The sequence below is a fragment of the Bradyrhizobium sp. USDA 4449 genome, assembly GCF_054056275.1.
Window position 1 is genome coordinate 450,096 of sequence record NZ_JBSRYD010000001.1, and the last position, 230,686, is coordinate 680,781.

Annotated in this window: 198 protein-coding genes, 1 tRNA gene, 10 pseudogenes and 2 riboswitches (2 of these 211 only partly in view); of the genes and pseudogenes, 77 read left to right on the plus strand and 132 right to left on the minus strand. The window is 61.8% G+C overall.

What is annotated here, in order from left to right; genetic code table 11:
• The 6 genes from ACVIIW_RS02160 to ACVIIW_RS02185 all read right to left on the minus strand — a co-directional run.
• On the minus strand, window positions 1–661 hold the 5' portion of the coding sequence (locus ACVIIW_RS02160) for an ABC transporter permease (RefSeq protein ID WP_456699234.1). 125 nt of this gene lie to the left of the window's left edge; the window shows 661 of its 786 coding nt (coding positions 1–661); the start codon lies at window positions 659–661; its stop codon lies beyond the left edge, outside the window.
• Window positions 658–1,470, minus strand: coding sequence for an ABC transporter permease (locus ACVIIW_RS02165; RefSeq protein ID WP_456705064.1), 813 nt, complete (start codon window positions 1,468–1,470; stop codon window positions 658–660). The genes ACVIIW_RS02160 and ACVIIW_RS02165 overlap by 4 nt, the downstream gene beginning before the upstream one ends.
• 67 nt (window positions 1,471–1,537) lie before the next feature.
• Window positions 1,538–2,584 (minus strand): ABC transporter substrate-binding protein, encoded by a 1,047-nt coding sequence (locus ACVIIW_RS02170; protein WP_456699235.1) that lies wholly within the window; start codon window positions 2,582–2,584, stop codon window positions 1,538–1,540.
• A 21-nt stretch (window positions 2,585–2,605) separates the two neighbouring features.
• Window positions 2,606–3,913, minus strand: a complete 1,308-nt coding sequence (locus tag ACVIIW_RS02175; RefSeq protein ID WP_456699236.1) for an NAD(P)/FAD-dependent oxidoreductase — start codon at window positions 3,911–3,913, stop codon at window positions 2,606–2,608.
• 5 nt (window positions 3,914–3,918) lie between these two features.
• The gene (locus ACVIIW_RS02180; protein ID WP_456699237.1) at window positions 3,919–4,638 is read right to left on the minus strand and encodes an HAD family hydrolase; all 720 of its coding nucleotides are present in this window, start codon (window positions 4,636–4,638) and stop codon (window positions 3,919–3,921) included.
• A gap of 33 nt (window positions 4,639–4,671) precedes the next feature.
• A complete protein-coding gene (locus tag ACVIIW_RS02185; RefSeq protein WP_456699238.1) occupies window positions 4,672–5,751 on the minus strand; it encodes an ABC transporter ATP-binding protein in 1,080 nt (359 codons plus the stop codon).
• 211 nt (window positions 5,752–5,962) lie between these two features.
• Here ACVIIW_RS02185 and ACVIIW_RS02190 point away from each other — a divergent pair, with 211 nt between their 5' ends.
• Complete coding sequence (locus tag ACVIIW_RS02190; protein WP_456699239.1) at window positions 5,963–6,901, plus strand: LysR family transcriptional regulator; 939 nt, start codon at window positions 5,963–5,965, stop codon at window positions 6,899–6,901.
• 19 nt (window positions 6,902–6,920) lie between these two features.
• Here ACVIIW_RS02190 and uxuA read toward each other — a convergent pair whose 3' ends face one another.
• The 3 genes from uxuA to ACVIIW_RS02205 form a co-directional block, all read right to left on the minus strand.
• Window positions 6,921–8,111, minus strand: coding sequence for a mannonate dehydratase (gene uxuA / locus ACVIIW_RS02195; protein WP_456699240.1), 1,191 nt, complete (start codon window positions 8,109–8,111; stop codon window positions 6,921–6,923).
• Between the two features lie 13 nt (window positions 8,112–8,124).
• Window positions 8,125–9,174 carry an L-idonate 5-dehydrogenase gene (locus ACVIIW_RS02200; protein WP_456699241.1) on the minus strand — a complete coding sequence of 350 codons (1,050 nt, stop codon included), beginning with the start codon at window positions 9,172–9,174 and terminating at the stop codon, window positions 8,125–8,127.
• Window positions 9,175–9,235: 61 nt separating this feature from the next.
• Window positions 9,236–10,045, minus strand: coding sequence for a FadR/GntR family transcriptional regulator (locus ACVIIW_RS02205; RefSeq protein WP_456699242.1), 810 nt, complete (start codon window positions 10,043–10,045; stop codon window positions 9,236–9,238).
• Between the two features lie 132 nt (window positions 10,046–10,177).
• Between ACVIIW_RS02205 and ACVIIW_RS02210 the strand changes: the two genes are divergently transcribed.
• From ACVIIW_RS02210 to ACVIIW_RS02220, 3 genes are all read left to right on the plus strand, one after another.
• The gene (locus ACVIIW_RS02210) at window positions 10,178–11,647 is read left to right on the plus strand and encodes a mannitol dehydrogenase family protein (RefSeq protein WP_456699243.1); all 1,470 of its coding nucleotides are present in this window, start codon (window positions 10,178–10,180) and stop codon (window positions 11,645–11,647) included.
• Between the two features lie 89 nt (window positions 11,648–11,736).
• Window positions 11,737–12,144 carry a nuclear transport factor 2 family protein gene (locus ACVIIW_RS02215; RefSeq protein ID WP_092239955.1) on the plus strand — a complete coding sequence of 136 codons (408 nt, stop codon included), beginning with the start codon at window positions 11,737–11,739 and terminating at the stop codon, window positions 12,142–12,144.
• Window positions 12,145–12,270: 126 nt separating this feature from the next.
• The gene (locus tag ACVIIW_RS02220; RefSeq protein ID WP_456699244.1) at window positions 12,271–13,128 is read left to right on the plus strand and encodes an SDR family oxidoreductase; all 858 of its coding nucleotides are present in this window, start codon (window positions 12,271–12,273) and stop codon (window positions 13,126–13,128) included.
• 41 nt (window positions 13,129–13,169) lie between these two features.
• Here the strand turns inward: ACVIIW_RS02220 and ACVIIW_RS02225 are convergent.
• Window positions 13,170–13,433: pseudogene (locus ACVIIW_RS02225) on the minus strand (dienelactone hydrolase family protein); the annotation flags it as partial.
• A gap of 1,001 nt (window positions 13,434–14,434) precedes the next feature.
• Window positions 14,435–15,498: pseudogene (locus tag ACVIIW_RS02230) on the minus strand (ketopantoate reductase family protein).
• A 358-nt stretch (window positions 15,499–15,856) separates the two neighbouring features.
• Here ACVIIW_RS02230 and ACVIIW_RS02235 point away from each other — a divergent pair.
• Window positions 15,857–17,368: a helicase HerA domain-containing protein gene (locus ACVIIW_RS02235; RefSeq protein ID WP_456699245.1), complete on the plus strand. Its 1,512-nt coding sequence runs from the start codon at window positions 15,857–15,859 to the stop codon at window positions 17,366–17,368.
• A gap of 140 nt (window positions 17,369–17,508) precedes the next feature.
• Here ACVIIW_RS02235 and ACVIIW_RS02240 read toward each other — a convergent pair.
• The 11 genes and pseudogenes from ACVIIW_RS02240 to ACVIIW_RS02290 form a co-directional block, all read right to left on the minus strand.
• Window positions 17,509–18,177 (minus strand): annotated as a pseudogene (locus ACVIIW_RS02240) (TonB-dependent receptor plug domain-containing protein); the annotation flags it as partial.
• Window positions 18,158–19,174, minus strand: a complete 1,017-nt coding sequence (locus ACVIIW_RS02245) for a HoxN/HupN/NixA family nickel/cobalt transporter (RefSeq protein WP_456705065.1) — start codon at window positions 19,172–19,174, stop codon at window positions 18,158–18,160. The gene ACVIIW_RS02245 and the pseudogene ACVIIW_RS02240, both read right to left, overlap by 20 nt.
• A 302-nt stretch (window positions 19,175–19,476) precedes the next feature.
• Window positions 19,477–20,217, minus strand: a complete 741-nt coding sequence (locus ACVIIW_RS02250) for an ABC transporter ATP-binding protein (protein WP_456699246.1) — start codon at window positions 20,215–20,217, stop codon at window positions 19,477–19,479.
• On the minus strand, window positions 20,214–21,062 hold the full coding sequence (locus tag ACVIIW_RS02255) for an ABC transporter ATP-binding protein (protein ID WP_456699247.1): 849 nt from the start codon (window positions 21,060–21,062) through the stop codon (window positions 20,214–20,216). Before ACVIIW_RS02255 ends, ACVIIW_RS02250 begins: the two co-directional genes overlap by 4 nt.
• Window positions 21,062–22,885, minus strand: a complete 1,824-nt coding sequence (locus tag ACVIIW_RS02260) for an ABC transporter permease (RefSeq protein ID WP_456699248.1) — start codon at window positions 22,883–22,885, stop codon at window positions 21,062–21,064. The genes ACVIIW_RS02255 and ACVIIW_RS02260 overlap by 1 nt, the downstream gene beginning before the upstream one ends.
• Before the next feature lie 53 nt (window positions 22,886–22,938).
• Window positions 22,939–24,096, minus strand: a complete 1,158-nt coding sequence (locus ACVIIW_RS02265) for an ABC transporter substrate-binding protein (protein ID WP_456699249.1) — start codon at window positions 24,094–24,096, stop codon at window positions 22,939–22,941.
• Window positions 24,097–24,129: 33 nt separating this feature from the next.
• A complete protein-coding gene (locus ACVIIW_RS02270; protein ID WP_456699250.1) occupies window positions 24,130–24,708 on the minus strand; it encodes an alkylhydroperoxidase domain protein in 579 nt (192 codons plus the stop codon).
• A gap of 14 nt (window positions 24,709–24,722) precedes the next feature.
• Window positions 24,723–25,328 (minus strand): CMD domain protein, encoded by a 606-nt coding sequence (locus ACVIIW_RS02275; protein ID WP_456699251.1) that lies wholly within the window; start codon window positions 25,326–25,328, stop codon window positions 24,723–24,725.
• Between the two features lie 31 nt (window positions 25,329–25,359).
• Window positions 25,360–26,394, minus strand: coding sequence for a putative FMN-dependent luciferase-like monooxygenase (locus tag ACVIIW_RS02280; protein ID WP_456699252.1), 1,035 nt, complete (start codon window positions 26,392–26,394; stop codon window positions 25,360–25,362).
• Window positions 26,395–26,508: 114 nt separating this feature from the next.
• Complete coding sequence (locus ACVIIW_RS02285) at window positions 26,509–27,303, minus strand: MetQ/NlpA family ABC transporter substrate-binding protein (protein WP_456699253.1); 795 nt, start codon at window positions 27,301–27,303, stop codon at window positions 26,509–26,511.
• A 161-nt stretch (window positions 27,304–27,464) separates the two neighbouring features.
• On the minus strand, window positions 27,465–28,904 hold the full coding sequence (locus ACVIIW_RS02290; protein WP_456699254.1) for an MATE family efflux transporter: 1,440 nt from the start codon (window positions 28,902–28,904) through the stop codon (window positions 27,465–27,467).
• 153 nt (window positions 28,905–29,057) lie between these two features.
• On the opposite strand from ACVIIW_RS02290, the gene ACVIIW_RS02295 reads away from it, so the two are divergent.
• Window positions 29,058–29,633, plus strand: coding sequence for a TetR/AcrR family transcriptional regulator (locus ACVIIW_RS02295; RefSeq protein WP_456699255.1), 576 nt, complete (start codon window positions 29,058–29,060; stop codon window positions 29,631–29,633).
• Between the two features lie 13 nt (window positions 29,634–29,646).
• Here the strand turns inward: ACVIIW_RS02295 and ACVIIW_RS02300 are convergent, their stop codons facing one another.
• Window positions 29,647–31,968: a molybdopterin guanine dinucleotide-containing S/N-oxide reductase gene (locus tag ACVIIW_RS02300; RefSeq protein WP_456699256.1), complete on the minus strand. Its 2,322-nt coding sequence runs from the start codon at window positions 31,966–31,968 to the stop codon at window positions 29,647–29,649.
• Window positions 31,969–32,828: 860 nt separating this feature from the next.
• Window positions 32,829–32,990, minus strand: coding sequence for a DUF2934 domain-containing protein (locus ACVIIW_RS02305; protein ID WP_092239586.1), 162 nt, complete (start codon window positions 32,988–32,990; stop codon window positions 32,829–32,831).
• Window positions 32,991–33,362: 372 nt separating this feature from the next.
• On the opposite strand from ACVIIW_RS02305, the gene ACVIIW_RS02310 reads away from it, so the two are divergent.
• On the plus strand, window positions 33,363–34,241 hold the full coding sequence (locus ACVIIW_RS02310) for a carbohydrate ABC transporter permease (protein ID WP_456705066.1): 879 nt from the start codon (window positions 33,363–33,365) through the stop codon (window positions 34,239–34,241).
• Window positions 34,238–35,029 carry a carbohydrate ABC transporter permease gene (locus ACVIIW_RS02315; RefSeq protein ID WP_456699257.1) on the plus strand — a complete coding sequence of 264 codons (792 nt, stop codon included), beginning with the start codon at window positions 34,238–34,240 and terminating at the stop codon, window positions 35,027–35,029. The genes ACVIIW_RS02310 and ACVIIW_RS02315 overlap by 4 nt, the downstream gene beginning before the upstream one ends.
• Before the next feature lie 10 nt (window positions 35,030–35,039).
• On the opposite strand, the gene dhaK is transcribed toward ACVIIW_RS02315, so the two are convergent.
• From dhaK to ACVIIW_RS02375, 12 genes are all read right to left on the minus strand, one after another.
• Window positions 35,040–36,029 (minus strand): dihydroxyacetone kinase subunit DhaK, encoded by a 990-nt coding sequence (dhaK, locus tag ACVIIW_RS02320; protein WP_456699258.1) that lies wholly within the window; start codon window positions 36,027–36,029, stop codon window positions 35,040–35,042.
• 38 nt (window positions 36,030–36,067) lie between these two features.
• Window positions 36,068–36,499 (minus strand): hypothetical protein, encoded by a 432-nt coding sequence (locus tag ACVIIW_RS02325; RefSeq protein WP_456699259.1) that lies wholly within the window; start codon window positions 36,497–36,499, stop codon window positions 36,068–36,070.
• Window positions 36,496–38,121 carry a phosphoenolpyruvate--protein phosphotransferase gene (gene ptsP, locus ACVIIW_RS02330; RefSeq protein WP_456699260.1) on the minus strand — a complete coding sequence of 542 codons (1,626 nt, stop codon included), beginning with the start codon at window positions 38,119–38,121 and terminating at the stop codon, window positions 36,496–36,498. The genes ACVIIW_RS02325 and ptsP overlap by 4 nt, the downstream gene beginning before the upstream one ends.
• Window positions 38,099–38,413 (minus strand): HPr family phosphocarrier protein, encoded by a 315-nt coding sequence (locus ACVIIW_RS02335; protein WP_456699261.1) that lies wholly within the window; start codon window positions 38,411–38,413, stop codon window positions 38,099–38,101. The genes ptsP and ACVIIW_RS02335 overlap by 23 nt, the downstream gene beginning before the upstream one ends.
• The gene (dhaM, locus tag ACVIIW_RS02340) at window positions 38,406–38,792 is read right to left on the minus strand and encodes a dihydroxyacetone kinase phosphoryl donor subunit DhaM (RefSeq protein WP_456699262.1); all 387 of its coding nucleotides are present in this window, start codon (window positions 38,790–38,792) and stop codon (window positions 38,406–38,408) included. The genes ACVIIW_RS02335 and dhaM overlap by 8 nt, the downstream gene beginning before the upstream one ends.
• The gene (gene dhaL / locus ACVIIW_RS02345; protein WP_456699263.1) at window positions 38,789–39,403 is read right to left on the minus strand and encodes a dihydroxyacetone kinase subunit DhaL; all 615 of its coding nucleotides are present in this window, start codon (window positions 39,401–39,403) and stop codon (window positions 38,789–38,791) included. Before dhaL ends, dhaM begins: the two co-directional genes overlap by 4 nt.
• Complete coding sequence (locus ACVIIW_RS02350; RefSeq protein WP_456699264.1) at window positions 39,400–40,407, minus strand: ABC transporter ATP-binding protein; 1,008 nt, start codon at window positions 40,405–40,407, stop codon at window positions 39,400–39,402. Before ACVIIW_RS02350 ends, dhaL begins: the two co-directional genes overlap by 4 nt.
• Entirely contained in the window at window positions 40,400–41,497 is a 1,098-nt protein-coding gene (locus tag ACVIIW_RS02355; protein ID WP_456699265.1) for an ABC transporter ATP-binding protein, read from the minus strand. Before ACVIIW_RS02355 ends, ACVIIW_RS02350 begins: the two co-directional genes overlap by 8 nt.
• 6 nt (window positions 41,498–41,503) lie before the next feature.
• A complete protein-coding gene (locus tag ACVIIW_RS02360) occupies window positions 41,504–41,716 on the minus strand; it encodes a hypothetical protein (RefSeq protein WP_456699266.1) in 213 nt (70 codons plus the stop codon).
• Window positions 41,713–42,666 carry a carbohydrate ABC transporter permease gene (locus ACVIIW_RS02365; protein ID WP_456699267.1) on the minus strand — a complete coding sequence of 318 codons (954 nt, stop codon included), beginning with the start codon at window positions 42,664–42,666 and terminating at the stop codon, window positions 41,713–41,715. Before ACVIIW_RS02365 ends, ACVIIW_RS02360 begins: the two co-directional genes overlap by 4 nt.
• Complete coding sequence (locus ACVIIW_RS02370) at window positions 42,663–43,622, minus strand: carbohydrate ABC transporter permease (protein WP_456699268.1); 960 nt, start codon at window positions 43,620–43,622, stop codon at window positions 42,663–42,665. Before ACVIIW_RS02370 ends, ACVIIW_RS02365 begins: the two co-directional genes overlap by 4 nt.
• Before the next feature lie 101 nt (window positions 43,623–43,723).
• Window positions 43,724–45,058, minus strand: a complete 1,335-nt coding sequence (locus ACVIIW_RS02375; RefSeq protein ID WP_456699269.1) for an ABC transporter substrate-binding protein — start codon at window positions 45,056–45,058, stop codon at window positions 43,724–43,726.
• A gap of 477 nt (window positions 45,059–45,535) precedes the next feature.
• Here ACVIIW_RS02375 and ACVIIW_RS02380 point away from each other — a divergent pair, with 477 nt between their 5' ends.
• Together ACVIIW_RS02380 and ACVIIW_RS02385 are read left to right on the plus strand one after the other, a co-directional pair.
• Window positions 45,536–46,768 carry a cytochrome P450 gene (locus ACVIIW_RS02380; RefSeq protein ID WP_456699270.1) on the plus strand — a complete coding sequence of 411 codons (1,233 nt, stop codon included), beginning with the start codon at window positions 45,536–45,538 and terminating at the stop codon, window positions 46,766–46,768.
• Window positions 46,769–46,842: 74 nt separating this feature from the next.
• Complete coding sequence (locus tag ACVIIW_RS02385) at window positions 46,843–48,018, plus strand: MFS transporter (RefSeq protein ID WP_456699271.1); 1,176 nt, start codon at window positions 46,843–46,845, stop codon at window positions 48,016–48,018.
• A gap of 336 nt (window positions 48,019–48,354) precedes the next feature.
• Here the strand turns inward: ACVIIW_RS02385 and ACVIIW_RS02390 are convergent, their stop codons facing one another.
• A complete protein-coding gene (locus ACVIIW_RS02390) occupies window positions 48,355–51,450 on the minus strand; it encodes an EAL domain-containing protein (RefSeq protein WP_456699272.1) in 3,096 nt (1,031 codons plus the stop codon).
• 333 nt (window positions 51,451–51,783) lie between these two features.
• Between ACVIIW_RS02390 and ACVIIW_RS02395 the strand changes: the two genes are divergently transcribed.
• Complete coding sequence (locus tag ACVIIW_RS02395) at window positions 51,784–52,011, plus strand: hypothetical protein (protein WP_456699273.1); 228 nt, start codon at window positions 51,784–51,786, stop codon at window positions 52,009–52,011.
• Window positions 52,012–52,624: 613 nt separating this feature from the next.
• Here the strand turns inward: ACVIIW_RS02395 and ACVIIW_RS02400 are convergent.
• Together ACVIIW_RS02400 and ACVIIW_RS02405 are read right to left on the minus strand one after the other, a co-directional pair.
• Window positions 52,625–53,047, minus strand: coding sequence for a hypothetical protein (locus ACVIIW_RS02400; RefSeq protein WP_456699274.1), 423 nt, complete (start codon window positions 53,045–53,047; stop codon window positions 52,625–52,627).
• Between the two features lie 89 nt (window positions 53,048–53,136).
• Window positions 53,137–53,481: a DUF1236 domain-containing protein gene (locus ACVIIW_RS02405; RefSeq protein ID WP_456699275.1), complete on the minus strand. Its 345-nt coding sequence runs from the start codon at window positions 53,479–53,481 to the stop codon at window positions 53,137–53,139.
• Window positions 53,482–54,402: 921 nt separating this feature from the next.
• Here ACVIIW_RS02405 and ACVIIW_RS02410 point away from each other — a divergent pair.
• The 3 genes from ACVIIW_RS02410 (at window position 54,403) to ACVIIW_RS02420 (ending at window position 58,585) form a co-directional block, all read left to right on the plus strand.
• A complete protein-coding gene (locus ACVIIW_RS02410; RefSeq protein ID WP_456699276.1) occupies window positions 54,403–56,223 on the plus strand; it encodes a caspase family protein in 1,821 nt (606 codons plus the stop codon).
• A gap of 296 nt (window positions 56,224–56,519) precedes the next feature.
• Window positions 56,520–58,172: a sensor histidine kinase gene (locus ACVIIW_RS02415; protein ID WP_456699277.1), complete on the plus strand. Its 1,653-nt coding sequence runs from the start codon at window positions 56,520–56,522 to the stop codon at window positions 58,170–58,172.
• A 50-nt stretch (window positions 58,173–58,222) separates the two neighbouring features.
• Window positions 58,223–58,585: a response regulator gene (locus ACVIIW_RS02420; RefSeq protein WP_456705067.1), complete on the plus strand. Its 363-nt coding sequence runs from the start codon at window positions 58,223–58,225 to the stop codon at window positions 58,583–58,585.
• Window positions 58,586–58,742: 157 nt separating this feature from the next.
• On the opposite strand, the gene treZ is transcribed toward ACVIIW_RS02420, so the two are convergent.
• Entirely contained in the window at window positions 58,743–60,518 is a 1,776-nt protein-coding gene (gene treZ, locus ACVIIW_RS02425) for a malto-oligosyltrehalose trehalohydrolase (protein ID WP_456699278.1), read from the minus strand.
• A 399-nt stretch (window positions 60,519–60,917) separates the two neighbouring features.
• Between treZ and glgA the strand changes: the two genes are divergently transcribed.
• From glgA to ACVIIW_RS02450, 5 genes are all read left to right on the plus strand, one after another.
• Window positions 60,918–62,327: a glycogen synthase GlgA gene (gene glgA, locus ACVIIW_RS02430; RefSeq protein ID WP_456699279.1), complete on the plus strand. Its 1,410-nt coding sequence runs from the start codon at window positions 60,918–60,920 to the stop codon at window positions 62,325–62,327.
• Window positions 62,328–62,347: 20 nt separating this feature from the next.
• The gene (locus ACVIIW_RS02435) at window positions 62,348–63,484 is read left to right on the plus strand and encodes a glycosyltransferase family 4 protein (protein WP_456699280.1); all 1,137 of its coding nucleotides are present in this window, start codon (window positions 62,348–62,350) and stop codon (window positions 63,482–63,484) included.
• Window positions 63,485–63,551: 67 nt separating this feature from the next.
• A complete protein-coding gene (locus ACVIIW_RS02440) occupies window positions 63,552–63,830 on the plus strand; it encodes a DUF3606 domain-containing protein (RefSeq protein ID WP_456699281.1) in 279 nt (92 codons plus the stop codon).
• Between the two features lie 22 nt (window positions 63,831–63,852).
• Window positions 63,853–66,093: a glycogen debranching protein GlgX gene (gene glgX / locus ACVIIW_RS02445; RefSeq protein ID WP_456699282.1), complete on the plus strand. Its 2,241-nt coding sequence runs from the start codon at window positions 63,853–63,855 to the stop codon at window positions 66,091–66,093.
• A gap of 309 nt (window positions 66,094–66,402) precedes the next feature.
• Complete coding sequence (locus tag ACVIIW_RS02450) at window positions 66,403–66,750, plus strand: response regulator (protein ID WP_456699283.1); 348 nt, start codon at window positions 66,403–66,405, stop codon at window positions 66,748–66,750.
• A 232-nt stretch (window positions 66,751–66,982) separates the two neighbouring features.
• On the opposite strand, the gene ACVIIW_RS02455 is transcribed toward ACVIIW_RS02450, so the two are convergent.
• Window positions 66,983–68,047 (minus strand): aldo/keto reductase, encoded by a 1,065-nt coding sequence (locus tag ACVIIW_RS02455; protein ID WP_456699284.1) that lies wholly within the window; start codon window positions 68,045–68,047, stop codon window positions 66,983–66,985.
• Window positions 68,048–69,085: 1,038 nt separating this feature from the next.
• On the minus strand, window positions 69,086–70,345 hold the full coding sequence (locus tag ACVIIW_RS02460; protein WP_456699285.1) for a DNA topoisomerase IB: 1,260 nt from the start codon (window positions 70,343–70,345) through the stop codon (window positions 69,086–69,088).
• A gap of 102 nt (window positions 70,346–70,447) precedes the next feature.
• On the opposite strand from ACVIIW_RS02460, the gene ACVIIW_RS02465 reads away from it, so the two are divergent.
• On the plus strand, window positions 70,448–71,272 hold the full coding sequence (locus ACVIIW_RS02465; protein WP_456699286.1) for a ribonuclease HII: 825 nt from the start codon (window positions 70,448–70,450) through the stop codon (window positions 71,270–71,272).
• A 28-nt stretch (window positions 71,273–71,300) separates the two neighbouring features.
• Here ACVIIW_RS02465 and ligD read toward each other — a convergent pair whose 3' ends face one another.
• A complete protein-coding gene (gene ligD, locus ACVIIW_RS02470; RefSeq protein ID WP_456699287.1) occupies window positions 71,301–72,248 on the minus strand; it encodes a non-homologous end-joining DNA ligase in 948 nt (315 codons plus the stop codon).
• An 11-nt stretch (window positions 72,249–72,259) separates the two neighbouring features.
• Window positions 72,260–72,613, minus strand: a complete 354-nt coding sequence (locus tag ACVIIW_RS02475; protein WP_456699288.1) for an MOSC domain-containing protein — start codon at window positions 72,611–72,613, stop codon at window positions 72,260–72,262.
• A gap of 3 nt (window positions 72,614–72,616) precedes the next feature.
• On the opposite strand from ACVIIW_RS02475, the gene ACVIIW_RS02480 reads away from it, so the two are divergent.
• On the plus strand, window positions 72,617–72,742 hold the full coding sequence (locus tag ACVIIW_RS02480; protein ID WP_456699289.1) for a hypothetical protein: 126 nt from the start codon (window positions 72,617–72,619) through the stop codon (window positions 72,740–72,742).
• Between the two features lie 80 nt (window positions 72,743–72,822).
• On the opposite strand, the gene ACVIIW_RS02485 is transcribed toward ACVIIW_RS02480, so the two are convergent.
• The gene (locus ACVIIW_RS02485; RefSeq protein WP_456699290.1) at window positions 72,823–74,502 is read right to left on the minus strand and encodes a PHP domain-containing protein; all 1,680 of its coding nucleotides are present in this window, start codon (window positions 74,500–74,502) and stop codon (window positions 72,823–72,825) included.
• Between the two features lie 1,017 nt (window positions 74,503–75,519).
• Between ACVIIW_RS02485 and ACVIIW_RS02490 the strand changes: the two genes are divergently transcribed.
• The 5 genes and pseudogenes from ACVIIW_RS02490 (at window position 75,520) to ACVIIW_RS02510 (ending at window position 78,178) form a co-directional block, all read left to right on the plus strand.
• The gene (locus ACVIIW_RS02490; RefSeq protein WP_456699291.1) at window positions 75,520–75,786 is read left to right on the plus strand and encodes a DUF2934 domain-containing protein; all 267 of its coding nucleotides are present in this window, start codon (window positions 75,520–75,522) and stop codon (window positions 75,784–75,786) included.
• Window positions 75,787–75,994: 208 nt separating this feature from the next.
• Entirely contained in the window at window positions 75,995–76,726 is a 732-nt protein-coding gene (locus ACVIIW_RS02495; RefSeq protein ID WP_456699292.1) for a DUF3750 domain-containing protein, read from the plus strand.
• 54 nt (window positions 76,727–76,780) lie between these two features.
• Window positions 76,781–77,059, plus strand: a pseudogene (locus tag ACVIIW_RS02500) (hypothetical protein); the annotation flags it as partial.
• 2 nt (window positions 77,060–77,061) lie between these two features.
• Window positions 77,062–77,784, plus strand: coding sequence for an SOS response-associated peptidase (locus ACVIIW_RS02505; protein ID WP_456699293.1), 723 nt, complete (start codon window positions 77,062–77,064; stop codon window positions 77,782–77,784).
• Between the two features lie 124 nt (window positions 77,785–77,908).
• On the plus strand, window positions 77,909–78,178 hold the full coding sequence (locus ACVIIW_RS02510; RefSeq protein ID WP_456699294.1) for a hypothetical protein: 270 nt from the start codon (window positions 77,909–77,911) through the stop codon (window positions 78,176–78,178).
• A 192-nt stretch (window positions 78,179–78,370) separates the two neighbouring features.
• On the opposite strand, the gene uca is transcribed toward ACVIIW_RS02510, so the two are convergent.
• Genes uca through ACVIIW_RS02540 form a run of 6 tightly spaced genes read right to left on the minus strand, consistent with a single transcriptional unit; the run spans window position 78,371 to window position 86,145 of the window.
• A complete protein-coding gene (uca, locus tag ACVIIW_RS02515) occupies window positions 78,371–81,913 on the minus strand; it encodes an urea carboxylase (RefSeq protein ID WP_456699295.1) in 3,543 nt (1,180 codons plus the stop codon).
• A 3-nt stretch (window positions 81,914–81,916) separates the two neighbouring features.
• A complete protein-coding gene (locus tag ACVIIW_RS02520) occupies window positions 81,917–82,552 on the minus strand; it encodes an urea amidolyase associated protein UAAP2 (RefSeq protein ID WP_456699296.1) in 636 nt (211 codons plus the stop codon).
• Window positions 82,549–83,394: an urea amidolyase associated protein UAAP1 gene (locus ACVIIW_RS02525; RefSeq protein WP_456699297.1), complete on the minus strand. Its 846-nt coding sequence runs from the start codon at window positions 83,392–83,394 to the stop codon at window positions 82,549–82,551. The genes ACVIIW_RS02520 and ACVIIW_RS02525 overlap by 4 nt, the downstream gene beginning before the upstream one ends.
• Window positions 83,391–84,224, minus strand: coding sequence for an ABC transporter ATP-binding protein (locus tag ACVIIW_RS02530; protein ID WP_456699298.1), 834 nt, complete (start codon window positions 84,222–84,224; stop codon window positions 83,391–83,393). The genes ACVIIW_RS02525 and ACVIIW_RS02530 overlap by 4 nt, the downstream gene beginning before the upstream one ends.
• Window positions 84,221–85,039 carry an ABC transporter permease gene (locus tag ACVIIW_RS02535; protein WP_456699299.1) on the minus strand — a complete coding sequence of 273 codons (819 nt, stop codon included), beginning with the start codon at window positions 85,037–85,039 and terminating at the stop codon, window positions 84,221–84,223. Before ACVIIW_RS02535 ends, ACVIIW_RS02530 begins: the two co-directional genes overlap by 4 nt.
• 32 nt (window positions 85,040–85,071) lie before the next feature.
• A complete protein-coding gene (locus tag ACVIIW_RS02540; RefSeq protein ID WP_456699300.1) occupies window positions 85,072–86,145 on the minus strand; it encodes a putative urea ABC transporter substrate-binding protein in 1,074 nt (357 codons plus the stop codon).
• A 78-nt stretch (window positions 86,146–86,223) separates the two neighbouring features.
• Window positions 86,224–86,334, minus strand: a riboswitch (guanidine-I (ykkC/yxkD leader).
• Window positions 86,335–87,282: 948 nt separating this feature from the next.
• On the opposite strand from ACVIIW_RS02540, the gene ACVIIW_RS02545 reads away from it, so the two are divergent.
• The 14 genes and pseudogenes from ACVIIW_RS02545 to ACVIIW_RS02610 all read left to right on the plus strand — a co-directional run bounded on the left by ACVIIW_RS02545 (window position 87,283) and on the right by ACVIIW_RS02610 (window position 106,448).
• Window positions 87,283–91,713, plus strand: coding sequence for an ATP-binding protein (locus ACVIIW_RS02545; RefSeq protein WP_456705068.1), 4,431 nt, complete (start codon window positions 87,283–87,285; stop codon window positions 91,711–91,713).
• Between the two features lie 87 nt (window positions 91,714–91,800).
• Entirely contained in the window at window positions 91,801–92,811 is a 1,011-nt protein-coding gene (locus ACVIIW_RS02550; RefSeq protein ID WP_456699301.1) for a putative zinc-binding metallopeptidase, read from the plus strand.
• Window positions 92,812–92,993: 182 nt separating this feature from the next.
• Window positions 92,994–93,182, plus strand: a complete 189-nt coding sequence (locus ACVIIW_RS02555; RefSeq protein WP_456705069.1) for a DUF2735 domain-containing protein — start codon at window positions 92,994–92,996, stop codon at window positions 93,180–93,182.
• 171 nt (window positions 93,183–93,353) lie between these two features.
• Complete coding sequence (locus ACVIIW_RS02560) at window positions 93,354–93,950, plus strand: biliverdin-producing heme oxygenase (RefSeq protein WP_456699302.1); 597 nt, start codon at window positions 93,354–93,356, stop codon at window positions 93,948–93,950.
• On the plus strand, window positions 93,947–96,478 hold the full coding sequence (locus ACVIIW_RS02565; RefSeq protein ID WP_456699303.1) for an HWE histidine kinase domain-containing protein: 2,532 nt from the start codon (window positions 93,947–93,949) through the stop codon (window positions 96,476–96,478). The genes ACVIIW_RS02560 and ACVIIW_RS02565 overlap by 4 nt, the downstream gene beginning before the upstream one ends.
• A 246-nt stretch (window positions 96,479–96,724) precedes the next feature.
• Window positions 96,725–99,292 carry a PAS domain-containing protein gene (locus ACVIIW_RS02570; protein ID WP_456699304.1) on the plus strand — a complete coding sequence of 856 codons (2,568 nt, stop codon included), beginning with the start codon at window positions 96,725–96,727 and terminating at the stop codon, window positions 99,290–99,292.
• Between the two features lie 354 nt (window positions 99,293–99,646).
• Complete coding sequence (locus tag ACVIIW_RS02575; protein WP_456699305.1) at window positions 99,647–99,985, plus strand: hypothetical protein; 339 nt, start codon at window positions 99,647–99,649, stop codon at window positions 99,983–99,985.
• A 176-nt stretch (window positions 99,986–100,161) separates the two neighbouring features.
• Entirely contained in the window at window positions 100,162–100,737 is a 576-nt protein-coding gene (locus ACVIIW_RS02580) for a Spy/CpxP family protein refolding chaperone (protein WP_456699306.1), read from the plus strand.
• A gap of 158 nt (window positions 100,738–100,895) precedes the next feature.
• Window positions 100,896–102,497, plus strand: a complete 1,602-nt coding sequence (locus tag ACVIIW_RS02585; RefSeq protein ID WP_456699307.1) for a DUF3300 domain-containing protein — start codon at window positions 100,896–100,898, stop codon at window positions 102,495–102,497.
• 175 nt (window positions 102,498–102,672) lie between these two features.
• Window positions 102,673–104,310, plus strand: a complete 1,638-nt coding sequence (locus ACVIIW_RS02590) for an MFS transporter (protein WP_456699308.1) — start codon at window positions 102,673–102,675, stop codon at window positions 104,308–104,310.
• A gap of 342 nt (window positions 104,311–104,652) precedes the next feature.
• Window positions 104,653–105,000, plus strand: a pseudogene (locus ACVIIW_RS02595) (IS630 transposase-related protein); the annotation flags it as partial.
• Window positions 105,001–105,216: 216 nt separating this feature from the next.
• A pseudogene (locus ACVIIW_RS02600) lies at window positions 105,217–105,579 on the plus strand (IS110 family transposase); the annotation flags it as partial.
• 149 nt (window positions 105,580–105,728) lie between these two features.
• Complete coding sequence (locus ACVIIW_RS02605; RefSeq protein WP_456699309.1) at window positions 105,729–105,938, plus strand: hypothetical protein; 210 nt, start codon at window positions 105,729–105,731, stop codon at window positions 105,936–105,938.
• Between the two features lie 285 nt (window positions 105,939–106,223).
• Complete coding sequence (locus tag ACVIIW_RS02610) at window positions 106,224–106,448, plus strand: hypothetical protein (RefSeq protein WP_456699310.1); 225 nt, start codon at window positions 106,224–106,226, stop codon at window positions 106,446–106,448.
• Between the two features lie 154 nt (window positions 106,449–106,602).
• Here ACVIIW_RS02610 and ACVIIW_RS02615 read toward each other — a convergent pair whose 3' ends face one another.
• Together ACVIIW_RS02615 and ACVIIW_RS02620 are read right to left on the minus strand one after the other, a co-directional pair.
• Window positions 106,603–107,055, minus strand: a complete 453-nt coding sequence (locus tag ACVIIW_RS02615) for a hypothetical protein (RefSeq protein WP_456699311.1) — start codon at window positions 107,053–107,055, stop codon at window positions 106,603–106,605.
• A 46-nt stretch (window positions 107,056–107,101) separates the two neighbouring features.
• A complete protein-coding gene (locus tag ACVIIW_RS02620; protein WP_456699312.1) occupies window positions 107,102–107,533 on the minus strand; it encodes a hypothetical protein in 432 nt (143 codons plus the stop codon).
• Between the two features lie 115 nt (window positions 107,534–107,648).
• On the opposite strand from ACVIIW_RS02620, the gene ACVIIW_RS02625 reads away from it, so the two are divergent.
• Both ACVIIW_RS02625 and ACVIIW_RS02630 read left to right on the plus strand, forming a co-directional pair.
• Window positions 107,649–108,425, plus strand: coding sequence for a hypothetical protein (locus ACVIIW_RS02625; RefSeq protein WP_456699313.1), 777 nt, complete (start codon window positions 107,649–107,651; stop codon window positions 108,423–108,425).
• Complete coding sequence (locus ACVIIW_RS02630) at window positions 108,386–109,117, plus strand: DUF3800 domain-containing protein (protein ID WP_456699314.1); 732 nt, start codon at window positions 108,386–108,388, stop codon at window positions 109,115–109,117. The genes ACVIIW_RS02625 and ACVIIW_RS02630 overlap by 40 nt, the downstream gene beginning before the upstream one ends.
• A riboswitch (cobalamin riboswitch) is annotated at window positions 109,073–109,292 on the minus strand. Its footprint overlaps the gene before it by 45 nt.
• Before the next feature lie 91 nt (window positions 109,293–109,383).
• On the opposite strand, the gene ACVIIW_RS02635 is transcribed toward ACVIIW_RS02630, so the two are convergent.
• The 13 genes and pseudogenes from ACVIIW_RS02635 to ACVIIW_RS02695 all read right to left on the minus strand — a co-directional run bounded on the left by ACVIIW_RS02635 (window position 109,384) and on the right by ACVIIW_RS02695 (window position 119,761).
• Complete coding sequence (locus ACVIIW_RS02635) at window positions 109,384–110,139, minus strand: CbtA family protein (RefSeq protein ID WP_456699315.1); 756 nt, start codon at window positions 110,137–110,139, stop codon at window positions 109,384–109,386.
• A 10-nt stretch (window positions 110,140–110,149) separates the two neighbouring features.
• Entirely contained in the window at window positions 110,150–110,332 is a 183-nt protein-coding gene (locus ACVIIW_RS02640; protein WP_456699316.1) for a CbtB domain-containing protein, read from the minus strand.
• Complete coding sequence (locus tag ACVIIW_RS02645; RefSeq protein ID WP_456699317.1) at window positions 110,329–110,616, minus strand: hypothetical protein; 288 nt, start codon at window positions 110,614–110,616, stop codon at window positions 110,329–110,331. Before ACVIIW_RS02645 ends, ACVIIW_RS02640 begins: the two co-directional genes overlap by 4 nt.
• Window positions 110,613–111,194 carry a hypothetical protein gene (locus tag ACVIIW_RS02650; protein WP_456699318.1) on the minus strand — a complete coding sequence of 194 codons (582 nt, stop codon included), beginning with the start codon at window positions 111,192–111,194 and terminating at the stop codon, window positions 110,613–110,615. The genes ACVIIW_RS02645 and ACVIIW_RS02650 overlap by 4 nt, the downstream gene beginning before the upstream one ends.
• Before the next feature lie 503 nt (window positions 111,195–111,697).
• Window positions 111,698–112,600: a terpene synthase family protein gene (locus ACVIIW_RS02655; protein WP_456699319.1), complete on the minus strand. Its 903-nt coding sequence runs from the start codon at window positions 112,598–112,600 to the stop codon at window positions 111,698–111,700.
• Complete coding sequence (locus ACVIIW_RS02660; RefSeq protein ID WP_456699320.1) at window positions 112,597–114,147, minus strand: hypothetical protein; 1,551 nt, start codon at window positions 114,145–114,147, stop codon at window positions 112,597–112,599. Before ACVIIW_RS02660 ends, ACVIIW_RS02655 begins: the two co-directional genes overlap by 4 nt.
• On the minus strand, window positions 114,144–115,142 hold the full coding sequence (locus tag ACVIIW_RS02665) for a polyprenyl synthetase family protein (protein WP_456699321.1): 999 nt from the start codon (window positions 115,140–115,142) through the stop codon (window positions 114,144–114,146). Before ACVIIW_RS02665 ends, ACVIIW_RS02660 begins: the two co-directional genes overlap by 4 nt.
• A 132-nt stretch (window positions 115,143–115,274) precedes the next feature.
• Window positions 115,275–116,618 (minus strand): cytochrome P450, encoded by a 1,344-nt coding sequence (locus ACVIIW_RS02670; RefSeq protein ID WP_456699322.1) that lies wholly within the window; start codon window positions 116,616–116,618, stop codon window positions 115,275–115,277.
• Window positions 116,618–117,463, minus strand: coding sequence for an SDR family oxidoreductase (locus ACVIIW_RS02675; RefSeq protein ID WP_456699323.1), 846 nt, complete (start codon window positions 117,461–117,463; stop codon window positions 116,618–116,620). The genes ACVIIW_RS02670 and ACVIIW_RS02675 overlap by 1 nt, the downstream gene beginning before the upstream one ends.
• Window positions 117,450–117,758 carry a ferredoxin gene (locus tag ACVIIW_RS02680; protein WP_456705070.1) on the minus strand — a complete coding sequence of 103 codons (309 nt, stop codon included), beginning with the start codon at window positions 117,756–117,758 and terminating at the stop codon, window positions 117,450–117,452. Before ACVIIW_RS02680 ends, ACVIIW_RS02675 begins: the two co-directional genes overlap by 14 nt.
• Before the next feature lie 9 nt (window positions 117,759–117,767).
• Window positions 117,768–119,048: pseudogene (locus ACVIIW_RS02685) on the minus strand (cytochrome P450); the annotation flags it as partial.
• A 5-nt stretch (window positions 119,049–119,053) separates the two neighbouring features.
• A pseudogene (locus ACVIIW_RS02690) lies at window positions 119,054–119,337 on the minus strand (cytochrome P450); the annotation flags it as partial.
• Window positions 119,338–119,626: 289 nt separating this feature from the next.
• Complete coding sequence (locus ACVIIW_RS02695; RefSeq protein WP_456699324.1) at window positions 119,627–119,761, minus strand: hypothetical protein; 135 nt, start codon at window positions 119,759–119,761, stop codon at window positions 119,627–119,629.
• A 782-nt stretch (window positions 119,762–120,543) separates the two neighbouring features.
• On the opposite strand from ACVIIW_RS02695, the gene ACVIIW_RS02700 reads away from it, so the two are divergent.
• On the plus strand, window positions 120,544–121,485 hold the full coding sequence (locus tag ACVIIW_RS02700; RefSeq protein ID WP_456699325.1) for a TauD/TfdA dioxygenase family protein: 942 nt from the start codon (window positions 120,544–120,546) through the stop codon (window positions 121,483–121,485).
• A 157-nt stretch (window positions 121,486–121,642) separates the two neighbouring features.
• Here the strand turns inward: ACVIIW_RS02700 and ACVIIW_RS02705 are convergent, their stop codons facing one another.
• The 23 genes and pseudogenes from ACVIIW_RS02705 to ACVIIW_RS02815 all read right to left on the minus strand — a co-directional run bounded on the left by ACVIIW_RS02705 (window position 121,643) and on the right by ACVIIW_RS02815 (window position 142,132).
• Window positions 121,643–121,879 (minus strand): DUF2274 domain-containing protein, encoded by a 237-nt coding sequence (locus tag ACVIIW_RS02705; protein ID WP_128921289.1) that lies wholly within the window; start codon window positions 121,877–121,879, stop codon window positions 121,643–121,645.
• A gap of 4 nt (window positions 121,880–121,883) precedes the next feature.
• Window positions 121,884–123,089: a TrbI/VirB10 family protein gene (locus tag ACVIIW_RS02710; RefSeq protein ID WP_456699326.1), complete on the minus strand. Its 1,206-nt coding sequence runs from the start codon at window positions 123,087–123,089 to the stop codon at window positions 121,884–121,886.
• Window positions 123,086–124,114, minus strand: a complete 1,029-nt coding sequence (gene trbG / locus ACVIIW_RS02715; protein WP_456699327.1) for a P-type conjugative transfer protein TrbG — start codon at window positions 124,112–124,114, stop codon at window positions 123,086–123,088. Before trbG ends, ACVIIW_RS02710 begins: the two co-directional genes overlap by 4 nt.
• On the minus strand, window positions 124,111–124,794 hold the full coding sequence (gene trbF, locus ACVIIW_RS02720; protein WP_456699328.1) for a conjugal transfer protein TrbF: 684 nt from the start codon (window positions 124,792–124,794) through the stop codon (window positions 124,111–124,113). The genes trbG and trbF overlap by 4 nt, the downstream gene beginning before the upstream one ends.
• 100 nt (window positions 124,795–124,894) lie before the next feature.
• A complete protein-coding gene (gene trbL, locus ACVIIW_RS02725) occupies window positions 124,895–126,124 on the minus strand; it encodes a P-type conjugative transfer protein TrbL (protein WP_456699329.1) in 1,230 nt (409 codons plus the stop codon).
• Window positions 126,121–126,486 (minus strand): putative entry exclusion protein TrbK-alt, encoded by a 366-nt coding sequence (gene trbK-alt / locus ACVIIW_RS02730; RefSeq protein ID WP_456699330.1) that lies wholly within the window; start codon window positions 126,484–126,486, stop codon window positions 126,121–126,123. Before trbK-alt ends, trbL begins: the two co-directional genes overlap by 4 nt.
• Window positions 126,483–127,214, minus strand: coding sequence for a P-type conjugative transfer protein TrbJ (gene trbJ / locus ACVIIW_RS02735; RefSeq protein WP_456699331.1), 732 nt, complete (start codon window positions 127,212–127,214; stop codon window positions 126,483–126,485). Before trbJ ends, trbK-alt begins: the two co-directional genes overlap by 4 nt.
• A complete protein-coding gene (trbE, locus tag ACVIIW_RS02740; protein ID WP_456699332.1) occupies window positions 127,211–129,652 on the minus strand; it encodes a conjugal transfer protein TrbE in 2,442 nt (813 codons plus the stop codon). Before trbE ends, trbJ begins: the two co-directional genes overlap by 4 nt.
• 10 nt (window positions 129,653–129,662) lie before the next feature.
• On the minus strand, window positions 129,663–129,926 hold the full coding sequence (locus ACVIIW_RS02745) for a VirB3 family type IV secretion system protein (RefSeq protein WP_456699333.1): 264 nt from the start codon (window positions 129,924–129,926) through the stop codon (window positions 129,663–129,665).
• On the minus strand, window positions 129,926–130,249 hold the full coding sequence (locus tag ACVIIW_RS02750) for a TrbC/VirB2 family protein (protein ID WP_456699334.1): 324 nt from the start codon (window positions 130,247–130,249) through the stop codon (window positions 129,926–129,928). Before ACVIIW_RS02750 ends, ACVIIW_RS02745 begins: the two co-directional genes overlap by 1 nt.
• A gap of 1 nt (window position 130,250) precedes the next feature.
• Entirely contained in the window at window positions 130,251–131,165 is a 915-nt protein-coding gene (gene trbB / locus ACVIIW_RS02755) for a P-type conjugative transfer ATPase TrbB (RefSeq protein WP_456705071.1), read from the minus strand.
• Window positions 131,166–131,394: 229 nt separating this feature from the next.
• Complete coding sequence (locus ACVIIW_RS02760) at window positions 131,395–132,723, minus strand: MFS transporter (protein ID WP_456699335.1); 1,329 nt, start codon at window positions 132,721–132,723, stop codon at window positions 131,395–131,397.
• Between the two features lie 132 nt (window positions 132,724–132,855).
• Window positions 132,856–133,281, minus strand: a complete 426-nt coding sequence (locus tag ACVIIW_RS02765) for a CopG family transcriptional regulator (RefSeq protein WP_456699336.1) — start codon at window positions 133,279–133,281, stop codon at window positions 132,856–132,858.
• A 6-nt stretch (window positions 133,282–133,287) separates the two neighbouring features.
• A complete protein-coding gene (locus ACVIIW_RS02770; protein WP_456699337.1) occupies window positions 133,288–135,276 on the minus strand; it encodes a conjugal transfer protein TraG in 1,989 nt (662 codons plus the stop codon).
• Between the two features lie 35 nt (window positions 135,277–135,311).
• Window positions 135,312–137,075: a relaxase/mobilization nuclease domain-containing protein gene (locus tag ACVIIW_RS02775; RefSeq protein WP_456699338.1), complete on the minus strand. Its 1,764-nt coding sequence runs from the start codon at window positions 137,073–137,075 to the stop codon at window positions 135,312–135,314.
• Complete coding sequence (locus ACVIIW_RS02780; RefSeq protein WP_456699339.1) at window positions 137,072–138,073, minus strand: lytic transglycosylase domain-containing protein; 1,002 nt, start codon at window positions 138,071–138,073, stop codon at window positions 137,072–137,074. The genes ACVIIW_RS02775 and ACVIIW_RS02780 overlap by 4 nt, the downstream gene beginning before the upstream one ends.
• A gap of 266 nt (window positions 138,074–138,339) precedes the next feature.
• A complete protein-coding gene (locus ACVIIW_RS02785) occupies window positions 138,340–138,852 on the minus strand; it encodes a S26 family signal peptidase (protein ID WP_456699340.1) in 513 nt (170 codons plus the stop codon).
• Window positions 138,849–139,313 (minus strand): DUF2840 domain-containing protein, encoded by a 465-nt coding sequence (locus ACVIIW_RS02790; RefSeq protein WP_456699341.1) that lies wholly within the window; start codon window positions 139,311–139,313, stop codon window positions 138,849–138,851. The genes ACVIIW_RS02785 and ACVIIW_RS02790 overlap by 4 nt, the downstream gene beginning before the upstream one ends.
• 289 nt (window positions 139,314–139,602) lie before the next feature.
• Window positions 139,603–140,484, minus strand: coding sequence for a replication initiator protein A (locus ACVIIW_RS02795; protein ID WP_456699342.1), 882 nt, complete (start codon window positions 140,482–140,484; stop codon window positions 139,603–139,605).
• A gap of 22 nt (window positions 140,485–140,506) precedes the next feature.
• Window positions 140,507–140,788 carry a helix-turn-helix transcriptional regulator gene (locus tag ACVIIW_RS02800; protein WP_008561544.1) on the minus strand — a complete coding sequence of 94 codons (282 nt, stop codon included), beginning with the start codon at window positions 140,786–140,788 and terminating at the stop codon, window positions 140,507–140,509.
• A gap of 133 nt (window positions 140,789–140,921) precedes the next feature.
• Window positions 140,922–141,362, minus strand: a complete 441-nt coding sequence (locus tag ACVIIW_RS02805) for a DUF2285 domain-containing protein (RefSeq protein WP_456699343.1) — start codon at window positions 141,360–141,362, stop codon at window positions 140,922–140,924.
• 136 nt (window positions 141,363–141,498) lie between these two features.
• Complete coding sequence (locus ACVIIW_RS02810; RefSeq protein ID WP_456699344.1) at window positions 141,499–141,693, minus strand: transcriptional regulator domain-containing protein; 195 nt, start codon at window positions 141,691–141,693, stop codon at window positions 141,499–141,501.
• Window positions 141,694–141,858: 165 nt separating this feature from the next.
• A pseudogene (locus tag ACVIIW_RS02815) lies at window positions 141,859–142,132 on the minus strand (DUF2285 domain-containing protein).
• A 146-nt stretch (window positions 142,133–142,278) separates the two neighbouring features.
• Here ACVIIW_RS02815 and ACVIIW_RS02820 point away from each other — a divergent pair.
• A pseudogene (locus tag ACVIIW_RS02820) lies at window positions 142,279–142,523 on the plus strand (helix-turn-helix domain-containing protein).
• A 103-nt stretch (window positions 142,524–142,626) separates the two neighbouring features.
• On the opposite strand, the gene ACVIIW_RS02825 reads toward ACVIIW_RS02820, so the two are convergent.
• The 9 genes from ACVIIW_RS02825 to ACVIIW_RS02865 form a co-directional block, all read right to left on the minus strand.
• On the minus strand, window positions 142,627–142,947 hold the full coding sequence (locus ACVIIW_RS02825) for a DUF736 domain-containing protein (protein WP_456699345.1): 321 nt from the start codon (window positions 142,945–142,947) through the stop codon (window positions 142,627–142,629).
• 188 nt (window positions 142,948–143,135) lie between these two features.
• On the minus strand, window positions 143,136–143,435 hold the full coding sequence (locus ACVIIW_RS02830) for a hypothetical protein (RefSeq protein WP_456699346.1): 300 nt from the start codon (window positions 143,433–143,435) through the stop codon (window positions 143,136–143,138).
• 90 nt (window positions 143,436–143,525) lie between these two features.
• Entirely contained in the window at window positions 143,526–143,975 is a 450-nt protein-coding gene (locus tag ACVIIW_RS02835) for a hypothetical protein (RefSeq protein ID WP_456699347.1), read from the minus strand.
• Between the two features lie 140 nt (window positions 143,976–144,115).
• On the minus strand, window positions 144,116–145,039 hold the full coding sequence (locus ACVIIW_RS02840; protein WP_456699348.1) for a DUF2493 domain-containing protein: 924 nt from the start codon (window positions 145,037–145,039) through the stop codon (window positions 144,116–144,118).
• A 338-nt stretch (window positions 145,040–145,377) separates the two neighbouring features.
• A complete protein-coding gene (locus ACVIIW_RS02845) occupies window positions 145,378–146,439 on the minus strand; it encodes a DUF7146 domain-containing protein (protein ID WP_456699349.1) in 1,062 nt (353 codons plus the stop codon).
• Complete coding sequence (locus tag ACVIIW_RS02850; RefSeq protein ID WP_456699350.1) at window positions 146,439–150,752, minus strand: strawberry notch-like NTP hydrolase domain-containing protein; 4,314 nt, start codon at window positions 150,750–150,752, stop codon at window positions 146,439–146,441. The genes ACVIIW_RS02845 and ACVIIW_RS02850 overlap by 1 nt, the downstream gene beginning before the upstream one ends.
• Before the next feature lie 185 nt (window positions 150,753–150,937).
• On the minus strand, window positions 150,938–153,055 hold the full coding sequence (locus ACVIIW_RS02855) for a ParB/RepB/Spo0J family partition protein (RefSeq protein ID WP_456699351.1): 2,118 nt from the start codon (window positions 153,053–153,055) through the stop codon (window positions 150,938–150,940).
• A gap of 103 nt (window positions 153,056–153,158) precedes the next feature.
• Window positions 153,159–154,121, minus strand: coding sequence for an ArdC family protein (locus tag ACVIIW_RS02860; protein ID WP_456699352.1), 963 nt, complete (start codon window positions 154,119–154,121; stop codon window positions 153,159–153,161).
• A gap of 646 nt (window positions 154,122–154,767) precedes the next feature.
• Window positions 154,768–155,808: an IS110 family RNA-guided transposase gene (locus ACVIIW_RS02865; protein ID WP_456698882.1), complete on the minus strand. Its 1,041-nt coding sequence runs from the start codon at window positions 155,806–155,808 to the stop codon at window positions 154,768–154,770.
• Window positions 155,809–156,100: 292 nt separating this feature from the next.
• On the opposite strand from ACVIIW_RS02865, the gene ACVIIW_RS02870 reads away from it, so the two are divergent.
• Window positions 156,101–156,379: a hypothetical protein gene (locus tag ACVIIW_RS02870; protein ID WP_456699353.1), complete on the plus strand. Its 279-nt coding sequence runs from the start codon at window positions 156,101–156,103 to the stop codon at window positions 156,377–156,379.
• A 34-nt stretch (window positions 156,380–156,413) separates the two neighbouring features.
• Here ACVIIW_RS02870 and ku read toward each other — a convergent pair whose 3' ends face one another.
• Window positions 156,414–157,346, minus strand: a complete 933-nt coding sequence (gene ku, locus ACVIIW_RS02875; RefSeq protein ID WP_456699354.1) for a non-homologous end joining protein Ku — start codon at window positions 157,344–157,346, stop codon at window positions 156,414–156,416.
• A 145-nt stretch (window positions 157,347–157,491) separates the two neighbouring features.
• Here ku and ACVIIW_RS02880 point away from each other — a divergent pair, with 145 nt between their 5' ends.
• From ACVIIW_RS02880 to dinB, 4 genes are read left to right on the plus strand one after another with little or no spacing between them, the layout of a single operon-like run.
• Window positions 157,492–157,887, plus strand: a complete 396-nt coding sequence (locus tag ACVIIW_RS02880; RefSeq protein ID WP_456699355.1) for a hypothetical protein — start codon at window positions 157,492–157,494, stop codon at window positions 157,885–157,887.
• Window positions 157,888–157,933: 46 nt separating this feature from the next.
• On the plus strand, window positions 157,934–158,383 hold the full coding sequence (locus ACVIIW_RS02885; protein WP_442546379.1) for a hypothetical protein: 450 nt from the start codon (window positions 157,934–157,936) through the stop codon (window positions 158,381–158,383).
• A gap of 3 nt (window positions 158,384–158,386) precedes the next feature.
• Window positions 158,387–159,112: an SOS response-associated peptidase gene (locus ACVIIW_RS02890; RefSeq protein ID WP_456699356.1), complete on the plus strand. Its 726-nt coding sequence runs from the start codon at window positions 158,387–158,389 to the stop codon at window positions 159,110–159,112.
• Window positions 159,109–160,212 (plus strand): DNA polymerase IV, encoded by a 1,104-nt coding sequence (dinB, locus tag ACVIIW_RS02895; protein ID WP_456699357.1) that lies wholly within the window; start codon window positions 159,109–159,111, stop codon window positions 160,210–160,212. The genes ACVIIW_RS02890 and dinB overlap by 4 nt, the downstream gene beginning before the upstream one ends.
• Before the next feature lie 46 nt (window positions 160,213–160,258).
• Here the strand turns inward: dinB and ACVIIW_RS02900 are convergent, their stop codons facing one another.
• The gene (locus ACVIIW_RS02900) at window positions 160,259–161,227 is read right to left on the minus strand and encodes a DUF2971 domain-containing protein (RefSeq protein WP_456699358.1); all 969 of its coding nucleotides are present in this window, start codon (window positions 161,225–161,227) and stop codon (window positions 160,259–160,261) included.
• Between the two features lie 265 nt (window positions 161,228–161,492).
• On the opposite strand from ACVIIW_RS02900, the gene ACVIIW_RS02905 reads away from it, so the two are divergent.
• From ACVIIW_RS02905 to ACVIIW_RS02925, 5 genes are all read left to right on the plus strand, one after another.
• Window positions 161,493–162,167 (plus strand): hypothetical protein, encoded by a 675-nt coding sequence (locus ACVIIW_RS02905; protein ID WP_456699359.1) that lies wholly within the window; start codon window positions 161,493–161,495, stop codon window positions 162,165–162,167.
• A gap of 10 nt (window positions 162,168–162,177) precedes the next feature.
• Entirely contained in the window at window positions 162,178–163,290 is a 1,113-nt protein-coding gene (locus ACVIIW_RS02910) for an ImmA/IrrE family metallo-endopeptidase (protein ID WP_456699360.1), read from the plus strand.
• Window positions 163,291–163,363: 73 nt separating this feature from the next.
• Entirely contained in the window at window positions 163,364–168,211 is a 4,848-nt protein-coding gene (locus ACVIIW_RS02915) for a hypothetical protein (protein WP_456699361.1), read from the plus strand.
• 249 nt (window positions 168,212–168,460) lie between these two features.
• The gene (locus tag ACVIIW_RS02920) at window positions 168,461–169,279 is read left to right on the plus strand and encodes a hypothetical protein (RefSeq protein WP_456699362.1); all 819 of its coding nucleotides are present in this window, start codon (window positions 168,461–168,463) and stop codon (window positions 169,277–169,279) included.
• Window positions 169,279–170,184 carry a DUF4238 domain-containing protein gene (locus ACVIIW_RS02925; RefSeq protein WP_456699363.1) on the plus strand — a complete coding sequence of 302 codons (906 nt, stop codon included), beginning with the start codon at window positions 169,279–169,281 and terminating at the stop codon, window positions 170,182–170,184. The genes ACVIIW_RS02920 and ACVIIW_RS02925 overlap by 1 nt, the downstream gene beginning before the upstream one ends.
• An 81-nt stretch (window positions 170,185–170,265) precedes the next feature.
• Here ACVIIW_RS02925 and ACVIIW_RS02930 read toward each other — a convergent pair whose 3' ends face one another.
• Entirely contained in the window at window positions 170,266–170,592 is a 327-nt protein-coding gene (locus ACVIIW_RS02930) for a hypothetical protein (protein ID WP_456699364.1), read from the minus strand.
• A gap of 187 nt (window positions 170,593–170,779) precedes the next feature.
• Here ACVIIW_RS02930 and ACVIIW_RS02935 point away from each other — a divergent pair, with 187 nt between their 5' ends.
• Window positions 170,780–171,718 carry a hypothetical protein gene (locus ACVIIW_RS02935; protein ID WP_456699365.1) on the plus strand — a complete coding sequence of 313 codons (939 nt, stop codon included), beginning with the start codon at window positions 170,780–170,782 and terminating at the stop codon, window positions 171,716–171,718.
• Between the two features lie 61 nt (window positions 171,719–171,779).
• On the opposite strand, the gene ACVIIW_RS02940 is transcribed toward ACVIIW_RS02935, so the two are convergent.
• The 7 genes from ACVIIW_RS02940 to ACVIIW_RS02970 form a co-directional block, all read right to left on the minus strand.
• On the minus strand, window positions 171,780–172,190 hold the full coding sequence (locus ACVIIW_RS02940) for a GNAT family N-acetyltransferase (protein WP_456699366.1): 411 nt from the start codon (window positions 172,188–172,190) through the stop codon (window positions 171,780–171,782).
• Window positions 172,178–173,752: an LA2681 family HEPN domain-containing protein gene (locus tag ACVIIW_RS02945; RefSeq protein ID WP_456699367.1), complete on the minus strand. Its 1,575-nt coding sequence runs from the start codon at window positions 173,750–173,752 to the stop codon at window positions 172,178–172,180. Before ACVIIW_RS02945 ends, ACVIIW_RS02940 begins: the two co-directional genes overlap by 13 nt.
• Before the next feature lie 9 nt (window positions 173,753–173,761).
• On the minus strand, window positions 173,762–174,898 hold the full coding sequence (locus ACVIIW_RS02950; RefSeq protein ID WP_456699368.1) for a hypothetical protein: 1,137 nt from the start codon (window positions 174,896–174,898) through the stop codon (window positions 173,762–173,764).
• Window positions 174,885–177,281, minus strand: a complete 2,397-nt coding sequence (locus ACVIIW_RS02955; RefSeq protein WP_456699369.1) for a DEAD/DEAH box helicase — start codon at window positions 177,279–177,281, stop codon at window positions 174,885–174,887. The genes ACVIIW_RS02950 and ACVIIW_RS02955 overlap by 14 nt, the downstream gene beginning before the upstream one ends.
• Window positions 177,265–178,038 (minus strand): Hachiman antiphage defense system protein HamA, encoded by a 774-nt coding sequence (locus ACVIIW_RS02960; RefSeq protein WP_456699370.1) that lies wholly within the window; start codon window positions 178,036–178,038, stop codon window positions 177,265–177,267. The genes ACVIIW_RS02955 and ACVIIW_RS02960 overlap by 17 nt, the downstream gene beginning before the upstream one ends.
• Before the next feature lie 297 nt (window positions 178,039–178,335).
• Entirely contained in the window at window positions 178,336–179,127 is a 792-nt protein-coding gene (locus tag ACVIIW_RS02965; protein WP_456699371.1) for a Shedu immune nuclease family protein, read from the minus strand.
• Window positions 179,128–179,144: 17 nt separating this feature from the next.
• Entirely contained in the window at window positions 179,145–180,335 is a 1,191-nt protein-coding gene (locus tag ACVIIW_RS02970) for a hypothetical protein (RefSeq protein WP_456699372.1), read from the minus strand.
• 157 nt (window positions 180,336–180,492) lie between these two features.
• Here ACVIIW_RS02970 and ACVIIW_RS02975 point away from each other — a divergent pair, with 157 nt between their 5' ends.
• On the plus strand, window positions 180,493–182,004 hold the full coding sequence (locus ACVIIW_RS02975; protein WP_456699373.1) for an ApeA N-terminal domain 1-containing protein: 1,512 nt from the start codon (window positions 180,493–180,495) through the stop codon (window positions 182,002–182,004).
• An 800-nt stretch (window positions 182,005–182,804) separates the two neighbouring features.
• Here the strand turns inward: ACVIIW_RS02975 and ACVIIW_RS02980 are convergent.
• Both ACVIIW_RS02980 and ACVIIW_RS02985 read right to left on the minus strand, forming a co-directional pair.
• Window positions 182,805–182,879 (minus strand) — tRNA-Glu (locus ACVIIW_RS02980).
• 606 nt (window positions 182,880–183,485) lie between these two features.
• On the minus strand, window positions 183,486–184,346 hold the full coding sequence (locus ACVIIW_RS02985) for a GIY-YIG nuclease family protein (protein ID WP_456699374.1): 861 nt from the start codon (window positions 184,344–184,346) through the stop codon (window positions 183,486–183,488).
• Between the two features lie 1,233 nt (window positions 184,347–185,579).
• Between ACVIIW_RS02985 and ACVIIW_RS02990 the strand changes: the two genes are divergently transcribed.
• From ACVIIW_RS02990 to ACVIIW_RS03030, 9 genes are all read left to right on the plus strand, one after another.
• On the plus strand, window positions 185,580–186,254 hold the full coding sequence (locus ACVIIW_RS02990; protein ID WP_456699375.1) for a recombinase family protein: 675 nt from the start codon (window positions 185,580–185,582) through the stop codon (window positions 186,252–186,254).
• A gap of 221 nt (window positions 186,255–186,475) precedes the next feature.
• Window positions 186,476–188,536: an ATP-binding protein gene (locus ACVIIW_RS02995; RefSeq protein ID WP_456699376.1), complete on the plus strand. Its 2,061-nt coding sequence runs from the start codon at window positions 186,476–186,478 to the stop codon at window positions 188,534–188,536.
• A gap of 55 nt (window positions 188,537–188,591) precedes the next feature.
• A complete protein-coding gene (locus ACVIIW_RS03000) occupies window positions 188,592–189,773 on the plus strand; it encodes a DUF6884 domain-containing protein (protein ID WP_456699377.1) in 1,182 nt (393 codons plus the stop codon).
• 14 nt (window positions 189,774–189,787) lie between these two features.
• Complete coding sequence (locus ACVIIW_RS03005) at window positions 189,788–191,482, plus strand: SIR2 family protein (RefSeq protein WP_456699378.1); 1,695 nt, start codon at window positions 189,788–189,790, stop codon at window positions 191,480–191,482.
• Window positions 191,479–191,928 (plus strand): nucleoside 2-deoxyribosyltransferase, encoded by a 450-nt coding sequence (locus ACVIIW_RS03010; RefSeq protein ID WP_456699379.1) that lies wholly within the window; start codon window positions 191,479–191,481, stop codon window positions 191,926–191,928. Before ACVIIW_RS03005 ends, ACVIIW_RS03010 begins: the two co-directional genes overlap by 4 nt.
• A complete protein-coding gene (gene queC / locus ACVIIW_RS03015; RefSeq protein ID WP_456699380.1) occupies window positions 191,925–192,623 on the plus strand; it encodes a 7-cyano-7-deazaguanine synthase QueC in 699 nt (232 codons plus the stop codon). The genes ACVIIW_RS03010 and queC overlap by 4 nt, the downstream gene beginning before the upstream one ends.
• Window positions 192,514–193,509: a hypothetical protein gene (locus ACVIIW_RS03020; protein ID WP_456705357.1), complete on the plus strand. Its 996-nt coding sequence runs from the start codon at window positions 192,514–192,516 to the stop codon at window positions 193,507–193,509. The genes queC and ACVIIW_RS03020 overlap by 110 nt, the downstream gene beginning before the upstream one ends.
• 492 nt (window positions 193,510–194,001) lie before the next feature.
• Window positions 194,002–194,367, plus strand: coding sequence for a hypothetical protein (locus ACVIIW_RS03025; protein WP_456699381.1), 366 nt, complete (start codon window positions 194,002–194,004; stop codon window positions 194,365–194,367).
• A gap of 53 nt (window positions 194,368–194,420) precedes the next feature.
• On the plus strand, window positions 194,421–195,614 hold the full coding sequence (locus tag ACVIIW_RS03030; protein WP_456699382.1) for a hypothetical protein: 1,194 nt from the start codon (window positions 194,421–194,423) through the stop codon (window positions 195,612–195,614).
• A 55-nt stretch (window positions 195,615–195,669) separates the two neighbouring features.
• Here the strand turns inward: ACVIIW_RS03030 and ACVIIW_RS03035 are convergent, their stop codons facing one another.
• A complete protein-coding gene (locus tag ACVIIW_RS03035; RefSeq protein WP_456699383.1) occupies window positions 195,670–195,903 on the minus strand; it encodes a hypothetical protein in 234 nt (77 codons plus the stop codon).
• The gene (locus tag ACVIIW_RS03040) at window positions 195,900–197,153 is read right to left on the minus strand and encodes a hypothetical protein (protein ID WP_456699384.1); all 1,254 of its coding nucleotides are present in this window, start codon (window positions 197,151–197,153) and stop codon (window positions 195,900–195,902) included. Before ACVIIW_RS03040 ends, ACVIIW_RS03035 begins: the two co-directional genes overlap by 4 nt.
• A gap of 530 nt (window positions 197,154–197,683) precedes the next feature.
• On the opposite strand from ACVIIW_RS03040, the gene ACVIIW_RS03045 reads away from it, so the two are divergent.
• On the plus strand, window positions 197,684–197,917 hold the full coding sequence (locus tag ACVIIW_RS03045) for a hypothetical protein (RefSeq protein WP_456699385.1): 234 nt from the start codon (window positions 197,684–197,686) through the stop codon (window positions 197,915–197,917).
• A 577-nt stretch (window positions 197,918–198,494) separates the two neighbouring features.
• Here the strand turns inward: ACVIIW_RS03045 and ACVIIW_RS03050 are convergent.
• Window positions 198,495–198,779, minus strand: a complete 285-nt coding sequence (locus tag ACVIIW_RS03050; RefSeq protein WP_456699386.1) for a hypothetical protein — start codon at window positions 198,777–198,779, stop codon at window positions 198,495–198,497.
• Window positions 198,780–199,076: 297 nt separating this feature from the next.
• Between ACVIIW_RS03050 and ACVIIW_RS03055 the strand changes: the two genes are divergently transcribed.
• Together ACVIIW_RS03055 and ACVIIW_RS03060 are read left to right on the plus strand one after the other, a co-directional pair.
• Window positions 199,077–199,820 (plus strand): outer membrane protein, encoded by a 744-nt coding sequence (locus tag ACVIIW_RS03055; RefSeq protein WP_456699387.1) that lies wholly within the window; start codon window positions 199,077–199,079, stop codon window positions 199,818–199,820.
• A 198-nt stretch (window positions 199,821–200,018) separates the two neighbouring features.
• Window positions 200,019–200,267, plus strand: coding sequence for a hypothetical protein (locus ACVIIW_RS03060; protein ID WP_456699388.1), 249 nt, complete (start codon window positions 200,019–200,021; stop codon window positions 200,265–200,267).
• Between the two features lie 935 nt (window positions 200,268–201,202).
• On the opposite strand, the gene ACVIIW_RS03065 is transcribed toward ACVIIW_RS03060, so the two are convergent.
• The 5 genes from ACVIIW_RS03065 to ACVIIW_RS03085 form a co-directional block, all read right to left on the minus strand.
• Window positions 201,203–201,916 (minus strand): fumarylacetoacetate hydrolase family protein, encoded by a 714-nt coding sequence (locus ACVIIW_RS03065; protein WP_456699389.1) that lies wholly within the window; start codon window positions 201,914–201,916, stop codon window positions 201,203–201,205.
• A complete protein-coding gene (gtdA, locus tag ACVIIW_RS03070) occupies window positions 201,909–202,985 on the minus strand; it encodes a gentisate 1,2-dioxygenase (protein ID WP_456699390.1) in 1,077 nt (358 codons plus the stop codon). The genes ACVIIW_RS03065 and gtdA overlap by 8 nt, the downstream gene beginning before the upstream one ends.
• Before the next feature lie 14 nt (window positions 202,986–202,999).
• Window positions 203,000–204,355: an MFS transporter gene (locus ACVIIW_RS03075; protein WP_456699391.1), complete on the minus strand. Its 1,356-nt coding sequence runs from the start codon at window positions 204,353–204,355 to the stop codon at window positions 203,000–203,002.
• A gap of 71 nt (window positions 204,356–204,426) precedes the next feature.
• Window positions 204,427–206,082 (minus strand): benzoate-CoA ligase family protein, encoded by a 1,656-nt coding sequence (locus ACVIIW_RS03080; RefSeq protein WP_456699392.1) that lies wholly within the window; start codon window positions 206,080–206,082, stop codon window positions 204,427–204,429.
• Window positions 206,083–206,095: 13 nt separating this feature from the next.
• A complete protein-coding gene (locus ACVIIW_RS03085; protein WP_456699393.1) occupies window positions 206,096–207,247 on the minus strand; it encodes an FAD-dependent monooxygenase in 1,152 nt (383 codons plus the stop codon).
• Between ACVIIW_RS03085 and ACVIIW_RS03090 the strand changes: the two genes are divergently transcribed.
• Both ACVIIW_RS03090 and ACVIIW_RS03095 read left to right on the plus strand, forming a co-directional pair.
• On the plus strand, window positions 207,246–207,803 hold the full coding sequence (locus ACVIIW_RS03090; RefSeq protein WP_456699394.1) for an acyl-CoA thioesterase: 558 nt from the start codon (window positions 207,246–207,248) through the stop codon (window positions 207,801–207,803). The two genes, ACVIIW_RS03085 and ACVIIW_RS03090, sit on opposite strands and share 2 nt — an antisense overlap.
• A complete protein-coding gene (locus tag ACVIIW_RS03095) occupies window positions 207,800–208,648 on the plus strand; it encodes an IclR family transcriptional regulator (RefSeq protein ID WP_456699395.1) in 849 nt (282 codons plus the stop codon). Before ACVIIW_RS03090 ends, ACVIIW_RS03095 begins: the two co-directional genes overlap by 4 nt.
• Window positions 208,649–208,925: 277 nt before the next feature.
• Here ACVIIW_RS03095 and ACVIIW_RS03100 read toward each other — a convergent pair whose 3' ends face one another.
• Complete coding sequence (locus tag ACVIIW_RS03100; RefSeq protein WP_456699396.1) at window positions 208,926–210,245, minus strand: O-antigen ligase family protein; 1,320 nt, start codon at window positions 210,243–210,245, stop codon at window positions 208,926–208,928.
• Window positions 210,246–210,507: 262 nt separating this feature from the next.
• Between ACVIIW_RS03100 and ACVIIW_RS03105 the strand changes: the two genes are divergently transcribed.
• Complete coding sequence (locus tag ACVIIW_RS03105) at window positions 210,508–211,536, plus strand: glycosyltransferase family 2 protein (protein ID WP_456699397.1); 1,029 nt, start codon at window positions 210,508–210,510, stop codon at window positions 211,534–211,536.
• Window positions 211,537–211,571: 35 nt separating this feature from the next.
• Here ACVIIW_RS03105 and ACVIIW_RS03110 read toward each other — a convergent pair whose 3' ends face one another.
• The gene (locus tag ACVIIW_RS03110; RefSeq protein WP_456699398.1) at window positions 211,572–212,519 is read right to left on the minus strand and encodes a LysR family transcriptional regulator; all 948 of its coding nucleotides are present in this window, start codon (window positions 212,517–212,519) and stop codon (window positions 211,572–211,574) included.
• A gap of 250 nt (window positions 212,520–212,769) precedes the next feature.
• Between ACVIIW_RS03110 and ACVIIW_RS03115 the strand changes: the two genes are divergently transcribed.
• From ACVIIW_RS03115 to ACVIIW_RS03125, 3 genes are all read left to right on the plus strand, one after another.
• On the plus strand, window positions 212,770–213,684 hold the full coding sequence (locus tag ACVIIW_RS03115; protein WP_456699399.1) for an MBL fold metallo-hydrolase: 915 nt from the start codon (window positions 212,770–212,772) through the stop codon (window positions 213,682–213,684).
• 17 nt (window positions 213,685–213,701) lie between these two features.
• Entirely contained in the window at window positions 213,702–214,718 is a 1,017-nt protein-coding gene (locus tag ACVIIW_RS03120; RefSeq protein WP_456699400.1) for an alpha/beta hydrolase, read from the plus strand.
• A 94-nt stretch (window positions 214,719–214,812) separates the two neighbouring features.
• On the plus strand, window positions 214,813–215,133 hold the full coding sequence (locus tag ACVIIW_RS03125; protein WP_456699401.1) for a hypothetical protein: 321 nt from the start codon (window positions 214,813–214,815) through the stop codon (window positions 215,131–215,133).
• A 100-nt stretch (window positions 215,134–215,233) separates the two neighbouring features.
• On the opposite strand, the gene ACVIIW_RS03130 is transcribed toward ACVIIW_RS03125, so the two are convergent.
• From ACVIIW_RS03130 to ACVIIW_RS03145, 4 genes are all read right to left on the minus strand, one after another.
• Window positions 215,234–216,031, minus strand: coding sequence for an adenylate/guanylate cyclase domain-containing protein (locus ACVIIW_RS03130; protein WP_456705072.1), 798 nt, complete (start codon window positions 216,029–216,031; stop codon window positions 215,234–215,236).
• A 95-nt stretch (window positions 216,032–216,126) separates the two neighbouring features.
• Window positions 216,127–217,332: an adenylate/guanylate cyclase domain-containing protein gene (locus ACVIIW_RS03135; protein ID WP_456699402.1), complete on the minus strand. Its 1,206-nt coding sequence runs from the start codon at window positions 217,330–217,332 to the stop codon at window positions 216,127–216,129.
• 100 nt (window positions 217,333–217,432) lie between these two features.
• Window positions 217,433–218,017, minus strand: a complete 585-nt coding sequence (locus ACVIIW_RS03140) for a HutD/Ves family protein (RefSeq protein WP_456705073.1) — start codon at window positions 218,015–218,017, stop codon at window positions 217,433–217,435.
• Between the two features lie 41 nt (window positions 218,018–218,058).
• On the minus strand, window positions 218,059–218,610 hold the full coding sequence (locus tag ACVIIW_RS03145) for a carboxymuconolactone decarboxylase family protein (protein WP_456699403.1): 552 nt from the start codon (window positions 218,608–218,610) through the stop codon (window positions 218,059–218,061).
• A gap of 114 nt (window positions 218,611–218,724) precedes the next feature.
• On the opposite strand from ACVIIW_RS03145, the gene ACVIIW_RS03150 reads away from it, so the two are divergent.
• Entirely contained in the window at window positions 218,725–219,264 is a 540-nt protein-coding gene (locus ACVIIW_RS03150) for a VOC family protein (RefSeq protein ID WP_456699404.1), read from the plus strand.
• A 102-nt stretch (window positions 219,265–219,366) separates the two neighbouring features.
• Window positions 219,367–220,179 (plus strand): class I SAM-dependent methyltransferase, encoded by an 813-nt coding sequence (locus tag ACVIIW_RS03155; RefSeq protein WP_456699405.1) that lies wholly within the window; start codon window positions 219,367–219,369, stop codon window positions 220,177–220,179.
• Window positions 220,180–220,206: 27 nt separating this feature from the next.
• On the opposite strand, the gene ACVIIW_RS03160 is transcribed toward ACVIIW_RS03155, so the two are convergent.
• The 8 genes from ACVIIW_RS03160 to ACVIIW_RS03195 form a co-directional block, all read right to left on the minus strand.
• Complete coding sequence (locus tag ACVIIW_RS03160; RefSeq protein ID WP_456699406.1) at window positions 220,207–221,766, minus strand: L,D-transpeptidase family protein; 1,560 nt, start codon at window positions 221,764–221,766, stop codon at window positions 220,207–220,209.
• A gap of 292 nt (window positions 221,767–222,058) precedes the next feature.
• Entirely contained in the window at window positions 222,059–222,754 is a 696-nt protein-coding gene (locus ACVIIW_RS03165) for an ABC transporter ATP-binding protein (RefSeq protein WP_456699407.1), read from the minus strand.
• On the minus strand, window positions 222,754–223,503 hold the full coding sequence (locus ACVIIW_RS03170) for an ABC transporter ATP-binding protein (protein WP_456705074.1): 750 nt from the start codon (window positions 223,501–223,503) through the stop codon (window positions 222,754–222,756). Before ACVIIW_RS03170 ends, ACVIIW_RS03165 begins: the two co-directional genes overlap by 1 nt.
• An 8-nt stretch (window positions 223,504–223,511) precedes the next feature.
• Window positions 223,512–224,801 (minus strand): branched-chain amino acid ABC transporter permease, encoded by a 1,290-nt coding sequence (locus ACVIIW_RS03175; RefSeq protein ID WP_456699408.1) that lies wholly within the window; start codon window positions 224,799–224,801, stop codon window positions 223,512–223,514.
• A complete protein-coding gene (locus ACVIIW_RS03180) occupies window positions 224,798–225,745 on the minus strand; it encodes a branched-chain amino acid ABC transporter permease (RefSeq protein ID WP_456699409.1) in 948 nt (315 codons plus the stop codon). The genes ACVIIW_RS03175 and ACVIIW_RS03180 overlap by 4 nt, the downstream gene beginning before the upstream one ends.
• A 124-nt stretch (window positions 225,746–225,869) precedes the next feature.
• Window positions 225,870–227,102, minus strand: a complete 1,233-nt coding sequence (locus ACVIIW_RS03185) for a branched-chain amino acid ABC transporter substrate-binding protein (RefSeq protein ID WP_456699410.1) — start codon at window positions 227,100–227,102, stop codon at window positions 225,870–225,872.
• 216 nt (window positions 227,103–227,318) lie between these two features.
• On the minus strand, window positions 227,319–228,443 hold the full coding sequence (locus ACVIIW_RS03190) for a mandelate racemase/muconate lactonizing enzyme family protein (protein WP_456699411.1): 1,125 nt from the start codon (window positions 228,441–228,443) through the stop codon (window positions 227,319–227,321).
• Between the two features lie 110 nt (window positions 228,444–228,553).
• Window positions 228,554–229,990 carry a lipopolysaccharide biosynthesis protein gene (locus ACVIIW_RS03195; RefSeq protein ID WP_456699412.1) on the minus strand — a complete coding sequence of 479 codons (1,437 nt, stop codon included), beginning with the start codon at window positions 229,988–229,990 and terminating at the stop codon, window positions 228,554–228,556.
• A gap of 254 nt (window positions 229,991–230,244) precedes the next feature.
• On the opposite strand from ACVIIW_RS03195, the gene ACVIIW_RS03200 reads away from it, so the two are divergent.
• On the plus strand, window positions 230,245–230,686 hold the 5' end (the start) of the coding sequence (locus ACVIIW_RS03200) for a glycosyltransferase (RefSeq protein ID WP_456699413.1). It continues 647 nt past the right edge of the window; 442 of the gene's 1,089 nt are visible here — the first part of the coding sequence; it begins with the start codon at window positions 230,245–230,247; its stop codon lies off the right edge, out of view.

Here is a 230,686-nt window from a genome sequence, read left to right on the forward strand (position 1 = left end):
TGGTCAGCGGCTGATACTGGCCGCCGGAAATAAACAGCGCGACGATGGTCTCGTCCATTGCGGAGATGAAGGCGAAGATGCCGCCGGCCATCACGCTCGACTTGATCTGCGGTAGCGTCACCGCAAAGAAGCTGCGCAGCCGGTTCATGCCGAGGCTACGCGCTACCATCTCCTGCGCCGGGTCGAAGCTCTGCAAGCCCGCCAGCACCGAGATGACGACATAAGGCAATCCCAGCATCACATTCGCCAGTACCAAGCCCGGCAGGGTCGCCACCAGGCCGACCTTGGCATAGACGAAGAAGATGCCGACCGCGGTGATGATGATGGGCACCACGAGCGGCAGCAGCAGCGCCATATGGATGACGCGCATGATGCGCAGCTTCGACTGGCTGATGGCATAGGCGGCGGCGACGCCGCATGGCGTTGCAATCAGAACGGTGAGGAAAGCGACCGTCAACGTCACCTGCGTCGCCTGCATCCAGGCGGGATTGGCCAGATATTGTTGATACCAGCGCAGCGAGAAGGACGGCGGCGGGAAGGTCAGGAAGCGCGCGCTGGAGAACGAGATCGGTGCGATGATCAGCACGGGAAGGATCAGATAGACCAGCACCAGCGTGCTGATCGCATAGAGGGCGATACGCGCGGGCGACAGTCGCATCATTTCTGCCCCAACACGCGATCGAGCGAGATGAAGCGGCTGACGACGAAAAAGATCGCGAGCACGCTGAGCAGCAGCACCACCGCGACCGCGCTCGCCGCGCCGAACTGGTTGTAGAGTTCGACATTGCGGCTCACCAGCATCGATACCATCACGGTGCGGCCGCCGCCAAGCAGCTCCGGCGTGATGTAGAAGCCCAGACAGAGCACGAACACCATGGTGCAGCCGGCCAGCACACCCGGCAGCGACAGCGGCAGGAAGACGCGGAAGAAGGTCAGCGACGGGCTTGCCCCGAGGCTGGTGCCGGCCTGCATGAGATCGCCGGGGATCTTCTGCATGGTGGCGTAGAGCGGCAGCACCATGAACGGCAGCAGGATGTGCACGGTCGCGACCACCGTACCGAAGGTGTTGTGGACCAGTGCCAGCGGCTCGGAGATCACGTCGAGATAGCGCAGGAATTGATTGATCACCCCGGTGCGCTGGAGCAGCGCCAGCCAGGCATAGGCGCGCACCAGCACTGACGTCCAGAATGGCAGGACAACCAGCGACAGGATCAGGATGCTCCACCCCTTCGGCACCGAATTGGCGAGGTAGGCGACGGGATAGCCGAGCAACAGCGCGATCGCTGTGACCGCGAGGCTGATCTCGAAAGTTAGCGCGAAGCTGCGCCAGTAGATGTCCTCGGTAAAGAGGCGGCGATAATTCTCCAGCGTAAAGCCGTCATGGTAGATCGACTGCCAAGCCAGCCAGCCGACCGGCAGCACGATCAAAGCAAGGATCACCAGCAGTGCCGGCGAGACCAGCGCCAGCATCAGGCCGTGCTCGCGGCGCTGATGCTCTTGTGATGAATCTGGCACTGACATCGTCAACGCGGCTCGCTCACTTCTGCATGAACGACGCCCAGCGCTTCTCGGCGGCCTCGCCTGCGGGCGAGGACCACCAGGCGTAGGACATCAGCGCCTGCTTGGCAGCGTTCGCGGGTTCGCTCGGCAATTGCGCGGCGCGCTCGGGCTTGATCACGCTGGTCTCGAACGCCTTGGGATTGCCCGGGCCATAATCGATATTGAGCGGCAGATTGGCTTGGTGCACTGGATCGACCGCCTCGTTGAGGAACTTTATGGCTGTGTCGAGGTTCGGCGCGCCCTTGAGAATGCAGAGCGAGGTGCTCTGCAAAATGCCCTGGTTGTAGGTGAAGGTGACTTTTGCGCCCTCCTTGGCGACCGCGCTGACGCGGCCGTTCCAGGCCATTTCCATGTCGACCTCGCCGTCGTTGAGCAGCTGCGCCGACTGCGCGCCTGAGGTCCACCAGACCGTAACGTTCGGTTTGATTTCTTCCAGCTTCTTGAACGCGCGATCGACATCGAGCGGGTAGAGCTTGTCAGGCGCGACGCCGTCGGCCATCAGCGCTGCCTCAAGCGTTGCGATCGGATGGTTGCGCAGCGCCCGGCGGCCGGGGAATTTCTTGACGTCCCAGAAATCGGCCCAACTGTTCGGCGCGTCCTTCGGGAAGGCCTTCTGGCTGTAGGCGAGAACACTGGAATAGAATTCGTAGGACACTGAATAGGGACTGCGATAGGCCTCGGGCATGGCCGCCGCGTTCGGGATTTTGGAGAAGTCCAGCTTCTCGATGAGCCCCTGCTCGCCGCCGCGCAGGCAATAGCCGGTAGGGGTGTCGACGACATCCCAGATCGGCTTGCCGCTGCCGACCTGCGTCTTGATCGCGGGCCAGGCGTCCGGAATGGAATCCTGATTGATGGTGATGCCGAGCTTCTTGGCCGAAGGATCGAGAATCGCCACCGTCTGCGCCTGCTGATAGGCGCCGCCCTGCGAGACGAAGGTGATCTGCTCGGCGGCATCAGCCGTATTGGTCAACCCCACGGCCGCTAGCAGCACAATACCCAATCCCAAATTCTGCTTCGTCATCATGCTCGCCTCCTCCAAATGATCTCACCGACCGATCGCATCGAGAAATTGATACCAGCCGGCGACCATGCGCACCGCGGGCTCGCGCAGCGGATAGAACGGAATGGCCTTCATGCGGCTGACGTCGAGCAGTCCCATGTCGGGGCTCTCGCCGCGGACGTATGCGGCGAGATACCGGCCCATCAGACTCGACATCGCAACTCCGGCGCCGTTGTAGCCCATCGAGACCAGCGTGCGGTCGTCGAGCCGACCGATATGCGGCACCGAGTCCAGCGTCATCGCAACGAGGCCCGACCATTTGTAGGCAAGCGTGACGTCGGCAAGATCCGGGAAAATGCCGACCATCGCCCTGCGTAGCGCGTCGAAGGCTGATTGCGAGTCCTGCTTGCCGAAGGCGCCGCGGCCGCCAAAAACGACCCTGTTATCAACCATGCGGAACCAGCGCATCATGCGCTTGGTCTCGGTGTAGGTCCGCCCCGTCGGCATCAGCTTGCCGGCGAGATTGCGCGGCAGCTTTTCGGTCGCAATGAGAGCGCTGCGGAACGGAATCAGCGTGCGCTGCATCTTCGCGGTCGCGCCGGTCAGATCGGAATAGCTGTTGGTGGCGATGATCGCCTGCCTGGCGCGTACCGCGCCTTGCGGCGTCTCGGCGATGATGCCGTCCTTGTCCCGCCGGAGTTTGGTCACAGGCGATTCCTGGAAGATCGGAACGCCGCGGCGTGCGACGCCGTCGGCGAGGCCGCGCAGATAGTTCAGCGGATGGATACCGCCCGAACCGGGATTGAGCACGCCGCCGACGAAGTTATCGGAGCCTGTCTCGTCGCGCACGCCACGCTTATCGAGGATGCGGACCTCGGCAGATCCCATCTCGCGCGTCATCCAGTTGGCTTCGTCAATCGCAGCTTTCAGGGTCGTTTCGTTGTGCGCGGCCCTGACCTGGCCGGTGCGCGTCAGGTTCGCGCTGGTGATGCCGAATTCCGAAACCAGCTCCTCGACCATGTCGGTCGACTCATGCGCGATCTCGTACATGCGCTTGGCCATGGCGCGGCCGTGCACGGCGTCGATCTCGCGGAACGACAGGCGAAATTTTGCGGTGATCACGCCGCCATTGCGCCCGCTGGCGCCCCAGCCGGGACGATTGGCTTCGAGCACGATGGGCGCGAGCCCGCTCTTGGCGATGTGGTGGGCAGCGGAGAGGCCGGTATAGCCCGCACCGATGATCACCACATCCGCCTGTTGCTCTCCCGACAGCACGGCAAGATCGCGCGCCGGCTCCGCCGTGGCTTCCCACAGCGAGTTGGCCGATGGCAGCGCGCGCCAATCCCGTGTCATGCTGCTCATCCTTGTGCGGGGCCAACCGCGGCGTCGGCCAGCGCTTTCAGCGTCGGGAAGTGGAAGTCCGGTTTTGTCAATGTTTCGACGGCCGGCGTGCCGCCGAAGCCGGCGACGCCCTGGCGACGCTCGATCCAGCACACCTTGTAGCCGAGTTTTCGCGCGATGCCGATGTCGTGGTATTGGCTCTGCGCGACGTGCAAGATGTCGGACTGCTTGTAGCCGAACGCGGACTGGCGGCCTTTGTTATAGGCAAAGAACTCCGGATTGGGTTTGGCGACCCCGGTGTCGTCTGCGCAGACGGTATCGTCGAAGGGATTGCCGAGCGCGTGCGCGTAGCAGGAGAGTGCGACGCGATCGGCGTTTGTCATCGCCACCAACCGGAATTTCGTGCGCAGGCGCTTGAGCGCCTCGACCGAATCTGCGAATGGCCCCCAGCGCAGCACCGAGAGCTGGAACACGTCACAGGACGCATCATCAGCCGGAAGTCCGAGCTCGGTCGCGAGATGACGATAGACGTGGAACATCACTTCGCTCGAGCGCTCGTAATGCTTGTCGCGGCCGCGCTTGTAGGGTTCGAAGATCTGCTCGTCGGTGAACTCGGCCGCTTTCTTGCCTCCGATCTTGCGCACGGCTTCGAGCACGCCGGTCTCGAAATCGATCAAGGTGCCGACGACGTCGAAGGTGAGGACCTTGAAATTGCTGAACGCTGCTTGGGTCGACATGTGGTTTTCTCTCAGGCTGGACGGGGCTTGGATTCAGTCCACCCGGGGCACGACGATGGTGTCTTCAGGGTGAAGGGTGACGGTGAGGCTGCCGCCGAGCGGCGGAATGCGGCTGTAGGCCTGATGGTAGCTCGGCTGGCGCAGGCTGAGCGCGATGCCGTCGGCAAGCGCGAGGAAGATGCGCAGGCTTTCGCCCTGATAGACGATGTCGGTGACCGTGCCGGTCAGCCGATTGCAGGCGGCATCCTGAGCGCCGTCGTCGATGAGCAGCTTCTCGCTGTGCACGGCGAGCATCAGCGCGTCGCCGTCGGGAATGGCGCGAGCACTGCGCAGCAGTGCGTTTCCGAGCGCGACGCTCGAGGCATCGACGCGGCGAACCGGTAGCATCGTCGCCTCACCGATGAAGCTTGCGACGAAGGAATCGGCGGGATGGTCGTGCAGGCGCGCAGGCGCGTCGATCTGGATCAGGCGGCCGTCCTTCATGACGGCGACGCGGTCGCTCATGGTCAGCGCCTCGCGCTGGTCATGGGTGACATAGATGATGGTCGCCCCGATCCGCCTGTGCAGCGCGCGCAGCTCGATCTGCATTGATTCGCGCAGCTGCTTGTCCAGCGCGGAGAGCGGCTCGTCCATCAGGATGAGCTGTGGCTCGAAGATCATGGCGCGCGCGAGCGCCACGCGCTGACGCTGGCCGCCGGAGAGCTGCGCGATGCCCCGCTCCTCGTAACCGGCAAGCCCCACCATCGACAGCGCCGCACGCACCTTGTCGGGCCAGCTCGCCTTCGGCAGGCGACGCGCGCGCAACGGAAAGGCGACGTTCTCGCCCACGCTCATATGCGGAAACAGCGCATAGTTCTGGAAGACGACGCCGATGTCGCGCTTGTGCGGCGGCATGTAGGTGACGTCGCTGCCACCGAACAGGATGGTGCCTGATGTCGGCAGGATGAAGCCGCCCAGAATGCCGAGCAGCGTGGTCTTGCCGGAGCCGGAGGGGCCGAGCAGCGAGACGAATTCGCCGGCGCCGACGTTGAGGGACACGTCATGGAGTGCGCGAACGGGGCCGTACGCCTTGCTCGCGGATCTGACCTCGACGCTTTCCGCTCGTTTGTCCAACGATCGACCTCGTCCATCCCTGGCAATGGCGTGCCTCGCGGCGCGCCATAAGCTTGCATTATAGACAGGGTTTTGCAGCACCCGCTGGCGCGGCGTGCGCTGCACCAAACATTCGCTCGCAAAGCCTGCCTTCAGGCTGTCGGGTCAATGACACCAGAGTTGGCAAAATCCGGCAATTGCCAAATTCTCACGAGCATCATAACATGAAGTTATGCCTGAGCTTCGCCGCATGCTGCCCTCCAGCAACGCCCTGTTCGTCTTCGACGCAGCGGCGCGCAATGGCAGCTTCACGGCTGCAGCCGCCGAATTGAACGTGACGCAGCCTGCGGTGAGCCGCATGCTCGGACAATTCGAGGAGCATCTCGGCGTCCGCCTGTTCGACCGCAAGGCTGGCCGCGCGGTGCTCACCGAGGAAGGCGAACTGCTCTATCGCCGCGTGCTCGAAGGCTTTCGCAGCATCGAAACCGGCCTTGTCGAGATCGAGCGGCGCCGCAAGGGCACGGAGACGGTGACGCTGTCGGTCTCCTCCGCCTTCACCACGCACTGGTTGATGCCGCGCATCGACAAGCTCCAGAAGCAATTTCCGCAGGTCGACCTGCGCTTCCAGCTCATTTCAGGCGCGCTGCGCGGGCCGGTGGAGAACGTCGATCTCGGCATGCGCTTTCGCGATCGCGAGGAGCCATCGTCCGGCGGCACGCTGGTGATGAAGGAAGTAATGCTGCCGATGTGCAGCCCTGGATATCTCGGCGAGACCGACCCTGCGGAGGGCAACACGATCATTCGCCTCGCCGAGACGCCTGGCGACTGGGCCGCGGATTACGCGTCGCTGCTCACCGGCCGCCGCGGCGCGGCCAAGGCGCTGAGCTTCACCGACTATGCCGTCGTGGTGCAGGCCGCGCTGCTCGGCCAGGGCATCGCACTCGGCTGGCTGACGGTCGCCTCGCATTGGCTGCTCACCGGCGCGCTGGTGCCGGCCTCCGACCGGCTCACCACCACCCGCCGCGTCTGCGAATTCCTGCCACCGCGCAACCGCCCGATGCGCCCGATCGCCGCCGCGATCCGCGACTGGATCACCGATCAGATGCGAAGCGAGATCGCCGCGATCGACAGGCTCTATCCGAAGCTCGGCGCGATGGCGGCGTGTTATTGAGACAATAGAGCTTCGCGCTCTAGCTATGCTCGATCGCCCGGATCGCGCCTCGCAGTTCGGCGAGGCCGCGGAGCCGGCCGATTGCGGTGTAGCCGGGATTGGTGCGCTTGGTGGCGACGAGATCGTCGAGCATGCGATGGCCATGATCGGGGCGAAATACAATTTCTTTATCCGCTGACCGCCGCGCGTTCTCCTTCAACAGCGCCTTCAATACCGCGACCATATCGACGTCGCCGTCGAGATGATCGGACTCATGGAACGACAGTCCATCCGCCTCGCGCTTGGTTGCGCGCAGATGCGCGAAGGCGATACGGGGGCCGAAGCGTTCCGCCATGGCAGGCAGATCGTTCTCGGCGCGCACGCCGAGCGAGCCCGTGCACAGGCAGATGCCGTTGGCTTTTGACGGCACGGCGTCGAACAGCGCCTGGTAGTCCTCAGCCGTGGAAGCGATGCGCGGCAGGCCGAACAGCGGACGCGGCGGATCGTCCGGGTGCAGCGTCAGCGAGACGCCGAGCTGCTCGGCCACCGGCGCCACGCGCGCCAGGAATTCGGCGAGATGCTGCCGCAGGATTCTTGGCGTGATGTCGCGATAGGCGTCCAGCTTGTCGCGGAATTCGGGAATGGTCATCGGCTCGGTGGTCGAGCCCGGCAATGCGCTGGCAATGGCCATGATGAGATAGTCGATATCGGCCTGGCTCATCCGGTCGAACAGCTTTTTGGCACGCGCCTGCTGCGCGGGCGAATAGTCCTGCACGGCGGCCGGGCGCTTCAGGATATGCAGCTCGAACGCCGCAAACCGCTCCTGGTCGAAACGCAGGGCGCGAGCGCCGTTCGGCAGCTCCCATTCGAGATCCGTGCGGCACCAGTCGACCACAGGCATGAAATTGTAGCAGACGATCTTGATGCCTGACGCGGCCACCGCCTCCAGGCTCGCGATCCAAGCATCGATCGACCTCGTCGCCTTCCCGCCGAGCCGCTTGACGTCATCGGGGATCGGAATCGATTCCACCACCGACCAGGTCAGTTGCGAGCGGCCGGGCTGGCCGTTCTCGATGAAGTTCTTGCGCTCCTCGACCGCCTTTCGTGTCCAGGCCTCGCCAATCGGCACCTGATGCAGCGCCGAGACGATATCGCTCGCCCCTGCCTGCCTCACGTCGTCGAGCGAGACCGGATCGTCGGGCCCATACCAGCGCCAGCCTTCGCGCATCATTGGCTCTCTCCAATCAATTGGCGGTCAGCACGACCTTGACGCTCTGCGAGCGATCGAGCGCCAGACGCAGCGCGTCCGGTGCCGTCGCGAGCGGTCGCTCGGCGGTGACCAGCGACAGCACATCGACGCTGCCGAACCCGATCAGTTCCACCGCCGTCATGAATTCGAGCCCGAAGCGGAACGAGCCGCGCAGGTCGATCTCCTTTGCCATCACCGCATTCGACGGCGTAAGAATCTGGCCGCCCGGCAGATTGCCGATCTGCACCACGACGCCGCCGCGCCTGACAATGCCGATCGCGCTGGCGAGACCCGCCGCCGTACCTGAGACCTCGAACGCAACGTCATACGGACGCGACGCGGCCTCGGCCTTCAGACCTTCGTCGCCGCCCGAGACGTTCTCTACGCGGGAAGCGCCGAGCCGGGTTGCGAACGCCAGCGGAGCCGGCGCGATGTCGGCCACCGTGATATCGGACATGCCCGCACGGTGCGCGGCGAGCATGGTCAGAAGCCCGATCGGCCCGGCACCAAAGATGATGCCGCGCTTGCCCTGGATGTTGCCGGCGCGCGCGACCGCGTGCAGGCATACTGCCAGCGGTTCGGCCAAGGCTGCGGCCTGATAAGGGACATGATCCGGAATCCTCACGCACTGCGCCGGGACCGCGTCAAAGTAATTGGCAAAGCCACCCTGCATGTGCGGCGTCTTCGATGCAGAGCCCATGAAGTAGATGTTTTCGCAGAGATTTTGCCGGCCGTCACGGCAGGCGCCGCAATGGCCGCACCAGCGCGACGGGTTGACAGCGACGCGGTCGCCGACCTTCAAATTGGCCGCCGAACCGGCGATCTCGACGACCTCGCCCGAGATCTCGTGACCGAGCACCAGCGGCGACTTCACCACGAAATCGCCTGTCCGGGCGTGGCGGAAGTAATGCATGTCCGAGCCACAGATGCCACCGGCACCGAACTTTATGCGCACCATGCCATCCGCGAGCTTGTCGAGCGGGTGCTCGATCATGCGCAGATCTTCGGGACCGAACAGGGTTGCGGCGAGCGAGGTCGAGGTCATTTGGAAAATCCTATTGCGTCTGCAGCTTCGTTCACTCGCCGTAGAGACGAGCGGTCTAATCTCATCGCCGCCGCGCGCTGCCGCTCTTGGCCTGCACGTCGGACGGTCGTTTTGGCTTCGTTGGCTCAGCCCCGGATCGTGCCGCCCGCTTGCGCGCCGCCGGCACTCCTGCTGATGTTTCGGCACCAAAATTCTGCGCAAAGCGCTCCTGCGAATGCGCGAGGTGATCGCGCATGGCATCGCGCGCTGCTTTGGGCTGGCCCGCTGCTATGGCATCGCGCACAGCCCGGTGCTCGTCGAGGGCCGCGCGCCACGTCGTCGGATTTTCGAAATAGCGCGCAAGCTGCGCGAAATAGGGATTGAGACGCTGGTCGAACAGCTCGCCGACCACGCGCACCAACACGGCGTTGCCGACGCATCCGGCGATCGCGACATGGAAGGCGCGGTCGTGGACCATCGACGCTTCACCGGGGTACACGACGTTTTCCATCGCGACGAGCGCTGCGTCGATGCGTGCGATGTCGTCCTTCGTCGCCACGCGTGCGGCCTGCCCGGCGATCGCGCTCTCGAGGAATTCGCGGGCGCGCAACAGCTCGAACGGGCCTTCGATGACGGCGGACGGCGCCGGGGTAGCGTCATCGGAATCCGTGACATAGATGCCGGATCCGACGCGGATGCGGACACGACCCTCGACCTCGAGCGCGATCAGGGCTTCGCGCACTGTCGGCCGCGAGATCTTCAGCTGCTCGGCGAGCTCGCGCTCGGTCGGCAAGCGGCTGCCGACCGCGTATTCGCCGCTGTCGATCAGGCTTCGCAATTGATCGGCGACCTGGCGATAGAGCCGTCTCGCCTCCACAGCTTCCAGCGGCACGCTGGCCTCCCCGAAAAGGTCCCACCGGTTGGCGGGTCGCCAATTTTGGAAATTGGTCTGACCAATTGACCGGAGCATTGACCGAGGAGGGCCGCCATGTCAAGCAGCGGCCAAACACAGGGAGAGACGACCATGCGGTTGGACCGCGCCAATCTCGACCGGCTGCCGGCGGCCGTCCGCCGCCCGGCCTATGACCGTTCGCGCGTCACCCCCGGCATCGTGCATCTCGGCCTCGGAGCGTTTCATCGTGCGCATCAGGCCGTCGTCATCGACGATTGTCTTGCCGCGGGCACGACATCCTGGGGCATCGTTGGCGCGAGCCTGCGCAGCCCCGATACGCGGGATGCTCTCGCCCCGCAGGATCATCTCTATACGGTCGCCGTGCGTGCCGCCGAAGGCACCGAGCACCGCATCGTCGGCGCGCTGCTCGACAGCGTGGTCGCGCGCGAGAAGCCGGCCGCGCTGGTCGGGCGGATGGCCGATCCCGCGATCCGCATCGTCTCGCTCACGGTCACCGAAAAGGGCTATTGCCACACGCCGCAGACCGGCGATCTCGACGAGCGGCATCCTGACGTCGTGCACGACCTCAACAATCTCGATGCGCCGCGCTCGGCGCCTGGCTTCATCGTGGCGGCGCTGGCGCGCCGGCGGGCGCTGGGCGTTCAACCGTTCACGGTGCTGTGCTGCGACAATCTCGCCGCGAACGGCCACACCGTGCAGCGGATCGTGACGCAATTCGCCGCGCTCCGCTCCAAGGATCTCGGCAAGTGGATCGCCGATACGGCCACCTTCCCCTGCACCATGGTCGACCGCATCGTGCCGGAGACGCAGGAGACCGACCGCGATGCGGTCACCGCGGCTCTCGGGATGCGTGACGCCTGGCCTGTCATCACCGAGCCATTCACGCAATGGGTGGTCGAGGATCGTTTTGCGGCAGGCCGGCCCGATCTCGCCGCCGCCGGCGTCGCGCTCGTCGCCGACGTCAAGCCGTTCGAAGTGATGAAGCTGCGGCTGCTCAATGCCAGCCATTCGGCGCTCGCCTATCTCGGCTATCTCGCCGGTTACGAGACCATCGCCGATACGATGCAGAATTCGCATTTCGCGCGCCTCGCTGCGCGGGTGATGGAAGATGCCGCAGTGACGCTGACGATGCCCGCCGGCACCGATCTCGCCGCCTATCGCACCTCGCTGCTCGAGCGCTTCGCCAATTCGGCGCTGCGTCATCGCACCTGGCAGATCGCGATGGACGGCTCGCAAAAACTGCCGCAGCGCCTGCTCGGCGCGATGCAGGATCGCCTCGCCAGGAATCTGCCGATCGCGACCCACGCACTCGCGGTGGCCGGCTGGATGCGCTACGTCACCGCAACGGACGAGCAAGGCCGCGCCATCGACGTGCGCGATCCCCTCGCCGCCGAGCTTGCTGGCCTGGCGCGCGAGGCCGGTCCGGTGGCCGAACGGCTCGCGCCGGCATTGCTGGGCGTCACAAAGGTGTTCGGGCCGTTCGGGGCTGAGCCGCGGCTGCGCGAGGCCGTGATCGCGGCGCTCGGCCGGCTTTATGCGCAAGGTGCGCAGCACGCGGTGGAGACGCTGGTTCCGGCGTGATCACAAAGTGGGCAGCAATGCTGCATTGCGTTCAAAGTCGTACAGAAGTCGCGCTTGATTTTTGCCGGCCATTGGCTCACGCGGGAGGCATGGCAAAGGACAGCAAGGTCATCGCCGCGAACGCGGCTTTTTACACCGCCTTCTCGACGGGCGATTTTGACGGCATGAAGCAGATGTGGGCGGATGACGACGCCATTTCCTGCATTCATCCCGGCTGGCCCGCGATCATCGGCCACGCCACCGTGATCGGCAGCTGGCGCGACATCCTGCAAAATCCGGAACGCCCGCAGATCGTCTGCGCCGAGCCGCAGGCGATCGTCGACGGTGACAGCGCCCGCGTGCTCTGCATCGAGATCGTCGACGGCACTGCGCTCGCCGCCGCCAACCACTTTCGCCGTGTCGGCGATGGCTGGAGGCTGGTGCATCACCAGTCGAGCCCGATCGCGCAGATTGTTGAGCAAGCCGAGGACGATAGAGCGAGCCACCGGGTGCACTGATCTGCGGTGAAGACTCCTGACAGGAGTGAGCATCGCCCGAATCGCAATAGCTTTTGTCAAAAATCTCTGACGAGCGAGCGACGCGCTGACAGCGCGGACGGGAGCTCCGACCTGCACGGGAGACGCATGCGGCTCTTCATCCTCGGCCTTGGCTACAGCGCCCGGCATTTCGTCCGCAGGTTCGGCGGCAGCTTCTCGCATGTCGCCGGCACGGTACGCGATCCCGCCGAGCGAGACGACCTGGCCGGCATCGAGCTGCACGGTTTTTCCGGCAGCCGTCCGGCTGATGCGACGGTCGACCGTCTCCGCGAGGCAGATGTCCTTCTGACCTCCATCCCGCCCGGCAGCACCGGCGATCCCGCCCTCGCGGTGCTCGGCGATGCGCTCGCGACAAGCAGCCGCAAGATCGTCTATCTCTCCACCATCGGCGTCTACGGCGATCACGCCGGCGGCTGGGTCGACGAGAGCACGCCGCCGCAGTCTTCCCTCGATCGCGCGCGGATGCGCGTCGCAGTGGAGCAGGCCTGGATGGCGACGGCGCACGGCGATGTCGCGATCCTCCGTCTTGCCGGCATCTACGGTCCCGGCCGCAACGCGCTGGTAACGCTGCGCAGCGGGACGGCGAGACGCATCATCAAGCCCGGCCAAATCTTCAACCGCATCCATGTCGATGACATCGCAAGCGCGATCATGGCCGCGATCCGGCATCAGGACGGCGGCACCTGGAACGTCTGCGACGACGAACCCGCGCCGCCGCAGGACGTGATCACCTATGCCGCGCAGCTCATGGGCGTCGCGCCGCCCGCTGAAGAGGCCTTTGCAACCGCGGAGATGTCGGCGATGGCGCGCAGCTTCTATGCCAGCAGCGCCCGCGTCTCCAATGCGAGATTGAAGCGCGAGCTTGGTGTCGCGCTCGTCTACCCGACCTATCGGCACGGCCTCGATGCACTGTGGCATGATGGCGAGGCAAAGCTTGCGCCCTGAGACAAAAGGGCGGCCGATGGGCCGCCCTTTGGAATTCTGCATCAGCTCAACACGCCATATTTCCTGAACCAGGCTTGCGCCTGCTTCCAGCCATCCTCCGCAGCGTCCTTGCGGTAGCTGCCGCGATAGTCGGCATGGAAGCCGTGGGGCGCGTCCGGATAGATCTTGAATTCGGCCGTTTTCTTGTTCTGCTCGAGCGCCGCCTTGAGCTGCTCGACCTGCGCCACGGGAATGCCGGTGTCGGCGCCGCCATAGAGGCCAAGCACCGGCGCCTTCATCTCGGGCGCGAGCTGCAGCGGACCCCTCGACGTCGGCTGTCACGGTGGTTTCAATGCTCAATGGTCGATCCTTCCTGATGAGTGCCCAATGTCTTGCCCTGATCCTTCAGGCGACGCATTCGCCAATAATTGACAGCGAAACGCAAATCACCAGGGTGCGAGCTTTCGCCACGGTCAGACCTTGCGAGTCCTGGCCGGCGCCCACTCCAGCATCAGGCTCATCGCGAGAAGCCCGACGCATGTCGCGGCCAACTCACCACGAGCTGCCGCCGGCGCGCTGAGGGCCGAGGCATGGCACGCAATGCGTCCCATGGGGGCGTCACGGCAAGCTCCTCCAGTTCGCATCTTGAATCTCAGACACGCTTACGCGCTCTCGCGGCTCATTTCGCCCGAGCTTTGCTTGGTCACTCCACCCTCTTCGTCCAAGAGGGTGCAGGGAAGACCGGGTGCCGACCTCGCACCCGCGGTCCGCTGCGCGAGATGTAGCGCAGGAAAAGACCGCACAGCAGCATACAGGTGGTGCCGATCACTCGGCCTTCCCTGCGCGATGGGTTGACGGCTTATGCCGTGCTCTCCCGGGAGCCGAATTCCTTCTGGCCTCCCTCGCCCCGCGAATTGGCGATGCACTTCACCCGGTTGGGCTCCTTGCACCTCCGCGACAGGCTTGACCGTAGCGACGACGGCCGGAACCACACGGTTTTGCCGTACGCGCGCTCGCCTGATGCCACAGGGTCTCGCGGCAGTGTGCACACGCGCCGCAAGAATGTTGGCGAGACGAACATCACAGCGCCGTTCGTCCGCACGCGGTTTCGGGCTCACAGGGACTACCCGCCCTGCCCGCACCTCTCGTGCCGACGCTGCCGCGTCCACCGCATCCCCGGCCGCAATTCGTGACGACGTACGATCGCCCCTCAAGGATGAGCCCGGGATGGGCGACACATACGCTATTTCCGAATTTCGGTAAAGGGGAATATTTCCGCCGGCGCGGCTTGACAGCCCGCGCCGCTGTTTTGCCCGTCGGGGAGGCTTTACTGCGCGCCCGATCCGCCCTGCACGATTTTCTCGTTCAGCTTCTGGTCGACGATGTCGACGGTACGGTCGATCTCGACATTGGGCGTGCCGAGTTGATGCGAGATCAGCTTCACCAGCAGGTCGACGCGCTCGATGAACGGTGCGCCGCTCGCAACCGCGCGCGCCGCCGACGACGGCTTCAGCAGGCTTTCCGCAGCCTTGGCGTATTTCGCGAACGGCACCTGGTCTTCGGGATCGGCGCCGAGACGGCGGGCGATGGCATCGACATGGTCGTAGATCGTCTGCGAGCGTGCGAGATCGCCGTGCACGGCGTCGCGGATCGACTGGGGATCATTCGGCGTGATGCAGCGATAATTGCCGGTGAGCAGCATCGACCATTTCGCCAGCGGCACGAACAGTGACGAGAACACCTTCAGCTTCACCGGCACGTCCTTGCCGTCGAGCGTCACCGCGTCGATGTCGGCCTCCAGCTCGCGCAGCACCTTGTTGTGCGTCTCGTCGGCGAAGGCCGAGGCCTTGAAGTTGGTGGGCAGGCCGACGTGCAGCACGTTCGCCGCGTCCTCCGGCGGACGGAAGGCCTGCGGGTCAGGCGAGCACAACGTCACCAGGCCGGGCTCGAACCGTTCCCACACCTGCGCATTGGTGTAGGCCTCATCGAGATCCATGTCTGATAGCGCCGGGATGCGCTTGAGATAAGGCAGCGGCGGCATGTTCATGATCGACAGGCACGGCAGCTTCGCCGCGGCGATCTTGACCATCAGCATGCGGACGGTGTGGTTGGTGTATTGCGGCTCCTGCATCGCGAGGCCAACCATGTCGTAGCGGGCCAGGTCGACATTCTGCGGGGTCACGGCGTCGAGCTTGCCGGGCAGGTCGCGCGAGAAGATCGCGCGGTGCACCGCCTCGTCGCGCAGCTTGATGCGCACCTCGGTGCCGTCGCGGTTGATCAGCTCCGCGGTCCTGGCGCGGCAGACCAGGTCACGTTATGCCCGGCCATCAGCAGCTTGGTGCCCAGCAGGGAGCCGTAAGAAGCCCCCAGAATCAGAATGTTGCGCGCCATGTTCGGCCCCCCTCGATATCCGTGAAATTTTTCAGCCCCGGCCATCGTCCGCAGGTGCGCTGCAGCATGTACGGCAGACGGAGGGAGGATGACAACTGGGATAATGCATACAAAGACGCGCCCGATATTCCATCACATGAACAGAGTCGGCGCAGCGGCCTTGCATTGACTGCGGTTTAACCGAAATTCAGATCGATCGCGCACCGCGCCTTCAGTCCGGTCCGCACTTCTAGGGCCTTCAAATCCCAAGTAAAATTCCGCCGTGGGCAACGCGGGGTGTTCCTGCGTGTTTCGCTCGACGCATCCCGATCCGATTGATAAGCCCCTTGCCGCTGATGATGGGGCTTGAGTCGGGGACATGACGGTTGCGATCGAGATGGGGCTGACCACGGCGGGCGCCGGGGCGGCCATGGACCTCGAGGAACTCCTGGCGACCCGTCTCCTGGTGCAGGGCAATTCCGGCTCCGGCAAGTCGCATCTGCTCAGGCGCCTGCTGGAGCAGAGCGCGCCCTGGGTGCAGCAGGCCATCATCGACCCCGAAGGTGATTTCGTTACGCTGGCTGATCGCTTTGGGCATCTCGTGATCGCCGCCGAGGATCATACCGAGCGCGGCCTTCAGGTTGCCGGCGAGCGCGCCCGGCTGCATCGGGTCTCCACCGTGCTCAATCTCGAAGGGCTGGATGCCGAGAACCAGATGCGGCGCGCGGCAGCCTTCCTCGGCGGCCTGTTCGACGTCGAACGCGACCATTGGTACCCGATGTTGGTGGTCGTCGACGAGGCGCAGCTGTTCGCGCCGGCCGTTGCGGGCGAAGTCTCAGACGAGGCGCGCAAGCTCTCGCTCGGCGCCATGACCAATCTGATGTGTCGCGGCCGCAAGCGCGGACTTGCCGGCATCATCGCGACGCAACGTCTGGCCAAGCTCGCCAAGAACGTCGCGGCCGAGGCCTCGAACTTCCTGATGGGCCGCACCTTCCTCGACATCGACATGGCGCGTGCCGCCGATCTGCTCGGCATGGAACGGCGGCAGGCGGAAGCCTTTCGCGATCTCGAACGCGGGCAGTTCATGGCGCTGGGACCTGCGCTGTCGCGCCGCCCGCTGCGGCTGAACATCGGCCCGACCGAAACCAGCCCGCGCAATTCGACGCCGCGGCTGATGCCGCTGCCGGAGGCGACGCTTGAAGATGCACGCGCGGTGATCCTGGCCGCGCCGCCGCCGGATGCCAGCCGGCCGCAGCGCCGGCCCGCGCCCGACCTGCTCGAACAGCTTCGCGCGGCGAAGGCGGCAGCGCCTGAGACCAGCCCCGAAGTGGTCGATATCCCCGTCAGTGCCGAGGAACTCGCGGAGCGGCGCGAGCGCGTGGATCGCACGTTGCGCGCCGTGCTGGCCGCGCCCGATGCCGGTTTCCGCGCCATCGGCGTGCTCTATCAGGAATTCGTGGTCCGCTGCCGCATCGAAGGTCTCGGTGCGTCCGTGCCCGACTTGAGCGAATTCCGCCGCATGCTGACGCATGCGCGCGCCGGGCTCGGCGCAGAGATCGCCGAGGACGATGCCTGGCAGGAAGTGACGCTGCGCGCCTCGATCCTGCCCGACGACATGCAGGGCGTGTTCATGATGATCGCGCGCGCCGCGAAGGAAGGCTGGCCCTGCCCCGGCGATGCCGCGATCGCCCGCGCTTACGGCTCGCATTCGCTGCGAAGAGCCCAGCGCCTGCTCGGCTACATGGAGGAGCAGGGCCTGATCGTGGTCCAACTCGACGGCGGCGGGCGCCGGTTCGTCACGCTGGTGGAATTGGCCTGGGCCACTGCGCCTGGTGATCCCAATGGCGACGATCAGCCGGCGGAGCAGGTGGCGGGCGCTGCGTCGGCCTGATCGTATAACCACGAAGAAGATGCGCTCCCTCTCCCGCTTGCGCGAGAGTTAAGGAGACCGCGGCACTAGAACGCCCCAGCCACGGTGAGCCGAAACGTCAGTGGCTCGACCGGGTGCAGCACGTAGTCCATCACGCCATTGCCGAGCAGGCGGCGATAGCCAAAGCTGCCGACCGTCAACTGCGCAAGGCCCCTTTCGGTCCGGTCGATCAGGCCGATATGGATGCTGCCGACCGAGGCGAAATCGCCTTCGTCAGCGAAGTATGGCCCCTTGCGCACGTCCATCGCGCCGATGGTTTCCGGGATCAGCCAGTTCAGATCGGCATAGCCCTGGCCATGCGCGTGGGTACGCATGTTGACGGGGACGCCGTCGACGGTGATGGCGAGATCGGTGCCATGATCGAGATTATAGCCGCGCAGAAAATACTGGTTGGCTTTGCCTTCGCCGGAATGCTGGGTGGCGATCAGCCCCGGCACGGCTTCGAGCGCCTCACCCGGACGCGTAAATGCGCGCGCGTTGAGCTCCTCGCCGGAGATTGTGAGTTCGCTCGCCATGCTCGGCGCGCCCGTTGGGCCGGAGGCAACGCCAACCGCCGCTGGTGGCGGCTGCATGACGACAGGGCGCGGCGCCGCAGCCGGCCTCATCGTGCGTCGCGAAGGCGACGGCTTCTTTCGATGCGGCGCCTCGCCGCCGATCACCTCAATCGGCGGCAACTCGCTCTGCGGGAAGGCGTTGCCGGCATAGGTGACAAGAACGACAGCCGGGAGCGCCGCGAGAACGACGCGGCGCTCAGACCGCCTCGGTCGCATCGAGACCATCGGCGCCTCGCGCATCCGCAAACATGCGGCGGTAGAGCACGCTCGACACGAGCCAGGCGATTCCGAACAGCGCGATCACAGCGAAGCCGACGTTCGCGAGCGATTCGTTGAGGCCATTGACCAGCGCCCACACGCCACCCGAGAGACCCAGCCGATCGGCGATCAGGCCAAGCGCCTCGATGCCGCCGATGAGCAGCGCGACCGCCACGGAGGCGCCTGTTATGGTGAGGTTGTACCAGAGCTTGCGCATGGGATCGACGAAGGCCCAGCGATAGGCGCTGACCATCAGTGCGGAGTCGGCCGTATCGATCAACGCCATGCCTGATGTGAACAGCGCGGGGAAGACCAGGATATCGGCAAGAGATGCGCCGCGCGCGGCTTCGGTAGCGGAGATGCTGAGCAGGCCGATCTCCGTCGCGGTGTCGAAACCGAGCCCGAACAAGAGGCCGAGCGGAAACATGTGCCAGGGTTTCGTCACCAGGCGGAACATCGGCCCGAGCAGCCGTGCGAGAAGGCCGCGATGGGCGAGCAGCGCCTCCAACCCCGCAGCGTCATGAACGCCCTGCTTTCGCGCCGTGCGAAACGTCCGCCACAGGCCGGCGAAGATCGCGAGGTTAATGGCGGCGATCACCAGCAAAAACAGCGCCGACACCGAGGTGCCGATCAGGCTGCCGATATCCTTCAGCAGGCTGTCGCCGCCAAGGCCGACGACGCCGAGCGCGAGCAGCATGGTTGCAACCACCACGACAGTGGAATGGCCGAGCGCGAAATAGAGGCCGACGCTGCGCGGCGCATCGCCTGATTGCATCAGCTTGCGCACGACATTGTCGATCGCCGCGATGTGGTCGGCATCGACGGCGTGGCGCAGGCCGAACACCCAGGCGAGCAGCGCGGTCGCCATCACCGCTGGCCGGTCGCCGAACGCCGCAAAAGCCCAGGCCCATGCGGCGATGTTGACCGCGACAAGCCCGCCGAACAGCAGCACCATTCTGGGCTCGGCCGCCCGCACAGACACAGACCATCTCGTCACGACACGTATTCCCGCCGCACGCCTTCATTCCGCCAATGGTATGATCTTTTCAGAAATTTATCACACTGACCAGCCCCGGCTGCCACGCGATCACCGCATATGCGGATTTGCGGGAGGCCGTCATGCCCGGGCTTGTCCCGGGCATCCACGCCGTTGGCGCAGCAAACACAGGCGTGGATGGCCGGGACCTAGGCGAGCGGAAGCGACGCCGTCCTTCGGACGGTTATGCCCGGCCATGGCGATGTGGGCAGCAGTGGCCTTTACGCCGCCTCGGAGCCGCCGAGATAGGCATCGCGCACGCGGGGATCGTCCTTCAGCGCCCGCGCTGCGCCCGAGAGCACGATCTTGCCGGTCTGGAGCACATAGGCCTCGTGGGCGATCTCGAGCGCGAGGCTGGCGTTCTGCTCGACCATGAAGACCGAGACGCCCTCCTGGTTGATGGTGCGGATCAGCTCGAGCACGCGGTCGACATAGAGCGGCGACAGGCCCATGGTCGGTTCGTCCATCACGATCAGGCTGGGACGGCTCATCAGTGCCCGCGCCATCGCGACCATCTGCTGCTCGCCGCCGGACAAGGAGCTCGCGCGCTGCGACAGCCGCTGGCCGAGCCTCGGAAACAGCGTCAGCATCCTGTCGAGATCCCGCGCCACCGCATCGCGGTCGTTGCGCACGAAAGCGCCCATCAGGATGTTTTCGCGCACGCTCATGTCCGCGAACAGCCGCCGCGCCTCCGGCACCGAGGCGATGCCGCGGCGGACGATCTGCGGCGTGGTCAGCCCGATCAGCGAGGCGCCGTCGAACGTCACCTCGCCCGAGCGCGGCTTCACCAGGCCCAGAATGATCTTCATCGTCGTCGACTTGCCGCTGGCATTGCCGCCGAGCAGGCACACGATGTGGCCGCGGCCGACCGTGATCGACAGGTCGAAATGCACCTGCGCCTGGCCATAGAACGTGTTGACGTTGGACAACACCAGCAGAGGTTCGGGTGCGCTCGTCGTCATGCCGCGCTCTCCTGCTCTGCCCCGCCTGACAGGCCGTGGCCGAGATAGGCTTCGATCACCTTGGGATCATTGCGCACCTGTTCGCCCGGCCCTTCCGCGATCTTCCGGCCCTCGTCCATGACGATGACGCGGTCGGACAGGCGCATCACCATCTCCAGCTTGTGCTCGATCAGGAGAATGGTCAGCCCTTCCGCTTTCAATTCGGCGACAAGCGCCTGCATCTCCGCGGTCTCGCTCGGGTTCATGCCGGCGGTCGGCTCGTCCAACAGCAACAGGCGCGGCTTCAGGGCCAGCGCGCGCGCAATCTCGACGCGGCGGCGGTTGGCGTAGGAGAGGCTGTAGGCGGGCTGATCGATCCGCGGCAGCAGCCGCTCGCCGAAGCGCGCGAGAATGGCTTTGACCTCTTCGCGTAGCCGCTCTTCCTCTGCCTTGACGCCGGCTGGCCGCAGCAGCGCCAGTCCCAACTCGAGCAGCGGTCCGATGACAGGCACCGCGGGCTTCACCGCACGCAAGCGCGTATGGGCGCCGATCAGGACATTGTCCATGACGCTGAGATTGCCGAAGACACGGCCGAGCTGGAACGTGCGCGCGATGCCCCGCGCGGCGAGCCGTTCGGGCGAGAGACCCGTGATGTCCTGTCCTTCAAAGTTGACAGTGCCTGCATCCGGCCGGTCGAGCCCGGTGACGAGATTGAACAGCGTCGTCTTGCCGGCACCGTTCGGGCCGATGATGCTGACGAGCCCGCCCTTGGCGAGATCGAGATCGATATTGTCGACCGCCGTCAGGCCGCCGAAGCGGCGCGTGAGCTCGCGCAGGGACAACAGTGGTTCGGTCGCCTCCGCCATCAGATCGTCCCCAACAGGCCCTGCGGCCTGAACCGCACGAGCAGCAAGAGGACGATGCCGTAGATCAGGATGCGGTACTCGGCCGCGATCCGGAAGATCTCGGGCAGGCCGACCAGCGCCACCGCGCCGACGATGGCGCCGACGACATTGCCGAGGCCGCCGAGGATCACGACGGTCAGCGCGAGGATCGATTGCTGCGTGTTGAAGGTTTCATGGTTGATGTAGGAATAGAGATGCGCGGCGATGCCGCCGCTGACGCCCGCGGCAAACCCGCCGAAGATGAAGGCCAGCGATTTGTAGCGATTCAGGCTGATCCCATAGGCGCGCGCGGCAATGTCGTCATCGCGGATGGCGCGAAAGCTGCGGCCGAGATGCGAGCCGAGCAGGCGCGCCTGGAGCAGCGCCAGCACGACCATCACCGCAAAGGCGAACCAATATACCGAGGCCGGGCTGATCAGATCGTAGCCGAACAGCGACAGCGGCGGGATACCGGAAATGCCGATGGGCCCGCGCGTGACGCTCTCCCAGTTCAGGATCACCAGAGACACGATCTCGCCGATGGCGAGCGTCGCGATCGAGACGTAGTGCCCGCGCAGGCGGAACGAGGGCGAGATCAGCAGCGTGCCGAGCGCGGCACTCATCAGGCCGCCGGCGATGATGGCGAGACCGACGGGAACGTTCAAGGTCAGCGACAGCAGCGCAGACGTATAGGCGCCGATCGCAAGCAGCGCGGCGTGGCCAAGCGAGACCTGCCCGATCGTGCCGGCGACGAGCGTGAGGCTCAGCGCGAGCATGCCGAGCAGCCAGGCATTGATCAGCGTCTGCAGCACGTAGAAGGACACCGGCAGCAGTGGCAGGCTCGCGAACAAGGCGACCGCGACAGCCACGCCCCAGCGCGGAATTCGCACCGGCCGGCTCGGCGCGATGAAGGTGCCGGTCAGCGGCTCCGGCGGCGCCTGTCGCGCGCTGGCGAACAGGCCGTTCGGGCGCAGCACGAGAACGAGGACGAGCAGCAAGAAGGCGAACAGGTTTCGGTAACTGGTACCGAACACGGCGACGCCGTAGCTCTCGACCAGTCCCAGCAACAGGCTTCCGACCACCGCGCCCGGCACGTTGCCGGCGCCGCCAACGACCTCGGCGACGACGCCCTTCAGCGTCGCCTGCAGGCTCATCGCGGTGTCGATCTGGTTGTAGTACATGCCGACCAAGAGGCCCGAGACGCCGCCGAGCGCAGCCGCAATGCCGAACACCGTCTGGTTGACGCGGTTGACGTCGACGCCCATCTGCATCGCCGCGTCGCGGTCCTGCGAGGCCGCACGCACCGCCCAGCCGAGCTTGGTATAGCGCAGGAACACGAACAGCAGCAGCGCGCTGGAGATGCCGACGCCCGCGATCAGGAGATCAAGGGGGCCGATGGTGCCGCCGCCGACCTGGAAGCGGACATCCGGCAACTGGCTCGGCAACGCGCGCGGATTGGGCGAGAAGCTCAGCATGACCAGCTGGTCGAGCACGAAGCTGATGCCGATCGTCGCCAGCAGCGGCGCGATCCGGACCGAGTTCTGCAGCGGGCGTAGACCAAACCGCTCGATGATCAGTCCGACCAGCGCCGCCACGAGCGCGACGAAGATGATGGTGAGCGGCAGTGGGGTGTGCAGCTGCACCACCGCGACCCAGCCGATATAGGCGCCGACGAGATAGATCGAGCCCTGGGCGAAGTTGATCAGCCGGCTGACGCCGAAGATCAGCGCGAGCCCGACCGCAACGAGGGCGTAGACGTTACCGACGATCAGCCCGTTGATGGTGTAGTCGAGCCAGGAAGACACGCAGGGTTCCTAATGAAGGGAGAAAGGCCGAGGCCGGCGCCCCGGCCATCATGTCAGGTCGGCTTGCCGTCCCAAAGGGCGAACTGACCCTTGCGCACGACGAGCTCGGCGTTCATCGCGCCGTTGATGCGACGGGTCGCGACGTTGAACGTCGCGCTGCCGAAGATCACGCTGGGGACGTCCTTGACCTTGGCGAAGGCATCGCGGATCGCCTTGCGGTCGGTGCCGCCGATCCTCACCACGGCGGCTGCCATGTTCATGGCGTCATACGCGTAGGCGTTGAAGGCATCCGGCTCGAGCCCGTTGTACTTCTTCTTGAAGCCGGCGATGAATTTCTGCACCTCGGGCCGGGGGTCCTCCGGGAAGTAGCGCGTGCCGACATGGACGTCCTCGACAGCTTCGCCGCCCAGCTCCAAAAATTTCGGCGAGTAGACCGAACTTGCGGCGCAGATCACCTGCTTCAGCCCGACCTGCCGGGCCTGGCGCGCGATCAGGGCACCATCGGAATAATAGGAGATCAGGATCAGACCATCCGGGTTGGCATCGCGCACGCGCACCAGCGTGGAGCGGAAGTCGCGCTCCTCGGCGATATAGCCCTCGGTGATGACGATCTCCGCGCCATAGTCCTTGGCGGCGTTGTTGAAATAGTCGCGGCTGGTGCGGCCCCAATCGGTGTTGAGGTGCAGCACCGCAAGTCTCTTCAGCCCCAGCTTCTTCACCGCATAGCGCGCCAACAGCGGCTGCTCGTCGGCCTGGCTGACCGACGTGCTCCACATGAAATCGCCGCCCTTGGTGAAGTCAGGATGCGAATTGGTGAAGCCGAACTGCACGAGACCGCCGCGCTGATAGATCGGCGAGGCCGCCATCGAAGCGGGGCTGGAGAAGTCGCCGAGCTCCATGACGATCTTGGGATCGGACACGAATTTCTGGGCGATCGCCACCGACTGGCGCGGATCGCTTTGGCTGTCCTCGAACTGATAGGCGAGCTTGCGGCCGTTGATGCCGCCGGCGGCCTGGATCTCGTCGAGCGCGAGATCGAAGCCCTGCTTCCATTGCGTGCCATATTGCGCGTTCGGCCCCGTGAGAGGACCGCTGACGCCGAGCAGGATGGGATCGGTGCTGTCGGCGAAAGCAGCGCGCGAGAGCGCTGTTCCTGCGACTGCGGCGGCGAGCGAGCCCTTGACCAGGGTTCGACGATTGATGTTGCTCATGCACGGCTCCATCCACTCAGGTGTTGAAACAGATTACTTCGAAGGCTCGCCGAGCGACAGCATCAGCCGGTTGGCCCAGTTGAAGAACGAGGCGCCGTTGATGACGTCGACGATCTCGGCGTCGTCGAGGCCGACGCTGCGCAGCTCCGCGATATTGTCGGGGCCAAAGGCGATCGGCGTCGACGCCAGCGCCACCGAAGCCTTGACCACGGCGTTCCAGCGCCCGCCGAGATCGGCATTGACGCCTTCGTCGAGCAGCTTCTGAACGTCATCGCGACGCTTGGAATAGGTGCTGGCGAAGCGCGCATGCACCGAGGCGCAATAGATGCAGCCGTTGTAGCGCGAGGTCGCAGCCGCCGCGAGTTCGCGCTCGGCGCGCGGCAGGCCGTCCGCGACGTTGTAGAAAATGTCCTTGTCGGTCTTGGTACGGGCTTCCAGCACCTCGGGGTCCCGCACCAGCAGGCGGAAATATTCCGACTTGGCGCGGGCGCGATCGACCAGGCCAGCATAATGCCGCTCGGTGAGATCTGCCTCGGGCAGCGGCTCGATCCAGGAGACCCAACCGAGCTCATCCTGGGTGAAGACGACGGGCGGATTGACAGTGGCGCTCATGATGCAGCCTCCCCTTATGCGTTCGCGTTCGCGGCCGCGAGGGTGCGCAGGCCGCCGACGACCCGCACCTGGAACGACAGGAACGCGACGAGTTGCGAGAAGGTGACGATGCCGGTGTTCGACCAGCCGGCGGCCAACAGCGCCTTCATGTCAGTAGAGGCCGCGTCGCGCGGCCGAAACACCAGCAGGTGCGCGTGCTCGAGCGCCGCGGTGAGCCTGTTGCCGAGAACGGACTTGCCCGCCGCGCTCACGCGATAAATCAGACCAGCCGTGTTCTCGACCGACAGCGGGCCGGCCGGATACGAGCCATAGGGACCCGACGTCTTGCCCCGCGCGATCTCGGCGTCAACGGCATCGAGCAGGGCCGCTCCCCCCGTGCTCGTCGCAAGCTTGTCGCGATAGAAGGTCGCAACGGGAGATTCGCCATGCAGCCCGGCCACGAAAGCTGCGACCGCCGCGCGTTCGAGCAGCGAAAAGTCGCCGGCATCGATCGGCTCGAACAGCGAGAGATAGCTCTTCTGCGCGTTCTCACGCGCTTGCAGGCGCTTGGCGCGGATGGCGTCCAGCGCCGATCCCGGTTGGATGCCGGCCAGTTTGTCGATGATATCAGTCGTCACCATCATTCAGCCTCGTGCAATTCCCTCAATCCTGCTAGCCAGCCAGCGCCACGTCGGGCGCGGTGCGGGCCCAGCCCAATGCCGGCGCGACCTTTTCTGCGACCAGCTCGATCGAGCGCAGGACGTAGGGATGCGGCGCATCGACCGAATGGACCTGGAATACCAGATCAGTCACCCGCTCCAGCGTCGCATCCGTGCGCAGCGAGGCAATCACCTCGTCGGCGCCGCCGACATGGGTGTCGAACGCTGTGATCATCTCCTCCAGCGTCTCGCCGGGAGCAAGGTGGCCGCTCTTCATGAACTGCGGCAATGCGCGCCGCAGGCCGATATCGGCAAGCCGCATCGCCTCGCGATGCTCATCGGCGACGAACACGCTGCGCGAGGCCATGATGCGCGGCTCGGCGCCCCTTGGCAGCCCGGCGAGATAGGCGTCGATGATCGGGTTCTGGATCTCGGCGAGCGTGGCCGTCGGCGCGTCCTTGGCCCGCGGCTGGGTGCGCGACAGCAGCAGGCCGTCGCCGGCCTTGCCGGCGCGCGCGCCGCCCGCCACCGAGAATGTCGCCTGCCAGATGCGCTTGTCCAGTTGCGGCCGCTGCGGATAGAGCGTGTCGCCGCCGTCGAGCTGCTTGCCGGTCAGCGCCCTGCGGACGACCTCCAGATTGCGCGCAAATATCTCGTTGCGCTGGGTGCCGTCGAGGCCGAACGCGGCAAAGGCCGACGGATTGCCGCCGGTTCCGACGCCGAGCTCGAACCGCCCGTTGCAGAGCAGATCCAGCACCGCGGCGTCCTCCGCCACCCGCACCGCGCTCTCCAGCGGCAAGGTGACGATGCCGGTGCCCAGGCGGATGCGCGAGGTTTGGGCTGCGACATAGCCGAGGAAAGTGAAAGGCGACGGCAGTCCGCCCTCCCGCTCGTGAAAATGGTGCTGCGCGATCCACGCGGAATCGAGGCCGGCCTTCTCGGCGCGGACGATCTGCTCGGCAGCGAAGCGATAGCGTTCCGCCGGGGGGGCTTCATCGAGAAGCCGCGTGAAAAATCCCAGGCGTTTCAAGTTTGCAAAACGTTTCATACGACCCCTGTCGGGCGAGGATGGTCCTCGATGATGTCGGTTGCTGAGGCGTAAGACAAGCGGGCAATGCGCAGGGCTGCCCGCCGCGACGGCGCCTCCGCTGGGCAGAACTGCCTACCAGCTCGGCAGCACGGCGCCCTTGAACTTGGCGAGGACGAACTCCTTCACCTCGGGCGTATGGTAGCTGTCAACCAGGATCTTGACCCAAGGCTTGTCCTTGTCGGCGCTGCGCACCGCGATCAGGTTGACATAGGGACCCTTGGGGTCCTCGCGCAGGATCGGGTCCTTGACCGGATCGAGGCCCGCCTGGGTTGCATAATTGGTGTTGATCGCGGCCGCGTCGACGTCGTCGAGCGCGCGCGGGGCCTGGGCCGCGTCGACCTCGATGAACTTCAGCTTCCTGGGATTCTCGATGATATCGAGCACCGTCGGCTTGAAGCCCACCCCGTCCTTCAGCTTGATCACGCCGTTGTCGCGCAGCAACAGCAGCACGCGGCCGCCATTGGTCGGATCGTTGGGGATCGAGATCTTGCCGCCGTCGGGAATATCGGCGAAGGCCTTGTGCTTCTTCGAATAGACGCCGATCGGGAAGTTCACGGTGAGGCCGACCGACTCGATCTTGTAGCCGCGATCAGCCTTCTGGTTGTCGAGATAGGGCTGGTTCTGGAACGAATTGGCCTGGATGTCGCCGGCATCGAGCGCGGCGTTCGGCACCACATAGTCGGAGAATTCGATGAGCTGGATGTCGAGGCCCTGCTGGGCCGCGATCGGCTTCACCGCCTCGAAGATCTGCGCATGCGGCCCGGGCGTCACGCCGATCTTGATGGTCTCGGCGGAGCTTGCTGCCGACCATGCGGCAAGCGCGGTTGCGAGGATCAGGGCGGAACGAAACGACATCTTGGTCTCCATGACTCAAAAGACTGAGCGGAACCGTATTCGCTTCTCCGCCGGGCGAAATCAATGAAATGAAAATCCATATTGACCGGCCAGGACGGGCAACGCTTCTCCGTTCGCCGCCAAACAGGAAACGAACGCAGATTGCGGCAGGTGCAGACCGTCCGCAAGCCCTGCTAGGCGCGCGGCTCGGCGCGCCATGTCGACGGCGAAACCATGATCAGCACGCAGATCACGGCGGAAGCCGCGAGCGACACCGTGACCATGGCGGCAAGCCCTGTCATTCCTGCGCCGAAATACGCGACCGCAATCCAGCCGCCGCCGGCCGCGATCAGGATGCGCGCGACCCCGGACGCGAGCGGGCCCATCGCCCGACCCGCACCCTGCGCGGCGAACGAGGTGACGAAGCCAAAGCCCAGCGCCGCATAGGCCGGTGCCACGATGCGCAAGTACGTCATGCCCTCGTTGACGACGTCGGCGTCGCCGCTAAAGAGATGCAGCCACGCCGTTGGAAAAATCGCGACCAGGAGGCCGATGGACCCCGTCATGATCATGCCGGCGGCGCCGCTGATCCAGCCGATCCTTTGGGCCCGCGCGGTCTGGCCTGCGCCCATGTTGACGCCGACCATGGTCAGCGTCGCCGTGCTGATGCCGAACAGCAGCGGGATCATGATGTAGTCGAGCCGCGAGGCGATGCCGTAGCCGGCGAGTGCCGAGGTGCCGAACAGGCCGACCGCACCGGTGACGAGGATGACGGTGAGATTGGTCAATACGGCGTTGAACGCCGTCGGGATACCGACCTTGAGCATGTCGCCGAAAATTTTTGCGCGCAAGGGCACGATGTGCAGCCGCAAGCCGGATGCACCCGAAGACATGTAGCGCAGCAGGAACAGCATCGCCGCGCCATAATAGAGGCCGAAGGCGAGGCCGGCGCCGGCAATGCCGAGGCTTGGAATGGGCCCGAAACCGAAGATCAGCAGCGGCGAGACGGGAATCGTCACGATCGCGCCGATCAGGGTGACCAGCGCAGGCACCTTGACGTTGCCCGAGCCGCGCAACGCCGCCGCCTGGAGATTGACGATCCACGCCGGAATGGCTCCGGCGAAGAGATTGTCGGAATAGGCAATGGCGGCGTCGAGCGCGCCGTCGCGGCCGCCGAGCAGGCGAAAGAGCGCCGGGCCCCCGAGGTTAGCCCCCAGCGTGAACAGCGCGCCCGCGATGATCGCGAGCACGATGGCGTGGAACAAAGCGGCGTCGGCATCGTCGCGGCGGCCGGCGCCGACCGCACGCGCCACGGACGAGGCGACGCCGGAGCCGAATCCGCCATTCGACATCATCGTCATCAGCATGAAGATCGGGAACACCATCGCGGCGCCGGCCAGCGCATCGGTGCCGAGATAGCCGACATAATAGGCCTCCGCGATATTGACCGCGGTCTGCGCCACCAGGACCGTCACCGTCGGCAGCGCCAACTTGAGCAACGTCGGAAGGATGGGCGCGGTCAGAAGCGCGGTGCGACGCTGATCGGCGGTCGCGGCCGCCGGGCGAGGCGCGGCCAGCTGGCGCGCCGGGGCCTCCAGCGCGGACAAGGGCGGGGCGGCGTCTTCGACTGACATTGCCATATTCCTCGTTTGGCTTCCGGGGCCGCCGCCGATCTGACGACCATTGCATTATGCCCATAATGTATTATTATGATCGTAATGCAATAGCGAATCGCTCACGATCCCGTGGCCGCCGTCGAGGCTGACCATGGGAGGGGATCGAGGCCCATGCGCTACGACAAGGGACACAAGGACGAGACCCGCCGGCACATCCTCGATGTCGCCTCAACGCAGTTTCGCGAGAGTGGCATTGCCGCGGTCGGCCTCGCCGGCATCATGGCGGAGGCGGGCCTTACCAATGGCGCCTTCTACTCGCACTTCGCCTCGAAGGAGGAGCTGGTGCGGGAGGTGCTGATCGACGCGCTCACCCGGCGTGAGGAGCGGCACAGGGACAATCTGGAGAACGGCGTGGCGCTCGAGACCACGATCCGCGAGTATCTTTCGACGCGGCACCGCGACCGCGCCGGCACGGGCTGCCCGACCGCGGCGCTGGCCGCCGAGATCGCACGGCATCCGAAGGCAACGCGTGATGCCTTCACCGGAAAGGTCGCCGACATCATCGTGCTGATGGCGGAGCAGATCAGGCAGGGCTCGCCGGAACAGCGGCGGCGCAAGGCCATCACGATCTATGCGACCATGGTCGGTGCGCTGCAATTGGCTCGCGCCGTCAACGACAAGCCGCTGTCCGACGAGATCCTGGAGTATGCGGTGGAGGCAGCAGTTGCGACGGCGAACGCGCGTTGAGGCGTCCGACCCGCTACACCGGATCGAACGCGCGGATCGGCGGCAGATTGCCGGTGAACTTCTCCACCTCGATCGTGGTGAGCTGGCCGGTGCAGCCTTGCGCAAAGGACGAGGTGCCGACGTCGCGCGTCAGCACGTTCGGATTGCCGTGGACGCAGAGCGGCGCCTCGTCTTCCGGGTCCATCGGATCATACCAGGCGCCGGTCGGCAGCTGCACCACACCGGCCGCGATGTCCTCGGTGACATGCACCGCGGCCAGGCACGCGCCGCGCTCGTTGAACAGGCGGATGACATCGCCGTCCACGATGCCGCGCGTATCGGCATCGCGCGGATTCATGCGCGCGACCTCGCGGCCACGATGCTTGGCGCCGAGCGAATGTCCGCCGAAATCGAGCTGGCTGTGCAAGCGCGTCACCGGCTGGTTGGCGACCAGGAAGCATGGCGCGCCGGGTTTCGGCATGTCGCTTTTCTCGAGCCAGACCGGATGGCCCGGACAATCCGCATCGCCGTGGCCGGCAATCTTCGCGGAGTAAATCTCGATGCGTCCGCTCGGCGTCGGCAGGGGATGCGCGGCGGGGTCTTCGCGAAAACTGCGTAAGCGACCGCCATCGTCGGGCTGTTGCGGCACCACCAGGCTCCCGCGCTGCCAGAATTCCTCGAAGCTCGGGGCCTCCAAGCCGCGCTTGACGAGCGAGGCGCGCGTCGGCTCGTAAAGATGCTCCAGCCATTGCCGCGAGCTACGCCCTTCCGTGAACGGCTCGCGGGCGCCTAGCCGATCGGCGAGATCGGCAAAGATCTCGTAATCGTCGCGCGCGAGCCCGAACGGCTCGGCGATGCGATGCATCGCGACCATCAGCGGATCGTTGCTGGAATAGCCGATGTCCTCGCGCTCGAGCGTCATGGTCGAGGGCAGCACGATATCGGCGTGACGCGCGGTGGCGGTCCAGGCGAGTTCGTGCACGACCAGCGTATCGACCTTGGCGAAGGCCTTGCGCAGGCGGTTGATGTCCTGGTGATGATGGAACGGATTGCCGCCGGCCCAGTAGACCAGGCGAATGTCCGGATAGGTGCGCGTCTCGCCGTTGTAACGATAGGTGCTGCCGGGGTTGAGCAGCATATCGGCGATGCGCGCCACCGGAATGAAATGGCGGATACCGTTGCGGCCCTGCCCCAGCGTTGGCCCCGGCACGTCGTTGACGCGACGGCCGTAATAGCCGATCGCGCCGAGCGAATAGGCATATCCGCCGCCGGGAAGACCGATTTGGCCCAGCGCTGCCGCCAGCACCATGCCCATCCAGACCGGCTGCTCGCCATGTTCGGCACGCTGCAGCGAATGCGAGACGGTGATCAGCGCGCGCTTGCCGGCAAGGCGCCGCGCCAGCATGCGGATCGCATTTGCGTCGACGCCGCAGATCGCGGCCGCCCACGCGGCATCCTTGGCCTGCCCGTCGCTCGCACCGGTGAGGTAGCGCAAGAACACCGGCCAGCCCTCGGTGTAGCGGTCGAGGAAGGCCTGGTCGTGCAGACCTTCGGCAACCAGCGTGTGGACCATGCCGAGCATCAGCGCGGTGTCGGTGCCTGGGATGCAGGTCATCCATTCCGCGCCGGCCTCGACCGGCAAATCCTCGCGCAGCGGACTCATCAGGATGAACTCGCAGCCGCGCGCCCGCGCCGTCGCCATGGCGCCGCGCTCGACATGTTTGCTGATGGAGCCTCCGGCCACCATCGAGTTCTTCAGCGCCATGCCGCCGAAGGCGAGCACGATCTCGGTCTCGTCGGCGATCTGCTGCCACGTGACGTTGCGCTTGGTGATGTCCTCGTAGCCCGCCATGATCTGCGGCAGCAGCACCGAGGACGCACCGGAGGAATAGGAATTCACCGAGCGGACATAGCCGCCCATCGCGATGTTGAGAAAGCGGTGCACCTGGCTCTGGGCGTGATGGAAGCGGCCGGCGCTGGCCCAGCCGTAGGAGCCGCCGAACACGGCGCCCGGGCCGCGCGTATCGCGGACGCGCGCCAGCTCGTCGCCGAGCAGGTCAAGCGCCTTCTCCCAGCTGACGGAAACGAATTCATCGCGGCCGCGGCGGTCGTCGGGACCAGGCCCGCGCTCGAGCCAGCCACGGCGGATCGCCGGTTGGGCGACGCGCGCCTGGTGGCGCAGCGCGCCGGGAAAATTGTCGATGATACCGTTCGGATCGGGATCGCCGCCATACGCCCTCACCTCCAGCCCGGCAGCGCTGTTGCGCGCGGAAAAAACGCCCCAATGCGAGGTGTGCGGCTTGAATCCATCCGACAAATCGAGGCCGGAATCGGGGAAGCCAATCGTATCGTCCATCGCGTGGCCCTCATCGCGGAGCGCCGTACAGGCGGCTCCGGTCGTCAGCATCGGGCCAATATAATGAGAGCCGCACGCGCAGGGCAACGCATTACCGATGTCTGGAACCGTACGCATGGCGGCGTCCCGCGAGTTGCAGGCCCTTCAGGGCAAAAAAGGCCTCCACACCTCCATTGCTAAGGAAGCGAAAAGAGGTGCTGGATTGCTTCGTCGCAAGAGAGCTCCTCGCAATGACGGAGCAAGGTGCAACAGCACACTGTTCTGCTGGCGTTCGAAGTTGCAGAAAGCCTTCGCGTGGTCCGAGTTCGAGCCCGAACCCGCCGGCTGACAACAATGGCGGCGGATCGAGCGCGCCGGCGAAATCCACGCCCGCATCGCCGGGCGGCGCCGTAGCCGGCTCGACGCAGGGAAGTGCCGCCCCACATGCCGGCATGTCCGGATCCGGCCAGAAACAGGCCGCAACATCTCGCGCGCGACATGACTCCAGCGTGTGTGGTTTGGGTCACAGCCGAATCGAGCGCCATTGCCTAGAACGGCTGAGCATGGCCGCAAACAAGGTAACGGCGGTACGCACCAGGCTGGGGAGGCGATCAACAGCTGCGGACTTGCGGAGCCGTCGCGGTGAGAAACCCGGCGGCTCTTTTTTGCTCGTGCGTGCGTTCCATCGAAGCGCTGATGCACTCAATGCCAGATCGTATCCGCTTCGACGATCACGGCCCTGATCTCGGGGTCTTCCGCCGTGTTGCACGTGCAGGGCATGCCTGCGCCGCAACGGCATCCGCCCGCCTCTTCACTCCAGACCCGCAGCGGATGGTTTTCACAGACCCATCCCAGACCGCGGCAGAAGGGGCATAGTCTGGTCACAGCGTATCCGGCGTCCTTAAGGTGTTCGATCTGTCTTCGTTGCGCAGCTCCTGCTCGGCCGCGTGCCAAAACTCGTCCTCACGGCCCTCGGGCTTGCCGGCGCGCTCCCACAATTGGTGCGCCCGCTCTCTGATCTCTTGCTCATTCGGCTCGGACAATTGCGTCTCCTGTCATGAAGCGCGGCCTCACCCGGGGTTTTTGGGGCTGGAAGGCGGGGCCGCGCGGGCCAGCCATCGGCGACGACGCCGGCCCGCCGATTCAAGCTTTGATCTGGCGCAACAGTTCCTGTACCTGCGTCACCATAGACGTCCGGCGGTGAAGTTTGCGCCGATTGCGCCCGCTACGTCGTGCGACGCCTTCACTGTCGCAGTCAGCAATGACCGACGCGCTGAGCTGCGGTGCCATCTTCCGGACTTGCCCGCGGCCCGTGTGGCGGGCTAGTTCAGGTTCGATCCGGAATGCTGAAAGGGCCTCGGTCTCGATCGAGGCCTTTTTCGTGCCCGGACGTGCCCCCGTTGCAATCGCCCGACATGAAGCCTTACGACAACAGAGCCTGGTTCCTGGTGCTTCCCGCGCTGGTCATTGTGACCTTCGTCGGAATCCTCCCCCTGGTCGCCGTCACCAATTACTCCTTCCAGGACTTATTCAGCCTGAACAACCCCTATTGGGTGGGTGTCGACTGGTACAGGAACATCGTGACTTCTGAACGGTTCTACGCCAGCCTGGGGCGAAGCCTTCTGTTCTCGGCCATCGTGCTGTCGATCCAGCTGCCGCTCGGCATCTGGATCGCCCTGTTGCTGCAGCGATCCCGCCAATTCATCGTCAGCGCGGTTCTCGTCCTGATCACCGTGCCGCTGGTGGTGCCCTGGAACATGATCCCGGTGATCTGGCTCAACTTCATCAATCCCAATGCCGGCATCGCCGGGCGGATGCTGGCCTGGATGGGTATCGGGTTCGACTACAAGTTCAATGCCCTGCACACCTGGATCGTACTTGTCGTGATGGACACCTGGCATTGGCTCGGGCTCGTGGTCGTGCTGGCCTATGCCGGGATCTCCAGCATTCCGCCCGCCCACTATCAGGCCGCAGCGATCGATTCCGCGTCGCAATGGCAGGTGTTTCGCTACATCCAACTGCCGAAGATGAAGACCGTGCTGTCGATGGCGGTGCTGCTTCGCTTCATGGACAGTTTCATGATCTATATCGAGGCCTTCCGCATCAATGCCGGCGGACCCGACAGCGCCACCGCATTCCTCAGCCTCGACCTCGGCGAGGAAATCCAGTCCTTCAACTATGGACCGTCCGCAGCCCGCTCCATCGTCTACTTCCTGATCGTCCTGACGGTCGCGTGGACGTTCAAGGCGGCAACAAGCACGCGGGCGCCCGATGCCATGGAGCCGGCCAAGTGAAGTCATCGATCGGGCGGATCACCCTCTTCGCCGTGATAGCCGCCTTCGTGCTGGTGCCGCTGGCGCAGACGATCATCACAAGCTTCGTCTCGACGTTGCCGCGCGCCGGGATCGCGGACGGACATTTCAGCCTCGTCAACTACCAGAACATCCTCCAGTCACCGGTCCTGAAGGAATCGATTCTCAACTCCATCATCTATGTCGTGCTGAATGTCGCGCTCTGCCTCGGCGTCGGCCTGCCGGCCGCCTACGCATTCGCGCGCTACGGGTTCGCCGGCGATCGCCAGCTGTTCTTCCTGCTGCTGGTGTTCCGCATCACGCCGACCGTCGTGCTCTCGCTGCCGATCTTCGTGCTGTTCGCGCAGATCGGGCTGGCGAATACACCCGTCGGCATCGCGCTGGTTCATTGCGTCTTCAACATTCCGATCTCGATCTGGATCCTGGAGGGTTTTATCGCCGCAGTGCCGCGCGAGTTCGACGAGACGGCGTTCCTTGACGGCCACTCGCTCCCGAGCTTCTTCTTCCGCCATCTCATTCCCGCCATTGCGCCGGGCATCGGCGTGGCCGCGTTCTTCTGCTTCATCTTCTCCTGGGTGGAGGTGGTGCTGGCCCGCATCCTGACGACAACAGGCGGCAAGCCGATCACCATGGCCATCAACGCGCTGTTCGGCTTCCGGACCGATGTCGGCCTCGTCATGGCGATGACCGTGCTCGCGCTCGTTCCGGGGGTAGCGATGATCTATTTCGTGCGCAATCACCTCGCCAAGGGCTTTGTGATCCGCACCTGAGCCGAATCGACTAGATGCCCCAGCGCAGCGCCGCGGTATGCACCGGGGCGTCCCACAATTCCTTTGACGCGCCGTCGAGCACGGAGACGGTGATCGATGCTCCGGCCATGTCGAGAGAGGTCACGTAAGACCCGGTCAGGAATCGCGTCGCCATGATCGCCGCCCCGTCCAGAATGCGCTTGGCGCTGTTGGCCATCAGATACAGCTCGATCAGCGGCGTTGCGCCGAACCCGTTGACCAGAAGCAGGACTTCGCTGCCCTTGCTCGGTGCGAGATCCCCCAGGATCGCATTGAGCATCTCGGCCGCGATGTCATCGGCGGATGCCAGCGGCACCCTGCGGCGCCCCGGCTCGCCATGAATACCGACGCCCATTTCCATTTCGTCGTCGGCCAGCGTGAAGTTCGGCCGGCCCGCCGCCGGAACGGTGCATGGCAGCAGCGCCACGCCCATCGAGCGGGTGCGCCTGTTGACGTCATCACCGAGCGTCTTGAGCGCGGCGAGCGGCAGTCCCTTTTCGGCCGCGGCGCCGACCATCTTTTCCACGATCAGCGTGCCCGCCACACCGCGACGGCCCGTCGTGTAGGTCGATTTCTCGACCGCGACGTCGTCATTGGTCACTACGCTCGCGACCTCGCGGCCGGCCATCTCGGCGGCCATGGTGAAGTTCATCACATCGCCTTCGTAATTCTTGACGATGAAGAGCACGCCCGCACCGGTGTCGACGGCCTCGGCGGCCTCGATCATCTGATCCGGCGTCGGCGAGGTGAAGACCTGGCCCGGACAGGCCGCGTCGAGCATGCCCTGGCCGACGAAGCCCGCATGCAGCGGTTCATGGCCGGAGCCCCCGCCCGAGATCAGCGCGACCTTGCCCGGCTTCAGATTGCGGCGGCGCACGAACTTCCTGTCGGCACCGAGCAGCAGGATATCGGCATGGGCTGCCGCCAACCCGTCAAGACTCTCTTCGAGCACCGTATCGGCGCTGTTGATCAGCTTTTTCATGGCGTCCTCCCGATTATTTATCTTGTGTTCCGAATTCGTCAGCCGATGCTCTCGGCGTAGCGCGCAAGCTGGGCGGCAAAGTCGATGACGAGCTGCTCGAGCGCGCGATTTTTCTTGTCATCGCCGAGATCCGGCACCGTCACGGTAACCGTGCGCGTGCGCGCCTCGCGATGGGCACCGCGCAGCCGACCCGGATGCGCGCGCCCATAGGCCTGGAGGAAAGCCGTCCGCTCGGCGCCCGAGAGATGGCAGACCTCGAAGATGATCGCGACATGCTTGGCCGGAATCGGCACCAGATAGGCCGGATTGGTGATCTGGCTGACGAAGGAGCGGTTCTTGCCCAGCGCCGCCGCGAGTTTCAAGCGCGTTCCGGATGGCCGGTTGTCGAGCGCCCGCCGCAGGATCAGCTTGTAGTCGGCGACATTGCTGTCGCCCGGCCGGCTTGTGTCTTCGTCGTTATCATCCGTCATGCAGTCACCCCGGCGATGGCGGCCTTGAGCCTGGCCACCGCAATCGGCGAGACCGAAAGAGTCGTCAAGCCTGTCGCCAGCAGCGCCTTGGTCAGACGCGTATCCGCCGCGGCATCGCCGCAGAGCGAGACCTCGACGCCGCGCTTGCGCCCGGCTTCGACCGTTCGCGCGATCAGCGCCAGCACCGCGGGATGGCCGGCATCGTTGAGATCGGCGACAGCGCCGATGTCGCGCGCCGCGGCCATTGTGTATTGGGTCAGGTCGTTCGACCCGATGGAATAGAACGCCGCGCCGAAGTCCTCTGCACATAGCGCCGCCGACGGGATTTCGACCATGATGCCGAGCAACGGACGGGCGCAGGCGGTGCCCGCAGCCTTGAGTGCCGCGAACTCCGCATCCAGCATGGCGTTGGCGCGATCGAGCTCCGCAGGGATCGCGATCATCGGAAGCATCACCTTGAGCGTCCCGTGGACAGCCGCACGGCAAAGCGCCCGCAACTGCACGCGAAACACCTCCGGCCGCGCCAGCGACAGCCGGATCCCGCGCAAACCCAGGAACGGATTGCGCTCATCATCCACCGTGACGCCGGGGATTGGCTTGTCGCCGCCGGCATCGAGGGTGCGGATCGTGACCGGCCGTCCAGCGGCCCATTCGAGGATGCGCCGGTAGACCGCATATTGCGCATCCTCGCCGGGAAGTCCCCTCGATCCTTCGAACAGAAACTCCGTCCGCACGAGACCAATGCCATCGCAAATTGCGGGATCGAGGCCTTCGACGTCTTCGGGCGCAGCGACGTTGAGGAGGACGGCGATGCGACGGCCGTCCGCCGTCAGCGCCGGTTTGAGACGACCGGCATCGGCAGCGATCCGTGCAGCATTCGCCGCCGCCATGCGGTCCTCGAAAAGGCGGCGCGTCTCGGGCTTGGGATCGAAGATCACGGTGCCGGCGTCACCGTCGACCAGCGCCACTGACGGCGGCTGTCCGTTCCACGGCAATGGACCCAGTCCAACCACCATCGGGGCACCGCGCGAGCGCGCGAGCATCGCGACATGCGACGACGGCGACCCGCTCGCCAGCGCAATGGCACCGCCACGGGTCCAGTCGACGGCGAGGAACGTCGAGGGCGAGATATCGTCACCGGTGACGACGGATTCGCCTGATATCCTTGCGATCGCATCCGCACCACTCAATCCTGCGAGCACGCGATCGCGAATGTCGACGAGATCCGCGGCGCGCGCCCGGAAATACTCCTCGTCCGCCGCACGATAGCCTGCGATCTCCGCGTCGAGTGCCGTGCGCCAGGCCTCGTCCGCAGCCGTGCCGGTGGCCACAGCTTCATACGCACTTTCCGCAAGCGCATCGTCACCCAGCATCGCGACCTGGAACTCCAGGATCTCCGCGGCCTCGCCGTGAACCGTCGCGATCAGTTCAGCGAGTTCGGCTGCCGCCCCGTCGATGGCCGCCTTCAGCGCTGCGGCTTCCTGAGCCGGATCGCCCTTCGTCACCCTGCTCGCGACTTCTCTCGTCAGCACCGCGACCGGGCCGATGGCGAGGCCAGGCGAGGCGGGATGGCCGGTGAGATGGATCTCGCCCACGATTCTACGCCTCGCCAAAACCGTCATGCACCAGCGCCAGCATGGCCGCGAGCGCCGCGTCGCCATCGGGACCGGCGACGCGGAAATGCAGGGTCGCGCCCTGCGGCGCCTTTACGCGCATCACCTTCACCGGGCTCTTGGCGTCGGTCCAGGGCCCCTCGGCGGCAAGCGCAATTTCGATCTTGGCGGCAAAGCCTTTGGCGCATTGCGTGAGCTTCACCGACGGCCGCGCGTGCAGGCCGACCGGATTGACGAGGACCGCCGAGGCGGTCAGCGGCGCAAACGTCTGAGCCACCCGGTTGGCGTTGGCATCATGCATAGAATTCCTCCGCACTGCGCTTGACGGCGGCCAGCGATGAGCCACCCGAAGATTCGGTCGCGGCGATCACAGCCCCCTCGACCACCGGGGCATTACAGACCAGCACGCGCGCGCGCCGGTCTTCGGGCAGCATCTCGACCGCCATCTCCGAATTGGTCTCGGCACCACCGAGATCGACGAGGATGGCGACGCCCGCCGATGACCAGGCGTTCTCGATCGCCTCGAGAATCCCAGCGACGTTCGTACCGAGCCCGCCATCGACATCGCCGCCGGTCCAGGCCAGCGGCACCGCGTCTCCCACCATCTGGCGCACCATATCGGCCGCACCTTCCGCGATCTTCGGCGAATGCGACACGATGACGATTCCGACGTTGCTCATGGGTTGACCTCGAACTCCAGTGTCTCGACTGCTGCGCCGATCAGAAGCGACGCCGAGCGCGAGCCCGGATCCATATGACCGATGGAACGTTCGCCCAGAAACGACGCGCGGCCGCGAATCGCCTGCATCGGCGTGGTGCGATCGGCCGCTTCCGCAGCCTCGGCTGCGATCGCCTTGGCATCGCCGCCGCCCGCCAGCACGGCGTGCACGGGCACCAGGACATCGAGCAGCGTTTTCTGTCCCGCCTCGGAACGGCCGCGCGCCTTGACGGCCTCGATCGCCTTCTCCGTCGCCGCAACGAGATCGACGCGGCTCGGCTGCTCCGGAAGCGCCTTGCCCAGTTCCATGAAGAAGGTTCCGACCAGTGGCCCCGACGCACCGCCGACCTTCATGACCAAGGTCATTCCGATCGCCTTCAGCATCTCGGGGAGCGACTTGTCGGCAAGGCCGGGCAACGCCGCGAGCACCGCCTCGAAACCGCGCTTCATGTTCAGCCCGTGATCGCCGTCGCCAATCGCCTGATCGAGGCTCGTCAGCTCGTCCGCGTGTTCAATCACTGAGCCTGCCAGCGCTCGCACCAATTTTTCCCTGGCATCCCGATCGAGGCTCATGCCGCTACCCTCCCGCCGTTCGCATCGAAATACAGCGGCTTGTTCAGACGGAGCGACACGACGTCTCCGGCGTCGAAGCCCGCCTCGGGATCCGCTAGCGTCACGACCGGTCGGCCGGCGAGATCGAGATGGAGATGGCTCTGGTCGCCGAGGTGCTCGACCCGCTTGACGGTCGCCGAGATGTCGCCGCCGCCGCGCGCAATCGTCAAATGTTCGGTCCGCGCGCCAATCGTCTCGACCCCATCAGGCGCGCGGCCGAACAGCGCCGCGGGCAGCAGATTGATCACCGGCTGGCCCAGCCGCGCCGCGACATGCGCGTTGATCGGGTTCTCGTAGATCTCCCGCGGCGTGCCGATCTGCATCAGCCGCCCGCCTTCGATCACGCCGATGCGCGAGGCCATGGTCATCGCCTCGGTCTGGTCGTGCGTGACATAGAGGATCGTCGCGCCGAGATCGACCTGGATCCTCTTGAGTTCGAGCCGCAACTCGCCGCGCAGCTTGGCATCCAGCGAGGAGAGCGGCTCGTCCATCAGGTAGATCGAGGGCGAACGGACCAGCGCCCGGCCGATCGCGACGCGCTGCATCTGCCCGCCCGACAGCTGTGTCGCCTTGTTGTCGAGCTTGGTCTCGATGTGAAGCAGACGTGCGATCTCCTGCACCTTGGCGCGAATGTCGGCTTCGGCCACGCGGCGGGTCGGCGCTCGCAACGAGAAAGCCATGTTCTCGAACACGGTGAGATGCGGATACAGTGAATATTGCTGGAAGACGAAGGCGACGTCACGATCGGCCGGTGCATCGCCGGTCACGTCGCGTCCGTCGATGCGGATCGCGCCGCGATCCGGCTGCTCCAATCCGGCTATCAAGCGCAATGCCGTTGTCTTGCCGGCGCCGGTCGGCCCAAGCAATGCGACGAATTCGCCGTTGGCCACGGTCAGCGACAGATCGCTGAGAGCCTGCGTCCTGCCGAAGGCCTTGGAGACAGCGTTGATCTCGACCTCAGCCATGCGCACCTCCGTCATGCAGTGCAGTGCGTATCGCCCGGCCCGATGCCTTGTCGAAGATCGACAGCGTATCCGGCCGGAAGTCGAGCCCGACAGTCTCGCCGGTCCGAAACGACCGGCTGCTCGGTGAGCGGGCTTTGAGCGCACCGTAATGGGTCGTCACGGTCACGATCTGCATCGTGCCCAGATATTCCGTGCCATAGACCTCGCCGCGCACCATGCCGCGATCGGCGAACCGCACATGCTCGGGCCGCACGCCGAGCACGAGCTCGCTTTCCCTCATCGCCTCGCGGGCCGCCGGAATGGCCACGTCGCGCTCGCCGAGCCGGATCGCCTCTGCGCCGGTCTGCAAGCCACTACGGAACGGCAGGAAGTTCATCGGTGGCGAGCCGATGAAGTCGGCAACGAACAGCGAAGCCGGCCGGTCATAGATGTCGCGCGGACTTGCGACCTGCTCGACGACGCCGTTGTTCATCACCGCGATCCTGTCAGCCATCGCCATGGCTTCGAGCTGGTCATGGGTGACATAGACGGTGGTCGCTCCCAGGCGATCATGAAGAGCCCGCAGTTCATGAATCATGGCATCGCGCATCTCGGTATCGAGTGCACCGAGTGGCTCGTCCATCAGAAAGCACTTCGGCTTGCGCACGATCGCCCGCCCCAGCGCGACGCGCTGCCGGTCGCCCCCGGCAAGGCCCGAGACCGAGCGGTCGAGGAGATGGGAAATCCGCAGGATGCGCGCGGCCTCTACAACCCGCCGGTCGCGTTCGGCCGCGCCGATCCCTTCGCATGTCAGGGGAAAGCCGATGTTGCGCCGGACATTCATGTGCGGATAGAGCGCGAACAGCTGGAACACGAAGGCGATGTCGCGTGCCGAGGCGCGATTCATCGTCACGTCCTCGCCGTCGAGCCGGATGGTGCCTGCCGTCGGCAGCTCCAGGCCCGCGATCATGCGCAGCGTGGTGGTCTTGCCGCAGCCGGACGGTCCGAGCAGGCAGAGGAACTGGCCGTCCTCCACCGTGAAGCTGGCAGACTTCACCGCATGAAAGCTGCCAAAGGATTTGTCGAGCGCCTCGACCTTGATCTGTGCCATCGCGCGCTACTCCCTTACCTTGGACACGATGGTGAACATCACCGTGCCGAACAGGGTCGTCGCAAACGACCAGGAATAAAGTGTCAGGGACAATGGCTGCATCAGCATCACCACGCCGGCGGCGATGATCGTCGTCGCGATGGCTTCGAGTGGACCGCGGCGCAGAATGCGGTCCGCAACACCACGGCGCGCGACGGAGGGGGCGAGATCGATGCTCATTTGCGCACAGCTCCAAAGGTGATGCCGCGCAGCAGGTGCTTGCGAAGCAAGACCGTGAACACCACGATCGGCACCAGAAACAGCGTCGTGCCGGCGGCCACCGCGGGCCAGTCCTGCCCGCCCTCGCCGATGATGATCGGAATGAACGGCGGCGCGGTCTGCGCGTTGCCTGAGGTGAGAAGCACCGCGAAGGCGTATTCGTTCCAGGCGAAGATCAGGCAGAAGATCGCGGTTGCCGCGATTCCCGTGGTCGCCTGCGGCAGCACCACCTTCACGAAGGCCTGGAAGCGGGTGTAGCCGTCGATCATCGCCGCCTCCTCGTACTCGCGCGGGATTTCGTCGATGAAGCCTTTGAGCAGCCAGACTGCGAGCGAGACGTTCACCGAGGTGTAGAGCAGGATCATCCCGAGTCGCGTATCCGACAAACCGATGGTGCGGTACATCAGATAAATCGGGATCGCGACCGCGATCGGCGGCATCATCCGGGTCGACAGGATGAAGAACAGCAGGTCATCCTTCAGCGGCACGCGGAAGCGCGAGAAGCCGTAGGCCGACAAGGTGCCGAGCGCAACGGCGAGCACGGTCGAGCCGAACGCAATGATCAGGGAATTGACGAAGCGCGGCACGTAATTCGAGCGACCGGCGACCACCATGTTGCGGTCGCGCACGATGCTGTCGCACAGCCCCTGCGGCGGTCCCAGCGAGCGGATGAACTCCGGCGTCTGGCGCGAGCGCGTCGTGAACAGGTTGCAGAAGCCTTCGAGCGATGGCTTGAACAACACCTTGGGCGGATAGGAGATCGCATCGTCAGGCGACTTGAACGCGGTGAGCATGATCCAGACCAGCGGGATCATGGTGATGACGGCGTAGAGCACGACGAGCGAGCCGGCAAGGCGCCGCGTCGTGGCCGACGGCTCGACGACCGAATGGGCTGTGGTGACTGATGTCATCGGCTTTTCACCTTGTTCAGCGCCTTCACGTATATGTTGGCGAGACCGAAGACCGTCACGAACAGGATGATCGCGAAGGCCGAGGAATAGCCGGTGCGCCAACTCTCGAACGCGGCACGCTTGAGCGTGATCGAGGCGACTTCGGTGGTCGATCCCGGCCCGCCGCCGGTGAGCAGATTGACCATGTCGAACATCTTGAAATTCTCGATGCCGCGGAACAGCACCGCCAGCATGATGAACGGCAGCGCCATCGGCAGCGTGATCGACCAGAACTGCCGCCATTTCGACGCGCGGTCGACCTCGGCGGCCTCATAGATGTAATCAGGGATCGAACGCAGGCCGGCGAGGCAAATCAGCATCACATAGGGCGTCCACATCCAGGCATCGACGATGACGATGGCCCAGGGGCTCAGCGTGACGTCGCCCAGCATCTGGAAGGACGAGGCGGCGCGGCCGGTAAGGAAGGCGACGACGTAATTGAACAGGCCGATCTGCGGCTGGTACAGGAACGTCCAGAAATTGCCGACCACGGCCGGCGACAGCATCATCGGCAGCAGGATGATCGTGGTCCACATCCCATGGCCGCGGAACTTCTTGTCGATGAGATAGGCCAGGCCAAATCCGAGGACGGTCTCGATCACCACCGTCCAGATCACGAAATGCGCGGTGACCTGCATTGCCGCCCAGATGTCCGGATCGGTCAGGATCGATTGGTACCAGTCGGCGCCGAGCCAGATCGTCGGCACGTTGGCCCTGTTGGCGCGGTAATTCGTGAAAGACAGATAGATGGTCCAGAGCAGCGGAAAGATGTTGATCGCCAGCAGCAGCACGATCGTCGGCGTGATGAAGAGCCAGGCGAGCATCCTGTCCGACAGGCCCCGGATACGGCGCGCGACGCCTGGCCGGACCATGACGGCCCGATAGGTGATCCGCGAAGAGGCACTCAATTCATTCATTGCAGCGACCGATCCTGGCACCCGGCGTCGACGATGCGACTGTTCCGGTCATCTTGAAGGAGAGGCCGGAGCGCGAGCGCACGCGCCCCGGCCAGCGTGCTTCAGAACTTCTTGCCTTCTTCCTTGAAGATCGCTTTCCAGTCCTTCACCAGACCGTCGAGCGCTTCCTGTGCGGTGCCCTTGTCGGCCACCACATAGTCGTGCACGCGCTTCTGCTCCGCCTGCAGCAACTGGGCGTAGGACGGCTCGGCCCAAAAGTCGACGACCATGCCCATTGACTGCAGGAACTCCTTGGCGAAGGGCGCGCTACCGGGGAAGCTCGGATCGTTCAGCACCGATTTGGCGCAGGAATAGCCGCCGAGCGCCCACCACTTCTTCTGGACGTCCCCCCCGGAGAACCACTTGATGTATTGCAGCGCTTCGGCCTGGTTCTTGGAGTAGGACACCACCGAGATGCCCTGGCCGCCGAGTTGTGTCGCCTGTCCGGCGGGACCGGCCGGATTGACGAAGAAGCCGATCTTGTCGCCACCGACATTCGGGTCCTTGTAGAGGCCCGGGAAGAAGGCGAAGAAGTTCATCTGCAGCGCGACCTGGCCGGACTTGAAGGCATCAAGTCCCTCCGACATGTAGGAGTTGGAGGCGCCGGGCGGCGTGCAGCACTTGTAGAGCTCCTTGTAGGCTTCGAGCCCCTTCACCGCGCCGGGCGAATTCACGAGCCCGTCCATCGCATAGGGCTTCTTAGGATCGTCGTATTTGAAACCGTAGTCGTAGAGGTAGTTCGAGACACCCATGGTGATGCCTTCCGAGCCACGCTCGGTGTAGATCGAGGCGCCATAGACCTTCTTGCCGTCGATGTCGCGGCCCTGGAAGAATTGCGCGATGTCCTTGAGCTCATCGAGCGTCTTCGGCACGCCGATCTCGCGGCCGTACTTTGCCTTGAAGTCCTTCTGCACGTCCGGCCGCGCGAACCAGTCCTTGCGATAGGTCCAGCCCACCGCATCGCCCATCGCCGGCAGCGCCCAGTAGTTCGGCGAGTTCTTCGGCCACTCGGAATAGCCGACCACCGTCGCCGGCATGTAGTCGTCCATGCTGATTCCTTCCTTCTTGAAGAAATCGTTGAGCTTGACGTATTGGCCGTTCTCCGCGGCGCCACCGATCCATTGTGAATCGCCGATGATGAGGTCGCACAGCGAGCCGCGCGAATTGAGCTCGTTCAGGAAGCGATCGGCGTAATTGGTCCACGGCACGAACTCGAACTTCATGCCGATACCCGATTTGGCGGTGAAGTCCTTCGACAATTCGACCAGCGCGTTGGCCGGGTCCCATGCGGCCCAGCACAACGTGATGGTCTTGCCCTGCGCCTGCGCGGGCGTGGTCCCCGCTGCGACACCGAGCGCGGCGGCAACAGCCCCGCATGCCACGACAAACGTATTCATCGTCCGTTTCATTGCACGTTCCCTCCGAGTGGGCCGGCCATCGACATGGCGCGGCGTTCCTACCCGCTCGAATGCTTCGAGCAGAGCGACACAGTCCGTGATGAGCTGAGTAACTAAACTAACGTTTCCTCGCGCCACCCGGATTCTATAGGCCCGGCAGGCTCGATTTGTTTAGTGAACCACCATTTACTAAACATTGCAAGCGGCTTTGGCGCCTTCTGCGGGGCGATCTGTCTGAAGCCATCGCGCGCCCCGTGCAGGACTCGCTCCGGCTTGCGATTCCGATTTTTAGAATTTCGCTGTGAAGGTGCGTCTTCACTGTCGAAGTGTTACGGTCGCGCCAATATCAGTCGCTGCAGTCCTAAGGACATGCCGGGCCCCCACATTGCCGAGCCCAGCGTGACCACCGTGCATATCAAAGATCTTGTTTTTTCCGTTCATGAGCGCTGCCCGCGCAGCCTTGGTGAGGAGCTGTCGATGTCAAGCCTGGAAGCACCTGAGAATACCGAGCCGACCTTCAATCCATTCTCGCCAGCCTTCCTCCAGGACCCATACTCTCATTACGCGCGGCTGCGCGCGTTCGATCCGGTTCATCTGGCTCGCTTTGGCGCTTATGTGATCAGCAGGCATGCCGATGTCGGCTTTGTCCTGAGGGATCGGCGTTTCGGCAAGGACTTCATCGAGCGCAGCCGGCGGCACTACGGTCCTGAGATCATGGCGGAGACGCTGTTCGATCACATGTCCCGGACGATGCTGCTCTCCGATCCGCCTCAACATGAAAGGCTGCGCGGCCTCGTCGTCAAGGCGTTCACGGCTCGACGGGTCGAGGCTATGCGGCCACGCATTCAGCAGGTCGTCGATGACGCCATCGATGCTGTCCTCGACGTCGGGAAAATGGATCTGGTTGCGGATTTTGCCCATCATCCTCCGGTCGCCATCATCTGTGACATGCTGGGAATTCCCGAGGAAGACCGGACGCTCTTCCACGCCTGCTCGGAAGACAGCGTCAGAATCCTGGAGTCGGCCCCATTCACGCCCGAGGAGCTCGCGACCGCAAACGGTCGCGTTCAAACCGTCCGGAGCTATTTCGAGCGACTCTACGAGCAGCGCCGCCGCTGTCCCGGCGATGACCTGACGACGCAGCTCATGCAATCCGAGGAGAGCGGCAGCAAGTTGACGAACGAGGAACTGACGGCCAGCATCATGCTGCTGTTCGTGGCGGGACATGAGACCACGATCAATCTGATCGGCAACGGCTTGCTGGCGCTGCATCGAAACCCGCAGCAACTCGCGTTGCTTCGCGACAGGCCGGATCTGATCGGCTCCGCAGTCGATGAATTTCTTCGCTACGAGCCGTCGATCCAGTTCACGGGTCGCGTGGCGCTCGAGGACGTCGAGGATCTCCACGGAAAAACGATCCCGAAGGGCGCGAACGTGTTGTGTCTTCTGGCGTCGGCCAACCGCGACGAGGCGGCCTATCCGGATCGGCCGGAACAGCTCGATATCACGCGACATGGCGGAAGAAATTCATCATTTGGCGGCGGCATTCACTTCTGTCTCGGGGCTCAACTTGCGCGATTGCAAACAGAGATAGCCGTCGTTACGCTGCTGCGGCGAATTCCTGAATTGCGGATCGACAACACCGAAAATCCCGATTGGAAGCCGAAGTTCGTCATGCGCGGGCTGAAGACGTTGCCCGCGAGCTGGTAGTTGACGGCCTCTTGGTGGACGCGTCCGGACAAGGGAAAAGCGCACGGTTGAGGCTGGAGTTGCCCGGGGGATCCTTGAAGGACAAGAAGTGGCTGATTCTCACAGCGCTTTTCCTTGGGCGCTGCATCATGGGGATGCAGTTCCAGAGCGTGGGCTCGCTTGCGCCGCTGCTGAAGGCCCAGGACATCGATTACGGCCAGCTTGGTGTTCTCATTGGCGCCTATCTGGCGCCGGGTGTGTTGCTGTGTCTCCCTGGCGGAATTGTCGTCTCGCGGCTCGGCGACCGGGCATCTGTCATTTTCTGTCTCGTCCTCATGGCCTGCGGCGGAGCCCTCGAGCTGCATGGCAGCTGGATGGGTTATCTGGCGGCGAGATCGATCGCGGGAGCCGGAGGTGTCGTGCTCACCGTCGCCGCGACCAAGATGATCGCCGATCGGTTCTCCGGCAGGAATCTTGGGCTGGCCATGGCCGTGTTCGTCAATGCATGGCCATGCGGCATCGCTTTGTCGCTGGTCTGCCTGCCACCGATCGCTCAATCGTTCGGGCTGCTTCAGGCCCGTGCGTTCCTGCTGGGTCTCGTTGTCGTCGCGCTGCTTCTGAACGTGCTCCTGATCCCCAACACGGCCGGGCCCGGCGCGGTCGCGTCCGTGTCACTGCCGCGAGGGCTCGCCCTCCTGGCGATCTCGGTGGTCGGCGTGCTCTGGGGAATTGCGAATGCGGCCTTTGCCACCGTGTTCGGCTTCGGTCCGGCGCTGCTCGTGGAGAAGGGTTTTGTGGCCAGTGTTGCGGGCTCCTATGTCAGCATCGTGTTGTGGATGTCGCTGCTCTCGATCCCGGCCGGAGGGATCATTGTGTCCAGACTGTCGAAGCCAGGTGGCCTGATCGTCCTGTCCCTGGCTGTCGCCGCGGGAGCGCTGGTGGCGGTGCCGCACATGCACGCCAATATCGGGCTGTTCGTGCTGATCGGGATCGTTTCCGGCTTGCCCGGCGGCGCCATGATGACATTGCCGGCGCAGGTGTTGACCACGGAGATCCGGGCGGTCGGCATGGGTGTCTTCTACACGATTTCCTACGCCATCATGCTCAGTTTCCCTGTGCTGCAGGGTCTGCTTGCCCGCTCGGCCGGGTCGGCTTCCATCACCTTCGACACCGCGGCTGTCGCGATGCTGCTTGCCATTCCGGTATTTGGTGTCTTCGCGTTGCTCGTCCGGCGGCCTGGCGGCGATCTCGCTACCGAGCCGAGCTCCTGACGCGGAGCGGCCGGAATCGCGTCAGCGCATTTGACGACACGTCAGCGAATTCAAACAGCAGACGCGCGCCTGCACTCTTGCGAGTGATTTCGTCCGAGCTTTGCCTTGTCGTTCCGCCCTTCAAATCCGAGAGCAACTGGGATCGGAGTAGACCGGCGATCAGACGGGCTCAAGGCTGGTGCTGGCGCACCCCCGCCTTCGGCGGGGACGAGCGCGGATGAGTGAAAAGGAAGGGCCGCATTCCGTTTCCGGGCGATCCGGTATCTGCGAGTATGGAGACTGGTTGGCACACCTGCGTCAGGCGCATGAGCCAACGCCGAATTTGTTAGTCAAAGCTCACTCAGCGGCGGCCGTTCGACAAGGCGTTTGACCAGAAGCAATCCTCTCTTGCCCTGCGGCTAGACGTCGTGGGCGCCCGATCAGATATCCCTGCATCTCGTCGCATCCTTCGCTGAGAAGGAGCGCCATCTGGGTTTCGGTCTCGATCCCTTCTGCGAGAACCGGGACACCAAGCCCATGGGCAAGCCCGATCACAGCCCGCACAATTGCCAATGAGCGCTCGCTCTGACCGAGAGAGGCGACGAAAGACCTGTCAACCTTTATCCGGTCCAACGGGAACGCCTCGAGATAGGAAAGCGACGAATATCCGGTCCCGAAATCATCCAGCGCGATCAGGACGCCGAGTGCCTTGAGCGCCTCCATCGTCCCCTTGGCGCGAGGGACGTCCTCGATCAGGACGCCTTCCGTGATTTCAAGTTCCAGCCGAGCGGCTGAAAGGCCGCTGTGCTGCAGCGCCTTGCGCACCTGCCGATCGAGGTTTTCGCGGCGGAACTGTGCAGCCGAGACATTGACCGCCACGCGAAGCGGCTGATCCCAGGAAGCCGCTTCAAGGCAAGCTTCCATGAGGACCCAGTCGTCGATCTCGGCTATAGCGCCGCTCTGTTCGGCAATCGGGATAAATTCTCCTGGAAGAACGACGCCACGAACTGGATGCCGCCAGCGAACCAGCGCCTCGTAGCCCAGGAGAGTGGCTTTCCGATCCTGCTGCGGCTGGTACTCCAAATATAGCTCTCCGCGCTCGACGGCGCCTCGAAGATCGTGCTCGAGCGCACGGCGGTCGCGCAGCTGCTGATCCATCGCGCTCGTGAACAGACGAATGGATCCCCTGCCCTCATGCTTGGCGCGATAAAGCGCGGCGTCCGCATTTGCCAGCAGGGCTACGGCGTTGTCCGCATCTCTCGGATACAGCGCCACGCCGATACAAAGGTCGATCCTCAGCGCATGGCCTTCCACTTCGATCGAACGCTCGAACTGCGCCCGCATCCGCGTGGCGAGCAATTCAGCGGTTGCAGGCAGCGGCAGCTGATCAACAATTCCGATGAATTCGTCGCCACCAACGCGCGCGACGTATGCGCCCTGCGCCGCCTCCTGCAGCCGCCGGGACGCTTCGCGCAGGACGGCGTCGCCAACGGCATGACCAAAACGATCGTTGATCTCCTTGAAATGATCAAGGTCGATGCAAAGCACCGCGAAGCTAGCATCCGTGAGCTCCGCGCGTTCGATGGCGGCGCCGAGTTGCTCGTCCAGGGCGGCCCTATTGGGCAGCTCGGTCAGGGCATCATGACAGGCGAGATAGCTCACCCGCTGCTGTGCTCGATTTCGCTCGGTTACGTCGAAGGCCACGCTGACATCAGCCGGCTGCCCATCGTAGAGGAGCGGCCTCGAGTCGATCACGACCTGGATCTCTCGTCCTTCGGCGGTCTTGTGGACCTCGAAATCGCTCTGTCCTTGCTTTTGCTCGCCGTATTCGAGCTCGTGCTCGGACATCAGAAGCAAGTCATGGCGAGAATAGCCATAGTGCCGGCACAGCGCGCCGTTCACGGCCAGGAAGCGCCGCGTGGTCGCCTCCGCCACCCACATGGGAAGAGGGTTCTCCTCGAACAGGAGGCGGAAGGACGCCTCGCGGCGCTTCAGGTCGGTGATGTCGATCCGGACTCCAATGCTGCCTCCGTCGCTGGTCCGCCTTTCCTCAACCCGGATCCAGCGGTCACCAATCAGATGCTGCTCATGCGAGTAGTGCGGCAACGCGTGGCGGGCCAGGCGGTCAGCGAGCCATTGTTCTTCTCGCCCCACGGCCTCCGGGTACTGCCCCGCCGCCAGGCCGGCGCGAAGAATGATCTCGAAAGGTGTGCCGACGGCCAGTGCGTCGCGACTTGCGGCGTAGAGCTCGGCATACGGACGATTCCACAGAACCAGACGATCATCCTTGTCGAACACAGCAAGCCCTTCGGGGACGACATCGAGGGCTTCGGTCAGGTGGGTGTGAGCGGCCCGCGCGGCTGCTTCGGCCTGCTCGGCCGCGGCCTTGGCTTCCGTAAGAGCGGTCTCGATCCGATGACGCTCAGTGATGTCCTCGTGAGTCGCGACCCAGCCCCTTCCCTCCATCGGACGATGCCGTATCCGCACGATCCGGCCGTTGCTCAACTCCACGGTGGTATCCGAGCTTTCGGCGATTACCGGCGCGCTGTTTCGCCAGACGAGATAATCTTGCTTCGACATTTTCGGCGCGCTGCCGACCGAATAGCGGAGATCGACGATGTCGTTCAGCTTCATGCCAGGGCGGACCACCTTCGGATCCAGATCATAGATCTCGAGGTACTGCCTGTTGCAGACGATCAGGCGCTGATCATCGTCGAAGAAGCATAGGCCTTGGGACATATTGTTGAGCGCCCTGTCGAAGCGCTCCGCGAACGCGGTTGCGGTCTGCTCTGCGGCCCGGGCGCGCTCGCCCTCGGCAGACAGCCGCCCGTGGGTCTCGACCAGTTTGACGAAAGAGCGAAAATTGGTGTTGATCATCCTGGCGAGCAAGGCGAGCAGCGCCAGCAGATTGATCCCGACCGAGACCAAGACTCCGTCGCCCGAGAGCAGCAGGAGGGTCGCGATCGGTGCGCCGGCAATCAACATCACCAGGCGAGACGCCGGCGGGAAGCTACCAAGGCAGTATGCAGTACCGACGCAGCCCATGAACAGGAGAAGAGCAACTGACACTCGCAGTGCCGGCTCGACCACTACGAACAACGCAAGAATCCAAATCACGAAGCCGGAGCTGAGCACTATGGCGGCGAGACGGACCTTTTCAAGCTCGCCGTAGGCTTCTGCGGCCGTGAAATCTGTCTTCTTCAACCGGAGCCACTGGGCTATCCGAAAGAAACAGGCAGCAAGGAGAGCGGCTGGCAAGGCAAATCGCAGCCACGCCGACACTGTATACGGAAGTAACAGCCCCACACTGATGCTATTGACCAGGAGCGCGGCGTAAAGGACCGGGACCTGCTGGCGCAGCACTCGGAACTGCTCAACGAGCAACGAGGCGCCGAACCGATCGTTCGCATCGCCTACAGCGAAAGACTCACGAAATCGCGCGAAGAAGCCCATCAAGATTGTCCCGGCCGTCCACACGTTAGGGCGGAGAGACGAAGGACCCGTAAAGACATTTGGTGTTTCGGGAATTAACGGCAAATCCCTCAGCTTATAACATATGTTAGTCGCGCCACGGCTTCTGTTCGGGACGCAACACCACCAAGCTTGGTGGCACCTACGTGCAGACGCACATCGGGCTTCCGAACAGGAGTCGGCGATGGCCGCTTTCTTCCTTGTCCTGGCACATGCAAAAACATGACAGCACTCTGCATCGGGAAGAAAGGGAACTTTCGCGCCCCGCGCGCCGTTGGCAGTGACTACTTAGAAGCTACTGGAGGAGAGGACATCATGAAGAAACTGATCGCATGCGGCGCTCTCGCCGCCTTTGCGCTGGGTACCCAGGCGGCGAGCGCGGCCGAGTTCTATATCGTGCGCGATGCGAGCACCAAGAAGTGCACCGTCGTGGACAGCAAGCCGACAACGACGACCACCACGGTCGTGGGCGACGGCATCTACAAAACCAAGACGGAAGCCGAGTCCGCCGTGAAGACCACGAAGGTCTGCACCGAACAGTAATCAGGGTGCTCGGCCGTAAGGCCCGTCAAATCTGCTTGCATATATAGAGGAGAAGATCATGCCCGTACTTTTGCTGTGGGCGGTTCCCGCCGTCATCTTCGTCGGCGGCGCCGGATACTTCCTGGTTCACACGCACTGATTGCAATCTCGACGGCAAACGGCCAGCTCGGATCCACGAGCGGGCCGTTTTGTTTTGTGGAGCCCGAACTGCGGCCCACGGGCGGGCAACCGACCAGCGCCGAGAAGCTTCGTTTGCATCGATGCGGACGAACGCGCCGATCCTTTCCTCCTGTTGCGCTCCTCAAGACTGGCTTCGTCGCGGCGACGACTGGCCCAAATGATCCTGCGGACAGAACGAGCTTAGCACGCCCTGTCTCGAGCGCGCTCGCGCGCTGCTCGCCGGCGCTGCAGCCTTCGGCTGCGGCCCGTTTGTCTGGCCACAAGAAGCGGTGACGCTTGCGTTGACACTGAAGATTCCGCCCCGGGCGCAGCGCCGCCCGTCTGCATCTCAGCGGACTTGGCCTCCATGTATTCGAGCACGGCCCGCCCCTTGTCCGTGATCCGCCATCCCCCGTTCAGACGCGCGACAAACAGCATCTCGCACCGGCATTCCTCACCACCATCCGCTGGCAAAGGGGTCGGGCCGCTCCAAGGCGAGACGCCGGTCGGGAGTTCTTTTGTGTAGCTTTGCCGAGCGCTTCGGTTGGGGGCGGGTCGCTGCGGCCGCGCGCACAGGCGTGTCTTTCTTCGGCTCGGCGGCAGGCGTTGCAGGCACCGCAGCCATGGCTTCGCGCACTTGCTGCTGAGGTTCTTCAGCAGGTGGTTCGGCCTTGGCGATTGCGGGCAAATCGGTGCGAGCGCGGGTGTCGAACACGATCTTCTCCGGGAGGCTTCTCGCTGAGGCGATCCGAATGATGGTTCTGTCTGGCTCGGACCGGCCCGCCTGCTCGACCGGCGCCGGCAGATACGAATCCGCAGCGAAGAGCAGCGCCAACAGCAGCCCGCCGACGAAGACGAAATAACGAATGATCGGCATGAACGGCCGCTCGCAAAGGAGAAATCGGGTATGGGCGGGAAAGGATCGGAGTGACGGGGGCTGCTTTCAGCGACCCGCCACTGGAGGGCTTAGTCGATCTCCTGGACGACCGTGCGGGTCGACGGATCGACCAGCATCACGCGCTCGCCTGAGTAAACGTAGCGGTACTTGGTCAGCGAGGGACCCCAGTCGGCAGGCACCGCCTCGAGTTCGACTTCGCGGGGCACCGGTTGACCGACGACGATCTTCTCGCGCGTCTCAACGGGACGGACCTTGTGTTCGGTGACGAAAGTGCGGATCTTTGTGCGGTATTCCGGCTCGATCTGCACGGCAGCGGTGTGACCCGTGCCGGTCGTGGTGACGACCGTGGACTGCGCCAGCGCGCCTGTCGAGATCAGCGCGACCATCGCGGTCGTCAGTAGAAGCTTGTTCATTTTGTTGGTTCTCCTCGCCGCCATATGCGGCATGCGAGAACTTACGAATGACGGCAAGGTTCCGGAAAACGGCCCGATCAGCTGCCTGATTTTCCCGAGTCGCGGAGACGAGAACGCTGTCGCGCGGGGTGCGGGGAGCCGTCTCTGTTCATGGAGGCGACTCACAACCAAATGGCAAGCACGGGAATCCTGGACCGCCCGATCTCGCAGAATGAGGTTAATGCCACACGCCAGATCGGGATTCTGCGGGAGATAACAAAGCTGGCATTCGCCTGGAAAGGCATCAATGCCGCTCTGCCCCGGAACTTCAGGAGCCTCTCCCATTTGACTGTTTCGGTCGACGGGTGGTGTCGCCTTGGAGGCAATACGATGAACCGACTACTTTTCACCGGGTCTGCTGTCAGCATTCTCTTTCTATCTTCAATACTGTCAGCGTCAGCAATGCCCATAGCGTCTCCAGGTGCGCTGGGGACCTCGAACAGCGGTGTTATCCAAGTCAAAGGAGGCCATGGTCATGGCGGCGGACACGGCTGGGGCCATCACGGCGGACGTGGTCATCACTACGGATGGGGTAGAGGTCGCGGCCATCACTACGGCTGGCGGCATCACGGCTGGTAAGTAACTTACCACGCCCATTTTCGACGCCGCCCCAGTTGGCGGCGTTTTTCGTTCACCAACCCTGTCTCACGATTCTAGGCCCACCGCCTCCCTGAAGCGGGCCCCTGCCTACACTTACAATGGGTGCTTGCCGCAGAGCGCCGGGCTGCCCCCTCGCGTCGTCCTCTCCGGACTGGTCCGCAATCCCAGCAGGCACGCCCGATGGAGGCCGCCTAACATTTGTTTCAGTCACCAAATCAAGCCGCCGCACTTGTCTTGGGTGGCACTCCGAATATTGTGGTGGGACGACGATTTGGACCAGATATGCATACCGTTCGGCTGTGTTATCTCCTTCTTTTTTCCCTGTCCTGGCTCAGCTTAGGTTCGGCTCAGGCGCATAGAGTTGCGCTGGTGCTCGGCAACTCCGCGTACAAGAGCGTGCCACGGCTGGTCAATCCCGTGAACGATGCCGCTCTGGTCGGCGACATGCTCAAGAAGGCCGGGTTCGAGTCCGTCGACATCAGGACGGATCTCAACGCTATCGAGATGCGGAAGGCCTTGCGCGATTTTGGTGCTCGGGCGCGCGAGGCCGATATCGCGGTTGTCTACTACGCTGGTCATGGTATCGAGCTCGACGGAGTCAATTATCTGATCCCCACCGACGCCGCGCTGGAGACCGACAGTGATGTCTTAGACGAGACCGTGGCGCTAGATCGTGCGCTGTTCGCCGTCGAGCCTGCCAGACAGCTACGTCTGATTATCCTTGACGCCTGTCGCGACAACCCATTCGCCAAGACCATGAAGCGGACCGTGGCCTCCCGGGCGATCGGGCGCGGCCTTGCGAAGGTCGAGCCAACGAGTCCGAATACAATGATCGCCTTCGCCGCCAAGGCGGGATCAACGGCATCGGACGGCGATTCGAAGAACAGTCCATTTGCAGCGGCCATAGTTGAGCGGCTTCCGACGCCCGGTCTCGACTTGCGTAAGGCATTTGGATTTGTGCGAGACGATGTCCTTAAGAAAACCGGCTACAAGCAGGAGCCCTACGTCTATGGCTCTCTCGGGGGCGAAGATGTTTCATTGGTGCCAGCAATGTCCGCAGGTGCACCGCAGCAGGCCGATCCGCAGTCTGCCGCTCGGCGGGACTATGAGCTCGCGCTCCAGGTCGGGACCCGAGCGGTCTGGGCTGCGTTTCTCGCTCAATATCCCGACGGCTTTTACGCCAGCCTCGCTCACGGACAGTTGGATCGAGTCGCCGCCGAGGAGACGCGCGCAACGGCTGCTGAAAGAGCCCGGATTGCTGAAGAGGAGAAGGCTCGGCTCGCGGCCGACCAAACCAGGAAGACCGAGCAAGACAAAGCGGAGGCCGCAGCTAAGGCCGCCGAGGACGACCGCGTCGCTGCCGAGAAATTGCAGCTGGCGGTGGAAGCGAAGGCGGCAGCAGCCGAACGAAAGCGGAAGGAGATGGAAGCCGCGGCTGAACAGAGCGTTGCCAAGTTCGACGAGAAGCAGGCTATTACTCAGCCGTTTGCCACCGAACACCAGCAGAAGGTGGCCGCACTTCCACCGTCAACAAGTCAACCTGAGCGCTCGGCAGAGGAGATCAAGAATTTGGTGCAGCAGGAGCTGCGCCGCGTTGGCTGCTTGACCGCAACATCAGATGACGGCTGGAGCGCTACGTCGCAGCAATCAGTTTCAAACTTCAACAAGTTTGCAGGGACGAAATTCGATACCAAGTTTGCCAGCCTGAACCTGCTCGACGCCATCAAGGCCCGGCGCGACCGCGTCTGCCCGAAAGTTTGCGAGCGGGGTTTTGAACCAATCGGCGATCACTGCGTCAGGCGCACGTGCGGGGGCGGACTGGCTCTCAGTGAGAAGGGCGAGTGCATTCAAAGCGACAAGACGCCAGCGCGAAAACCCGAGCGCCCCCTGGCCGCTAGACCAGAGGCAATTGATTCCAAACCCGGCGAACGGCGCTCTTCGGCCCGCGGCCGCTGTACCAGCATTAGTCAGCGGTGCGCGCTGGAAATCGGCGGGCGCTGTGATGCTTCCACCGGAAAATGGGAGTATGGCCGGAATGGTGCCGGGGGAAATACCCAGGCATTCAACGCCTGCCTCGGGCGATTGATGGCTGGAAGCAGGTAACCAATGTGCGGGCCGCGGCGGTCTGGGATCGGATCCACGTCAATGGCCGAATTGCCCGCCGACCCGGCCCCCCGCTTCACCAGCTGACGACTAAGTTTTGCGATAGCCGACTTTGGTCTCCTTCGTTCGATCGACAGTGGGCACGCGCCGGACATTGGAACTTGGAACTCGGCTAGGCGTTTGGCTCCCGCCGGGGGCAAAATGACATATGGGCCAGATAGCGGTTTTCGAATTGGCGCGTCGCAGCGGAACGGCAGCAGGGTGACTTTCCTGGTCCGCGCACTGGTGGCTCCCTGATGAACCATTTGCCGGAGAGTTCGACCGCTCGCCCGCGGCGGGTACGGACCTACCTGACCCTATTCGCCATCGCGCTGATCCTTCCTGTGCTCGCCGTCTCTTTCGTTGGCCTGAACCGGATGGCGGCCATCGAGCAATCGCAGATCGAGCGCCGCGTCATGCAGATCGCTCAGAATATCCGCTTTGTCGTCGACAGGGAGCTCGATAGGGCGCTGGTGACCCTCGAAACCTTGGCGACGTCATCGGAGCTCCGGAGCGGAGATCTGAGCGCATTCCATCAGCAGGCTGTCCTCGCGCTGAGGCCGAAGAAGGCCGCGATCGTGCTGATCGACACTTCGTATCGACAACTCGTCGACACACTCAAGGACTTCGGAGCCGAGCTGCCGCCAACGTCCGACCCGGTCACGGCGCAGCGGGTCATAGATACCGGAAAGCCTCAAATATCGAACTTGTTCAAGGGATCGGTCAACGGTCTGCCGGTCTTCAACGTCGAAGTGCCAGTCTTCGACGACGAGAAGCGCGTGCGATACGTACTGATCATGTCCTTCCAAGCTGCATACGTCGCCGACGTCCTAGCGGAGGTTAGGCTCGACCCTGCCTGGCTCGCCGGCGTGACCGGTAGCAACGGCATTGTCGTTGCCCGGTCCCAGCAGCAGGACGAATATGTCGGCAGACCTCTGCCGGCTGAATTGTTCGAACAGACGAAAAACGCCGATCGCGTCTATCCAGCCGTCAATATTGCCGGAGAGCACGTCTTGCGCGCCAGCGTCAAATCTGAGCGGGCACCCTGGTTCGTGTCCGCGACCGTGCCGCTCTCGCACACGCAGGAGCCCTACGACCGGAGCCTATTCTTCGCCGTGTTGCTGGTGGGGCTGGCGCTCATACTCGGAGGGTCTCTTGCCTATCTGTTCGCCAGGCTGATGGCACGGCCGCTCGACGAAGCGACTCACGCGGCAGCAGCTGTTGGTCGAGGCGAGGACGTATCCGTCAACCCGACCTCGTTGCTTGAAGCGAATGTTCTGATCGAGACGTTGGCAAAGGCCTCGAAGGAATTGAAGGAGCGCGCCCGGCACTCCGATTTCCTCATGCGCGAACTGGTTCACCGGGCCAAGAACCAGCTTGCCGTCGTCAAGGGCATGGCGCTTCAGACGGCGCGCGAGAGCGCCACCGTGGACGAATTCATCGGCCGTTTTGACCGCCGGATTCTGGGGCTGGCGCAGTCGCAGGACCTCCTGCTCAGCCAGAACTGGCGAGGAGCCTGGATGCGCGATCTCGTGCATGCTCACCTCGAACCGTTCGGCGCTGGGCCCCGCGCTCAAACCAGTGGGCCGGACATCTTCCTGGACACGACGGCGATTCAAAACGTGGGCTTTGCCCTCCACGAGCTGGCGACGAACGCGTCGAAATACGGTGCGTTATCGAATGAGGCTGGACGGCTGGTCGTGGTCTGGGAGGCGCTGGAGAACGGCGCGGCCCGGCTCACATGGGGCGAACACGAAGGCCCGGCGCCGCACATGGAGCAGGAAGGGTTCGGCTATCGCGTGATTACCGAGCTCGTTCCGCGGGCGCTGAACGGCTCCTCAAAACTGGATTTTACCCCGCAGGGCGTGCGGTGGGAGCTTATCATTCCGGCTGACCATGTCGTCCAATAAAACGAGCCCAAGCCTGCGCAGGAGTGAATGTGGACGCGAACAGATTGAAGGTGCTGATCGTCGAGGACGAGTTCTTCATCGCTCTGGATGCCGAGGAGCAGGTCAGGTCGCTCGGCCATATGGTGGTCGGCACCGCAGTCTCCGCCGAGCAGGCCATCCGGATCGCCGGCGAGGAAAAACCGGATGTCGTACTAATGGACATCCGACTCGTCGGGCCGGTCGATGGGATCACGGCCGCCCTGGAGATCCGATCGCTCTACGGCATCGAGGCGATCTTCGTGACTGCGAACACCGACCAATCGACGCTGGCTCGAGCCGAATCCATAAAGCCCCTTGCGGTTTTGCAAAAACCGCTGACAAAGGACAGGCTCGCAACACAACTGTCTCGCTTGCTTACACGAAGCGGCGCCTGATGCCGCACATTCCCTTGCGTTCGGGATGCGAGGGCCTGATGTGGGAAAGAGCGCGCGGATCTGCTGGTGACTGACGTCAGACCTCCCGGCGAACTAAACTTGCCGGGTTGCAGCCTTTATCGTGATCGGTTTCGCCTCAAAAACCTCGCTTAGGGCATCAGCCTTCGTGGCCGAGCCTCACGACCAGCTCGTTCGGCAGGAGCACTTTTTTGTCAGCAGAGCTCGTAGGCCACAAGGTCTCCCCCTGGACCAAGCCCGGCATGTCCAGCTCATGGTCGGCGAAACTGGTGACGATCTGCAATGCTTTGCCAGATCTCGTACGCCACCGGACATCCAGCCCACCAGCGGAACTGTCATTGCCGAGGAGTCTGCTGTCGGCGGAGACAATCCCGCTCCGCAGCAGCGGGACGATCTTTTGGCGACGGATCTGCAGCAACTGCTGTGTCAGTCGCCGGACTTTCAGACTGGTTGGAGAACCGTCGATGTGGGACCAATCCAGCTTCGAGGCGCGAAAAGTTTGCTCGTCACAAGGATCAGGAATTTGAGCACGCAGCTCAGGCGTCGAGAACGCCCTGAAGTGCGCAAATTCCTTGCGACGGCCTTCTCGCGTCAGCTCGGCGGCCTCGCCGGACCAATCTGCGAAGAACAGAAACGGGGTGTCGACTGCCGCCTCCTCGCCCATGAACATCATTGGAATGTGGGGGCTCAGCAGAACCAGGGCGAAAGCCTGTGTGAGTTTTTCCGGACTTACCAGTTTCGACAATCGCTCCCCATGAGCACGATTGCCGATCTGATCATGATTCTGCGCAAAGAAGATGGTCGCTTCAGGCGGAAGATGAGCACTCGGCTCGCCGCGCGGTTCGTTGTGGAGCGGAAATACTTCGCCCTGATATGCAAATCCCTCGCTCAAGGATCGTGCGAGGTGCGCCAGCGGCTTGTCGGCAAAGGCACGGTAGTAACCTTCATCCTCTCCTGTCAGAAGCACATGCAGCGCGTTGTGAAAGTCGTCACTCCACTGCGCGTCATAGTACCTCGTATGGCCTTGCTGGCGCTCAAGTAGACGGGCCTGGTTCGCTTCGTTCTCCAGCACCAGGTGCACGCGGCGGCCCGGCAATTCGTGACGCACGGTCTCGGCGAGCTCGACGAGAAAGTGCCGATCCGAATCGTCCTTGAGCGCGTGGACGGCATCGAGGCGGAGGCCGTCGAAGCCGTAGTCGCGCAGCCACATCAGTGCGTTCTCAATCAGAAACTCGCGGACGAACGCGCCCTCGCGCCCCTCCAGGTTGACCGCAGGTCCCCACCCGGTCGTATGACGACTCGTGAAAAAACTCTCCGCATAGCTGTGCAGATAATTCAGTTGCGGTCCGAAATGGTTATAAACAACGTCGAGATAGACCATGATGTCGAGCGCGTGAGCGGCCCGCAGAAGGCGCTTGAGATCCTGTGGCCGGCCGTAGCGCGCGTTTGGAGCGTTCAGCAGCACGCCGTCATAGCCCCAATTGTGCCGGCCGGGAACGTCGTTGAGCGGCATTAGCTCGATGGCCGTAATGCCGAGATCGCGCAGATAAGGCAACCTGCTCTCGACGCCGGCATAGGTCCCTTCCTGGCTGAAGGCGCCGACGTGCAGCTCATAGATCACCGTTTCCGCCCAGGACCGCCCTGGATAGAGGATGGCGTCCCGAAGCGTCGCGGTGTCGACGACTTCGCTCGGGGCCCCGACATCGTCCGGCTGAAAGAATGAGGCAGGGTCCGGGACGACCAGGTCTTCATTGATTCTGAACTGATAGCGTGTGCCTGCATGAGCGGTTTGACTCAACACTTGATACCAACCATCTCCGTCGCGTGGCATGCGACACGGCGGTCGATTAGCCTCGAGCAATTCGACCGATTGCGCGGATGGCGCCCAGAGATTGAAGACGACCCCATGATCCACGATCTGCGGACCGTGGCGCCGGATCCGGCCGGCTGCTCCTTGTCTCTGACCCAAAATGCTTGCCTTTCACGCTGCATGTTCACCACAGCATGCTCTGGCGGGGCCTTGCGGCATCTCAACTGCTGTACAAATGCTTAAGCATGCGAGGCACGAACAAGCTCGCGTCGGTGCGATCGTTCCTCGGCGGCGTTCGCCAGGAAGACTAGTCTTACGTCGTCCGCCTCTCAGCCCTAAGGCTTCTGTACACTTTTGCACCAAGCACAAAAAAGCGTACTCCATTGCAGCTTTGTGGAACGATTGCTGCGACGCAGAATTTACAGATGGCGCTTCACTGGGATAGCGCATCTGGAATCCAAAAAGATGGTTGGCTCAGACCACTTCGGCCGGCGGGCGTAGGGGATGCGTATCCTGTTCGCGACTCCCGAAGTATCGGACTTCGTTCAAGTAGGCGGTCTTGCCGCCGTATCGGCGGCTCTCCCACGCGCCCTTCGCAGTTTTGCTGACGTACGCGTCATCATTCCCGGCTATCCCGCGGTTCTACGCGGGCTCAAGGACCTCCAGCCAATCGGCCGATGCCCGCCATTCGCCGCTCTTCCGGCGTTCGAGGTCGGTCTTGGGCATAGCGCGGATGGCTTGAGCTATTATGTCGTTCGTTGCCGGGAGTTGTACGAGCGGGAGGGAACGCCCTATGCCGATGGGTGCGGCGCTGACTGGTCCGACAACAACGTTCGTTTTGCGACCTTCTCTTACGCTGCCGCGCAGCTCGCCAGAGGCCTGGTCGACAAGGATTGGCAGGCCGATCTGGTCCACGCCAACGATTGGCAATGCGCGCTGATCCCCGGCTATCTGGAATGGCATTACGCCCACATTCCGACGGTCTTCACGATTCACAATCTCGCCTATCAAGGTGTCTTTGACCGGAGTTCGCTCGCTCCGCTGGGCATTCCGGAAACCAGCTTCAATATCGATGGCGTGGAATTCTACAACCGCCTGTCTTTCATCAAGGCCGGCCTCGTCTACGCCTCACACCTGACGACCGTGAGCCAGACCTATGCCCGGGAAATCACCACTGCCGAGTTCGGATGCGGGCTCGAAGGACTGTTGCGGCAGCGTGCCGACCGCCATCAGCTGTCCGGAATCCTGAACGGGATCGACGAGAGCTGGGATCCGCGCACGTGCTCGTCGCTGTTTCAACCGTTCGGGGCGGGCGATTGGGCGGAACGCGCGATGAACGCCGACGATGTCCGGGACCAGTTTGGTCTGGCCGTGTCCCGCGGTCCGCTGTTCGCCCTCGTCGCGCGCCTGGTCCATCAGAAGGGCGTCGATCTCGTCATCGAGAGCGCGCAAGCGATCGTCGACGCGGGCGGCCAGATCGTCGTCACCGGCAAGGGCGAACCCCGCTTCGAGGAAGCCCTGCTGCAGGCGCAGGCGCGAGCCCCGCAATCGATTGCGGTCAAGATTGGCTTCGAGGATGCCGAGGCGCGCAAGATTTTCGCCGGCAGCGATTTCACGCTGATGCCGTCGCGCTTCGAGCCTTGCGGCCTGAGCCAGATGTATGCCCAACGCTTCGGCTCTTTGCCGATCGGCCATCGCACCGGCGGTCTTGCGGAGACGATTGTCGATGGCGAGACGGGCTTTCTGTTCGATCGGGCGTCGGCTCCAGGCTTTCTCGGCAGTCTTTGCCGCGCCTTCTCGACCTTCGGGATGAAGGACAGGCTCGACCAGATGCGCAGAGCTGCGATGGCGCAGGCCTTTAGCTGGAGGCAGTCGGCGAAAACATACGCAGATCTTTACCGATCATCGATCTAGAAAGATATCGAGCACGGACCATGAAAATCGCGCAAATCGCTCCGCTTGCGGAAAGCTGCCCGCCACGGCTCTATGGAGGCACCGAGCGCATTGTCTCGTATTTGACCGAAGAGCTGGTTCGCCAAGGGCATGACGTCACGCTGTTCGCGAGCGGAGACTCTGTCACCTCTGCGGAGCTGGTGCCTTGCTCGAAAATGGCGCTGCGGCTCGATCGCTCGGTGAAGGATATGACGCCGTATCACGTCATGATGCTGGATCAAGTTGCCAGGCGAGCCAACGAATTCGACGTCCTGCACTTCCACATCGATCATCTGCACTATCCTTTGATGCGGCACCATGCGGAACGGATTGTCACGACATTGCATGGACGTCTCGATCTGCCCGATTTGAAGCCGTTCTACTCCGCCTTCCCCGAACCTCCGCTCGTCTCGATTTCGGACGCACAACGCCGCCCGATGCCCCCGGTCAACTGGCTCGGGACCGTGCTTCATGGATTGCCCGAGAACATCCTGCCATATCGGCAAGCGCCGTCAGGGGACTATTTTGCGTTCCTTGGGCGCATCTCCCCCGAAAAGGGACCAGACAAGGCGATCGAGATCGCCGCGAGGACCGGCGTGCCCCTGAAGATGGCGGCCAAGATCGATGCCGCAGATCAACACTATTGGGAGCAGGTGATCGCGCCGATGATCGCGGCGCATCCGAATGTCGAATTCATCGGCGAGATCAATGAACTCCGGAAAGCCGATTTCCTTGGCAATGCGCGTGCGCTGCTCTTTCCAATCTGTTGGCCGGAGCCTTTCGGTCTCGTCATGATCGAGGCGATGGCGTGCGGCACGCCAGTGGTTGCCCTTGCCCACGGCTCTGTGCCTGAGATCATCGATCACGGCCTGAGCGGATTTGTCGTTAATTCCGTCGAGGAGGCGGTCGCGGCGGCCAACGCTGTCGAGACATTGGATCGAGCGGCGATTCGCAAGCGGTTCGAACAACGGTTCACGGCAGAGCGAATGGCGAGGGACTATCTGGCCGCCTATCGCCGGTTACCCGCACTTCGGCAAATACCGCAACTGGACGTGCGCCCGGCCCTCGAGAGTAACAGCCAAATCGGGATGCTGATACCTTCTGCAGGTTTGGACATCGCTGCCGCCACTGCTGGCTGACATCCTTGAGCCGCATCGGAACGGAATCAGCGAGCGGTGGTTACGATGACACACAGGAGTTGCTGCCATGCGCCGCTCGACACCCAAGCCCATCCGCAACAAGCTCGACCTGACCGATCGCGTTCAGATGCGGCTTGTCAGAAAACGTCTTGGCCTTTCCGATGCCGAGCTCACCGCCATCGTCGGGCGGATCGGAAACTCGATTGCCGCGATCAGCAAGGAAGCTGCCCAGCAGCGGGCCAGCGCTCCGCGTAAGCCGGCGGATGTGCCTGCCGCAGCCGTTATCGCCGCTGCGGCCGCCGAGCCGGCAACTTCGGACGTAGCCGTGCCTGCGCCAGCGTCCTGACCGCACTGCTTTAGGGGGAGATATGGACCAGAAAGCGCGTCCGGACGACGCCTTGACGCGAGCGGCCTTGAGCCTGCGCCGCTCTCGCATCACCGAAGGCAAGCCGTTTCCGCTCGGCGCCACCTGGGACGGCCTTGGCGTCAACTTCGCGCTGTTCTCGGCCCACGCCACCAGGGTGGAGCTCTGCCTATTCGACGACGAGGGTGAAACCGAGCTCGAGCGGATCGAGCTGCCGGAATACACCGACGAAGTCTGGCATGGCTATCTGCCCTCGGCACGTCCGGGCACGGTCTACGGCTATCGCGTCCACGGTCCCTACGAGCCCGACGCAGGGCACCGGTTCAATCCCAACAAGCTCGTGCTCGATCCCTATGCCAAGCAGCTGGTCGGGCAACTGCGCTGGGGACAGGAACTGTTCGGCTACCAACTCGGCCACGCCGACAAGGATCTGTCTTACGACGAGCGCGACAGCGCCCCATTGATGCAAAAGTGCCGCGTCATCGACCCCGCGTTCACCTGGGGTGCGGCGCGTAAGCCCGAAGTGCCCTGGGAACGGACGATCGTCTACGAGATGCACGTGAAGGGCTTTACCCAGCTGCACCCGCTGGTGCCCGAGGCAGACCGCGGCACCTTCTCAGGGCTCGCGCATTCGGAAATCCCCGGTTACCTGCGCTCGCTTGGAATCACCAGCGCGGAGCTGTTGCCGATCCATGCCTTCGTCGATGACAGCTACCTGGTGGACAAAGGCCTGCGCAACTACTGGGGCTACAATTCCATCGGGTTCTTCGCCCCGGAGCCGCGGTACCTGAAGACGCCGTTCGCGAACGAATTCAAGGAAATGGTCAACCAGTTCCACGCTCACGGCATCGAGGTCATCCTGGACGTGGTCTACAATCATACTGCCGAAGGCAACGAACAGGGCCCGACGCTCTCGTTCAAGGGCATCGATAATGCCAGCTATTACCGCCTACTGCCGGACCAGAAGCGTTACTACATCAACGATACCGGCACCGGAAACACCGTAAATCTGTCGCATCCGCGGGTGCTGCAGCTGGTTGCGGATTCGCTTCGCTATTGGGCCACCGAGATGCGGGTCGACGGCTTTCGCTTCGATCTCGCCACCATCCTGGCACGCGAGCCTTATGGGTTCGATGAAGGCGGCGGCTTCCTCGACGCCTGCCGCCAGGATCCCGTGCTCTCCAGCGTCAAGCTGATCGCAGAGCCCTGGGACATCGGCCCCGGCGGTTACCAGGTCGGCCAGTTTCCGCCGGGATGGGCCGAGTGGAATGACAAGTTCAGGGACACTGTCCGCGCCTTCTGGAAGGGTGATCCGGGCACCCTTGCCGATTTTGCCAAACGCATCACAGGGTCCGGCGATCTGTTCAACAAGCGCGGGCGCCGGCCGTGGGCCAGTGTCAACTTTGTCACGGCTCACGACGGCTTCAACCTCAATGATCTCGTGTCCTACAACGACAAGCACAACGAGGCCAACGGGGAAGAGAATCGCGATGGCCACAGCAACAACCATTCCTGGAATTGCGGCGCCGAAGGACCCACGGACGATCCGGCGATCACGGCGCTGCGCGAACGGCAGAAGCGAAACATGCTCGCGACGATGCTGCTGTCCCACGGCACGCCAATGCTGCTCGCGGGAGACGAGTTCGGACATACACAGCGAGGCAACAACAATGCTTACGCTCAGGACAACGAAACCACCTGGCTCGACTGGATGGGAATTACAGGGAACGGCCGCAACCTTCGTGAATTCGCGCGCAAGCTGATCGCGATCCGCAAGGCCTTCCCGATCCTCTATCGCAGCCGGTTCTTGGTAGGAACCCACAATGAAGAGCTCGACGTCAATGACGTCACATGGCTCTCGCCGTCTGGCGAGGAGATGACCACAGAGCAATGGCAGGACGGCAACGCCAAATGCTTCGGCATGTTACTCGACGGACGCGCACAGGAGACCGGGATCAAGCGGCGCGGATCGGACGCGACCATGCTGCTCGTCTACAATGCCCATTATGATGTCGTGAATTTCACTCTGCCGGCCGTCGCCGAGGGACGAAGTTGGTTAGGGCTGGTGGATACCAATCAGCCAGAGGCGCAGATGCCCGCATTTGAATTCGGACAGGCTTACGCGGTGACCGGACGATCACTTGTGGTGTTTGGTCTCGCGACCGAGAACACCGCAACACGCCGCTTGCGGCAAGGCCTCGGTGCGCTGCTGGACGTTGCCGAGGCGCCCCTCGAGCCGGCTTGATCAACGCCGCGGTTCCAGGGCCTCGCGAACCATTGGCAGACGATTGGAGGATCTCTGATTGTCGCAGTTGGCGCCGCGGTCCTCGCCGCTTTCCAAGACGAGATTCCGCCCACGGCAATCCCGAGCCCACAAGATGAATGATGGGCGCTTTAGCTGGGACAGCATTATTGGAACCCTGGCACTAACTCCGACTTGCTGTGCACAACCTTGTTGACCGAGCTGGCACAGCGGCCCTTTTCTGTACCAGCCGAACGGCGATCTTGCGCAGTGTCCTCACGTCGTGGACGAAGAGCGCGACGGGAGGATAGCTTGCGGATTCTTGTAGCCGAAGACGAAGACTTGATCCGGGATGTGGTCGTAGACATCCTGCAGGCGCACGGTCACGACGTAATGGAAGCCGATAGCGGCGAGCGTGCGGTTCAGCTATGTGCTGAGGCCGCACCCGAGCTGCTCGTCACCGACATCAGGTTAGCCGGAAACTTGTCTGGCTGGGATATCGCTATCAAATGCCGGGAGGCGAATCCGGACGTCCCAATCATCTACGTAACCGGCTACACACACGCTGCCCCGCGCCCGGTGTCAGGGAGCATCATGCTCCAAAAACCATTCAGACTGGAACGCCTTCTTGAGGCGATGAAGTCGCTCACCGGCAAGTAGCAGGACCCGTGCTGTCTGCCTATAGTGGATACCAATGCAAGGCCTGAAACCAAAAGAAAAGGCCCCCTCTGGGGCCTAGTTTTTTTAGGAGAGGACCCACAAGTCACAGAGCCAACCCGTCCTGTATTGCCTCGTTCCTAATAATGCCTGCGAAGCTGTCGCTCCAGCTCGATAGCTTGATCTGCGTTATAGGCTCGCTTCAAGGCCTTGCGCTCCTCGCCCGCGGCCGTTGTTATAGCGAAGGGATAGAGGCGCCCGCTTCGATCAAGCCTGCGCTCTTCAGATCTTCCCAGAAGGGCGTCGGGATCTTAGCTTGCAATGAATTCCAGTCCTCTTCGATCTGCTGAGCGCTGCGCGCCCCCACCACCAGCGCGACGGCGACGTCCGCCGCTGCAGAAAACTGCAGGGCCGCCGTCCGCAGATCCACGCCGTATCGGGCTGCTACAGTGCGGAGCTTCTCGCGCTTTTCGATCGCCTCGGCTGGAATCTTGAAGTTCTGCTTGCCGTAGTTGTAGCGCGGGCTTCCGGAGATGAACCCGGCATTAAGCGAGGAGCCGATCACAAGGGAGATGTCCCTCTTACGAACCGCCGGGAAGAGTTCATGCACGGCGCTGGCGTGATCGATCAGCGAATACTGCCGGGCGCACAGGCACACGTCCGGATCGGCATCTTCCATCACCTTGAGGATCGGCAGGGGCGTATTCACACCGATACCCCATGCACGAATGATTCCTTCGTCGCGCATCTTTGAGAGTGCCGGAAAGGCGCCTTTACGGGCGCTCTCGTACTGCTCCTCCCAGCCGTTCGGGAAGAAGGCGAAGTCAGGAGAGATGTCGTGCACGAACGCTACATCGAGGCTATCGACGCCGAGCCGCTGGAGGCTATCCTCGATCGAGCGACGCACGCCGTCGGCGGTGTAGTCGAATACGACGTCATTGGGCGAATCCGAGAGCGGATAAATCTCGGCATGCCGGTTGTTCTTCGAGGCCTTGAACAGTTTCCCAACTTTCGACGAAAGCAGATATTCATCTCGCTTCTTGGTGTGGAGAAGCCGTCCGAACCGCCGCTCGGCCAGCCCGAAGCCGTACCATGGCGCAACGTCGAAGTAGCGCACCCCGACCTCCCAGGCCGCTTCGAGCGTGCTTTCGGCGTCCTTGTCGGTGTGCTTGTTGAACTCGTTGCCGAGCGAAACCCCGCCGAGCCCGAAGCGAAAGCGGGGCTCAAAAATCTGCTGCGCGCGATTGGGCATGTTTGGATTGACCTTTCGCCATTGGCGATCACCTGACGTGTCGGGCATCAAGGTGCGCTTACTTGATTGGACCTACGAGACCCCTCTGCCGATCTGAACTAACAACCTCGGCAGATGCTTTTGATCTTTTTCTCCAAGGCAACGTCTGGTGGATCGCGCGACTGCGCGCCGACTGACCTATCCATCGGTCGTTGCTCGACCGCTGGCGTCGGCGAGCGATGGCTGTGTCGTTTGCTGGCCTCTGCAGAATGAACAAAAACTAGCGCGGCTACGACGGCAAGTGATGCTAACGCAAAGACTTTCAGCAACTTTTGCAAATCTTCCCCACTGTCCTATCGGCCTGGTTGTTCTCTCGATCGATCTTGGCGTCGCTGTCCTGTTCGTTCGTAGTCGTCGGTTTTCCGATTCCGCCCGCAGGCGCAGTGTTCTGCGCGTTGGCGCCGGAAGCGCCTGACGGGGCCGCCGTGCCTGCCGTATTTGTTCCCGGTGTTGATCCTGTGCTGAGCCCGTTGCCATTCCCCGCGCGTTGATCGGGGAGTTGGCCCGTTGCCGCGTCGCCGGTCGTCTGGTTGTTGGTGGTGCCGATCGCCGCATTTCCCGGGCTCCCGGTCGGCCCTGTCGCGGACGACCCATTTCCGTTCGTCCCGTTGGCAGCCGCGCCGGCAGATCCTGCCCCCGCAGATGTTGAGCCTGTTCCTGCAGCACCTGACGTGGCGCCGCCGCCCGTACCACCACCAGCGGATCCGCCGCCGCCGCCTCCGCCTCCACCTCCACCTTGGGCGAACGCGGCCACGGGAACGAGAACAGCGGCGAGCAGAGCAAGTCGGGAGAGCTTCATGTCGACACTCCTTTTGCGACCAAGCCACCTCCGCACGTTTCGTTCCTGTCATCCTCGGGCCTTATGAGGAACCGGTAGAACTCGCCCTCGGTCAGCACCCGCGCGATATCGCACGCCACTACTGTCGCCCCCGACCCGCACCACGCCCAGCACCCAACATTGATGCAGGACTGCCCCCAACGAGAGTACCGGCCATTTGAGGTGTTCTCGGAAGCATCGAGGAGAGCGTCCGGAAATGGTACACGACGCTAGGCGCGGCCCTTCAGAGAATCGAGACGCTTGCGGAGAAACGCCAACACCATGATCTCGTCGGAGGTGAGCTTGGCATACTGGCGCTTGAACTTCTGCGCGATCTTGGCTTCAATCATCTTCACGAGGTCACCGGACATATAGGCGTCCAGGACTTCCGGATGCACGTAGCACTTGCGACAGATTGCCGGTGTGTTGCCGAGCTGCTTCGAGACGCTCTCGATCGCAGCTACTACGTTGCGCTTCGCCTCGGCCTGGCTATCGTACCTTTTGAATTCGGCGAGGGCCAACGCTGCCAAAACCGTCCCGGCCCAAGTGCGGAAATCCTTCGCGCTGAAGTCCTCGCCCGTAATGTCCTTGATGTAGGCGTTGACGTCGCCGGAATCGACGGTGCGCGGCTGTCCGTCGTCATCCAGGTATTTAAAGAGTTCGTGTCCCGGTATCTCCGCGCAGCGCTTCACTATCGCGGCTATTCGCTTATCCTCCACTCGGAGCTTCCATTGCTTGCCGGACTTGCCCGTGAAGTCGAACCGAAGCACGCCGCGGCCGACCGCGACGTGCTTGCGGCGCATGGTTGTTAGCCCGTAGGACTTGTTCTTCTCGGCGTACTCGGCGTTGCCGACTCGGATCAATGTCTTCTCCAGAAGACTAACGATTGTGGCCAGCACCTTCTCGCGGGGCAGTCCGTCTCGCTTCATGTCGGCGGCGACCCGCTCCCGCAGAGCGGGCAGCGCGGCAGCGAACTGGATGATGTGCTCATATTTATTCTGGTCGCGGAGTTCTCGCCACTTCGGATGGTAGCGGTATTGCTTGCGGCCCCGTGCATCGAGCCCGGTCGCCTGGATGTGGCCGTTCGGCGATGGGCAGATCCACACGGATTCGTAGGCCGGCGGGATTCCGATTGATTTGATGCGTCGGGTGATCGTGGCATCGGTGATGCGCCTGCCGTCCTTGTCGTAGTAGCTGAAGGTGGTTCCGGTCCGTTTGCGCGTGTACCCAGGCGTGGAGTCGCTGACGTAGCGCAGGCCTTCTTCCGCGATGGTGGCCGCGACCTCGGCGGTGCGGTCCAGTATCTGTTCTTCGTTGCTGGTCTGTCGGAGCATCGGCCTATCCCTCGGAAGCACCCTGGGGATCGAGGCTCCGCTCTTTCTCAAAGGATGAAGATACCAGTTGGTTCCGCTCTGAGCTCGGTGGATGCGCCAGAGACTAGGTTGCAGCGCAAATATCCGAGACCTCGGATGAGAGCCGGCCGGTTCCATTCGACAAGACGCTGCGCAGCCGATGAAGCTGGCTTAAGTTCAGACAATCGCCACAAAGTTCATTGACACGCTCCCACACAGTCAGTCTCCACCAAGGCCGCGATGTCCCTATATTCACTTGATGTCTTGCGTCAGCGCTATGTCATCGAGAAAAGACCGCTCGAGGCCAGCGTCGAGCAGATCTTGCGGGCCGACAGCCGCGCGGGAGCCCGGGCCATCCTGGCTGCAATCGATAAACGGCGCTTTGAAAACAGGTCCGAGGGGCAGCGCCTCCGCAAGATGCTTCGCTTCGAGACCTCTCTCTGGGACAGCGGCCATCAAGCCGTGGCAGGTGTGGACGAGGCCGGAATGAGCCCTCTCGCCGGGCCGGTCTCGGCCGGCGCCGTGATCCTGAAACCGGGAACGCGGATACTCGGGATCGACGACTCGAAAAAGCTTGATGCGGCGGCTCGCGAAGAACTCGCGAAGGAGATCAAGGAGAAGGCAGAGAGTTGGTGTGTGACGTTCGTCGAGGTCGAGGAGATCGACGCGATCAACATCTATTGGGCAGGCATCCAGGCCATGCAACGCGCGGTCCGGGGGCTAGGGCTGACGCCGCAGCACTTGCTGATCGATGCGAAGCGGTTGAAGCAACTCGACATCCCTCAGCAGGCGATCATCAAGGGCGATGCCAAGTCCGCCAGCATCGCCGCCGCCTCGATTCTCGCGAAAGTCGAGCGCGACGCCGTCATGCGGTCGCTCGACCTGCGACACCCCGGCTACGGCTTCGCGGATCACAAGGGCTATCCGGTGCCGGCTCATTATGATGCGCTCGCCAGGCTTGGCGCATGCGCTGCTCACCGGCGGTCGTTCGGACCCGTACGCAAGGCTCTCGGGCTGCCGCCCCTGCCGCCGTGGCCTTCGGCAGCCGAGCGCGACGCCGGCTGAACAGGTCGTACGCTTCGTTTTGGCGGCACTATTTTCGCGACCACTTCTTTTCGCGTACGACGTCCTTCGCGTTTTTGTCGGTCCGCAGCCCGAGATAGACCGGCTGGCGCAGCTCGCCCTTGCTGGTCCACTCCGCGAACTTCACCTCCGCGACCAGCGCAGGACGTACCCAGGTCGTCACCTGCTCATCCTTGACCTTGGGAGGAAACGGAGACTTGGCAGTCTTGAGCTTCATGAGTTTGCCGTGAAGCTCTTCGAGAACTTGGTGGCTGAAGCCGGTGCCGACGCGGCCGATGTACCGCCACGCATCGCTTTCGCGTACCGCCAGCACAAGGGCGCCGAAGAAGGGCCGGGTTCGCCTCGGCGCCGTGAAGCCGACGATCACAACCTCCTGCCGCTGAGCGGTCTTCACCTTCAGCCAGTCGGCGGTCCGGCGTCCGGACGCGTACGGGCTGTCGGCGCGCTTGGCCATGATGCCCTCAAGATGTCTCCGCTCGGCCTCTGCGAAGAACTTTGTGCCGCTGCTATTGCGATGGTTGCTGAACGCGATCAGCTTGTGGCGCGGCAGGATGGCTTTAAGCCGCTTCTTGCGCTCGAGGAGCGGCAGTGCCCGCAGATCCTCGCCATCTGCGAACATGAGGTCAAATGCGCAGTAGAGAAGCTTGGCCTCGTGGCGCAGGGCGTTTTGAAGCAACTGGAAATGGGACACGCCGTCCTTGCCGATCGCGACGAGCTCGCCGTCGATGACGGCGTCGACCTTCACCCTCTCAAGTGCTTTCGCGACCTCGACATACGAGTGGCTGATGATTTTCCCGTTGCGGCTATAGAGTGCGACCCGGCCGCTGCGGATTTCCGAGACCATGCGGAAACCATCAAACTTATCCTCGAAAACCCAATTAGGATCGTCGAACGGCGAATCGATCAGCGTGGCCAGCATGGGCTGCAGGCGGCGAGGCAGGGTTGATTTTCGGGCCATGGCCATACTTTCTACAGAGCTGGCAAGGCCCGAAGCGAGGAGGGTGGAAGGCGAACCCGCGCGGCATCACCAGCTGCGACCGTCCCGCCGGTCCGTACCACCCCCAGCACGCCGGATTTGAATGGAGCTCCCCTTTCCGCCGACGAGAGCACCTGCCGCTTAAGGCCGGCTCGGAAGCGGTCGATGAGGACGCAGGGCGTCCGGAGGCCGGTCAGCTCAACGACTGCGGCCGGCCCGAGCTCGATCAGCGTCCCGAGCGGCATCCGTTCGAGGTCCAGGCCGGCGGTGGTGATGTTCTCGCCGAGGTCTCCCGCTGCAACTGAGAAGCCGGCATCCGAGAGGGTCGCAAATAGCTCGGATGGCATCAGGTGAACCTGCCGCAGATTGGGAAGATGCGGCTGACGACGGGCGAGATAGCGGTGCCGGACGAATGCGCCGGCGTGGGCGTCGCCTTCAACACCATGGCCTTCCACAAGCACAATCTGATCCCGTGACGGCTTGCTGAAGTGGTGGCCGCGATCGGATGCCACAGCCACCACTTTTCCCACCAGTGAGACATCCTCCGCTAAGGGCATCAGGCGGCCCGGGCCAGCGAGCGCCGCCTCTGCCGGAGGTAGCGTGTGATCGCCGGCAACGTCATCGCGTTCAGGATCCGGTCGGCGGGGACGCCGCCCTTGCGGGCCATCTCGACGCCCCAGTGCATATGATCGAGTTCGGGAATCGAGTGTGCGTCCGGATTGATGCTCAACATGCAGCCGAATTCAAGCGACGCCTGGTGCCAGCGCCAATCCAGATCGAGCCGCCACGGGTGGGCGTTGATCTCGACGACAACGTCATGCTTGGCGCAGGCCCGAAGCACCTTCTCCACGTCGATTTCGTAGCCCGGCCGCCGCTGCAGCTGCCGCCCGGTCATGTGGCCGATGATGGTCGTGTGAGGATTGGAGATGGCCCGAAGCAGGCGCTGCGTCTGCGCCTTGCGGTCCAGCTTGAAACGGCCGTGGATGCTGGCGACCACGAAGTCGAAACGTTCAAGCACTTCGTCCTCATAGTCGAGCGACCCATCCGCCAGAATGTCGGACTCGATGCCTTTCAGGATCCGGAAATCGTTGCCGAAGCGCTTGTTGAGCCGGTCGGCTTCCCGGTGCTGCTGCGCAATCTCCTCCACCGACAGACCTCCGGCATAGTGCGCAGACTTGGAGTGGTCGGCGACCCCGAAATACTCGAACCCGCGCTGGCGGGTCGCTTTCGCCATGGTCTCCAGGGTCTCTGTCCCATCGGAAGCGTCGGTGTGGCAGTGCAGGATTCCGCGCAGGTCCTTGTCAGTGACGAGCTTCGGCAACTTACCCTTCAGAGCCATCTCGACCTCGCCACGGCCCTCCCGGAGCTCGGGGTCGATGAAGGGCAGCCCGAGAGCCTGGTAGATGTCGGCCTCCTCGCCGGCCACCACGGTTCGGCCCTTGTGCAATCCGTCAGCGTCCAAGCGCATGCCCTTCTCGGCCGCCAAGGCTTGGAGCTGCTGAATATGCGCTGAGGAGCCGGTGGTGAAGAGAAGGGCCGCACCGAAGTGCTTGCGGTCGGCCAACCGGACCTGCAGTTCGTCCGGCGATGGCATCGATGCCTTTGCCGCATTGGCAGCCTCCGCGACGATGGCGAGGTCGCCGACGAGCTCGCAGCCTCGACGGAAATCGCCGGCGATCGTCACGCGCTTGAGCTCAGGCCGGGCCTTCCGGATGGATTCCTTCGCGTGCGCGAGAAGGGCGGCGGCTCGGTGGAGGTGAAGGCGGCCTTCACCGCTTTTGGCGATTGCGAGATTCTGCAGGATCTTGGTCTGCAGCGCGGCACCGAGTCCTTTCGCCTTCTTGATGCGATCGTCCTTGGCGGCGACCTCCAATTCCGCGAGCGAGGTGATGCCGAGATCCCGGTAGAGCCGCAGCACCTTCTCGGGCCGCAAACCGGGTACAGCCAACAACTCAAGCACGCCAGAGGGTATTTCCTTCCGAAGCTTTTCCAGGCTCGGATGAGTGCCCGTCCTGTGAAGTTTGGTGATGATGTCGGCTATCGCGTCGCCGACGCCCGGGATTTCCGTGAGTCGGTCTTCGGCGACGAGCACCGCCAGAGGAACGGCAAGGGCCGCCAGGCTGTCGGCAGCCCGAGAGTAGGCTTTCGCGCGATAAGGATTGCCGCCCCGCAAGGCTGTGCGCTGCGCGTACTCCCGCAGGAGACTTGCCACACCGCGAGCGTCGAGCGAATGCATTCACCGGGCCTCCCGGTCCACGCCTTGCGGCGCCGCGGGAGTAAGGCGACCCAAACGGTTACTTCGCCGGCGATCAAGAGAGCTCTCGAGCTGCTGAGCTGCGCGAAAGTCGTCAAGGTGCTGAATATTGGGCCCGTAGGCAGCTTCCTTCTTGAGGAGATTGTAGATCCGGCCGGCCACTGACTGCAGACGCTTCATCCGGCCCCGCGGCATCGATCGCGCCTTGCAAAGAGCTCGGACGGCGTAGGCTCGGAAGTAGTCGAATGCGTCTGACATGATGTCAGTAAACGCCGCCTCTCGTCGAGAGTTCGAAGACTTACGCAAAGATCGACCGCCCAGGGCTGCACTTCGGAATCCGAAGGCCCCAGTCTCGGGGGAAGACTGAGGCCCATGGGGATCGGTCCCACAAGGGGCGCGTTGTGGCGACCTGTCATTCAACACGAAGGAAAAGCTCCCGTTCCCTCGCCTGTGTCGCCAGGGCGAAGCTCATTACGCCGAACGTAAGTGTACGCGTCTCCGCTCCGAAGGAACCATTTCGGGCGTCGCGGATTAGAAGACCGCAGCATTCATGGTGGTGCCGGCAGTTGCGCGATGCAACTGGCCAGCTTGAAAAGGCCCCGTCGCCAACGCGGGGCTTTTTCTTTGAAATCTTTCTACGAACCACGCGCTCGGGAGCTGATCCTGCGGTGGCGTGACAGGCCAGAGAACCAATGAGGAAGGGTGTTTCGCGCGAGTGGCCTCTTGCGCGATCAGGAAGTCGGCCAGTTCAGCGAGGCAAAGCTCGCTACCGCGACAATCAAAAAAGCTCCGATCAGAACCAGAACGTAAGTACCCATACGCGAAAAAACGATGTTGGCGTCGGAGTGTTCCGGCCGGCGGCGATCACCCTCCTAGGCGGGTAAGCGTCCCTTATGTACAAAAGTGAACTCTAAGTGGGGCCTTTGTAGAAGTAAGCCTGCCGGCGAAACAATGGCGCGCCGGTTGAGTCGTCTCATCAAGGGAGGACGGAGCGGCTCAATGGACGAACGCGCGAAGCTGGCGCACCAGATCGAGTTAGCCACAAGGGCGGCCGACTACATTCGTGACGAGGGCACCGCCAGCCGCTTGAGACGGTTTGCCGACGAACTGAGGCAGAAGTTATTCCCGTCCGCACGGGATCGAGAGATCAAGATGCGAGCGCAGGAGCTCTGGGAGCACGCCGGCCGCCCTGTGGGGCGCGACCTGGACTTCTGGCTCCAGGCGGAGCGGGAAATCAAAGGGCGGTCCGACGAGGCATCCGCTTAGAGGACAATGCGCATGGTCGCCATCATCAAACCATAAGCGCGCGACGGATCCTTGTCTCGTGGTAGCCTTACTGGTGCTCTCTGGTTCGGCCATGCCGCCGAACATCGTCGTCGACCGCGCCCAAGCGTTGGACACCCTATGGCTACGGTGCCGGCCCGAACTATATATGAGTGTACGTCCCACGGCGCATTCCCCATTGAAGAAGCCCTTGCTGATCTTTCTATTCCTCGTCTTTGCGCCGATTGCAGCATCCGCGGCGCGCTATTTTTGGCTGGGCGACGGCCGGGGGAACTGGCAGACGGCCGACCGCTCGACCGCCGGGCTATTGCCTTCAGCGGCGGCGCGTCCCGAAGCGGTCATCCGGGTCTTCGCCGCACGGACTGTGCGCTGGCGCAGCATCTTCGCCGTCCACACCTGGATCGTTGTGAAGGAAAAGGACGCAACGTCCTACACCCGTTACGACTACACGGCATGGGGTGAGCCGATCCGAACCAACGGCTTTGCGCCAGATGGCCGATGGTTTGGCGCCGTGCCGGAAACGATCGTGGCTGTCGAAGGCGAGCGCGCGGAAGCGCTCATCCCAAAAATCCGCTACGTGATCGAAAACTACAAGTTCCGATCCTACGGCGATTACAGCGCTTGGCCAGGTCCCAACTCAAACACTTTCGTCCAGGCCGCTTTGGATTCGGTACCGGAGCTGCGGGCAGTCTTGCCGCCAACCGCGATCGGCAAGGACTTCCCTTATGATGGTCGTTGGATCGGGATCACGCCATCGGGAACCGGGATTTTCGCCACGCTCGCGGGTTACGTTGGTCTTACCATTGGCTGGGTCGAAGGGGTTGAACTGAACTTCTTCGGCGCCGTGCTCGGCCTCGATCTGCGGCGTCCGGCGCTCAAGCTGCCTGGCCTCGGTCGCTTCGGAGTTGCTGCGGGGCTCTGAGTCGGACCATCAACCTGGCTCACGCCGATCGACGTCGCGCTCCGGCCGTCGGTGAGCTGGAACGAGCGCATGTGGGCAAACGGCGAGCCGATCGATCCCTCGCCGAGCATCGACCAGGCGATCAACGGTGGCTACGCTTGGCTTGAGACCCAGTGCTCGCGCTGCAAGACGCGATGCGATGTGGAACTGGCTGGATTGCCGCACGCCTCCACCGCCTTTGTCCATGACCTGTCTGGAAGGCTCCGCTGCAACGAATGTGCTAAGGCGGGACGCCCTGCCGCGACGTTGCTACAACTCGCCCACCATCCCCGCCCTGCTTCTCGGAAGACGTGACGATGTGCAATCTCTACTCGATCACCACGAACCAAGCCGCCATCAGCGCACTGTTCCGCGTGGTCAACCGCTACGTCGGCAACCTCGCGCCGATGCCCGGCGTGTTTCCCGATTACATGGCGCCGATTGTACGGAACGGTGCCGACGGACGCGAACTCGCGCTCGCGCGCTGGGGCATGCCGTCTTCACAGCAAGCTCTTCTGCAGGCCACCAAGAAGCGGGCCGAGAAGCTGCAAGCCAAAGGCAAGACCGTCGATTTCAAGGAACTGCTCCGAATGGAGCCAGACGGCGGCACGACCAACATCCGCAACGTGAAGAGCAAGCACTGGACGCGATGGCTGGGCGTCGAGAACCGCTGCGTGGTGCCCTTCAACTCGTTCAGCGAGTTCAACAGGGCCGAGGGCGGGGACATCTGGTTTGCGCTCGACGAGAACCGCCCCCTCGCCTGCTTCGCGGGCATCTGGGCCAACTGGACGTCGGTCAGGAAGGTCAAGGAAGGGGAGACCACCAACGACCTCTATGCATTCCTGACGGCGGAGGCGAATGCCGAAGTCTTCGCCATCCACCCCAAGGCGATGCCGGTGATACTGACCAAGCCCGAAGAGGTCGAAATCTGGATGACGGCTCCTGCCGACGAAGCATTGAAGCTGCAACGGCCACTTCCGGACGGCACACTGCAGATCGTCGCGCGCGGCGTGAAGGAAGACGCGAAGCCGACGACTTAATCCACAGGGTGCCGCGGAACACGTGGACAAGCCTCAGCCCTGCCGTTTGTGAATCCCTGCCCCGTGCTAACCGCCCGGAACGAGCAGGAAGGCGGAAGGATTCGTCCGGTAGGAGACGCTCTCAATGCTGATGACCAGGAAACGAAGACCTGCAATCCGGACGCTGCGGGGTTGGGCCATCTCGGTGCTGCAGGACGCTGGTGCTATTCGCGAATGCGAGGAGCACGGCTGGATGCAGGACCGTGCCGACCCGCACGCGCGCGACCGTGCAATCGACATTGCGAGCCACAATCCTCCGGCGGGGCTCTCGCCCGACGATGCGGTGGCCGAAATCCGCGACGTGCTCGCTTCCATTGGCGATACCTGCCCAGAGTGTCGGTCTCTCGATTGGTGAAGGCCCCTTTCGTCGCAGCCGGTGACGCCGTAAGCAATCGGGAACATGGCTAACGTCCGACCACGGACCCCAACTAACCCAAGTCATCGATACAGGAGGCGCGGTCTGCTCCCATCGCATGGGGGGCGAATCACAGGCGCGAACAGACCGTGGTGACCGAGGCCGCATCAATCGATGGGCGGCCTCGATGTCTTACGCCGGCCGGATCAACGCCACGACGTCGCCCGCGCGTAGCGTCTGGCCGGGCTTCACCGGCACCGACGCAATGCGGCCTGCCGCGGGCGAGATCACCGAGATTTCCATTTTCATGGACTCGATGATCGCGATCACGTCGCCGGCCGCGACAGCGGCGCCCTCCTCAACCAGGACCTTCCAGATGTTGCCTGGCACTTCGGAGAACGCGCCGATCTGGCCATCGGGGATCCCCGCCGCGCCAGCGCTCAGATCGATCGACTCCAACGCTGTCTCGTCGAGCTTCATCTCGCGCCAGCGCTGACGCTCGGCGTCGAATGCGGCCTGCTGGGTTACCTTGAACGCGGCCATGGAGGGCTGCATCGCAGCCAACTGCGTCGCGTAGTCGGCGTAGGAGAACTCGCCCTGCTCGATCCTGATGTCGTATTGGCCGTGCGGGAACGCGGCACGGGCGTCCAGCAGCTCGTCTGCATCGACCGGGAAGAAACGGACCTTGTCGAAGAACCGCAGCAGCCAGGGATGGCCCGGCTCGAACACCCGCGTGGTGCGCCAGGTGTTCCAGACTTGGATGGTGCGGCCGAACAGCTGATAGCCACCGGGCCCTTCCATGCCGTAGATGCACATGTAGGCGCCGCCGATTCCGACCGCATTCTCCGGCGTCCAGGTCCGTGCCGGATTGTATTTCGTGGTCACGAGGCGATGCCGCGGATCGAGCGGGGTCGCCACCGGCGCGCCGAGATAGACGTCGCCAAGGCCGAGCACGAAGTAATCGGCATCGAACACGATGCGGCGAACGTCGTCCTCGCTGCGGAGCCCGTTGATGCGCCGGATGAACTCGACATTCGACGGGCACCACGGCGCATCCGCACGCACGAGCTCCTGATATTTGCGCATCGCAAGCTCGGCTTGCGGATCGCGCCAGGACAACGGCAGATGCACGGTGCGGCTCGGCACCCGCATAGCATCGACCGGCGGCAGTTCGCGCTCGATCTTCCGCAGCACGTCGAGCAGCTTGCCCCGCGACAGCGCAGTTCCGTCATAATGGATCTGGAGCGAGCGGATGCCGGGCGTCAGATCGATCAGGCCGCCGAGTTGGGCTTCCTCGAGCGCCTGCGCCAGCACATGCACACGCAGCCGCAGCGCGATGTCGAGCTCCATCGGACCGTATTCGACCAACAGATTGTCGTCGCCGGCGCGGCGGTAGACTACCGGGATCGGGCCGTCCTCGTTGCGGCCGATGATGGCCGAACCGAGCTCGGGCGCCTTCAGAACCGTCGGTCCTGCGATCGGATCGTCGCGCTTGACCGGCACGAAGCGGACGGTGTCGCCGGGCCGGAGCTGGCCGACCTTCCAGAGCTCATCGCGCGCGACGACCGCCGGACAGACGAAGCCGCCGAGGCTTGGTCCGTCCGGTCCGAGGATGATCGGCATGTCGCCGGTGAAGTCGATCGAGCCGACCGCGTAGGCGTTGTCATGGATGTTCGACGGATGCAATCCAGCCTCGCCGCCGTCGTTCCGTGCCCACCGCGGCTTCGGCCCGATCAGCCGCACGCCGGTGCGGGCGCTGTTGAAATGCACCTCATAGCTCGACGCGAACAGCGTTGCGATGTCGTCGTCGAGGAAGAAATCCGGCGCGCCATGCGGGCCGTAGACCACGCCGATCTGCCACGCCGATGTCAGCTGCGGCCGTTCACTGTCCTGAGCTCGCCGCGGCGCTGCAAGGCCTGATGATTCGGCACCGATATGCAGCACATCGCCGGCCTTCAGCGAACCCGTCGCATGGCCGCCGAAGGCGCCGAGCGCAAACACGGCGCGTGAGCCGAGGATCTCGGGCACATCGATGCCACCACGCACCGAAAGATAGCTGCGCTGGCCCGGACCCTTGATGCCGCCGATCGCGAGCGTCTGCCCCGCGCGCACCGCAACCGGCTCGTCATAGGCCACTTCGGCGCCATCCAGCGATGCCTTCATCCGCGCGCCCGACAGCGCGACGATCGCATCGGTGTTGAAACGCAGGGTCGGCCCATTGACCGTCAGCTCCAGCGCTGTCGTCGTTTCCGGATTGCCGACCACGCGATTGGCGAGGCGGAACGACCGTTCGTCCATCGGGCCGCTCGGCGGCACGCCGACATGCCAGAGATGCAGGCGGCCCGGCAATTCCTGCACCCCGCTCTGCGCACCGGGTGCAACGACATCGATGGTGTGCGGCCGATACACGAAGGCGCCGAGCACGCTGGTCGCGACCTGCCCGCTGCGGAACACGTCGGACGCGGCGATCGCACGCAGATAATCGAGGTTGGTCTCGATGCCGGCGACGACCGTGTCATCGAGCGCGTGCGTCAGCTTGGCGATCGCGGCATCCCGCGTCTCCGCCGATACGATGATCTTGGCCAGCATCGGATCATAGAACGGCGACACCTCGGTGCCGGTCTCGATCCAGCCGTCGATCCGCGCATCGCCCGAGAAGGCGACCGTCGTCAAGCGGCCCGCGCTCGGGCGGAAGCCGGCGCCCGGATTCTCGGCGTAGAGCCGCACCTCGATTGCCGCGCCCTTCGGCGTGACCGCGCCGGCCTGGGCCAGTACGTCCTCGCCCGCGGCTTGGCGGATCATCCATTCGACCAGGTCAACGCCCGTGACCTGCTCGGTGACGGGATGCTCGACCTGAAGCCGGGTGTTGACCTCGAGAAAGTAGAAGTCTTCGCGCTCGACGTCGTAGATGAACTCGACCGTGCCGGCGGATTCGTAACTTACGGCCTTGCCGAGCGACACGGCCGCGGCATGCAGCCGACGCCTGATGTCGGCGGAAAGGCCCGGCGCGGGGGTCTCCTCGAAGACCTTCTGATTGCGCCGCTGCAGCGAGCAATCCCGCTCGCCGAGCGCGACCACATCGCCCTTGCCGTTGCCGAAGATCTGCACCTCGATATGGCGCGCCCGGGCCACGAAGCGTTCGAGATAGACCCGGGCGTCTCCGAAGCTCGCCCGTGCCGTGCGCTGCACGGATTCAAACCGCTCGCGCAGCGCCGCCATGTCGCGGCAGAGCTGCATGCCGATGCCGCCGCCACCCGCGGTGCTCTTCAGCATCACCGGAAAGCCGATACGCTCGGCCTCGCGCACCGCCTCATCGATGGACTCCAGCAGACCGGAGCCCGGCAACAGCGGCACGCCGCTGGTTTCGGCGATCTCGCGCGCCCTGTGCTTGAGACCGAAGGCATCAAGATGCTCGGGCCGAGGCCCGATGAAGGTGATGCCGTGCTCGGACAGCCGCTCGGCAAAGCGGCGGTTCTCCGACAGGAAGCCGTAGCCGGGGTGAACCGCCTGCACGCCGGTGGCAAGGCACGCCGCCATGATCGCATCGACGTTGAGGTAGCTCTCGGCCGCCGGTGCCGGGCCGATCCGCACGGCCTCGTCGGCCTCGCGCACCGGCCGGGTGAAGCGGTCGGCATCGGAATAGACCGCGACCGAGCGGATGCCCATGTGACGCAATGTTCTGCCGATCCGCCCGGCAATCTCGCCGCGGTTGGCAATCAGGACCTTGCCGAACATGCCTCACGCCTCCGGCTCGAAGATCGTGACCTGCACCGGCGTCGGGAAGAAACCGTTGCAGGGATTATTGATCTGCGGACAGTTCGAGATCAGGCACAGCACATCCATCTCGGCGACCAGCTCGACCGCGTCACCGGGCTTGGAGACGCCGTCGACGACGGTGAAATTGCCGGCGGCATCGATCGGTACGTTCATGAAGAAGTTCAAGTTCGGCACGATGTCGCGCTTCGACATGCCGTATTTCGCGGCTTCGATCACAAAGTTTTCGCGGCAGGCGTGCTGGTAGCGAGTCTGGTGCCCGAACCGCACCGTGTTGCTCTCGCAGGAACAGGCGCCCGCCGAGGTGTCGTGCAGGCCGCAACTGTCGGCCGTGACGCGCAGCATCACGCGGCCTTCATTGGACATGATCCTGGTGCCGAGCCCGACGTAGGCCGAGCCCTGCGCACGGAGCGTATCCTGGCCGCTGTAGCGCTCACCGAAGTCATCGGCGCGATAGAAGAGCGTATCCACCGCCTGCTGGCCATGGCTATCGGTGATGCGCAGGGTTTGGCCTTTGCGGATGATCGCCGACCATGGCTTGCGCGCGGGAATTTCGACATCGAGAATGATGCGGCCGGTCGGAACCGATTGCGTGGTCATCGCACGTCTCCTCCGGTGGTCTCGCCGAAATACATCGCATTGTTCTCGTAGGCGCGGATCGCCTCGGCCGTCGCGGTGCGGCACAGATCGTCGGCAGCCGGCGCACGGGTGCGATAGCGCACGATCTCCACACTCGCCTGCGGAAGGGTCGTGGCCGGATCGAGCGGATGCGGGCAATTCGACAGCGCGATCAGCAGATCCATTTCCGCGCGCAGCTCGACGAAGTCGCCCCTCTCGCGCCGCGCCTCGTACCAGACGAACTTGCCACCGGCGTCGATCGCGACCGGCGCAAAGAAGCTGACGCAAGGATGCACGTCACGACGATCGAGCCCGAGTTTCATCGCTGCCAGGATGAAGTTGTCGCGCGTGTTGCGGAAATTCCCGTCGCCGTATTTCGCCTGGTTGGTCGCGGCAGTCGAACCGCCGACCACCGCATCATGCGCTGCACTAGTGTCCTCCGTGATGGCGAGCAGCGCCCGCCCCATGTCCGACAGCAGAACCCGTCCCTTCTGCAGGCGAGCCGCCCACTGCACCTTGATCGTATCGGCGTGATTCAGCCGCTCGGTGGTGTCGGCAGCATTCCAGGCGAGCAGGCTGACGGTCGATGTCCCCTGTGTGTTGACGATGCGCAGCGTATCGCCGCGGTTCAACCGCGCGGTCCAGTACCAGCCGGCCGGAATCACCTCGCGGTGGATGATGGCGTCGGCCGCGATCGGCCCGGCATCGCGCGCGGTCGACGCCGGCAGTGCCCGCGGCGCGTGATCCTGCCCGACCGATTTCAGCTCGTTGTAGCGTCGCGTATGCGCTTCGATCTCGGCCTTCTGTTCCGCTGTGAGGATCATGGTTGCTCCTTCAAGACGAGAGCGCCGGGCCGTCCCGGCTGATGCTCCTTGTCTGACCGGGTCGTCCCGGCCGGAGCTGGTTGAACCGACGACCGCAGCTCGGCGCTGCGGCGCGGGAAGATCTCCAGGTCGCGCGACACCGTGGCGCCGTAGCGCTCTCGCTCCTCGGGACGGTTGCGCGACCGCTCCAGCGCGATCACGCGCGTCGCGAGCCCGAAGGCCTCACTGAGATCATGCGTCACCATCACGATGGTCAGATGGCTCTCGTTCCACAGCCGCTTCATCAACAGATGGATGTCGGCGCGGATGCCCGGGTCGAGCGCGCCGAACGGCTCGTCGAGTAGCAGGATCTTTGGCTCGCCCATGATCGCCTGCGCCAGTGCGAGGCGCTGCTGCATGCCGCCGGACAACGAAGACGGATACCTGGTTTCCTGGCCGGCGAGCCCGACTTCGGCCAAAAGCTTCATCGCGTCGTCCATGGCGGCGCGCCGCGCGCCGCCGAACAGCCGGGCCGTGAACTTGGCATCGCGCAACTCGCGTCCGAGCATGACGTTCTGCAGCACCGTCAAATGCGGAAACACGGAGTAGCGCTGGAACACCACGCCGCGGTCGGCGTCCGGTTCGGCAGGCAACAGCTTGCCGTCGACCAGGATCCGACCGCGGCTCGGCTGCTCCTCGCCGAGCAGCATGCGGAGCAGCGTGGTCTTGCCGCAACCGGACGGTCCGACCAGCGCGAGGAACGCGCGCGGCTCGACCTCCATCGTGATGCGCTCCAGCACGATGTGATCGCCATATTCCTTCCAGACGTCGTCGAACCGGATCGCGCTCATTCCGCCCTCACCGAGGCAAACCAGGGAAACGCCTTGCGTTGCAGGATACGCAGGCCGACATCGATCAGGAACGCCAGCAGCGTGATCCAGACGACGTAGGGGATGATCACATCCATCGCGAGATAACGGCGCACCAGGAAGATCCGGTAGCCGAGCCCGGAATCGGAGGCGATCGCCTCGGCCGCGATCAGGAATAGCCAGGCCGGGCCGAGTTGCAGGCGCAGCACGTCGATCAGCCGCGGCAGGGTCTGCGGCATCGCGACGCGCAGCGCGATCTGCCACGTCGAGGCGCCGAGCGTCTGTGCCTTGACTATCTGCTCGCGCGGCAACTCCTGCACCTTCATGGCGAGATCGCGGATCATACAGGGCAATGTACCGATCACGATCAGCGCAATCTTGGAGTTCTCGCCTAACCCCATCACGATGAACAGGATCGGCAACAGCGCCAGCGGCGGCACCATCGATGTTACCGACACGAACGGCCCGAGCAACGCGTTGGCGCCCGGCAACAGCCCGATCAAGATGCCGAGCACCAGCGCCGCCACCGTCGAGATCGCCAGCGCCGAGCCCAGCCGCCCGAGGCTGGCGACGGTGTCGGAGGCCATCAGATAGCTGCCGGTGCGCGGGTCGACCTCGAACGCCATCTGCTTGACCGCCTGAACCATGCTCGGCAGTGCCGGCAGCAGCTTGTCGTTCGGGTTTTGCGCGAGCCGCGCGCTGGAGCCGGCGAAATAGGCGATTGCGACCAACAGGAACGGCAGCGCGAGCAGATAGAATCGCGTCTGCCGTCCCGGCCTTATGTTCACAAGTCGCATCGTCAGCTCCTGTTTGCGGTGGCACTACATGATCAGAGCTTGCCTTTGGCGGCTTCGTCCATGTAGGTCGGGTCGAAGCGCAGCTTGACGTTCGCCTTGTCGCCCAGCACCGACTTGTCGGCGAGCTCGATGCCGACGGCGTCAGCCGACTTCGCGCCTTTGCCGAGCAGGTCCTTCTCGAACAGGAACTTGCGGACACGATCCATCGTCACGCCGATGGTCTTGCTGCGCGTGAACGCTTCGGCATCGGTCGCCTTGTCGAACAGTTTGGTGGTCGAGAGCTGGCTGTCGAAGCCGGCGAGGTCGGTGCCGGAAGCCCTCGCCATCGCTTCCTTGGCGGCCTTGGCGGCGGGATCGTTCGCCGTCATCTTGGACAGCGTCTCGTACCAGATGCCGACCAGCGCCTTGGCGAAATCCGGATTGTCCTTGGCAACCGCGGTGTTCACCACCATCAGGTCCATGATCTCGCCGGGGATCTGCGAGGAATCGAACACCTTCTTCGCGTCGGGCGAGCCGAGGATCTCAGTCACGATGGGATTCCAGGTCACGACCGCATTGACGTCGGGCGTCTTGTATGCGGCTGCGATATCTGCATCCGAGGTATTGACCACCTTGACGTCCTTCTCGCTCAGCTTGCTGCTCTCGAGCGCGCGCGCCAGCAGATAATGCGACACCGAGAATTCGACCAGGTTGACGGTTTGGCCCTTGATCGCGGCGAGGTCGGAATTGTTCTTCAGGATCACGGCATCATTGCCGTTGGAGAAGTCGCCCATCACGACCGCGGTGGTGTCGACACCGCCGGCCGCCGGAATCGACAGCGCGTCCATGTTGGTGATGGTGACGGCGTCATAGCCGCCGGCGGTGTACTGGTTGATCGATTCGACGTAGTCGTTGAACTGCTTGACCTCGATCGTGATGCCGTATTTGTCAGCCCACTTCCTGACGATGCCGGTGTCGGCCGCATAGCCCCACGGCATCCAACCGACATAGATCGACCAAGCGACCTTGAAGCTTTTCTTCGGCGCGGCGTCGGCCGCAGGCACCGCCGCGAGCACGATCGCGCAGCCGGCGACAACAGAGCGAAGGAAGAAAGAGAACTTGTTCATTGCCGATCCCTTTTGCGAAATTTCACAAAAAGGGACTGGCGAAAAGACCATCGCTCCGCCAATCCCTTGGCTAACGAGGTCTCCCGGGCTTTTATCCCGCCGTGCACCTGCGGGGATGTCTCCCCCGCAAGCGGCTGCTCTCGGACCAGCATCTTGCCTGGCAAGATCGGAACCCTAGCGGCCAACTCGGCGCCGTCAATGCACGAGCCGTGCCACGACACCAGCGTTTGAATCTCATGAGATTTTTCGACCCGCGCGGCCCGGCGGCGAGGCCGGCCTGCTTAAAAACTGCGCAAGCCTGCTCAGAATTGGCTCTGTCCTTTTGCCATCGACGCAAACAGGATCGCGTCATGGCTCACGCGGAGGGGTAAGTTCGATGCGCAAGCTACTGAGCGTTTTGTTCGCGGGCCTCTGGCGCGGACTGCACGGCCGGTTTGGTCTGGTTCCAACGCCGGACGTGAAGGACCCGAGCCCCTAGTGCGAGATCGTGCCGGCTCCGCGCTTGCCGGTCAGCCGACAGTCCCGAGCCTCCGCAAGATGAAGCGTTCCGGGACCCCGACAAGGCCGCCCGAGCGGTGAAGGAGGGCTTCGCTCTCATCCGCAAACCGTATGCGCCGGAAACGCTGGTCCAGGCGATGAATGAGGTTGTGGGAGCGGCTCGGCTTGACAGGAAAGCGGGCTGTGACCCAGCGAGGTACATATTTGCTCCATCATCGGCCCAGACGTTGTCCGTAGACGTCGGTAGCTAAGAGACCGAATGCGCTCCCGCCTGCGCAAGGTGGGGCACAATGGCGCGGCATCCCCGCCGCCACTTCTTCACTGACATCGGCCGCCTTCTTGCACGCGATTGCGGAACCGATCTCGACGTGTCGGGTTTCCTCCTGGCTTGTTTGTAGGGAGAATTTGTCTTCGTCAGTTCGGCCATCCAATCATCAAAAACAGGCGACCCAGCGCCCTCGTCGCGTCCGCCGCTGTTTACGATGGTCCACCGGGATTGGTTCTCCCAGTCGCATCTGAGGCTGCCGACAGCCGGTCGACTTTCAGTCTCCTTGGGGGTCTATGTCCGAAATCGATTCCGCTGAGAGCTCTCATAGAGTGCGCGATCTCGAACTCTCATTTCTGGCTGGGGGTGGCGAAATGGGGACGCTCATCCGCGCCCACGACTGGAAGTCCACTCCGCTTGGTCCGCCGGAGCACTGGCCGCAGAGCCTGAAGACTGCTGTCCGCATCATGCTGACGTCACGACAACCGATCTGGATCGGTTGGGGACCTGATCTGATCTATCTTTATAACGATCCGTACCAATCGATAATCGGCGGCAAGCACCCCTGGGCGCTCGGACGGCCGACCGCGCAGGTGTGGAGTGAAATCTGGTCCGACATCGGCCCGATGCTGGCGACAGCGATGGGTGGTGTCGAAGGGACTTACGTCGAAGAGCAACTCCTCATCATGGAGCGCAACGGCTACCGCGAAGAGACGTACTACACATTCTCGTACAGTCCCATTCCGGACGATCAAGGCGCGCCCGGCGGGATCATCTGCGCCAACACGGATGACACCAATAGGGTGATCGGCGAACGCCAGCTTGCACTACTGCGCGAACTCGCTGCCAAAACGTTGCACGCCCGCTCATGGCAACAGGCCTGCCAACGCAGCATCGGAGCGCTGGCGACCAATTCCCGCGATCTCACCTTTGCCGTCATCTACATGGCCGATCCGGAGACCGGAAATCTAAAGCTGTGCGCATCGACGTTCGAAAACTCGGTGGGCAAGGCACCTGAGGCACTTCGATTGAGCGTCCAGCTGATTTGGCCGCTCGTCGGCTCCGAGCCGTTGCTGATCGACCTGGAAGGGGTGACGAGCGAGGCGCCCGGCGGAGCTTGGGATCAGCCGAGTGCAAAAGCCGCAGTCCTTGCTATCCCGCCATCGGGGGAAACGGGGCGTTCGGGTGTACTCTTGGTTGGGCTAAACCCTTTTCGTCTCTTTGATGCGGAATATAGCGGTTTCCTCGGCCTTGTGGCGGGGCAGGTCGCGGCAGCGGTCGCGAACGCAGACGCCTACGAGGAGGAGCGTCGCCGCGCCGAGGCCCTCGCGGAACTGGACCGCGCCAAGACCGCCTTCTTCTCTAACGTCAGTCACGAGTTTCGTACGCCGTTGACGCTGATGCTGGGGCCGCTCGAGGAGATCCTCGGCAGCCGTCGCGGCGGTCCCGAGCTTCTGGAGCAGGTCGAACTTGCCCATCGCAACGGTGTGCGCCTGCTGCGCCTCGTCAACAGTCTGCTCGACTTTTCACGCATCGAAGCCGGACGCGTGCAAGCGGTTTTCGAGCCCACGGATTTGGCCGCAGCGTCAGCCGAAATTGCCTCCAGCTTCCGATCGGCGATCGAGCGAGCCGGGCTCAAACTTCGGATCGAATGCGCGCCACTTGCCCGACCGGTCTACGTGGATCGGGAAATGTGGGAGAAGGTGCTGCTGAACCTCCTCTCCAACGCCTTCAAGTTTACGCTTGAAGGTCAGATCACCGTGTCCGTGGCGCCTTCCGAGGACGAGAGGACTGCACGGATTTCTGTAGCCGACACCGGGATCGGGATCCCGGCTGCGGAAGTCCCACGCCTGTTCGAACGCTTTCATAGAGTTGCGGGCGCACGTGGCCGCAGCTTCGAGGGAAGCGGCATTGGCTTGGCCCTAGTCAATGAGCTGATCAGCTTACACGGCGGGCGCATCGCGGTGGAAAGCGCTCCGGAAAAGGGCACGACCTTCACGATCGATCTCCCGTTCGGCCGTCGTCACCTGCCGGCCGACCAGGTAAGGGAGACAGGCCAGCCTATCACCTCCACGCCGGGAGGCCGCGCCCAGGAGTACGTCGAGGAAGCCCTCAGGTGGCTGCCCGATGTGAGCCCTCAACTTGAAGCGGTTGGCGAACTCAGTACGCCGGGCCTCGGGGCGCTCGCCCCCAGAGACCCTGTGCGGGCCGGCGCCGGAAAGCGCGTGCTGTTGGTGGACGACAATGCCGACATGCGCGCGTACGTGCTTCGGCTGCTCGAGGCCCAAGGGTACGCGGTAGATCAGGCCGGGGATGGTGAAATGGCACTCTCCCTCGCGCGCAAGCTACGGCCCGACCTCATCCTGTCGGACGTCATGATGCCCAAGCTCGATGGTTTCGGCCTGCTCCGTGCCATCCGAGCAGAACCGGCTCTGGAGGACGTGCCGGTCATCATGCTTTCCGCGCGCGCCGGCGAAGAGGCCAAGGTGGAAGGCCTGGAGTCGGGCGCCGACGATTACCTCATCAAACCCTTCGCAGCGCGCGAGCTTTTAGCCCGGGTCAACGCCAACATCCAGTTGGCTGACGTCCGACGGGAGGCAAACCGGAGGGTTTTCCTTTCCGAGCAGAAGTTTCACATCTCGGAGGACCGTCTCTCGCTTGCCTTATCCACCGGGCGAGTTGCGGTGTTCGAGTGGGACCTGGCGCGTGAACGCGTGACCATGATTGGACCTTTGGCCGAAGCATACGGCGTGCCGGCCGAAATCGCCGCGCGAGGCGTGCCGCGAGATTCTCTCCGCCAGGCCGTCGATCCGGCGGATCTTGCCCAGATCGACAGCGCCCTTCAGCGGGCTATCGAGCACGATGAAGCCTACGAGGTCGAATTCCGGCTTCTATCCGATGGCGAGCCACGCAATCTCGTCGCGCGTGGCAGTCCCCGCACCGCTCCCAATGGTGATCGCAGTGTTGCCGGCGTGCTGATCGACATCACGGAGGAGCGCCGGGCCCGAAACTCGGCGGAGGAGCAGACCCGCGCGCTGCAGATCCTCAACCGCGCGGCGGATGCCATATCAGGCAATCTCGATTTGGAGCGGCTGGTCCAGGTCGTCGTCGACGCCTGCGTCGAGGTCACTGGCGCTCAGTTCGGAGCGTTCTTCTACAACGTCGTGAATGAGGCGGGCGAGAGTTACACGCTCTACACCCTTTCGGGGGCACCGCGGGAGGCGTTCGAGAAATTTCCTATGCCGCGAAACACGCCGGTGTTCGCGCCTACCTTCGAGGGGACGGGCGTCGTTCGGTCCGACAATATTCGCAAGGATGCCCGCTACGGCACGATGGAGCCACACCGTGGCCAACCAAAGGGACACTTACCGGTGGTCAGCTACCTGGCTGTTCCCGTCAAATCTCGATCCGGCAAGGTGCTCGGCGGTCTCTTCTTTGGCCACGAGCAGGAAGGTGTGTTCGACGCGATCTCAGAACAGAGGGTTGTCGCACTTGCAGCGCAAGCCGCGGTCGCGATGGACAATGCCAGTCTCTTCCAGGCTTTGGAAACGGAACTCGCGCAGCGACGAACGGCCGAAGCGGAACTACAGATCCTGAACACCAACCTGGAGCAACGAGTTGCCCAAGAGGTAAACCAAAGGATTCGAGCCGAAGAGGCTCTGCGCCAGGCCCAGAAGATGGAGGCCGTCGGTCAGCTAACGGGCGGCGTCGCTCATGACTTCAACAATCTGTTGACCGTCATCATCGGCGGCCTCGACACTATCCGCCGGGCAAAGCCCGCGGACGAGGCGCGCATTCGCCGCGCCTTGGACATGGCGCAGCAGGGCGCGCAGCGCGCGGCCAGTCTGACCACTCGCCTGCTCGCGTTCTCGCGACGCCAGGCGCTGGAGCCAAAGCCTCTGGACCTCAACCATCTCGTCCGCGATATGACGAACCTTCTGCATCGGACACTGGGCGAACAGATCGAACTTGAGGGAGTGCTGGCGCCGCGACTTTGGACGATCGAAGCAGATCAGAACCAACTCGAAAGCGCGATCTTGAACCTGGCGGTGAATGCGCGGGACGCCATGCCAGACGGTGGCAAGCTGACGATAGAGACTGCTAATACCGCGCTCGACGAGAGCTACGTGGCTGTCGACGCGGAAGTGATACCCGGTCAGTACGTGATGGTCAGCGTGACGGATATGGGCACCGGCATGTCGAAGGAGACGCTGGGACGGGCCTTCGAGCCCTTCTTCACCACCAAGGAAGTCGGGCGCGGGACCGGTCTGGGCCTATCGATGGTCTATGGCTTCGTGAAGCAATCTGGTGGCCACGTCACGATCTACAGCGAAGAAGGACATGGCACGACCGTGAAGCTGTATTTCCCTCGCGTGCGAGGTGACGCCCGGGCGGTCGAGGACACAGCAGAAAGTACCATACCGACCGCTACAGAGGGGGACGTCGTTTTGGTCGTGGAGGACAACATCGACGTCCGTGCCTATAGCACGATGGTGCTGAAAGAACTGGGTTACGAGGTCATCGAGGCTGCAGACGCCGACGCTGCACTTGTGATACTCCGCACCGGGCGGCGTATCGATCTGCTCTTCACAGATGTGGTCTTGCCGGGACCCAGTGGCAAGGTATTGGCCGAGGCCGCGGCGAAGCTTCGCCCAGGCCTCAGAATCCTTTTCACGACCGGCTATTCCCGCAATGCAATCGTTCACCACGGCCGCCTCGACGCCGGCGTTCAACTCATCTCGAAGCCATTCACCTTTGAGCAACTCGCTGTGAGGGTGCGAGACGTGCTTGACCAGCGCCGATAAGCAGTGAGAGGACGATAGCTAGGCATTGACGTCCATGGAAACCCTTCCGGAGATTTCCGCGGTCGCCTCAATCGGAGCCCGAGCCTCATGAGGGATTTCGACTGCCCATACTGCCGAACGCAACTGGCCTTCGAGCAAATTGAATGCATCGAATGTCGGAAGCCAGCTGTCTTCGATCCGGACAAGATGGCGATGGTAAGATTAGAAGACACGGGATCATGCTCCAACCGGCAGATCATCGGGTGCAACTGGTGCACCGTTGGGGACGCAACCTACTGTGAGGCGTGCTCCCTAACTCACGTCATTCCTGACATCGGCGATTTGCGCAACGTGCGACTCTGGAGACGTGTCGAAGAAGCGAAACGACGTCTCCTCTATGACCTGCTGCGGCTCCGCCTTCCCCTTTCCTCGAGGCTAGGAATGCACGTGGGTTTTGACATCTTATCTGACGAGCATGGCCCCGTGCTGACGGGACATCGAGCGGGCCTCATTACTCTCAACCTGGCAGAAGCCGATGACGTTGAGCGAGAGAGCAGACGTGTTTCCATGCGCGAATCCTACCGAACTTTGCTCGGTCATTTTCGACATGAGATCGGACACTTTTACTGGCACGTCCTTATCGATGAACCACGGCTTCACGCACCATTTCGATTGGTTTTCGGTGATGAAACACATGATTATAACGACGCATTAGCCGCTTATTATGCGCGGCAAGATCGCTCGCATGACCCGGCAAGTCACATTAGTCTTTATGCGACGTCGCACCCGTGGGAAGACTGGGCCGAAACCTTTGCTCACTTTCTGCACATTGTGGCGACACTCGACTCCCTGGCGGGGCTTCCGTTGTCTCTCGAGACGCGTGCACGGGAGACCTTGAGAGACCCGTACCTCGAAAGCGATTTCGACGCCTTGCTGGATCTCTGGAATCCGCTTGCGCGCTCGATCAACATTCTCAATCAGTCATTGGGTCTAGCAGAAGCATACCCGTTCAATATCTTTCCCGCGGTCAAGGGAAAGCTGCATTTGGTGCACATGGCACTCGTAGCCTTCAGGGGATCGGTCAAAGGGCCCGATTTGGTCCTTGGTCAAAATCATTAGAGCCTTTAGAGCAGCCACGAGGTGTCAAGAGGACGGCGGCTTTCCAGTAGTGCATTGGGCCCCTCGCCCTGTCAGGCACGAGATAACAAGAGATTGGCTCGAAAAAACAAGTTGGCTCATCGCGCGAGGCTTACATGCCTTTTGAACAACTTTTGCCGATCCACAGAATTGAGAGAAGTTGCATGAGCGCAAATGGCGATCAGGGATCTGCCAAGATCTATCAATTCCCCGCTGGCGGCCGCACGGCTCTCGGACGCTATCGGGTAGCCGAACCGGCGGCGGCCGCTCCAAGAACGAGAGAAGTTGTGGGCAGCAGCGGCTGGTACCACGAGGAAGCCATCCGCGCATCCCGGTCCAAGAGCGAGCCCTAAGCACTGATGAGAGGCCAGACCCAAACGGCTCGGCTCGGCCAAGAACTTGCCGAAGCGATTTTCTACGCGCCGCCACGGGTGATCGCATCTACAGGGGAACCTTTGGTTCTCTTGTACGTTTTCAGAGCCCGTGCCGCGCGTCTGCGGTCCAACGCTCACCTTAGGACTTCGATGCTGGCGGTCGCTCCACCGAACCACGCTGTTTGCGTGCAAGAGTTACCTGCGTCCGGCCTGCGGGAAAAGCTCAGGTTCGCCACCGCTGGCGCGCATCGCGACATCGATGCGCGCTTTGGCGCCTTTGATCTGACTAGTATCGACGGTTATCGCCGCTTCCTCGAAGCCAGCGCCGCGGCGTTGCTGCCGCTGGAGACCGCGCTGGAGCGGGCCGGTGTCGCGGACATCTTTCCGGATTGGCCACGGCGGTCGCGCGGGAGCGCCATCGCGGAGGATCTCGACCGCATTGGCGGTGAGGCGCATCCTTCGCCCCCGATCGCGCCTTTAGACCGTAACGGGGTGTTCGGCACCATGTATGTGCTCGAAGGCTCGCGGCTCGGTGCCAAATATCTGCTGCGCACCGTCGCCGATTGCGGCGAGCCGGTGGTCGCATCCGCGACGAATTACCTGAAGCACGGCAGTGGTCAGCCCTTATGGCGGACGTTCCTGGGTAAGCTCGAGAGCCAGATGGTCACACCTCAGGACGAGGCTGAAATCATATCGGGAGCGCGGCGGGCGTTCGCGGCTTTCGCAAGCGCGGCGGGGGGCGCATGAACGAGCAGGTCAATCTCACCAATTGCGATCGCGAACCGATCCACGTCCCCGGCAGCGTGCAACCGTTCGGATTCCTGCTGACACTGTCGTCGGATTTCACCATCTGCATGGCATCGGAGAACGCGGGCCATTTCCTCGGCACCGAGACATCCGCGCTGCTACAGCGTTCGATCAAAGACGTCTTCTCCGGAGCGGCGTTGGCGGCAATCCGCAGCCGCGTCGACTATCTGAGTGGACCGGACGCCGTCGAGCGCATCTTCAGTCTGCAGCTGCAGGCTGGAATGCCACTGTTCGACCTCGCGATCCATTTCTCAGGCGCTTACCTTATCGTCGAGGCCGAGCCGAGCGTGGTTGAGCCCGGCGCCAATTCCGCCGATCTCGTCCGCCTAATGCTCGGCAGACTGCGGAAGACCAGGGGCTTGACCGAACTCGCGCAGGAATCGGCGCGCCAGCTCAAGGTGCTCACCGGCTTCGACCGCGTTATGGTATATCGCTTTGCCGACGACGGCTCGGGCGAGGTGATCGCGGAGGCCGCAGCCTCCGGCCTCGAGCCGTTCCTCGGGCTTCATTATCCAGCTTCTGACATCCCGCGGCAGGCCCGAATCCTCTACACCCGCAACTGGCTCCGTATTATCGCGGACGTCGACGCCGGGCCCGCGACGATCCGGACGACCTCAACACACACCGCCGCGCTGCTCGATCTTTCGATGAGCGTGCTGCGGTCGGTGTCCCCAATCCACATCGAATATCTGCGCAATATGGGTGTCGCAGCGTCGATGTCCATCTCGATCCTGCGCGACGGCAAGCTGTGGGGCTTGTTCGCCTGCCATCATTATTCACCCCGCCACATATCCTTCGAGAAGCGCACTGCCTCCGAGCTGTTCGGCCAAATGTTTTCCTGGATATTGGAAGGGCGCGAGCGCGAAGACGACATGGCCTACGAAACTCACGCGCACCAGATCCAGGAGCGGCTAATGGAGGTTGCCGCTTCGCAGGCTCACTCCTCGCGTGCGATCATCGAATTCGTTTCCGAATATCGCAAGATGATTGCCTGCGATGGCATTGCGGTTTGGTCGGAGGGCCAGCTCACGCTGCAAGGTGATACGCCGAATGAAGCCGAGGTTAAGGACCTGATCGGCTTCATCAATCGCACCTCGCCGGGACGTATCACCGCCAGCGCTGAAATCGGCAAGGTCTATGCCGCGGGCCGATCATTCCGCGACCGGGCCGCCGGCTTTCTTGCTGTTCCGATCTCGCGGGCGCCGCGGGACTGCCTGATCTTCTTCCGGCGCGAGGTGCTGCGCTCGGTAAACTGGGCCGGCGATCCCCACAAGTCGTATGCGCAGGGTCCGCTCGGTGATCGGCTGACCCCGCGCAAGAGCTTCGAGCTGTGGCAGGAGACGGTGGCAGGACAGTCCAGACCCTGGACCACGGCCGACCTCCGCATCGCCGAAAGCCTGCGCGTGACTCTGCTCGAAGTCATCCTTCAGCTCTCCGATCTCGCAGCGCGCGAGCGACGTAACGCGCAGGAGCGCCAGGAGCTTATGATTGCGGAGCTCAACCATCGCGTGCGCAACATCCTGAGTCTGGTGCGCAGCCTGGTAGCGCAGAGCAAGGACAACACGGCCTCCATCGAGGAATTCGCGACGGTGCTCGGAGGTCGTATCCAGGCTCTGGCGCGCGCCCACGACCAAATCACCAGCCTCAACTGGGCTCCGGTGGCGCTGAAGTCACTGGTGGAGTCCGAAGCCGGCGCTTATCTCGGCGCGCGGGCCGACCGCATCAAGCTTGACGGCCCCAACGTCGCGCTCGATCCGAAGGCGTTCGCCACACTGGCGCTGGTGGTGCACGAAATGATGACCAACTCGGCGAAATACGGCGCGCTGGCCGACTCGACCGGCCAGGTCGAGGTCGTCTGGACACTGGACCGCAGCTCCAGCCTGGTAATCGAATGGAAAGAGAGCGGCGGGCCGCCGGTGCAACCGCCATCGCGGCGCGGCTTCGGCACCACCATCATCGAGCGTTCCGTGCCATTCGACCTCAAGGGCGATGCCGAGATTCGTTTCGACCTACTTGGCGTGCAGGCACGCTTCGTCATTCCCGCCAACTACGTGCAGTTCATCCCGGCGCTCTCAGGCGCACCCTCGCGCCTGCAAGCGGAGGAAAAGGCCACGCCACGGATTTCTGAAACCGCGCTGGTCGTCGAGGACAATCTGATCATCGCGATGGCGGCCGAGGTGATCCTGCTCGATCTCGGCGCGCGTCACGTCGAGACGGCCGCTTCCGTGAATCAGGCGATGCAGGTGATCGGGCGGACGAGGCCAAGCTTCGCTCTGCTCGATATCAATCTCGGCGGCGAGAGCAGCATGCCGGTCGCCAGGAAGCTGAAAGAACTGCGAGTGCCTTTCGTCTTTGCCACCGGCTACGGCGAGCGCGCGCCAGTTCCGGAGGAGCTTGCGGATGCTCCGGTGATTCAGAAGCCGTACACGCGGGAGACCGTTGAGGCGTCACTCGCAAAGCTCCGGTGACCTGAAAGTCGTCCGAGCGGCAAGAACGCGGCCGTGCTGAGCTGAGGATTTGCTCTATGAACCGAACTATCCTCTGTCTCTTTCCCTCTTCGGCAGGTTTTGGAGGGCCGCAACGAGAGATGGCGAATTTCGAGCAATTGTCGCGATGCTGCAGTCAAACAGGACTCGCCTCGGAGATGATTTGGATGCATTCTTCCCGTCACCATGTCCCGCGACGGTCATCTCTTTTCCGAGTGTTGAGGGCATATGGCTGACTGCATGTCCGGAAGAGCCGACTTAACCGGTCAATTCAACTTCCTGAACGGCGGTGGCACCGTGGGGGCGCTTATGCGCGCTCACGATTGGTCGAATTCACCACTGGGTCACCCCGGCGGCTGGCCGCAGTCCCTGCGGTCAGTAGTCGGTCTTTTGCTCAATTCCAAGTTTCCCATGTTCGTAGCTTGGGGCGCAGAGCTTGGTTTTCTCTATAATGACGCATATGCGGAAATACTTGGTGCTAAGCACCCGCGCGCACTTGGCGAACGCTTCTTCGACATCTGGTCGGAAATCTGGCCTGACATTTCGCCCCTAATCGACGCCGCCATGGCGGGTGAAGCGACATACCGCGAGAACCTGCCGCTGACAATGAACAGGAACGGTCACAACGAGGACACTTGGTTTACCTTTTCTTACTCGCCGGTCCGCGATGAGAGAGGTCACGTCGCGGGGATGTTCTGCGCCGTCGCCGAGACGACCGGCCAGGTCTTGGCAGCGCGTCGGCGGGATGCGCTTTTGCAACTCGATGAGCGTCTTCGCAACGTCGCGGACACCGCAGACATCTCGTTTACCGCGTCTGAACTGCTGGGCAAGGTCTTAGGGGCTTCGCGAGTGGGGTATGGTGCGATTGATCACGAGGCCGGAACTACTTTTGTTGAAAGGAATTGGTTCGCCCCTGGATACGATAATCTTGCCGGACTTCATCATTTTTCAGATTACGGGTCTTATATCGACGACCTACGGCAGGGCCGCGTCGTTACGAACGTTGATGTCGAGAAAGATCCGCGCACTGCCGTGAATGCCGGTGCATTTCGAGCGCTTGGAATTAGAGCACACCTGGATTTACCCATCACGGAGAATGAGCGAACCGTCGGCCAAATGTTTGTCCATTCGCCGGTACCGCGCGTTTGGAGCGTCGAGGAAGTTACTCTCGTTCGCGACTTTGCAGAGCGCACGCACGCCGCGATAGCCAGGCGCGCAGCAGAGCATGAGCTAAGACTGAGCGAGGGCCGCTTGCGGCAGTTGAACGAAACACTGGCAGCTCAGGTTGCGGCCCGTTCGGCAGAGCGCGACCGCCTCTGGAATCTCTCTCAGGACATGCTCGCGCGCGCCGACTACGCCGGCATGATGTCTGCGGTGAGCCCTGCTTGGACGCAAATACTGGGATGGAGCGAAGCGGAGCTCCTTGCACGTGGCTACTCGACTTTCATGCATCCAGATGACCGGCAATCTACGCTGGCCGCGATTGCTCGGATGGCCAAGACGCGTCAGCCGAGCCGGTTCGAAAATCGTATCGCAACCGTGCAAGGCGGCTGGAAGCATATTGAGTGGACTGTCGCGCCGGAGGCAGACGGTGAAAACTTCATCGCAGTTGGTCGCGATCTCAGCGTCACTAAATCCCGCGAAGCTGAACTCGAAGTTGCCCGAGAAGCATTACGTCAAAGCCAGAAGATGGAGGCGATGGGGCAGCTCACCGGAGGCGTTGCCCACGATTTTAATAATCTGCTTACGCCGATCGTCGGCGCGCTCGATATGCTGCAGCGCCGCGAGGTAGGTGGTGATCGTGAAAAGCGCCTGATCGCCGGTGCCGCGCAATCGGCGGAGCGAGCGAAGGTGCTTGTCCAGCGGCTGCTCGCCTTTGCTCGGCGTCAGCCGCTCCAACCGGTTGCGGTTGACGTCTCCAAGCTGGTTGAAAACATGGCTGAGCTCATGTCGAGCACGACGGGGCCACAGATCAAAGTCGTAGTCGACGTAAAAGATAACCTGCCGCCGGCCAAGGCGGACCAGAACCAGCTGGAAATGGCTCTTCTAAATCTGGCAGTGAATGCTCGCGACGCTATGCCGAATGGAGGCACGCTGCGGATAGCCGCGTCAGCAGATACTCAGTTGGAGGCAGACCGGAAGGTACCGCCCGGCGAATACGTTCGAATTTCCGTGGCTGACACTGGGGTCGGAATGGACGAGGCAACGCTCGCTCGAGCGGTCGAACCGTTCTTCTCTACCAAGGGCCTAGGGAAGGGCACTGGCTTGGGCCTCAGCATGGTCCACGGTCTAGCTTCCCAGCTCGGCGGTGCATTGATAGTCAACAGCAAGCTGGGTCTCGGTACCAACATCGAGCTTTGGCTGCCTCAAACCGAGGCTGTCCCGGACCTACCCAATATCTCACGCGATGGCCACTCGGTGCGAGGCCGCGGTACTGCGTTGTTGGTAGATGATGAGGAGTTCGTTCGCTTAAGCACGGCGGATATGCTAGTCGACCTCGGCTATCGCGTCATAGAGGTGACGTCAGCCGAACAGGCACTCGAAGTGGTGAGAGATAAAACTCCCATCGACTTGATCGTGACGGATCATCTCATGTCTGGCATGAGCGGCGCTGAGTTGGCGCGCACAATTCGCGCGATCTCTCCTGACATTCCGGTCTTGATTATTTCAGGTTATTCAGAGGTAGAAGGCATAGCCTCGGACCTGCCCAGGCTGACGAAGCCATTTCGAAAAGACGAACTGATGACCTGCCTTGCAGCTCTGGCACCAAGTGCGATCAACGGCGCCAGCGCATAACGCCCAAGACGCAAACACCTTTTCGAGAAGTATCTTTGCTGCTCGACTACGGCCTTGGCCTTAGCACGCGTTGGAACGGCTCACGCGACCGAATGAGCACACGTTTCGATATGCGAACGACTTGGATCCTGCCTGTCGTGGCCCCTTGTCGTAGGCCACGCCTGTTGCGCCAGGCAGCCACCTCCTCTTCCAAGCTCAAGGCCACAGAGGTCCCCTCGCCATCGTGGTCGGTCGCCGACTGCATCTCGTGTTTCTCCTCTTGATGCTGCGGACATAACCACGTGAGACGGTAGATGTTCCGCTTTGAGGAACAATGGGCGGGTGGCTGCAATTCTCCGTCGGAAGGAGCATACGATGAGCGTGAAACGGTTGATTGAGAGGCTTGGCCCGTACCCTTCGCTGGTCTTGCTCGCGCTGCCGGCCGCGACCGTCGAACCCTTGAAGCTCGTGGCGGTAGCCGTGGCAGGAGAAGGCCATTGGATCACCGGCACCGCCATGGTTGTGGGGTGCTACGCGGTCAGCATTCTGCTCGTGGAGCGGCTTTTCGTCGTGGTAAAGCCGAAGCTGCTCATGATTCCTTGGTTCGCAAGAATATGGAAAGCGTTTGTTTCGGTCCGGGCGCTTGTAGTCAAAACATTCTCTGCCGGCCGAACCAATGCGACAGCTCGGACTCCGCCGTCTGCTTTGGAATGAGCTGGACATTCCCGATGATCTCCCGCGACTTGCCGAGGCAAGCTCGCGTCGTAGAGCCGCAACGCGAAAATGATCGGCCATTGGCATCTGGAGCTGGCGCGGGTCGTGGGAAGGCGTCACAGCGCTTTGCCATCTCTTTGCTATCCCAATCTCCCGCTGCAATCTCACGAGACCCGTTGACCCAGATCAAGCGCCAACCAGCCCCGATGCAGCCAGTGTGCTCGGGGGCGCAGTTTCAGGAGCTTGCAATGACGAAAACGACAGCCATCGCAGCACTCGTCCTGTTGATGACAACCTCCCCTCTCGTCCGCGCCGCAGAGACGTCACAGACGGCGGGAACACAGGCGCCCTCCGCAGCCGACTTGAAGAGTTTGACAGATATGCGCGTCGGCATCATCAAGGCTGCTCTCCAATTGACGGCCGATCAGGAAAAATATTGGCCGGCAGTCGAGGACGCAATCCGCAACAGAGCGACAAACCGGCAGGCGCGATTGCAGCGGATCGTCGAGCTGCATGACGAAGCCGTCGACCCCCTCAAGGACAGCAATCCAGTCGAGCTCATGCAACGCAGAGCGGAGCGCCTCATCCAGCGTGGCGACGATCTCAAGAAGCTCGCTGCTGCCTGGGAGCCTCTCTACAAAACCTTGAGTGAAGATCAGAAGAGACGGATGTCTTTTGCGTCATACGTCGTCATGCGCGGAATGCGCGATGTCATCCAGCACAGTCTCGAGCCTGAAGACGAAGACGACTAGTCGCCGGCTGAGGTCCTACTCCAGATCGGAACTTCGCCGACAGAGTTCCTGCGTTCATGAATCGCGCGCGTTCGCCTCCTCCTTCGCGCGCATTCTTTGATCTACGTCAAACGCAACCGGCACTCGGCGATCTCGTGTGTAGCGAGGGAGGCCAGCGCATGCAGTTCGTAAGGAAGATGGTCGTCATGGGAGCGATCCTTGCATCGCTCGGCATCGGCTTGCCCGCATTGGCGCAAACTGCGGATCAAACACCTCAGGCGACGAGTTCATCCCCTGCGCCGGTTCCCGACCAGGGAACACTCAAGCCGGCGGAGCTTGAAGGATTGGTTGCTCCGATCGCTCTATATCCGGACACGCTGCTGTCAAACGTGCTCATGGCATCCACCTATCCGCTTGAGGTGGTGCACGCAGCGCGCTGGCTGAACCAAAACAAGGACCTGAAGGGGGATGCCCTGAAGGCTGGGGCTGAGAAGCAGGAATGGGATGCGAGCGTCAAGGCTCTGATCGCTACAGCCTCGGTCCTGCAAATGATGAACGAGCATCTCGAATGGACGCAGAAGCTCGGCGAGGCGTTCTTGGCGCAGCAGCAAGACGTCATGGATGCAGTGCAACGGCTGCGCTCGAAGGCTTACGACCGAAAGAAGCTGGTGACGACGAATGAGCAGAAGGTCACCGTCAGAGAGGACCAGAACAGGCAGTTCATCTATATCGAGCCGGCTGCTCCTGACAGCATTTACGTGCCCTACTACGAACCCCAGGTGGTGTTCGGCGATTGGCCTTATTCCGACTATCCGGCATACCCCTATTATTGGGGTTACCCCGGCTACATCGGAGCCGGCCTGATCGCAACCGGCGTGGCGTTCAGCGCCGCTTACGCACTCGGACGATGGGCAACGGGCGGTTATTGGGGAAGCGGCGGATGGTGGGGCGGCAGTCGCGTCAATTGGGGCGGCGGAGCGATCGACATCAACCGCGGGGCGCATGTCGAGCACTGGCGCCACGACACAAGGCACCGCCAAGGTGCACGCTACAACAACTCGAACCTTCAGCAGAGATTCGGCAACGCCAATCGCCCCCAAGGCGGTCGGCAAGGATTGGGAAATGCCGCCAATCGTCCGAATGCAGGCAACCGCGCGCAGCGAGGGGAGCGCTCGCAACGAGCAGACCGCAGCCGTCCGGCAAACCGGCAGGCGGGAGCCAACAGAAATGCTGGCAATCGACAGGCCCGCAATCGCTCCACCGCCGGCAGACACGCGCGCTCCGGGAATCGTGTTGCGCATCGCGGCGGGTCGCGGGCTGGCCATTTCAGGCCGGCCGCCGGCCGGGGTGGTGCAGCGAGGTTCGCGGGAGGCGGACACCGGGCAGCAGCATTCCGGAGTGCCGGTGGCGGCCGGAGTTTTCACGGAGGCGGCGGAGGGTTCCGTGGCGGCGGAGGCCGAGGTGGCGGCGGACGTGGCGGCGGGCGCCGGTCGGACATCAACTTGAAGCACGACGTCGTGCTTCTCGGTCGGCTCGACAACGGTATCGGCTACTACCGCTTTGCGTACAACGGCAGCGATAAAGCCTATGTCGGAGTGATCGCGCAGGAAGTGCAGGAAGTCAGACCGGATGCAGTGACGCGCGGCAATGACGGCTATCTCCGCGTCCATTATGAGCGGCTCGGCCTCCCGTTCAGGTCGTATGAGAGTTGGGCCCGCGGTGGAGGCGTTATACCACGGTCATCCGACGGCTCACCACCAGGAGGGGGAAGCCATCCGTAGGCATCGAGATGTGAGACCGGCCCGGCACATGCGCTGTGATCGCGGGCCGATCAACAGCGAAGGTGACGTCACGACCGGGGCGGACTGCTGCCGATTGATCATTATTTGGCTCCCGAGGTACCCCTCGGGCGCCCTGTGGCTCACAAGCACCGACCACCAGTAGCGGGAATTCTGGATGTCCTCTCAAAATGAAGTCGCCGCGAACGCTCCTGACTTCGCGGCGTCCTCATCCGTCTGGGCGCCATTCGCCAGCCGCGCTTTCGTCTGGCTGTGGCTCGCCAACGCGGTGTCGGCGCTAGGCACCTGGATCCAGAATGCCGCCAGCGCGTGGATCATGACGGATCTGGCGCCGAGCCCAATGATGGTCAGCTTGGTGCAGACGGCGGCGCAACTGCCTGTGCTGCTTCTCGCCCTGCCCGCCGGAGCCATTGCCGATTTGATGGACCGCAAGCGCCTGCTGATCGTTACGAACATCTCGATGTTGGCAGCCTCTGCTATCCTCGCGATCGTCGCGGCCATCGGACACGTGGATCCCGCAACGCTGTTGGTGCTGACCGTCCTGCTCGCCATAGGCGCCGCGTTGAATAGCCCGGCATGGGCAGCATCCGTACCTCTGACTGTGCCGCGCCGGTCACTGGCGCAGGCACTCGTTCTGAACTCCGTCGGGTTCAATATCGCTCGGGCCATCGGGCCTGCGCTGGGCGGCTTAATATTGGCAATTTGGGGCGCAGCTGCGGCGTTCTCAGCGAACGCGGCCTCCTTCGCATTCGTTGCTCTGGTGGTCGGCGTCTTTCTGACGTTCCCGCGAACGCAGACGGCGAACAACGTGCCGCCGGAGCCGTTCGGATCGGCAATGCGGATTGGCTTCACCTATGCCCTAGCTGAGCCGGTGGTGCGCAGCACGCTCGTCCGCTCGGCGGCATTCTTCGGCTGCGCGAGTGCGATCTGGGCCTTGCTGCCATTGTATGTGCGTGAGGTGCTTGGGCTCTCATCTGCATCTTTCGGCCTGATGATGGGCCTCATCGGGATCGGTGCGGTGTTGGGCGGCCTGATGATGCCGGCACTGAACAGGTTATTTCTACGCAACAACCTGATCCTTCTGGCCGGCACCCTTTGCGGCCTGGCATTGGTGCCTCTTGCCGTCGTTCCCAGTGCTGCGACCGCATATGCAGCCCTGTTCATGTTCGGCTTGGGCTGGATTATCGGCGCCTCTAACCTGCAGGCGACCGTTCAACTGGCGGCGGCACCCTGGGTGCGTGCCCGAGCGCTGGCGTTGTACCAGGCGGTCTTCAATGGTGGCATGGGCCTGGGCGCAATCTTTTGGGGTTGGCTGGGCGATCGTGTCGGCCTGACAGAAACGATCCTGACGGCGGGGCTTGCAGGCTGTGCGATTGCGCTTGCAACACGCGCGATACATCTCCCGGCTGAGATCAACGATCCGTCAGCGTCTGCCATAACCAATCCGCCCGCCTTGTCGATCGCCGAAGAGATGGCGCCGCTTCTGTATAGCTCCCGGCACCGACTGCGGGCCGCGGTGAGCTACCAAATCGCCCCCTCTGACGTCCCGGCATTCCGAACCGCCATGATGGGCGTTCGGCTATCTCGCTATCGCGATGGCGCGGTCGGCTGGGCCTTGTCCCGGGACGTCAGCGACCCCTTGCATTGGGTGGAGACATTTATCATCCGCGACTGGCATGAACTGCAAAGGGGAATAGGTCGCCTCAATCTGGCAGATAGTGAAGCGGTCATTCGTGCGCGCTCATATCATGTTGGGACGGAGCCGCCTCGTGTGACGCTCTTGCTGCAAGAATGACCTCACCGGCGCGACAAAACCAGCGCGAGATCGACGGACAGACACTTCGAAGCTTCGAGCCGCAAGACAGCACCAATAGCCGATCCAGGCGACAAGGGCTTAGCACGATTGTCTCAAGCGCGCTCGAACGTCGCGCAGATCAGGCAAGTCGAGAAATTTCAGGGATTTGTCGGGAATGTGGTAGCGGGGGAGCGCTACCGCCTTTCCACACACCAACTAAACTTACGATACGTTATCCAATCCTTTGCCTAAAGCGGGATGGCTTTAGTCTGAATCGATTTGGGATTCCCAAATCAGTTTGTTTCTGATTCACCATGCTGGCTGGATAGGAGGCCAGCATGGATGGGCAAGCCTTACTCTCTGGATCTCCGTAAACGTGTCGTAGCCGCGATCGAGGGCGGGATGTCGCGCAATCGAGCCGCCAAGCAGTTTGGGGTGGCGATCAGCACGGCCATCGGCTGGATGCAGCGGGTCGAGAAGACCGGCAGCGTTGAGCCCAGCCAGATCGGCGGCTACAAGCCGAAGGCAATTTCGGGCAAGCACGCGGTCTGGCTGTCACAACGGATCAAGGATGGCGATTTCACCATACGCGGTCTCGTTGCCGAGCTTGCCGGACGTGGCCTGAAGGTCGACTACCACTCGGTGTGGGACTTCGTACATGCCGAGAAGCTCAGCTTCAAAAAAACCATCTCGGACCGTGTCCGCCTGTGGGCATAGAAACGGCTGAGGTCTATGCTCTTGACGGAAGGGAGCGGCCGACAGCTTTTTGGTGGCAATTACCCCGCAAAAAAACATGGTCCACGGGCTGTTGCGCACGTGAGAGTGGTGACGCCGTCAGGCGATCCCGTTTAGGAAATTGATCATAAGCGCGGCCCAGCCCTTCCGTTTCTCAAGGGAGGATTGGCAATGGGTGGATACAAATCGAAGAGCAAGGGCCGCGAGTCGATGTCGGCGGTTCATCCAAATGCGGCAGCGATCGACGTCGGTGCCACGATGCACATGGCCGCCGTGAATGCAGATCGCACGCCTGAGCCGGTGCGCAGCTTCGGTACTTTCACAACCGATCTGCATCGGCTGGTTGACTGGTTTGCAGAGTGCGGCGTCGACACGGTCGTCATGGAGTCGACCAGTGTCTATTGGATCCCGATCTTTGAGCTCCTCGACGCTCGTGGCTTTGCAGTGTTCCTTGTCAATGCGCGCGACGCCAAACACGTGCCCGGTCGCAAGACCGACGTCAGTGATGCGCAGTGGCTGCAGCGGCTTCACACCATCTTGCAGCGACCTCGAAGCTGCCGTTCTTCAGGCTCGGCTCCACCCTTTGCGCACGAAAGTCAAAGCTGCTGGATTTCATTGCGGCTCAGGAAAACCGAGCAGCAAGGCTAGACTAAGCACCACACTAGCGTCGTTTACGTCCGGTTTTGGTACTTGATGAACAGATCAGTGAGCTGCTGCTGGCGCTTGAGCTTTACCTGATCGAGCGGCAAATCCAGGAAACTATGGACCTCGCCCAAGTTATTGAATTTTTCCCCATGATTGAGGAAGAAGAAAAGGGCCTGGCTCGCCAGAGTTTCTGCTTGGATGAGGATTGCGTTGGCTTCCTTGTTGATCTGGCTACCGTTGAGCGTTAATCAAGCGATCGCGTTGAGCTTAGCAGTGGCTGCGCCAAGTTCCGCAGATAGCGCGTCATAGATCTAGTCAAGGATTTTGCCGTAACCCGGCGTTTCTTCCCCCGGTTGAATGCCGAAACGCTTTAGTTGTTTCTGAAGAGCTTGGTTATCTGCGCTGTTCGAAATGAGATTAGCGAGCTGTGACGCATTCAACAACCTTACGTAACGAGTGGGAAAGTTCGGAGAGGATGCCGCTTCCCAATCATTACAAGGATTCCCGGCGCCACTCTCCCGTAAACCCGGCCTATGCCGAGCGAGACCGCCCCTCAGCTTCCGTTGATCGAGCGCATAGAACGCGCGCTGGTGCTGCTCGCCTACTTCATCGAACAGGACGGTGATTTCTGGCTCACCATGTACGAGAAGTTCGAAGCCGAGTTTCAGGAATTGAAGGCCAGGGAAGATACCAAGGCACGCGCTCAGTGTCGGCTGTTGGCCTACAGCGAAGCGGGCGCCTTGAGGGCGATCCGCTGAAGATATTTGAGCTTCAACTTAAGCGACGGCTTCAGCCGCAATCAGCCGGTCCTTGAAGCTATGCCGCAGCGAATAAAACGTATGTACCTTGGTCGGTCGCAGTCCATTCTCTTGAAGGTACTTGTTCAACGCCGCGGAAAGGTTGGAAGACTTGTCACGATAGCGCGGGAAACCCTGGCAGTCGAACATCCTCGTTCAAGCGATCCAGGGCGCCCTTCGCAAGCAGACGCTTTTGGATGAAATCTGTTTCATAAGGCACCCGCGGCCTTTCGACCTCGCCCTTCAGCCGGAGCCACTTGAAAATGTCAGGCAGGTTGAGCCGCCGCCGAATGCTGACGTCCTTCAGCATCCGGTTGAGCTGACCAATATCCTTATTGGCCGTCTTGGGCTCGGCCTCTCCCGCAATGATGCGGCCCCGCCACCATTCGCAGTAATTGATGCCGTCATCTTCGGTGATCTCATTGGCCGGCTTGTCTTTGGCAATCTTTACGAACCGCTCGACGGCGCGCGAACGGCCATTGCGCCAAATGCGGAGCTGATCGGGTGAAAGATCCCTCACTTCGTCCCTCGTCATGGCTTCGTATTCGGTAAAGAGATCGGACAGCATGAAGGCAGGCTTCTTTTCAGCCCCGAACAAAGCTGCACGGGCGGCACTATCGCCAGCCACCCCCCTTGGCGACGAGAGCCTCCAGGCGCTGTAAGCGAGCCTCCGGCGGCTGGCGTAGCAGTTCTTCATGTTCGATGTACTCGAACCCCAGTGAGCGCGTACGCTGCCGCACGGTCTCATAGCTGTGGAGCTGCTCGGTCCGATGTCCGTTCGCGAGTCCCTTCCAGAAGATTTCAAGCTGCTCATTGAGCTGCTGTGCAACCCGCACCGCACGACGCCCGGCGCGATCATCGGCGATCTTGATGCGCGTTGAATGCTTGATGATACGGCGACGATCGAGCTTTGCGAACTCAATCGGTAGGCGGCGAACGAACTGCCAGGTGCCATGACGGCGGGTAAGAAGTCGGGCATTAATCGATACGTGTTGGACGAAATGTTGGACGTTTTGTTGGACGTTTCTTGAGAAAACACGTATCAAACGCGATGCGAAAAGGCTATGTATTCCGGTTATGCGACGCAGAGCAAGATGCTTACGTCCGGTGCGATGAAAGGAGCAACGAGAGTTTTTACGCGAAGTGCCAGGAGCGACTGATTTGAGCCAGGCAAGTAACCAGTGGGGCATAGAGTTAAACGGACCTGAAGCAGATAAGAAAGTGTGGCAGATGCTGCTGAAGCCGCGGTTCGATCCGTTCGTTGAAGAGATTAAGGACGAACGAGGCGACTATCTTGTCTTGCGATCCCATGCGTTCGACGGCGTTATAACTGCGCCACAACCCCATGACGTGGCAAAGCGGCTGTTCAGCACACTGAACGTGACAATGTCGAAAAATGCTGACACCGACCCCGTTGTCAACGGCTCGGTGGTCGAGTTTGTCGCGAAGGGCCTGCCCCGTAAACACCACATCCTAGAAGCGGAAGGTGCTACAGTGCGTATACGGGGGGGCATCGCCACGCTGACGGTTACAGACGCCCATGGAAATGTGATCCAGCCGCCACAGGCGCCGTCTAGGGCTCAGCAGTGGATGCGAGCAGCAGCGCTGGAGCCGGAAATCGGCAGTGCCCTGCGCTATTTGGAGGGGAAGCCTGGCTGGCTTGAGCTGTACAAAGCTTACGAGGCCGTCCGAGATTTGCCCAATAGCGGCATATTAAAAGGCGAGATCAAGCGATTTACTCAGACAGCCAACGTTGGAGAAAGACACCATCCCAACCAGAAAACGATGCGCCACAAGCGCCCGATGGAGTTATGGGAGGCACGCGCGTTTATAACCGGTGGGTTTCGGCGGCAATCGACGACGTCCTGGCGAAGAACCCTATGTGAACCGGGACTTTCATGTATTGCTTTATTGATGAAAGCGGAAATACAGGCTTAGAGCTGTTCGATCCGAACCAGCCAACCCTGTACTACGGCCTACTTACGGCTCAGGCAAACCTTGACCTCGTGGCAGAGCCGTTGCTGAAGGATCTGCGCCGTAGTCTAGGCGTAAAGCGAATACATGCGAACGAGCTCGGCGTAGGACGGCTCTCTACAATCGCGGAGAAACTGATCCGCTTCAGTAAGAAGAACGATTTGCGTTTTTCGTTATTGAAGGTCACCAAGCCCGATCATGCCATCATCTGCTTTTTTGACCAGGTTTTCGACTCTGGTATGAACAAAGCTGTTCCGTGGCATCACTACTTTACGCCCCTGCGATACATTCTCGTTTTCAAGGTTGCCCATCTATTTGACGAGAATCTTGCCAAGGATGCCTGGAAGGCCCGCCGGGAACGTAACACGGCTCGTGCTGCGCAGATGCTCACCAAGATCTGCCATGAACTCCTCGCGCGTGTGGACAAGTTGCCCGATGCTCGATCACGAGAGGTTATTTCGGGGGCGCTCAGATGGGCTGCAGAAAATCCACATGAAATCAGCTACGGAGTTGGCAACTACGACAGCGCCTTGCAGATATCGCCCAACCTCATCGCCGGCAAAGCGATGCCGACGGCGCATGCAAGCGATCGCCGGGACACCCCGCCCGTGGACGTTCAGATCGTCACGGCAGGTCTCCTGGCTCGCAGGTCATAGCTTTCTTCCCGTCTTCCCGGCGCGCGAGGCACCAGTGACACTTGTTCGGAAGCAGCTCGCTGCTGACGGTTACGGGGGCAGCGCCGGAATTCCGCGCGGTCTGGCGCAGTTCACCGGCTTCCCTCTTAGCCACTAAATCTTGCGATCCAGCGGAACCGTGACGCCCACATGTGGTGATATTCGCGGACAGTGTCAACGATTCGTTTGAGGCTTCCGCGCAGATTGGCTGTGGAATATGGGAGTTCCGGTCAGCGCTCTGGCCAGACCTAGGCCGACCCGCGATCGAGCCGCGCAAAGATCGTGCTCGTCAGCGCGCCCAACAGACTCCAGAACACCAGGCTTGTCAGCGTCACCGCGACCATGAACTGATGCGACAGCGAGGACGGCACGTTCGTCTCAACCTGCTCCAACTCCGGCGCACCGATCAGATGCGGCAAGAGGAGAAGTATCACACCGGCGATCGCCGCCGGCACTGAACGGCGAAAGGCAATCAGGGCAAGCCCTCCAGCCGTCGCCAGCACGGCTGCGAGCCACCAGATTTGGCGAGACAGCAATGGCGCGGCCGGTACGCCAGGCAATTCCGGGGGCAGGCCGAGCCCAGGCGCGATCGTGAAGACGGCAAAGCCCGCCAATCCCCACAACAGGCCCTCGTGCCAGGAAACACCGCCGCCAGTCGCGCCGCCACGGACGGCGAAGAAGCCGGCCAAGAGCAGCGCGGAGCCGATTGCGGTCAGCACATTGGCCGCGGCCGTATAGGCGTTGCGCTCAAGCCCTTCGCGCGGCTCCCAGGCTTCCCTGCCGTGGTCATGGTCGGCGTGGCTGTGCGTCGAATGGTCATGATCGTCCGCAGCCCCCTGCGTCGCGGTCGCAGCGTCATGCTGGTGCGTCTCCGCGGCCTTCTCGAAGACCTCGGCCTTCAGGATCAAGGGGACGGTGCCGAATTGCTGGGCGACCGTAACAATGAGACCAACGATGAAGCCGGCGACGACCGACGAAAACACGATCGAGCGAAACGTGCTCATGCGGTCCCGGTCAGTGGCAGGGGAAGGCGTTCGAATGGCGCACGTCGTGCGCGGCATTGTGGATGACGTCGATATGGGAGAAGCCCACGACGCCGATGATGAAGACGCCTAGCACCATAGCCATCAGGGCTTGCGAAAGCCGTCCCACCTGCCCGATTGCGACCGGCAGATGCGTTACCTGGGATTGGCTCATTGCAATTCTCCACGTCCGATTTGAGCGTCTTCTATCAGCTTCCGGGCGACGTCGCGACTGGTAAGATGCAGGCCTGCCGGAATGCCCTTGCGGGCAATCTTTGGGGCAGCGGCCGCTCGGAACGCATTCTCAAAGCGCAGGAAGTAGCCAACGCAGTCCTTCGGCGGATCGGCGCCGAGCAGCGTACGAAACGCTCCCCGATGAGCGGCGCAAATCGCGCCGTGTCCCCTGACGCAAAAGACCAAAGACGCGATGTCGTCGCGCCAGTGTGTCTCGTCCTTCATGTCGAGATCGTACGCCCACGCCCGAGCGGGTTGAGCAGGCGGACGATCTCGCAGACGGCAACGAGGCCGACCAGCCATGCGGCGCTGCGCAGCCCGATCCGTGCCACGGTTGCCAATGTAAACGCACCTTGGCCACCCAGGACAGGCGTAGCGGCGAACAAGGTGATCTCGTACGCGGCGTAGGCACAAATGAATGCAAACGCCAGTACCAGCGCCGTACGGACTTGCGGGAGTGCGCCGAAAGCCAGCGACGATGCCGCAGTTGCGGCCAGCGCCGCGGCGCCGATGACAAAGCCCCAGGCCATCGTGTTTCCGTCCACCGGATAGTGCAGCAAGCCAAATCCGATCGTCTGATTGACCAGCCACGCGCCCGTCAGCACGAGCAGAGCCGGCCCCAGTCGCAACGTCGCGGCGGCGATGATGGCAAATGCAGCAAACGGCGTCGCACAGGCGAACACGAAGCTCGCAAGTGCGCACGACACCGTCAGTAATCCAAAACAAAACATGGTGGCGTAACGCTGCTCAACCGGATTCAGACGGAAGCGGTCGGCATCAGGCGACAGAAGTTTGAAAACCATCAGCGAAGTCTCCTTTTATGCAATTTTACCTGCATTTGCCGTCGCGGGACAGCATCTTGGCGGTCAATGAGGGGCTTCCATGGGGTTTTCGGGTTCAAAAAGGTCGGTCCGATCGTACGAGCCACTCGACCAATATCTTGACCATGACATTCCTTCGTTCCGGACCCGATCTCTCGCGTAAGCAGGACGTAAGCCGGCGGGAGAAAATCGGTGCGGTTTTTCGGATAGGAACGTCGCTTGGTGATTTGCGAATATCCAGTTTCTTCAAATGGATATCGTAGTATAGCGTGCCCTATCGCATTTTTCGGATGGGCACGTTGTCTTGCTCCGAAGGCAAAGGCCACGCGTTCGAGTCGTGTCGCCGATCCAGACCGATGTCCAGATGGTCGTCCTTGAGCCGGCTCAGAGCGGTGTTGCTCACGCGCTCCGTCCGTCGCCTAGGGGGACGGCGTTGCGTCGGACTGGACCGCGGCAGCGCGCGCACGCCGCCGCATCCCGCGCGTTCAGGCCGGGCAACGATGGCCTCCCCCCGCAGAGTCGCTGCGGTAACGGCTGGCCGAGGTCTGGTAGTACCGCGCGCAGATGGCCACCATGGCCTCGATCAACGATCCCCACGGCGCCGGAAAGCTCTCTTCAGCCATCACCCGATGCAGCATGCGCGTATAGCCGGCGAGGTCGTCTTTGAGAAACTCCACCACAGGCATAGCTGGATAACGCTGCAGCATCAGGATCGCCGCGTTGTCGGCCTCGCCGGCCGACTCGTCCTTGTCTCGTCCGTGCAGATCGTTCTGCAGACGTCCTATCGCGGAAACCAGCCGCAGGACCTGGCGAAACGCCGGACGTGCGCGCAAGCTCGCCATGTCCAGCCCCCACAGCAAGGACAGGCAACAGAACACGTTCGCGTAGGCTATCGAATCGATGCCGTTGTGCAGGTACTCGGCGTAGGACCAGCGTTCCCGCCCTGCCGCCTGCGCGTGTCCGGCGCGCAGCGCCGCGCAGTAGCGCCGGGTAGCGTCAAGAAGCTGAGCATAGTCGCGACGATCGTAGGCGAGCGCGGCCAACGAAGCGCGCAGCGCAGCGCAACCCTCGAATCCGGGGAGCGCGCACGGCTCGCCGTGCCCCAGCGCCTGCTCCACCGCGACGAGCTGCTCCGGCAAGATCAGGCCAAGGTCGTTGCAATCGTCGAGCCAGAACAGCAGCGCCAGTTCGCGATAGAACGCCACGATCAGTGTTTCGTCCTGCGGATCGCGACCGGTGCGGACGCTGATGTCGCGCAGGCTCGGACGGATACGATGCAGAATGTACTGGCCGCCGTTGACCGCTTCCACGGCATGCTCGTCAGCGAACCCGGTCAGGGAACGCCCCCACTCCAGCACCTGATGCAGCGCGCGTTCTTGCTGGGTCATGGTGCCGCCCCTGTTCCCTCGGTCAGCACGCGCCGTCCCCAACGAAGCGCCAGCCACAAGCCCGCGAGTTCGGCCACGCGCACGACCCGAGTGGGGCAATACAGTTCCTTTCCGATCCACAATGGCGTTTTCGGCAATGCATGTGCCGCATGCCGGGCGAGCATCCACTTTAGCGCACGCGCCACCGCCTGGGCGATGCGCCGGCGCTCTGTGGCTTTTCCGCTCTCGGCCACCACGCGTAACGCGAACAACGCATAGGCGGTTTCCTCGAATGTGGACGCGCGACTAGCGCCCCAGCCGCCGTCGCCGTGCTGCGCCTGCAGCAGCGCGGCCAGCGCGCGCTCGTCCCGCCACTGAGGCTTGCCTTGCGCCAGCGCAGTGACCGCATGCGCAGTGGGATACAGCCACGAAACATGCCATTTTTCGTTGGCCCATAAACCGTGCGGGTTGCGATTGGCCTCGACGTACGCGGTGGTGCCGGCGGCGGGCCTTCCCAACAGTCGCAACGCATGCAGGGCGTGGATATTGGTCGACACCGAGGCGTTGCGCTCGCCGGGGAAGGTGACGAACAGCTCGCCGATTTCGAAAGGGCGTAACGCATCGACCGCTGGGTCGCGGCCTGCAAGGTGCAGGACGCACAACGCAACGGCGGTGTCGTCCGCGTCAGCCGCGAAGTGCAAGGCCGGCCCTAGACCGCGCACGCCCAGTCGGGCCTCGAGCTGGGCGACGATTGCGCGGACCGCCTCGGCGAGTGCGGGATGAGCGAACAGTCCGGCCAGATGCAGGGTGTACAGCGACCAGCATGGCTCGAACACGTTGATCGGCCACACATTGGGAACGACACCTTCGATGCCGCTGCGCGTCGCCCTCGATGCCATCTGCAGATACGCATCGGCGCGCGCGACCTGCGGCGTGCTCCCCCATGTCACGGCGTGCGCACGCCACGCGGCGGTGGCCGCCGGGCTAATGCCGATGCTGCCGTCGTTATCCGGGCATGCGGTGGTCGGCGACGTCCCCCAGGCTTCCCAGGAGTGTAGCAACGGATGGCCGCTCGGCAACATCGCCACCGCCGCCAGCTTGTCCAGGCACGCTTGCCGCAACGGCAACAGCGCTGGATGGCGCGGAAACGCCAAGGCACCCAACAAGCATGCGGCCTCACCGTAAAGCTGCGGCAGGATCAGCTCCGCGCCGATCGGCGCGTCTTCCGGCACCGCATGTGCGTAGGGATCGGGCTGGCGCTGGAGGAACCGGGTTGCCGCCCGGACTGCGTCGGCACCACCGGGAAGAGAATCGGCACGCTGCAATGCCAGTAAGGCTGCCCAGGTGGGCGCAAAGCGGAACAGCGGGAAGTTCGCGCTTCCCCAACCGCCATCGGCCTGCTGCTGCGCGATGAGCCACGCGTATGCGTCCTGCCGATCAAGGACATTGCCGTGGAAGCGCAGCGCCCGCGCCGTGTCGTAGACAGACGGACCGACGCTGCCGCCATCGCTCATTTCGCTCAACAGGCCGCGCAATTCGCAGAGGATCTGTTCGGACAGCGCGTTCACGCTGGGGCCGCGTGCTTGAACAGATACGCGTTGGCCCGGTGTAGGAGTTGCGCCAACCGTTCAGCACGCGGCCCCAGCGGCGCGATGGCCTCCCCGGCTTCGCGCAATAGATCCAGCGCGAACTGGCGTGCTGCCTGTAGGCCCATGATGGACGCGCAGGTCGGCTTCTGCGCCGCCGCGTCCTTGCCAGGGGTCTTGCCTAGCTTCGCGGTATCCGCTGTCACGTCGAGAATGTCGTCGATCACCTGCAAAGCCAGGCCGAAACGGGCGCTGTAGTGATCGAGCACACAGTACAGCGCAGCATGCGCGACATTGTCCGCGACAGCGCATAGCGCGCCCATGCGAACGGACGCTCGCACTAGCGTTCCAGTCTTCATCTGGTGCATCGCCACGATCCTGTCCAACTCGACGCGCTTTCCGACCAGCGACAGATCCTTGGCCTGCCCGCCTGCGGCACCCTCGACTGACACCGCCTGCGCCAGTTCGCGCACGAGCGCGATACGGCTGTCGCCCGGCGCATCCAGGCTCGCAAGGGTCAGGAAGGCGTGCGCCTGCAACGCATCGCCGACCAGGATCGCAGTAGCTTCGCCGAACTTGACGTGCACGGTCGGAATGCCGCGGCGAAGCACGTCGTCGTCCATCGCGGGCAGATCGTCGTGGACCAAGGTACAGGCGTGCATCATCTCGATGGCGGCCGCGACGTCATCGAGCATGTGCTCCGGCGCGTCGACCAGTGTGCCGGCAGCCAGACACAGCAAGGCGCGGGTGCGCTTCCCGCCATGCAAGGTGGCGTAGCGCATTGCCGCCATCAGCTCGGTCTCCCCGTCATGTTCGGCGCAGAGAAGACGCGCCAGCACCTGTCCGACCCGGTTTGCGCCCTCGTGCATCCAGACCTCGGGCAGCAGCCCGCCGGATGCGCCGCGCGCGTGCGCACCCAATCCACCAAGCGCGAAATCATCAGTTCTGTCAGCCTGTGGCGTAGAATTGCTCTGCATGTTGTTCTTGTCCTTGTCCCTGACGGGCGAGCCGCCGCGGTGTACTCTGCGTCGCACCGTGCGCGCGCCGAGTGCAGCAATGCCGCGCGTCGCCGGCGCTGCTGCCTCGCCACAGGGGCATGTGATGCCAGCTCATGAGAATCCGATTCGAATAGTCGTGGATGGATGTGCGGTCGGGTAATAGCGCCGGCCTTTTTCGACACAGCTCAGCAACCGGGGCCGCGCTCCGCCCTCGTGCATGGTCAGCGCCAAGGTGATGCAGAACTGCACCAGTTCCAGCCATGCCAGGTGGTAGCCGATGCAGACGTGTGGGCCGGTACCGAACTGCAGCGTGTCCACCGGCCGGATCGGCTCGGTGCGTTCCAGCCACCGCGCCAGGCGAAACTGATGAGGCGCCTCGTGCAGCAGCGCCGAGGTCGAGAAATGCAGCAGCGGGATGCATAGATCAGTACCCGCGGGAATGTGCCGTTGGCCGAGTCGCAATTTACGCACTGCGCGGCGCACCAGGAGCGGCGTCGGCGGATGCATGCGCAGCGTCTCGCGGAACAGCGCCTCGGCGACGGGACACTGCGCCAAGTCCGCGTGCCGGGTCGGCACTGCGCCCACGCGTTGCGCCTCCTCGACCAAAGCCTCCCACAGCCCAGGCTGCCGCGCCAGCTCGATCACCATCCAGGCCATCGTTGAGGCGGTGGTCTCGTGACCGCCAAGCAGCAGCAAGCGGATATTGCCGACTAGGACTTCATCGGAGAGCGCACCGTCGCTGCGATCAAAGGCGCTCACCATGTCGTTGATCAACCCGGTGCGCGCGGCATGTTCGCGCGCGGCGCGAACGAACTCGCGCAACCGCGCATCGATCCAGTCGCGGGCGGCGCGACCGCGCCGCAAGGGCAGTCCGGGCAGGTCGACCGGGGGCGCGACGATCAACTGCAGCAGTTGCCGGTACTTGCGACGCCATTCCGGCAGGTCATGCGCGGGGATTCCCATGAGGCTGAAGATGAGCTTAAGCATCAGATCGCCGGTTTCGCGCAGGATGGTTACCTCGCCCCGGTCGCGCCACCTCTGCACCCACGCTCGGATGACGGGCGCGAAAAGCTCGCCGATGCCGGCCTGGGTCAGCCCCGCAGGCAGGAACGCCGCCTGGATCGCGCCGCGCGCCTGCCGGTGCGCGCCGCCGTCATGAGCGACCAACGTTCCACCAAACAATTCGGGCGCGATATCTTCGATCAGCGCCGAGGACACGTCCTTGTGTCGGAGCAGTGCGATCGGGTCCGGATCCAGACAGGTCACCATGTGTCCGGCAGGGCCGAAATCCAGCCAGAAGTGGCTGCCCAGCGTCCGTTCCGCGCGCCGCAGCAGGCGCGGCAGGTCGCAGACGATGGCGGGAAGATGCCCGACCAAGGGGAAAGCGCCGGGCACGACCGGGATGTCGTGCCGTAGCCGATCTCGACGGTTCAGCGGGTTGAGCAGCATGTCCATCAGCAGCGCGGCGACGCAGCCGCTTCGGCGGTCTCGAGGGAAGGCCGTGCGGCGCGGCTGTTCCCACCGTCGGCGTACGTCGGCACATGTGCCAGCATGCCGCCGTCGATGCACACTACTTGGCCGGTTATGAACGCAGCATCGTCGGAGAGCAGGAACGCCACCAGCGCGGCCACGTCCTCCGGGCGGCCGACGCGCGGTAGGAGCTGGTGCCGGCGCAGACGCCGTTGCATGCACTCGTCCAGCTTGCCCAGGAGACGCTCGGTCATGATAAGACCCGGCGCAACCGCGTTGCAGCGGATCTGCGCATGACCGTACTGGGTGGCGAGCGAGGCCGATAGCATGTTCATCGCCGCCTTCGATGCGGCGTAGGACGTCAGCGCGGTGTCACCGCTGAGCCCCTGGCACGACGACATGTTGACGATCGCGCCACCGCCGCGGCCGATCATCGCTGGGATGGCCTGCCGGCAGCAGAGCAACGTGCCGCGCAGATTTGTCGCCATGGTCTGATCCCAGATAGCCAGGTCCAGGTCGAGGATCGCGCGGTCGCGCGAAGTCAGATGCATGGCGCTCGCGTTGTTCACCAGCAGGTCGACCCCACCGAAGTGCCGCTCTGCCGCATCGAACAGCGCTACCACAGCCTGCGCCTCGGCGATGTCGATGGCCAGAGCCAGCGCGTGGCCCGCCTCGGCAGCGATTTGCGCGGTACACGCCGTGGCCGCCGAGCGATCGATGTCCCCGACTACCACTCTGCCGCCCTCTCGCGCGATGGCGAGGGCGCATGCCTTGCCGATCCCGGCGCCGGCACCGGTGACCACAGCCACCTTGCCTTCAAACCGTCCCATCGTGTCCTCCTCGATTGCGTTCGTCTCTCGCGGCGTGCGGCTCGGCCTCAGCCGGAGAAGGCGCACTGCCAGCGCTGGCGCACTCGCCGTCGCCAGCTGCGCTTTCGATGACCCGGATGGCGGCGACCGGGCACTGTCTGGCTGCGAGCCGCACGGCGGTGTGCAGTGCCTGCGGGACTGTCGCCCCGCAGACTTCGGCCACGCCGTCCGATTTGCGCTGGCGAAAGGTGCTCGGTAGCGTCAGCACGCACTGCCCGCTGGTTCCGCACAGATCCTGGTCGACCACGACGCACATCTGCGCCCTCTGCGCACGCAGCCGCACCGGCAGCGCGCGGAACGTCCTCAGGAACGCGGAGGGCTCCCGCGTCGGCTGTTCGGTCAATGCTAGCTTGGGGAAGCGCGCCTCAATCCGCGGCAAGCTCTCGGCCAACTGTACCCGGGCCAATTGCGCACCAAGGCAGAAGTGGATGCCATGGCCGAAGCTCAGCATGATCTTCCCGTCGGTCGACATGCCGGGACTGGTGTCGTAGAACCGCGCGGGATCGAAGCGGTCGGGATCGGCGAAGGCGTCCGGGTCGCGATTGCCAGACGCGATCAGCAAGCGAACATCCGCGTTCTTCGGGATCACCACACCGCCTAGTTCGATGTCGTGCTTGGCGATACGCGGAATGGAGCTGAACATGATGGGAGCGTCGCAGCGCAGGACTTCTTCGACGAACGCCTTCACCCCCATGGCATCTCCCTGCAGCCAGTGCCGCTGTTCGGGATACGCCAGCATCGCCAGGATCGCATGGTCAATCGTCGCGGCAGTGGTGGCGAAACCGCCCAGCAGCATGCCCCACAACATGCTGATCAACTCCGCATCCGACAGCGTGTCGGCATCATCGTCGTGCGCGCCGACCAGCATCGACACGATGTCGTGGCGGGGATCGGTACGCTTGCGTAGTATGAGATCGCCGAAGTAGGCCTTCACTCTGGCACTGGCCGCGTCCGCCGCGGCGAGCTGGGGATCGCTGGCCTGCGGGCTCAGGCCTTCCAGAATGGCGCCGATGCCGGTAGCGAGTTCGAACATGTCGTCCTTGGGCATGCCAAATAGTTCGGTGAATACAAGCATGGGCAGTGCCAGCGCGAATTCCCGATGCAGGTCCACGGCCTCCCCGCGCTCCAGCGCGGGCGCCATGCTGTCCATGCGCGCTGCGACAATGCGCACGATGCTCGGTCGCAGATTGTCAATCTCGCGCATGGTGAAATCGCGCGAGATCAGCCGGCGAAGACGCGTATGCGCTGGTGGGTCTTTCATTGCTATCGTGGAGGCCAGCAGATCGAACGAGAGGCTGTTCGCCGCCTGCGGAAAATAGCGCGCCAGTTCGCCTGGCGCCGGCCCCCGAAACGCATCGCCGGTGGCATTGAGCACCCAGTAGATGTCGGCGTGGCGGCTCAACAGAAAGAGACCCGACGCCGCGCGATGCACCGGATCGTGCTCGCGCAACCATCGCATGAACGGATACGGGTCGTGGATGCGCGCCGGCAACGCCAGTTCGGCGAATGCGTCCCGGCATGCTGCCCTGGTTTCTTGCACATCCATCTTGGTTATCCGTCGGCTGGCTGATCTAACCTGTGCGCGGGAGGCGCGCGGGAAAATCGCGGAGACGATCGCGATCCCTCGGCGGCGTGCGCACATCACCAGAGCGCCGGAACTCCTCCAAACCGTCAGTGACGATCTTCTTGCGCAACTTCAGTTCTTCGGGCGCCACGGCCAAGCGCAGTGCGGGAATGCGCTGGAAGATAGAACCGAACACCACCTTGAGTGTCAGCCTGGCCAGCGACCCGCCGATGCAGGAGTGCGGCCCGTAGGAGAATGCTAGGTTCGCTTTCGTCGGCAGGAGTTGTTGAGACACGGCGGCACTTCAATCTTAAAGCGGTGGAACGCGGAAGATGGTCGAGGCGCTGCGGGCAGCGCCTGCGCGTGCGCTTGCATTCACTCCTGTTCGTCGATGTTGACCGGCGGGGAAGACGGCTGAATCCTATGGCCTCAAGCTGCCTTTAGCCACCTACCGAATCTTGTAGTAGCTCGGAACGCCTGTGGCGCTAAAATGGAAAGTCGATCCCCACGCGCCAACATACGAACGTATTTCCGATCGGTATCCGCCTATTTTTGGTTGGCTACATGCGCGTGTCGCCGGACTCCGACCGCCAGAACACCGACTTGCAGCGCGACGCGCTGCTCGCGCCGGCGTTGATCCGCTTCACTTGTTCGAGGATGACGCCGCGCCAAAGCTGCCCCGCGACTGGTCGCATTGGTGTCATCAACGGCCTAGCAGTAAGCAAACTGGCAGGAGATCAGAATGTTGCAGCTCTCATCTCGTTCAGGACTAAGACGATAATGTGCATGATCTGTCCACAGCGTCGCTCAACAAAGAGCGATCTTACACCTACAGCTCTCAAAGAACCCGAGCGGTCGGTCCATCAATTACGTCCCGAAATTCACGAAGGAACAGTCAATTGGGATTGCCGAACTCGTGTAGACTGTGTCGGTATTCTGACAGAGGCACAATCTCGTGTCAGGTCCAGTACAACGCGCATAGTAAACGTTGGTACTGTCGAAAGCCCATTTAGCTTTGTGACTTGCTGGCGCCGCCGGGGATGACCATTGCTCAAAACAAATTGCTGGAGAAACAGGGCTAAAAGGCAGCAATGCTCTCGCTCCAAACTCTCTATCTCGCTGCGGAAGAAAGGTCCGCTCGTTCAGCTCGTTTACGTGCGCTGCACCCCTGACAGCTCTGTTCGGACATATCCACTGCGACCGCTTAGACATATAGAACAGCTAAAACCTGGTCTCGAACGTATTACCGCACGTAATGCACCCAGGTTCATGGCTTGCGCTTCGACTGGGTTAGCTTGGCATCGAGTTCTTTCGTCAGTCGGCCCAACCACTGGCTTAGTTCGAGGACTCGCGCCAAATCCCACGATTCGTTCACCGCCCATTGTCGAGTTCATGTTTGTCTTTCGGCTGGCACGATGCTTGCTGAAGTTCATTGCTCCCGGGGCGAGGAAGAACTGCAAGAGCTTGGAAAAGCAAGATGAGCACGAACGCTTTGATCGGTGGCGTCATTCCGCGCACCGATGTTGTGAAACGTGCGGCGCGCATTGGTGCCGAAGTCAAAAATATCAAGTTATCAGGCGATCTACCGGATAACGCAATCGCCGCGATCAACAGCCTATTGCTAGAGCACAAGGTGATCTTCTTTCGGAATCAAGGACATGTTAATGACGCCGAGCAGGAGCGCTTTGCCGCTCGTCTTGGAAAGCTGGTGCCACATCCGATGCTCGGTGCTACCAAGGGGACGGCGTCGCTTCTCGAATTGGACTCCACTCGCGGCGGCGGTCGCGCCGACGTTTGGCATGCGGATGGAACCTTCGCCGACGCTTATCCCAAGATTCTGGTACTACGGGCTGTTGTAATTCCGATGTTTGGAGGCGACACGGTGTGGTCGAACACAGCTGCCGCTTATCTTGGTTTGCCGCCGCCGCTACAACGGCTGGCCGATGGCCTATGGGCCGTTCACAGCAACGTCTTCGATTACGCCGGGATCGCGCGTGTCCGCGAGATCGATAAAAAACACTTTGACGAGGTGTTCACCAGAACGGTTTTGGAGACCGAGCATCCCGTGGTACGCGTCCATCCCGAAACAGGCGAGCGGACGCTAGTGCTCGGCGCGTTGGTGAAGCACTTTGTTGGGATCCCCAAATACGACGGACAAAAGTTGTTCGATCTGCTCCAATCTCACATCACCGCGCCCGAAAACACCGTGCGCTGGAACTGGTTAGAGGGGGATATTGCGATATGGGATAACCGCGCAACGCAGCATTACGCCCTCAACGATTACGGCGACCAGCATCGCGTCGTACGTCGCGCTACGATCGAGGGTGACGTGCCCGTCAGCGTCGACGGCAGGAGCAGTGTAACGCGCCTGAACGGGACCGAAAAACTGCACGTCGACACCCAGGACTCTGCCGGCTGAAAACCGGGAAACATTGGTTACCGCAGTCGTTTCGGACAAACGCGGAAGTACGCTTTCCGACGCCGCATCTCAGCTCTTAACGCCAACTTCGGCAGCGCTTGGCTGTGCTGGCAAACATTTGTGTCGACAACGGCTTCAACGAAAGCTTGATGCATCACTATCCTTCGCCGGCGGCCGCCCCGTGGCCACGTTTCAGTTTAGAAAACGCGCGATCAGTGGCCATAAAGCGCGCCAACATGGGGGCGATGAGTTTAGTCGGATCGACCACTTGGCCACCCTGACGCGTAAGCGCTTCTGCATATGCAATGAGATCACGACGCACGGCCGCGGGCAGCTCCACAGTCACTTTGACGGGCTTGTCGTCTGGGAGCTCTCCTATTTTAAGTTTTGGCATGTTGTCACCCGCGATATGGGGTAAGTATGAGATCACGATTAACAAGAACACGAACCGGGAAACCGGGTCGCACGGTCAGAGTGGGCTGGATGTTGAGGCCGCGCCGAACTACCTGTTGACCGGTCTGGTTCAGGGAGTCCGAGGCGCCGTGTCGCAATGCCTGGATGAGGGCGCTGTCGTTGCTGTTGGTGTCCGAGCCTGCTCCGAGTTCGGTCCCAACCGCTAGAAACGTCGATAGTGCCGCAGCCTTGAACAGCTCACCCCAGTGATTGTCGACCTGGTCTTCGAGACCTGCATAGCCTGCGGCATCCGCTCCAGGCTGTCGCTCGAGAACGATAGAACGGCCATTCGGCATGATCAGCCGAGTCCAAACGAGCAGGACGCGGGACTGGCCGAAAGTGACCTGACTATCGTAGATCCCGATCAGACGCGCTCCCTGGGGCACAAGCAGAAAGCGGCCAGTCGGCGTGTCGAAAATATTTTCGATTACCTGCGCCGTAATTTGGCCTGGTAGGTCGGATCGAATCCCGGTGATCAGAGCGCCCGGAATAACGGTCCCCGCTTGCACGATATATGGTGAAGCGGGCCTGGTGACGCGATCAGGGCTGACCGTGCGGCGGTCCACAGAGGCGTTCACGAAGGCAAGCTTGCGATCTTGACCGTTCTGCGCAAATCCATCGTCATTGGCACTCGCAGGCAATGCGATGCGGTCGCCCCCTACACTCGTTGCCGTTGGCTCACGCACTTCTCTCCCATTGGTCGAAGTGAACAGATGGCTGACGCGGGCTGCCTCGGTCTCCTGGTCCCGCCGCTGCTGGTCCGAATCAGCTCCGCTTGTCGGCAACTGGCCTTGAGCTGCAAGGATGGGTCGACCGAGGTCCCCGGGGAGCGGCGGACCCAGTTGCGGGATTGGCTGGCGTGGAATGCCAGCGTAGTCCTTCGGCAGCGCCGTAATCCCGTCGGCAACATTGTGGTGGTCGGTACTGTAAAGCTCATCGGCCGCGTGGTCTCGAGGGCCATTCTTCTGCAGCGACCACAGCACGGCTCCGCTGATGACAAGCAGGGCTACCGCGCTCCCCGCCGCCAGTACTTTCCGTGACAACCGTGTCACGCGCGGGTGCTCCGCTCTCAAGCGGAAGTTCCTGGACTGATCCTCTTGTGTCTCAGACGGAGCCGCTTGCTCCTGATCGTTTCCATTCCTGAGATTCATGACGAAGGCCTCCCGTCGGTCCGGACAATACGGACCTTCTGCTGGTGCTCGCCGCCAAGCCGCAGTTCGGCGGCAGCAAACAGCCGATCGACGATCAATACGTTGCCGTAAGCGCGATAATTGACGAGTTCAGTCTTGCCGTCTGGACCGATGACGAAGAGCGGAGGCATCTCGCCCTGCACGATGCCTTGCGGGAATTCGACATAGACCTTGCGGCCATCGTCATATGCGGCGAGCGGCCGCCAGGGCGGGCTGTCTCCTTCGATGGCGTATCGGGGGATACGTTGCGCCGGATCCGGAAGAACGGGTTTCAGAGCAATTGAACGGGACCGTTCATGCACAGTTTCCGGATAGTACCAGGCAACAGACGGCATGTAGGGCCGCTCGCGGGAGCGGAGCTCGATCAGATAGGTGCGCCGGTCGGTATTGACGACAAGGTTGGTCTCGATCGAAGCTCGGGTCGGCTTGACCAGGATATGGACGCGCCGTGTATCGCCGCTCCCGCTCTCGGTATCGCCCACGACCCACCGCACGGTATCTCCGGCCGCGATCGGCCCCGATCCCGTCAGCTGCTCCCCCTCCTCGAGCGCAATATCCGTGATCTGCCCCGGTGCAGCGTAAATCTGATAGAGCGCCCCTGGACTGTAGGCGTAGATTTGCGCCGCATTGAAATATCCACGCTTGCGCGGTTCGACCCGGGCTGCGCTGTTTGCGGTCTCAACCCGGCTGACGGGTTCAGCGTCTTCCTTCCCTCCCGACTTGCCGCCGAGAGCCGGTTTCCAGAGGGGTGGAACGTGAAGCGGTCGCGATCTGTCGTCGAGAGCCACCGGAGTCGCCGGTAACGGAGGCACTTCAGCGTCATAGCTGATCTCCGGCGGAATGTAGGTCGCGCACCCACCGAGCGGAGACGAACAAAGCAGAAGAGCGGACAGAAGTGCACGCTTCGAGGTCACGAACTCGGGCCCCGCCGAATTGAGCCTGCTTTGCTGGAGAGACGAATGAACGTCAGACGGCGTCTTGGTCACTGACTCAACTCCTTTGACCAGTTGATGGCGCGGACGTAAACGCCAAGTGGATTCTTGCGCAGGCGTTCGGCATCGCGGGGTGTCTCGATCACGATCGAGAGAATCGCAGTCCAGCGCTCAGTCGAACTCAGCGAGCCGTTGTCGTAGACGCGCTCGGTCCACGCGACGCGAAAGCTCTCCATAGAGGCGCGAATGACGCTCGACACGTCGACGGAGATTTGGGCCTTGCCCAACTTGGCAAAGGGGTCATTGTTGCGCGCGTAGTCGTTAAGCGCAGCGGCGCCGCGATCGGTCGTAAAATCATAGGCCCTGAGCCAGTTTTGTCGCAGAACGATGCTGTCGGCCGGCAGGCCCCTGACATCCTCGATGAAGCGCGCCAGATGGTAGGCGATCTGAGCATCGGTGGGCTGATAGTCGATGTTCGCTGGCGCAACCCTTTGGGCCCGGCCGAGATGGTCGACTTCGACCACCCAGGGCGTGATCGAGCCCTGGCTCGACTGCCAAACTAGGCTAACTGCGAGACCGGCTGATAACATCAAGCAGCCGAACGCCATCAGGCGCCAGTTCTTGGCCTGCACGCGGGCCGATCCAATTCGTTCGTCCCACACCTGCGCTGCCTTTTGGTAAGGCGTGGTCGGCTCGGGCATGCGCCCGTAATGAACGGAAGGTCGTTTGAACATCGATAATTGCCCCTGAGATCAAGTGATCGGTTTTGAGCGTGCGGTGTACGGATTTGAGGCGCTGCCGCGCAGCGGGTGGCGAAAGCGCGGTGGCCGCGCGTCAGCGCTCTCCTTCGGACAAATCGACGGACGAGCCGCTGCCGCCATGATCGCCTGAGCGAACCGCGTGGCCGGCCGCCGACGCACCGTGCCGAATGGTCTGGGCCCCCTTCATGCGCCGCGCCCAATCTGGCTGCCCTTCAGCCGAGGTGCTCGCGGCCTGCCCTCCCGTTTGCTCAGTTGCGCCGAACGCCGCCGCTGCGCGACGCAAAGGACTCATAGCAGCCGAGTGACCTGCCTCCGCGACACCAGCAATGCCTCCGCTTCGATAGGCCGCTGATGCTCCACTCATGATGGCGCCGCCAACGCGCGCTGCACCTGCAATCGCACCACCAGCGAGACTGGCGCCGCCGGCGGCGAGGCCGGCGCCCGCCGCAACAATGCCACCGGCAGCAAGGCCTGTTCCAACCGCGGCACCGGCACCGAGCTGAGGTCCACCTGACACCAGGCCGTTGGCGATTCCAGGACCGAAGATGCCGAGGCCCAGCAACGCGAGCGCCGCGAGCACCAGCGTCATCGCGTCCTCGATGGTCGGCTGGGCGCCGCCGAAGCCTGCGGTGAACTGCGAAAACAGGGTCGAGCCGATGCCGACGATGACGGCCAGGACCAGGACCTTGATCCCTGAAGATATCACGTTGCCCAAGACCCGCTCGGCCGCGAAGGCTGTCTTGCCAAACAGGCCGAAGGGAATGAGCACAAAGCCGGCCAGGGTGGTGAGCTTGAACTCGATCAGGGTGACGAAGAGCTGAATCGCCAGAATGAAGAAGGCGAGCAACACTACGACCCAGGCGAACAGGAGAATCACGATCTGGACGAAATTCTCGAAGAAACTGATGTAGCCCATCAGATTCGAGATCGAATCGAGGAGCGGCCGACCGGCATCGAGACCGACTTGAGCGATCTTCCCCGGTCGCAGGAAATCCCCCGCCGACAGGCTTGTACCAGACGCTTTCAGCCCAAGGCCGGCAAAGCTCTCGAAGACAATGCGTGCCAGGCCGTTCCAGTTGCCGATGAGGTAAGCAAAGACGCCGACGAACAACGTCTTCTTGACGAGGCGCGCGATGATGTCCTCGTCCGTTCCCCAACTCCAGAACAAGGCGGCTAGTGTGATGTCGATAGCGGCAAGCGTCGTCGCGAGATATCCGACGTCACTCCCTAGAAGCCCGAACCCATTGTCGATATAACGCGTGAATGTTTCCAGGAATTGGTCGATGATCCCCGTACCCGTCATTGCTTGTTCGCCTCGGGAGTCGCCGGTTGCGGATGACCTTGCGGGATCCGGCTCTGGTCTTTTGGGCCGGGTGCCAAACCTGCGGAATTATCTCGGCCAGAATCTGCGGGATCGTTCTTGCCGAAAAAGCGACGCCGGTTTTCGGCCCACACTTGCTTGCAGTGCTGATAACCTGCGGCTTCCTCCGCAGTGACACTGCGGCAGCCTGCAAGGTCAGAGCTGGTTGCATCCGTTGTCTGCTCCGCCTTCGGCGGCGGAGGAGGACCGTTTCCGCCACGAAGCTGAATTGTGCAGGCAATGACCACCAACACGCTGATCGTCGTGAGCAGCGATAACGCCTTGAACGACCTTATGTCGGTCATTGGTGGAACATCTGCACGTTGGATGATTGATAGCCCTGTCCTGGTGTCAGGAAACGCCTGAGCTGCTCTCGCCCCTGATCCTGAGCTGAGGCGCGCTGAGCCGCTTCGAGGCTCTGCGCCCTGCCCTGCGCCGCCGCGGCCGCTGTGAGATCGGCAAGTTGTTGCGCTTGAAGCGCGAGGATCTGGTTGCCGGCCTGAGTTGCCTGCAAGGCGCCACTGGCACTCTGGCTCGAGGTTACGAGGGCAGACGTCTGGATGCGATTGGTGTCGAGGTTGCCAACGATGCCAGCCTGGACACGAAGCGCGTCTTGCGTCGCGGCATAGGAATTCTGCCATCGCGATTGAGCGTTGGAGATTAGCAACTGGTTCGACTGGCTGCTGGTCGCTGGCGCGTAGCTTGTCGAGAAGGCATGATCGATCTGCTGCACGTCGTAGGTAATGCGCTGAGCCTGGGCCAGTAATTGCTGGGTGCGCTGGATCGATGATTGCAATTGCTGCAGCGACGAATACGGCAGGTTTGCCAGATTCCTTGCCTGATTGATCAGCATCTGCGCCTCGTTCTGCAACGAGGTGATCTGATTGTTGATCTGCTGGAGCTCCCGCGCGGCCGTCAGGACATTCTGAACGTAGTTGCTGGGATCAAAGACGATCAGTGCCCGTGCGGGTACCGAGGCACCAAGCGCCAGCGCAATGGTGCCAGCGGCTGCCAACAAGCGAAGACGCTTCATAGCGATTTCTCCAGATTTGCGAGATTGGGGATCAGCTCGAGGGCCCAGGCGACGTCCCGGTGCTGTAGCCAGGCCGGCACGAAGCCATCAGGTCCATGTTCGGCGAAGAGCTGCGCAATGGCTGCCTGATCTGTCTTGGAAGAGGCCGCGGTGAATGCGAGCGCAACTTCGCCCAGACCAAGCTCGAACATCCGGTTGCCGCGACGGGACTGGCAGTAGTAGTCGCGCTTTGGCGTTGCCCGGCTCAGAAGTTCGATTTGGCGATCGTTGAGTCCGAAGCGGCGGTATATGGCAGTGATTTGCGGTTCGATCGCCCGTTCGTTCGGCAGCAAGAGGCGCGTTGGGCAGCTTTCGATGATCGCCGGCGCAATCGGAGAGCCATCGATGTCCGAAAGCGACTGGGTGGCGAAGATGACGGACGCGTTCTTCTTGCGAAGCGTCTTCAGCCATTCCCGGAGCTGCCCCGCAAAATCCTCGTCGTCGAGGGCAAGCCAACCCTCATCGACAATCAGGAGCGTCGGCCGGCCGTCGAGACGGTCCCCAATACGATGGAAGAGATACGCCAGCACGGCCGGCGCAGCACTCGTTCCGATCAAGCCTTCGGTCTCAAACGCCTGGACCGACGCCTCGCCAAGGCGCTCGAATTCAGCATCAAGCAGGCGCCCGGAGGGACCACCGAGGCAATAAGGTTGCAAGGCGCGTTTCAGAGAGTTCGATTGGAGCAGGACTGACAGGCCCGTGAGGGTATGTTCCTCCCTCGGCGCCGAGGCGAGAGACGTCAGCGCCGACCACAGATGATCCTTGACCTCCGGGGTGATCTCGACCTTTTCCCGCGCCAGGATCGCGCAAATCCATTCCGTGGCCCATCCGCGTTCGGAAGGATCATCGATCCAGGCCAGCGGCTGCAGGGCGACGGGTTGTTCATCTGCATCGGACGATGCGCCACCGAGATCATGCCAATCACCGCCCATGGCGAGGGCGGCCGCTCGGATCGAACCGCCAAAATCGAAGGCAAAGACCTGAGAGTCGGGGTAACGGCGGAACTGTAGCGCCATCAGGGCAAGCAGGACCGACTTGCCGGCACCTGTCGGTCCCACCACGAGGGTATGGCCGACATCGCCGACATGGAGCGAGAACCGGAAGGGCGTCGATCCCTCGGTCTTGCCGAACAGAAGCGGCGGACCCTTGAAGTGCAGATCCCTCGCCTCGCCGGCCCAAACGGCCGACATTGGAATCATATGCGCGAGGTTGAGGGTCGACACCGGTGGCTGCCGCACATTAGCGTAGACGTGCCCGGGCAGACTGCCGAGCCAGGCTTCAACGGCGTTCACCGTCTCGATCATGCAGGTGAAATCGCGCCCCTGGATGACCTTCTCGACGAGGCGGAGCTTTTCATCGGCGGCATTGGCATCGCGGTCCCAGACGGTGATGGTCGCCGTGACAAAGGCTTGCCCGATCTGATCCGATCCCAGTTCCTGCAAAGCCGCGTCGGCATCGAGCGCCTTGTTGTGAGCGTCGGTATCGAGCAGCGTCGATGCCTCGTTGGTCATCACCTCCTTGAGGATGGCGCCGATGGACTTTCGCTTGGCGAACCATTGCCGGCGAATCTTCGTCAGCAGCTTGGTGGCATCGGTCTTGTCGAGCATGATTGCGCGGGTCGACCATCGGTACGAAAACGCCAGGCGATTCAGGTCGTCCAGAATTCCCGGGGTCGTGGCGCCCGGAAAGCCAACAATCGTCAGGACCCGAAGATTGGCTGAGCCCAACATCGGCTCCAGCCCGCCGGTCAACGGCTGGTCGGCCAATAGCGCATCAATGTACATCGGAATTTCTGGCACCCGAACGCGATGACGCTTGGTCGAGATCGTCGAGTGCAGGTAGGTCAGGGTGTCCTCATCATCGAGCCAGGCACATTCGGGCATAAACCCTCCGACGAGCTGCAGCAGGCGGTTAGTTTGATCGACAAACCCATGGAGAATCTCGCGCGCGTCTGCGCCAACAGTCCGATCGCGGCCCTCATAGAGCAAGCGCTCTGCCCTGGCGGCTCCCTCCTCCGGCGGCAGATAGAGGAACGTTAGAAAATAGCTGGACTCATAGTGAGCGCCGGCCTCTTCAAACTGAGCTCTGCGCTCGGCGTCGACCAGCGCCGATGCCACATCCGGAAACGTACTCGGAGGATAGACCCCAGCAAAATGACGCTGCGCCTCGATGAATAAGGCCCAGCCGGATCCCAGGCGGCGAAGTGCGTTGTTCAGGCGACCGGCGACGCCGACAAGTTCGGCCGGCACCGCGCTGTCGATGTCAGGTCCCCGGAACTTTGCCGTCCGCTGGAACGAGCCGTCCTTGTTCAGGATGATCCCCTCATCGACGAGGGCTGCCCAGGGCAGGAAGTCGGCGAGACGCGCGTTGGAATGACGATATTCGGCAAGGTTCATCATAGCAAAGGGCTCAGGTGTTGAGATGTGCGGGAATGCGCAGATGTTGGCGCACCACATCGACGAAGGCGGGATCGCGCTTGGCCGCCCAGACGGCGGCCATGTGGCCGATGAACCAGAGGACGAGACCCGCGATCCAGAGCCGAAGTCCAAGTCCAAGGGCCGCAGCAAGCGTGCCGTTAACGATCGCGACCGACCGCGGCGCGCCCCCCATCAGGATAGGCTCAGTGAGCGCGCGATGAACGGGCACGACAAAGCCTGCGACTTGGTCATCCATCAGATCACCACGCCGCCGCCGAAGGAGAAGAACGACAGGAAGAAGCTCGAGGCGGCAAACGCGATCGACAGACCGAACACGATCTGGATCAGCCTTCGGAAACCACCCGACGAATCCCCGAACGCGAGCGTGAGCCCGGTCACCACGATGATGATGACGGCGATGATCTTGGCGACCGGACCTTCAACCGACTGCAAGATCTGATTGAGCGGCTGCTCCCATGGCATGTTCGAGCCAGCCGCCCACGCCGGCGGGGCTGCCACAAGCACCGCGCCGAAGGCGGCCAACGATGCACCTCGAAGAAAGCGAAATTTATGACGCATGTCAGTCTCCTGCTGATGAAAGGTCGTAGTCGCCAGCGGCGCCAAGCCCTGTTACGCGGGCGAGTTCAGCGAGGCGACGGTCAGCGCCGCGGCCCGCAAGGACAGCGACGAGGTTGATCGTCTCAGCGATCAGGGCACGGGGAACCGTGATGACGGCTTCCTGGATGAGCTGCTCCAGCCGCCGCAGCGCGCCGAGCGCGCTGCCCGCATGGATCGTGCCGATGCCGCCGGGATGGCCTGTACCCCAAGCCTTCAGCAGATCGAGCGCCTCGGCACCTCGCACTTCGCCAATCGGAATGCGATCAGGTCGTAGCCGCAGCGAGGACCGAACGAGCTCCGATAGCGTGGCCACACCATCCTTGGTCCGCAAAGCGACGAGATTGGGCGCCTTGCACTGAAGCTCGCGCGTATCTTCGATCAGAACGACCCGATCGGAGGTCTTCGCCACTTCGGCCAGGAGCGCATTCGTCAACGTTGTCTTGCCGGTCGATGTCCCGCCGGCGACCAGAATGTTCCTCCGTGCGGCGACCGCGTTCCGCAGGATCTTGGCCTGCTCCGAGGTCATGATCCCCCTGCGGACGTAGTCGTCGAGCGTAAACACGGCGACAGCGGGCTTGCGGATCGCAAAGGCCGGTGCCGCAACGACCGGAGGCAACAGACCTTCGAAGCGCTCGCCGGTCCCAGGCAATTCGGCCGAGACCCGTGGCGAGCCCGCATGCACCTCCGCACCTACGTGGTGCGCAACCAGACGAACAATACGCTCGCCATCCGCTGCGGAGAGAGTTTCGCCTGTGTCGATCAGGCCATTCGACAATCGGTCGATCCACAACCGCCCATCTGGATTGAGCATCACCTCGATGATCGCATCGTCTTCGAGGTAGCCGGCAATCGCAGAGCCAAGCGCGCTGCGCAGCATTCGCGCGCCGCGCGAACTCGCTTCCGATTGAATGGAATGGATTGCCACCGTTCGTCCCCACCGAATGAGGACGTCCAACGAGCGTCCTCATGTGGGGATGATTAGAAAAGGCACCGATGGACTTGGCGCAACAAGCGGCTTCAGTGATCGTAGGCTGGCGTAGAAAAAGTAAGAGTGAGAACTGATGTTTGAGGCCTATTCAATAGGATCGTACTCGGCGAGCTACCGTTCACCACTCCGCATCGTCATCCGCGGGTACCAGTATGACCGAGTTCTCATACAGGCCGACGGGTTCGACAGCGTCGGAATCACTTGCCGGCATGAAGAAGGGAATTGAACTTATCCATGGAGCGACGGATTGGCGCCAAGGCAACGCGAACCATACCAACGCCGCGATCTGCAGTGCTATGTTGAGGCCGAACGCGACCTGATAGGCTGGGACGGATCTGTGGCCATCGTTCGTCGGCCACTGCTCCAGGATCAGGCCTGTTGCGGATTGCGCCAGAAAGGCCCAGCCAAAGTGCAGGACGTTCAGGGCGCCATTGGCACGACCAGCAAGCTCAGGCGGAAAGTAATCCGCTATTACCGCAAAACTGGCCACGGTCGCCGTTCCGGCAATTGCGACAACGGACCAGGGCAAAATGGACGGCAGAGGCGCTCGCAGGATCAAGGCCAGTTCGGCTGCGATAAACAAGACCGCAACGATCGTTAGTATCGTCTCCGCGCCGATTCCCCTTCGTTTGATGTGATGAACCGTCATGCCGAACAACCAGGCACCGCCGCTTAGCGTGATCGACATTATGAACAGCTGTCTGACGAGGCTTGCGCGATCAAGCCCCTCGACGTCTGTCAGCCACGGCGATGCCCACAATCCCTGCAGGGACCAGGACGATCCAACGCAAGTCGCCGACAACGGGGCCATTCGCCAAAAGCGCCGATCGCTGAAGACGGAGCTCAGGGTAGTGGCCGCTGTTGATGTGGCCACGCTTCGTTCAGGCACCACGAGATAGATGAGAATGGCTGTCGTACCGGTCGCGACTGCCATAATGTCAAAGAGCTGCCGCCAGCCCATCCAGGCGAGCAGGTATTCGACGGGAGCCGTGGCGGTCACCGCTCCAAGCGATCCCAACATGATCATGTAGCCATTGAGCAAGGCAACTCGCTCCCTCGGGAACCAAAGGATGATGGACTTCAGTCCTGCCGTGAGCGACGCCGCGACACCAAGCCCGATCATTGCGCGCGCGGTCAAAAGGGATAGGAAGCCGGTCGATACCGCGAACAGTCCGGCACCGACTGCTGCGAGCAAGAGCAAAACGCTCTGGACGCGACGCGGACCAAAGCGGTCCAATAGAATACCGATGGGGATCTGAGCCGCTGCGAAAACAAGAAAGTAGACTGACGTAAGCAGCCCAAGATCTGCAGCCCCAACACCGGTATCCGAGCTGAGATGGCTGGCGATCAGAGCGTTGATCGTTCGAAACAGATAAGAGAGATAGTACCCAGCTACAAAAGGCAGAAAAACGCGCGCGATTCGACGCCATGCTGTTGAGATTTGCATGCTGGCCCCTTTGCTCTCAGCTCGCTCGAGCCGATAGCGCGTCCAGCTATTGTAAGTTCGGCAAAATCGCTGCGGTCGTAGGCTGGCGTAGAAAAAGAGGGACTGGCGAGATCATCTCATTACATGGTTCAATCAGCTGTTCTCGGTCGGTTCCTGACGGCGGATATCTTCTGGTATCTCGCGCAGAAAGCTTTGCCCCTTCTGCAAACGGCGCCCGAGCGCCTCGACAAATCCTTCAAAGCGCTCCCGACCCTTTGCCTGCGCGGCCGCCTGCGCGTCGTTGGGTAGCGGCGGCGTGATCGTCAGCCAGAAACGAATAAAAAGGGCCAAAGTTTCCGCCGTCAAACCCACGTCGCGTTCTAGCCTCTGCATCTGCCGCGACACTCGGTCCAGGCGACGGGTAAACGCCGCCTCCCGCCTGTCCGCCCCGTCCGGTGACAGAAATGAAGCGACGGCCGCTTCCACAATCGCAGACCGAGAGAGCTTCTTGCGATCGGCCAGGTCCGAGATCTGTTTCAGAAGCTCTGGCGGAAAATAGACGTTCATCCGGTCGCGCATATCGCCTCAGAGCTCCATAGCGTCATTCGGGTCCAGGGCGGCCTGACGGGCGACACCTCGCATCTGTTTGCGGATGAGCCGAGATTGACGTAACGCATCCTCGTCATCGTCAAGGACGGCAGCGAATTCTTCTGCCGGTGTCGGTTCGGTCGCCTCCCTGGCGATCGCGACGTGATCGGGGAGCTCGGGCTCACGACGGAGTCCGCTGTTCGCCGTGTCTTCCTCGACCCCCGAAGCTTGGTCAGCTGGACTCGCCGTCGGCTTCGGCGTTCCGAGCGTTGACCATCCGTCCGTTCGCGATGATCGGCCGGCTGTCGCCGGATCAGGCGGCGGTAAAACACGCTCGGTGAATCGGCGATCCTCGTAGTAGCGGACCTTCCTCGCCCGGATCGGCGCGGTCCCTGCCACCATGACAATCTCGTCCATCGGCGAAAGCTGCATGACCTCGCCGGGGGTCAAGAGCGGCCTTGCCGTCTCTTGGCGGGAGACCATCAGATGCCCCAGCCAGGGGTTGAGCCTGTGACCGGCATAGTTCTTCATTGCCCGCATCTCCGTCGCCGTGCCCAGCGCATCGGACACCCGCTTGGCCGTCCGCTCGTCATTGGTCGCGAAGCTGACTCGGACATGGCAGTTGTCGAGGATCGCGTTGTTCGGGCCGTAGGCCTTCTCGATCTGATTGAGCGACTGCGCGATCAAGAAACTCTTGATGCCGTATCCCGCCATGAAAGCGAGCGCGGACTCGAAGAAATCAAGCCGGCCCAGGGCCGGGAATTCGTCGAGCATCATCAGGACTCGATGCCGACGGTCACGGGCGTGCAAGTCCTCGGTCAGGCGCCGGCCGATCTGGTTCAGCACCAGGCGGATCAGTGGTTTGGTCCGTGAGATATCGGAGGGCGGCACCACAAGATAAAGCGTCGTCGGGCGGCCATCTGCGATCAGATCGGCGATCCGCCAGTCGCACCGGCAGGTCACCTGAGCCACGACAGGGTCGCGGTAGAGCCCGAGAAACGACATCGCGGTAGAAAGAACACCGGAGCGTTCATTCTCGGATTTGTTGAGGAGCTCGCGCGCGGTCGAGGCGACCACGGGGTGAGACCCCTGCTCGCCAAGATGGGGCGTGGTCATCATCGCCTTCAGCGTCGCCTCGATCGGCCGCTTCGGATCGGAGAGGAAAGCAGCGACCCCGGCCAAGGTCTTGTTTGCCTCGGCATAGAGGACATGGAGGATGGCGCCGACCAGGAGGGAATGACTGGTCTTCTCCCAATGGTTCCGCTTGTCGAGCGAGCCCTCGGGGTCGACCAGGACATCGGCCACGTTCTGGACGTCGCGAACCTCCCATTCCCCGCGCCGGACCTCAAGCAGCGGATTGTAGGCCGAAGACTTCGGATTGGTTGGGTCGAACAACAGGACGCGGCCATGCCGCGAGCGAAAGCCGGCGGTCAGTTGCCAGTTCTCACCTTTGATGTCGTGGACGATGGCCGAGCCAGGCCAAGCCAGCAACGAAGGAACGACGAGGCCGACACCCTTGCCGGACCGGGTGGGCGCAAAACACAATACGTGCTCCGGCCCGTCATGGCGGAGGTAGTCGCGGTCGAGTTTGCCCAGCACCACACCATCAGGACCGAGAAGTCCGGCCGCTCGAACCTCTTCCACATCTGCCCAGCGCGCCGAACCATAGGTCTCGACATTCTTGGCCTCGCGCGCGCGCCACACCGACATGCCGATCGCCGCCGCGATCGAAACGAAGGTCCCGGACGCCGCGATGAACGCACCCTCAACGAAAACCCGCGGCGCATAGGCGTCGTAGACGAACCACCACCAGAAGAAGATCGGCGGGTAATAGACCTTGAAGCCCGCCAGTTCGAACCAGGGCCGCCCAAGCTCCGGTTGCCAGGCGAGCCGCCAGGCCGTCCACTCGGTTGCTCCCCAGATGGCTAGCAATACAATCACGCCGACGACAATCACCTGTCCCCACAGGATTTTGGTTCCGGACATCCCGAGGCCCTTCCGCAACTGAATTGGAGAGATTGCTAGAGGCCGAGGTCGCGCTTCCGACCAAAGCCCCATTCGATGCTACCGCTGTCCTTCACGACGCCGGTGACGTGTTGGCCAAGCCTCGTTTCGAGTTCGCGCGACCAGGGCACGAGTTGGAAGCCGAATCCGTTGTCGATCATGGCGAAGCGTCCTGAGGTGAGAGTCAGCCGCTGGCGATAAGTGCCCGCCACATGCTCCCCGGAGTCAGGCTTAACGTAAGGGAGGCGGGTCTCGGCCGAGACTTTTGCGGCCACCTCGTCCAGTTCACGCCGGCGCAACGTGTTCAAGAGGTCGCGCTGCAAGATGATGCGTGGGCCCTGCCGCCGCGCCAGGCCCTCCTGGATCAAATGCTCGGTACGGGCTTCCAGGGCGTCGCGTGTCTCGCGGCCGAATCCGCCCATGGCGAGCGGCATGGGGTCCCGTTCAATCAGCCGATGGTCGAGCCATGTTGCCCCTCGTGCCGTGATCTGGCTACCAAGATCGAGATCGGAGCGTGTCGCGAGAACCAAGGTCGGCCGCGGATCGTCGGCTTGACCGAAGCGTCGGACTTCAACGATTCCGCCGATCGTCGGTGCCTCGTCGAAAGCCTCGAGCCCTCGAAAGCGCACGTGGTGCGCGCGTCCGTCTGTACCGTCGATCAGGGCGTACGCCTCACCGGTCTGTTCGTCATGCAGTCCCCGATCGATCAGTCGCCCGACAATCTGGGATGTCGATTGTCCACCCTCGATGACGAAGTCGGCAACGCCGCGCGTTTCCCCACGGTCGGTAAAGGCGCGGTGCATGGTCTTGATGATGTCACCCCGCATGCCGAGGTCGCGCAAGCTCCTCTCGGCCTCGAGGCCGACCATCCACTCCCCCGGCGCGGCGGAGGCAGCAAGGCCCAGCTTCTCCAAGTGTTGAAGGCGACCGACCATCAGGCGCCGGATCTCGGGATCCGACTTCCCGGGATCGACTGGACGAAGATCAATGTAGCCCGTCTCATCAGCTGCCAGTCGGATCTCCCGATCGAGCCGTGTCCATCGCTCGGCCGTAACTTCCCTCTCCAGCGAATTGCGGATCTCGTGCTCCGGTTTAGGACCCAACTCGATGGCGACCAGTTCCTCGGCGCGTGAGCGCAGGCCCTGGCTGATATAGTCGCGGGAGATCACGAGATCCGCCCCTTCCTGATCGACTCCCCGAACTAGAAGATGGACGTGAGGATTGTCGGTATTCCAATGATCGACGGCCACCCAATCGAGCCGCGTGCCGAGATCGGTCTCCATCTGCCTGGCGAGGTCGCGCGTGAAGGCCTTCAGGTCCGTCATTTCGCCGGCATCCTCCGGCGAGACGATGAACCTGAAATGATGCCGGTCGTCCTTGCAGCGTTCTGCGAAGGCCGCGCTATCGGCGCGGTCGCCGCCGGCATCGAACATCTCGGCCCGCTCACCACTCCGGGTCACGCCGTCACGCTTCAGATACGAGACGTGGGCGGTCAGTGGTGCTGATCGGAAGGCTCGCCCCTTGTGACGAACCACGCGCGCCTTTACCACGACGCGCCGCGTCGGGCTGAACAATCTGCCACGGCTAAAAGCAAGGCGCCCGCGGCCAAACGTCGAGCGTCCATACGCCGCGGAACGCCTGGCAGCCGCAGCCTGACCCGAAGTGTGCCCAGCCCTCTTTGCCGCGCGCAGTACCTGGTTGATGAAGCTCCTTTGCTTCGGCGCGCGGGTACTGCGGATTCGCCCGGGCCGAACACGGAGATCGCTGTCGCCCACGGTCATGGCGAGGCCTCGCAACCATCAAAGGCGCACTCGGTGCCGGAGACGCCGTTGATTGCATTGGTCAAAATGCAAGTCGCGGCACGCGCCGCGACCGACCGGCACGCCAGAACCCAAGCCATGCCAATGGCTTGCGGTTCGACCGGCGAGCCTCTTTTATCTCGCCGTCCTGCCGTCGTGGTCTCCCCGTCGCCGCTTCCCGAAAGAGCCACCGCGACCTGGCTGCCAACTCGCGAAGCCCCTACTGCTTCCGAGCGCTTGCGATAGCGATCGTTACCCGAAGGGCCGAGACACCCGAAGGGTGGCTCGGTGAGGAGCGAAGCGACGAGTAGAGCGCGGGCCGAAGGCATCGCCCATACGCCATCGGCTTGCGAACCTGCACATTTGGTCATTGCGATGCTCCCGAATCCGATCGAGCGACGAACACGCCAAGAGGCCGTGGAACCATGTGCGAAACATCGGGCGCCGAGATTGCAGCCGTGACACCGCTCGACGGCATGAGCGCCAGGAACCGATCGCGCGTATTCATGGGAGAGCGTCGCAGCTGCTGATGACTGTCCGCTGGCTGTCCACCTCGGCGGCAGTTCGATGGCAAGCAAGTTTGCAAGCTTCGTGACGTATGCTCGCGTCTCGTCTGGCAGAGAGCCGCCCGCGAGATGCTCTTCATAGCGAGCCGGTCCCGCATTGTACGCGGCAAACATGCCAGGCGAGCCATATCGATCGAGCAGTTCGCGCAAGTACGCCGTGCCGGCCAGAATGTTGTCATGCGGGTCGTAGGGGTCGTTCCCGAGATTGTAGCGCTCGCGAAGTTCCGCCCAAGTCGCCGGCATGATTTGCATCAGGCCCATTGCGCCTTTGGGCGACTTGGCGTGCACGTCTCCAGCGCTTTCGACGTTAATGACCGAACCGATCCAGTTCACCGGAATTGCAAAACGCTTCGAGGCTTTGTCGACGAAAGCTGCAAACGGGTTGCTTGCCTGAGCAACCGCTTGAGCTAACACTGATCCACTCTCGGCTCGAGCAGCCCCGTCCGACGCAGCGAAAATAAGCAGCAGCGACACGACAGCCCAAACGCGCACGCCCGACCGAGCCAAGCATGCCGTTGTGCTCGCGCCCTTCCAGGGCAAAGCGGCTTCGCGTCGGCCATGCGGCAGCCGTGGACTGCCGCGGCGCGCGCCGGCGCTGCTAGCGTTGGTCGGGACGGAGGAATGGTCCCGCGATCGATCGAACAGAGAAATGGCGGGATAAGAGCGTGGAACACGCACGATCACTCCTCCCACGTCCACACGGGCAGCGCACGGCCGATCACCGCCGACGCAGGCAAGAATCCAAAATATCGGCCATCCAAGGAGTCGTCGGACTGCCAGTTCATCAGAAACAGCTCGCCGTCACCGACGACGCGGCAGCCCTGCCATTTCGGCAGCGGCCGGCCTCGTCTGTCGTGATCCTTCGCCTCGCCCACTGCGATGTCGTCGACCGAAATCGTGAGGTCCGTTCTGCAAACGGTCTGCCCGGGAAGGGCAAGCACGCGCTTCAGCATGGGGACGCCGAAAGGCAGATAGCCGTTCAAATCGAGGAAGGTCGCAAGCGGCTCCGGCGGCTGAACGGCGACCAATTCAGTGACTTGGAATTGGTCAGCCGGTCGGAGGCGGTAGAGACCGATCGGCACGCTCGCGGATGCGTTCCAGATGTAAAGCGGAAGCGGCTCCAGGACGATCGTCACGATGAGCGCGGAAGCGACCCCAAACGTCACGGCCAGCATCATTGGGCGGCCTGTCATCGCATGACCCTCTGCCGGTGAAGCCAGGCCTGGTGGCGGGCTTTCGTATACGGGCGTGGGTTTTCATTGACGGACAGGCGGTTATGAACGTGATGCCAATGATCAGGCGCGACATCAGCTGGATCGATACCGAACGCCTCAACGGCGTCGACCATCTGTAGCACGCGCTCGACCTTCGGCCAGCCGGACAGACGCAGCAAAATCTCTCCGCCGGGTGTCACATAAGGGACAGTCGAGCAGCGCTGTCCCGGTGCGACCGCGCGCAAGATGTCGATCCGCGAAATGATGGTGCCAAAGTCATTGGAGGTCCATCGGACGAAGGCAAAGATGCTGCCGGGCGCGAATGACAGGACACGCCGGTGGCGATCAAGCTTCCGTTCGTTGACGATACGACCGAACCGAATGCGGTTTTCGATTCGCTTCTCGAGCCACAACACTTCCACTTCCGTGAGATCGCTCATGCGGCGGCTCCCTGACGCTGGAGCTGGTAACCGTGAGCTTGGGGCTCGGTGGAGAGTGTGTATGGCGTGCAAAGGCAGGCTGGCCTATCGGACTGCCGTTGCCGAGCGCCGCCAAGGTGGCTTTCGGCCTGGTCCGTTAGAAGAAATCCGAAGGATTTCCGGTTAGTAAAGTTAGAGCGGCGGGAAAGCGCGGAGAAACAAGCGCTTAAGTCCGATTCCGGTCCCCGATAGCACGAGGATCGGGTCCCCGATAGCACGAGGGTTGCGGTCCCCGATAGCACGAGCTGATTCACAGGTTGTCCTCCGAATTTGAAACGAGTCCGCGCCGGCGCAGGCGTGCCGTTAAGGGATGAACAGGCGCAGGTGCGAAGTTCAGCCGCTCGGTACCGTTGGGATCGCGCGTCAGCACGAGCTGATAGCCGGGCAATGCCTGGCACTGGACGATCTGACGCACGTCGTAAGCAAAGTGCTTGAGCGGTGAAATGATGCCGGACTTGGCATGAAGGTGCACAAGATCAAAACTCCAACCGTCATCCTGGCGCCCACCATGCTTGCGCACGAGCCGGTAGAGCCACCGCTCAAGTCCGCCCGTCAGCTCGAAATAGGCGCGGTCGATCGTCAGCACGAGCGCGTCATCGATGACGCCCGCGTAGAACCAATCCGGCAGGATCAGTTCGATCCCAAATGGACGACCGTTTGCATCGGCCGTCTCCTTCCACTCGTTGATCCAGGAGAAGCGCTGCCGTCGCCGTTCTGTCGGCTGGCGGATCGACGTCAGCACGGTCGTTGACTGAAGTCTGTCGAGACCCGCCTTCAGTCGGTCATAGTCACGTGCGCTGGTGCCGCGGCCGACGAACGTCAGAATCTCGTAAGGCGTTGCAGCCATCAGGCGCGACGTCTTCAAGCCGGCGTCACGGGCTTCGACGATCTGGGACGCAGCCCAGATCAGAACGTCTGCATCCCAGATGGTCGCCATGCCGTGTTCCGGCACAGCTTCGACACGAATAGCGATCGCACCGGCACGGAAATCGATCGGCACGATTCGCTTTGTTTTGGCGAGCGAAAAGAACGGATAAGCCATCAGATCCTGCGCATCGCGGGGCGCGAGATCCCCGGGCAAAGCACGAAAGAGCTCAAGCTGGTGGCGCTCGGAATGATGACTGCGCCGCATGGTCACTGCTCTCACGCGGCTATTAGCGACGTTCCTGACCTGCATAGGGACGCAGGGCCGGATGCTTCTTGGCGGGCAGCACGGTCCCCTTGCCGGGATCCGATGTCGACGTCTTGGCGCCGCGGTCGGCCCACGCTTTCAGATCATCGACGGCGTAGACAACACGTCCGCCGATCTTCCGATACGTGGGCCCAGTACCGTAGGTGCGGTGCTTCTCCAGCGTGCGGCCGGACAGGCCAAGATAGCGCGCGGCCTCAGGTGTGCGCAGGAATCGCGGGGGAAGACCGGCCATCGGATCGGGCATTTGAGAACTCCAGGAGGACAGCGCACTACACCTGGCTAGGCCGGCGTGTGTGCGGTCATCATGGTGGAGCAGGATCTCGGAGGGGGATGCCGAATGTTGGGGGTATGATTTTCGGCACCCCCTGGGGACTGCGCTACTCGTCTTTGCGCCCGGGCCGCAGGAGTTTGCGGTAACCGCCGCGCATCAACGCAAGGCCGCCTTGCACCAAGCGGACCGTTCGATTGCGCAGATCATGCGTCTTCCAGGCGCGATCGGGGATGCGCTTTTTGCTGAAGAGCGCTTCGGCGATAACGCGATAGCTCCCACCGGCGCTATGCGCATCAAGCGCGCGGATCGCGGCGCTCAGGCGTTCGCGTCGCTGTTTAGATAAGTGATGAAATGCCGGACCTGGCGCGCGTCCATTCATCGCGCGCCACAGCCGGCGGGCTGCATACGCTCGCGCGTCGAAATCGCCATCAAACGGCAGCTCGGCTGCGTATGTCGAGCCGAGCACCGGCGGCTCTTTGGACCAGACGCGGTGATCTACCGCACCGATGCGCAGCACGGCATGCCAGCCGTCGACAGCGCGGCGCACCTGACCTGCTGCAAGGTCAAGGAGCGGCTGAGACGCTGAACTGCGATCGGCGGCCCAGGCAACCTTGACCGGAACGACCGCCGCTAGAACCTCAGGCGCCCAAAAGATCGTCTGCTCGTCGAAGGACCTCTGCGGGTCATGGGCGAAAGCAGAGGCCCCACCTCCTCCTGAATTCCCCGGTCACTGTACCATCTGGGCTGCTTGCGATCATCGCTTCGTACTCGCGTCGATAGTCCCCGTTACGACGGAGACATTCCCAGGCGATATCGGTGATTTCGGCGTCTTGTAGGCTCTTGTAGGAATCCGGCGACCGCCAGTCGAATTCAGGCATTGCTTCCGTCCCATTGCGCACAGCTAACAACGATTGCGGCGCAATAGGTATGAACGAAGCGGTTGTAGGAAGCCCCTAGTTTGGCACCACGTGGTGCACCGGAATGACCACCGATCAGCAAAAGAAAATAGTTCTGCCTGCAAGTCGCCAGCCGGTAGTCTTGTTCTATTTCGAGCCGGTGCCTCGTAAGAGGCGCCCTTGCTCCGTCAACCATTTGGCGCGCGCAAGGTGGCTCTGATATGCGCGCCGCGCACGATCCGGCTCTCGCACCGGATCGATATGCAGCACGATTTCGAGCGACTTCCATCCAGTCAGCCCCTTCGCTTTCGGCCTGCAGGAGGCGCATGTAGGCCACCACATGCCGCTCATCGTAGGCAGTGAGAATTTGATCTGCAGGCGCAGCATCGGCGACGTCTGGGTCGAGCGGCGGCTTCCTCATAAGACTCCACGCCTTAGATTAGACAATTTCTAACACGCGGGCCGGAAGGAGCAGAAGCGTTAAAACTATCGCGGGAGCCGTCCGGAGGGTGTTTTGTCGAGAATACTCCGTGGTGAAATACTCTTCAAGGACATGCCCTCTCGCGTATCGATATACGCGAGATACTTGCAATCAATTTGCGGAAGCTCCGGCAGGCGGTTTGTCACAGGAGGAATTGGCTCATCGTGCTGAAATTGACCGCACTTATATCAGCGCACTCGAGCGAAGCGTTTATGCGGCGGGTATCGACGTTGTCGATCGGCTCGCGCGCAGTCTGGGCGTCGAGGCAGCCGACCTGCTCACTCGCCCGCCCACAAGCGCCAAGAAAAGGACGCGGGGGCAGGCCGAGTGATTGATGCCGAGCCGCTCGATCCGGCGGCCGGTTCGCGCTCACTTGACGCCTGAAGGATGGGAAGCCCCGCCCGGCGGACCGGACGGGGCTTGGTGGGGCGCTCTTACTCGCCGGTCTTGCGCGGCCGCGACCAGAGCAGGGTGTAGCCTTCACCGCCTTCGTCGTCGAACAGGTTGGCGTAGATCGGCGCGTTGAACGAGGGGTCATCGAGCTTGAGCGAGAGGTAGTCCCGGCCCTCTTCGGAGCGCTTCGACCAGGCCGCGCCGATCTCCGCGCGACCCACATAGATGCGGTGGCTGGGAGCGTTGTCGTTGGATCGGTTGGTCTCGGCGAGGATGCGGACGCCCTTGGCCTTCAGGCTCAGGGTCACGATCTCGCCCTGGAATTCGTTACCGACCTTCTTGAAAGAACCGATGTTAGCCATGTCACTTCTCCTGTTGTGTTTCGAGCCCGCGACCACCGCGGCCTCGATGGCGATCTAGGGCCGAGGACGATCGGCGACGCACCCGCTCGGGCCGGAGCGCAGCGGAGGACGTCGTTGTGGCGACTTTCTTGTCTCGCGAGGAATGGGCGAAGCCCAGGGGAAGAAAGTCGCATCAACGGCGTTGCGGCTCAGACGATCGAGGCGAAGCCGGTCTTCGGCCAGATCAAGCCATCAACGAGGCCATGTGCGTCCGCGTGCTGAACCACAATCTTACGGAGAAGCGTGGCTATCTCGGTTTTGACGAACAAGAGGTCGGAACGCTTCAGCGGGGAAAGAGAAACAATCTCCTGCAAAAGGCGGCATCGCTTCCAAGGACCGATCGAGGTTAACGCGTCTCCGCCGCGGATGCGTGGGCCAGGCCGGATACCGGCAGCTTGATCGAGGGGTTCAGAGGAGGCCTGCCTCGCCCGCGCCAGGCTTCGATCCATCCCCCGTTCACCGCGCCGATCTGCGCGTACCTGTTCGATGATGAAGGCGGGAAACGATCATCTTTCGAGGCTTACGGTCGTAAGAACCGGTTAGGACAAGTTCTCCACCACCCCACCCGACTCTAACGGGCGGGACTTCGTCAAAACCATCAAGCGCGTCCATGACGAAAGGCCAATGCAAACTGCGCCGAGGCAAGCGAAGACCTCACGCCAAGCCAGCGATGGCACTCCGATCTGCGACACGGCGAACACCATGTGATAGCCGGCGACGGCGGCGGGAGCAGAGAATGCTGTGGCGATCGCGACGCGAAAGGCGGAGGACCGAGTAGCAGCAAAGGCGACCTGGCCGAGGACGAGCGTCAGCGCACCGCCGGCCGTTGCGACGAGCAGCGCGCCAATAAGGCCGGCACCGCTCTGAAACGTCATCATCCCGATACTCAGTGCGACGTAAAACGGCAGGGCATACACAGCGAGCGCAAAGATCGCCCAGCAGAACAAGCCGATGCCGAGTGTGTTGAGAACAGGCCCAAGTGCGAGCATGGTGGTGGCTCCATGTGCATAGATCTACCAGTCGCGCCTTCCACCACCACCACGGCGCATCCCTGGATATGAGACCGAAACGAGGCGGAGTTGCGGCGTGAGCAACTTCGCCTCAAAGACTTCAGTCGAGCAGACGGCGCTCACGCGCCGCCGAACATCCAGACAGGGATGCCGAGCCGTTTCGCCTTGTCGGCGAGGTTGTCCTGGATTCCCGTACCCGGGAAGTGCATGACGCCGATCGGTAGGAGTTCGAGCATGGCGTCGTTGCGCTTGAATGGTGCGGCCTTGGCGTGCTTCGTCCAGTCGGGCTTGAAAGCGATTTGCGGCACTTTGCGAGTGGTCGCCCATTTGCAGGCGATCAGTTCGGCCCCCTTGGGGGACCCGCCATGGAGCAGGACCATGTCCGGATGCTTGGCGTGAACCTTGTCGAGACGATCCCAGATGAGATGGTGGTCATTGAAGTCGAGCCCTCCGGTGAGTGCGATCTTCGGCCCAGCGGGCAGCATGACCTCGGTCTCGGCACGACGCTTGGCGGCGATGAAGTCGCGAGAGTCAATCATCGCTGCGGTCAGCATGCGATGGTTCACCAGTGATCCAGATCGGGGACGCCAGAATGAGCCGGTGTGAGTCTCGAAGCGCTCTATGGCCTGGTCGCGGAAGAGCTCCAGGCAGTTGCGGCGCTCAATCAGTGTGATGCCTTCCGCCGTGATGCGCTCGAGTTCGACGGATCGAACTTCGGAACCGTCCTGCTCGCGCTGACTCTTCTGTTGCGCCTGTTCGTTGTCGTCGAGTTGGCGACCGATGCGGTCGACGGCACGATGGAACAGGTTGACAGTCGACCAGAGCAGATCGTCGAGGTCCGGCTCGAGCCGCGTGTCGCTCAACGTGGCGACCAGGGCGTCGAAGATGTCAGCGACAGCACCGGTAATGATCCTGCCCTCGGGAAGCGGCCGCGGATCGGGCTGGTCGTCGAAGGGGCGGTAACCGAAGAGCTGCAATTCGGTAAGAACGTGTTCGGTCGCAGATGCGGCGTGCGGCGGTTCGATGTCATCGTGGTCGGTCATGGAGGCGATCCTTTGCCGGATCGGCCGCGACCATCGCGGCCTTCGTGGCGATCACTCAGACGGCAGGCGGAACGAGCCAGAACCCGGAGCAGAGCGGAGGGCCGAAGCGCAGCGGAGGATGGCGGAGGCCGGCTATTTTGCTTCGCGATGCAAAGCGCGCCGATAACGTGACTAATATGTCTTCTCATCGCCGGTGCGCGGCGGAAAATAGCCGGTCGCAGCCATTGCCGGCCCTGACCGCCTGTCGTCCGATCGCCCTCTAGAAGGCCGTGGTCGCGTGCTCTTCCGGCATCGGCCTCGCTTTGACCGACCTAGTGACGCCGATCGAACACGCCAAGCTATTCCGCAGCCACCGTCGACGAATGCAGGAAGCGGATGACGTCCTCCGGGACAAGTTGAAGCCGCAACGCTGCTCGCAGGGTATCAAGGCCGAAGATGTGCAGATCTTCGTTGAAGTCCCCCAGCCGGGGCGACAGCGGGATCGCTTCAACGCCGACCTCTTCCGCGCGCTGGATGAGAATCGCCTGTACGGCATCTCCGGCAGCATCGTCATCGCGGGCGATATAGAGCCGACGCAGGCCAGACGGCAGCAACATGGCTGCGAGGTGATTAGCCGAAAGCGCGGCCGCCATCGGCAACGTCGGCAGCACGTAGCGCAGCGACAGCATGGTCTCCAGACCCTCGCCGGCAGCGAGCACGTCGTCCACCACGCCAAAGCGAACGGCATTGCCGAGCAGGTCGCCCATGGCCCGGCGTGGCGTATCAATCGGGGCCTTGCCGAGCCGCACGCGATCAAAGCCGTGTGGATCTAGCCAGGTGCGATGCACGCCGGTGATCCGTCCCTCGAGGTCCGTGACAGAGCCTATCATCGCCGGCCAGGTTTCAGTCGGCAAATGCTCGTCCGGTCGGTAGTAGCAACGCGGGTGGAAGCGCACGCTACCACCATGGTGGACTTGGCTTATTCCACGACGCTGCAAATACGTTTCCACCAACGTCCCTTCGATCGGGCCGGACATCGCAAAAAGTCGACGGGCGGCTTCTTGCGATCCGGCCGGCACGACTGGACGAACGGGTCTCGGGAGTGATTGCTCCTCAGAACGAGGCAGCTTCAGAAAGCGCCTCGCCTCCTCGGCGACTTCGCGGAAGTCTCGCAAGGCAAGGCTTTCGCGGATGATGTCAAGGAGATCGCCATGTTCCCCGGTCGCGGCATCGGTCCACTTGCCGGCGGGGCCCTTCGGCGATTCGTGCAGCCGCACGAACAACGAGCGACCCGGGGTGTTGTGGACGTCGCCGACCACCCAGTAGCGCCCCGCTCGCTTACCATTGGGGAGATAGTGTCGGCACACCGCCTCGGCCTCGCGCGCGAGGCGACGTGCCAGCTCGGAGACATCGCCGGACATCACGCGGCCTCCCGCTCACTTACGCCCGTAACCGGATAGGTGTCGAGCACCCTCGACAGGACCTCGATGCCGCTCGCGTCCGTGGGCACGAACATGCGCAGCTTCCAGGAGATGATCTCTCCAAACAGACCATAAGCACGGAGACGATCGCGCATCGTGTCATTGAATCCCGACAGCTCGATGCGATGTGCACCCATCACCCGGACGCGGCGAAGCTGAAGGCCCTCTGCGAGCTCGAGGACGGTCCGTCCTTCCATCAGTGCAGCAAAGGCAGCGTCCGGCGTCAGCGAGGGTGCGTCCGTCGTAACGACGTTTGCGACCCACGCGGCCGAAACCCTGCGGCCGATGACGCGTTCGCCTGTATCGGTCTGAAGCCGATAGACGCGGGTCGAATCGTTCGGTAGCCGCTTCCAGATCGGTAGCAGCAAGCCCGCCACGACGTGGATCGTGCTTTCCGTGAACTCGGGCAGCTCGGCAAGCTCCGCCAGCCAGGTCGAGGCAAAGCGTTCACGATCCGCTTCGCCCCAATGACTTTCGGCCATAGTGGTCAAGGGGACCGTGTGCTGATCCATCGGCCGGATCAGACGGACGCGCCGCTCGATCGCGCCGTCATCGAGCATGACGCTCGCCGCGGGGACCTGCACGGCGGCTCGTCCCGAGCGCTCATTGACGAGCAGGACGGCCCGACGATCGGAAAGACGAGCAAGAGCGTCATCCAGACTCACCGGATGATTGCGCTGGCGCTGGACGACCGTGAGCAGCCGGGTCTCGGCGCCGGTCCCCGGATGGTCATAGATCGTCCGCCGGTCGGTGACGACGAAGCTCTCGGCACGGAGGGTTTCCAACCCCACGTCGTAGGTGCCGGATGCAACCGCGCCTTCGATCCGAGCGGTCAAGAGCTGCTCGAAGGCGGTGAACAGCACATTCTGTAGGTCGATGGTGAGCGCCAATAACCTGTTCAGAAAGGTCGTGATCGGCGGTAGGTCATCCCTGAGCCCATTGGCATTCAGACCGGTCGCATCCTCGAACCTCCCAAGCGAGCAGCCGTCGACCTTGCCTCGCGCGAGCAGCGTGTAGAGCTGACGCAACGCATCACGTCCGTACTGGCTTTCGAGATTGTCCTCGGGCCGGAACAGGCCCTGTCCTCCGGTCTGACGTTGGCCGCGCGTAATGGCTCCCAACGTATCGAGCCGGCGGGCAATGGTGCTGAGAAAGCGCTTTTCGGCCTTCACGTCTGTCGCAATCGGACGAAACAACGGTGGCTGCGCTTGATTGGTCCGGTTGGTGCGGCCAAGCCCTTGAATCGCAGCATCGGCCTTCCAACCGGGCTCGAGCAGGTAATGCACGCGCAACCGCCGATTCCGAGCCGACAGTTCGGCATGGTAGCTCCTCCCCGTGCCGCCCGCGTCGGAGAACACGAGGATGCGCTTGACGTCATCCATGAAAGCCGAGGTCTCGGCGAGGTTGGCTGAACCGGCTCGATTTTCGACCACCAGCCGGTCGCCCTTGCGAACGATGCGGCGCGAGCGGCCCGTCACCTCGGCGACCAGTTCGGTGCCGAAGCGCTGGATGACCTGATCCAGTGCCCCAGGTACCGGCGGTAGTGATGCAAGCTTCTCGATGAGGCGGTCGCGTCGTGCGACGGCTTCCCGGCTCTCGACCGGCTGGCCGTCGCGATAGACAGGCCGGGAGCAGAGGTTGCCCTCCGAGTCGGTGAAGGGCTCGTAGAGCTGGACCGGAAAGGAGTGGGCGAGATAGTCGAGGACATACTCGCGCGGTGTGATGTCGACCTGGACGTCGCCCCACTCTTCAGTCGGGATCTCAGCGAGCCGGCGCTCCATTAGCGCCTCGCCCGTCGACACGATCTGGATGACTGCCGTGTGTCCAGCCTCAAGATCGTGCTCGATCGAACGGATCAGCGACGGGGTCTTCATCGAAGTCAGGAGGTGGCCGAAGAAGCGCTGCTTGGCGCTTTCGAAAGCGGAGCGTGCCGCAGAATTGGCTTGCCCGTTCAGCGTTCCCGTTGCGCCGGTGATGTTGGCGGCTCGCATCGCCGCATCGAGGTTATTATGGATGACGCTAAACGCACCGGCATAGGCATCGTAGATGCGAACCTGCTCCGGCGTCAGCTGGTGCTCAACGAGATCGTACTCGACGCCCTCGTACGAGAGCGAGCGGGCTGCGTAGAGACCGAGCGCCTTGAGGTCGCGCGCCAGCACCTCCATGGCCGCGACCCCACCTTCCTCGATCGCTTCGACGAACTCGGCACGGGTGGCGAACGGGAAGTCAGCGCCGCCCCAAAGGCCGAGGCGTTGGGCATAAGCCAGGTTGTGGACCGTGGTGGCACCCGTCGCCGACACATAAATTACGCGGGCATTCGGCAGCGCGTGCTGGAGCCGCAGGCCCGCACGTCCCTGCTGAGATGCAGCCTGTTCACCGCGCTCGCCTTTGCCCCCGACCGCATTCTGCATGGCATGGCTCTCGTCGAAGACAATCACTCCGTCGAAGTCCGAACCCAACCATTCGACGATCTGCCTGACACGCGAAAGCTTTTCGCCACGCTCGTCGGTCCGTAGCGTGGCGTAGGTGGTAAAAAGGATGCCTTCCGAGAGCCGGATCGGGGTGCCCTGGCGAAACCGAGACAAGGGCGTAACAAGCAGCCGCTCCATGCCAAGCGCGGACCAATCGCGCTGCGCGTCCTCAATCAGCTTGTCGGACTTGCTGATCCAGACCGCACGACGACGGCCCTTGAGCCAGTTGTCGAGCAGGATCCCCGCGACCTGCCGCCCCTTGCCCGCCCCGGTGCCATCGCCCAAGAACCAGCCGCGGCGAAAGCGGAAGGCATTTTCCGCGTCGTCGCGCGCGGCGGCCACAACATCAAAGGTCGTGTCGACCGTCCAGGAGCCTGCCAGGAATTCGGAATGCGCTTCGCCGGCATAGATCACGCTCTCGAGCTGGGCATCCGACAGAACTCCGTCCACCATGACATTGGCCGGCAGGTGCGGACGATAGGATGGCTTCGGTGGCGCAACGGACGCCATCGCCGCGGACTGCACGAGCTTGGTCGGATGTGCGCACGATCCGGGAATGCGGATCGACTGCAATCCGTATTCTTCATAGAGCGCATCGGTGAGCCGGGCACCTTCCGGCGGGGACCATTCGACCGTCTCGTAGATCAGTTCTGCGCCTACTGGCGCGGCGTCTCTCGAAGTGGACGATATGCGTGGTGCAATGGCGCTGGCCGATCGCGACATCGCTGGCCGCCCAATACCAACGATCTCTGATGGCGCGGCGACGGGCAGCCTTGGAGGCACATGCAGGTTCACCCAGCCAAGCAAGGTAGCGACATCACCCGCCATGCCTGGCGAGGCGGGAAAAGCGGTCGGATCGGCAGCGGGCAGCTTGTCGATCACAAGCAGCCTGGTATCCGTCTGAGTGCCATGCTTGGCGTAGACGGCGCCGTCGATCGCCGCACAAAACACCACCCGTCCGCGTTCCTGGAGGCGAACGAAGGCATCTCGCCATGCCGGATTGTCCGGCGCGAAGCTTGCGCCGGCAATAGCAACGAGGCGTCCACCGTCGCAAAGACGCGCGAGCGCCGAAGCGACGTGGCGGAGAGCCGCATCCGCCATCCGTCGATCGACATTCGCTACCGCGGAGAACGGCGGGTTCATCAGGACGACGCTAGGTGTGACACTCGCATCGAGGTGGTCATCGATCTGCGCGGCGTCGAACCGCGTGACCTGAACGTTGGCGAAGAGATGGCCGAGCAGCTCCGAGCGGGCATCGGCCAACTCGTTCAATGCCAAGGCGCCGCCGGCGAGCTCTGCAAAGACGGCGAGCAGGCCTGTCCCCGCGGATGGCTCCAGAACGCGATCGGCAGACGTAATTCCGGCTGCGGTGCATGCGGCAAGCCCGAGCGGGATCGGCGTCGAGAATTGCTGATATGCCTGGCCGTCCTCGGACCGCCGCGTATGTGTCGGCAGAAGGCCAGCTACTCGCACGATCATCGGCAGCATGGCGGCCGTCGAACCAGCCTTGGCCCGCATGGCCGGGCCGAACTTGCGAAGGAACAGAACGGTTGCCGCCTCGCAGACGTCATAGGCGGTCTTCCAGTTCCAGACCCCGGCTGCATCCGAGGCGCCGAAGGCAGCCTCCATGGCGCAACGCAGGGCAGCGGCATCAATGCGACGGCCCCGTTCGAGATCGGTCAAGAGCTGTCGCGCGGCCCTGACAGCAGCGGAGGTGAGACTTGCAGCGGCACGCATCGAGAGGGGCGCGGCGGCAGCGCCGCCGGCGAGAGATTCGGTCATGGCAGGATTTCTTTCGGAGAGAAGGAACGGGTCGAACCATCAGGCGCTCTCCTCTGATCCCGACGGCTCAAACCTTTCCCGGCCTGCCTCTCCCTCTGAGCCCTCGCCAATAAGAATGGGGACCAGCGCTGAGCACCGGTCCCCAAGCAACCGCGGGACGGCCGGAGCCATCCCGCTCTGTGATGTCACTCAGCCGCGTCGAGCTGTTGCGGATCTTCGTCGCCGGCGGCCTCCCGATCCTCTTCGTCGGCGAGGAATTCGGGCAGCGAGCCCGCTTCCCCCTCCTGCTCCACTGGCGCCACATCGGGGTCGACGAGACGCAGCGGCTCCGGCAACCAACCCGAGCCATCCAGAAGACGCTCGGCCTCCTTGGCCATGTCGGCCTTCTTCAGATGGTCGATCAGTTGCGCCGACGACTCGCCCTTGGCTTCCCGCACCGCTTCCAGAATACGCGGCTTGGTGACCCGGCCGAGATAGTTGTCGACAGTCGGTCGCCAGCCAGCCTGCACCATGTCGAGCCCGACCGCCCGCGCCAGCACATCAGCTTGGCCGAGACGCGTGCGGACACCCTGAGCCGAGACACGGCCTTGGTTGTAGCGGTTGGCCGGCTCATAGACGGCGTTGGCCGCAAATGATGCACAGTGGGCGAACAGCGATGCCTGTGCACCACCATCGAGAGCCGTCAGCGCATCCCAGAGATCGTTCTCGCTCTTCGGCAACCGCGCCTTCCAGGCCTCATGCCGCGCCTCGACTGCTTTGGCCGAGACGCTTTCCCTCAGCCCCGGAGCTTGGGCGGGAAAGTTCGGCGTGCGAAGGCTGATCTCAAGACAGCTCCCCGACGACGCGAATCGGTAAAAGGCCGTCAGCACGAAGTTATGCAGCACTGCCTGGAACGCAACCGCTGGATTTTCTGCCAGCGCATCCCGCAATGCCAGCGTACGATGCGCCGTCAGCTCGATAATCAGCCGATCCGGCAGAGGCCTGGCCGCGTCCTCATCATCTTCTTCAGCATCAGGAGCACTACCTGCGACCGCGATGACCGTGCGCTGGACGGAAGGGGCCTCTCCTTGACCTTCAGTCGACGACGCATCGGCGCCCTGCTCGGCATCAGGATCGGCTGTCGGCATCTCGTCCTCTGGCCGGACGTAACCCCGGTCCACGGAGAGGCGCCCTTCGGAATCGATGCTGATGAAGACACCAGCTTGGGCGATCTCCGTCCGTTCGTAAAGCATCGGTCGGTCTTCGAATGCCGCCAATGCCGACTCGATTTCCCCGAGACGCCGATCGACCTCGTCCGGCAACTCGTCGGCATCCTGGTAATCGGATTCAAGCTTGGCCTGCTCGGCGTTGAGAGCATCGATAGTGGCCTGCTCCTCAGGCGAGAGATCGACAGGTTTGCCTTCGATTTCTCGTAGGCCTTGAGTGTGACCGTAGGAGAACTCCACGGCGACTGAGATCCACTTCCAGCCTTCGGTAGCAATCGTCTCAGCTTCGGCTTTGAGCTTTTCGGCCACGAGCCGGTCGAGCAACACGATGTCCTGGAGCCAGCCGCCGTCGTCTTGCTCGAACAGATCCCGCAGAACGCCGCCGCCTGCGTGCTGATAGGCATCGAGGCCCACGAATTGGGCTCGACGATCGGACCCGCGCACGGTGTTCTCAGTGAGCAGCCGGCGGATCTGGTAAGGCTCGTCATAACCGGAACGGCTGACGTTCTCCCAGATTTGCTCCTGCCGGGCGTGATCGGCCGTGACCGAGAACGCCATGAGTTGCTCGAGCGTCATGCCGTCTTCGGCATAGACCTCGTGCAGCTTCGGTGACACCGACGCCAGCCGCAGCCGCTGCTTCACGATAGCCGGGTTCACGAAGTGCCGGGCGGCGATGTCTTCCTCGGTCATACCGAGATCGCGGAGCGTCTGGAAGGCCCGAAACTGATCGAGCGGATGCAGACCGACCCGCTCATCGTTCTCCGCCACCGAGTCGTCCGCGGCGATGCCCCCCTCACGAACGACACATGGCACCGCCTGCGTCTTTGACATGCGCTTTTGTTTCACCAGGAGTTCGAGAGCGCGATAGCGCCTGCCGCCCGCCGGCACCTCGAACATGCCGGTCTCGTTGCCATCTGCATCAGCGACAGCCCGGACACTTAGACTTTGCAGGAGCGTACGCTGCGCGATGCTCTCGGCTAGCTGCTCGATCGAAACACCGGCCTTTACGCGGCGAACGTTCGACTGGCTGAGCACGAGCTTGTTGAAGGGAATGTCCCGGGAAGGCGACAGCGTGATCTTTTGTACGGCTTTCGTCATTTTGGTTCTCCACGACGGGCGGCCGGTAGACTCTCTCTCGGCTTCCAACCCGTCGCGAACAGCCTTCCCTCCTCTCACTCTCGCGCGGCCACGAGGCCACGCATCATGCCGCCTCGTGATCGGCGACAACCGAATGCAGCGACGTGTACTCCATGACCCCGGGAACGAAGCCGAGCAAATAGTCCGCCGCCTTGCTCGCCTGCGAGGCGGCGCGCACGATGGCCCGATTGTCTTCGCGCAGGACGTCAAGCCAGGAGCCGATATAGTCTGCATGGCGCACGGTGGGCACAATCCCGAGCGACGCGCAGCTGAACGCGGAACTCAACTCGGCAACCAGTTCTTCGAAGGCGTATTTCTTCGTACCGTAGGATCCGCTCTGGTCGCGATTGAGGCGCGAGGGATGCCCAGTCGCATGACCGAGTTCATGCAACGCGGTGCGATGCCAATTGATGGGTTCGAAATACGCCTGCGGCGGCGGGACCTGAACGAAGTCTTCGGCTGTTGCATAGAATGCGCGATCTCCACCAATCCGAAATGGAATTCCGCTGGCCTTGATCAGGGCGTCGACCGTGGGTTCGATGAGGCCAGTCGGCGGGGGCGGCGCAGCGGCGGCGATGCCATCGGGCAGTTCCTCACACTGATCGGTGTTGAAGACGGTAAATCGTTTGAGGAATGGAATTGCCTGCGCGTCTTCGCCGGTCTCGGCGGCGCGTCGTTTTTCGTCATTCGGCACGAAACGATCAGCGTAGACGACTGTGGTGCCGCGCTCTCCCTTGCGAACGTGGCCGCCAAGCGAGAGGGCCTGGCGAAAGGTGAGCCAACTTTGACCGGCAAATCCGCGTTCGATCACGGCTCCCCAGAGGATGAGGATGTTTACCCCACTGTATTGCCGGTTGGTCGACGCGTTTTTCGGCATAGCCAGCGGCGCTTTCGCCGCGGCCGTACCCCAAGGCTGAACCCAGGGAACGCGTCCGGCCTCAAGCTCGGCGATGATCTTGTCGGTGATTTCGTTGTAGAGGTTCGCCCGGTCCTGGCCGGCGCGCGCGCAAGCATTAGGGTTCGACATCGCGGGTCTCCGCGACGGGCACCGCGAGCCTCTCTCGCAGCTTGTAACCCGTCACGGAAAAACCCAGCCTGCACTCTTACTCTCAGCCTCTTCGCAATCTGCCAGGCCACAGGCCTGATCAGGCGTGCGCCAGGGCGCATCGCCTTCGAGAGATGGCACCCGGAGAGCGTGAGCATAGCGACCCGAAGGGGCACGCGGGTCCGAGTGCAGCGACGAGACCGGTTCAATAGCGGCACCCGGGAACGGGGCAGTGATAGCGATCGCCGCAGGCGAGCCCCTTTTCCGATTGCCCCCGGCGAGGAGCACCATAGCGCTGGCGCGAGGGATCGAAGCCGCAAGGCCGAGACGCTGCGCGGCTCGGTTCATATGTGGACGGCCCCCGACTTGCAAGAAATGGCTCTGGCAGCATGCTCGGATCGCTTGCGCTCATATGTCCGGCCTGTTTTCGGGTCTTGCGACCACCGGCCAAGATGGGCTTCGCGGACAGTGAGATCCAAACACGAGAGCGGCATTTTCTGCCGGTAAACCGAGCGGAGCATTTCACTGACCGGCTTGCGCCGAACGTACCACCTCTTCCTGTCCTGCAAGTTCCGCCCCCAGCGTCAAACCTGCCGGTCTGGCGCCAAGCTCTGCATTTCGTTCAAGTCTATGTCGGCATCGGCATGACGCTGCTTGCAGGCCGGTACCGCTCGCCGCTGACCATCAGTTTCCAGGCGATCCGCGCCAGCTTGTTTGCCAACGCTATGGCCACCAGTTTCGGCGGTTTGCGCGCGATGATGTCTTTCAGCCAAGGCCAGGAGCGAGTTTCCCGGCGACGCATATCTGCGATCACAGCCGTCGCCCCAGCCACCAAAACGGTTCGCAACATGCCGTCGCCGGCGCGGGTAATGACGCCAAGCCTGTTCTTTCCAGCCGTCGAATGATTCTTTGGGGTCAGGCCGAGCCAGGCGGCAAAGTTTCTCGCCGACTTGAACCCTCGAGCATCCACGACTTTGATTGACAGCAGCGTCGCACCGATCGGACCGACGCCCGGGATAGCCGCCAGCCGTCGGCTCATCTCGTTGCTCCGGTGGAGTTGCATGAGCTTCTTATCGAGCTTGGCGATCTGGTCGTCGACGCGCGCCAGCTCAACTGCCAAGGCGTCCAACAACTCTTTAGCCAGGTCGGGGACTGTTGCATCGGCCTGAATGTCGATCAGCAATTGTTGAAGACGCGAAAGCCCCTTGGGCGCGGTAAAGCCGAATTCCGCGGCGTAGCCGCGGATCGAATTGGCAAGTTGGGTACGCCTGCCTATGAACTGGTTGCGCACACGCGCGAGCATCTGTGCACCCTGCTGCTCAGGGCTCTTGATAGGCACAAAGTTCTTGCGCAGTTTCGGCCGACTTGCCGCTTCGCAAATTGCCTCGGCATCCGCAGCGTCGGATTTCCCGCGCGGCACGTACGGTTTGACATATTGAGGCGGAATCATCGCCACGTCGTGCCCGCGCGATTGCAGCTCCCGCGCCCAATAGTGCGACGCCCCGCAAGCCTCCATCGCGACAAATGTGGGCGGCAAACGACTAAAGAACTCCAAAACCTGCCCCCGTCTCAACTTACGCCGCAGAACCGGCTGCTCGGTCTCGTCAACGCCATGCAGCTGAAACACACTCTTCGACGTATCCAGACCGATGCGAACAATCGTTTCCACGGGCGGCTCCTTCGTTTGAGGTCAGCGACGACCTCTTTTTGCCACGCACTGTGGCGGAAGGGGGCCGTCCACCCCAACACGAGAGCCCGGTGCGGCCCACCGCACGCGCACACCCACTAAAAACCTGAGCGAACGTGATGCTGGCAAATCCTGCGAGAACAGCCTGGCATTTCCGCAGTGGCCTCAGAATGCGGGAAAACCTCGTCCTCTGCCGTCGGGGAATCCCAGCCTTGTGCTAACAGCCGGAACAAACGACGGGCCACAGGATTCGTCGTATTCGGAGTCTGTTGCAATGCTGATGATCAGTGAACGAAGGCCGACAACACGGACGCTGCGGGGATGGGCGATCCACGTTCTTCAGGAAGTAGGCGCCATCCGCGAGTGCGAGGAGCACGGTTGGATGCAGGATCGCGCCGATCCGCATGCGCGAGAGCGATCCTTCGATATCGCTCGTCGAGACCCGCCAGCAGACGTATCCCCTCAGGCGGCGGAAGCCGCGGTTCGCGACGTGCTGGACTCGATTGGCGATACCTGTCCAGAATGCTCCCCTGACGAGGAGGACCGGCGCTAAGCATTGAGGCTAACCCGTCTCCAACCTTGGGGACCTAAGCCGACTTTCGCTGCGACCTTGTGGCGGGCTTTTTTGCCGCACCCTCCTTCGCCGCTTTTTTGCCGGTGATCGGCATCAGCATTTCCTTCTGCCCAGCGGCCGCCTTGCGTGGCTTCTTGGCCGTCTTCTTCGGCGCCTCGGTCGGGCCCGCCGCGTCTCGTCCGAGGCTCTTGCGCAGCGCGTCCATCAGGTCAACGACGTTCTCACCTCGAGGACGCGCTTTCGCGGTGATGGGTTTGCCCGCGCGCTTCTGATTGATGAGATCGATGAGGGCGGTTTCGTACTGGTCTTCGAACTTGTCCGGCTCGAAATGGCCCGCCTTCTGATTGACGATGTGCTTGGCGAGATCAAGCATGTCCTTGGTGACTTTTACATCCTGGATGTCATCGAAATACTCATCCGCAGAACGCACCTCATAGGGATAGCGCAGCAGCGTCCCCATCAACCCCTTGTCCAGAGGCTCGAGCGCAATGATGTGCTCGCGATTGGTCAGCACGACGCGTCCGATGGCGACCTTGTTCATCTCGCGGATGGTTTCGCGGATGACTGCGAAGGCGTCGTGCCCAACCTTGCCATCCGGGCACAGATAGTAGGGGCGGATCAGATACCGCGGGTCGATCTCACTCCGGTCTACGAACTCGTCGATTTCGATCGTTCGCGTTGATTCCAGCGCGACGTTCTCCAACTCTTCTTTCGTCACCTCGATGAAAGTGTCCGTGTCGACCTTGTAGCCCTTGACGATGTCCTCGTTGTCGACCTCCTCGCCGGTGTCGGCATCCACCTTGGCGTACTTGATCCGATGGCCGGTCTTTCGGTTCAGCTGGTTGAACGAGACTTTTTCGGATTCCGACGTGGCCGGATAGAGCGCAACCGGACAGGTGACGAGGGAAAGACGTAGGAAGCCTTTCCAGTTTGCGCGGGGGGCCATCGCGGGGGAACTCCATTACTGATGCCGGATTCAAGACGATCCACGAGCCTTGGTTCCGACATCACATCCCTCCCGCCAGGGTGATTTTTTCTCAGGTAGCCCTCGGACGGACTCGACATTGTTCATGTTATGTTCTAATTCGGGCATGACCGACCGACCCGCGAGCTGGCGCATGCCGACCCCGAAGCAAATGGAAAAGCTGGCCGCCGAGGCCGCCCGCAGGCCGACATCTTCCGCTGCGGCTCCGGATGCACCGCTTCCGGCCGAATACTGGGACTCGGTGCTCAAAGATCCTCGCGCCGGCACGACCGCAACCGAGATCCGGCAGCGTCGTCTTTCCGACGTTCAGCGCCACGTCCTCCGCGTGACCTGCCGCCGCTGCGAGCGAATAGTCGAAATCCAGACCGCCGATGCCGTCCGCTTGTATGGCCGCAACGCAGTCTGGAAGGACGTCGCGCAACGGCTGCTCGACAACACCTGCCAGCAGCGCACCGGCAGGCATGAAGAAGACGGGTGCTGGCCAGCGTTCGAGACGCCGTAGTCGCTCAGGATTTGCCGATCCGATCTCTCTGCGCCTGGATGTCCGGATGGCCCCGAAGTATCACCCTACGCCCCTGTCGGGAGGCGATCGCAAGGCTCTGGCAAAAGAGCTCGGCAAGGCACGCGCGATGGCTAGCATCCTGGCGACCCAATCGGCGGAGATGCGGGCCAAAGGCGAGGCGATGATCCAGCAAGCCGACAGGCTGCTTTGCGAAAGCTGGAACGAGCGGATGTGGAGTGACGGCGAGCCGATCGATCCGTCGCCGACCATCGATCAGGCCGTGAACGGAGGCTTCCCCTGGCTGGAGATCAGGTGCGCGCGCTGCAAGACGCCGAGCGATGTCGACCTCGCGGCGATGAAGCACCCGCCGACCACCTTCGTGCACGATCTCGCCAGCCGGCTGCGCTGCCGCAAATGCGCCAAGGCGGGCCGGCGTCCATCCGCGACTCTGTTACAGTTGACGTGGCAGCCGCGCCACCCTCGAACCGAATCCTGACCGATGTGCAATCTTTATTCGATCACGACCAACCAAGCCGCGATCAGCGCGCTGTTCCGCGTCGTGAACCGATACGTTGGCAACCTGGCGCCGATGCCCGGGGTGTTTCCCGACTACAAGGCGCCGATCGTGCGCAACGGAGCCGAGGGCCGCGAGCTCGCTACGGCGCGATGGGGGATGCCATCATCATCAAAGGCGCTGATGGACGCCACGAAGAAACGAGCCGAGAAGCTGCAGGCCAAGGGCAAGACGGTCGATTTCAAGGAATTGCTGCGGATGGAGCCGGACGGCGGCACGACCAACATCCGCAATGTAAAGAGCAAGCACTGGACGCGATGGCTGGGGACCGAAAATCGCTGCGTGGTACCGTTCAACTCCTTCAGCGAGTTCAACAAGGCCGAGGGCGGGGATATTTGGTTCGCGCTCGATGAGACCCGTCCCCTCGCCTGCTTCGCCGGCATCTGGACCAACTGGACGTCCGTCCGGAAGGTCAAGGAGGGTGAGGCCACCAACGACCTCTACGCGTTCCTCACGACGGAGCCTAACGCGGAGGTCGGCGCCATCCACCCCAAGGCGATGCCCGTCATCCTGACAACGCCAGAAGAAGTCGAGACCTGGATGACGGCTCCTCCGGACGAAGTCTTGAACCTGCAGCGGCCGCTTCCGGACGGATCGCTCAAGATCGTCGCCCGCGGCGTCAAGGAAGACCCAGCCGGGCAGACAACGTGACCGCCGAGGACGACGACCAGGCAGAGCCCTCGCCCCGTCAGCGCAAGATCATCCACGTCGACATGGACGCCTTCTATGCGTCCGTCGAGCAGCGGGACAATCCGGATCTCCGCGGCAAGCCGGTGGCCGTCGGCGGATCCCGGGAGCGCGGCGTTGTGGCGGCGGCCAGCTATGAAGCGCGCAAGTTCGGCGTCAGGTCAGCCATGCCGTCGGTCACCGCGAAGCGGCAATGCCCAGACCTGATCTTCGTCAAGCCGCGCTTCGAGGTCTACAAGGCGGTCTCCCTGCAGATCCGCGAGATCTTCGCCGAGCACACCCCGATCATCGAGCCGCTGTCGCTGGACGAAGCCTATCTGGACGTCACGGAAAACCTCCAAGGCATTCCGTTGGCGCGCGACGTCGCGCTAGCAATCCGTGGCAAGATCAAGCTGGAGACCGGCCTCAACGCCTCCGCCGGGATCTCCTACAACAAGTTTCTGGCTAAGCTCGCTTCCGACCACCGCAAGCCGAACGGCCAGTACGTCATTACGCCGGAGATGGGTCCGACCTTCGTCGAAGCTTTGCCCGTAGGCAAGTTCCACGGCATCGGCCCGGCGACCGGCGCCAAGATGAATTCCTTGGGTCTCTACACCGGCCTCGACATGCGCAATCAGTCGCTCGAATTCATGCAGGCCAACTTTGGAAAGGCCGGAAGTTACTACTATTGGATATCGCGGGGCGTTGATAACCGCGAGGTCCGCGCCGACCGAATCCGCAAATCCGTCGGTGCTGAGAACACGTTCTCCGCCGACGTCACTGGCTTCGACGCCATGGTTGTCGAACTGAAGCCGCTCATCGACAAGGTCTGGCGATACTGTGAGAGCGCTGGCAACCTGGGACGCACGGTGACGCTGAAAGTGAAGTTCAACGACTTCGAGATCATCACACGAAGTAGATCCGTACCCGTCGCGGTTTCGAGCCGCAGTGACCTCGAACGTCTATTGGTTACCTTACTTCAAAACGAGATGCCCCTTCCCAAGCCCGTCCGGCTTCTGGGAGTCTCGCTTTCATCGCTACAAAGCGACGACAATGCGGCACCGCAACTCGATCTGCCAATCTGACGGTTACAGGCGCCAAAGACGAAAAGGGCAAGCGACGGCAGAGCCATCACAACGATTGCCCCTCCTCCTTGTGGTCAGCAGCGACGGATTCGAATGCTTCGTGGATGTCACGAGATCGCCGCGGAAAAAAGGCTCTCATTTCTCCGTCTTCCAGCGGATATTTCTTCAAATTGAAGGTCCCGTAGAGTTCGCGCATTTCATAGAATCGAACGGGGCGTCGCCTACCATCCAGCGCTGTGACGATAGCGTACTTTACAGCTTCCTTGCAGCGCATACCGAAGATGACCTCTTCGAGCTCCAGTGGAGAACGCTGCACCCCGCGCCGTCCAATCAAACGCCATTCTTGCTCGTATCGCCAGCTCGCCGCCTTTCGCAACAGAACGGCTTCGTCGACCTGACGACGAGCGTTCTTGTCGCCATCGAGCATCGCTAGGACCTTGCTGGCATCGACGAGCCGCGTGCCGCCGTACTTAACCTGATGGAGATCGTCGAGCACATCAGACGGCACCGAGTAGCCGATGCAGACACCGTGATGCTGATCGCCATAGTGGCTCCACATCAACGGGCAGGTGGCGCGCCGCCCCAAGGATACAATGCCCTTGTCATATTGAAGCAACAGTTCCTTCTCCAGATCGCTGCCAAGCAGTAACTGAAGAGGGTCGTCTACTTCGTAGCTAGGATCGGTAGCATAGAAGCTGATTTCCGAAATGACTTTATCGGCTCGTTGTCGGCCAAGTCGATCGATGTGACCGAGGGCTTCCGGACCCTGGTACCCGATTGTCTGAGCCGCGGCTTTCATCTCCGCACTCACGCGTCGCTCGAGGAGCTGCCGTAGTGCGCGTTCCAGATCCGAAGCCGGAAGGTCAATGTTGAGCGAGGGCCGGGTGTCGAGCGGATCATTGAATGTGCTTGGGTCGGCATAAAAGAGGTTATCCGCAACGATCATATCCAGAGTGAGATTGTTGAACGCGCGGTACTTGAAGAGCCGCTTCGGAATTTTTCGTTTTTCGGCCATTGCTTCCTCTTGAGCAGTGAATTCGGTCCGGAAGTTTTGGGTTACGAATCGGATGGGTGACAACACGGTGAGCCATTGCGCAGGTTTCGGCGTAGCCCCGCGAAGATGATGGTCTCCGCACTTCTGCAGCCAAGTCCCTGATTTTCAGGGGTCTTTCGTCCCCACCCTTGACAGGATGACGATAAAAGGGGCGCAAAACTTGACACAGGACAGCAAAAGGGGTGATTTACTTGGCGCGACTCGGGGCAGAGGAAATCGTACCGCTATGCAGACCAAGACCTTTCAGCAACGTCTAGACACAGCGTTCCCCTACGACACCTACGCAAACACGCTCCGGGCCCTGCGCGAAGGTATCGCCGCCGGCGACGACGTGATCAAGGGCACACCGATGTTCTCGTCAGAGGTTGGCGACGACATGCGCGGTCTGATCCGCCGAGCCGGCATCCTGATGCGTTTCGAGGAGATGTGCAAAGCCGGCGATCTCCCATTTAAGTGCACGTTGACGCCGATGCCTCGCGGCACGTGGCATTGGCTGGACATCTACAGCGGCGAATGCCACGGGCACATCGTCCGCACGGAGGACCCGACCAAGTTTCCGGAAGACACGCCGAATCGCCAGGACGCGCGGGCGTCGAACATGCCGAACCTTTTCGAGACCGAGGAGGAGCGGATCATCCGCTTGGCGCCGCCGAAGCTCTATACGTGGCTGACGTACCGCGCGGCGCCGGACGGCCGGCTCTCGCACGCGCTCTGGCAGTCGCCGTCGGCGAATGCCGACGAGTGGCTCGCCCGTATCAACCTGATGGCCGTAGTGGTGCAAAAGAAGTCGGAGGACACGAAACGGCCGGCCAAGATCGACCCGAAGTCCAAGATGAGGCTCAAGGACAACGTGGTCTCGATGATCGAGAAGAAGAAAAAGAACGACGACACCAAGCGTTGAAGGCGTGCCCATGTCTGCGAGGATCATTCCCGAGAGGATTCGGGAGGCGCGCGAGTCCGTCGGCATGACCGACGAGCAGTTCGCCGACGCGATCGGCGTGAGCCGTCAATCCGTCGGTACCTATGAGACCGGCGCCTTCGCTCCGCGCGGCGACGTGTTCAGCAAGATCATCGCCGTCACCCGACAGCCACCGTTTTTTTTCACAACGCCGCGCAAACACAGCGCCGAGAGCTTCCTGACGCCGACGTGGCGCAGCTTGAAGCGCATGCAACGGCCCGACCGGCTGCGGGTCGGCCGCCGGCTGGAGTGGGCGTTCTATATCACGGAGTCGCTCGCGGAATACGTCGAGCTGCCACCGGTGCACCTGCCCGCGATCGAGTTCGACTACGAACACGAGAGCAATGAGCGGATCGAGGAGATCGCGGACCAACTGCGCGAGTTCTGGAACGTCGGCTTCGGTCCGATCACTGATCTGGCTCCGCTGCTCGAATATCACGGCGTCATCGTGATCGAGGAGCCCGTGCGCTGCGAGGATATGGATGCCGTCTCCCGCTGGCAGGGAGGACGACCATACGTGCTCTACGCCGCCGACCAGGAAAGTAACTCGCGCAAGCTCTTCAACCTGGCACACGAGCTCGGCCACCTCGTCCTGCACAACGGCGTCGAGGTGAACAGTCGAAACTTGGACCGGCTTGAAAATCAGGCCAACCGGTTCGCAGGCGCCTTGCTTCTACCGCGCCGTACGTTCGCGCGGGAGATCGCGAACACCACCATCGACTACTTCCTATCCCTGAAAGGCCGATGGCGCGTGGCGGTTGCGGCGATGATCTACCGGTGCAAGGAACTCGGGATCTTGAACGCCGATCAGGTCAAGTACATGTGGAAACAGATGAACGCCCGCGGCATCCGCAAGCGAGAACCGCTCGACAACGCTTTCACACTGTCGACGCCGACGGTGCTGGGCTCGGCCGCGCGGATGTTGATCGATAACAAAGTCAAACTGCCCACCGAGATCGCCGACGACGTGCTTCTCAATGCGAGCGACGTAGAGTCGCTCTGCTCGCTGCCAGCCGGCAGCCTGCAGAACAAAGTGCTGTCTTTCCCGATGTTGCGTGAGGTTTAGATCCGTACCGATCGCCAATCCGCCGCTGGCGGACTTCAAACGACTGGTCGATCACGTAAAATCGAGGCGCCAAGTGGCAGCAGTCAATCTCGACTTCCAGCGCATTCGTTCCTTCGGAGGGACTCAAAATTACGCCTTCGAGGAATTATGCTCGCAACTCGCGGCGCTAGAGCCTCGGGCATCCGGGGATGTTTTCTACCGCAAGGGTGTTGGAGCGGACGCAGGTGTCGAGTGTTATATGCGGCATGGTGACGGCTCGGAGACGGGCTGGCAGACAAAGTATTTCTTTAAGCTTGATGCAAGCCAGGTTGCGCAGCTCGACAAGTCCATCAAGCAGGCGCTGGCCAAGCATCCGCGGCTTACCCGGTACATTGTCTGCATACCCTTCGATCTGTTCGACCAGCGCATCGGCAAGGCGAAAACCCAGCTTGCGCGCTGGCAGGCCTGGGTCAAGAAATGGTCGAGTGCTGCAACCAGGGCAAAGCGCAAGCTCGTCATCGAGCTGTGGGGGCATTCCGAGCTTGTCGAGCGGTTGGGGCGCGACAGTCCGCTCTATTCGGGCAGGGCGGCTTTCTGGTTCGATGAGACATTTCTCACCTCAGCGTGGTTTACCAGCCGATTTGAGCGGGCACGCGACGGGCTCGGCCAGCGCTATACCCCTGAAACAAATGTTGAGTTGCCCATACGCCGCACCATCCTTGGCCTTTGCCGCGACCGGTCCGTTCTTGATCAAGTCCAGCTATGGGGCGAAAAACTGGAAGAGGCCCGGTACGACGTCATCGATCGCCTTAAGCGGTTGACGGTGAGCGGCGGCCTGACAGCAGAAATCGCGGCGGTTGAGGCAACGACCAGTGCGCTTAGCTCACTGTTATCGGCGACGCCTGATGACCCCGCCTACATTTTCCCTGTCGAACGTACCAAGTCGCTGGGAAGTGAGGCCCTGGTGGCGACCGCACAAGCCATGCGTGCCGTTCGCAACGGCAATCCGCCGCCTCCGAAGCGCGACGATGATGTGCAGTATCTGTACCATGATATGCGCGGGCTCGAAGAGGCGTTGAATGCCATCATCGAAGGGGTAACCGGTGATAGCTGGCGCCTGGTGAACAGCCGGCGGGCGCTGGTTACGGGCCCGGGCGGTATCGGTAAATCGCATCTATTCGGAGACGCGGTCGATCATCAGGTTGCCAATGGCCATCCCTCACTCCTTATTCTCGGCGGTACGCTGGTTGACGACGACCCCTGGGCGCAGATCGTCAAACAGCTTGACCTGACGATTTCCACCGAGAAATTCCTTGGCGCTCTCGACGCTGCGGCGCAGGCTGCGGGGACCCGGGCCGTGATTTTCATCGACGCCATTAACGAGCGGCATGGAATCGCAATCTGGTCCCACCGGCTGGCAGCGTTTCTCAAGACGATTGAGGCGTTCCCGCGTGTGGCCATCGCCCTGTCGTGTCGTTCGACTTATTTGCCATACATCTTGCCGGCGGGTCCGGGACCGGATTTGTCTCAGGTTGAGCATGTAGGGTTCGCGGGTCGTGCCGCAGCAGCCGCCCGCTACTATCTGGATAAGCGCGGCATTGTGCGCATGGCCGCGCCGAACCTCATCCCGGAATTCGAGAATCCGCTCTTTCTCAAGACCTGTTGCGACTATCTCGAAAAGGAACACCTTCAGGAATTCCCGCGCGGCCTGCGCGGGGTAACGGAGATCTTTGGCTTTTACTCAGAAGCCGTTGCAAAGTCCGTCGAGCGGCAGCTTGGGCTCGATCATAAGCTGGGGAAGGTAGCCCAAGCGCTTGAGGTGCTTGCGGTTGCTTTCGATCAAGGGGAGCGCGGCTATCTCGAATACGACAAGGCCGATGCTCTTATGGAGGCGATTGTCCCCGCGCACGGTGTGTTCGAAAAGAGCTTGCTTGCCAGGCTCGTTAGCGAGGGAATTCTGGCCGATGAGCCCGTGACGGGAAACGGCGGCGCCATCGTCCAAATCGTGCGCTTTTCGTTTGAGCGCTATAGCGACCATCGCATCGCGCGCCAGATGTTCGATAAGCATCTCGATGTGTCGGCACCGAAGGATTCATTTCTGCCAGGCACGCCGCTGGAGATTTACCTTGAAAGCCCTAAGGCTTATGAGCATGCGGGCGTGTTGGAAGCGATGGCGGTTCAATTGCCGGAGCGTTGTGGACTCGAATTCCCGGACGCAATGCCCAAGCCGCGGAACAGATGGCTGCTCCTGCGCGCGTTTGTTGGCAGCGTCCTGTGGCGCGAGCAACGCGCCTTCACGCAGCGCACCCTCGATTTACTGAAGGAAGCTTCCAAGATATCGGGGCGTAACGAGACCATGCGCACGCTGCTCGCGGTCGCGAGCGAACCGGACAATGCGTTTAACGCGGAGTATTTGCACGGAAGACTTGTCAAGCAGGCGATGCCGCAACGGGATAGGGCCTGGTCCATATACGTTGCACAGGAGGGTGACGACGAAGACAGCCCTATCGAAACCTTGATTGGCTGGACTCTTCAAAACGGCTTTGAGCCCATCGAAGATAAGCGTGCCGAGCTCGTCGCTATCGCGCTGAGCTGGCTGTTCTCGACAAGCCATCGTCTCATCCGGGACCGGGCCACCAAAGCGCTCGCGGCATTATTGGCCACGCGGCTCCCATTGGCCGCAAGCCTTATTCGCCGTTTTCAAGGTATTGATGATCTTTATATCCTCGACCGTGTCATGGCTGCAGCGTACGGAGCCGCCTTGCAGGGCATGGCAAAGGACGGGCTGCGTGAATTGGCGGAAGCTGCGTATCATTGTGTGTTTGACCGCGATGAGGCGCTCGCCCATGTCCTCATCCGCGACCATGCGCGCGGAATCGTAGAGCTCGCCCACATAAGAGGTGCCCTGCCCGCGGGCTTTGATTTGACCCGGGCGCGGCCACCCTATCGCAGCTCATCCGGCATCGAGGATGTGCCTGACGCCGTCATCGAGACCTATGTGCAAGAATATGCCCCAGGAAAGAGCGTTCGCGACGATATTGTGAACTCCAGCGTGAATGATGGCGACTTCGCACGCTATGTCATGGATACCCCGGTCGGGAAATTTAGCGGATTCCCGATTGCTCTCGTCGCGCAGAGCCAGGAGCAAATCTATCGCAATTGGGTCAGCGATGTGGTTAGCCGGATTCCAGAAGCGGAAGCCCGTCTGAACGAGCTTATCGCGGCGTGTGATGGGTGGCGGGCCAATCAGGGGCCTCTTGGTCCATTCAAATTCAAGTTCTTGACCGTTAATGACTCGGGGCAAGAAGAAGATGATGACCAAGACGAAGGTGACGATGACGAAAAGGATGTGAGCCAATTCGAGCAGGCCGTCGATGAAGCCGAGGCGCGGTTAGAGGCTGCGTTGGGTGAGGCCGAATGGCTGGAGTACAACATCCGGGCGCGTCACATCGTGCGTAGGGATTTGCGCGGCGCAAAGCGATACTATTCTTGGCCTCCATCCTTCGACCGAATGCGCGCGCGCCGCTGGGTGTGCAAGCGTGCGCATGACCTTGGTTGGACCCCGGAGCTGTTCGGCGAATTCGATCGGGACCACGCGCATGGTAGTCGGACGGAGCATCGGGTCGAGCGCATCGGCAAGAAGTATCAGTGGATAGCGTTTCACGAGTTGCTGGCTCGTCTAGGTGATAATTTTTGTTTCGTTGGATGGAGCCGTGACAGCGGACTGAGCGTCTTTCAGGGGCCGTGGCAAGTGAGCCGGCGTGATCTCGATCCCTCACTTTTTGTTTTGAAGACTCCTAAGGAATCGCGGCAAAGCGGCCGGACATGGTGGATGCCGGTGGACGTGAACCTCCGCGGGATGTCACCCGCCTCGCGCCTGGCGTGGCTCGATACGCCGGAAGATATGGTGAATGACGCGTCGTTGCTAACCGCTACGGATCCGAAGACGGGCCGGACATGGCTCGTCGTTGATGAGTTCGAGCGCTGGAATTGCTGGGTCATGCGGGAAGGTGAGCGAATGCTCGACCGGCAAACGGCTTTTGAAATCCGCAGCTTTCTGGTACGCGCCGCCGATCGCAGCAAGGTTGTGAAGGCTCTATCCGGTAAACTGTTTAACAGGCATTTTGATCTGCCTGAACTGGACAAGTCGTCCGACGGCTATATCGGCGAGTACCCTTGGCACCCGTTGTATGGCGATGTATCTGCGTGGATGAAGCCTGAGGATTGGAACCGACTGGTCGTCGACATTCAGCCTACGGTTACGGATTACTCCGCCGAGCGCAGCGGTCATGACCATTCAATCGAAGAGTCGGTCAGCTTCAGTGTGCCCGCGCCAGGACTGATTGCTGGGCTCGGGATGCGCCTTTCAAACGGGCGGGACCTCTCCTATTCGGGTGACGGTGATAAAACGCTCTTTTTCGACCCGTCAACGCATGAAGCGGGCCCCGGCGCGGCCCTTATCGACAGGGACGCGTTTCTATCCTTCCTTACACGCGAAAAGCTTGAAGCCGTCTGGATCATCGCAGGCGAGAAGGAAGCGCATGGCGGAAGAAAGCACCGTGAGGGCTGGGGCGGCTCAAAGAGCTTTACGTCAATCTATTGGTTGGCCGGCGGCAAATTTCACCGCAAGGATTTTGTGGAGCGCGAGCATCCAAGAAAGGAGCAGCTTGAGAGATTCTATGACGAGCCAGGCGAGCCGACACCAATAACTCGTGCGAAAAAGCCGTCATCTGCATCGCGTGGAAAAAGGAAGGTCGCGACGAAGAAGGCGCGCGTAGTTTCACCGGCGGTGAGCGCGGCAGCAGCGAAGAAGCCCAAGCCCAAGTCAAAACCCAAGGCGAAGGCAAAGCCGGGAGCCAAAGTGAAGCCGAAGAGCGCAAAAAGAGCGGCCCGGCCAACGCCAAAGAAGGCAAAAAAAGCAAAGCGGAAGCCCCGCCGCTAGGCGGGGTACCTTTCCAGCAGGAAGTCCGCCGCCCGCTGGGCATGCGCCGCCGCCGCAAAAATCGCGCAGTTATGCCACGCAACATCTTCAGCCAATGCTCGATCTAGCTAGGAGGCATGTTCGGGCCGATTGCGCTTGCGTGAAGATTGTGTCGCCATCCGACAAGCGAGCGGAGACCCCTTGGAGCGTAGACGTGCAGCCAAATGTCAGAAGAGTGCGAATCAGGCACCGTCGGTTAAGATGGGCCCCATGTTTAAATTGCCGCTCCATTCAGACCGGAAGTATCCGCCAGTAAACCGTTGCGTTTATTGTGGTTGCAAAGACGACCTTACGGACGAGCATATTATACCATCAGGGCTTGGTGGTCGCTGGCTGTTGCCGAAGGCAAGCTGCCGACCGTGCGCGACCATCACCGGCGCATTTGAGGGCGTTGTGCTTCGCACCATTCTTGGGCCGCTTCGAATGTATTATTCGATGCCCACGCGCCGAAAGAAGCAAAGGCCCGAGAAGCTTCCCCTGAAGGTTAAACTCACTCCAGATTCCGACTTTTCCTTTATTGATGTGGCGCAGGAGATCTATCCGTTTCTCATCCTGTTTCCCAACTTAGCCATGCCGGATGAGTTGACGGGTGATGTCACAGAAGGGGAGCGTGGCGCCAAGGTGAAGACCCTTTGGATTAGAGCTGCGTCCTTTCGGGATGGGATCATGCCTCATCTGGAGAAGCTCGCCCGTCACTTGGGCGTTGCCTATATCGAGCCGCAGGCCCACTTCATCGCGCCACCGTTTTTTCGCATGCTGGCGAAAATCGCGCACGCGTTTGTTGTCGCCGAGATGGGCGTTGGGGCCATTCAGCCATTTCTTCTGCCAATTATTCTGAGAGAAGAAACGTCCGAGTGTGTGCAATTTGTCGGAGGGATCCCGGGTACCGAGCCGGCGGGCCAAGGACTTCACGAGCTGGCGTTGATCCCTCATCAAGGCCCATCGGGGAACGTCGTTGCAGTTCGTATTCGCTTGCTCGCACTTTTGGAAACGCCAGTTTATTTTGTCGCCGTAGGACGACAAGCCTGATGAATGAGCCGCGCGATCACCATTACGTTCCGCAGTTTTTTCTCCGAAATTTCGCGACAGACCCCGAAAAGCAGAAAATAACGACTGTCGCGAAGAACGGCGATTTTGCGGTATGGGCTGAGCGCTCAATCGAGAGCCTTGGATTTGAGCGCGACCTCTACGTTTTCATGCAGGGAAAGACACCTGTATCGGTTGAGAGCAGGATCAACAGCCGCATCGAAACGCCGATATCTCGAAGCGATACATGGGCAAAGATTGTAAGCGGGCGAACGGAAGCGCTTGATCGATCTGACAAAGCGATCCTTTACGCGCTTATCCGGCACTTGGAAGCGCGGACTCCACACTATCATGCATCCCAGATGGAGCTCGCGAAACTAGCGGCATCGCCGGCCAGCGCCATTCCCTTCTCGGATCGAGAACGTATCCAGTATTCGGAGATGCGGTCCGATCCCGAATTGGCAAGAGAATTCTTCAGTTACATGGCGTCATCACTTGACTGGACGGAGCAGAATTTTCGTGGAGCAGGGCTCACCGTTATGCGGTCGAAGGTTCGGCTCCGCTCATCGAGCACGCCAGTATTGGTGATGCCCGCGCCACCAGACCCGAGGCTTTGGCTGCCGCTCCCCGGAATGACACCCTTCCAGTACATCTTGACTCTGACGCCGACGACAATGGCTAGTCTTGTCCTGGGTGATTTTGACGATACCTTCCTTAACATCGAAGTTGAGCTAGACGTCTCCCGGGGGATTAATCGGTATTTCGTCGGTCAATTCGGCCACAACAGCCACACCCGCCATTTGATTACAGACCGGGACGGCCTGTCCGCGGAGATGGCTTGGGCTCACTTCGAAACTCTCAAGGACAGCCCACGAAAAATAGTATTCCGCAGAAAGAATATCACCTGAATGGGGGGCCGCGGCGCGGTCCATTGTGCCGAGGCGACTGTTGGCTCGATGGTGCGATCCATCGTTATCTGTTCTTTTGCATCAACGCCGTCCGGCCGGGCGCTTATATGCAAGCGCTGCGAGGGAGAGGTTCATCCCTTGCAGGGCCGGGCTCGTGACGTTCGAGCCGCCCGGACCGGTCTCTCGCATTGGCGAAGACTGGTTCGTCTTCTGGAGCATCAGGATTGCTTTGGCGAAGGCTTCCTGTGTCTGCTCGATAAGAAGGCTTTCGCGATCAACGAGAACGACGCGGGCGCGAAATTCCTTCGAGCTGCGAAGGCTGGGGTCATCGCGGGCTTCAAAGGCTTCAACAATCGCAATATCCTCGATGGGGACAAGGCGCTTTCCGACAGTGATGATATGGAACATGTTTTTCCCTCCGTTGGGGGCAAGAGCCGAAGAGAAGAGCGCATCCACACGCGCATCGGCAACCAATCACTTGCTTGGAAAAAATATTCGGTCGTATCCTTCATACGATTGTCCGCACGCCAGTAAGCGCCAAATCGGCGGGCGGACAGGAGTCGTGTCGGTTGCCTTGATAAGAAGAGTGCGCATCATGAGCTATTACATTCGCGAAAGTGACGCCATGCCTTTCCAGGTTTGGAGAATTGAAGATGCATCGGCGACGTGTTTGGGCGTAATCAATCCCGAGAGCGGGGCTGGAACATACTTTAAGGCCGATCCTGGCGAACTGATATTGGAGGCTGTCAGGCGCCAAGCCACAAGTTGGTTTGCGACCGATGGCAAAAGCCCATTTCACAAAAGCATCTTCAACCCAGGAGAGTTCTTCCCGCGGATGGCGCGGCCAACTAATGAGTGGTCAACCGCTCCTATCGGCTTCAATCCGGGCGCCGAGGGCGATGTAGCTTTCATCGCAACTGCGCGCGGGCAACTGAAAGCACTTACCCGTCAGCTTGATCGGATTTGCCAAACCGTTCACCCAAGCGAGGGAACGCTGGAAACATACGGGCACGATATCAGGAATCTTCTGATTCTCGCGTGTACCGAGGTAGAGATGCATTGGCGCGGAGTTCTTTCTGCTAACGGATATCTAAGAGACCGTTATGATACGCGCGACTACGTGAAACTGCGATCGGCGATGAAACTCGACGAATATGCGGTATCGTTCTCCAACTTCCCCTGGCTTTCGCCTATCAGTCCGTTCGCTGGTTGGGGTTGCACCGGTAAGCCCAGTCAGGATCTGGGGTGGTATGACGCGTACAACGCGGTAAAGCATGATCGAGAAAATAGCTTTGAGAGAGCAACGCTGGCGCATTGCTTTGCCGCAGTGAGCGCCTGCTTTGCCATGATAACCGCGCAGTTCGGCTCCGCGGCTGGCATCAACGGGGATATGGAAACGGGAGCGTTCTTTCAGATTGTATCGGTGCCAGCATGGGCGCTGTCGGACGTCTACCTGTCAGTCGGTGACGAACACCACAAAAGCTGGATTCCAATAAATTTCGATTTCAGCGCCGGGAAATTTGCAGGAAGCTGAACGGGGAGCATGTTTCCGGTCGTCGCTTCATACCGATCATCATCGTGAGATTTGAATCGGTCTATGTCGTCTTCTCCAGTTCAGTCGGGCAGTCGGTGCGCTCTGTGTACCCACAGCGGCAATACCAGGCCGAGAGGCGCTCGGCCGGGAATCCCGCTTCGAGCGGGCGCGGATAGAGGGTGATGCGCTGGTAACCTTCTGTGCGCGCAATAGCCTCAACTTTATCGAGTAGCTGGGTGCCGAGGCCGGATCCGCGGAGTCTGACGGGAACGAATAGCTCATACAGGACAAGACAGCCAATCTCCCCCATGTCGTCAAGCGAGACGAAACCGATCTCGCGCTCATCCAGGTAGGCGATGTATTGCGTCGTGCGTTTTCCTATTGAGCTTGTGGCGATACGCTCTTGAATTTCCGCATCGGTGCACGAGCTGCCTTCCGCGATTGGGACGAATGTGATTGTTAGAATTTCCACTCGTCCTCCCACGTGTCGAGGAACATGGGCATCATTAGGCTATTGGGGGATGATGGGCGTTGTCGTTCTTCATGGTGCATACCGAGTGAGAGATATATGAGCGCGGCACGCGCTAGCCGCAGGACCCTGAGGGTCCTTCTGAAAAAGTCCTCGCGCTGCACGGAGAACGCGAGCCTATCGAGCCACATATCCTCCCTGTTCGTTAACGGAATGAGCATTTCATGGACTTTGAGGTAGCTGTGTTCGAGGCAGTTCCGAATAATGTAAAGCTCTTGCGCGTCGGGTTCGGCGGTCGCTTGCAGCTCCGCATCGAAGAGATCCCTGGAAAGCCAGTAGAGCCCGCGCACCGGCCAATTCCGGGAGTTCAGGAACTCTTTGCGGACGCCTCGCTTCCAATCCTGGTTGCTGTACCAAATCGTTTTGAAGTAGATCTGCTTTGGATTGATACCTAGCTTCGCGTAGTCATTGAGAAAGAACGCGATCTTGTCGAACAGCGAATAAGCGATGCGGAATGCCGCCTTCACTTTCTCAACAGCAATAGAGTAGCTGGGGTAGTCAAGTGTGTTTGGAAGCGTCACACCTCGATCCGCGAAATGCGGTGTGTCAGCCTCCATACCTTCATAGAGCATCCAGCGGGCGGATATGTATTCCTGCTTCATTTGGTTGAAGAGGCCGATGAGCGTTGGTGGCTCGTCCATCTTCGTTGTGAAGCTTGGAAGGCCGAATATGTCCCTGGCGCTGATTGAATGCGGTCCAAGATCATTGAGCGGATTTAGGAATAGTCCATTAGCTAGTACCCATCGGCGATATTCCTGCTCTTCGGAGGTGTCGCCCAAGGGATAACCATCCATTTGCAAGGACTTTTGGACGGCTGCGCAATCGATAAGGTGTTCGATGTGTTTTTGTCTTCGCGCAAAGGCGGCCTGGGCGTCGTCGTCGGGATAGCCGGCATAGTCTGCGTCCGGAGAAAGTGCAGCAGTGAGGTCTTTGTGCGCAAAGAGCAGAAACACTTCGGCGTGGCCGCCATCATAGAGGCCTCTTCCATATTCGGATAGGCCAAGCCCGCGATTGCCAAGGGCCATGCCAAATCGCGGATTAACCGAAAGGGCGCGTCTCCAAGTGGGAACTGCTTCGACAAATCGCCCAAGCGAGTTCAGGAGATTGGCGAGGTTCGTGAAAATCTGGGCCCTGCGTACTGTATCGAGGTTTTCGAACTCGGGATGGCGAGTGGCCCTCCGCAGGAACCGTATCTGTTCGAGCGCCTCGGGCTGATCCCAACTCCAGGCGATGTTGGGGGCCTGATGTTTTGTGCGTTGTCTCGCATGCCATGCATTGGCGCGGAAGTAATCGAGCGTTGGAATATCCGGGCCTTTCAGCGGCCGCTGTTCCAGCTCGTCGCACCACGCCAACGCTTTATCAAGCCCGTCATCCCGATCCAAATCCGAAGACAGATCTATGAGAGAACCGAGTGCCTCCATGGCCCTGGCATCGGCGTAACGTGCGAGATTGTCCAGCTTCATGAGCTGCTGGAAGATTTTCTCGAAGTCTGACCCGGTGGACATCTGAGCGTCCTACTCCAACTGGCTGGGTACGAGGTCGGCCGGACCGACATATGACATTTCAATCCTCGTGCGATCTCCATTTACAGAGGCGCGCAGCAGACCACTCCTTTCCGTATGAAGAGGGCTTGTCAGCGATCCCAGTAGTTCATGGTCCGGGGACAGTATCTGAAATGTATCGCCGTCCTGGGCATTCACAATGCGAACCGCGGTGCCGGCTGGAGGGGGATTGTTGCTATCCACCCAGTTTGCGCTATCCGAATAGGTCCATGATTTCCATTCGGTGCGATCTTGCGGAACGTAACTCGATAGAAAGCCCACCCAAATGGCATGGCTCGTCTCGGTCGGCCATGCCGCATCTCGGGAAAGAGCTGTTACTTCGTCTGATCGAAGCCACTCTTTAAGACCCTCGGACGTATCGAAGTAGGCGTTGGTATCGGTGATCGCTTTTATTGCCGCAAGGCGCGACGTGAAGCCTGCTTGCATGAGGATTGCGGCGGACCTGTTCAGCGTGCCTGTCTCGATAGCTGGCACTGCAAGACTGAGCTCATAATCATCTAGGTCCGTTCCATCATCAAACTTGTCGCCGCATGCAAGGGCGCGAACGCGGATAGCCTCCATTCCCCACGGTAGCCGGTAAATCAGGGCCTCTTCGACAAATCGCAGGACATCCGCATCATTCTCCGCCAGCACCGCAATAGGCTCCCCCAGGAGCCATGCGCGAAGAATGTCGCGCCAGTTGGCAGGCTGAACGTTGGGCTTGAATGGCAAAATGTCGAAGAGAAGTTCGGCCAGTGCCGTAATAGCTGTTATGGCCCCTTCGTTGTCGCCCGTGAGGACCGCTCCGTTCGCTTGCAGCAGCGGCTCGTTGGCATTTGGGGCAATTTCATCCAGCTTTTTGCCGGTCTCATATCCTACGCCCGCCAAGAAGTAAGCTCGGCGCTGCGTCGACGTGGAATTTTGCCAGAGAAATTTGGAGCGGCTTAAGAGGGCGCTCTTATATATATGCTGCACTTCTTCACGCCTTCGAGTGAGCCGTCGTTCCCACAATGATGAGCTTAAGATAGCGTCGAGTTGGGTAGGTACTTCGTCGTCGGGCACTTCGTTCTCGCCCATGAGGCTCAAGATGGCGGTATCAAGCGTGGTCAAAATACTGTTCCCAGTCGCGTAGGGCTACGGCTCTGCGCTCTGCCGACTCGCCAGCAACCGTGGGAAAATCCCAAACTTGCGCGTTGTTGAGGACATATTCGAGCAATTGAGCAAGATCGCCTCCTAAACTCGAATACATGCGCTGTACGAGAGAGATGATTAAGCGGAGCAAGCCGCTTTCCATTTCGCGGCCCTGGTCGCCCGCTTTTAAGGTTTCCCATTGGGCTGAGCGCTGTGCATTTGGCTCGAAGAATGGAAGCAGAACGAGCCCATCCACATCGACGAAAGCTCGTCCGGCGCGCCCTATGACATTACGAAATTCCGAGGCCTCGATGGGCTCTCTGTTCCGAATAATGCCGTGCATCACAATTGTTGTCGCCGAGAGATTAAGACCCTGGGCGAGGGTTGGCGAGGATACTGTAACCTTGAGAACGCCGTCTCTAAGGAGCTTTTCAACTTCCTTCCGAAACGGGGTGGGGAGTGCGCCGTGATGGATTGCCACGCCAAGTTTGAGGCATTTCAAGATATCGTGGTCAGCGCCCAACCATTCGGCACCGATAGCGAGAGCAACAGCGATATGGTTTTCGTTCACGCCGAGCAGCGACGGCAATAGCCCATACCCATGTAGCTTTACTATCGCGGTCGCATAGGGCTCAACCGACCTACGCTCCGGACAGTAAATCAGGACGGTTTGTCCATCATCCGTAAGCCGCCACGTCGTGGCCAGAACCAGTTCCCGGTGATCGGAGGGAAACAGTTTGCGCCGTTGCCCCCTTGTAGGGGCTCGCGACGAGAAAAAGCCGGGAACAAACGGATTCTCATTTCCAACATGGATATTCATACGGGCACGATTTGCCGACCATATAATTTCGCCAAATCGTAGCCGCGTCGGCCGCCATGCGCTCTTGACGAGGCTCTGCCCGTCATCGTTGCTGAGCCAAGCAACGAAATCGTCAAGTTGGTCGCCTTCGGGTAAGATGGCGGATAGGCAAATGATGCGTCGATTATCAGCATCGGGACGCTTCAAGAGGCGCTGGATTTGAACCTCGTAGCGCACTTCGCGCTCGCCTAGTCCAATCATATGACCTTCGTCGAGAATGATGAGGCCGACATCGTCGAGGAGCGACGGCTGGTTTCGCAGGGCAAAGTCGAGCTTCTCCGGTGTGGCAACCACGATGTTTCGCGAGCCGAGTGCATCCGTCTCAAAATCGCTCGTGCCAATGCTTCCGTAGAGGGTCGAGATTGTCTTGCCTAAAGGCCCGAAGGTGCGGTGTAGGGTATTCTCAGTCTGAGCGGACAAGGCCCGAAGTGGTGTCACGAACACTACGCGCTTCTCTGCGGACAAACAGCGAAGAATACAGAGTTCGGCAATACGCGTTTTTCCTGCGCTCGTCGGAAGGGAGACGACCAAATCGTTGCTTTCATTTATGGCTTTTGCGGCTGCATCAATTTGGGACGGCCAGAGATCAATTTCCGACCGGGGTCGCCGATACAAAAGGGAAATGAACAGTTTTCTCAGATCTGCCCAGCGCGCCTCATCGGGTGTGTTCGGCAGCAAGGGGAGACGTGCATGGAAGCTGGATGACCACAGATCATCAATGATGTTTATGGCAAGGCGGTACGTCCACCATTGAGGTAGTAGATTTACTTCGGTGCATATTTGCAGCCCTACGCGAAGGCGCTCAATCGCCTGGGTAATGTATTCCTGTTCACCACGTTCCACCGCGAATAAGAAAAGACCCATCCCGGCAAGGAAATTGTCGATAATCGCTGCACCAAGGGCATCGATGACATAAGAGCCATCTTCGGGATCTGGCGGCTCGCCTTCTGTCGCGGCGTCCCAACCATCTTGGAGGGACTGCGCGATGTTTTCGTCCGTGCCGGGACCATCAATGCGCCACGCAATGATTTCGGACTCTAGGGCGGCCAAATCCCGAAGGATTAGGCTGGCAAGGCAGCGCTCTATCGGGGAGAACGAGGAGTCCCGCTGCCCGTGGGACAGAAGCGAGTAGGCCCGCGCGGAAAACCGGCCCAGGTGATATGCGCCGGCAGCGACAATGTAGTGGAAACTGCGCGTGTCATCAGCTCGTACCCCTTTTAAAAGTACGCCTTCAAGAGCCATGCCTGCATACTCGAATGCTTGGCGCGCGATCACTTGATCGCCCCCTGCTTCCTTCAAGCGCAAACCCATTCCGAGCAGTGAATAAGCGTAGGACAGCAGGTCATATGAGAGCGTTGGGGTGAATGCAGGAGAGCCAGGTGGAAGCACGCCGTCCTGCCAAATCATGGATCTCGCTTCACCACGATCGAGCAATCGGGCGCGGAAGCCGGGTCCGACGGCCTGGCGGATACTGTTTTGCAGTTCCTCAACCGTTGTCGCCATCGGCAATCACCTTCTCGTAAACGTCCTCAATGAATTGCGCGTGGCCGGTAATTCTCAGGCCCACGCTAAATTGCTCCATCGTACCGGCGTACTGCTGGAGATCGGTGCGAAGAAAATTCGTTGGGTCATTGCCAGTGAATACGAACAATAGATGGCAGACCTGATCGGGAAGAATGCCATCGGCAAGCTGGGCGTCGTCAATCTTATTGGAAAGCTCGACTTGCCCTAGTTCACGCAAGCGGTCAGCAACGAACGCCAGAGCGTGGGGTGATGGCAGGCCCCCGTCGGCATTCAAGGATATTCGGGCTGAAGCGACGACATCTGTTTGAAGCTGCGCGCGGCTTTTTGATTCTGCCTTTAGAAAATCGAGAGGGCTGCCATCGTCCGGAATGCGGACCGCCAGTAAATCGTCACCGCGCATCGCCATCTCGCGATGGTCTTTCCATCGCAAACGCTTGATAGGCACGGTGAAGGTCATTTTCTCGGCGACGTATTCCGTGGCCAGTATTTCCCCGAGGTCGCCGGATCGGATACGCGAGCCTTCTGGAAGTTTTTGCTGGATAAAGGCGGCCGACGCCGGTTTGCCGAGGCGCTGAAGTAGATCCGCAATGCGTTCTTCCGACGCGTAGTGTGTTGGTACACAAAGCGCAGTCGCGTCCCGGCCGACCTCACGACTTGCGGCTATGCTCGTCAGGACCGTGAGGTTGTGGTTGCCAACGGCCTCTTCCTGTTCTTCACACCAATCCGCGAATGGCACTCTTCCCCCCAACCCAAAGCGGTTCCAGCATTCAACTCTGGATTACGCATATCGCGCGCGCAACTCTAGCCCACGCTCCGGGGACCACGCATATTTTTTGGCGAGAACGCGGGCCACTCGGCGTTTGCCATGCTCGAGGGGCGTCAAATAGAAAAACTGCTGTGCTTCAATAAGTTGCAGGGAGCTAGCCCGAGTGCTTCGAGCCCGCCCGTTTCGAACGACACCCTTCCCCATCTACGACGAAGGATATGATCGGCTCGCCGGACTGCTGATTCGGCGCTGTCCAGAACACCAAGATCAGTTAGGCCTAACACGGACGAGCGATGCGGCCCGGCTGAGCGCTTCTTGCCGCTGGCCGTCATCGCCCAGGACGAAGTGATTGGATCCACCCTTGCTCAGCTTTGCATGAAGCGCTTTGCTCACGCGAAGCTGCGTCGGCTCCATCCACGCATACATCCCCGCATCCGTGATCTCGTCGGAGAGGATATCGATGAACTGATTGTGCCGACTACCCACTGTGAGCTCCTTTTTTTGGTTGAGACCCTCAGCAAGACTGTCGAACGTGATGATTTTGAAATCGTCAGTTTCGGCGGCCTTTACAAGCCGCCTACGATTTTCGTTGCCCGCGTATTCCGCGCGACGACCGAAGACGAGAACATATTTGTTGTAGGTCGGATTTCGGGCCATATGCTGTGGGACCTGAATGGCGCTCACTGTGGCCAAGAAGCCAGATTTGTTCTGATCCGAAAGAAACCAAGCTTTCCACTGATTAATCTGCTGCTGCGCACGCAGAAAATCGCCATGGAATTCGTTAGTGTTGCCTTTGAAAAACCGAGACGTGGGTTTTTCCAGTTCGATGAAAACGGCATTCCAGTCGTCCGAGCTTTTCGAAAAATAGAAAAAGTCTGTTTTGTAATCGGCCCCGAATGGAATCTTGCGAAGAACAAGACCTAATCCGATGCCGTGATTCTGCACGAACTCTCTCGGAATAAGATGCGTATTTTGCTCTAAGAAAGTTTGATAAACTTGCTCCTCGTGCCCTTCATTGAGTAGCTCAAGGAATCTCGCTTTCTTCGCTTCGCAATCCATCCTGCCTCCATTCGGAGCTACCAAATAACGTCCAATTCGTCATCATAATGAGCGCAGGGCATCATACCCTGTACGACGGCGTCTGGAAGAATCCGCGTCGGGCGATGCTTCGCAACGTAGTATCCCGGGTAAGCATCGGAAATCACCTGATCGAAGAATATCCGGTGCTGTTTCGAGAGGCACTCGGCTATTTCCGTCAGAAAGATGTGAACACCTTCGTATTCGGCAAGAACCTCGTTCGGCGCATGCAACGCTTCGAGATTTTCAAAGAATGTTTGAATGTTGTTGCCAGGATTCACAAAGAGCGGGCGCCGTCCTTCGAAATATACCGTTTCAATCCGCTCGGCCACCGGATCGACGTTACCATGTAGCGCGAAGTTGCGCTTGTTAACGACCCGCATAAACGTCGCATAGGCTTCGGTGGATACGTCAACGCGGCGTTCGAACCCATCACAATGCTCACTAAGGAGCTTCAGACGCTCTGGTATAGAAGCCCGGATAAAGGCCCGATATCGGTCTTTATCCAGCCGGACGGCATCCTTGCAGAAAAACAAAATGACCATGTTGATGAACGCTTCAACCATGATGGGCGTGAGAAGTCGAAGCATGAGGCTGGCGCGATAGAGCTTGTCAGCCCGCTCCCTCACTTTGGTCATTGAAGATTTGGCCGCTTCAAGGCCGTCCTTATCTGGATTAATTGCCGGCCATTCGTAAGGTGGAGCTTCAACTATCTCCGCATGCAGATCGGCACAATGGCCCGCTAAGCTAACGTACTTGTTCTGAAATACGAAATACTTCTCGAACGAGTGCAGCATCTCCGATTTTTTGGCGGCAATGCGGGCGAAGTCCCTCTTAATCGCCTGAATGAGATCCTTCCAATCGCTATCGGTCAGCCGTTCGGAGATAATGATCTGTATCTCGCGCGATGCACCAGCAAAATAGAGATCGACTTCGTCGATCTTTATATTGAAATCCCAATGAACGAGATTGTCGCTGCTGTCGCGGCGAAGAAAATTCTGAAAGCCGTTTGGTTCGCCAAAACGAGCGCGAAGGTAGGCATAGAGATCTACTGGCTTTAGATGTTTTCGCACGACCAGTATGGAAGACGCCCCGGACGGCCTTCGGTCTCGCTTGGCACTAAGAAAATCTCCCACCTCTTTGCGTGTCGCAACGCGCCAGTTTTCAACGTTGAGGCTAGCAGGAGGCATTCGGGGGGCCTGTGGAGGGAGAACGAAAGCGAACAGTCTATGCTATTCCAAGCCGAAATTCACTTCGGCCGTGACGATGGGCCTTGAAGAACCCCTTGTTGAAAGAGCTTTTGTCGCCAGAATATCCGATTCTATGGTGCATCATCTGCGAGGATCTATGGACGAGTTTAGAAACAAGCCGTTGGTAGGCGCATGGTGGCTTCCTGGGAAGCCCGAAGATATTTTTAAGGGACGACTTACGATCCGCGACGACAACAACGGTCGACTGGTTCTGGACGGCACTCAAGAGCATCTTGCCAAGCTTCCTACCGGCGAGACGCAACCCACTTTCTATGGTCGTCTGGAGGCGGATTATTCTTATAACGTTACGGTGTTCGACGCGGCGCTGAGACGGGGGCCAAGCCATTCGTATCCCAAAGACCCATTGAAAGAGACGATTGCAGAGTATGCCACGCATACGGTGCTTGTTGGCGGACACATCGCAAGTGAGGATGAGGTGTTGTTCGACGGCACGATTTTCAAGCTCACCGGCCTAGATGAATGGTGCGACGCGACCGGATTTACCGGCCACCACGAGAATACGACACCCAACGAGTTGGCAACCGGGAGCCTGACCGTTGCCTTTCAAGAACGGGCGACGCCACGATATGACCTGGGCAACGGGAGCTCGTTGCGCTTTCTTTCGGAGTATGCCGGGCCGCGCCAATTCGAGAACTCCAAGCAAGTGACCTTGAAGGAACGAAACACCATCGAGCTAATCTCTCCGGCCGCGCTGTCGATCAAAACGATAGTTCAAGAACTGCACATATGGCAGAGCTTTCTAACCTTTGGCCTTCGGCAAGCCTCGTATACCGACGAGGTCTATCTGCTGCGCCGCACATCGCGCGGCTACGATCGTTTCGGTCTTCTTCTGTCTGGGCGTAAGATTGCCGAGCCGCGCGTCCGCAGAGAGCGAGATACTCTATTCCGTCAATCGACGTTCAGTAACAAGATCGAGGAACGTTTAAGAGGCTGGAGGCAAAAACACGATCAGATCGACCTCGCCATCTTGATTTTTTCCGGTGCGGCCTATCAAGATTCCGCGTATGTGCACACGAACCTCTTGACCTACTTGCAAGCCTTGGAGGTGCTGCATCGTGAGCTCTATAAAGCAGACCGATTTCCCGACGACGTAACAAGAAAGGCAACGCTTAAGGCGCTGCGTGATGCTATTCCAAAGACGCTCGATCCCTCGTTGCAGAAGGAATTGAGCGACAGTATCCAGTTCGTTGGAGCGGTGACACTCCTTGATCGGCTAAAGCAGCTGTTCTCTCTATACCCGAGAAGTCTCACGCCGTTATTTCGTCGCGGCGACGACGACATGGGTCTGCTGAAAGACGTTCGAAACTTCCTCACGCACTATGGAGGGAAGAAGACACTTACAAAAGACTTCCTGTGGTCGCGAGACGCAGTTATCTTGAAAGAAAAGGCGCACCTGTTCCTTGAGATTTGCCTGCTTGGTGCGATGGGCATGTCCGATGACGAAATCCAGGAGTTGGTCTCCAACTTCGAGCCTTACCTGGACTGGCGGATGGAGACTTCGATCGAGTTCATGAATGAGTATCTCAAAATCGTGGCAGCGAAAAATCAGACACAAGGCTCTACCGAGGTGACCGGTGATCCCGGATGAAACATCGAGATGGACAGAACATTGGCTGAGGTCGATCGGCTGATGATATTGACGCACTTCGCACAACGATCGAATACTTAGCCGCCAATTTTTCTCATTAATATTCCAATGCGTACCGTGCTCGGGATCGGGGCCGATATATCGGTAATGATGGCGAGACAATTTACGGTAGGCGCCGCTCAAGGCAGCGTTCCGCAACTTCGCGGGGGCGCATGGGTTGCGCTTCACACAAGACCAACGCCGGAGGCGCTGCTCGCGCGAGGCTGATCCGCGATCTACCGGACTTCCAACGACCATGGCCGACGGCCTACTGATGTCCAACGACACACTGAGGAGCAGCGGATCATGTTCTACAATGCTGGCACCAGCAGCGACCATTGCGCGCACAGCTTCCGCACGATCGCGTCAACCCCTCAACGAGAAGGGCCGCACTTCCCAATGATGCGGTAGAAGCCCAACTCGCCACGACCGATCAGAGAATGCGGCCAAGTGGCGTCCGGGGGTGATTCACGTGGCATCGAAAGCACCGCCCGAGAACGTTAGTGAAAGCGGGATACATTGTCATCCCAGGCGCGACGTAGCGGCAAATTCGCACTGAGAATGATCGCAGCGCCAACTCCGGCACCTTCTGGTGGCGCTGACCGCGATCCGCTTCGCGCTTCGCGTTGGGTATCGACTATGACGGAAAGCTAGGTGATCCGATCGGGAAATGGTGTGCGGGAGTTCGCCAGCGTTCGTCGGCGCTTATTCAACGGATATTCGACGACTTTTCGTTGAAAGCTCTAAGGTGTTGAAATTACTGGCGCTCCCTAGGGGAATCGAACCCCTGTTTCAGCCTTGAGAGGGCCGCGTCCTAACCGCTAGACGAAGGGAGCGTTTGCTAGCGAGATTGCGGCCGAAACCGCCCTTCCTTCGCCCTTTGCTCCCCGCAGCTTCTCGTCCACGTAGTCTACCAATGGACAAAACGTAGCAGCGAAACGTAGCAACGTAAGATAGCCAGCACCCGTTGAGGACCGTGCCGATCTCGCCAACTTAGTCAGAAGGATCGGTCTCAGGATCTTCGGAAGCTGGGTCAATCTTACGGCAGCCCCACCCGTTCCAGCTATGCAACTTGTCGCGGTAAGCCACGACTCTCAATGCGCTCCCATTGCGCGGCAGGCCCTCCCGAGCGGCAAACGCTGTCCAGTCCTCGACGAAAACCGTTTCGCCACTAGGACGAGTGACAAGATAGGCGACCTTGGCTCTAGAGGGCGCGGGATCGAGGTTGAGGGCTTGGCCCAGCGTCCATCCTGCCTTCTGGCGAGACCGGAAGGAATTGACGGACACGGAATAGGCAGCACATAGCTCCGCTGCCCCCCGATAGCGCCTTCCTTCGACTTCGAACGAGGTTACTCGCTCATTGCGCTCTGGAGCGGCCTCTTTGCCGAGGGCTGCATCCAACGACCACCCCTGTCTGAGCCGGTATGCAAGCGTAAACGCATTTATGTTGAACGCCTTGGCCAATTCTGCCGAGCTTCGGTACAGCTTCCCTTCGTATTCGATCGAATTACGTGGTTTTCGGCTGGGTTGTTTTCTCTCAAAGAAGGGTGAGCCGAAAGATTGAATGCCTGATCAATAGTCCACCCTCCTCGTAATCGGCTCTCGATCAACTTGTCATTTAGATCGTATGCGCGACACGCTTCCAGCCTGCTCGCAAATTCCTCACCAGCGACAACGATGGCGTTGGTGTTTCGGTTTTTGAGGCCGAAAGCTTCGTCTAACGACCAGCCCATCCGGTTGATGCGCATATCAACAATACGCTTGTCCACTGAATAATGCTTACATGCCGCAAACAGGGACGGGAATAGCGTCCCGCCGATTGTCACCTCCTTGCCTCCTATCTCCCGATTAGGAGGTGGCGCAATTCCCACGGCCTGTTCTATGGTCCAGCGGCCAGACTGCATACGTTTCTGCAGCGTGATCGGGAGGATACCGTACGCATCCGCAAGTTCCGCCAAGCTCCAGTATTCTTCGCCCTCAACGATCCTGAGTTGACGGCCCTCCTGAACGGCCCCTCCCCTGTTCAGATTGTAGCCATTAGGAGCGAGAGAATTATAAACGCCGATGTAATGCACCTCCAGGGACGCAAGCTCGGCAAGGGTCTTAGCAGTCGCTAACAACTTTATTGCGAACGCGCCTGCTCCGAAGTCTCGGATCGCTTGCTGCAACGAACCGGCTGACCCTTTGCCCGCCTCGGCCGTTTTGACGTGGTTGTAGGGACGGTAGTCGGTGGTTCGTCTCGTTATACCGACATAGACCTTCGAGTTCCTCTTGTTCGAAATCAGATAGACTTTGCCGTCCACAGGCCCCTCGCCACCCAACGAATCTTCACAGCTCCCTATCATCAGGAGGCTTCTGTGCGTGACTTATTCGCGCGTGGAACTAAAGATTTCTGGATAAAAGATCTTTTCCCTATAACGCCGAACAGAATGCACAGGACCAAGCCCGCGCCCTTCTTCCGTTGAGTGGGACTTAATTTGGGACCAGTTGCGCTGTTTGGGCTCTAGATTTTGAGCAAAAATCTGAGCGCGTAACGCCATCCTCGCGTGAGCCAGTTCCCCCCCACTGGGGCCGCGCTATGACCCGGTGGGCCATCGACAGCAGTACCATCAACTGTGCTCTTAGTCGTCGAAGGTTGGCCCGGCGTATTGCCGTTGTCCGATGCGGCTTCGACGGTAGGCCGGGTAGAGTGTGTTGTCTCCGAAAAGCGCGTCAAGATGACGCCATTCTCGTCTGCCGCAACTTCGACCCCGATGAGCGAGTTGGAAGCTTCGGCGTGAAATTCGCCTCGTTCCCATTTCGACAGAGGACGAAAGTAGGTGGGATTCGGTGTGCTCAGGTCCCACCGCCTCTGCTTTTCCCGCCAGTGATACTCATCGCTCCCGTCAACACGGCGGAAGCCCGAGCGGCCGCTGCTGGCCTCCCATCGCTCCCGGTCCTCTTTGATGCGCTGAAAGAAACGATCCAAGGCGCTAGGCTCGCTCTCGTGGGCGAACCACTGCGCATCGTGGAGGATGTCTTGGGGACGCTTGAGCCATTCCTGCTTGCTTTCATCCCACCTCAGGAGGCCCAACCCACCATTCTTACCGACAACCACCTTTCCGTACTGAACTCCACTCCTGTGAGAGGGCGTGTAGACCAGATCACCCGCAACAAGATTGGCAGCGCATCTGACTTCCCGCTCGCCTTCCCTACAAAGGATGGTCGCGCTTGAGATCGCACGCACTCTGCCCTCCGGTCCCTGAGGACCGATAGCACGGCCGGAAGCTCGCCCCTCACCCACGCTTGTCACCTCAACAACCCGGCGGGTGTTATCTGGATTGATAAGGACGAGGCGGTCCCCCTTCTTCAGATCACGGTATCCCGGCGGTCTCAGCCTACCCATGCAAACGGTCTCCAATGGCCAACTCGGGCTAGCAGAGAAGCTGCCCAGGACCATCCATACCTTCGGGGCCATTCCGGTCCATGACCAACTTGACTACCGCGAAAGCTACCTTTACATCGGTGTCAACGTTCGTTGATTGGGATGTAATAACATGACCGAAGGGGTGTTTGTCGCGTACTACCGGGTCTCAACGAAGGGACAAGGCAGATCGGGCCTCGGCTTGGAGGCGCAGAAAGAGGCCGTACGCTTGTATCTCGCTGGTGGTCGATGGTCGCTCGCGGCAGCGTTTACGGAGGTGGAAAGCGGAAAGCGAGATGACGACCGCCCGCAGCTTGCCAAGGCGCTCCAGGCTTGCCGGGTCTACGGCGCCAAGCTCGTCATCGCCAAGCTCGACCGGCTCTCCCGCGATGCGCACTTTCTGCTCGGACTGGAGAAAGCCGGAGTTGACTTCGTTGCAGCTGACATGCCCCACGCTAACCGGCTCACCGTGGGTATCATGGCTATGGTCGCGGACGAGGAGCGCCGTGTGATCTCAGAGCGTACACGGGCGGCACTCGCAGCAGCTAAAAGGCGAGGCGTCAAGCTAGGCGGTGATAGAGGGGCTCAGCTCTCTCGCGCTGCCAGGAAGGCCGGCAGAGAGGCGCAGATAACCCGGGCGAATGAAAGGGCAGCGGACCTTGCCGACATTATTCGAGAGCTTCAATCCAGCGGGACTAAGTCACTCAGCGGGATTGCTAGGGCCCTGACCGAACGGGGGATCCCCACTCCTCGCGGTTCAGCGGTATGGGCGGCTGTGCAAGTGGCCCGAACGATGGCGCGGCTATAGCGGCCGGCGGCACCGGAGCAATGCGGCATGTCATTGTGCATTTTCATCTCCATGCCTCCCTATCAGCCTTTCGAGATGCGACGCCGCCAAAGTGCAGGGTTCGTCTTCCTTGAAGAAACGACTTTACGTTGCTAGAAATATATCAGCGATTTGCCCGCCCTACGGTCTCATTCCAATTTTCAGGCTGTTCACAATGGCCCCGAGCCACCCATGAAATCACAATGGTCGTCTTAACTCTCAAGGCAAAAAACGATCATCTACAGAGGGTCGCGAGCACCCGCGACAACATCAAAGCTATTGCAGAGTATGTCTGGAACGCGCTCGATGCCGACGCCACTGAGATCAGCGTCGATCTCGATCGGACATCACTCGGCGGCATCGTCGCCATTGTGATACGTGACAATGGTTCGGGCATTTCACAGAGCCGCGCGGAGCACGACTTCGAGAGTCTTGGGGAGTCTTGGAAATTGCACGCCTCACGGACGGCGAAGCGTGGCCGGGCGATCCACGGAAAAGAAGGCCAAGGCCGATTACGCTTCTACTCGCTGGCACAGAAAGCCCGCTGGACCTCGGTCTACGAGACCGACGAAGGCCGCTTTCAGATCACCATCGAAATCAGCGCCGACCATCTTCAGAACAGTTCGGTGACAGAGCCCGTTCCTACCTCCAATGAGGAACCAACGGGAACGGTCGTTGAACTCTCACCGCTGAAAAATACATTCGACTGGCTCGGCGGCGAAGATGCGCGATCAGAATTTGATTCCATCTTTGCACCCTATATATTGCAATACCCTGACGTTAAGATCACCTACGATCAACGTCCGGTCGATCCAGCAAAGACGATCGAGCATTCCCATCAGTTTCCTACTCAGCCTATCATATGCCCGGACCGCACAGTAAGCGACCTCACTTTGCGTGTTATCGAGTGGAAGTCGCATATTGCCGAACGAAAAATCTACTTCGGTGGAGAAGCGGGCGTTGTCCTAGGCTCTCTTCCTGCGAGTGTCACGGCACCCGACTTCACCTTCTCGGCCTACGCTTACTCACCATTCTTTAACGAGATTGCCAAAGCTCATCTTCTTGAGTTCGACGGCGGACTAACAGATCCGGCCTTTGCCAAAGTACTTGAGTACATTCGCGACACCCTAGGGGACTACTTTCGTGCTCGGAAAGCAGAGAAATCCGGTGAGCTCATTCAGGAGCTGAAGGATGCCGGTGTCTATCCCTACGAGGGAGACCCTCGCGATGAAATCGAGCGGCACGAACGGCAAGTTTTCGATATAGCCACTCACGCCGCAGTTTCATACTCTAAAGACTTCAAGAAGGCCGACAATCCCTTAAAAAAGATTGCCCTGGGCCTCCTCAAAGAAGCGCTAAAAAACAATCCAGAGTCCGTAACAAGGATTTTGAGAGCGGTTTTTAATCTTCCAAAGGTCCGGCAGGATGAATTCTCTCAACTTCTTGAGAGAACCGAGCTAGGCAACATCATTTCAGCTTCCGGCTTGGTCGCCAACCGCATAGTCGCGCTAGAGGTTCTTCGCGAGATTGTTTTTGAGCCTAGGCACCGCACCACCATCAAGGAACGAGGCGAGCTCGACGCGCTCGTCCGAGACAATACATGGATTTTCGGTGAGGGATTTCACCTGACCATGGCCGAGGCTGGCCTAACGAAGATTATGGACCGCGTATCGGCGGAACTTTCTTTGAAACGAAAGCGGGGCGCTAAGGTACGTAAGCCGGACGGACGGATCGGCCGAATCGATTCATTCTTGGGACGAGTGGTCCCTGGAGAGAACGCCAAGCATCATGAATACTTGCTGATCGAATTGAAACGTCCGTCTTTGGAGATAGGCAGGAAAGAAGTCGATCAGCTTGAGGACTATGTTAATGCGATTCTAGCTCAGCCGGATTTTATAAACACCTCCACTCAATGGCACTTCTTCCTTGTGACGACCAAGTATGACGACGTTGTCAGGCAGCGCATCACACAGGAGAACCGCCCCGCTGGATTATTCATTGATAAGCCCAATCACAGAGTATGGATTAAGTCGTGGGCCGAGCTGATTCGAGAATGCGATGCGCGGCTTAGGTTTGTGCAAGAGAAGCTTCGTATCGAAGTGTCCGCCGAGGAGATTCAGGAGAGAATTTCTCGACTGAAGGCGTCAGTGCTGAAGACTCCCGATCAGGCAAAGGTCGAAGAAGATCAAACGAATGAATTTCCGTTTGACTTCGACAATGTGTCGACTGCTGGCGGCAATGCACAGCAACCACAGACCCGCTGATGAACCCGGCAAATCATTCGCCTCTTCCACAGCTGCATCCCGCGCCCAACGTCCAATGAAACCACCCGACGAACCAACGTCCCTGGCTCGGTTAGCGCTTACCAGCGCCGCTTCTATTCGTCCCGATGTAGGGCGTTTTTTTGCGCTTATCTCCTGCAGTAAAAGCAAGGGTGGCCATCGGGACATTGCCCGGGACATGTATGTGTCTCCTCTGTATCGTAAATCTGTTCAGCTGGCTGAATTATGGGGAGTCCCTTTCTATATTTTGTCGGCCAAGTACGGCTTGCTGCACCCTGATGAGTTAATCGAGCCCTACGAGCAAACACTCAAGACAGCCACCAAAAAGGAAAAGCAGGATTGGGCCCAGCGTGTTGACCGGCAATTACGCGAGCTGCCGCGCAAGCAGTTCATCGTTCTCGCCGGAGACGATTATTTTGCACCGCTTGTCGAGGCGGGCAGCAGCGAGCCGTTGAATTACTTTGCACCAATGCGCTCTCTTTCTTTAGGGACGCGTCTTTCGTTCTTGAATGAGGCTATTAGGATTGAGCGACGGCGTGAGGCGGTTAGACAGGCGTACGAACTTTTCGAGAGAATGGCAGCATCGCGGACACCGCCTCGTTTAGGCGACCTACTGGCTACCGACCTTCCAACGCACGGTGTGTATTTCTTCTTTGACGAGACAGAGACCACCGAGTTCTCGAACAATATCCCACGACTTGTTCGAGTTGGAACGCACGGAGTTTCCGCAGGATCGACAGCCACGCTTCGGAATCGGCTACGAACGCATTTTGGCACGAGAGCTGGACAAGGCAATCATCGGGCCTCGGTTTTTCGCCTTCACGTTGGACGGGCCATCATCGAGCGAGAGAATCTCCAAGATCAATTTCCAGATTGGGGCAAAGGACAATCCGCGCCTCGGGAGATTACCGATCGCGAGGCGGCTCTGGAGGCGAGAGTCTCCAGTTATATCGGAAGTCTTCGAGTCCTCGCTATTCCGGTGATTGACACCGCCGGCAAGAGCAGCATGAGGGCAACAATAGAACGCCAATTCATTGCGATGTTCACAGAGGGCTTTTGTCCAATCGAGCCTGCGAGCGCGGATTGGCTTGGACGGTTTTCTGACAAGCCAAGCATCAAAGAAACAGGCCTATGGAACGTTCGAGATGTCGGAGAACATTACGACCTGAAGTTCCTGACCTTGCTTGAGGCCTATCTGGTTAAGAATAGTCACCGCTAGCTGCGGAGCAGTACATGCCTACCGAAACTCCCCTCGCTATCGCCATCCAAGAAGAGCCCAGGCTGCCGCTTTGGCTTACGCATCTTTGGCAGCGAGCATCCGAACACAGGCGCTTAGGTCTGATATTGGGTGCCGGCGTGTCGTTCGATGCAAAAGTGCCATTATGGGGCAAGCTGGTCAGCCGTTTAGCGGAGGCAGCAGGAATCTCGGAAAAAATTTTATCGCAGCACCAGAAGGAGCGTTTCCCAGAGACGTTTCTTGCTGAAATCCTCTATCGGCACCACCACGCGGACCACTCCAAGGCCGCGGACAACCCTGCCGACCGATTTCACGAATATCGCGTTAATTCCGCGTGGAAACAGAAGATACGGGAGTGCCTGTACAGAGATGTCGGCGACAAAACGTTCGAAGACATTGCTAAAGAGCACATCTATCTAAAAGGCCTAGCCAGTCTTGTGTGCAAATCGGGCTTCACTGTGACCCTGAATTTCGACGATATCGTCGATCAAGCAGTGACTGCGCATGTCGAGGACATTCTAGTTGCCGCGCCTGACACTCCCATTGCTAATCCCGAGATCATCTATCATCCAAAAGTCGAAACACGGAAGCACGCTCCGGTCATATACCATATCAACGGCAGTCTACCTCGCGACCAGCCCCGCCGCAGCAGTGCGCACGTAGTGCTAACAGAGGACGCATTTGCTGATGTGATGCTTTCTCCAAATTCTCACAACGCAGAATACGTCATCAATCAGTTCGCAGTGCGTACCTTCATTTTGCTTGGCCTCTCTTTGAGCGACAACTCGCTAAAGAATATTCTCAGATCCAGCGCGAAACGAAATCCCGCCAACCATCACTTTATTGTACTTCACGAATTGGATGACAGCCCTAGATCGCCGGAGGTCCGAGCTGACATCTTCGAAGTGAATCTTCACGTTTACAATCTGATCACGATATTCTTGACCACAGCCCAACATAAGGAATTCATTGATATCCTGAACGCTTCGTCGGCGGCCCAATTCGATGAGATGCTTCTCGCGCTGGGGGCGAAAAGCACCATGCATAGAAAGTATTACATCGTTGGATCCGTCGCCTCGGGAAAGAGTTCGACGATCGATGCGTTGCGTTGCTTCACAACATTCGAAGAGTTCAGCGGGCGCGTCCCGAAACAAATGTATCAGGACGACACGAGTCTAACCCCAGATGAACAGAAGATTGTCGATGACTACCTTTTCCCTAGGCTGATCGAGAAAAATAGAAATATGATGCGCCCCAACTCGGGCATACGCATCATGGATCGCGCTTTCCTTGACTTATTCGCATTCTCGAAGAATGGGGACAAGGTCGAAATCAAGAGAAAGGCCCTTGAACTAAAGACCCGGATTGAACAATACAAAAAGCCTTTCGAGGATGGGCATCTATTTTTCCTAGGGGCGTCGCCCGACGCTCTCGAAGAGCGCCTGTTGCAACGTAGCTCCTCGAAAGAGGCCGACGGAAAATTCGGCTTCGAGTTGGAGACGCTTAAAAATCAGGATAAGGCTCTTAGGAAAATCTACCAGATTCAAGATGGGCAAGTGCTCGATACAAGCCACCTCACTACTGGGGAAGTCGCCAAGGCGATAGCCAGGAAAATCCTGCTTGATGATTACCAAGAGTTTCCGTTCGCAAAGCGCCTCGAACAGATTATTGACGGGGACGGAGCACTTTGATCTCTAACCGTCCCAACGTTTATCTTGCTGGTCCGCTTTTTTCGCCTCAAGAGCGGCAGTGGAACGTCCTGCTCCGCGACAGTTTGATGGGTTTTGCCGACGTTTATCTGCCTCAAGAGGACGGCGCTCTTCTCGTTGACCTCATCGCGAGCGGCATGTCTGTCCAAGAAGCTAAGAGCTCTATCTTTGCGACCGACATCCGCGCGATTGATCGATGCGACATTCTTCTACTTGTTATGGACGGCCGGGTAATCGACGAAGGAGCGTGCTTTGAACTTGGATATGCCTACAGTCGCGGCAAACTTTGCCTCGGCTTGAAGACGGACGTCCGGGCACTGCTCCCTGTCGGCGATAATCCCATGATCGATTGTGCGCTTCGTAAGATTTTTCGCGATGTAGATTCCGCTTGTGATTGGATTCGACAACGGCGTTGGGAACAGCAATGAGTGCATCGGCCGCACTTGTTCTATTTTCGGGCGGACAAGATTCCGCAACCGTCGTAGCTTGGGCGCTCAATAACTACGATAGGGTTGAAACGATAGGGTTTGATTACGGCCAAAAACACAGCGTAGAGATGAAGCAGCGTGCCATTTTCCGGTCTCGCCTCGTCGACCTATTTCCCGATATGGCTTGTCGGCTGGGACCGGATCACATAGTAGCGTTGGATCTAGCGGGTCAAATCGCGGGCAACATACCGACGTTTGACGCATCTCGAAGCGAGATGCTTTCGAGGAAGAAATATATTCCCGGTCGGAACCTCATTATGATGTCGTTGAGCGCAAGCGTGGCTTTCCGCCGCGGAATAGATGTGTTGGCTTGCGGAGTCAGTGAGACCGAGTATTCAGGCTACCCGGATTGCCGGCGCCAGGCTATGAGCGCGATAGAAAAAGCGCTCAACGAGTCAACTGGGTTCTCATGGTCCATACAGTGCCCCCTCATGGATCTCGACAAAGCCGGCGTCTGGAGGTTGTCTCGCGATCTTGGCAGCAGCACGTTGCTTGAACTCATCCGAGAAGAGACCCACACATGTTATGAAGGGGTCAGGGAAAGGCGGCACCCCTGGGGATACGGGTGCGCCCAATGCGACGCTTGCCGGCTTCGAGAGAAGGGCTGGCGGGAATTCATGGCAGCGCCAGCCTAGCAAAATCAGCCGTACCATCCATGGACATCTGCACCCAGACCTCATCGGCGAGCTGATTTCAGTTGCCTCGGTGCATCAAGAGGCAGCTATGGGCAAAAAATTCGCTTCATTCCTTCTGATTCTGACCGCCAATTTCGGAAGTTGTGACTCCGCCCATGCGCTGGGCGGCGCGGTCCGGGCCTGCTTTTCGCAAAAACAAACAGAACTCGACGACGGCATTAGTCAGGCGGATGTGATCGCTAAAGCTATCGTACATGCTTGCCGCACAACGATCTTAGAAGCCACTACCAAACGACATACCGCCAGCACTGCGACTGCACTAAGTATTTTGGCTCGTGAGTTGGAAGTGACGCTCGAACCCGACGCTATTGAACTCATTCTAAGAGCCCGTAAGAAAAGTATTCATCCGGCAAATCAAGAGCGGCTTCTGCCGAGCTATAATCTTGGCGACCTTCTTCCGATTGGGAGCACTCGGTTTCAAGCAGGAAAATGCTCAGCTTGGGAATGCGAATACAAAGAGGTGAAAGGCGATCGGGAAGAAAAGATTGGTGTTGCGCCGTCGAAAAACTATCGAGTCATAAGTTCGTTCGTATTGACGCATCCCGCCAACGAAACGTCGTGTAGAGCTGCTGTAGATGACTATCTCACCGCCCGTGGATTGGTCGACTCACGACAAGCTATTCAACAGACCCAGGTGGACCAAGATCCTCTCCTGAAGGGCCTTCGCGTGGTCGCCTACTACAGAACCCAAAAGGGCGGCATTTCGTTTCATGCTGGCTGTTTCATTTGGAACGGGAAATACGAGGTGCAACTATCTGAAACCGATACCGGGACTACGTCAGGGCTTATCGATGACGTAGTGCGAGGAACCCTCAGCCCAAACTAATCGCCATTCGGTTTCTCGTAATCCACCGATCCCAGGTCCTGCCGCTGGGTCGCACTGGCCCAACAAGAGGGACGACACGCCAGGGTCAGTCACAGATCGACTCTGCGGAATCTGCGACGTAGCTCCGGTTCCCGCCGCTTCCACTTGCGCAACTATTACGCTAGTGTAACTGATTACGCAATTTTAACTTTTGCCTGCGTCCAAATCGATTAGAAACCGTTTGGCGCCCACGTGCGGCGGTGCCACGTCGTAGCAATCTTCGTCCGTTTTTCACGGTATGGCTGCAAAAGGTGCGGCCAGCGAAGGAACCGTCATGCGTTCGTTCTGCTGCTCTCAAGGCGGCGCGGACTCTCGCGGTGGCCACTCATCGATTTGTTCGAATCATTCTCCCGAAAGCACCGCCATGGCCAAGTACAGCAGCAGCACCCGATCGGCGAAGGGAAGACCTCAGACCTTCAAGCAGCCCAATGCACGGGGTGGGGACTGTTAGCCGTGGGTGACAAGGGGTTTACAGAAGCCGAGCGGCTTGAGCTTTTGAGGAGCGGTAAGACGGCCTGCATCATCTGCGGGGACGTTATGGACGCTTTTGGCGGCGGCAAGACGCGCAAGAAATACTGCTCGGTGAAGTGCAAGGATCGAAGTAGAAAAAAGCGCATCAACGACGACGCCCGGTCCATGGGAGCCGAGTGCTACCGCATCTGGCTCGCTCTCCCGAAAGGCGAACCGCGAAAACTCACATTCATCGATGAGCGGCTTGAGGTGTCAGCATCTTCGATACCGACAGCGGCGCTATCAAGACGGTTCGAGACGGGCTTGCACAGGAGCACGGCTCGTTTTTCGAACCTGTGGTTCGTCTGACCGAGCTACACGACTACGCTGAATCGATTTGGCGATCTGCATCAAGCAAATCCGTGTTCGATATTCTGCCCCACACCGAAGCCACGGACTTGGCTTGGTTCGCATCCGCAAGAGCCAACGAATATGTAAAATCGCGTGATGAGCGCATGAAGCAAGTCTTCGGATTCGCTCGGGCCTTGGCAAACGGGTTCGCCTTCCTGGCCCGCTACGATGCTTATGGCAATGGCGCAAGATTCGTCGGTTATGACATGAACTTGCCGCTCACTCCCGGAACAATCATCCTTGATGCAACGGCGGATATTGACGGCCTGTCGCTAATAGCAAAGCATCGCAGCCCGGTTGTCGTACCTCAAGTCGATTTTCGTCAACTTACGATTACTCACATCGATCCAGAACCTTTGATCATCGCTGGTAAGCGCAAGAAGCTGAAGATCAGTGATGTTGCTAAACGAGCCGATCAAGCGCGACCTTACGCCCAATGGATCCTGGATACAGCAAAGCAGCATACTCGACCAGGCGAACAGATCCTTATTACGACCCACAAGGCTCTTCTCGATCATGAGTATCTGCCCTCTAATTGCGACTTCTCGCAACCTTACGACCTCGAAGGCAGGCAGGTCTGCTTTATTCATTGGGGAGTGGGCATAGGCTCGAACCGATGGAAAGACGCAACTGCCGTGTTCCTATTTGGCGAGTTCCACAAGCCAAGAAGGACAATGGTCGCGGCCGGATTAGGTTGGCGAGAACAACAAGCGACGGAGAGCTCTCTTGCACCGTACCAATGCTGGAATCGGAAGGACGGACCTCTGCTTACTTTGCAAGAGGGTGACCTATGCCGGTGGTTGAAGCAAATGGCCATGAGGGGAAACGCCCGCAAAATTGACGCAGATGGCGTCTGCGGTGCGCAGCGCCTCTACGTCACTGGAGAATTTGACCGGCTCATTCGCCACAAAGACCGAATGTTTCCAGGCGCGACCGTGATCATGGACGAGCCGGGTCTGCGACTTCAACGCGGGGGGACAGAGGCACTCGTCGCGTTGCTGTACGGGACACAGGCTGACATCATCACAGTGCCGGAGGTAAAGGAAGCAACTGGGGTTGATCTGCAACACAACAGGATGCGCTTCTTCGCGAAGCCTGCGGTCAAGGAAGCGATCAAACAAGGGCATTGGGACTTCATGCCGGGCGCGGGACGCGGGCGCGTAGGTTGCTTCATTCGTACGCCCTCGGTGGCGACTGATTTCTAAGAATCAAAACGATTGCCGGAGGCACCCTCGCAAAGGGACTCCGGTCAATCGCGCTTCAGCGGTGATCGACAAAATCAAGGCCGTCGAAGGACACCTTAGCAATCTCAATAGCTAGTCGAGTAAGCGGATAACCCGTATCTCTAATTCCATCAGCATCGCGCTTCCGACCGTACCGTGCTCCAACGCTGCTGTTTGAATGACCGACAAGGTGGTTGATCACGACCTCGTCAACCCCGGCAGCGCGGCCGAAACGCTTGAACGTGCCCCGGAACGAATGAAACTTCTTCACGGGATCATCAACGACATGGTGTGCAAGTAGCCGTTGAACCACTCGCTCCATTTGTTGGCGCGGCTTGCTAACTTGCTTCTATCTTCAAATCCGGGCCAAAGGCTCGACAGCGGGCCAACTGCCCTGCGACGCTCCTCCACAAATGACAGGAAGCCGAGGCGCACCAGTTCAGGATGGATCGGGACACGCCGGATTGACGATAGGGTCTTGATTCTCTTATCGCCTTCACGGTCGAAACGGAACGTCCACAGATCGGTGTCCGGGTCTCTGGCGATGTCTTGAAGCAATAGCTGGATTACTTCGGTTCGGCGGGCACCTTGAAACAGAGCTACCAACGGTGCCCACATTGCGGTCTCGCCGCGCCCCCGCGTCGGACGCACACTGGCAGCGAAAATTGGGCTCGCCGCCAGCAATCTCAACTCATGCTTGGTGAACGGCTCGTAATAGTCTTCATCGGCGGAATCGATGTCGAATGCAACGACAAAAGGATTGCGCCATCCTGTCCCGTCGAAATGGCCATCCTGTTCAGCACGGGCAAGCACTGCGCCAAGCAGGGTCAGCGACTTGTTGATGGTCGTTGCAGATCGCGGTTCGTAGCCGCTCAGATCGCGTTGTAGGAGGTCCGGCAACGTAAGCTGCTTCATGTCTGCGGGAAGACCTTTGGGTATTCGGCAGATCGCCTCCCGATACTCACGGCCATGTCCCTTGTTGATGTGGTGTATGGGCAAGTCTTCGAACAGCTCAACAAACCTACGGCGGGCAGTGTCAGCCTCGGTGATCGTATTCGGAGCCGGTGTCCTTGTGCCCTTGGCGCTGCCACCTCGCGACCAAGAATCGAACGCTTGGGTTATCGTCAATCCTTGCCCGGTCGCTACCGCCCCTGAGCTGACGATCCGGCTCGGAGCCGATGCCGGATGAAGCAGACCGACCGAGCCAAGTTCAAGCCAACTCCCTTGTGTCGCGGCCGGGGAGTCATGTTCGCCGTTGGTCAAGAAGGCCCTCGCGACCTCGAACACGCTTGCATGTTGCGCGATTTGAACACCGAGACGTTGCTTGGCTTCTCGCTCCACCGTCGTTCTCAAAGACAACCACACAGCGGTCTTGAGGTGGCCACGTCGAACGGGGCTTTCGAGCCGCTTGATGTTGTCGGGAATCGAGGGTGGCAACGGCTGGCCTGCGATGTCGTCAGGCAGATCGATTTTGAGCCAGTAGATTCCGTTACGTCTGATTAGGTGCGAGACACGCGGCATTCATTGCTTCCCGTAGCACGAAGACGTAGCAAACGGAGAAGCTGCACCGAATAGTGCCAGCGATGTCAGGCAGTTAGGAAGAAATGGCGCTCCCTAGGGGAATCGAACCCCTGTTTCAGCCTTGAGAGGGTAAAGTCGATCCGCATGGTGTCCTGCGACGGAGGCCGTGCCGAGGTCAGCCCCGCTCGTCTGCATGAGCAGGCGCCGCTGCACCAGTTTCGCACCAGAAACGACCCGGCCGCGGCGCAACGAACTCGATCGGATTCCAACAAAAAGTTAGCATATTCAACGAAGCTAGCCGCTGTCCCGCCGCTCATAACGGTCTGGTTGCAGGTTCGAGTCCTGCCGGGCCCACCACGCTTCGCCCTTTGGGCTACGCGTGGCGCAGCAGCGCGGAGAACGAAGGGCGAAGCGTGGTGTCCGGCGTAGCTGGAGCGAAGCGGAAGCGCAGACGGACTATCGCTCTTGCCGCCACAAGCTCATGCAACCCACCAGCCTCCCCCTCTCTCAGCAGGAGATTCTCATGGCCAGTGAAAAAGGCCCCCAACATCAAGAAGAAGCAGAGAGACAAGAACTGCGAAGGTAAAGGATTGCTCAAGAAGGACGACGCAGGTGGTGAAGTGCCAACGTTGCAAAGACACAGGCAATCGCAAGTCGTGGAAAGAACGCACCGATTCAGATATCCGACAGGCAGCGGCTCCCAGCAACGCTTTGCAGATCCGCACGATTTCCCCGACAGCCCGCGCATGATGCCGCGGATGTGACCGCCCGTGCGGCTGTCGCGGATTGCGAGGATGAGGACCGAGGCTCACTTGAATCCTCACCATGGGTCCATCGGAGAAATTGCCATGCGATCGGGTCTGGTTTTGAGCGTTTTGATTGTCCTCTCGGCATCGGTCAGTACCGCCATGGCAGCGCAGGGGCATCGGCATCATGCAACGGCTCGGTCTGCGCGTGTTTTGACGACAGGGCCCGCTGCGGCCTGGGCCTATTCACCGGCAGCGCCTGCCCGCCCTCAGCCGATGCCGCACTACGATGATCAACCTGAGCCGGGTCATAATCCGTTTGAGCGATGGGGTGGCTAGCACCCGGCGCAATCGCCGTGCTGCATGGTCGCCGCTCGCGGCGGCGTCCGGAGTTTGCAGCCCGGCACTGTCACTGTAACCCGATCGCTACGGCGACTGTCAGGCGCCGGCCGCACCTGTTATGATCGCAGCGGACGACAGGCGTTATGACGAGCGCGGCGTTACGACCGGCGTTGCTCCCGCTCGCTCGTGAGAACAGCAGAGAGGCCGCCGTCGCGGCGGCCTCTTTCATTGCGGCGTCCCTCTCGTCGCGAATTTATTTGCTGCTGTTCAAGGTCCTGTTCGTGGAGGAGTGAAGCTTGCCGTTCATGCCGGCATGCGCACCCGCCGAACCAACCGTCGAGTTCGCGGTCCCGTTCAAGCTCTTGTGGCCGCCGTTCAGGCGGGCATTGGCTGAGGAGTGAAGCCTGCCGTTCGTACCGGTCGCAGCTCCCTTCGAGCCGATCGTCGCGTTCGTCGTTCCATTCACCGATTGAGCGGAAGCGGCAGTGCCGAAGGTCAGCGCGAGCGCGACGGAAAGAACAATCGTTTGGATTTTCATGCCTCGTCCTTTGTGTAGGCCCCAACGGCAGAACAGCGATCTCCATCGCCACGTTCCGGGAACTTACCTATTTTTCCCAATGAAAATTCCGATCGAGAGTTGCCTTTGCTGGCCTTCTCGTTGTGATTTCTCTGCCCCCTGCCACCGTTTCCCGATCCGGAACCGACTAACATTGGTTAAGTCGAATTTTGGTTTTCACCACCGCCGGTGTGGCGTGTCAGTTACAGCAAGCCGGCGCCAAACTCGTTACGTTTTCTCCCGGGCAAGGGATTCTCAAGATCACGTGGGATGAATTGAATGAACAAGCTTTTGGCTTCGGCCTCTTTCGGCGCTTTGCTCCTGGGGGCAACGGCTGCTTCGGCCGCCGATCTCGCCGCACGTCCTTACACCAAAGCGCCTCCGGCCGCGATCGCGACCGTCTTCGACTGGAGCGGCTTCTATATCGGCATCAACGGCGGCTGGGGTCAGTCCCACGATCGCCGCACGTTCGATCCCACGGGAACTCTCGTCGGAAGCTATGATGCGAACGGCGGTACCGTCGGCGGCCAGATCGGTTATCGCTGGCAGAGCGCGGGCTGGGTGTTCGGCCTCGAAGCGCAAGGCAACTGGGCAGACATCTCGGGCAGCCGGGCTGCGTTGGTGCTGCCGGCGCCGGGCGCCACGCTCAGCTCGAAGATGGACGCCTTCGGTCTGTTCACCGGTCAGGTGGGTTACGCCTGGAACAACGTCCTGCTCTACGCCAAGGGCGGTGCGGCGATCACCGATCGCAACTATCAGTTCCTCACGGCGGGCGTCGTGACGGCCCAAACCGGCTACGCCACGCGGCTCGGCGGAACGGTCGGGGCCGGCCTCGAGTTCTCGTTCGCGCAGAACTGGTCGCTCGGCGTCGAGTACGACCACATCTTCGAGAACCGTCACGGAGCGACCTTCAACGTTCCGGGCGGCGTTGCCCTGGCCGGCTTCAGCACCGGCGGCGACACCGATCTCGTGCTCGGTCGCCTGAACTATCGGTTCGGTGGACCGGCAGTCGCGCGGTACTGAGCCGACATCGCCATCAACTTCAAAGCCCCGCTCTGCGGGGCTTTTTTGTTGAACTGTGCCCGAAAGGCCTCCGGCCAAATCCCAGCGCATTTCATGACGATCGATGCCCCCTATCCATTCGGCTGATCTTTAGGAACGACCGACGGCTTGGCCTTGTTGGTGCGCTGGCATTGCGCAGAACCAAGGAGAATAGCAGTGATGATCAAAGCAGTTGTCGGACTGGCGCTCGGCGTAGGCATGCTGACGGCGTCGACCATGAGCGCGTCAGCCGCCATCGCATGCAGTGGCAACGTGTGTTGGCACACTCACGAAACCTACACATACCCACCCGAGTCCAAGGTCATCGTGCACGAAGACAATTGGAAGGCTGGGCCAACTGAAAAATTCACGTTCCGCGAACATGAAGGCCGTGGATATTGGCACGGCGACAAGTGGGAAACCTGGTAGTCCCATTGGTCGGGGCCGCCGAAAGGCGGCCTTTCCTTTTATTCGCATGCCTTCGATTTGAGCGACGAGATCGACCGGAGGTACGCCCGGGCGTCCATTTCCGCAAGACGATCAAGTGTTGCGCGCAAGTGGGACGGTACCGGCGATTGGTCCTTGTTCAGAGCGAGACGCAGCCTCTCGCCAATCTCATGGCAGATGGCTCGGGAATGCGCTGTCTCCAGCTGCGACGACGATGTCACCATGGGGCCACCTCAGATCAATCCAAGGGCAGCGAAAACCAGCACTTCGGCAAGGAACACTGCACTCAGGGCGGCAACGGTGGAGATGGCCTCTACAAGCGACAAATGCATGGCTCACCTCGCAGTCTCCCCGAAGCCCCGCCATAAGAATTCACATTTGTTAAGTTGGTTTCGGTTCGGGCCACCTTTTTCAGGGCACGCGGAACTTGGCTTCGTCCTACCGCGGTCACCGAACCAACACGCGCCATATGCGTTCTGAGACAATGGACCCAGCGATGATTCAAAGGCACCTTGCCCAGGCCGAACGGCACGCCGACGAGGGCAGGCGCCTCATTTCTCGTCAGGAAGGCCTCATCGCCAACCTCAAAAAGCGCGGCCACGACACCGCGGACGCTGATAAAGTGCGGGACATTCTGATAGAGACACAGTCGATTCATTTGCAGGACGCACAGCGACTGCGCGGCTCATTAAGTGCGGCCAGCCGGCTCGCCGGCGCGTTTTTTGACAGGGAACCTTACGCACCTCCGGCCAAACGATCCATCTCGCCCTCACGCGCAACTGAGTCGGCGCCACAGCATGCGGCGGCCATCGCTGGCCTGGTCGCCGCTTGCGGGCGCCACTCCGCCCGTGGTCGACGCGGAGCTGCGATGACGGTGCTCTCAACTGAGCTATGCCGTCCCCGCAGGCTTCACCGCGTCAGCCTTGCCCGACGGCTATCCTGATTTCGCCCAACCCCTCGATCCCGCCCGTCATCACTTGCCCACGCTGCACGGGGCCGACGCCCTCGGGCGTGCCGGTCATGATGATGTCGCCGGGTTTGAGTGCCATCGACTGCGAGCAGATCGAGATGATGTCGGCGACGGGCCAGATCAGCTTTGCGATGTCGGAGTCCTGCTTGGTCACGCCGTCGACGGCGAGCCAGATGCGGCCCGCGCTGGGATGGCCGACCTCCGAGACCGGTCGCAGCGGAGCGATCGGTGCGGAGAGGTCAAAGCCCTTGCCCCAGTCCCAGGGACGGCCCTGCTCACGGGCCTGAAGCTGCAGATCGCGCCGGGTCAGGTCAATGCCGACGCCGTAGCCCCAGACATGATCGAGCGCGCGCGCGACGGGAATGTCCGTGCCGCCCTGCCCGATCGCGACGATCAGCTCGATCTCGTAGTGGAAGTTGCTGGTCTGCGGCGGATAGGGAACGCTCGCACCATCGTCGACGACCGTGTCGGCGGGCTTCATGAAGAAGAACGGCGGCTCGCGATCGGGATCGCGCCCCATCTCCCGCGCGTGCGCCGCGTAGTTGCGGCCGACGCAGATGAGCCGGCGCAGCGGAAAGCGCGCCACCGAATTGTGGACCGCGACGGACGCTTGCGGCGGCGGCGGCAGAACGAAATCGGAGTGCGTAAAGGCCTCAGGCATTGCCACGGTCCTCTCGGAAAAGATGCAGGGCTTCCTGAATGGGTCGATCGGAATAGGAGAAGATCACGGCATCACCATCGATCGCCTCGTGACGCACGCGATGCCAGGAGGGGGCGACGAAGATGTCGCGCTTGCCCCACTCGACCACGATCTCCTCGCCTGTGCGGGACGCGATGACGCTGCGGCCCCTGCCCTCGATCGGGACGAACACGGTGGCATCGGTCGAACGGTACGAGGCGGTCGCAAAGCCCTTTGGCAGGAGCTGGATGAAGGTCGCCATGGTGGCCATGGCGTGATTGCCCGTGATCGGGTTGGTGTAGCGCATCTTCAGCCCGTGACAGGCGTCCCAGGCGGCGGCGCGCCGCAGCCGTTCGAGCGCCTCGCGCGTGCGTGCATAGGGATAGTTGAACACCGGCGAGGTGCCGCCGCCGCCCTTGTGATCGACCGGAAGCAGATTGTGGCCGTAGCGGGCGTCGCTGTCGCCGACCGGCCGTGTGATCGGCTGCTCGTCGACGTCGAGATGCTCGGCGAAGGAGGCGTCGAGCATCTGGATGACGGGGATGTCGAGACCGTCCAGCCAGAACACCGGATTGGAGCTGGGGTTGCCGTGATCGTGCCAGGCCCAGGGCGGCGTGATGATGAAATCGCCCTCGTGCATGATGGTGCGCTCGCCGTTCACGGCGGTGTAGGCACCCTCGCCTTCGAGGATGAAGCGCAGCGCGGATTGCGTATGGCGATGCGCCGGCGCGACCTCGCCGGGCATGACCAGCTGCACGCCGGCGTAGAGATCCGTCGTGATCTTCGACTGGCCGCGCAAGCCCGGATTTTCCAGGACCAGAACGCGTCGCTCCGCCTCCTTGGCGGTGATGAGGGTTCCGGCCTCGAGCATATGCGCGCGGATCTCGTCGAACCGCCAGGATGCCGGGCGGCATGCGCTTCTCGGCTCGGGCGTGACGAGATCGGCCAGCGACAGCCACAGTGCCGTGAGGTTCTTCTTGTCGATCTTGTCGTAGAACGCCCGGCGTTCCGGTGTGTCGGCGGTTGGCGCCATGATCGTATCGTGGGACATAGCCTGTCTCGCTGTTAGTGATGGAGCGTCGCGGTCGAGGGCACGAGCTCGAGCGACGGCTCTCGTCGACGAAGCGCGAGCACCGCGAGGCCCGCCAGCAACGCCGGGACCGCCGCGGTCAGGACGACGGACTGCGCAGTCCACCCGAAGCCGAGCAGCACGCCTCCTGCGACCGGGCCGATGATCGAGCCGATGCGGCCGACGCCCAGCGCCCAGCCCACGCCGGTGGAGCGGATCTCGGTCGGATAGAGGCCGGCCGCAAGCGCGTTCATGCCGATCTGCGCACCGACGACGCCGAACCCGGCGAGGAACGTCGAGACCATCAAGGTCCAGACATGGCCCGATCCAAAGGCGATCCCCGCGATGAAGAGCGCCGAAGCCAGATAGGCGCCGCCGAGCACCAGATAGGGATCGAGCCGATCGACGAAGCGGCCGAGGACGATCGCGCCGACCACGCCACCGGCGTTCAACACCGCCGTCGAGAGGATCGCGACGGTGAGAGGCAGTCCGCTGGCCTTGAGCAGCGAAGGCATCCAGTTGACGAGGAAGTACATGACCAGCAGGTTCATGAAGAACGCCACCCAGAGCAGCACCGTCATGGATGCGCGGCCCTCGGCAAGGAGTTTGGTTACGGGAAAGCCCGACGCGCGCGAACCGGGCACGACATAGCGGCCCGCCGCCGCAGGCGAGATGGCGGGATCGAGCCTTGCGAGCAATTCCGCGATCCTGCTGTCCGCAACATCGCGTGTCACGAGATAGCGGATCGACTCGGGCAGCCACGCGAACAGCAGGATCAGCGTGAGCAGCGGAAGCACGCCGCCCACGACGAAGACCGCCTGCCAGCCGAACGCACCGATCAGGGGCGCGCTGATGACGCCTCCGATCGTCGAGCCCAGCGGAAAACCGCAGAACATGATGGCGATGAGCAGCGCGCGCATCCGCTTCGGCGCGTATTCGCTGGTCAGCGCGACGATGTTGGGCATGGCGCCGCCGAGGCCGAGGCCGGTCAGGAAGCGGTAGACCAGAAGCTCGTTCAGCGTGGTCGCGCGCGCCGTGACAGCTGCGAAGATGCCGAACAGCAGCACCGAGAGCAGGATCACGCTCTTGCGGCCGAACCGGTCGGCCGCCGGGCTGAGCACAAACGCACCAACGGCCAGCCCGGCCAGGCCCGCACCGAAGATCGGGCCGAAGCCGGCCATGGCGATCCCCCATTGCTCGGCAATGACAGGCGCGACATAGGCGATCGCCTGGGTGTCGAAGCCGTCGAGCAGTGCGATCCACGCGCAAAGAACCAGGATCAGCAGCTGGAGGCGCCCGAACCGCGCCTGTTCGATGACCTCGGTAACGTCGACGATATTCGCAGCGGACATCACGAACTCCAGTGGGCGTGGGTTTCTTGGGCTGTGACTTTCAGCAGGTTTTGGAAAAGGCGGCTGCGCGTTCAGGCCAGCAACGGGGTGCTGCGCAACTGTTGCCGGTCGATCTTGCCCGTTCCCGTCTTCGGCAGATCGGGCCGATATTCGATCAGGCGTGGATATTTGTAGGGAAGCAGTTTTGCCTTGACGTAATCCTGCAGGTCCCGCGTCAACGACTCGCTCGCAGTATGACCGTCGCGCAGGATCACGAAGGCTTTCGTGGTCATGCGGCGATCAGGAAGCTCGAGGCCCAGCACCGCGCATTCGCGGACGGCGGGATGCTCGGACAGGCAGAGCTCGATCTCGACCGGGTAGATCCACTGGCCGCTCACCTTGATGAGATCGTCGACACGGCCGACGAAGGTGAAGAAGCCGTCGGCATCCTCGACCAGCCTGTCGCCGGTCCAGATCCAGCCCGCCTCGCGCATGGTCTGCGCGGTCTTGTCGGGCCTGTTCCAGTAGCACGGCGCGTTGGAATGACCGCGGACCCACATCACGCCCGCTTCGCCTTGCGCGACGGGCTCGCCGTCAGGCGTGGTCAGGCGGATCTCGTAGCCGGGAACGCGCTTGCCGGCAGTGCCGGCCTTCTTCTGCGCACGCGTGTTCGAGAGATAGATGTGCAGCACCTCGGTCGATCCGAGTCCTTCGACGATCTCGAGGCCGAAGCGCCGCTTCCAGTCGTTGAAGATGTCCTGCGACAGCACTTCGGCGGCCGACAGGCTGAGGCGCACGCTCGACAGATCGGCCGTTTCGATGCGCGGATGATGCAGCAGCGCGTTGTAGAGCGTCGGCAGGCCGAAGAAGAGCGTCGGCCTGAACCGTTCGATGAGGTCCAGAACGGCGCCGGGCTCGGGCCGCCCGGCGAGCAGGATCGTGCTGGCGCCGACCGAGAACGGGAATGTGATCGAATTGCCGAAACCATAGGCGAAGAAGATTTTCGGCACGGAGAAGCAGACATCGCTCTCCGTCATGCCAAGGATGTGCTGCCCGAAGCTGTCAGCCGTGTAGGCCATGTCGTGCTGGAGATGCACGATGCCCTTCGGCCGACCGGTGCTGCCCGAGGAGTACATCCAGAACGCCATGTCGTCGCGACGCGTGGGGGCGGCTTCGATCTCAACGGGAAATTCGGCAAACCACCGATCGCCGTTCAGCACGTCGACCGCGGGCGATTCGGGCGCAACCTCGCCGTTGACCACGATCAGCGTGTGCAGCCGCGATCCGCCGGTGGTTTCCCGATCGAACAAATGAGCAAACTCGGCGTCGACGACCGCGACCTGGGCGGCGGAATCCTGCAGGTAGAAACCGATGAGGTCCTTCGGCGACAGCGTGTTGATCAACATCGGCACGAAGCCGGCGCGGACCGCGCCGAAGAACACGGCGGGATAGGACGCAGTGTCGTTGAGCAGGAGGAGCATGCGGTCGCCCCGGACGAGCCCGAGCGAGGTGAACGCGTTGCCGCATCTGGCGGCATCGGCGCACAACTCGCCATAGCTGGTGTTGCCGGAGGCCGTGTAGATCGCGACCTTGTCGGCACGACCCGCTCTGAGGTTGTCGAACAGGATCTCGCTGGCATTGTAGCGCTCGGAGATCTCGAAGCCGATTTCCCTTGCGCTGGGCGCATCATCGGGCACCCGGTCCACGATCGGCTCCACGAATGCGAGATCCATTCCTTCCGTCAGCATGGCGTCCTCATCATCACGAATGAACGGGGGTCATTGACTTCGCGTCGTACCGCGCCATGAAGTGCGGCGACATCGCGCGGAGCTGGTCGTCGTCGATTCGACCCGAACGGGTGATGTAGCTGTAGCCGAAATCCAGCGGCGCCAGCTTCATGTGGTCGGCGAAGCGCTCGTACCAGGCTGCGCTGGTCCTTGCGGCCTTGACCAGCTTCTCCACCACAGGGCGGCGCGCGGCCTCATAGTTTTCCAGCGCACGGCGGAGGTTGCCGGGCTCACCGTCGAGTGCATTGACGAGGGCGATGACGTCCTCGAGCGCGAGGCGCGTGCCGGAGCCGATCGAGAAATGCGCGGTGTGGAGCGCGTCACCGACCAGGACCATATTGCGGTGTGACCAGCGATCGTTCCAGAGCCATGGAAAATTGCGCCAGACGGACTTGTTGTTGACCAGGGAATGCCCTTCGAGCGTATCGGCGAACACCCTCTCGCAAAGCGCCCTGCTCTCTTCCTCTGACTTCTCCGCAAAGCCCGCGCGGAGCCAGGTTGCCCGATCGCACTCGACGATGAACGTGCTCATCGTCGGCGAGTAGCGATAGTGATGGGCGTTGAAACAGCCGAAGTCGGTTTCGACGAAGGTCTGGGTCAAGGTTTCGAAGCGCCTGGTGGTGCCGTACCAGGCGAACTTGTTGTGGTCGTAGGACAGCGATGTCGCGAAGTCGCCTTCATGGCTCCGTCGCACCAGCGAGTTCACGCCGTCGGCGGCCACGATCAAGTCGTATCCCGCGAGTTCGTCGACGGAACGCACGAGCTTGCCGAAGTGCAGATTTGCGCCGGCGGATCGTGCGCGCCCGGTCAATTGGGTGATGAAATCGAGCCGGCCGATCGCAGAGAAACCGACGCCGTCGAGCACGACACGTTCGCCGCGATGAACGAGCGCGATGTCGCGCCAGGCCTCCATGCGCGCCGACACGGCCTGCTCCGTTTCCGGATCATCGGCGCGAAGGAACTCCAGCGCCTTGTCGGAGAAGACGACGCCAAAGCCCCAGGTCGCGCCTTCCGGGTTCTGCTCGAAGAGGTCGACGTGGTCCTGGGGATGCCGACGCTTCCAGAGCGCGGCGAAATACAGGCCCGCGGGACCGCCTCCCATCACCGCGATGCGACTGAGCCGCATGACCTTCCCTTCCCTGTTGCGCTTTATTGACCGCTTCTGTTTGCGTATTATGCAACAGATTTCTTTTCATGCAATATATTTCTTGCATATCAGGGAATTAATTTTCTTATATGCAATCAAGCCGGCGCGGCGGGATGCGCCGCGGGAGGATTTCCGGATGTTTGAGACAGCTTTCACGGTCGAGTGGGGCGATTGCGACGAAGCCGGAATCGTCTTTTATCCCAACTACTTCTACTGGCTTGACTGCACCTGGCAGCGCTGGCTGCGGGAGCTTGGCTTGAGCCAGCGGGAGCTCAAGCGCCGCTTCAACAGCGTCACGCCCTTGATCAATGTCGGCGCAAAGTTTGTGGCGCCCGCGAGCTACGACGACGAGTTGACGATCCGCGCAGAGGTGGCCGAGTGGCAGGAGCGGCGGTTTCGAATCGATTACAAGCTGTCGAGCGGAAACGTGCAGATTGCTGGCGGATTCGAACAGCGCGCCTGGGCCTCGGTCACGGATACGGGCGCACTCCGCGGCGCCAGCGTGCCGCAGGAGTTCAAGGATTTGTTGCGATGAAACGGACGCCGGCGAAAGACACCGATGACGAGAGCGGCGGCACGGCCCCCGGCGGCATCCAGGCTCTCGACGCCGCGCTGTCGGTCCTGCGAGTCCTCAGGTCCCTTGATGGGCCGGCGACGCTATCGGACATCGCGCGCGAAGCCGGCATGCCACCGAGCAAGGTGCATCGCTACCTGGCGAGCTTCATTCATGCGGGCCTTGCCGTGCAGAAGGAGCGCTCCGGCCGCTACGACCTCGGCCGCGAAGCGGCAGAGCTCGGTGTTGCCGCCATCAGCCGGAACAACTTCGTCGTCCGCGCCTCCGACGAACTCGAGGAGCTGGCGACGACGACGGGCCAAGCCGCACTGCTGGCCGTCTGGAGCCACAATGGCCCGACCGTGGTCCGAATGGAGCGAGGTCCCCATCTGACGACCACGTCGATCGGTCTTGGCAGCACGTTTCCCTTGCTGGACTCCGCGACGGGACGCATCTTCCTGTCTTACCTGCCGTCTCCACAACTGACCGCGCGGCTGCAAAACGAACTCGAGCGTGCCGCGTCCGTCGGCCTGAGCTGGCCGGATCTCGATCCCAGCCTGGAAAGCGTGCAGTCCCTGACGACGAAGATCCGGCGCGAACGCATCGCCTATGTCGATGGACGTTACATTCCGGGCTTGCTCGCGATCTCATCCGCGATCACGAACTGGCAAGGCGAGATCGAGGTCGCCGTGACCCTGTTCGGCACGCACAGGGAATTACTGCAGCCGGACAGTCCGGCGCGGGCCGCCTTGATCGACTTTGCCTCCCGCCATTCGATCGCCCCACCGGTTCAGCTCGGCAAGCCGCGCGACGCGCGAGCGCGCTAGGCCTAGTGCTCCAATCTCCAGTTCACTTCCACAGACCCACGAGCGGCCAGCAGGAGAACATGAACAGGATGATGAGGCCGCCGACGACAACGGATGGACCATGAGCAATGCAGACGATGTTGCGGACCTGCGGGCAAGGATTCAGGGACGCTTCGACGACGAATACGTCAGAGAGAACGGCCGCTGGCTGTTTTCAAAGCTCGTCCTGACGACCTGGTACATGGTCCCGGTCGAACCAGGTTGGGAAGCCGCAGCCGCGGGCAGGACAGCATGGGGTTCAAGATCTCACGCCAAATCGCGCGAGAAAATGCAAGCCGACGACTGCGACCACGAACATGAACCACATCGGATTCTGGCGGTCGAGCAAGAACGTTTCCGTCGTCCCGTAGTAAAGTCCGAAGAGCCACACCACCAGGCAAAACCGGGCGAGGGATTGGCCGGTGCCACGGCTCTGGACCACGTGGAAATTCTTCAGGGGCGCGCATACGAATATGAGAACGACGAGAATCAACCCCGGCAAGCCGATGGTGACGGCGAGATCGAGGTAGCTGTTGTGGCTGTGGGCCGCAGTGGCCACCCATTCGGACCCCTGCTCGGTCTTCTTGTCCTTGACGCCGTCCCAGAAAGCCGCATAGCCGTGGCCAGCGAAGGGCCTTGCGGCAACCGCGCCCAGCGCGAACTCCCAGACTTCGGTGCGCCCGGTAAAGGTCGTATCGATGGGAAGCGCGTTGGTGAGCGGTGTCAGTTGCGGGATGGCGACGCTGCCGACGGTCAGCAGATTCATCAGAAGTAGCGGCACGAAGCAGATCGCGCATTTCTGCCAGAAGCCCTTCGTTGCCCCGACCACCGACGCCACAGCCCAGACGACCAGGCAAAGCATGCTCGCCGTCTTCCCGCCCGTAAACAACAGGAAGACGGCGGCAAGACCAAGGATTGCCGGTCCGGATAGAAACGCTCCCGCCGAGATCAGATACGCGCCAAAATAAACCAGGATCGCCATGACGGGCGAGGCGACGTTCTTGTGCTCGAAAGTTCCTCGCCAGTCGCCTGCGAGCCCCGGCTCTGCCGCATCAGCTGCATTGTGGACTGAAACACCGGGCGCCAGCATCACCCCGAGATAGCAGAGCAGCAGGAGGCCGATTGCCGCCACCGCGAAGCATAGGTTGAAGGACCTGAGGCTCGGGGGCAGCAGGGGCATCATGACGGCGAGCGACATGACGCTCGCGGTCAAGGCAAATCGCTGCAGCGAGATCGCGGGATTTTCGGAAAGAAGGATATTGAGTGCCATCCAGGCGAGGAAACATAGATGCAGGGGCGTCCAGAGCGTCCTGAAGGCCGCGACATTTCGCGGTACCGACAGCAGCACACCCATCACTGCGAGGACGGCGAAGCAAAGATAGGTGGCGGCGAGCTTGCCCGCGGCATCGTCGATGACGGTCAAATCCTTGAACGGCTCGAGTGTGACCAGCACACAGAGCAAGGTTGCCACGACCACGGCGCAGCGGAGGCAATCGAGGACCTGTAGCTTTGCCAGCGCCGTCCGCACGGCTTCAGCGAAGCCTCGATCGTGCCCGTCAGCCAGTTCGGCGCCTTGCATCCGCGGCGGTTCCTCTCGGTCACGATCAGGGTAAGGACATCGATGGTTACCGCAGCCTTGTTAACCGAACGTCAATTTTTGATCTTTTCGGCGCTGAGCGGATTGAACGGCCCCGGCGATCCGCCGGCCGCGGTCGAGCAACTCCGACCGGGTTTAGCGATCTGCCGCGGTTTGTTAACGAAGCAGTGCGAATTGGCTTCTGCAGAAGGCCTTCCTTGGTAAAATTAGCTGGTCGATCAGTTCAGCGGCGAGGAAAGATGAGATGCAGGTCAGATCCGCGCTTCAGATCAATTTGCATCCGCTGGACGTGCGCCATGCAGTCCACACGCTTCCGCATCAACTCGAAGTATGGGGCGATCAGGTCGATCGCATCGTCTTCACCGTCGACACCAGGCAGAGCAGGAGCGGCCGCTACACCGGCGACGCCTACGAGGAGAGCCGCGGGCGCCTGTTTGCACTGCTGGAGGCCATCGCACGAAAGTCACCGAAGGCGGAAATTTCCGAGGTGGACTATTCGCCGGTGGCGCTGGAGTCCGTGCGGCAACGTTATTTCTCCGAAAGTCGTGCCTATCCGGAAAAGGCCTTCGATGGCGGACCGTTCCATGCCTATTTCTACGGCCTGCTGAAGGCGAACGCGGACTATGTGGTTCATATGGACAGCGACATGCTGTTCGGCGGCGGCAGCCAGGTCTGGCTTGAGGAGGCGATCGGCTGGCTGAAGACGACGCCGGACGCGCTGTTCGCCGGACCACTTCCAGGTCCGCCCCGCGCTGACGGCACACTCGGCGATTTGCATGGAGCGTTCCCGGGGCTGACCGGTATCCAACCGCCCGAGCGGCTCGCCACCGCCTACCCGGCCTACCGCTTCCGCACCGTGAGCACGCGGATCTTCGTTCTCGATCAGAACAAATTCGATGCGTCGATCGGCGCACTGGGCCTGGTCCGTCCCGATCTGCGGCGCCGGCTCCGCGCAAAATTGTTTCGACAGTCGCCACTGACGATGCCGGCCGAGGAGATCATCTCCGCCGCCATGATCCGCAACGGGCTTTCCCGCATAGACCTTCTCGGTTCAGGAGCCGGGCTCTACTCGCTCCATCCACCGTATCGCACGGATAGATTCTATCGGGAATTGCCACATCTGATCGCACGAATCGTGGCCGGCGCCATACCGGACGCCCAGCGCGGCGACTATGATGTCAATTCAAGCATGTTCGACTGGACGGAGGCACTTCGGCAGAAGACCGTCGGCCGCCGCCTTGCCCGCGCCGCACGTGCGCTGCTGTCGAGCTAAGCATCCACACCTCACCTCCCGACGCGCGCTCGCACTCAATTGGCGGCAGCCGCCTGATAGAGGCGGTCGCGCAACCAGGCATGACCTGCGTCCTCCTGGTTGCGCGGGTGCCATAGCGCGAGGATGCGTGCGGGCGGCAGATCGAGCGGCGGAGGGATGAGATCGAGCTCGTGGGCGAAGCGCATCAGAAATCGCCGCGGCAGGGTGCAGATGCAATCGCTGTGCGCAAGGATGACCGGCGCCAGCGCATAGGTCTGGATCGAGACGGCGACGCGCCTGGAGCGGCCGAGCGCGCTCAGCGCGTCGTCGACCAGACCGGCAAAGCCGCCGCCGTCCGCGGAGATCAGCAGATGGTCGAGCTCACAGAACGTGTCGAGATCGAGCGGGCCTGTTCCGCGCGGGTGGCCCTTCCGTTGCGCGGTGAGGAAGCTGTCCTCGAACAGCGGTCGCTGCATCAGCTCGCCGCTGATCCGGTCGGTGCCCGTGACCAGAATATCGATCTCGCCACGTTCGAGACGATCGACGATGTCGGGCGTGGGGTGGACGAGCGCGAGCCGCGTGCGCGGAGCCATCGCCGTTAGCTGCGCAACGAAACCTGGCGCCAGCGTCACGGCCGGATTCTCGTGAATGGCAACGACAAAGGTGCGCTGGTCTCTTGCGGGATCGAAGGCGGCCGGTCCCTCCACCATCCGGCGCAGCCTGCCGAGCACCTCGGCAAGTTCCGTCTGCAGCTCCATGGCCCGCGTCGTCGGCACCACGCCGCGGCCCGCCGCCGCAGGCACGAACAGCTGGTCGGCGAATACCTGCCGCAGCCGGTTCAGCCGGGCCGACAGCGCCGGCTGCCCGATGTTCAGCCGCGACGCCGCGCGCGTGACGTTGCGCTCGCGCAGCAGCGCCTCCAGAGCGAGCAGCAGGCCGAGGTCGATCTCGGCGAGATCGGAATCATCGGCCGGCCGGCCCGGACTGCGTTCGACATCCGCCATCGAGGCATCCTCCGTCTGAGGGCAAACAAGCGCGACCGAATGAGCCGCGAAGAGAAAGGCTTAAGGCCTTCACGCGGCCATGAAAAGGCAGACCGCCGGAAGACCGGATATCACCGGCATCGATGAGACGTATCGAGCCGACCGCCCTCCCGCGAGCGCAGCCCGGCTCGTACCTCACAGCCACGGCGGCAGGTCCGGGACGTCGGCAATCACGCCGCGCCGGGCGCCGATCGAAGCGGAGGACGGCTCAGTGACGAAGACTTATCACATCGGCGATGCAGCCATCACGCGGATCGACGAATTGGCGTTGGCAGCCTTTCAGTTCGACGCGCTCTATCCCGGCGCGGACCCGGAGGCACTGCAGCGCCGGCAGGCGCGGCTCGAGGCAGGTTCATTCGATCCTGCGACCGGCACATTCATCCAGAGTATCCATAGTTGGCTCGTCAAAACGCCGCACCACACGATCCTGATCGATACGGCCACCGGCAACGACAAGAACAGGCCCGACATACCGCCGCTGCACCGGCTCAACGAGCCTTTCCTCGCGCGGCTCGCAGCTGCGGGCATCACGCCTGAAGATGTCGACTACGTGCTCCTCACCCACGTTCACGCCGATCATGTCGGCTGGAACACGAGGCTCGTCGATGGTCGCTGGATGCCGACGTTCCCCAATGCGAGCTACATCTTCTCTCGTATCGAGCAGGCCTATGGCGAGAGCCTGGCTAATGGCGACGAGCCGGCAGCGGATCCCGCATTGGGCCCTGCCCTGCGAAAGCCCGCCGATCGCGTCTATGACGACAGCGTGCGGCCGGTGATCGATGCCGGCCTGGCGCGGCTGGTGACGGTCGATGGCAGCGAGGTCCTTGAGGGAATTTCGTTCACCGCGACGCCAGGCCATAGCATCGACCATGCCTCCATCCGTCTCGTGTCGCGCGGCGAGAGAGCGCTGTTCGCGGGCGACGTGATGCACCACCCACTGCAGGTCTACGAGCCGTCGCTCAATTCCTGCTTCTGCGAATTCCCGGAAGCGGCGCTCCGCTCGCGCAACATCGTGCTCGAAGACGCGGCCGAGAGCGGCGCGACCGTCTTCACCACCCATTTCGCGCAGTCCTCCGCCGGCCGCATCACCCGCAGCGGTGAGCGCTTCGCCTGGCAATTCCTCTGACTGAAAGGAGAATGACGATGGACCAGAACGTTCTTGCACAAGGATACAAACCCGACCTCGTGGTCGAGGATTTCATGATCCCGAGCGACACCGTCGGCATTTCGCTTCACCTTCGCAACAAGCGCGCTAGGGCACAAAAGAGTTTCCCTGCCGAGCGGACCGTCTTGCTGGTTCATGGCGCGACCTATTCCTCGGCAAGCCTTTTCGATGTGCCGCTTGGCGGCCGGTCCTTCATGGATCATCTCGCCGCCCAGGGCTACGATGTCTTCGCGCTCGACGTGCGCGGCTATGGCGGATCGACCCGGCCGCCGGAGATGGACGCGCCAGCGCAGGACTCGGCGCCCCTTGTTCGCACCGATGTCGCGGTGCGCGACCTCGCCAGCGCGGTCGAGCATATCCTTGCACGTCGCGGCATCCCGCGCCTGAATCTCGTCGCGATGTCCTGGGGCGGATCGGTCGCCGGTGCCTATACCGCTGACAATAACGAGAAGGTCCAAAAGCTCGCACTGATCGCGCCGCTGTGGCTGCTGAACGCCCCCGCTCCGATCGATTCCGGCGGCGCGCTCGGCGCCTACCGCAAGGTCCCCGTGCTCGATTTCAGGGAGCGCTGGCTCGCGGCTGCGCCGGAAGCCGCCCGCGTGAACCTGATCCCGGAGGGCTGGTTCGAGCGCTGGGCCGAGGCCTCGCTCGCAACAGATCCACAAGGCAACGCCGGGCGCCCTCGCGTGATGCGCGCGGTGAACGGTCCGATCCAGGATATCCGCGATTACTGGGGCGCCGGCAAAGCGTTCTATGACGCGCATGACATTCGCGTTCCGGTGCTGCTCGTTCACGCCGAATGGGACCGCGACGTGACCACGGCCTCGACCCAGGATTTCTTCCGCTCGCTCACAGCGGCGCCATACCGGCGTTGGGTGGAGATCGGCGAAGGCACCCATATGGTGCTTCTGGAAAAGAACCGTATGCAGGCCTTCGACGCCATCAGTCAGTTCCTGGCCGAGCGCGACACCCAGGGAACTCCGCCATCCAGTTGACGCACCGGATCCAGAACGTCGGTGGAACCGAGCCCGTTGCAGGAACGTCGACGGCGGCGCGTCGTTGGTCCGTGTTCAAAACTGGAGGACGGACATGAAGATCGTTCCAAGCATTGGCATCATCGCGGCGGTCGTCGCGGCGAGTGCGGTGGCAACCCCGAGCTTCGCGCAAGGCCCTGGTCCCTGCACGAGCTCAGGCAGCTACGCCGTCGGCGCAGAGGGTCCCGCCATGAGCGGCGGTCAGTTGATGGCCGGCGTGGGAGATTGTCGCCACCACCGCCACGCAAGGTGGCGCGACAGCTACGGCTATTATCAGGCGCCGGCCCGCGGCTATTACGACCGCGGCTACTACGATCGCGGATATGGATATGACGGCCCGGGCGTCACGATCGGCGTTGGTCCCGATCGCTGGTGAGAAGAGAGGAGAGAGGCCGCCGTCAAGGCGGTCTCTTTCGTTGGACGAGGACCGCAACGGGCTTACGGGGCCAGGGTCTTGGCGAGTGGAGAGGCCCCCTTCAACCCTCCACCCGATACAACCGCCACCGCGCCGGCACGCCCTTGAGCTGGTGGCTGCCGTGATCCCTGAGGCGGATCTGGGATTGCGCTGCGAGCAGGTCCTTCACCGCGCTCGAGATCAGGACCTCGCCGGCGCGCGCCTTGGCGGCAACGCGGGTGCCGATGTGGAAGGCGAGACCGACCATCTCGCCGCCGCTGATCGTGTATTCGCCGGCGTGCAGGCCGACCCTGATGTCGAGGCCGAGCGTGCGCACGGCCTTGCGGATCGCGGTCGCGCAATTGATGCCGGCTGTCGGCGCCTTGAAGGTCGCGAGCACGCCGTCGCCGGTCGTCACGACTTCCTTGCCGCGCGACGACTTCAGCTCCTTGCGGACCGCGGCGTAATAGAGGCCCATCACCTTGGTCCAGCGCGCATCGCCGAGCTTGGCGGCCTTTGCCGTGGAGCCCACGATGTCGACGATCAGGATCGTGGCGAGCGCCTGCTTGAGCTCGGCGCTGCCATTGGCGGATTTGCGCCGGGCCACGATGGCACCGCTTAGCGGTTCATAGTCATGGCTGCGCCGTCGCGCGATCGCGGACTTGGTGTAATCCCTGGCGCGCTGCGCGGTACCGCAACGGATCGTCTTCTCCTGCGGCAGATGCGTCCAGTAAACCTTGCGGCTCTTGCCTGCGCCCTGAACCTCGACAGCGCCCCATTTCAGGAACACCGCCGAGCCGACCCGCCGCACACACCACGCCTTCGACGTGTATCCTGATACGTTCGACTGATGAAGACCGATGCGGAGGAATTTGGGCATGAGCTTGCGGGCCAACCGCTGGACCATTCTGCGGACCTGGAGCGTAGTTGGACGCTCGCGCCTTGGCAACAGCGCGCGCCTGAGCAGTGCTGCCGTTACGCCCCCGCGCCGGCCTCAAACGCAAACAGCTCGATCGGCTCGCTGAAGCCGCGGACGGCGTGCTGGCCGACTCGCTCGAGCGCAAACTCCGGCGTGACGAGTTCGGCAAAGTCGCGCGACAGCAGCACCGGCTTGCCGACCTGCTTGGTGAGCGCCTCGAGCCGCGAGGCCATGTTGACGGCGGGACCGATCACGGTGAAGTCGAGCCGGCTGGTCGAACCGATATTGCCGTACATGACGTCCCCGACATGGACGCCGATGCCGTAGTTCAGCGGCGCACGACCCGTGCCCTGGTTGCGCTCGTTCAGCGCCGCCATCGCCTGACGGGCCTCGGTGACGGCGCGCAAGAGATTGGCACAGGCCTTGGGCTGGCTGAGCGGAAAGATCGCGAGCAGGCCGTCGCCGATGAACTTCAGGATCTCGCCGCCATGCCGCGCGATCGGCTCGGACATCGCGTCGAAATAATCGTTGAGCAGATCGATGACGTCGTCGCGCGGCCAGTTGTCGGAGATCTTCGTGAAATCGCGCAAGTCGCAGATCATGATCGCGGCGCGCACCGTCGTGCCGGTGCCGCGCCGTGTGGCACCGGCGAGAATCAGCTCACCGGCATGGGACCCGACATAGGTCTCCAGCAGCGTGCGGGCCAGGCGGTTCTTGATGCGGATCTCGCTGACCAGCGCCAGCACCGGCAGCACACTCTTGAGAGCGGCGAGGTGCGAATCGTCGAAACCGCCGGGCCTGTCGGTCGCGAACGTGATGAGATGGCGCTTGCCAAGCGTGTGGTAGAGCGGCCAGGCGACGTAGTCGGTGAGGCCCTTGGCCCGCATCTCGTCATAGAGCGCATGCTTGCGGCCGAGTGCCGGATCGCGTTCGAGATTCTCGCGCACTTCAGTGGCGCCATCGATCAGCTCGTTGGCGGGGCTGCCGATATATTCCGAGCGCTCCCTCACATCGAAGTCGACCCGCCCGATCTCGGCCTCGCGCATGCCGTCGGACCACATGATGCGGGCCCCCAGCCATTGCGGATGCTGGATCTGGACATGAAGCGTCGCCCGCTTGAGGGGAATGCCGGCCTGCTGGAGGCGGATGCACATTTCGGCAAAGATGTTGTCGATGAAGCGCTGGTCGCGCGTGCCGTTGGTCAGCCAATCGACGACGCCGGCGGCATGCGTGGTGGCGGGAATCCTGTCTGGCGCGTTCATTTCCTGGCCTTCATCATCATCCCCGCAGATATCGTGTTCCGGATCGGCCGCGTCAACCTGGCCAGTTGCACGGATTGTTCGCACCCGAAAGGATCGTCACCTAGCCGACCAGCCGGATCGACCCCAGCACAGCCAACCCCGAAACGAGCGTCAACCTGGACGCCGCGGTGAGCTCGAGCTTCAGTGTGCTGCCGCCGGGAATGACAAATGCCTGGCTATCGAGACCAATGCCGCAATCGCCTGATACCGCATAGACCAGATGGGTACCGGCGGTGAGCGGCCGCTCGCAGGGCTCCCGGAGCGCCAAAAGCTCGATATCCGCCGCACCGCGCCGCGCCATCAGATTGACGACCTCGACCGGGCCGGCTTCGAGCTCCGTCACGATCTCCATCTCGCCTGCGAAGCGGACGGTGGTGAACGGTTCGCGCTCGTCGAATTGCTGCCCCGGCGCTTTCAGCACCAGCCCGCGCCCGCCGACCACCATCTGCAGGCGATCGATATCAGGCATGTGGGAGAACGGGCCCGGCGCCACGATCGGCGTGGCAGCAAAGCGCCACAGCAGGCTGTCCCAATCCTTCTCGGTCGTACCGGGCCGATGCGCATCCGCGATATCGGTCAAGATGCCACCACCGTTCTTCCATGGCGAGCGGGTGTAGTCTTCGGATTTCAGCAGCGTGGTTTTCATGTGATCGCCCATGGGAACGAATGCCTCCGTCATCTCAGCGGCTATTTCCTGCCGCTGTCATAGACCTTCATGCCGGCCGCGGGATCGAGATCGGTTTCGGTCGCCTCCGTAACGCGCGCCATCATCATGTAGAAGCCGAGCGTGACGATGGATTCGACGATCTCCTGATCGCTGAAATGTGCGCGAGCAGCCGCGAAGATCGCGTCGGGCACGCGGACGTTCTCGATCACCTCGCGGCCGAATGTCAGCAAGGCTCGCTCCGCCTCGTTCAGCGCTGCGGCACTGTAATCGCCGCGTCCCACCGCATCGACCTGGGCCTGCGTGCAGCCGACGCCGAGCGCGATCGGCACATGCTGGCGCCACTCATAGGCGCCGCCTTCGAGCTGGGCGGCCTGCAAGATCAAAAGCTCGCGGTTGACGGCGGAGAGCTTCTGCTTGTGCAGGATCGAATGGCCGAGACGCATCGCCGGGATCATGTTGGCCTCGGCATGGGCCATCATGCGAAAGATGTTGAGCTTGACCGGCATGCGGTCGAAGGCGGCACGGATGTCGCCGCTCGTCGTCTCCGGATCAATCAGGGGCAGCCTTGCCACGGTTTTCTCCCTTGGGTGGACAGCCATGCCTGTTGACTAACGACCGATCGTTTCGCTAGTCAACCGCCGCGACGATCGAGCTCAAGTGAGCGGGTCGACACCGGGAGCGCGGGCATGAGCCGCATCTTCGGCGCGGTGCGCCAGAACGGATATGTGGTGCGGGACATCCACGCCGCGATGACGCACTGGATCGACGTGATGGGCGTCGGTCCCTGGTATTACATGGACCGGGTCAAGACCGACTGGTTCCGTCATCGCGGCCAGGACTCTATCGTCGAGATGAGCATTGCGCTCGCCAATTCCGGCGATCTCCAGATCGAGCTGATCCAGCAGCGCAACGATGCGCCTTCGCTTTACAAGGAGTTTTTGGACGCCGGCCATGAAGGCCTCCAGCACATGTCGTACTGGAGCCACCACTACCAGGCGCTCTACGACAAGGCGATCGGGCTCGGCTACAGGATCGGCCACGAAGGCCAGATCGGCGGTGACAAGGGACGCTTCGCCTATTTCGACACGCAGGCGCATCCGGGCACGATCATCGAGATCTCCGACATCAGCGGCACCAAGGGACCGTTCTTCGAAAAGATAAGGCAGGCGGCTTTGAGCTGGGACGGCACGCGGCCGATCCGAGAAGTCGGTGGCGCGGCGTCATAGGCTTCCTCGCTCGCCGAACGACAGGACGAGCCACGCCGTTGCCGGCCGCGCGATCCGTGCTAGCGTGTCCCCCATCCCGTCCCAGAATTCGGCGAGGCAAGCATGTCTGCGACTGACAAGGTTTTCGCCGGCTCGGTCCCAATACTCTACGACGAATATCTGGTTCCGCTGATCTTCTCCGTCTATGCCGACGACCTTGCCAGACGCATCGCCGCGCTGTCGCCCACGGACCTGCTCGAGATCGCAGCAGGCACCGGGGCGGTGACGCGCGCCGTGGCGGCACGGCTGCCTGCCGATATCCGCTATGTCGCGACTGACCTCAACGAGCCGATGCTCGCGGTCGCAAAGCAGCGTCAGGCGGAAGATCCCCGCATGTCCTGGCGTCAGGCCGATGCGCTGGCCCTGCCCTTCGACGATTCCACGTTCGACGTCGTCTGCTGCCAGTTCGGCGCCATGTTCTTTCCGGATCGCAGCAAAGGTTACGCCGAGGCGCAGCGGGTGTTGAAGCCTGGTGGTACCTACCTGTTCAGTGTCTGGGACCGCATCGAGGACAATATGTTCGCGGATGATGCGACCGTCGCGCTCGGCAAGATCTTTCCCGACAATCCGCCGCTGTTCCTGGCGCGGACGCCGCACGGCTATCACGACAAGGCCGTCATCAAGGCCGATCTCGAACGCGCGGGCTTCAAGGCTATCTCGATCGAGACGCTGACAGCGATGAGCCGCGGGCCGAGCGCTGACTATGTCGCGATCGCGTATTGCCAGGGCACGCCGCTGCGCGGCGAAATCGAGGCCAGGGATGCAAGCAAGCTCGAGGCCGCGACCGACGCCGTTGCCGAGGCGATCCGAAAACGCCACGGCTCGGGGCCGGTTGAGGCGAAGATTCAGGCCTTGGTGATCACGGCACGGCCGTGAAGCGAGGCCGTGGACCTCATCAGGCGCTTACCAGAAGCTCCGCTGCATCGGCTGTGGCGGCTGAAAGTACTGGTACTGGCCGGCACGGCGGCGCGGACTGACGGGTTGCGGATCGCGCTGCCCAAAGAAGAAGAAGCCGTTTCCGCCGTAGCCGCCGCCCCAGCCATCGTCGCTCGCCATTTCCACCGGCGGCGCAGTCGGCTTGCGGGTGATGAAGCCGCCTTGCGGATGGTTGCTCAGCACCGCGACGAACTCCGTGCGGTAGTTTGTCTCGCCGCTGAGCGGCTCGTCCGAGACGATGATCGACGAGCGCGGCAACGCGGTCGGCCCGATACGATCCCACACCTCCTGCGGGATGGTGATGCGGTCGAGCGCGTCCTTGGCGCTATCGCCGTCGTCGATGGAGACGACGCTCCAGCGCAGGCCCTTGTCGCTCTTCGCCATGGCCGTGAAGATGTGCGTGCCGAGCGGCTGGTCGGGATTGCGGATGGTGACGGGAGCCTCGATGCTGGTGTCGAAGACCTCGCCACCGCCATCCGGCGCCGGCTGGTGCGTGTTGCGGCGCACGTAAAGCTTCTGCGTTGCACGGCTGATGTAGACCGAGACCGGCTCCATCGCGAGTTTTGCGTCCGTCGCGGCCTTCACGGCCTCGGCCTTCTTGGCCGCGGCGGCCTTGAAGGCCTCCTTGGTGGCGGCCACGGCATCACGCTTGGGCTGCGCGGCAGCCTTGGCGGCCTCGAGCTGGGTTGCGGCATCCGTAGCCTTGGTCGCAGCCTTCTGCTTCAGCTCGTCGGCCTTTGCCTTGGCCTGGTCGGTCCTGGCGTTCGCGACCAGCTTGTCGGCATAGGCGTTCTCGGCGTCGGCGCGGGCCTTCTGCTGCTCGAGCTTGCGCAGCGAAGCGGGCAGCGATTGCGCCTCCTTCGCTGCCGCTGCGGCGGCCTTCTTGGCTTCATCGGCCGCGCTGATGGCCTCCTCCGCCTCGGCGGAGAGCTTGTCGGCACGCGCCGGAACCGCAGCGATGGCCTCCTTGCTCGGCACAAACAGCGAGGGATGCGAGAAATCGACCGGAGCGGCGTCGTTCGGCGAGATGATGACGCGCATTCCGATGCTGGTCTTGTCGAACAGGCTCTCGGCGAAACCGAAAGGCATGCGCACGCAGCCGTGCGAGGCGGCGTAGCCGGGCAGCGGCCCGCCGTGCAACGCGATGCCGTTCCAGGTAATGCGCTGCATGTTCGGCATCCAGGCATCGTCATACATGGTCGAGTGGTGATCCCTGTCCTTCTCGACGACGGCAAAGACGCCGGCGGGCGTCTCGCGTCCGGTCGTGCCGGTCGAGACCGGCGCACGCAGGATCCAGCCCTCGGAATCGTAGAAGGTCACCTGCTGGCTCTTGAGCGACACGATCGCCATGATCGGCTCGCCCGCTTCGCGCGGCGCCACCGCCTCGGCGGCCTGGCGCGGCTGCTTGGCGGCGAGGATTTGGCTGGGGGCGGCCAGAGCGACCGCCGCCGCGAACATCACAATTCCGGGGCCCCCCCAACGCCGCATCACCCGATTGGACTGCGCCGTCGTCATCAGGTCTTTCATGCCATTCCCCGGTTGCCTGTCCGCACTTGGTCCATCATCGGTCACATTGCGATCTCTGGATTAAGAATTCGCAGCCACCATCCGTTCCGTATTTGGCGATATTCGGTCCGTTCCGCGACGAAACTCTCTTATACGAGCGTCCGCGTGGGCGGAAGGCGGTTCACGACCGAGCTGTCCGGAGCCGGCGGTGGCAGAGGCGGGCTGCGGCGGAATGTCCGCTTTTAGAGGGGGGCACAGGTGTGACCGGAATCACAGAGAATTGCGTCGGCAGCGCGCCGGAGTGCTGGTCGGGTCAAACCTCGAGCCATTCCTGCCGCACCGCGGCGTTGGCCTTGAGCTCGTCAGGCGTGCCCTCGAATACCACGCGGCCGTGGCCCATGATGTAGACGCGCTTGGAGATACGCATGGCGATCGACAGCTTCTGCTCGACCAGGAGAATGGCGACGCCGGCCTGCGCGATGCGCGCGATGAGATCGCCGACCTGCTGCACGATCAGCGGCGCGAGACCCTCGGTGGGCTCGTCGATCATGATCAGGTCGGGGTCGCCCATCAGCGTCCGGCACGTCGTCAGCATCTGCTTCTCGCCGCCGGACAGCACGCCCGCCGCCGTATCGGCGCGCGCGGCGAGATTCGGGAACATGTCGAGCATATCCTGGAGGCGCCATTTGCCGGGACGGCGCGTATCCTTGACACCGAGCACGAGATTTTGGCGAACCGTCAGGCTCGGGAAGATGTCGCGATGTTCAGGCACATAGCCGAGCCCGAGGCGCGCGATCTTGTAGCTCGGCAGGCCCGCGATGTCCTTGCCCTTGAAGCGGATCGTGCCTTGCGGGGCGACCTCACCCATGATCGCCTTGACCGTGGTGGAACGGCCGACGCCGTTGCGACCCAGCAGGCTCACGACCTCCCCGGCGCCGACGTCGAGGTCGACGCCCTGGAGGATGTGGCTCTTGCCGTAATAGGCGTGGAGATCCCTGACCTCGAGCATCAGTGCGCTTCCTCGCCGAGATAGGCTTCCTTGACCTTGGGATCGCGCCGGATCTCTTCCGGCGTGCCCGAGGCGATGATGTGGCCGTAGACCAGCACCGAGATGCGGTCGGCGAGACCGAACACGACGCTCATGTCGTGCTCGACGATGACGAGCGTCTTGCCTTCGGTCAGCCGGCGGATCAGTGCTACGGCACGGTCGGTCTCGGCGTGGCTCATGCCCGCGGTCGGCTCGTCCAGCATGACGACGGTGGCGCCGCTCGCGATGGTGATGCCGATCTCCAGCTCGCGCTGCTCGGCATAGGTGAGCAGCCCCGCCGGAACGTCACGCCGGTGCGTCAGATGAATATCGTCGAGAATCCGGGCCGTGCGCTCGCGCACTTCGCTCAGGCTGTCGACGTTCTTCCAGAACGCGTAGCGCTGTCCCGTCGCCCACAGCACGGCGCAACGGACGTTCTCCCACACCGTCATGCGCGCGAACACGTTGGTGACCTGGAACGAGCGCGACAGGCCGCGGCGGTTGATCTCGAACGGTCGAAGGCCGGAGATCAGAGCCCCGTTCAGCCTCACCTCGCCCGAGGTCGGCGGGATGTGGCCGCTGATCAGGTTGAAGGTCGTCGACTTGCCTGCGCCGTTCGGGCCGATGATGGCATGGCGCTCACCCTTGGCGACGCTGAGATTGAGATCGCGGATGATGCCGACATTGCCGAAGCGCTTTTCGACGGCACGGACTTCGATGGCTGCAGAGATCGCTCCGCTCATGCCAGATACCCCCGGTCACGCGCCACCGTCGCAGCCTTGTCCCATGCCTCCGCGATCCGCCGCCAGGCCAGCCGCGCGACGACGAAACCGCCGCCGACGAGAATTGCCGCGGCGAGCCAGGTCACCGGCGATGTCGCAATAAAGGGGACGCCGAACAGGTTGATGGGATCGCCGCCGGAGAAACGCGCGACGCTCTCGATTGCGAGGATCACGCCGCAAGCCAGGGCAACCGTCGGGACCACAGCGACGAGATAGGACGGGATCACCGTCCACAGCGTTCCGGCGCGGATCAGCGGCCGATGCATCATCACCAGGCCGGCAATGCCGCCCGGCGAGTACATCACGATGCCGATGAAGATGATGCCGAAATAGAGCTGCCAGGCCGTGGTGAGATTGGTCAGCCCCAGTTGCAGATAGGTGACGAGGATGGCGCCCAGGATCGGGCCGAAGAAGAATGCGGTACCGCCGATGAAGGTCGAGAACAGCACGAGGCCGGACTGGATCGCGCCGAGATAGGCGGAGTTCGCGATCTCGAAGTTGATCGCGGCCAGACCACCGGCGATGCCGGCGAAGAACCCGGCAAAGCAGAAGGCGATGTAGCGCACGACGTGCGGATCGTAGCCGATGAACTGGACGCGCTCCGGATTGTCGCGGACTGCGTTGCAGATCCGCCCGAGCGGCGTCCGCGTCAGCGCGTACATCGCGATCGCCGACAGCACGAGCCAGAACGCGATCAGGTAATAGACCTGAAGCTGCGGTCCGAACGACCAGCCCAGCATCTTCGGCAGCGCGGTGCGGTCCGTGGTGATGCCGGACTCGCCGCCGAACACCGAGCGCAGGATCAGCGAGGAGGACGCCACGAGTTCACCGATGCCGAGCGAGATCATCGCAAACACCGTGCCGGCGCGCTTGGTCATGACCCAGCCGATGATGACGGCAAAGGCGAGGCCGCCGAGCCCGCCGAACAACGGGATGAACGGCAGCGGGATCGGCCAGCCATGCGACACCACCGCATTCATCATGTGGCACGCGGCGAAACCGCCGAGCCCATAGTGCACGGCGTGGCCGAACGAGAGCAGGCCGGTCTGGCCAAGCAGGATGTTGTAGGACAGCGCGAACACGATCGCGATGCCGATCAGGCTGAACGAGGTCAGCGAGCCGCCCGACGGGAAAATCATCGGCAGCACGATCAGCGCGAGGATGCCGAGCAGCCAGACGCCGTAGAAGCGCAGGCCGGCAGCGGGCTCTGCCGCCATTTTGGAGGTCGAGGTCGCGGCAGTGGTCATGTTTCACGCGTCCCCATCAGGCCCATGGGGCGTACGATCAGAATGAGCACCAGCAGGACATAGGGAACGATGGGTGCGACCTGCGCGATCGTGACGTTCCAGATATCGGTGAGAACGGAGGGACCCGAGGACGGATCGAGAGGGCCGAAGGCACTCGCCAGCGAGCCATCGAGCGCCACTGCGAAGGTCTGGACCAGTCCGATGACGAGCGAGGCGATGAAGGCCCCAGGCAACGAGCCGAGCCCGCCGAACACGATGACCACGAACAGGATGGGCCCGAGCGAGGCGGCCATGTCGGACTGCGTCACCAAAGCAGGACCTGCAATGACGCCGGCAAGGCCGGCCAGCGCGCTACCGACCCCGAACACCGCCATGAAGACGCGTCCGACATTGTGGCCGAGATGCCCGACCATGTGCGGATGCGTCAGCGCCGCCTGCACGATGAGGCCGACGCGGGTGCGCTTGAGCACGATCAGCAGCGCCACGAAGATGATGACCGACACCGCCAGCATGAAGATCTTGTAGGCGGGATAGTTGGTCGAGAAGATCGTGAAGGCCGGGAAATCGAGCAGCGCCGGCACGCGATAGTCGAGCGGGCTCTTGCCCCAGATCATCGAGACGATCTCCTCGATCGCGAACGCCAGACCAAACGTCAGCAAGAGCTCGGCGACATGGCCGTGCTTGTGGGTGTTGCGCAGGCCATAGCGCTCCACCGCCATGCCGATGGCGCCGACCAGCAGCGGCGCCAGCACCAGCGCCGGCCAGAAGCCGATCCATTTCGTGAGCTGGAAGCCGAAGAAGGCGCCGAGCATGTAGAAGCTGGCATGAGCGAAGTTGAGCACGCCCATCATGCTGAAGATCACGGTCAGCCCGCTCGACAGCAGAAACAACAGCATGCCGAACAGCACGCCGTTCAGGGTCGAAATGACAATGAGTTCAAGCACAGCGCACTCATGGCTATCCGGTGCCGCCGGGCCCCGGTGAATATCGTCCAACCGATCAAGGCATTCCGGCCGCCGTCTTCCCGCAAGGCCGTAAGGGCTCGCGGGAAGATGACGTGCGTCGAGATTAGGGTCGCGTCATCTTGCAGGTCGTGGAGACCATGGCCTGCGGCGTATCAATGCGGGAGACGATATGCCAGCCCCAACCGGTATTTTCCTCGTCGAACGGCTCATTTGCGGCGGGCTTGCCGAAGGAGGAAATGTAGATCGGCTGGAAGAACTGGTGATCGTCCTTGCGCATGATGCCCTGGCCGCCATCGAGGACCTCGAACTTCATATCCTCGAGCGCCGCCGCGACCTTCACGGGGTCGATCGAGTTGGCCTTCTCGGCCGCCGCCTTGAACATGCGCATCTCGTTGACCGCACGCGGATACCAGAGCGACAAATTGACCTTGGCGCGGAAGGCTTTCTCGAACTCCATCGCGGCCTGGTTGCCCGAGTTGGGGATGCCTTCGCTGATCTGGAAGACCTGGTGATCGAGACCGGTCTGCTTGATCGCCGTGGGACCGCCGGCGCCGCCGGCGTAATACGTATACCAATTGACCTTCAGGCCGGCGTCGGCCGCAGCCTTGAGCAGCAGCGCGAAGTCCTGGCCCCAATTGCCGGTGACGACGCTGTCGGCGCCTGATGCCTTGATCTTGGCGATATAGGGCGAGAAGTCCGTGACCTTGAGCAGCGGATGCAACTCGTCGCCGACGATCTGGATGTCGGGCCGCTTTGCGGCCAGCATCTTGCGCGCGTCCGAGCGTACCGACTGGCCGAACGAATAGTCCTGGTTGATCAGGTACACTTTCTTGATCGACGGAACGTCCTTCATGTAGTTCGTGAGCGCTTCCATCTTGATGTCGGAGCTGGCGTCCCAACGGAAATGCCAGAAGCTGCACTTCTCGTTGGTCAGGCTCGGATCGACGGCGGCGTAGTTGAAATACAGGACTTCCTTGCCGGGATTGCGCGTGTTGTGCTTGGTGACGAAGTCTTCCAGTGCGGCGGCGACGGAAGAGCCGTTGCCCTGCGTGACGTAGTGGGCGCCGGCGTCGATCGCCTTCTGCGCCTGCACCAGGCTTTCCTGCGGATTGGTCTTGTTGTCCAGCGGCAGGATCTCGACCTTGTGGCCGAGGATACCGCCCTTGGCGTTCAGCTCGTCGGCCAGATACTGGAACGTCTTGAGACCACCCTCGCCGACGCTGGCGCCTCCGCCGGAGAGCGGATCGATATAGCCGATCTTGATCGTGTCCTCAGCCGACGCTGCATGACCGAGCATCGGGGCGATCACGGCAATGGCCAAAGTAAGCTTGCGCATCTTTTCGTTTCCTCGCTGGCTATCGACTTTAGTCGTTGGGCTTTTTTGCGCATGCTTCAGCGCAATTTCATGGCTCTAATGAGCAGAACGAACTGTGCTTTTCAAGCGCAACGGAACATGGCTGCGGCCACCCGCCATGAAATGTGATGCGGCTATCCGTCTCGTCCTTCCGCATTCCGCGACAAGGAATAGAACGCGAGCGGCAGACGGCGCGCGCTACAAGGTGCGATAGTCCGCGATCCGCGAAAGCTCGGGCGTGAAACCAAGTCCCGGTTCCTCGCCGAGGGCGATCATACCGTCTGTCACATCGGTGACGGCGCCGCAGAACAGATCGCGCAGCGGATTGTCGTTGGCATCGACCTCGAGCCAGCCGTCACCGCCGATGCCGGCGAGCAGATGCGCTGAGGCCAGCAGACCGATGCCGCCGCCGAGATAGTGCGGGCAGAAGGTCTTGCCCGATTGCAGAATGCCGCGTGCGAGGCCGGCGCAGGCGCTGAGGCCGCCCCATTTCGCGATATCGGGCTGAACCACGTCGAGCACGTCTTCAGCCAGGACTTCGCGGAATCCCTCCGCGCTGGAGATGTTCTCGCCCGCCGCAATCGGCATCGTCGCCTTCATACGCAGCTTGCGCCACTCCTCGCGCGGGCGGTCGGCGCGGATCGGCTCCTCCAGCCAGCGCAGATCGAACGGGGCAAGCCGCGGCAGCATCTGCAGCGCCTGATCGACCGACCAGCCCTGGTTTGCGTCGGTGGCGAGCATGCCCACTCCGACGACGGCGCGCAGCGCGGAGAGATTGGCAAGGTCGGTCTCGGCACCGAAACCGACCTTCAGCTTCAGCGCGCGATGGCCCCGCTCGAGCGCGGCCTCGGCCGTCCGCGCGGCGCCGCCGGGATTGATGCCACTGGCATAGACCTTGATCCTGCTTGACCGGCCTCCGAGCAGCCGCCACAGCGGCAAGCGCTGACGGCGCGCCGAGAGATCCCACAAAGCGAGATCGATTCCCGATATTCCTTGCGCAAACGGGCCGGGCTCCCCGCATTGAAGTGCGAGGACCTCGGTACCTCCGGTGAGAGCCTCGAAAGCTCGAGCGGGGTCGCTGAACTCGCGGCCAATGAGGCCCGGCGCAAGCACTTCATTGACCAGCCGGGCGCGATGTTCCGCGCCCGGTGCGGGGAAGTTGGACCAGGCCTCGCCCCATCCCTCGACCCCGTCTTCGTCAACGACGCGAACGAAGACGGCGGGACGGTTGAGCATCTTGCCGAACGACGTCACCACCGGCGTCGCCAGCGGATAGCGATAGCAGAACGCCTCGATCGAACGGATGGTGAAGCTATCAGTCATGATGCAGATCCTGCGAGACCACACGCAGGCTAGCATCTCAGTTGGTGCGCGCGAAGCCACCTTCGTGCCCGGCATCTGCGAAACCCGGAAGCGCGCCCTCCACGGCGTGCCTATGCACCCAGCGCCTTGCGATTGAACGTCCGCAGGAATCGCAGCGACAGCGTCCGCACATTCGCGACGTTCAGCAGCCACGCAGCAGTGGCGTAAGCAAGACCGCCGGCAAGGCTCACGGCGATCAGCGCCGCGATGCCGGTGCCACCGACCTGCGAGCGCGCGACGAAGATCGCCCCCGCCATGGCCGCGGCCGACGCCCCAACGCCGGCGAGCCTGGCGACGTCGAACGGCACGGGATGGGCGCGGTGCATCAGCCCGACGGCGACGGCAAAGCCGATCACTTCGGTTGCGAGCGTCGCCAGCGCCGCACCATGGATGCCGTAGCCTGCGACGAGCGCGACCATCAGCGCTGCGCTCACGACCAGCGTGAGGAACGACTGCGCCGCCAGCATGAAGGGCCGCTCGGCGAGCTGGAAGCTGAGCTGGACGTAGAATTGGTTGGCGATACCGAAGAAGCGGGCCAGCACCAGCATCGGCAGCAGCGCGGACACGCCGGCGCGAAAATCGACGCCGACGAGCGTGCCCGCGACCTGGTCTGCCGCGAGCGCAAGCCAGATCGCGACGGGCGCAACGACGACGAGCAGCAATTCGAGACTCTCGGTCAGCCGCTCCCGCGTCGCGCCACTGTCGTTCTCCGACAGAGAGCGGAACACCAGCGGCACGGTGGCCGCGGCAACGCTGCCGGCGATCATGACCATGAACTGGCGCGGCAGGTCGGCGGCAACGCCGAAAATGCCGGCGGCATCCTTGCCGAGCAGCCAGGCGACGATGAGCCGGTCGCTGGCCGAGTAGACCGCAACCGAGAGCCCTGCCAGCGTCAGCGGCAGACCGTAGCGTGCGAGCTGCATGAACTGGCTGCGCGAAAAGCCCGCGATCCTGGTGCGATCGCCGACGAGATTGAGAACGATGCCGGTGAGCGAGCCGAGGCCGAACGCCGCGAGCAGGCCCATGCCGCCCCACCCAACCCAGATTCCGAGCAGGCCGAAACCCACGCTCGACACGCTGCGCACGATCGAGATCGCCGCGAAGCGATAGGGCCGCAGCTTGGCGCGCTCGAACTCCTGGCCGACATCGACCGCATTCGACATGATCGCGACGAACATGCTGGCGAGCACCAGCTCGACACTGACATCGCTGCGGAACAGGAACACCAGTGGGGTCGCGGCGCACATGGCGACCACCGTGAGCGCGAAGGCGACCATGGCGGTGCCGCGAAAATCCACCTCTTGCGACATCGCCTGATAGCGCGACACCGACAGCTTGATCCAGACGAAGAAGATCGCGCCCAGAATGCCGGCGATGCTCATGCCGACGACATAGACGCCGTACTCCGCCGGGGTCAGCAGCCGCGTGTAGGCGGTGACCGCGAAGAAGCCCACCGCCGCAGGCAGGATATGGGCGACGAGATAGATGGAGAAATGGCGATTCAGCATGCGTGCACGGGACTGGCGGCGTTGAAATCGGCCGTTAATCAGGTGGAGGTGGCGTGGTGGTTCGACTGCGCCGCAGCATCTCGCAAGATAGTCATTTAACTCTGCAGATCGGCCACCGAATGGGGCGGCCCCGCCGCTTTCGCGCGTTAGCGTTAAATTTGCCCTGTCCTTGAACGGGCCGCAGCGATCACCGAAAAGAAACCATGATTTCAGGTCGTTGCCCGACCTTTGGTTAATGCGTGGACGTGACTAAGATGGACGTTGTCGAACGTTTACCGCCAAACCCGGCCTCCCTGCCCCATGGCGGGACGGACGCGTCGCTGGTCCCGGCGTCCCCTGCGGACGGGGGCGGGCGGATGACGCTCAATCTGTTCTTTGAGGAGCGGGACGACCGCTGGTTTCCAGGCGACCGCCACGTCCGGCCGCTGCTGCGGCGCATGCTGCTCGGCGAATCCTGGATCAGCGGTCAACGGCGCGTGTTCCTCAATCTCTGCGCCGGGCTCGACCGGGTCGGGATTCCTTATCGCCTCAACGACTACGGCTACATCCGCAAGCATCCGGAGGAACTCGCCTGCATTCTGGGACGCCCGTTCGTGCTCGATCGGTTCGCATGGAAGAACCCGCTCCTGCTCGGCGTCGTCATGTACAACCATCCCGTGGACGTACCCGCCCATCACGAGGCCCCGCTTACCCAAA

Coding starts and splice junctions, on each gene's coding strand:
- ACVIIW_RS02165 (WP_456705064.1), bottom strand. CDS start 1,470: ATGCTGGCGCTGGTCTCGCCGGCACTGCTGGTGATCCTTGCTTTGATC.
- ACVIIW_RS02170 (WP_456699235.1), bottom strand. CDS start 2,584: ATGATGACGAAGCAGAATTTGGGATTGGGTATTGTGCTGCTAGCGGCC.
- ACVIIW_RS02175 (WP_456699236.1), bottom strand. CDS start 3,913: ATGACACGGGATTGGCGCGCGCTGCCATCGGCCAACTCGCTGTGGGAA.
- ACVIIW_RS02180 (WP_456699237.1), bottom strand. CDS start 4,638: ATGTCGACCCAAGCAGCGTTCAGCAATTTCAAGGTCCTCACCTTCGAC.
- ACVIIW_RS02190 (WP_456699239.1), top strand. CDS start 5,963: ATGCCTGAGCTTCGCCGCATGCTGCCCTCCAGCAACGCCCTGTTCGTC.
- uxuA (WP_456699240.1), bottom strand. CDS start 8,111: ATGATGCGCGAAGGCTGGCGCTGGTATGGGCCCGACGATCCGGTCTCG.
- ACVIIW_RS02200 (WP_456699241.1), bottom strand. CDS start 9,174: ATGACCTCGACCTCGCTCGCCGCAACCCTGTTCGGTCCCGAAGATCTG.
- ACVIIW_RS02210 (WP_456699243.1), top strand. CDS start 10,178: ATGCGGTTGGACCGCGCCAATCTCGACCGGCTGCCGGCGGCCGTCCGC.
- ACVIIW_RS02215 (WP_092239955.1), top strand. CDS start 11,737: ATGGCAAAGGACAGCAAGGTCATCGCCGCGAACGCGGCTTTTTACACC.
- ACVIIW_RS02220 (WP_456699244.1), top strand. CDS start 12,271: ATGCGGCTCTTCATCCTCGGCCTTGGCTACAGCGCCCGGCATTTCGTC.
- ACVIIW_RS02235 (WP_456699245.1), top strand. CDS start 15,857: ATGACGGTTGCGATCGAGATGGGGCTGACCACGGCGGGCGCCGGGGCG.
- ACVIIW_RS02245 (WP_456705065.1), bottom strand. CDS start 19,174: ATGGTGCTGCTGTTCGGCGGGCTTGTCGCGGTCAACATCGCCGCATGG.
- ACVIIW_RS02250 (WP_456699246.1), bottom strand. CDS start 20,217: ATGACGACGAGCGCACCCGAACCTCTGCTGGTGTTGTCCAACGTCAAC.
- ACVIIW_RS02255 (WP_456699247.1), bottom strand. CDS start 21,062: ATGGCGGAGGCGACCGAACCACTGTTGTCCCTGCGCGAGCTCACGCGC.
- ACVIIW_RS02265 (WP_456699249.1), bottom strand. CDS start 24,096: ATGAGCAACATCAATCGTCGAACCCTGGTCAAGGGCTCGCTCGCCGCC.
- ACVIIW_RS02270 (WP_456699250.1), bottom strand. CDS start 24,708: ATGAGCGCCACTGTCAATCCGCCCGTCGTCTTCACCCAGGATGAGCTC.
- ACVIIW_RS02275 (WP_456699251.1), bottom strand. CDS start 25,328: ATGGTGACGACTGATATCATCGACAAACTGGCCGGCATCCAACCGGGA.
- ACVIIW_RS02280 (WP_456699252.1), bottom strand. CDS start 26,394: ATGAAACGTTTTGCAAACTTGAAACGCCTGGGATTTTTCACGCGGCTT.
- ACVIIW_RS02285 (WP_456699253.1), bottom strand. CDS start 27,303: ATGGAGACCAAGATGTCGTTTCGTTCCGCCCTGATCCTCGCAACCGCG.
- ACVIIW_RS02290 (WP_456699254.1), bottom strand. CDS start 28,904: ATGTCAGTCGAAGACGCCGCCCCGCCCTTGTCCGCGCTGGAGGCCCCG.
- ACVIIW_RS02295 (WP_456699255.1), top strand. CDS start 29,058: ATGCGCTACGACAAGGGACACAAGGACGAGACCCGCCGGCACATCCTC.
- ACVIIW_RS02300 (WP_456699256.1), bottom strand. CDS start 31,968: ATGGACGATACGATTGGCTTCCCCGATTCCGGCCTCGATTTGTCGGAT.
- ACVIIW_RS02310 (WP_456705066.1), top strand. CDS start 33,363: ATGAAGCCTTACGACAACAGAGCCTGGTTCCTGGTGCTTCCCGCGCTG.
- dhaK (WP_456699258.1), bottom strand. CDS start 36,029: ATGAAAAAGCTGATCAACAGCGCCGATACGGTGCTCGAAGAGAGTCTT.
- ACVIIW_RS02325 (WP_456699259.1), bottom strand. CDS start 36,499: ATGACGGATGATAACGACGAAGACACAAGCCGGCCGGGCGACAGCAAT.
- ptsP (WP_456699260.1), bottom strand. CDS start 38,121: ATGACGGTTTTGGCGAGGCGTAGAATCGTGGGCGAGATCCATCTCACC.
- ACVIIW_RS02335 (WP_456699261.1), bottom strand. CDS start 38,413: ATGCATGATGCCAACGCCAACCGGGTGGCTCAGACGTTTGCGCCGCTG.
- dhaM (WP_456699262.1), bottom strand. CDS start 38,792: ATGAGCAACGTCGGAATCGTCATCGTGTCGCATTCGCCGAAGATCGCG.
- dhaL (WP_456699263.1), bottom strand. CDS start 39,403: ATGAGCCTCGATCGGGATGCCAGGGAAAAATTGGTGCGAGCGCTGGCA.
- ACVIIW_RS02350 (WP_456699264.1), bottom strand. CDS start 40,407: ATGGCTGAGGTCGAGATCAACGCTGTCTCCAAGGCCTTCGGCAGGACG.
- ACVIIW_RS02355 (WP_456699265.1), bottom strand. CDS start 41,497: ATGGCACAGATCAAGGTCGAGGCGCTCGACAAATCCTTTGGCAGCTTT.
- ACVIIW_RS02360 (WP_456699266.1), bottom strand. CDS start 41,716: ATGAGCATCGATCTCGCCCCCTCCGTCGCGCGCCGTGGTGTTGCGGAC.
- ACVIIW_RS02365 (WP_456699267.1), bottom strand. CDS start 42,666: ATGACATCAGTCACCACAGCCCATTCGGTCGTCGAGCCGTCGGCCACG.
- ACVIIW_RS02370 (WP_456699268.1), bottom strand. CDS start 43,622: ATGAATGAATTGAGTGCCTCTTCGCGGATCACCTATCGGGCCGTCATG.
- ACVIIW_RS02375 (WP_456699269.1), bottom strand. CDS start 45,058: ATGAATACGTTTGTCGTGGCATGCGGGGCTGTTGCCGCCGCGCTCGGT.
- ACVIIW_RS02380 (WP_456699270.1), top strand. CDS start 45,536: ATGTCAAGCCTGGAAGCACCTGAGAATACCGAGCCGACCTTCAATCCA.
- ACVIIW_RS02390 (WP_456699272.1), bottom strand. CDS start 51,450: ATGGGCTTCTTCGCGCGATTTCGTGAGTCTTTCGCTGTAGGCGATGCG.
- ACVIIW_RS02395 (WP_456699273.1), top strand. CDS start 51,784: ATGAAGAAACTGATCGCATGCGGCGCTCTCGCCGCCTTTGCGCTGGGT.
- ACVIIW_RS02400 (WP_456699274.1), bottom strand. CDS start 53,047: ATGCCGATCATTCGTTATTTCGTCTTCGTCGGCGGGCTGCTGTTGGCG.
- ACVIIW_RS02405 (WP_456699275.1), bottom strand. CDS start 53,481: ATGAACAAGCTTCTACTGACGACCGCGATGGTCGCGCTGATCTCGACA.
- ACVIIW_RS02410 (WP_456699276.1), top strand. CDS start 54,403: ATGCATACCGTTCGGCTGTGTTATCTCCTTCTTTTTTCCCTGTCCTGG.
- ACVIIW_RS02415 (WP_456699277.1), top strand. CDS start 56,520: ATGAACCATTTGCCGGAGAGTTCGACCGCTCGCCCGCGGCGGGTACGG.
- glgA (WP_456699279.1), top strand. CDS start 60,918: ATGCGTATCCTGTTCGCGACTCCCGAAGTATCGGACTTCGTTCAAGTA.
- ACVIIW_RS02435 (WP_456699280.1), top strand. CDS start 62,348: ATGAAAATCGCGCAAATCGCTCCGCTTGCGGAAAGCTGCCCGCCACGG.
- ACVIIW_RS02440 (WP_456699281.1), top strand. CDS start 63,552: ATGCGCCGCTCGACACCCAAGCCCATCCGCAACAAGCTCGACCTGACC.
- glgX (WP_456699282.1), top strand. CDS start 63,853: ATGGACCAGAAAGCGCGTCCGGACGACGCCTTGACGCGAGCGGCCTTG.
- ACVIIW_RS02455 (WP_456699284.1), bottom strand. CDS start 68,047: ATGCCCGACACGTCAGGTGATCGCCAATGGCGAAAGGTCAATCCAAAC.
- ACVIIW_RS02460 (WP_456699285.1), bottom strand. CDS start 70,345: ATGGAACCGGCCGGCTCTCATCCGAGGTCTCGGATATTTGCGCTGCAA.
- ACVIIW_RS02465 (WP_456699286.1), top strand. CDS start 70,448: ATGTCCCTATATTCACTTGATGTCTTGCGTCAGCGCTATGTCATCGAG.
- ligD (WP_456699287.1), bottom strand. CDS start 72,248: ATGGCCCGAAAATCAACCCTGCCTCGCCGCCTGCAGCCCATGCTGGCC.
- ACVIIW_RS02475 (WP_456699288.1), bottom strand. CDS start 72,613: ATGCCATCCGAGCTATTTGCGACCCTCTCGGATGCCGGCTTCTCAGTT.
- ACVIIW_RS02485 (WP_456699290.1), bottom strand. CDS start 74,502: ATGCATTCGCTCGACGCTCGCGGTGTGGCAAGTCTCCTGCGGGAGTAC.
- ACVIIW_RS02490 (WP_456699291.1), top strand. CDS start 75,520: ATGGACGAACGCGCGAAGCTGGCGCACCAGATCGAGTTAGCCACAAGG.
- ACVIIW_RS02505 (WP_456699293.1), top strand. CDS start 77,062: ATGTGCAATCTCTACTCGATCACCACGAACCAAGCCGCCATCAGCGCA.
- ACVIIW_RS02510 (WP_456699294.1), top strand. CDS start 77,909: ATGCTGATGACCAGGAAACGAAGACCTGCAATCCGGACGCTGCGGGGT.
- uca (WP_456699295.1), bottom strand. CDS start 81,913: ATGTTCGGCAAGGTCCTGATTGCCAACCGCGGCGAGATTGCCGGGCGG.
- ACVIIW_RS02520 (WP_456699296.1), bottom strand. CDS start 82,552: ATGACCACGCAATCGGTTCCGACCGGCCGCATCATTCTCGATGTCGAA.
- ACVIIW_RS02525 (WP_456699297.1), bottom strand. CDS start 83,394: ATGATCCTCACAGCGGAACAGAAGGCCGAGATCGAAGCGCATACGCGA.
- ACVIIW_RS02530 (WP_456699298.1), bottom strand. CDS start 84,224: ATGAGCGCGATCCGGTTCGACGACGTCTGGAAGGAATATGGCGATCAC.
- ACVIIW_RS02535 (WP_456699299.1), bottom strand. CDS start 85,039: ATGCGACTTGTGAACATAAGGCCGGGACGGCAGACGCGATTCTATCTG.
- ACVIIW_RS02540 (WP_456699300.1), bottom strand. CDS start 86,145: ATGAACAAGTTCTCTTTCTTCCTTCGCTCTGTTGTCGCCGGCTGCGCG.
- ACVIIW_RS02545 (WP_456705068.1), top strand. CDS start 87,283: ATGGGGACGCTCATCCGCGCCCACGACTGGAAGTCCACTCCGCTTGGT.
- ACVIIW_RS02550 (WP_456699301.1), top strand. CDS start 91,801: ATGAGGGATTTCGACTGCCCATACTGCCGAACGCAACTGGCCTTCGAG.
- ACVIIW_RS02555 (WP_456705069.1), top strand. CDS start 92,994: ATGAGCGCAAATGGCGATCAGGGATCTGCCAAGATCTATCAATTCCCC.
- ACVIIW_RS02560 (WP_456699302.1), top strand. CDS start 93,354: ATGCTGGCGGTCGCTCCACCGAACCACGCTGTTTGCGTGCAAGAGTTA.
- ACVIIW_RS02565 (WP_456699303.1), top strand. CDS start 93,947: ATGAACGAGCAGGTCAATCTCACCAATTGCGATCGCGAACCGATCCAC.
- ACVIIW_RS02570 (WP_456699304.1), top strand. CDS start 96,725: ATGGCTGACTGCATGTCCGGAAGAGCCGACTTAACCGGTCAATTCAAC.
- ACVIIW_RS02575 (WP_456699305.1), top strand. CDS start 99,647: ATGAGCGTGAAACGGTTGATTGAGAGGCTTGGCCCGTACCCTTCGCTG.
- ACVIIW_RS02585 (WP_456699307.1), top strand. CDS start 100,896: ATGCAGTTCGTAAGGAAGATGGTCGTCATGGGAGCGATCCTTGCATCG.
- ACVIIW_RS02590 (WP_456699308.1), top strand. CDS start 102,673: ATGTCCTCTCAAAATGAAGTCGCCGCGAACGCTCCTGACTTCGCGGCG.
- ACVIIW_RS02610 (WP_456699310.1), top strand. CDS start 106,224: ATGCCGAGCGAGACCGCCCCTCAGCTTCCGTTGATCGAGCGCATAGAA.
- ACVIIW_RS02615 (WP_456699311.1), bottom strand. CDS start 107,055: ATGCTGTCCGATCTCTTTACCGAATACGAAGCCATGACGAGGGACGAA.
- ACVIIW_RS02630 (WP_456699314.1), top strand. CDS start 108,386: ATGTATTGCTTTATTGATGAAAGCGGAAATACAGGCTTAGAGCTGTTC.
- ACVIIW_RS02635 (WP_456699315.1), bottom strand. CDS start 110,139: ATGAGCACGTTTCGCTCGATCGTGTTTTCGTCGGTCGTCGCCGGCTTC.
- ACVIIW_RS02640 (WP_456699316.1), bottom strand. CDS start 110,332: ATGAGCCAATCCCAGGTAACGCATCTGCCGGTCGCAATCGGGCAGGTG.
- ACVIIW_RS02645 (WP_456699317.1), bottom strand. CDS start 110,616: ATGAAGGACGAGACACACTGGCGCGACGACATCGCGTCTTTGGTCTTT.
- ACVIIW_RS02650 (WP_456699318.1), bottom strand. CDS start 111,194: ATGGTTTTCAAACTTCTGTCGCCTGATGCCGACCGCTTCCGTCTGAAT.
- ACVIIW_RS02655 (WP_456699319.1), bottom strand. CDS start 112,600: ATGACCCAGCAAGAACGCGCGCTGCATCAGGTGCTGGAGTGGGGGCGT.
- ACVIIW_RS02665 (WP_456699321.1), bottom strand. CDS start 115,142: ATGCAGAGCAATTCTACGCCACAGGCTGACAGAACTGATGATTTCGCG.
- ACVIIW_RS02670 (WP_456699322.1), bottom strand. CDS start 116,618: ATGGACATGCTGCTCAACCCGCTGAACCGTCGAGATCGGCTACGGCAC.
- ACVIIW_RS02675 (WP_456699323.1), bottom strand. CDS start 117,463: ATGGGACGGTTTGAAGGCAAGGTGGCTGTGGTCACCGGTGCCGGCGCC.
- ACVIIW_RS02680 (WP_456705070.1), bottom strand. CDS start 117,758: ATGTGCGTCGTGGTCGACCAGGATCTGTGCGGAACCAGCGGGCAGTGC.
- ACVIIW_RS02695 (WP_456699324.1), bottom strand. CDS start 119,761: ATGCGACCAGTCGCGGGGCAGCTTTGGCGCGGCGTCATCCTCGAACAA.
- ACVIIW_RS02700 (WP_456699325.1), top strand. CDS start 120,544: ATGAGCACGAACGCTTTGATCGGTGGCGTCATTCCGCGCACCGATGTT.
- ACVIIW_RS02705 (WP_128921289.1), bottom strand. CDS start 121,879: ATGCCAAAACTTAAAATAGGAGAGCTCCCAGACGACAAGCCCGTCAAA.
- ACVIIW_RS02710 (WP_456699326.1), bottom strand. CDS start 123,089: ATGAATCTCAGGAATGGAAACGATCAGGAGCAAGCGGCTCCGTCTGAG.
- trbF (WP_456699328.1), bottom strand. CDS start 124,794: ATGTTCAAACGACCTTCCGTTCATTACGGGCGCATGCCCGAGCCGACC.
- trbL (WP_456699329.1), bottom strand. CDS start 126,124: ATGACGGGTACGGGGATCATCGACCAATTCCTGGAAACATTCACGCGT.
- trbK-alt (WP_456699330.1), bottom strand. CDS start 126,486: ATGACCGACATAAGGTCGTTCAAGGCGTTATCGCTGCTCACGACGATC.
- trbJ (WP_456699331.1), bottom strand. CDS start 127,214: ATGAAGCGTCTTCGCTTGTTGGCAGCCGCTGGCACCATTGCGCTGGCG.
- trbE (WP_456699332.1), bottom strand. CDS start 129,652: ATGATGAACCTTGCCGAATATCGTCATTCCAACGCGCGTCTCGCCGAC.
- ACVIIW_RS02745 (WP_456699333.1), bottom strand. CDS start 129,926: ATGGATGACCAAGTCGCAGGCTTTGTCGTGCCCGTTCATCGCGCGCTC.
- ACVIIW_RS02750 (WP_456699334.1), bottom strand. CDS start 130,249: ATGCGTCATAAATTTCGCTTTCTTCGAGGTGCATCGTTGGCCGCCTTC.
- trbB (WP_456705071.1), bottom strand. CDS start 131,165: ATGCTGCGCAGCGCGCTTGGCTCTGCGATTGCCGGCTACCTCGAAGAC.
- ACVIIW_RS02760 (WP_456699335.1), bottom strand. CDS start 132,723: ATGCAAATCTCAACAGCATGGCGTCGAATCGCGCGCGTTTTTCTGCCT.
- ACVIIW_RS02765 (WP_456699336.1), bottom strand. CDS start 133,281: ATGCGCGACCGGATGAACGTCTATTTTCCGCCAGAGCTTCTGAAACAG.
- ACVIIW_RS02770 (WP_456699337.1), bottom strand. CDS start 135,276: ATGTCCGGAACCAAAATCCTGTGGGGACAGGTGATTGTCGTCGGCGTG.
- ACVIIW_RS02775 (WP_456699338.1), bottom strand. CDS start 137,075: ATGACCGTGGGCGACAGCGATCTCCGTGTTCGGCCCGGGCGAATCCGC.
- ACVIIW_RS02785 (WP_456699340.1), bottom strand. CDS start 138,852: ATGACAGGCCGCCCAATGATGCTGGCCGTGACGTTTGGGGTCGCTTCC.
- ACVIIW_RS02790 (WP_456699341.1), bottom strand. CDS start 139,313: ATGAGCGATCTCACGGAAGTGGAAGTGTTGTGGCTCGAGAAGCGAATC.
- ACVIIW_RS02795 (WP_456699342.1), bottom strand. CDS start 140,484: ATGCGGCGCAGTCATCATTCCGAGCGCCACCAGCTTGAGCTCTTTCGT.
- ACVIIW_RS02800 (WP_008561544.1), bottom strand. CDS start 140,788: ATGCCCGATCCGATGGCCGGTCTTCCCCCGCGATTCCTGCGCACACCT.
- ACVIIW_RS02810 (WP_456699344.1), bottom strand. CDS start 141,693: ATGCCTGAATTCGACTGGCGGTCGCCGGATTCCTACAAGAGCCTACAA.
- ACVIIW_RS02825 (WP_456699345.1), bottom strand. CDS start 142,947: ATGGCTAACATCGGTTCTTTCAAGAAGGTCGGTAACGAATTCCAGGGC.
- ACVIIW_RS02830 (WP_456699346.1), bottom strand. CDS start 143,435: ATGGATCGAAGCCTGGCGCGGGCGAGGCAGGCCTCCTCTGAACCCCTC.
- ACVIIW_RS02835 (WP_456699347.1), bottom strand. CDS start 143,975: ATGCTCGCACTTGGGCCTGTTCTCAACACACTCGGCATCGGCTTGTTC.
- ACVIIW_RS02840 (WP_456699348.1), bottom strand. CDS start 145,039: ATGACCGACCACGATGACATCGAACCGCCGCACGCCGCATCTGCGACC.
- ACVIIW_RS02845 (WP_456699349.1), bottom strand. CDS start 146,439: ATGTCCGGCGATGTCTCCGAGCTGGCACGTCGCCTCGCGCGCGAGGCC.
- ACVIIW_RS02850 (WP_456699350.1), bottom strand. CDS start 150,752: ATGACCGAATCTCTCGCCGGCGGCGCTGCCGCCGCGCCCCTCTCGATG.
- ACVIIW_RS02855 (WP_456699351.1), bottom strand. CDS start 153,055: ATGACGAAAGCCGTACAAAAGATCACGCTGTCGCCTTCCCGGGACATT.
- ACVIIW_RS02860 (WP_456699352.1), bottom strand. CDS start 154,121: ATGTCGAACCCTAATGCTTGCGCGCGCGCCGGCCAGGACCGGGCGAAC.
- ACVIIW_RS02870 (WP_456699353.1), top strand. CDS start 156,101: ATGCTGATGATCAGTGAACGAAGGCCGACAACACGGACGCTGCGGGGA.
- ku (WP_456699354.1), bottom strand. CDS start 157,346: ATGGCCCCCCGCGCAAACTGGAAAGGCTTCCTACGTCTTTCCCTCGTC.
- ACVIIW_RS02880 (WP_456699355.1), top strand. CDS start 157,492: ATGACCGACCGACCCGCGAGCTGGCGCATGCCGACCCCGAAGCAAATG.
- ACVIIW_RS02885 (WP_442546379.1), top strand. CDS start 157,934: ATGGCCCCGAAGTATCACCCTACGCCCCTGTCGGGAGGCGATCGCAAG.
- ACVIIW_RS02890 (WP_456699356.1), top strand. CDS start 158,387: ATGTGCAATCTTTATTCGATCACGACCAACCAAGCCGCGATCAGCGCG.
- ACVIIW_RS02900 (WP_456699358.1), bottom strand. CDS start 161,227: ATGGCCGAAAAACGAAAAATTCCGAAGCGGCTCTTCAAGTACCGCGCG.
- ACVIIW_RS02905 (WP_456699359.1), top strand. CDS start 161,493: ATGCAGACCAAGACCTTTCAGCAACGTCTAGACACAGCGTTCCCCTAC.
- ACVIIW_RS02910 (WP_456699360.1), top strand. CDS start 162,178: ATGTCTGCGAGGATCATTCCCGAGAGGATTCGGGAGGCGCGCGAGTCC.
- ACVIIW_RS02920 (WP_456699362.1), top strand. CDS start 168,461: ATGTTTAAATTGCCGCTCCATTCAGACCGGAAGTATCCGCCAGTAAAC.
- ACVIIW_RS02925 (WP_456699363.1), top strand. CDS start 169,279: ATGAATGAGCCGCGCGATCACCATTACGTTCCGCAGTTTTTTCTCCGA.
- ACVIIW_RS02930 (WP_456699364.1), bottom strand. CDS start 170,592: ATGTTCCATATCATCACTGTCGGAAAGCGCCTTGTCCCCATCGAGGAT.
- ACVIIW_RS02935 (WP_456699365.1), top strand. CDS start 170,780: ATGAGCTATTACATTCGCGAAAGTGACGCCATGCCTTTCCAGGTTTGG.
- ACVIIW_RS02945 (WP_456699367.1), bottom strand. CDS start 173,752: ATGTCCACCGGGTCAGACTTCGAGAAAATCTTCCAGCAGCTCATGAAG.
- ACVIIW_RS02955 (WP_456699369.1), bottom strand. CDS start 177,281: ATGGCGACAACGGTTGAGGAACTGCAAAACAGTATCCGCCAGGCCGTC.
- ACVIIW_RS02965 (WP_456699371.1), bottom strand. CDS start 179,127: ATGGATTGCGAAGCGAAGAAAGCGAGATTCCTTGAGCTACTCAATGAA.
- ACVIIW_RS02970 (WP_456699372.1), bottom strand. CDS start 180,335: ATGCCTCCTGCTAGCCTCAACGTTGAAAACTGGCGCGTTGCGACACGC.
- ACVIIW_RS02975 (WP_456699373.1), top strand. CDS start 180,493: ATGGACGAGTTTAGAAACAAGCCGTTGGTAGGCGCATGGTGGCTTCCT.
- ACVIIW_RS02990 (WP_456699375.1), top strand. CDS start 185,580: ATGACCGAAGGGGTGTTTGTCGCGTACTACCGGGTCTCAACGAAGGGA.
- ACVIIW_RS02995 (WP_456699376.1), top strand. CDS start 186,476: ATGGTCGTCTTAACTCTCAAGGCAAAAAACGATCATCTACAGAGGGTC.
- ACVIIW_RS03000 (WP_456699377.1), top strand. CDS start 188,592: ATGAAACCACCCGACGAACCAACGTCCCTGGCTCGGTTAGCGCTTACC.
- ACVIIW_RS03005 (WP_456699378.1), top strand. CDS start 189,788: ATGCCTACCGAAACTCCCCTCGCTATCGCCATCCAAGAAGAGCCCAGG.
- queC (WP_456699380.1), top strand. CDS start 191,925: ATGAGTGCATCGGCCGCACTTGTTCTATTTTCGGGCGGACAAGATTCC.
- ACVIIW_RS03020 (WP_456705357.1), top strand. CDS start 192,514: ATGAAGGGGTCAGGGAAAGGCGGCACCCCTGGGGATACGGGTGCGCCC.
- ACVIIW_RS03040 (WP_456699384.1), bottom strand. CDS start 197,153: ATGCCGCGTGTCTCGCACCTAATCAGACGTAACGGAATCTACTGGCTC.
- ACVIIW_RS03050 (WP_456699386.1), bottom strand. CDS start 198,779: ATGAAAATCCAAACGATTGTTCTTTCCGTCGCGCTCGCGCTGACCTTC.
- ACVIIW_RS03055 (WP_456699387.1), top strand. CDS start 199,077: ATGAACAAGCTTTTGGCTTCGGCCTCTTTCGGCGCTTTGCTCCTGGGG.
- ACVIIW_RS03060 (WP_456699388.1), top strand. CDS start 200,019: ATGATCAAAGCAGTTGTCGGACTGGCGCTCGGCGTAGGCATGCTGACG.
- ACVIIW_RS03065 (WP_456699389.1), bottom strand. CDS start 201,916: ATGCCTGAGGCCTTTACGCACTCCGATTTCGTTCTGCCGCCGCCGCCG.
- gtdA (WP_456699390.1), bottom strand. CDS start 202,985: ATGTCCCACGATACGATCATGGCGCCAACCGCCGACACACCGGAACGC.
- ACVIIW_RS03075 (WP_456699391.1), bottom strand. CDS start 204,355: ATGTCCGCTGCGAATATCGTCGACGTTACCGAGGTCATCGAACAGGCG.
- ACVIIW_RS03080 (WP_456699392.1), bottom strand. CDS start 206,082: ATGCTGACGGAAGGAATGGATCTCGCATTCGTGGAGCCGATCGTGGAC.
- ACVIIW_RS03090 (WP_456699394.1), top strand. CDS start 207,246: ATGACCTTCCCTTCCCTGTTGCGCTTTATTGACCGCTTCTGTTTGCGT.
- ACVIIW_RS03085 (WP_456699393.1), bottom strand. CDS start 207,247: ATGCGGCTCAGTCGCATCGCGGTGATGGGAGGCGGTCCCGCGGGCCTG.
- ACVIIW_RS03095 (WP_456699395.1), top strand. CDS start 207,800: ATGAAACGGACGCCGGCGAAAGACACCGATGACGAGAGCGGCGGCACG.
- ACVIIW_RS03100 (WP_456699396.1), bottom strand. CDS start 210,245: ATGCAAGGCGCCGAACTGGCTGACGGGCACGATCGAGGCTTCGCTGAA.
- ACVIIW_RS03105 (WP_456699397.1), top strand. CDS start 210,508: ATGCAGGTCAGATCCGCGCTTCAGATCAATTTGCATCCGCTGGACGTG.
- ACVIIW_RS03110 (WP_456699398.1), bottom strand. CDS start 212,519: ATGGCGGATGTCGAACGCAGTCCGGGCCGGCCGGCCGATGATTCCGAT.
- ACVIIW_RS03120 (WP_456699400.1), top strand. CDS start 213,702: ATGGACCAGAACGTTCTTGCACAAGGATACAAACCCGACCTCGTGGTC.
- ACVIIW_RS03125 (WP_456699401.1), top strand. CDS start 214,813: ATGAAGATCGTTCCAAGCATTGGCATCATCGCGGCGGTCGTCGCGGCG.
- ACVIIW_RS03130 (WP_456705072.1), bottom strand. CDS start 216,031: ATGCCCAAATTCCTCCGCATCGGTCTTCATCAGTCGAACGTATCAGGA.
- ACVIIW_RS03135 (WP_456699402.1), bottom strand. CDS start 217,332: ATGAACGCGCCAGACAGGATTCCCGCCACCACGCATGCCGCCGGCGTC.
- ACVIIW_RS03140 (WP_456705073.1), bottom strand. CDS start 218,017: ATGAAAACCACGCTGCTGAAATCCGAAGACTACACCCGCTCGCCATGG.
- ACVIIW_RS03150 (WP_456699404.1), top strand. CDS start 218,725: ATGAGCCGCATCTTCGGCGCGGTGCGCCAGAACGGATATGTGGTGCGG.
- ACVIIW_RS03155 (WP_456699405.1), top strand. CDS start 219,367: ATGTCTGCGACTGACAAGGTTTTCGCCGGCTCGGTCCCAATACTCTAC.
- ACVIIW_RS03160 (WP_456699406.1), bottom strand. CDS start 221,766: ATGAAAGACCTGATGACGACGGCGCAGTCCAATCGGGTGATGCGGCGT.
- ACVIIW_RS03165 (WP_456699407.1), bottom strand. CDS start 222,754: ATGCTCGAGGTCAGGGATCTCCACGCCTATTACGGCAAGAGCCACATC.
- ACVIIW_RS03175 (WP_456699408.1), bottom strand. CDS start 224,801: ATGACCACTGCCGCGACCTCGACCTCCAAAATGGCGGCAGAGCCCGCT.
- ACVIIW_RS03185 (WP_456699410.1), bottom strand. CDS start 227,102: ATGCGCAAGCTTACTTTGGCCATTGCCGTGATCGCCCCGATGCTCGGT.
- ACVIIW_RS03190 (WP_456699411.1), bottom strand. CDS start 228,443: ATGACTGATAGCTTCACCATCCGTTCGATCGAGGCGTTCTGCTATCGC.
- ACVIIW_RS03195 (WP_456699412.1), bottom strand. CDS start 229,990: ATGCTGAATCGCCATTTCTCCATCTATCTCGTCGCCCATATCCTGCCT.